The sequence below is a fragment of the Nosocomiicoccus sp. HMSC09A07 genome (genome assembly GCF_001808485.1).
Classification (GTDB): domain Bacteria; phylum Bacillota; class Bacilli; order Staphylococcales; family Salinicoccaceae; genus Nosocomiicoccus; species Nosocomiicoccus ampullae_A.
Genome location: NZ_KV793627.1, coordinates 1 through 206,939 on the forward strand (window position 1 = coordinate 1; position 206,939 = coordinate 206,939).

A 206,939-nucleotide genomic window follows, 5' to 3' on the forward strand; every position below is an offset into this window, starting at 1 on the left:
TTCGTGGAAGCTAAAGAATAACAGAGAGATTTTTTATTTTACACAATATTTAAGACTTGACCTAAATAAATGATTATATCTAACAAAAATTCGTTGAACAGACTCAAATATGTAAATAAGAAGAATAAAAACGTTCATAATGAAGCGCTCTAAAGTGTTAGAGCGCTTTTTTCTAATTTTATCTATAAAACTTACGATTATTCAAGTGCTGCAGGATTTTCCTGACAGTTTTTTAAATACTGTAATGATAAAAAGCTATTTTTCAAAAATTGCAATTTTACATTCTTGAACGTATGGAATATAGTTAGGGCAACATTTTGGAGGTGGTCGTATTCTTTTATTATTAATAACTGGAGGGATACTCGCTTCATTTATATTTGTTGTGTTAGAGGAAAAGAGTTTTAACTTTAAGTTTTTATTCAGAAGAAGTAAGTGTAATCATTGCAATCATACGATAGATGCTGTTGCACTCATACCGATCTTTGGATATATATTGTCGAGGGGCAGATGTAATAAGTGCCACGGATATATACCTTTTATTTATGTGTGTTCAGAAGTTGTACTTGCACTGCTCTTTATAGTTCCAAGTTTAGTTTACATACAGTTTAGAGATTTTTCACTTTATTACTTATTGATTGTATTTCTAGCACCTCTTGCGTTATACGATTTTAAGCATTATAAAATACCTAATTTTACGTTAGTTATACTTTTAACAACAGGTCTCTATGTAACGAGATTTAATTATGTAGATGTAATAGACGATCTGATTATTATAACTTTAGCTCATGTTATTTATATTCTGTTTGATAAAAAAATCGGCTATGGAGATATAAAGTTACTGTCTGTGATAACTTTAATCACTCCTACGTTGTTATTTAGTTTTATCTTGTTATTTTCATTTATAGTCGGTGGGTTTTACGTGATTATTATGGAGATTATAAAGAATTCAGATAATCGTAAAATACCGTATGTACCTTTTGTAGCCACGAGTACGATTCTCACTTTTATTATTTATGATGATTTATCAACTATATATTTTGGAGGTTTCTTATGAACGATTTAATGATTAAAGAAATGATGTCTTCTGATAAACCGAGAGAACGATTGAAAATATACGGTGCTGATAATTTAACGAATAGAGAACTTTTAGCAATTATTATAAACACAGGTAGTCGGAATGAAAGTAGCTTAACACTCGCAGATAATGTGTTAAAGAATTTAAAGAAAATCAGCGATTTAAGAGATGTTACGTATCAGGAGCTGACTAAGATTAATGGTATCGGTGAAGCTAAAGCGATAAAAATATTGGCAGTGATTGAACTTGCTGTAAGAATGCATAGTCATAGCTTAGAAGATGATGTATTCATTCATTCTCCAGATGACGTATCGAAACTTTTAATGGAGAAAATGAGATATTTCCAACAAGAACATTTTGTCGTCTTATATTTATCGACTAAATATAAAGTGATTCATCAAGAAACAGTATTTAAAGGATCGCTTAATACAACCGTTGTTCATCCAAGAGAAATTTTTAAAGAAGCGGTCAAAAGAAGTGCTGCAGCGTTTATTTGTGTTCATAATCATCCAAGTGGTGACCCAACACCTTCAAGTGAAGATATTGAAGTAAGTAAACGACTTAAAATGAGTAGTGAACTCATTGGTATCGACTTTTTAGATCACATTATCATTGGTAATGGTAAATACATTAGCCTGAAAGAGATGGATTGTTTTTAATCCAGCAATGATTACATAGGGGTTTCTGACTCACTATTCTTTAATATTTTATGTTAAAATTACAGAACATTAATTTTATACATAATAACTATTGAGGCAGGTGTTCCTATGTTTACACATAAAGTTGACGATGATATTTCTTTGAAGTTAGTGGATCATCGTGATGCGGATGCTATTTTTGAATTGACGGTTAAGTCACGTGATTATCTGAAAGAGTGGTTACCGTGGCCTATTTTTATTAAAAAAGTAGATGATACGAAAGATTTTATTAAGTCTTCGATGCAAAATTATGTAGATAATAAGAGTTTAGTTACAGCAATTATTTTTAAAGGTAAAGTCGCTGGTATAGCGAGTTTTAACTCGTTTGACTGGACAAGTCGTATTGGTCAAATCGGTTATTTTCTTGGCGAGGAGTTTCAAGGGCATGGTATTATGACAAAAGTTGTTCGAGCATTAATGGATATTGGTTTTACAGAGTTTCGTTTAAATAAAATAGAAATAAGAGTTGCAACTGAAAATTTTAAAAGTCGTAAAATTCCTGAAAGACTCGGATTTACTGAAGAGGGAATTTTAAGACAAGTCGAGTGGTTATATGATCACTACGTCGACCATGTGGTTTATGGGATATTAAAAGATGAGTGGGTGGACTTAAATTAACATTTATAATTAATAAAAAAGCACTTGTTTTTAATTTTTGAATAAGAGGGTATAAGAGTACAAAAACATAGAATGAGGTGGCTCTATGCTTGCTTATGTGTATGCTGAAGATAAAAATGGCCTAATTGGTAAAGGAGACAGACTACCGTGGAGTCTTCCTGCAGATGTAAAGTTTTTTAAAAAAGTAACGATGCAAGGGGACGTTGTCATGGGCCGCGCGACTTATGAGTCAATACCGAACCGTCCGTTAAAAGGTCGACGTAATATCGTGTTAACTCATAATCCAGATTATGAAGCACCTGGTGCGATTGTCGTTAATAGTAAAAAAGAAGTTTTAGAGTTATATGAAAAGTACGCTGAAGATTTTTATATTATCGGCGGTGTAAGCTTATTTAAAATCTTTGAAGATGATGTTGATTATTTATACCGTACGGTAATTCATGACGAATTCGATGGTAACGTATATTTTCCTGATGACTTTGATTACAATGAATTTGAACTTGAAAAGTCTTGGGACGGTAAAGTAGATGAAAAGAACAAGCATCCCCATACTTTTGAAATATGGAAAAGAAAATAGAGTGATTGGAATTAAAAACCCCTAGAGTTTCGATATTCAAACTCTAGGGTTTTTTTACATTAATAGTAGCACTAACGTTGACGCAATGAGGTGATTTATCATCGTCCATGTAAAGAATGGATACGTGCCATTATGAAGTTTTAACATTTTATTTGTGTTAAATACAAGTACAAGTGTTAATACGAATTCAGTAAAGCCATCCATATTTAATGTTAAGTTCATTTGGAAATATGCGATATACATCGCGATTGCGTTAAATAGTGCTGTCCCTGCAATCATATATTCTTTTAAAAGTACATTAATGATAATTGTTAATACTGATACGATCAGTCCAAATAATATTAAGTTTGGAATGACAAACGTTAAATTACTACCGTATCTCGCATAGTCTGGCATTGACGGTGCGATGACGATTGAACCGATGATGAAAAACGCAATGATAAACCAAATGTTGTTAAAGTGTCTGCGCATTTGTGGACCGTAGTTTAAGACGAACGAATATATTTTTGTATTCACTTCTTGACCGTTAATTTCTGCTTTATCATCTTTTACATTGACCATAGGCTGTTCTTTCTTTTTAAATAGGAAAGCATGGTATGCAAAATATATTTGTGTGATGATGAGCACAATGATGAAAGTTTTAAGTGTCATGCTTAGCCTCCGTTTTATATTACGATTACTAGTGTATAGGTTTATGTACATTATTACAAAATAAAACCCACTAAACTCTCGATTTAGTGGGTCTTTGACGTAGACGTTCTAAGTCTACATTTAACAGATAATAATATGATATCTAGCACTTAGGCGTGCTATCGGTGAGTGACATTTGCTAGGCACTGTCGTTCTCTATGTCTAATATATTCTCATTATATTTTAATGTATAGAGAAATGCAAGTTTATCTCGAATTTTATTTAATATAAACTTTTAAACACATATATTTTACAATTAGATATGGTAAAATAATGATAATTATGGGGGTGGAGTTTTGAAGTTTTTTAATAAGAATAAAATGATTACGATTGTCTTTTCAGTCATCCTCCTTATTTTATTAATAGGATTTTCTATATCTGATCGTACACATACGACAAAGGCGGAGATGTTCGTTGGAGATGCGACAGCTACGACACAAAAAGTAATGAAAACTCCGTTTAACTTATTAGGTTTTATATTCGGACCGTCAAAAAACGAAAAAGAACTTGAGGCTAAGTTAGATATGTTACCGCAACTTGAAGCGGATTTAAAACGCCTTGAAGAAGAAAATGAAAAATTAAAAGAAGCACTCGATGTATCTTCTAAAATCGACTATGAAACAATTAATGCACGTGTAATTTCACGTTCGCCAGATCAATGGTTAAATAGTTTTACTATCGATAAGGGAACGAAGCACGGTGTATCTGAAGGTATGGCCGTTATGACGCCAAAAGGTCTGATTGGGGTCGTAAAACGTGCGAATGGAAGTTCAAGTTTTATTGAAATGATTACGACAGACGCTGAAAAGAAAAACATTTCTGTTGAAATACATAACGGAGATAAGCGACATTATGGTACGATTCAAAGTTATGATGAAAATGGAAATACGTTACTCGTCGGTAATATCGTCAACGACGGTAAAATTAAAGAAGGATCAAAAGTATATACATCCGGTTTAACGGGTATTTTCCCAGAAGGGATTATCGTCGGTGAAGTTGTCGATTCGGTCAACGACCGATATGGCCTAAGCAAAAATGCAAGTGTTAAAATGGACAGCGATATTAATGAACTCGACATGATATTTGTCATTAAACGTGAGCCTGAAACTGTAGGTGAGGAATAACGATGCGTTCAATTTTTTTATTTATCGGATTCTTTACTGTATTGTTTTTAGATTTTAGTTTCGCTTCAGTGAGCCCATTCTCACTGTTAGGTTCTGACGTTTATTTTGTACCGAAGTTATTATTTATGATGTTATTACTCGTATCGATTTACTTCGGGCGATCATATAGCATATTTTTCAGCATCGTATTCGGAGTCATTTTAGATTTATACACAGGTTCAATTTACGGAATTCATTTATTTGGATTTGTCGTATTTGTATTATTTATGCATTCGGCATTTAGAGTATTCTATAGAGATATGATAGGGCTATTCTTTGTCGTTATCGTCAATACGTTTTTATTTGATTTTTATATATACGGAATATACAAAGTAATTGGATATGTAGATTTACCACTGTTTGATTATATCGCGTTACGTGCAGTGCCGAGTTTATTATTAAACGCATTACTATATATACCACTTCTCATCTTTGTACTCGTTTTAATAAAAATAAGAAAAAATGTATTCACAAAACATGCATAAAAAGATTGACTCGAGTAGTTAGTATGTGTATACTTTAGAAGTTGATGAATTTGTAAACATCAACCGCTCAGAACAGGTTTAAGTGATTATTTAATCCACCTATATGGCGTGTCTTATAATTAGGAGGTGTAAAGTATGTTTGCTATCATCGAAACAGGCGGTAAACAAGTTAAAGTAGAAGAAGGTCAAACAATCTTCGTTGAAAAGCTTGACGCTAATGAAGGTGACACAGTTACTTTTGATCGCGTACTTTTAGTTGGTGGAGACGACGTTAAAGTCGGTGCGCCAATCGTTGAAGGTGCTACAGTAACTGCGAAAGTTGAACAACAAGGCCGTGGTAAGAAAATCCATGTCGTTAAGTTCAAACGTAGAAAGAACTACTTACGTAAACAAGGTCATCGTCAGCCATTCACAAAAGTTACAATCGAAAAGATTGATGCGTAATGGTTCATGTTGAAGTCAAGTTGAAAGATGACGTTGTTAAAAGCATAGAAATGTCTGGCCATGCCGATTATGGAGAACATGGACAAGATATCGTTTGTGCTGGAGCGTCTAGTGTAGTATTCGGAAACACGAATGCGATATTTCAATTGACAGATGTCGAACCGGTGTTAGATATCAATAATGATGGTGGGTATTTCTTTTTAGAAGTAAAAGAATACGACCAATCTGTAGATCTAATACTTAAAACGATGATTATATCACTCGAAACTATAGAACAATCGTATAAAGACTATATTAAGGTAACTAAAAGTGAGGTGGACTGAATGTTTAAATTAACATTAGACTTACAATTTTTCGCATCGAAAAAAGGGGTAGGATCTACTAGAAACGGTCGTGACTCTCACGCGAAACGTCTTGGTGCGAAACGCCAAGATGGCCAATTTGTAACAGGTGGTTCAATTTTATTCCGTCAACGCGGAACTAAAATTCATCCAGGTGTAAACGTTGGTAGAGGTGGAGACGACACATTATTTGCTAAAGTAGATGGAGTCGTAAGATTTGAGCGCGTTGGACGTAACAAAAAACGCGTATCTGTTTACGAAGCGTAATAAAACAGGCATCAGCGATTCGCTGATGCTTTTTTTTATGTCAGTATATTATGTATAATAGATAAGAATGGAGGTGTCGGTATGTTTGCAGATTATGCGAAGATCTATGTAAAAGCAGGAAACGGTGGTAATGGAATCGTTGCGTACCGAAGAGAAAAATATGAACCTATGGGTGGCCCAGCAGGTGGAGACGGTGGTAACGGTGCAGACATCGTTATGGAAGTCGACGAAGGGCTTAATACGTTAATGGACTTTAAATATCAGCGTCACTTTAAAGCAGAGCACGGTGAATCTGGTATGAGTTCAAATAAACACGGTAAAAGTCGTGAACCGATGATTTTAAAAGTACCACCAGGTACAGTCGTAAAAAATGCTGAAACTGAAGAAGTCATTGCAGATTTAACGACACATACTCAGCGTGCAGTCATCGCAAAAGGTGGTCGTGGTGGACGAGGGAACTCTCGTTTTGTATCGAGTAGAAATACAGCACCAGATTTTGCTGAAGGTGGAGAACCAGGAGAAGAATTCGACCTTATATTAGAATTAAAGTTAATGGCGGACGTCGGTTTAGTAGGATTTCCAAGTGTTGGAAAGTCGACGTTATTAAGTCGTGTATCTCGCGCGACACCAAAAATTGCGTCATATCCATTTACAACGATTCAACCGAATTTAGGTGTTGTAATCGTTAGAGATAAGTCATTTGTTATGGCGGACTTACCAGGGTTAATTGAAGGTGCAGCTGAGGGAACTGGTCTTGGAATACAGTTTTTAAGACACGTCGAACGTACTAAAGTTCTCGTACACGTCATCGACATCGCAGAAACAGAGTATAGAGATGCGGTGGAAGACTATAAAATCATTCGCAATGAATTAAAAGAATACAACGAGAAATTATTAAAACGACCAGAAATTATCGCTTTAAATAAAATCGAAGTACTTCAAGATAGAGAAAATATTGAACGATTTAAACGTGAAGTCGAGACGGATTCTAAAATTGTTGAAATTTCAGCAGTGACCGGAGAAGGTATTCAAGCGTTAAACGATTTAATTATCGAAACGTTAGAAAATTATGTCCCTGAAGAGGAAGAAGAAACAATAGACCAAGACGTGCGCGTCGTGTATCGACATGAAAAACAAGAAGCACCGTTTGAAATTAAACGCGGTATGGACGGAACATTTGAAATTCACGGTAAAGAAATCGAAACGCTATTTATGCGTACAGACTTCTCGCGTGACGCAGCAGTCAGAAGATTTGCTCGCCAAATGCGTTCGATGGGTATCGATGATGCGTTAAGAGAAAAAGGCGTACAATCTGGAGATGTCGTTAGAATTAAAGACTTTGAATTTGAATTTATTGAATAGGTGAAAATATGTATCAGTATATTAAAGGCACGCTCACAGAAATTCATGCGAATTATGTGACACTGGAAACAGCTGGTATTGGGTATTTAATCGTTGCTGCAAATCCTTATCATTTTGAAAAGTATTTAAATCAAGAGACGCGTATTTACGTCGAACAAATCGTTCGTGAAGATAGTCTCACGCTATATGGGTTTAGCAGTATAAGTGAAAAGGAAATGTTTCAGTCGCTATTAAAAGTGACTGGAATTGGACCAAAAAGTGCGCTCGCAATTCTCGCGACGTCAACACCGTCTGAAGTCGTAAATGCGATTGAAAACGAAGATCAAAAGTATTTACAAAAATTCCCTGGTATAGGTAAGAAAACCTCTCAACAAATCATTTTAGATTTAAAAGGGAAGTTAAAAGCAGACTTTAAAGCTGAGGTAAAACTACAGCAATCAACGCGTTCAAACGACATCATTGTAGAGGAAGCACTTGAAACATTAAAAGCACTCGGATACAGCAAACGTGAGTTAAAATCGTTAGAAAAATATTTATCGAAGCAAGAACTCACAACTGTCGAAGATGCAGTGAAATTAAGTTTAAGACATATCGTTGAATAGAACAGGAGACGATAATCATGGACGATAGAATTTTAGATCAGTCGCTAATAGAAGGTGAAGCGAGAGAAGAGTTATCGCTTCGCCCGTTATATTTATCACAATATATCGGTCAAGATACGATTAAAAGGAATTTACAAATTTTTATAGATGCGGCAAAGATGCGTGAGGAACCACTCGATCACGTTATTTTACATGGTCCACCGGGGCTTGGTAAAACTACGTTATCAAATATTATCGCGCATGAAATGAACGTAAATATACGAACGACTGCAGGTCCTGCAATTGAACGTGCGGGAGATTTAGCGGCGATTTTATCGAGCTTAGAACCTGGAGATGTTTTATTTATCGATGAAATTCACAGGCTCCCGCGTATCGTCGAAGAAATTTTATATTCTGCGATGGAAGATTATTTTATTGACGTTGTCATCGGTCAAGGAGATGAAGCGAGAAGTATTCGTATTGACTTACCACCATTTACGTTAGTCGGTGCAACGACGCGTTTTGGGAGTTTATCCGCACCGCTTAGAGACCGTTTCGGAATACAATTACGATTAGAATACTACTCAAACGACGCGTTACAAACGATTGTTGAACGTACCGCGGATATTTTTGACGTGAAAATCGATGAAACGTCTGCATACGAACTCGCGAGAAGAAGTCGCGGAACTCCGCGTATTGCGAACCGCTTATTAAGACGCGTTCGTGATTTCTCAATGGTGAAAGGTGAAGCGTCGATTTCACTAGAAACGACGAATGATGCACTACGCGTTTTAGAAGTCGATGAAGAAGGACTCGATCCGATCGACCATAAAGTCATGACGACAATTATCGATACGTATGGCGGAGGTCCTGTCGGTTTAGAAACAGTCGCTGTATCAATTGGCGAAGAGGTCGTGACGTTAATCGATGTATACGAACCGTATTTAATCCAACGTGGATTTTTACAACGTACACCAAGAGGTCGTGAAGCGACAGCAAAAAGTTATGACTATTTTAAACGACACAAACATATAGAGGATAATGAATCATGAAATTAACCGATTTTGATTTTCACTTACCAGAATCACTCATCGCACAACATCCGCTTAAAAATCGTACGGATTCTAAGTTATTAGTGTTAGATAGAGAGACTGGTGAAATGGAAGATCGTCATTTTTATAATATAATCGATTATTTAAAAAAAGATGACGTTCTCGTATTAAATAATACACGCGTACTACCTGCGAGACTCCACGGACATAAAAAAGACAGTGGCGGTCACGTTGAAATGTTATTACTTAATCCTGAAACGAATGGATATAAAGTACTCATTAAACCTGCGAGACGTGTGCATGTTGGAACGGAAATAGTGTTTGGTGACGGTGAACTAACAGCAACTCCGTTAGAAAAGCATGACAACGGTATTTATATCGTAAAACTTCAATATGATGGTATTTTAGAAGAAGTGTTAGATGGACTTGGTGAAATGCCACTTCCACCATACATTAAAGCACAATTAGAAGATAACGAAAGATATCAAACTGTATTTTCAAAACATAGCGGAAGTGCAGCTGCACCGACTGCTGGGCTTCACTTTACGACTGAGTTACTTAGTCAAATAAAAGAAAAAGGTGTAGATATCGTCTACATTACGCTTCACGTTGGACTTGGTACATTTCGACCAGTCGCAGTAGAAAACGTTGAAGAGCATGATATGCATAGCGAATTTTATTCAATTGAAAAATCTACTGCTAAAAGACTGAACGAAGCAAAAGAAAAGGGCCATCGTATTATCAGTGTCGGCACAACGTCGACCCGCACGTTAGAAGCGAATTTTAGAACGTATAAAAAATTCGTAGCAACGAGTGATTGGACGGATATATTTATTTATCCAGGTCAAGAAATATTATCTGTAGACGGTCTTATTACAAATTTCCATTTACCGAAATCGACATTATTAATGCTCGTAAGTACGGTTTCTACACGAGAAAATATTTTAAAAGCATACAATCATGCGGTAGAAAAAGAGTATCGCTTCTTTAGTTTTGGCGATGCGATGTTAATCATTTAGAGGTGAAATTATGGCAATACGATATGAACACGTTCATACGTGTAAACAGTCTGGTGCACGTGCTGGGCGTTTACATACGCCGCACGGCATTATTGAAACACCAATATTTATGCCTGTCGGGACACTCGCAACAGTAAAAGGGATGTCACCAGAAGAATTATTAGAAATGGGTAGTCAGATTATTTTATCGAATACATATCACTTATGGTTAAGACCAGGCAGTGATCTCGTACGAGAAGCGGGTGGGCTTCATAATTTTATGAACTGGCAAAAACCGATTTTAACAGACTCTGGTGGATTCCAAGTATTTAGTTTATCGAACATTCGTACAATCGAAGAAGAAGGCGTACACTTTAGAAGTCATTTAGACGGTTCAAAGTTATTTTTAACGCCTGAAAAGGCAATGGATATTCAGCACGATTTAGGTGCAGATATTATTATGTCATTTGATGAATGTGCACCAATTCCAGCAACTCGTGAATACGTTAAAGATTCGTTAGAACGTACGACACGATGGGCAGAGCGTGGGTTAAATTACCATGTGAAATCTGGAAACGATAAAAAACAAGCGTTATTTGGAATCGTTCAAGGTGGAGAATATAGCGATTTAAGAAAGCAAAGTGCGAGAGAAATTACGTCGTTAGATTTTCCTGGATATTCTATCGGCGGATTATCTGTCGGAGAACCAAAACCATTAATGTATGAAATGTTAGAAGAAACGGTCCCGTTATTACCGTTTGATAAGCCGAGATATTTAATGGGTGTTGGTTCACCGGATGCGTTAATTGAAGGAGTCATTCGTGGTATCGATATGTTTGACTGTGTATTACCGACACGAATCGCACGAAATGGTACGACGATGACGAGTCAAGGACGTCTCGTCGTTAAAAATCAAAAATATAGCCGTGATTTTAGTCCGCTCGATCCAAATTGTGATTGTTATACGTGCCGTAATTATACGCGTGCTTATATCAGGCACTTATTTAAAGCAAATGAAATGTTCGGTGCTAGACTTACGACTTATCATAACTTACATTTTCTGTTAAACTTGATGAGTGACGTTCGTCAAGCAATATTAAATGACAGTCTTTTAGATTTTAAAGAATATTTCTTTGAAACATACGGACTTAATAAAGAAAATGCTAAAAACTTTTAAGAGGAGGGAATCACGTGGATTTACTAGTAACTTTACTACCATTTATCGCGATTTTTGCTGTGATGTATTTTTTAATGATTCGTCCAGCACAAAAGCGTCAAAAACAAATTAATGAAATGCAAGCAGGTTTACAAAAAGGTGATGAAGTTGTAACAATCGGAGGTCTTACAGGTGTCGTTGAATCTTTCGATGCGAACTACATGTATTTAAAAGTCGATGAAGGCACAACTTTAAAATTTGAACGCCGTGCGTTACACCAGGTATCTAAGTAATTGAAAGTCGACAAATGTCGGCTTTTTTTAATTTATATTTAGTTTTAACCAAATTATCGTTATAATGTATATATTAATTTACATAACATAAAAAGGGTGACACTGTGAAAAAGAAACCAAGTAGAATTATAAGTATGTTACTCATCGTCGTACTTTTAGGTACAGCGATTGGGCTTACTTATAAAGACATAGTTAAAGACGTTAACTTAGGTTTAGACCTTCAAGGTGGATTTGAGGTACTTTACCAAGTTGAGCCACTAGAAAAAGACGATACGATTGAACAAAAAGATGTCGAAGCGACAGCTTCAACACTAGATTCACGTGTAAACGTACTCGGTGTATCTGAACCGAACATTCAAATAGAAGAAGGAAATCGTATCCGAGTACAACTTGCCGGAGTTGAAAACCAACAAGAAGCACGTGAATTACTTTCAACGCAAGCAGAACTTACAATTCGTGACGTTGAAGATAATGTTTTACTATCCGGTAAAGATTTAGTACAAGGTGGGGCGAGTCAAGGGTATGACGATTTAAACCAACCGATCGTATCTTTAAAATTAAAAGATGCAAGTAAGTTCCATGAAATAACAAAAGAAATTTCTGAAAAACAGAAAGGAGCAAATCTTTTAGTTATTTGGATGGACTTTGAAGAAGGCGTCGACTCTTTCGTTGAAGAAGCCAAAAAAGAAGATTCTAAATATATTTCAGCAGCTTCAGTGGATAAGCCAATTAACTCAACAGAAGTAATGATTTCTGGAGGGTTTGGTGATAAAGAAGGGTTACAACGTGCTCAAAACATTGCGGCATTACTAAACTCTGGTGCGTTACCTGTTAAGTTAACTGAAATTTATTCGACAAGTGTCGGCGCACAGTTTGGTGAAGAGGCGCTCGATAAAACTGTAACAGCAGGTTTAATCGGTGTCGTAATCGTACTCATTTATATGCTTATTTTCTATAGAGTACCAGGACTCATTGCGTCAGTTACACTCGTCGTGTACATTTACTTAACGCTCGTAATGTTTAACTTAATTAGCGGTGTGTTAACACTCCCTGGTATTGCAGCGTTAATATTAGGGGTCGGTATGGCCGTTGACGCAAATATTATTTTATATGAACGTATAAAAGAAGAAATACGAATCGGACGAAGTATTAAAGAATCGTATAAAAAAGGTGCGAATCAGTCATTATGGACAATTATTGACGCGAACTTAACGACGTTAATCGCTGCGATTATTTTATTCATATTCGGTACGTCTAGCGTTAAAGGATTTGCGACGATGCTCTTACTATCTATTTTAATGAGTTTCGTTACAGCAGTATTCTTAACTCGCGTACTGATGCGTTTACTCGTTTCATCTGGCTGGATGGACAACAAACCGCAGTTATTCGGTTTAAAGAAAAAGCATATCCATAACATTCGTGAAGGTGTTAACGTTCAAGAACTAACGACTGTTTGGGATGGACTAAAATTTGCAGAACATGCGAAGAAATTCTTCCTATTAAGTGGTCTCATTATCGTAGCAGGAATCGCTATTTTATCAATATATAGACTGAACCTCGGAATCGACTTTACGAGTGGTACACGTGCAGATATTGTCGCTGAGTCTAATACGACAGAACAGTCTGTAAGAGATGATTTAGTTGAACTTGGACTAGAGCCAGAAAGTTTAACGAAGTCAGGGGATAAGACAGTTGTTGCGCGCTACTCAAAAGATTTAGATAAAAACCAAATTGCTGAGTTACAATCGTTCTTTGAAGAGAAGTACGGCGAAACTCCGATGACAAGTACAGTGAGTCCAGTCGTTGGACAAGAGCTCGTTAAAAACGCAATTAAAGCATTACTTATAGCGTCAGTTGCGATTATTATATATGTATCGATTCGTTTTGAATGGCGTATGGGATTACCGGCTGTTCTCGCTCTACTTCATGACGTATTTGTAATGATTGCGGTATTCAGTTTCTTTAGATTAGAAGTCGATATTACATTTATTGCCGCAGTACTGACAATCGTCGGTTACTCAATTAACGATACGATTGTTACGTTAGACCGTATTCGTGAAAACAATAAAAAGATGAAAGTATATCATAGTGAAGACGATATTAATCGCCTCATCAATACGTCATTAAGACAAACGATGACACGTTCATTAAACACAGTAATTACTGTAATCATCGTCGTTGTTTTCCTCGTATTTATGGGAAGCGAATCGATCTTTACGTTCTCAGTTGCGTTACTCGTTGGTTTAATTAGTGGTGTATACTCATCTCTATTTATCGCAATTCAATTATGGGGTGTTCTTAAAAAGAGACAACTTCGTAAAAATGGTGGTAAACTAGTTGTATACGAAGAAAAACGTAGTAATGACGATAAAGTATTAGTATAAAATAACGTCTAGGCAAATCGCCTAGACGTTTTTTAAAGGATGATTATATGTACGAGTCAACATATCATTGGATTTTAAATGAAAATGAATCGTCTATTACAGACGAACTTATCGAACGATATAAATTAAGTGAACTCAGTCAACATATTTTAGAAAATCGTGGGTTCACATCTGAAGATGATTTAAAGAAAATATTAGAACCAGAAACACATTCACCGTCACTCATATATGATATCGACAAAGCGACAGAGTTAATCCAGGAGCATGTTAACAATGAAAGTCGAATTTTAATATACGGGGACTATGATGCGGATGGAATTACGAGTACGACGATTCTTTATAAAGCGTTAAAAAAACGAAATATAAACGTGTATTTCTTTATCCCAAATCGTGTCGATCACGGTTATGGTTTAAATTATGATTTATTAAAAGAAGAAGTCATCGGGAATTTTGACTTAGTAATTACAGTTGATAATGGGGTCACACATATTAAAGAAATTGAATTACTAAGAGAGAATGATATAGACGTCATCGTCATCGATCACCATGAATTTAGTGAGGAAATGCCAAATGCAGTTATCATTCACCCGAATCATCCAAATGGAAATTATCCATGTAACAACTTAGCCGGGGTCGGTATTACTTATAAAGTGATTGAAGCGCTAGGATACGTTGAAGATGAATTTATTGGCCTTGTTGCGATCGGAACGATTGCAGATATGGTGCCGATGTTTGATGAGAATCGATATTTTGTCATTCATGGGTTAGATTATTTAAACAGTCATACGAATATTGGTGTAAAAGCACTGTTGAATGCGGCGAAATCTTCAGGTGAAATTACCGAAGAGACGGTCGGTTTTACGATTGCACCGCGTTTAAATGCAACGGGTCGTATAGACGAAGCGAGTATATCAGTATCTCTCTTACTTTCAGAAAGTTATAGTGAAGCGGAAATGATAGCTACAGAAATAGAGATGTTAAATGATACTAGAAAGCAAATGGTTGAGGATACGTACGCTGAAGCGGTAGAGTTTTTAAATGCTGACGATAACATTCACGTCATTTACGGTGATTTATGGCATCCTGGCGTCTTAGGGATCGTTGCTTCTAAAATAGTTGAAGCATACGGTGTACCGGCAATTTTACTGACAAAAGATGAAGATGTATACACTGGAAGTGCGCGTTCAATTAATACGATAGAGTTGCTTCAAGAATTGTCGCATATAACAGCGTCACATGTGGCACACGGACATAACCAAGCATTCGGGATTAAAGTACCAATAGAATCCATGGACGATTTTAAAGAGGAATTAACAGCGTACATGAACGACAAAGGATCTTCATCAAAACCGACTAGAGATGTTGATTTAAAGCTAACGAACAAGAACGTTACGACAGATGATATTAAGGCATTAAATGCATTACGACCGTTTGGACATGGATTTTTAGCACCAACAGTCATGATAAGTGGCGCACGAATTGATTCGATTCGCCAGCTCGGAGTTGATAACAAGCATTTAAAAATGACGCTTTACGATTATAGTTTTGAAGTAATCGGATTTAACTACGGGGAATTATACAACGAGACATCTCAAGGCGAGAAAATTTACATGATTGGAACGCTCGGTATCAACGAGTTTAACGGTGTAGAAAAAGTTCAACTCGTATTAAATGACGCTGAAATTAAAGATATGCAGCTATTTGATATGCGTTCAAAAAACAATCAAAACTTTAAACGTATTAATAAAAAGAGTGATATTTTCTTTATCGCTGAAGATAAAGAAAAGCTCGGTGATAACTATTTCCATTACGGTGAGACGATTATTTATAACGTTGACCAAGTGATTTTTAGAGATTTGCCAATTTCTATACAAAATTTTGAAGCGTCAGTTAAGAATTTAAAAACTTCAAAACTCGTCGCTATTTTTGATGATAAAGATAATTTATTCTTTAGTGGGATTCCTAAAGTTCAAACGATTGAACATGTGTATGAAACGATTATTAATGCTGAAAATGGTGCGATTGACTTAAAAAAATATGCACCACAATTTGCAAAAAAACATAATATTACTATGGATATGCTCGTCAAAGTATTAAATGTTTTAGATGATTTAAATCGTGTTAAATTAAATGAAGGCGTCATTTTTTACAATGAGGATTTAACGTCTGATCTCGTCGTCATCGAATCGAAATATTTTAAACAACTTAGTGAAAGGTTAAATGCGGAGACGATTTTAAAAATGTCCTCGAGACCAGAGTTAAAAACATATATTGAAACGCTAATAAACGAATAAAAACGATGTGTATACGTATGAATTATGTTAAAATAATAGTATTAAATGTAAAGGTGCGAGATTATTAAATGAATTTACGACAGTATGTTTCTGAAGTAGAAAACTGGCCAAAACCTGGCGTACAGTTTAAAGATATTACGACGATTATGGATAACGGTGAAGCATTTGGCTACGCGGTAGATCAAATTGCTAAATTCGCTAAAGATAAAGACGTCGATATTATCGTTGGACCGGAAGCACGAGGATTTATTATCGGATGTCCAGTTGCTTATAAGTTAGGTATTGGCTTTGCGCCAGTGCGTAAACCAAATAAGCTACCGAGAGAAACGATCTCTTATGAGTATGATTTAGAATACGGGACAAACACACTTGAAATTCATAAAGATGCAATTAAAAAAGGTCAACGTGTGTTAATCACAGACGATTTACTTGCTACTGGTGGAACGATTGAAGCGGCGATTCATCTTGTTGAAGCGCTCGGTGGTATCGTAGTCGGACTCGCGTTTTTAATCGAGTTAAACTATTTAAATGGTCGAGATAAAATTAAAGACTATGAAATTATCTCATTATTAGAATATAATGAATGATAATTATAGTGCCTGAGCAATCAGGCACTTTTACATAACAAGACTTTTAAAGGAAGTGAGATCATGAGTGATAAAGAATACCCATATATTGCTGAAGATGTATTTAATTTATGTAGTGCATATATGAATGATGATGAGTTAATTATGGTTAAAGATGCTTATGATCTTGCTGAAAAAGCTCATGATGGTCAATTTAGAAAAAATGGATTGCCGTATATTTTACATCCAGTCCAAGTTGCAGGAATTTTAGCAGAGTTAAAGCTAGATGTAGCGACGATTGTCGCAGGATTTTTACACGACGTTGTAGAAGATACGCCGTATACTCATGAAGATTTAGTAAATATGTTCAATGAAGAAGTTGCGGTAATTGTTGATGGTGTAACGAAGTTAGAAAAAGTAAAGTACCGTTCACTAGAAGAGCAACAAGCAGAAAACCATAGAAAACTGTTCGTTGCGATCGCAAAAGATGTTCGAGTAATTTTAGTAAAGCTCGCAGATAGACTGCACAATATGCGTACGTTAAAAGCGATGCCTGAAGAAAAACAAATTCGTATTTCTAAAGAAACACTTGAAATTTACGCACCGATTGCGAACCGACTCGGGATTTCGAGTATTAAATGGGAATTAGAAGATATCTCATTACGCTATATCGATCCAAGTGCATATTTTAGAATCGTTAGTTATATGAAAAAGAAACGTAGCGAACGTGAAGTTATCATTAACAAAGCGATTGAACAAATCGAAAGTGAATTATCAAAATCGCATATCAAACATAGTTTATCTGGTCGCGCAAAACATATTTATAGTATTTACCGTAAAATGGAAGACCAACATAAACAATTTGACCAAATTTTTGATTTGCTCGCTGTACGTGTTCTCGTAGATGATATTAGAGACTGTTATGCAGTACTTGGTATTATCCATACGATTTGGAAGCCGGTACCTGGTCGTTTTAAAGACTATATCGCAATGCCTAAACAAAATATGTACCAGTCGCTACACACGACAGTTGTAGGCCCAAACGGGGATCCTCTTGAAATACAAATTAGAACGTTTGAAATGCACGAAATTGCAGAGCACGGGGTCGCTGCACACTGGGCATATAAAGAAGGTCAAAAGTTAAGTGCACCGACGAATAACTGGGTAAAAGAAATTGTCGATAACGAGTCATCTTATACGGATGCTGAAGAATTTATGGATGCATTAAAGAGCGATATGTTATCTGATAAGATCTATGTATTTACACCGAATGGTGACGTCGTCGAGTTACCACAAGGTGCAGTGCCGATTGATTTTGCGTATTCTGTACACTCAGAAGTCGGAAATCAGATGGTCGGAGCAAAAGTAAACGGTAAAATTGTACCGATTGATTTTACGTTAAATACTGGTGATATCGTCGAAATTCGTACGAGCAAACAGTCATACGGACCAAGTTTAGACTGGTTAAATCTCGTTAAGTCATCGAGCTCTAAAAACAAAATACGAGCATTCTTTAAAAAGCAAGACCGTGAACAAAACGTTGAAAAAGGTCGCCTACAAGTTGAAGAAGAAATTAAGTTAAACGGTTTTAAACTAGAAGAAGCGTTAACTGAAAAAACAGTCGCTCAAGTGTTAGAGCGATATAATTTAAATCAAATCGATGATCTATATGCGATGGTTGGATATGGTGGTGTTACACCACAGCAAATCGTGAACCGTTTGACGAGTCATTTAAAACAAAAAGATACGTCACCTGTTCTTGAAGTAGAACGTAAAAAAGACTTTAAACAAACGACTTCAGAGTCTGGAGTAATTGTTGAAGGATTAGACGGTATGCTCGTGAGCCTTGCAAAATGTTGTAACCCGGTTCCAGGAGATGACATCGTCGGTTATATAACAAAAGGTCACGGTGTAAAAGTTCACGTCAAAAGTTGTGCGAACATTCAAAATGAAACAGAACGTTTAATCGACGTTTCATGGGTCGGAAGTATCGAAGACAAAGCACGTTATAAAGTGAATTTAGAAATCCACGGATTCGATCGTAATGGTTTAGTCAATGAAATATTAAACCTCGTGTCAAGTGAGAAAGTTCCGATTACTCAAGTGAGTGGCCAAACGAATGCGAGTAACCATGCGAAAGTGAATATTTCGATCATGGTTCAATCTAAACCAGATTTACATCGTATCGTCGATAAAATTAAAAATTTAAAAGATATTTATAGTGTTGAGCGCGTGTTTAAATGAGGTGTTATAAGTGAAAGTCGTATTACAAAAAGTAAGTCATGCTTCAGTCATTACAAACGAGTTATATAATGAAATCCAAACGGGATATATGTTACTCGTCGGTGTGAGTGAGACATCTACGAAAGAAGATGCAAAAAAACTTGCTGAAAAGATTGTAAAGGCAAGAGTGTTTGAAGATAACGACGGAAAAATTAACTTGTCGATCAAAGATGTCGGAGGAGAGATTTTAAGTATTTCTCAGTTTACGTTATATGCAGATGTCAGAAAAGGAAACCGTCCATCGTTTGTCGGTGCTGCGAGTAAAGAGCATGCAAACGAGCTATATGAATACTTTAATGAGCAACTAAGAGAAGAAGGGGTGCTCGTTAAAACAGGATTTTTCGGTGAGCATATGGATGTTCGTTTAACAAATAGTGGACCGATTACAATCATATATGAATCCAAAGAAGGTAAGATTATTTAATGAATGGACTAAAGGCATTCTTAAAAAAGGTCGGCCAATTTTTAATTTGGTTTCTTAAAACAAAAAAGCATGTATATGTAAAACCGTTATTTATATTTGTAACGTCTTTAATATTTATTTTTTCATTTATTTACATCGTAAAATCATATGAACCAAAAAATAATTATCAAAATATAACAATTGATTTTACAGAAAAGAAATATGACTTTAAAGGAAAAACAATCGTCATTGACCCTGGACACGGTGGTACAGATCCAGGGGCACCGTCATATTATGGTGAAAACGAGGCAACGATTGTGTTATCCGTTGCGCTAAAGTTAGAAAAAGTGTTAAAACAATCAAACGCAAAAGTCGTCATGGTTCGTAGTTCGAATAAAACAGTAGAACTGGATGATCGTGAAGTTGATGGAGATATTTTCATATCGCTTCATAGTGATGCGTTTGAATCTCCAGAACCTACTGGCTTTAAAACATTCTATACTCATGATAACCAAAAAGACTTAGCAACTGCTATGAATGAAGGTTTAGACCGTTACGCACTGTTACCGAATAATGGCGTTGAAGTTATGGGATATCAAGTAACAGAACAACTCGATTATCCTGCAACGTTAGTCGAACTCGGATTTTTAAGTAACGACGTTGATGATTATTTACTTAATACTGACGATTATCAAAATCGTTTAGTTAAAGGACTATTAGATGGCTTAGAAATATATCTTGAAGAGTAGATAAACATTTGACTATAAGTACGACATTAATTTATAATTTATATAATCTAATTATAGAAGAAGTACGTTTAAAAATGAGCGAGCAGAGACGTCATGTTTGGTGAGAGTGACGCATTTTAAAATGTTACAGACACTTCTATATATTAATAAAATAATTTTTAATGAAGAGTAAACCATTACTAAATTAGGGTGGCACCACGATATATTCGTCCCTTATACCATAAGCGGTATAAGGGATATTTTTATGGAGGGAAATCTATGATACAAATACCACGCGGTACGCAAGATATTTTACCGAAAGATTCTTATAAGTGGCAGTTTATTGAAGACACACTTAAAGACGTTTGTGAAAAGTACAATTATCAAGAAATTAGAACGCCAATTTTTGAAAGTACGGATTTATTCGTAAGAGCTGTTGGGGATACGACAGATATCGTCAATAAAGAAATGTACACGTTTAAAGATAAAGGCGATAGAAGTATGACACTTCGTCCTGAAGGTACAGCACCGGTCGTACGTAGTTATATTGAAAACAAAATGTACGGCGACCCCAATCAACCGATTAAAGTCTTCTACAATCAGCCGATGTTCAGATACGAACGTCAACAAAAAGGGCGTTACAGACAGTTCGTTCAGTTCGGTGTAGAAGCGATCGGTGTTGAAGATCCGTTAATCGATGTTGAAATTTTAAGCATGCTGATGGCGTTTTACGAGTCATTTGGTTTAAAAGATTTAGAGTTACACATTAACTCAATTGGTGACTTTGATAGTCGTAAAGAGTATCAAAAAGCACTTCAAGAACATTTTAGACCGAGTATTGATGAGTTTTGTTCTGACTGTCAGTCACGAATCGATTCAAATCCAATGAGAATATTAGACTGTAAAAAAGATAAAAATCACCCGTTAATGGCGACAGCACCAAAAATCACTGATTACTTAAATGAAGAATCACTGTCGTATTACGAAAAAGTAAAATCTCAACTCGACAAAATCGGTATTAAATACGTCGAAGATCCGAATTTAGTTCGTGGACTCGACTATTACACACATACTGCATTTGAATTAATGAGTACTTCAGATGGTTTTGGTTCGATTACTACGCTCGCAGGTGGTGGTCGATATAACGGTTTAGTAGAAATGTTAGACGGTCCGAAAGAAACAGGTATCGGATTTGCTTTATCTATTGAACGATTGCTACTTGCACTTGAAGCAGAAGGTATAGAGATTAAAAACCCTCACACGCTAGATTTATATGTTGTGACGATAGGGGAAGAAGCAAGAGACTATGCGAGCGTGTTATTATCACGGTTAAGAAAAAATAAATTGACTGTCGATATGGATTATAAAGCTCGTGGTGTCGGAGCTCAGTTTAGAGATGCAGACCGTAAAGGTGCGACTTATACAATTGTATTAGGTGATAATGAACTTGAAACTGGTCAAGTCAAATTAAAACATATGGCAACAGGAGAAGAAGTGGAAACTTCAATTGAAAACTTAGGGGAGGCTATTAAATAATGAGTAGAACACTCGTATTAGAAACGTTAGAACAATTAAACGAAACTGTAACATTAAAAGGCTGGGTACAACGCCGTCGTGACTTAGGTGGGTTAATCTTTATCGACTTAAGAGATGCTTCAGGCGTCGTACAAGTTGTTTTTAATCAAGACAATCAAGAAGCAACAGAAATTGCAGACACACTACGCTCAGAGTACGTCATCGAAGTAACTGGTGAAGTCGTTAAACGTGACCCGTCGACAGTGAACGAAAACATTAAAACAGGTGAGTTAGAAGTCGTTGCAAATACACTTAAAGTGTTATCTAAAGCGCAAACTCCACCATTCCAAATTGAAGATGAAGACGTAAGTGAAGACGTCAGACTAAAATATCGTTACGTCGATTTAAAACGTCAACGTTTACAAGAAACATTAAGAACACGCCATAAAACTACTGCAGCAATTCGTGAATTTTTAAATGACGAATTTTTCGTAGATGTTGAAACACCGTTTTTATCTAAATCAACACCAGAAGGTGCACGTGACTATTTAGTACCGTCACGTATTCACCACGGTGAATTTTATGCATTACCACAGTCACCACAAATTTATAAGCAACTACTTATGTTAAGTGGTTTTGAAAGATATTATCAAATCGTAAAATGTTTCCGTGATGAGGACTTACGTCGTGATCGTCAACCAGAGTTTACTCAAGTGGATATCGAAAAATCATTCACTGACGTCGAAGATATGATCGACCTAAACGAACGTTTATTAAAGCACGTATTTAAGACAGTCAAAGGTTTAGACATTGAAACACCATTTGCACGTATGACATATGATGATGCGATGTTACGTTACGGTGTAGATAAGCCAGATACACGTTTTGATATGGAACTCGTAGAACTTAGCGAATTCAGTAAAAACGTTGACTTTAAAGTGTTTAAATCTACAGTTGAAAACGGTGGAATCGTTAAAGCAATCGTAGTTAAAAACAATGCAGACAAATACTCTAGAAAAGATATTGAGGCACTTGAAGAGTATGTAAAATTATACGGTGCTAAAGGACTTGCTTGGTTAAAATATAACGACGAAGCATTCTCAGGTCCAATCGCTAAATTCTTTGACGATGAAAAACAAGCAGAATTAAAAGAACTATTAAGCGTTGAAGACAATGACCTCGTATTTTTCGGCGCAGATAAAGCATCTGTTGTAAATGCAAGTCTAGGTAACTTAAGAAATAAACTTGGTAAAGAGTTAGAGTTAATCGACGAAGATAAATACAACTTCGTATGGATTACAGATTGGCCATTATTTGAATACGATGAAGAGGAAGAGCGCTTTGTTGCAGCACACCATCCGTTTACGTCACCAAAAGAAGAAGATATCGAGCTTCTAGAAACAACACCAGAAAAAGTAAAAGCAAATGCTTATGACATCGTATTAAACGGTTATGAACTCGGTGGAGGGTCAATACGTATTTCTAATCCTGAACTTCAAGAGAAAATGTTCAAAGCACTTGGTTTCTCTGAAAAAGAAATGCATGATCAGTTTGGTTTCTTAATCGAAGCATTTAAATATGGAGCACCACCACATGGTGGTTTAGCATACGGATTAGACCGTCTCGTTATGTTATTAACAAAAACAGATAATATCCGTGACGTTATTGCATTCCCTAAAACAAGTAGTGCACAAGACTTAATGATGGATTCACCATCGTTTGTTTCAAACAGACAATTAAACGAATTACATCTTCAAATTAAACCAGAAGGTAAGTAATAAAAAATAAGCTTAGCAATTTGCTAAGCTTATTTTTGTATTTGATTACCAAGCTTTAAATCCTGGTGATCCTGGAATGTTTTCTGTAAAGATTTGTGAGATTGGAACTGTGTATGCAATTACGACTAAGAAAATCGTAATGATGATTAATAATCTCCAGTTTTCAACCCATTTAAGTGGTGCATCTCCATCGTCCATAAATCGAGCGATAGGGAATTCTTCGACAACATCTGTCTTCGGTGTTCTAAGTGATAAGAAGAATGCGAAGAATGCGATGATAATAGCGATGAGTAAGAATGAACCACCAATTGCTTGTAGTAACTGATAACTGATCCACTCTTGAGCTACTTCATGCCCACCGTATTCAGAGAATGTTGAACGACGAGGGGCACCTTTGATACCTGCCATGTGCATTGCAAATGACATAATACCCATACCTAATGCCCACGTGTATGCTAACCATAAACCAAGTGAGTTTGTAAGTTTAGTCATTCTACCACCGACTAAGTGCGGAAGTAAGAACATCATTGCTGCAAAGTAAGTTAATACAACTGGTGTACCAACTGTAATGTGGAAGTGTCCAACGACCCACATCGTGTTGTGAACGACCTGGTTCATTTGACCAGATGCGTTGATGATACCACCGATACCACCAGGTACGAAGAATAACATACCGACAAACTGTAATACGAATCTTGAGTCGTTCCAAGGTAATTTCTTAAACCAATCGAATAAACCTGTTGCACCTTGTTTACGTCCATAAGTTTCAAATGATGCAAATAAACTAAATGCTGTAATAAGTGATGGTACGATAACCATGAACGTTAATACAACTTGAAGTCCTTTCCAGAATGCATCGATTCCTGGTTCAACTAATTGGTGGTGAATACCAACTGGAATTGAGAAGAATAGGAATAATACGAAACTTAAACGTGCAAGTTTATCTGAGAATCCTTTAACTCCGATAATTTTAGGTAATACTGAGTACCAAACCATATATGCTGGTAATAACCAGAAGTATACGAGTGCGTGTCCGAAGTACCAGAATAACGTACGTGTAAGTTTAACGTTAACTGTATCGATTAATCCGAATGACCAAGGGATAAGTTGAGTTAACGCTGATGTTGCGATACCGATGTTACATACGTACCACATGACGTTGTTAATCACAGCGAAGTATGCAATCGCAGGTGTTTTTTGACCTGGGTTTTCTTTTTTCCATCTAAAGTAACGTTTTGTTTGAGCACCTGTTGCAAACCATGTACCTACGATAACGAGTGTTAAACCAACATAGAAGATACCATGTGCTTGAAGTGGTGCATAAAATGTATATAGAACTGATGCTTGGTTAGTCGCGATCATTGCTGCTGCCATTAACGTACCAATCGACATTAACCAAAATCCGATCCAACCTGACTTTCTTTCTCCGTCAGTTAAACTACCCATTGCTCTTGAAACAACAGCAGTTTGGAATCCTACAATAAAGAAGAATGTAAGAACTAATGCAAGAATAACACCGTGTAACGTTAAGATTTGGTAGTATCCAATATTAAACGGTAATTCAAAATATCCTGAACGGACAAATGTTTGTAATGCTCCTGCGAATCCACCAACTACGAGTGCAAAAATTACCCATAAGAAGTTCGCAAGAACTAATTTTGCGTCTTTTCTATTAATGACTGTGTCAGCTTTGTATAATTCATTTTGAGTTGTGTTTTTATAAGACTTCGCCATTATTCTTCACTCCCGACAACTTTAATGATTGATGTCATGTCCGTATGGCCAGTCCCACAATATTCGTTACATACAACTAAAAATTCGCCTTCTTTATTGAAAGTTGCATGATATTTAGAGATTAACCCCGGCTCTACCATCATGTTAATATTTGTCTTTGCTACTTCTAAACCGTGAATCACATCTGGAGTTGTTACCATTACACGAACTCTAGAACCTTTCGGGATTTCGACTTCAGCAGGTTCATATCTAAACATGCTTGCGACCATGTATAAGTCATAATCGAATCCTTCTTCTTGTGACTCATATAAACCTGGTTCTTTAAATCTTGCATCGTCTCTCACGTGATCAGGGTTAATTGTTTCAATACCTGATGCTGCAGGTGAGTGACCTTGGTGAACTGCTGAAATTCCTAAAATAACAAGGAATAAGATTAATGAACCAGTTCCAAAGCTTAACCATATCTTTTCGTACTTATGCATTTATTTCACCTTTCCTTTTTACATTCTTTCCATAAATAACCAGAATACACCTAGCCAAGAAACTAACATTAGTGCGCCGAGTGCCATCGTAAAGAAAAACGTGCCTCGTAAATCTAAATTATGTACATCTTCAGTGACATTTTCGTTTTTTACAATATCTTTGTCATCATTTTGATGTACGACTTTTTTATCAGCCATAGTTATTCACCTTCCAATTCCGAATTCTTATAACTTTATTGTAGTGTATTTACCTTTTTAAAAAAGTGATAAAAGTCACACTTTGACATATTTTCGTAACAATTTCATAGATATTTGTGATGTTTTTATTGAAAACGTTCACAATATATGCTGTAAAAAGTGATAAAAGTCACAAAATATGATAGAATTTTGTTTAAAGGGAAGTGATTACTATCTCGAATTCTCAATTATTTAAACCTGAACTTATCCTTAAATACATAAAGCAAAATGGTAATGAATTAAAATTAAAGAAAAACGAATTTATTTATCACTCTGGAGATCCAACAGAACATATATATGTAATTGAAACTGGGGAAGTATTTGTTTTAAGAATGCAAGATGATGGATCAGAAAATGCAATCCATTACTTAAAAGAAGATTGTTTGTTTGGAGCGCTCACTTTATTTTGCGGACCAAAGCGTCATTCTACGTTTGCTAAATCGAAAACTGAAGTATGTCTATATCGTATTGAACGCTCGATTTTTGAACAAAAAATACTTTCAGATAATTCATATACGATAGAATGGATGCGTTGGCTTGAAATTGAAAGACAAAGACACTCTTCTAAACTAAGAGATTTACTTTCATATGGAAAACTCGGTGCACTTGCTAGCGTCCTTGTTCGATTATCTAACTCGTTTGGTGTAGAGACGAAGAGTGGTATTGTGATTGACACGAAGCTAACAAACCAAGAACTCGCGATGCTCGCTAGTACATCCCGAGAAGTCGTGAATCGATATTTAAAAGAATTAACAAAAGAGGGTATCATTGACGTAAATCGTAAGATTATTACGATTAAAGATATTAAGCGATTAAGAAAAATTATTAACTGTGAAAACTGCGATATTAACTTATGTCAGATTCATTAAATACAATTTCTTTGCATGAATACACAGTATATGCTATTATAATAACAAGTAAAACATCTGATGCGTTCGTGATGTGCCGGTTTTATTTTGACCTAACACCTATAAAATCGGGAGCTTGGCGTCCGAATATAATTGGAACGCCCGGATTTAACGGGACTTCATGAGTATTTGGCAGGGCACCCACCTGCACAAAGCAGGCCAAATCATCTGGCAAAAACACACGACGCTATCGGATGTTTTAAAGACAGTTACTTTGTAACTGTCTTTTTTTTGAAAAAATTCAGATAAAATTCTTTAAAAATTTTTAAAGTATGTTACTATAGTAAAGTAAAAAAATAAACGTGAAAGGTTGCGTGATTTGATGGTATCTGTCAGTCAGATAATTACGAAAAGAAAGCAAAAATTAAATGCTAAAAACGCATCGAAATCATGTGATTTACTAAAAAAACGAAAACAACTAAAAATAAATTAACAATAATATCTTAATCTAAAAGGCGAGTATCTGGGTGGTACTCGTTTTTTGTTTAAATAACTGAGGATGATTTAACGTAAAAGTCGTCTACGTAAAATTGTTTTTAATCTTTTGATATAAATCGGATTTATGTAAAAGAGGTTGCGGTTTCGTTAACACAATTGCTCTAATCGTTAAATTAATGAGATAGTCGTTGACGTAAAAGCGATTTGCGTAAAATTAAGATGTTCGAGACGATAAAAATGCGAGTATCTGGGTGATAATCGCCTCGTTTTCATTTTATGAACGGTTTTAATTTTCGTTCTGTTTAAATAATAGGATATGATTTAACGTAAAAGTCGTCTACGTAAAATTATTTTTAATCTTTTGACATAAATCGGATTTATGTAAAAGAGGTTGCGGTTTCGTTAACACAATTGCTCTAATCGTTAAATTAATGAGATAGTCGTTGACGTAAAAGCGTTTTGCGTAAAATTAAAACATCGAGTACATATAAAAGGCGAGTATCCAATTGGATACTCGCCTTATTTTTATTTTACGAACGGTTTTAATTTCTCGTACGTTTCATTTAAATAACTTTCATATTTGGATGATCCCGTATCTTTAAAGTATTGTTTTGATTTTAAACTATCTGGTAAATATTGCTGTTTTACGACGTGGTTATCGTAGTTATGCGGATATTTATATCCGATTGCACGACCGAGTTCTTTTGCACCTTTATAATGACCGTCTTTTAAATGGTCTGGTATGACGCCGATATGTCCTTTTCGTATATCTGATAAAGCACTGTCGATACTTTTGATTGCTGTATTTGATTTTGGAGAGAGTGCTAAATCTATAACTGCTTGTGCGAGAGGTATTCTCGCTTCCGGGAATCCAAGTCGTTCTGCTGCGATGATCGCGTCTAGTGTGCGGCTTGGTAGTTGCGGGTTACTTAGCCCGATATCTTCATAACTAATGACGAGTAATCGTCTTGCAATTGTAACGAGGTCTCCTGCTTCTATTAATCGTCCTAAATAATGAAGTGCCGCATCGACATCACTACCGCGTATTGATTTTTGAAAAGCACTCATTACGTCGTAGTGTTGATCGCCGTCTTTATCGTGCAAGAATTGACTATGTTGCATCGTATCTCTCGCGTCTTCAAGTGTAACGTGAATCTCTTTATTTGTATCACTTAATACTGCAAGTTCTAGGCCGTTTAATGCACTTCTAATATCACCATTTGCTGCATGGATAAAGTGCTCTAAAGCATCATCATCTACGGTTACATTTAAATTACCAAGGCCACGCTCCTTATCATTTAAAGCGCGCGTGAGTCCAGTTTTAACATCCTCATCTGTTAATGGATGTAGTTCAAAAATTTGTGTTCTAGAGCGAATTGCAGGATTAATGACGTGGTACGGATTTGACGTCGTCGCACCGATTAAAACGATTTTTCCGCTTTCTAGATGAGGGAGTAAAAAGTCTTGTTTTCCTTTATCGAGTCGGTGGATCTCATCGAGCATTAAAATTACGCTACCACTCATGTCTGCTTCAAAAACAATTTGTTCCATATCCTTTTTAGAGCTAGACACCGCGTTTAACGTTCTAAATTTATATTTAGTACTGCCAGCTAATGCGTTCGCAATACTCGTTTTACCTATACCTGGGGGACCGTAAAAAATCATCGATTGTAGTCTTTTAGCATTTACCATTCGTCTGATAATTCCTTTTTCTCCGACGAGATGTTCTTGGCCAAGTACTTCATCGATCGTTTTTGGTCGCATGCGAAAACTTAATGGTTCATTTGACATTAGATTTTTCACCAACTTTTTCGTTATAATTATAATCATAACATAAGAGATATGACTAAGAGGTGATGACGTGAAGATATCAACTAAAGGGCGCTACGGATTATATTTTATGAACGTCCTCGCATCTGAATATGGAGTTAAAAAGCGTTCAGTGAAATCTGTCGCGACTGAAAGAGGAATAAGCGACTTATATTTAGAACAAATCGTCGCGTGTCTAAAAAAAGCAGATTTAGTAAAAAGTACGCGCGGAGCGTACGGTGGTTATGAGTTAAATTATCCGCCAGATGAAATTACAGTGCTCGACGTATTCCAAGCTGTCGGTGAAAATATAATCGCAATAGAGTTAGACGATAAAGACACAAAAAACGAGAGATTCTTATGGAAAAGAATACGAGATGCGTCACACGCCGTGCTGCGTCATACGACGTTACATGATCTTGAGAATCAATCAGACGAGTTTGATGATTATATGTTCTATATTTAAACACCTCCCAATTTGGGAGGTGTTTTCACATTCGTCCACTTTTAAATATCGTAAATATTAGCCAAGAGAACATCGCAATTGCGAGTATCGTACCGAGTTCTATCACCGGGAATTTGTAGAGTATCGACCCTTGACCAAGTAGTGAAGATCCGACAATGATTCCGGCCATTAATATAGAGAGTGACATTAAGACGATTGAAAAAGAAATTCTATTAATCGTTCGGTCTAAATGTCTTCCGATACTTTTTTCTTCCTTAAGTTCTAGACTGATCGGCAATCGTCTCGTACTTAAACCTTTCGTAAATTGATGGATGTTTGTTACAGAATCTTCAACGATATCTGTTAACAAAATCCAGTCTTCAAACTTATCTTCCGCAACGCGTTTAGGGTTTAATCTTTGAAGTAATAACTTTTTACCAAACGGTTCAGCGACAGATAATATGCTGTAGTCTTTATATAAAATTTCAATGTTACCTTCTAACGTAATTAACGTTTTAGCAAGTAATGTAAAGTCTTTTGGTAAATGGATATGGTATTTATTTGTAATTGTAAATAAGTCTCTAACTGCATCTCCAAATTCTAAATCTTTCAGCGGAATATCATAATACTTATCTTGCATAAGCTCTGCTTCTTCGTATAAGTCATCTATATTTACGTCATCTGGTACAACGCCCATTTGTATAATTGAACGTACAACTTTTTTAGAGTTTTTTTGCATTAAACCAATAAGTAGGCTTCCGAAGTTTTGCTTGACGTTATCTGTGAGTTTCCCGACCATACCAAAGTCGATAAACCCAAGCGTACCATCGTTTAAGACGATGATGTTCCCTGGGTGAATATCCGCATGGAAAAATCCGTGTTCAAATATTTGTGTAAAAATTGTTCGCGCAAATGTATCTGCGAGTTGATAACGATCAAAGCCTTTTTTCGAAAGTTCATCGACTTTACGAATTGAAATACCTTCAAAATATTCCATCGTCAAAATCGTTTTGTTTGATAACATTTGATAGACGTGTGGGAATTTGACGTCCTCTGAATTTTTAAACTGACGTTCAATACGATTAATGTTTCTCGCTTCTAACGTATAATCCATTTCTTGAATAATTGCAGTAGATAACTCATCGACAATATCTGTAACTTGATATTGTTTCGCCCACTTAAAGTTCTTTTCAGCAACTTGTGCGATTGTTTTAAGTATTTCTAAATCGATACGAATATTTCTTTCAATGTTTGGTCGTTGAACTTTAATCGCAACGACTTCACCAGTTTTTAACACTGCGCGGTGAACTTGTCCAATCGACGCTGAACCGAGTGGTTCATCTTCAAATATTAAAAATGTGTCTTCGATTTTAATATCTAATTCTTGTTCGATTAAATCTCTTGCAGTTTCGCTAGAAAATGGAGGTACATTACTTTGAAGTTTTTCTAATTCTTTAATGAATGCCTCCGGTAATATATCACCACGTGTGCTTGCAATTTGGCCGAGTTTAACGTATGCAGGTCCTGCTTCTTCTAGAAATAATCGAATACGCTCTGCGATTGTTTTATCTTCTTCTTGTTTTTGGCTTTTATTAAATAATCGACTCGGTAAAGAGAGTAACTTATCTAAGCCACTTTCTTCGATAATAAACCCAAGTCCACTTTTAGAAAATAAGACGGCAATTTCTCTAAAACGGTTAATATATTTAAATTGATTACGTATCATAAAGATCCTTCCAATCTAAAACGAGATGATGAAACGCTATAATAGTGCTAAAATAAGAGTTATCAATAATTACTATAAGAAAAGGTGAAAACTTTGCGTGAACTATTATTTTTAATTGCACCTATATTAATTATTCAAGTCATATTTTTTAGTGGTTTAATTTACTATATTTTATCAAAAAGAAAGCAATAAGATAGTCTTATTGCTTTTTATTATACTCTATAACGACGTCTTCAAATAATTGATAACTCTTTATAAAAGCGTCTGTATCATAAATCGCAGTGGATGCGATGATTTCGTCGACGTCGAATTTGTTTTGAAATGCTTCTAGGTCTTTAAGTGCTTGCTCTTTATCGCCAAGTATTTGAACTGGGAATTGATTGTGTATGATTTCTTTATGCTGCATTGACCAAATTTTGTCCATGTTTGTGACAGGTTGTTTCATCGGACCACGGTGATGTGTAATCATTCCATAAACATTTTGATAATGACTCGTTACGACGTATTCTGCTTCTTCTTGTGTGTCTTGAACGACGACGTTTAAGCACGCCATTTTATATGGTTCTTTTAGTTGCTCACTCGGAGTGAAGTTGCGTTCATATATTTCAAATGCTTCTTCCATCATTGCTGGTGCAAAGTGTGCAGCAAAAGCATATGGTAGTCCTAAACGTGCAGCGATGTACGCTGAATCAGTTGAACTTCCTAACACATATAACGGGATATTGGTGTTTAAACCTGGATTCGCGATGACTTGCGACTCTTTATCAGATAAAAAGAATTGTAACTCACGAATTTCTTCTTCAAAGTCAAAGATACCTTGATGGTTACCACGACGAATCGCGTTTAGAGTTACTTGATCTGTTCCAGGTGCTCTGCCGAGACCAATATCTAAACGGTCTCCAAATAATTCGTACATTGTACCGAATTCTTCAGCGACAATATACGGTGTATGATTTGGTAACATGACGCCGCCACTTCCGACGCGAATTCTTTTAGTATGTTGTAACGTGTACTGAATGAGTTGTCTTGTCGCACTAGATGCGATAGATTTCATATTATGATGTTCACTGATCCAGTAACGTTTATAACTAGAATCATCTAATGCTTCTGCTAAGAGACGCATACGTATAAATGCGTCTTTTGAATCGTATCCTTCACGCACATAGACTAAGTTTAATACTGATATATTTACTTGTTTACTCATTAAATCTCTCCTTTTTATATACTCTATAACTTACAAGACTTGTCGTAATTTATCTAAAGAAACGACTCAGAGCAGTCGACTATATTTATAACGTTAAAAATGGTAAAATCTCTACTGAACTAAGTTTTAAAGGAGAAGTGTTATGGCTGTTTATTTAGATTATGCTGCAACAACACCAGTCGATAAAAAAATCATCAAAGGAATGCTAGAGCATTCTAATATATATGGAAATCCGTCAAGTATTCACCGAATCGGTAAAGAAGCTAAGGCGTTTTTAGAAGAGAATCGACAAAAAATCGCTGAAGCAATCGGTGCAAAACCTGAGGAGATTATATTTACGAGTGGTGCAACAGAGTCTAACAACTTAGCCATTCGAGGGACACTCTCTCACTTTAATAGAGAAGTTAATGTAATTACGACAGAAGTAGAGCATATGTCGATATTAGAAACGGTTAAAGGGTTAAAAACACATGTAAATTATGTACCTATTCAAGAAAATGGTCTCATAGATTTAAACGAATTAAATAAGGAAATCGATGAAAATACAACGCTCGTTTCATTACATTACGTCAACAACGAAACAGGTGCGATTCAACCAGTAAAAGAGATTAAAGAAAGACTACCAGAAGGCGTGCTACTTCATGTTGATGCTGCACAAGCAGTCGGTCACGTAGACGTGAATGTCGACGATTTAGGTGTGGACTTAATGAGTATGAGTGGTCATAAATTATATGCACCAAAAGGTGTCGGAGTATTATATGTAAGAAGCGGCACGCACTTACACGCACAACTCGTCGGTGGTAAACAAGAAAGGGAACGCCGTGCAGGTACTGAGAACTTGCTTTACAGTTACGCGATGAGTGAAGCTGTAAAAGAAGCGGTTCAGTTAAAAGATGAAAGAAACAGCGTGATTTTATCTCGTAAAGAAATACTCATAGATGGCTTAAACGAAGCGGGCGTTGAGTTTAAAGTAAATGGTGATTTAAACAGTCAATCACCTCATATTTTAAACATTTACGTTCCGTTTTCTGAAACAGAACTTTTACTGACTGCGCTAGACATAGAGGGCATTTATATATCAGGTGGTAGTGCATGTAACGCTGGAACTGTAACACCGTCACACGTTATTACAAAAATGTATGATGAAAACCGTGCGGCACATTCACTTAGAATTAGTTTTAGTCATTTAACGACTGAAGATGATATTGATAAAACGATAGAAGCATTAAAGAAACTATATGAACGATTAAAATAAAGGATTGAATAGAAATGAAGAGAAAAGAAGATACGACAGTCGTCGTTGGAATGAGTGGAGGCGTAGACTCTTCAGTAACAGCGAAACTGTTAAAAGACGAAGGGTATAACGTCATCGGCATATTTATGAAAAACTGGGACGATACGGATGAGTTTGGTGTTTGCACAGCGACAGTAGACTATGAAGACGTCAGAAAAGTCGCAGAACAAATCGGCATACCGTATTATTCAGTCAACTTTGAAAAAGAATATTACAATAGAGTATTCGAATACTTTTTAGAAGAATATAAACGTGGACGTACACCAAATCCTGACGTTATGTGTAATAAAGAAATTAAGTTTAAAGCATTTTTAGATCACGCGATGAAACTCGGTGCAGATTTTGTAGCAACAGGGCACTATGCGAGAGTGAATCACGAAGGTGAAGTGACGATGCTTAAAGGTGTCGACGACAATAAAGACCAAACATACTTTTTAAATCAATTAACGAAAGAACAGTTAAGTAAAACACTATTCCCGTTAGGTGAAATTGATAAAAAAGAAGTTCGTGCACTTGCACATAAATTCGATCTCGCAACGAAAGATAAAAAAGATTCCACAGGAATTTGTTTTATCGGAGAAAGAGATTTTAAAACATTCCTTTCAAATTATTTACCAGCTAAACCAGGAAAAATAATCGACATGGAAACTGGCGAAGAAAAAGGCGAACACGACGGAATTATGTACTACACAATCGGTCAACGCCAAGGTTTAGGAATTGGTGGGCCAGGCGGACCATACTTTGTCGCAGGTAAAAACTTAGAAAAGAACGAATTATACGTCGTTACTGGATTCCATAATGAGAAATTATACTCAACGAGTCTTATCGCTGAAGACGTTAACTTCATTAATGATATGCCTGACGAATTTGATGCAAATGCGAAGTTTAGATATCGTCAAGCGGATAGTGCCGTATCTGTTAAAAAGATAGATGACAATAAAATTTTAGTAACGTTTAAAGCACCACAGCGCGCAGTCACACCTGGCCAAGCAGTCGTATTATATGACGGTGACAGAGTAATTGGTGGCGCGACGATTGACGAAGTGTTTAACGGAGAAGAGAAACTGGAGTATTTAGCATGAGTTTTAAATACGAAGATTCTATTCAAGCAGGCGATTATGAAACAGCGTTAAAGAAAATTTTTGATTCTATTGAAGAGGATCCGACAAATCCGGCGCACTATATTAACGGAGGTTCGGTTCTATATAACATCGGTAAACTTGAAGAGGCGAACAACTTCTTACTAAAAGCAATTGAACTTGACAAAAATAATTCTGCGGCATATTTTACGCTCGGCAATATGTATTTTAATGAAGGGAAATATAGAGATGCACGTACGCTACTCTTAAGTATTTATGATACGTTTAATGAAGACAAAGACATTAACTATTTACTCGCGATGACGCATGTCCATGAAGGAAATTTAAGTATGTCCATTCCGTTTTTTGAAGCGATGTATAGAGCAGATAAAGAAGACTATGAACTCGTATTTCAATATGCGTTAACACTTTGTCAACTCGGTTTACTTGATCAAGGTGAAATTTTACTCACGAATATTACGGACAAATACGATTTTGCCGACGCAGAATATAACTTAGGACTTATTAAATGGACAAAATATGACGATAAAGATGCAGCAAAAAGACATTTTGAAAAAGCAATTCAAATCAAACCAGACCATATACTTGCACATAACGGCATAAAAAATATAAACGAGGGATAATGATGACACAATTGACGATAGAAGATGATTTATTCGTTACTGGAACAGTCGACAAAATAATATTTCATAATGATGATAATCACTTCTACGTCATGCGTGTTTTGATCGATGAAACGAACACAGAATTAAAAGAAGAGACAATCATCACTGGGAATTTTCATCATGTCGATGAACATGAAACGTACACATTTACAGGCGAAATTGTCGAACATGCACGGTTTGGTAAACAGTTTAGTGCACGGCAAATTAAAAAGAATGTCCCACAGACAAAAGAAGGAATTATCCAATATTTGTCTGGTGAAAAATTTAAAGGTGTCGGTCAAAAAACAGCAGAAAACATCGTAAATACGCTCGGTGATAAGACGTTAGAACTCATATTAGAAAGCAAGTCGAATTTAGACCGGGTAAATGGTCTGACAAAAGAACGAAAAGAAACAATATACCGAACAGTCGTTGAAAACGAATCGACGACACGTGCGGATTTAATGATGATTGAGCTTGGTATTGCACCATCAAAACGCGCGAAAATTATCGATACATATAAAGAAGACATATTAAATATTCTACAAAATAATCCATACAAACTCGTCGAAGACATATTCGGTATCGGATTTAAAAAGGCAGACGAAATCGCAATTAAAGCAGGTATCGAACCAAATTCAACCGAAAGAATCGATGCAGGAATTAAATACGCATTAGAGACAGAGTTAAATGAAGTCGGTCATACTTACGTAGAGTTAAATGATTTAATCGATTTATCTTTAAATTTGTTAAATGACCGTTCGATTTATTTTTCAGCATCTGACATTCATAAACGTATTGACGAGCTCGCTGAAAAAGATGAATTAGTAATAAGAGACAATAAAGTGACGTTAAAATTGTTTTTTATTAGCGAACGTAAATCTGCTGAAAAAGTTTATGGACTTAGTCAACTAAAAGTAGAATCGTATAGTAATTCACGTATTGAAACAGTGATTTCACAAGTCGAGAAGTCACTAGAAATTACATTTAATGATGAACAACAAAAATCAATAAAGCATGCGATTCTTAATCCGATATCTGTCGTAACAGGTGGACCAGGGACAGGTAAAACAACAATTGTTTCAGGGATTATTGAGGTGTATAGAATCCTACATAATATAGATAAGTTTATCGACTTTGAAGGTGAAGAGTATCCAATAAAGCTTGCCGCACCAACAGGACGTGCAGCAAAACGAATGAAAGACGCAACAGGTATAGACGCGTCGACAATTCACCGGTTAATTGGATATGGTCGTGATACTGAAGAGACAGATATATTAGACAATATTATCGATGCAGATTTAATAATCGTCGATGAGATGTCGATGGTCGATACGTGGTTGTTTTATCAGTTTATTAAAAACGTATTGCCAGAAACGCAAATCGTCTTCGTTGGAGATGATGCTCAGTTACCGTCAGTCGGTCCTGGAACAGTGTTTAAAGATTTAATAGAATCACAATCTGTGCCCGTGACAATTTTAAAAAAGATATACAGGCAAATGGAATCGTCGTCGATTATCCAACTTGCGTATCAAATTAACAATAACTTGCCAGTAAATATTTTAGAGAGACATCCAGATCGTACTTTTTTCCAAACGGACGCGAGTGGCATTATAAATATTGTTGACATCGTCGTAAAGGGTGCGGTTAAAAAGGGGTATACGATGCAAGATGTTCAAGTGCTTGCACCGATTTATAGAGGACCTGCCGGTATAAATGTGTTAAATCAAACGATTCAAAAAGTATTAAATCCTCCAAGTGAAGACAAAAAAGAAGTCGAGTTCGGAGATAAGATATATAGAGAAAACGATAAAGTCATTCAACTTGAAAATCGTCGTGAAGATAATGTGTTTAACGGTGACAGTGGAATCATTACAGAAATTACATATCGAGACGATAAAACGGGCACAAAAGAATCGATTACGGTAGACTTTTTAGGTCAAGAAATCGTATATGAACGTAAAGATTACTCAGAGTTGTCTCACGCATATTGTACGAGTATCCATAAAGCACAAGGTAGTGAATACCGAATTGTCATTATGCCAATCGTCAGACAGTATTATCATATGTTACAAAAGAATATTATTTATACTGGTATTACGCGCGCAAAAGAATCCCTCGTCTTATGCGGTGAACCAGATTCCTTTATCCATGCAATTAACCAAGAAGGTATCGAACGTCAAACGATGTTAAAAACGTATTTAAAAGAAATGTTTAAACAAACAGATGTAAAAGAGACAATTGAAGAAATAGATAATCATATGTTAACGATGGAATTAATCATGCAAAAAAGAATCGACCCGATGATTAACATGTCAGGTGTTTCACCATATGATTTCAATTGACTTTAAGACGTATGATTTTTATAATTATACTGATATTAGAACTATTTTATTCGATGAAAATACAGAAACGTTGCGGTAGATGAGAGCAATGCATCGATCTTTGTGCACACAACTATATACTTAAAGTGATGAATAACATTCATAATTTGGGTGGTACCGCGGATAGAATTCGCCCCTTTTTAATAAGGGCGAATTCTATTTTTTATTTTAGGAGGAATTAAAATGAAACAAATCTCAACAAACGAACTACGTCAAATGTTTTTAGACTTTTTCGAAACAAAAGGACACAACATTGAACCGAGTAGAAGCTTAGTACCAGTTAACGACGACACGTTACTGTGGATCAACTCAGGTGTGGCAACGTTAAAGAAGTATTTTGATGGAACTGAAAAGCCAAACAACCCAAGAATTGTAAACGCGCAAAAGTCGATTCGTACGAATGATATTGAAAATGTCGGTTTTACAGCGAGACACCATACGTTCTTTGAAATGCTTGGTAACTTTTCAATCGGTGACTATTTTAAAGAGGAAGCAATTGAATTTGCTTGGGAATTTTTAACGAGTGATCAATGGTTAAACTTTGAAGTAGATAAATTATACGTGACGATTCACCCTGAAGATGATGAGTCATATCATATTTGGAAAGATAAAATTGGTATTGAAGAAAGCCGAATTATCCGTATTGAAGGAAACTTCTGGGATATCGGTGAAGGGCCATGTGGACCAAACTCTGAAATATTCTACGACCGTGGGGAATCATATGAAGGAGATACACCAAGAGAAGAAATGTATCCAGGTGGAGAAAACGAACGTTACTTAGAAATTTGGAACTTAGTATTCTCTGAATTTAACCATAATAGCGATCATTCATATACGCCACTTCCAAGTCAAAACATTGATACAGGACTCGGGCTTGAAAGATTATCGAGCGTAATCCAAAACGTACCAACAAACTTTGATACGGATGTATTTATTCCGATTATTAATGAAATCGAGAAAGCTTCTCGTAAAACTTATCGTGATAACGATAAGGATGACGTTGCGTTTAAAGTTATTAGTGACCATATCCGTACAGTTGCATTTGCGATTGGTGACGGTGCGTTACCTGGCAACGAGGGACGTGGATACGTGCTTAGAAGACTCATTCGTCGTGCAACGCGTTACGCAAAAGAACTCGGGATTAACGAAACGTTCTTATATAAATTAGTTGACGTCGTAGACGACGTTATGAACGCGTTCTATAAAGAAATTGGTGAAAATAAAGACTTTATTAAAAAAGTAATTCAACAAGAAGAATCGAGATTTTTACAAACGCTTGACGAAGGTATTGAAATTTACCGTACAGTTAAAGAAAAAGCATTAAAAGAAGATGAAGTAATTAGTGGTAAAGATGCATTTAAACTATATGATACGTTTGGATTTCCTGTTGAAATGACAGTAGAGTACGCAGAAGAAGACGGACTTGCTGTTGATCTTGATGGTTTTAAAGAAGAGATGGAACGACAAAGAGAACGTGCACGCGCTGCGCGAAAATCTTCTGAATCGATGAACGTACAATCAGAAACGTACCAGAAATTAGATAAGGAGAGTATCTTTACAGGGTATACTCACTTAAATGAAACTGCTGAACTGCTTTACATCGTTTCAAATGATGAAGTTGTCAATCATTATGACGGAAGTAATGACGTCGACGTAATTTTTGATAAAACACCGTTTTATGCAGTGAGTGGTGGACAAGTTGCAGACATCGGTGTCATTAAAAATGAACACGGTACAATGGAAGTTAAAAATGTATATAAAGGACCAAACGGACAAAACATCCATACAGTAACTGTTACTGAAGGAGTCATAACAACAGGTGAAACATATGAGTTAACAGTGGATCGTGAAAGCCGTAACTTTATCATTAAAAACCATACAGCAACACATTTACTACACCAAGCATTAAAAGACGTCGTTGGAGAGCATGCGAATCAAGCAGGTTCACTCGTTGAAAAAGAACGTCTACGCTTTGACTTTACACATCTTGAAGGTCTTAAAAAAGAAGAAGTAAAAGAGATTGAACGTATCGTAAACGAAAAAATCTTTGATTCACTTTACGTAGACATTAACGAGATGCCAATTGAAGACGCAAAACGTAAAGGGGCAATGGCATTATTCGGTGAAAAGTATGGAGATATTGTTAGAGTTGTTGATATCGATCAGTATTCCGTTGAATTATGTGGTGGTGTCCACGTTAGAAACACATCAGAAATTGGACTCTTTAAAATCATTTCAGAAAGTGGAATTGGTGCTGGTGTAAGACGTATCGAAGCGGTCACTTCAAAATATGCGGTTGAATATTATGAAGATAAAGACAACGTACTTGAAGACGTAAATACGCACTTAAAAGCAAAATCAGGAAATACAATTTCTAAACTCGAACAATTAATTGAAGATAAGAAGCAACTAGAGAAAGAAGTAAAGTCATTAAAATCAGAACTTCAAAAAGATGCATTATCTGATTTAACAGATGCAACGTTCGACATTAACGGATTTAATTTAATCGCGACAGAAGTTTCAGTAGATAGTGTGAAAGAACTACGTGAGACGATGGATGTCATTAAATCTAAAAACCAAGAAAGCATTATCGCACTCATTTCAAATGTTGACGGTAAAGTATCGATGATCGTTACGGTGCCTAAAGATAAAACATCAGTCGTAAAAGCTGGAGATATTATGAAACAAATGGCTGAAGCCGTTGACGGTAGAGGTGGCGGTCGCCCGGACATGGCACAAGGCGGCGGAACGAACACTGAAAATATGTCAGAAGCTTTACAAATCGTTAAAGATTATCTAAATGGTTTTTAATAATATAATAATTTGTTATAATAACACTATCTAACTTAAGTAGTCGAGGAGTGTTACTGCATGGATAATTTAAATAAGACAGTGAAGTTTAACATTGAAGAAGCACAAAATGAGAATATCAAGAACGTCCTTTCGAATGTATATAAAACACTTGAAGAACGCGGCTACAATCCTGTAAACCAAATTGTAGGATATCTACAAAGTGGTGACCCGGCATTTATTCCGCGCCATAACGAAGCGAGAAACCAAATTCGTCATATTGAACGTGACGAGATTATGGAAGTGCTCGTGAAAAGTTATATTACACGTGAACTCAATGAGTAAAACACTTGGGTTAGATGTAGGTACTAAAACGATTGGTGTTGCAGTGAGTGATAGTTTAGGCTGGACAGCACAAGGGTTAACAACTTTAAAGGTCGATACGGCACAAAATGATTTTGGTCTAAATGATCTAGCAAAAATTATTAAAGATGAAAATATTACGACGATTGTCGTCGGTTTACCGAAGCACATGAATAACTCAGTCGGTGAAAGTGGCGAACGTTCGATTCATTTTTCTGAACTTTTAAAAGAAAAGTTTCCGACAATTCAAGTTGAATTGTGGGATGAACGACTCAGTACGATGGCCGCAGAACGCACGCTTCTTGAAGCGGATTTATCGAGGAAAAAACGTAGTAAAGTGATCGATAAAATGGCTGCAGTATTTATACTACAAGGGTACTTAGACCGATTTAATTAAAGGAGAATATTAATGTCAAATGAATTTGAATTAAACACAGATGATGAGTTAATGACGCTTGTCGATGAAGAAGGTAATGAAACACTTTACAGAAAATTAATGGAGTTTCATCATCCAGGATTTGACAAAACATACGTAATTGTTGCAGAAGAAAGCAACTATAACTCTGAAGATGATGACGAGCAAATCGAATTAATTCCTATGATTGCTGAACCTTTAGACGATGGTGAAAATTACCGCTTTGCACCAGTTGAATCTGATGAAGAGTGGGACATGATTGAAGAAATCGTAAACACAAACTTTGACGATATTGAAGAATAATTATAATTGCTTCCGTGAATTCGGGAGCAATTTTTAAAAATAAGGAGAAATTATGACAAACAATGATGATTTAAGATTTTCAAAAAACGTATCATCTTATGTATCGGTAATCATCGTCCTTGCGATTATTGCAATGCTCGTTTTAGGAGCATTGTTTGGCGTGTTTTACATTAAGCAAGGTATGAAGCCGTTAGACAAAGATTCAACCGAGGTCGTACGAGTTGAAGTTCCAGCAGGTTCTTCATCGACTGATATTAGTAATATGTTAGAAGAGAAAGGGATTATTAAAAACAGTAAGTTTTTTAAACTTTACTTAAGACTTAATAGCATTTCAAACTATCAAGCGGGAGAATTTGAACTTTCGCCTTCTATGGATTATGAAACAATTGCAAAAACATTAGAAACTGGTGTGTTGTACGAAGAGGTGCATTATAAATTAACAGTGCCTGAAGGGTATACTGTCGATGAAATTGGAGATCTCGTACAAGAAGTACTTCCAGTTGAAAAAGATGAGTTTATAAACTTAGTTCAAGACAAAGAATATTTAAAAGAGTTGCAAAAAGATTATAAAGACATGTTAACGGATGAAATATTTGATGAAGATATTAAATATCCGCTCGAAGGGTACTTATATCCAGCGACTTACGATATCACTGAAGAGCAGCCGGATTTAGATAAGTTAGTGCGTCAAATGTTAAACGCCACGCGAAGTAATACGTTTAACTTATATAAATCTGTCACATACACTGTGAACTATGAAGGAGAAAATGAAGAGTTATCATTCCATGAATTCTTAACATTCTCTTCACTTGTAGAAAAAGAAGCGACGAGTTTAGCTGATCGCGCTAAAATTACGAGTGTGTTTTTAAACAGAATGGCTGAAAATCCATCGATGCCTCTTCAAACGGACCCGACTGTTTTATACGCAAAAGGCATTCATAAAGAAGTCGTCTTATACGAAGACTTAGAAGTCGATGATCCGTTTAACACATATATTCATAAAGGATTAACACCAGGGCCAATCGGTGCACCTGGAACTGAGTCCGTTCAAAGTGTATTAAATCCAGCGAATACGAATTACTACTACTTCTTAGCTGATAAGGATGGAGTTAACCATTTCGCTGAAACATATGAAGAACACCAAGAGAATCGTGAAAAGTATATAGAAGGTGACTGATTTCGCTTTCTCTTTTTAAAACTTTATGTTAATATCTAACTAATATCTACAACTGGCATTGATTTGCCGGTTGTATATTTTTGTGGTGAAAACATGACTATAGAAGAATATTTAAAACAATTGAACACAAAAACTGAGTCGTTTCAAGACGTTTATGAGTACGCTGTAAATAATCGTGTACCAATTATCGATAGCGATGCACTGACTGTATTAAAACAACTCATTCAATTAACACGTCGTAAAAAAATATTAGAGATCGGAACAGCAATCGGATATAGTGGACTTCATATGCTCAGTGTCAACAAAGATATTACATTAACGACGATTGAGAAAGATGAAGCTTCATATGACATTTCAAAAGAAAACTTTTTAAAACACGGTGTAAGTGAAAGAGTGAATGGTATACTCGGTGATGCAAAAGAAGTCGAATTAGAAGATACATTTGATTTGCTTTTTATCGATGCATCGAAAGGTAACAATAAGCTCTTCTTTGAAAAGTACAGTCCACTACTTACGGATGATGGTATTATCGTTGTCGATAATATATTATTACGTGGTCAAATTGTAGAAGAGAATCTACATAGTAAAAACAAAATTAAACTACGTGATAAAGTACGTCAATTTAACGAATACATTTATGAAAACTATCCGTCAGCGTCATTTTTAAATGTCGGCGATGGACTATTAATTATAAGTAAATAACGGAGTGAAAACATGGATTTAAATAATAAAGAATACCCAATGACACAAGAAGGATTTGACAAACTTCAAGAAGAACTCGATCATTTAAAAACAGTAAAACGACCTGAAGTCGTTGAAAAGATTAAAGTTGCACGTAGTTTTGGAGACCTTTCTGAGAACTCTGAGTACGATGCAGCAAAAGATGAACAAGGTTTCGTAGAGCAAGAAATCTCTAAAATTGAAGAGATGATTCGTTACGCTAAAATTATCGAAGAAAACGTCGATAATACAGAAGTTCAAATTGGTAAAACAGTAACATTTAAAGAGTTACCAAATGGACCTGAAGAATCTTATAAAATCGTCGGTTCTGCAGAGGCAGATCCATTTGAAGGTAAAATTTCAAATGAGTCTCCGATTGCGGGCGCATTAATCGGCTCAAAATTAAACGATGAAGTAAACGTACCACTTCCAAACGGTAACGAAATGAAAGTGAAAATCGTTAAAATTGACTAATACAATTGGTATTATTGGAGCAATGCAACCGGAAGTAGAGATATTAAAAAATGACATGGACATTACACGTACTGTTAATATTGCTCACGTTGAGTTTTATGAAGGTACGTTACAAGATAAAAATATCGTTCTCGTTGAAAGTGGGATCGGTAAAGTAAATGCATCGATTATTACAGCGTTATTAATACAAACTTTTAACGTAGATGTGATCATTAATACTGGTGTTGCTGGTAGTTTAGCTGAAGAACTCGATATTTTAGATATGGTCATAAGCAGTCATACTGCGCACCACGATGTTGAAGCGACAACATTTGGTTATGAAATAGGGCAAGTACCATCAATGCCACTCAACTTTGAAGCAGATACGCGCTTTATAGAAGCTACGAAACTTGCACTTAATGAATACAATGAAATTAACTATACAGTCGGTGAAGTCGTTAGTGGCGATCAATTTATCGACACAGATGATAAAAAACAAAAGATTTTAAATGCGTTCAGTAATGCAAAAGCAGTCGATATGGAATCTGCTGCGATTGCACAAACGTGTTATCAATTTAAAACACCGTATTTAATATTACGTTCGATGAGTGACAAAGCAGATGGTTCAGCGGATATGAACTATGATGAGTTTCTTAGAAAAGCTTGTATTCACTCATCTAACACGGTAAAATTAGTATTAGAGAAACTGTGATTCGGAGGGGTAAAGTAATGCTATTTCTTATGGTTTTTGCCTTAATTGTAACTACAATTGTTGGTTTCTTTATTTATAAAGAAACTGAAGTTGAACACACACAAGGAATTGAAGAGTAATTGAGACGGCGCCTTTTTTGGGCGCTTTTTATTTTTAAAAATTAAGAGGTTAATGATATGAAAACTGTGTTAAAAGATTATTTTTTGCCAAGTGATTACGTCAATCGTTTTACTGACATTACATCTGATTATTTAAAATCACATGACAAAACTGCAGTGATGATTGACTTAGACAATACACTCGTCGCTTTTGATGATCCAGATATTAACGATGAAGTCATCGAATGGATAGAAACGTTACAAGAAGATGGTATTCAAGTTCTTATTCTATCTAACGGAAGAGAAAATAGGGTCGAACGCTTTTGTAAAGACTCAGATTTGAAGTACATTCATACAGCGAGAAAACCAGCAATGCGAGGCTTCCATAAAGGAATTACAGAGCTCGGTGTGAAGAAGAAAGCAGTTGTAATGATTGGAGACCAAGTGATGACAGACGTACTCGGTGCCAATAGAACTGGAATCGATAGTATTTTAGTGTTACCTGTAAAAGAGAAAGACGCTTTTGTTACGAAGTTTAACCGCCGTATGGAACGACGTATTATGAAATGGATAGCTGATGAGGACTTACTAAATTGGAGGAACTATTAAATGACTGAATATAAATGTATCGGCTGCGGCGCAGTACTACAGTCTGAAGATGAAAATGAAAGCGGGTTTGTACCAAAAAGCCGTATTCACGAAGAAGACGTCATTTGTAGACGTTGCTTTCGTTTAAAAAATTATAATGAGACACCTGACGTCAACATTGAATCTGGTGAATTTATGACGATGTTAAACTCGATTTATGAAAAAGACGGAGTTATCGTTAAAGTGATCGACGTGTTTGACTTTGAAGGTAGTATTATTCCATCGTTTAACCGTATCGTTGGAAATAAGAAAATTATCGTTGCGGTAAATAAAATTGATCTTCTTCCTAAATCTACTAATGTGAGTCGTTTATTGAATCGCCTTAAAAAGATGCTTGCAGATGAAGGAATTATTGCCAATGAAACAGTCGTTGTTTCAGGTGCAAAAGGTTTTGGATTAGATGATTTGATCGAACAAATCAATCAATATAGCGTAGGTAAAGATGTATATGTAGTTGGTACGACAAACGTTGGTAAATCTACGTTAATTAATAAATTAATAGAAGCAACAACAGGTGAAAAAGAAGTGATTACGACGTCTAATATCCCTGGAACGACACTTGGTATGATCGATATACCTCTTGGAAATAATCAGTTTATGTATGATACTCCTGGAGTTATTGCAAAAAGTGCGATGAGTACGGTGTTATATCTAGACGACGTAAAACATATTATGCCTAAAAAAGAAATTAAGCCACTCACATATCAATTAGACGAAGGACAAACTTTATTTGTTTCAAACTTGGCACAAATTGATTTTGTAACAGGTAATCGCTCTAGTTTTACAATATATCGTAGTGATAAGCTTGTCGTTCATCGTACGAAACTAGATAATGCGAAAGAATTTTATCGTAAGCATTACAATGGATTACTTGCACCACCAGAATTAGAGTCTCCTATTTTACTTGATAATAGTGAGACATATACATTTAAAACAGACGTTCGTAGTGATATTTTAATTAGTGGATTATGTTTTATAACAGTGGATAAAGATATCACAGTAAACGTTACAGTACCTAAAGGTGTAAAAGTGATTGCACGCCATACGGTATTTAAGGATAAGTAAAATGAACTATGCAGTCATTGGTTATCCAATACATCATACGTATTCACCACTGATTCATAATACTAATTTTAAAAAGAACGATGATCCATTAAACTACGGTAAATTAGAAATTACACCTGAGCAACTAAAAAATATTGATGCAATTATGAAAAAAGAAAATCTTTTAGGCATAAACGTGACGGTACCTCATAAAGAAGAAATTATCCAATATCTAGATGAGATAGATGGTCATGCGAAGGAAATTTACGCAGTAAATACAGTTAAACGAATAGATCATAAATTATACGGGTATAATACAGATGTATCTGGATATAAACAAACGATTATTGACAACGATATGAAACACGATAACGTTTTAATACTAGGTGCGGGTGGTGCGTCAAAAGCAGTGTGTCTTGCACACCTTGAGCTCGGTTCTAAAGTGACAATTGTTACGCGCCGTAAAGAAAGTTTTCAAAGTTTTAGAACTCATGATTTTACAGCGTTAACAATTGATGAGTTTGAAGGTGGGGCGTTTGATATTGTTATAAATGCAACACCACTCGGTTTAAAGAGTGAAGATGCTTTTCAAACGTTTAAACTAAATCAACTGAACAATATAGAAAGTACAGTAGGTTATGATTTAATCTATAATCCTGCAGTCACTCCTTTTATGTCATATTTTAAAACGTCATTTAATGGGCTTGATATGCTCGTAAATCAAGCGATGATGTCATATGAAATATGGACAGGAAAAGTAGGAGATAGAGAAGAAGTAAAGTCAGTATTGCGAACGTATTTAAAGGAGAATAATGGATGACATTAACTGGTAAACAAAAAAGATATTTAAGAAAACTTGCACATGATTTAAAACCGGTCTTTCAAGTCGGTAAATTAGGTGTAACTGATGAATTCAACGATCAAATTTCCGATTACTTTAATAGTCATGAACTATTAAAAATTTCTATACTTCAAAACTGTCCGTACGACAAAAAAGAGATCGCTGAGAAATTAGCGTCTGGTACAGACAGTCATTTAGTTCAAATTATCGGAAGTATTATCGTTTTGTATAAAGAAAACAAAGAAGAGAAGACGATTCAATTACCATGAGAAAAATCGGAGTGTTTGGTGGGACACTAGACCCGATTCATATCGGGCATACTCATTTAATCGTTGAAGCAAAACGTCATTTTGATTTAGATGAAGTAATTATCGTCCCAGCATTTCAATCACCACATAAAGCGGACCGTCCGATTCATGAATCGGACCGCTTAAAAATGATTGAACGTGCGACTAAAGATTTAGACTTTATTTCTATTGACATGTTCGAACTTGAACATAAAGGTAAAAGCTATACGTATGATACGATGTGTTATTTAAAAGAAAAGTTCCCGAATGATACACTCTATTTTATTATGGGAGAAGATCAGTTTCACGCATTTGATAGATGGTATAAGCACGAGGAACTACTTGAAATTGCGCAGTTTATTGTATTAAAACGTACGATGGAAGAGACAAATATTACTGCACCATTTCTAACAGCAACAGTACCTATAATTGAAGTGAGTTCTAGCGAAATACGTAAACGTATCGGAAATGACGATTATTATAGTCATCTCGTTCATAAGGACGTATATGATTATATTAAGGAGCACGAGCTATATGAATGAGCTTGAAGCAAAACAACTCGTACAAGAAAAGTTGCCTGAAAAGCGATTCGCACATTCCTTGCGTGTTGCTGAAACGGCCGTTTTAATGGCACGATTGTTTAAAGCAGATGAAAAGAAATGTCATCTTGCTGGTCTTTTACATGATTACTGTAAGTATGACGACTTAAATGATATGCATGAAATCGTTAAAGAGAATAGTTTAGATGACGAACTACAACTATACACGAGTGCGATTTTACATGGACCTATCGCAGCATTTTTAATGGAAAAAGAGTTTAATATTCACGATGAAGAAATTCTTCTCGCTATTAAAAATCATACGTCTGGTCGTGCAGACATGAATTTAGTTGAAAAAATTATTTTTGTCGCAGATTATATTGAACCCGCTCGAACAACACCTGGTGTTGAAGACATTAGAGATATCGTATATAACGATCACGATTTAGAACGTGCGGTATTTGAAATTACGAGAAGAAATATCTGTTATTTAGCAGAACAAGGTGTAAAAATATATAGTGAAACGTTTAAGTGTTATAACTATTATAATTAAAAAGGATGGATACTTTGGAAAGTAAAACATTATTAGATTTAGCAATTGATGCAGTCGATGGTAAACGTGCGGAAGATATTCGAGTATTTGATGTTAGAGAATCGAGTACAATTGCGGATTACGTATTCATTTGTCACGGATCATCAGACCGTCAAGTAAAAGCAATTGCAGGTGCTTTAGAAGCACTTGCAGAAGATAACGACCTCCAAGTTTCGGTTGAAGGATCGCGAGAAGGTAAATGGATTCTAGTCGATTTAGGAGATGTTATCGCACATATCTTTACAAAAGTAGAGCGTGAGTACTATAACTTAGAGCGTCTATATTATGATGGTGAAGCGGTTGAGCTCTAAGTATGAGGCGTTTAGCTATTTATACGAAGCTATGAATTATGACATCCCATACAGTTTATGGATTGATATTATAGAACCATTTAACAAAAACACGTCAATTCTAGATGTTGGATGTGGTACAGGTGAAATTTTAAAACAGTTAACTGCACCTAAAAAGATAGGGATCGATAATTCTGAAACGATGATTGAAATCGCCACGAGAAATGATGACTCTAGTCAATATTTTGTTAATGATATGAAAAATTTTAAGCTAAATGAATCATTTGATTTGGTAATCGCGACAGTCGACGTCTTAAATTATGTCGAAGACTTAGATTCATTTAAACGCGTTCTTCTAAATGTATACGAACATTTAAATGACGACGGAGTCTTTATTTTTGATATTCATAGTGAGAGTAAAGTAAATGCGATGATTGAAGGCGAAATGTTTACGGATGAAAGTGATGATTTCGTCTATATTTGGAATACAGTAAAAGATGATGATTTGTCTCTTCATCATGAGCTAACGTTTTTTATTAAAAACGAAGATGATTTATATGAAAGATATTTTGAATCTCATTATCAACGAACATTTACTCATGATACTGTGTTAAATGTATTACAGGCACTGAATTTTAAATTAGTAAAAGCGTTTAGTGATTTCGATTCTGATGGAACTATTCGAGACTATTCAGAACGCACTTTTTACATCGTAAAAAAATAAAAAAAGATAATTCAGCTTTTGACAGCATATGTATATAAAGAGGTGTCTTATGACTGAATTATTTTTTAAATATAAAACGATTATTTCTACTGCTGCACTAGGTATTATAGCAGTCATCATGTTTATTTTATTTTTTAAAACGACAGATGATTTTGAATATACAACACCTGTAGAAGTAGATAATAGTGTACATGCACAAGTCGAAGAAGAAGTAGATACTATGAGTCTAAACTCAATATTTGTTGAAATAAAAGGTGCTGTTAAGCATCCAAATGTATATGAAATGCCAAAGGACGCGAGAGTTAAAGACATTATATTACTCGGTGAACCACTTGACTCTGCAGACTTAAACCAAATTAATCAATCAGAAAAGTTAAGAGATGAAATGAGCATTTATGTACCAGCAAAAGGTGAAATAATCGAAACAGAGCGTGAAACTTCAAGTAGCCATATCGTCAACATAAATAAAGCGAGTAAAGACGAACTGATGACGTTAAATGGAATCGGTGCAAAGAAAGCTGAAACGATTATTAATTATCGTGAAGAGAATGGTTTGTTTGAAAAGAAAGAAGATTTAATGAACATACCTGGTATTGGTCAAAAAACGTTTGAAAACTTAGAAAATGATATAGAAATTTAGGGGTGAAACTGTGGAGCGTATCAATTGGCACGAATATTTTATGGCTCAGGCGATGTTACTCGCACTACGTTCAACGTGTGAACGCTTAAGTGTAGGGGCTACAATTGTTAAAGATAACCGTATTATTGCTGGTGGGTATAACGGTTCAGTAAGTGGAGAAGATCACTGTATAGACGTCGGTTGTTATTTAGAAGATGGTCACTGCATTCGTACGATTCACGCAGAAGTTAACGCGTTACTTCAATGTTCTAAAAACGGAGTATCGACAGAGAATGCGTCGATATACGTAACACACTTCCCATGTATACATTGTACAAAAGCATTAATTCAAGCAGGTATTAAAAACATTTATTATAGAGAGTCGTATAAAAACCATCCGTATGCAATTGAATTACTCGATAAGACAGGTGTTAAATATACACAGATCGATTTAGATGTCGATAAAATATATGAATACTTAAAAGTGAAATTATGATTTTATTTTTAATTTTTTTAGCCTTAGTCAGTGGAGCGTTAATCGTGAAAATTCCACTGCTAGGGTTATTTTTTATGGTCATTATTACATATATCGTCTTTATACAGAGATTTAGTTATATCGTATATACGTTAATTTTAATTTCTGTAATTATTTCTAGTACATATTTCTATTCTAATAGAGATACCTTTAAAGAGGAGACTATTGATTACTTCACAATATCAGACTACAAATATAATAACGATACGATTTCTTATATTGGTGAATATGAAAATTATCGTTTTTATGTTTATATGGAGAATGAAGCACTCCTTCCAATCGGTACAATGTGTAATGGCGATTTTGAAGTCGTGAAACCAAATATTGAAAGAAATTTTATTAAACGTAATCAAGCGTTATCGATGAAAATTTCTAACGTAGTTGGAAGTATTTATGTGAAAGACGATCGTTCAAACTGTTCAGAAACGAAGAAAACAGTAAAGATGAAAATCAATAATTTAAAATATAAGTATACCGAAAAAGTTTTAAAGATTAGTAATTATCCGTACACCGGGGATATATTAATGCTGTCAATCGGTAATAAGATGATGCTAGATTCACAATTCTTTTCAGCACTTCAAAAGCTCGGTATTTACCATTTATACGTGATTTCAGGTACACACGTTGCGTATATTACGATGGTACTGATATTTTTATTTACACGATTTAGACTACCGATTGAATATGTTAAAGCACTCGTAGTCATATGTTTACTTATATTTTTAATGATTAATATATTTTCTCCAAGTGTACTTCGAGCTGTACTTATGGCAGTGTTACTCATTATTACGAGTTATTTTAATAAAAAACCGTATTTAGCGATCATCAGTTTAACTGCAATTATTCAATTTGTAATTCATCCTTATATAATTTTTCATGCAGGTTTTCAGTTGTCATATATTACGACGTTCACAATTATTCTTAGCCGTCATTTCTTTAATGATAGACAACCTTTCATACAAATGATAATTGTTACTGTAATATGTGAAGTGTGTACAATTGTTTTAATACTATTTCACTTTAACGAAGTGTCGATCAGTGGAATTGTAATGAACTTAATATTCGGTCCAATATTCAGTTTTGTCATTTTCCCTTCTGTTTTTATTTTTAACATGAGTCTATTTACGTATCTTCCGGAATGTTTTGATTATCTTCTACACTTAATCTTTTCAACGAATACATCACTCATACTTTATTTAGGGAATGTAATTGAACACCGTTTGCCGATAAAAAACATATCGTCGATATTTATCGTCATATTAGCGATTATTAGCTATTTTCATATAAGAACTGTACTGACAAAAAGTCTCAAAGAAATAATTCGAATGACGTTAATATTTATTGTATTTTTATTATTATCGTCGTTTAACTTTAAAGACAATATAAAATTTGTAATGGTCGATGTCGGACAAGGGGATGCGTTTTTAATCATCGATGAAAAGTACAATCAAACAATTCTCGTAGATACTGGTGGCAAATTTTATAGAAATGATTATGAAATTCGACTTGCAGAAAAAACGATTTTACCGTATTTAAAAGAAAATGGTATAAGAAAAATAGACTTACTCGTCATTAGTCATATGGACAACGACCATATGGGTGAAGCGACTTATATTAGTAGTAAACTGCCGATTAAGAACGTATATATAAACCCGCGAGATGAAAAGCTTACTGAAGGATATTTAAAACAATTTAGTGAATCAAATATCCTTTACTCTACAGAAGTAAGTGAGTTAAAGTTTAAGCGTATAACTTTAAAAAATGTCAATACAATCATTCATACAAATAATTCAAATGACCAGTCGATTGTGCTAGATGTAAATCTATTTGACTATCATATACTAATGCTCGGAGATTTAAGTGTAGAGTATGAAGAAGAAATATTAAAAAATGTGAACAAAATAGATATCGTAAAAATTGGCCACCACGGTTCGAATACGAGTACCGGCGTGGATCTTGTAGAAAGAGAATTTAATTTAGCACTTATATCGAGTGGGGTAAATAATTCATATGGGCATCCGCATAAAGAGGTAACGGATTTACTCACCAAGTACAATAAGGAAATTGTAAGTACTAAAGAATCCGGGATGGTCGAGATTACTTTTAAAAAGAATGGCTATTGTACAAAACATAAATTACGAAAGATAGAGAACCGTTGTTATAAATAAAAAAAGAGCTAATAAAATTAGCTCTAGTTAAAACTCGCGACGATTTGGAAAATTTGTGCAATCACATAGACTGCAGTGAATCCTAAAAGTCCGACTAAAAATGCAAGTCCTGAATCGATTACGTCGTTATTTTTAGATTGTACATTTTTTTCAAATTTATTCATGACATAACCCCCTATTACTTATTTATAGTATAGAATAGAGTTAGAGAAAAATCTATAGTGAATTCAATTAAGAATGGTGATTACATGGAAAAACTCTATTTAGTATACGGAAAGAATAGAGTGCGTATAGACGAAACAGTCAATAAGTTAACGAAAGACTATTTAGCAACAGTCGATGACTTTAATCGAATCGTCTTTGATTATATCGAAACAGAGATTGAACATATTATCGAAGAGTGTATTACGCTACCGTTTTTATCGGATCGAAAAGTCGTGATTGTAAAAGATGCATTTTTATTTACAGCCGAAAAGAAGAGAACGTCTATCGATCACAACATCGATAAAATGATCCAATATATCGAGGACAAAGAAGACGATACGTTACTCATTTTCGTGACATCTGCTGAAAAATTAGACAACCGAAAAAAGATTACGAAACTCATAAAAAAACAAGGGAAAATCATTGAGTGTGAAGAAATGAATGAACGTGAACTCGTTCAACATATTAACGACGCTGTTAAAAGTGAAGGTTTGACAATTCGAAACGATGCAGTAAATGAATTACTAAATCGTACAGGTGCGAATTATACGATTGTTAAAAATGAGTTAGAAAAGTTGATGTTGTTTGCCCACGATATAATTACAGTTGAAGACGTGAATATTATAGTTAGTAAAAGTTTAGAAGCAAACGTGTTTTCTTTAACAGACTTTATTCTTAAAAATCAAAAGCGTGAAGCGGTCGATGTATTTAGAGATTTAATATTACAAAAAGAAGAGCCTATTAAATTACTCGGGCTAATCTCGTCACAGTTTAGGTTATATTATCAAACGAAGATTTTAATGAACGAGGGAATGCGTCAAGATGAAATTAGTAGTCGTTTAAAAGTGCATCCGTATCGTGTGAAATTAGCGATGTCTCAAGTCAATCAGTATCCGTTAGAAGTATTACTTCAAAAAATGGTGTTAATTAGAGATATGGATTATGAGTTAAAATCAACGTATTTAGATAGCGAAGCTTTATTTGAAGTATTCATAAGCAAAATATAAAAAAAGAAAACTTCCTAAAATTAGGAAGTTTTCTTTACTTAGCAAGTTTAGATTTTAAACGACTTGCTTTATTTTTGTGTAATAAGTTTTTGTTAGAAGCTTTATCAACTAAGCTGATTGCTTTGTTTACTAATTCTTCAACATTTTCAGCGTTGTTCTCTTTCGCAGTTTCTGCAGCTTTGATTGCAGTACGCATTGCGTTCTTTTGAGCAATGTTACGTTCAGTAGCTGCTTGTGTAGTTTTAACACGTTTAATTGCTGATTTAATGTTAGCCATGTTTGCACCTCCAGAGTTAAAAGTTGTACAACTTTGATTGCAACAAAAATATTCTATCAGATTTACAAGTGTAATGCAATGTACACTTTCAAAATGAATTGATGAAACTATATGAAATTGATATAATTAATTCAATTGTTAGTAAAGGTGTTGGATATATTATGGACGACAAAAAGCGTTTAGAAAGACAAAAGAAAATTAGAAACTTTTCTATTATAGCTCATATCGATCACGGGAAATCTTCATTAGCCGATCGATTACTTGAGCATACAGAATCAGTAGCTGCACGTGATATGTCCGACAGACTACTCGATGCAATGGAGCTTGAACAAGAGCGTGGTATTACGATTAAGTTAAACGCTGTTCAGTTAAAATATACAAGACCAAATGGAGAAGAGTATATTTTCCACCTAATCGATACACCAGGGCACGTCGACTTCTCTTATGAAGTATCACGTTCTCTCGCGGCATGTGAAGGTGCAATTTTAGTCGTCGATGCTGCTCAAGGTATCGAAGCACAGACACTCGCGAACGTTTATCTTGCATTAGATAACGAGTTAGAATTAGTACCTGTAATTAATAAAATAGACTTACCTGCTGCAGATCCAGAACGTGTTGCACAGGAAGTTGAAGATGTCATTGGTCTAGATAAAGACGATGCGGTACGCGCATCTGCAAAAGCGGATATTGGTATCGATGATATATTAGAAAGTATCGTAGACACTGTACCACCACCTGAAGGTGATCCAAGTGCACCTTTAAAAGCGTTAATTTTTGACTCTGAATACGATCAATATCGTGGTGCGATTTCGTCGATTCGTGTGTTTGACGGTACGGTTAAAGTTGGAGATAAAATTCGTATGATGCAAACAGGTACCGAATTTGAAGTAACTGAAGTCGGCATACATACGCCAGCTCCAATGGCAGTTGACGAACTAACTGTTGGAGACGTTGGATTTTTAGCAGCACAAGTAAAATCAGTATCTGACGCACGTGTTGGTGATACGATTACACATGCAAACAACCCAACAGATACTCCGCTACCTGGATATAAACGTATGAACCCGATGGTGTACTGTGGACTATATCCAATTGATTCTGGAGACTATGTAGATTTACGTGAAGCTCTTGAAAGATTACAGTTAAATGACTCTGCATTAGAGTTTGAACCAGAGTCTTCTCAAGCATTAGGATTTGGTTATCGTACTGGTTTTTTAGGAATGCTTCATATGGAGATTATCCAAGAACGACTAGAGCGTGAATTTGGTATTGACTTAATTGCGACAGCACCTTCAGTGATTTATAAAGTGCATACAACAGACGGTGAAATACATAACGTAGATAACCCGTCACAAATGCCAAAACAAGATTTAATTGATTATATCGAAGAACCTTATGTAAAGGCAGAGATTATGGTACCAAACGATTATGTTGGTGCAGTGATGGAACTTTGTCAGAAGAATCGTGGTAACTTTATAACGATGGATTATTTAGATGATATTCGCGTGAATGTTAAATATGAAATACCATTAGCAGAAATCGTATTTGATTTCTTCGATACGTTAAAGTCTCATACGAAAGGATATGCAAGTTTAGACTACGAAATCATCGGATATAAAGAATCGAAATTAGTTAAAATGGATATTTTACTAAATAACGAAGTCGTCGATGCATTAAGTATTATCGTTCATAGAGACTTTGCATATCAAAGAGGACGTGCACTCGTAGAGAAACTAAAAGAGTTAATTCCACGTCAGCAATTTGAAGTGCCTGTTCAAGCGGCGCTTGGAAACAAAATTATTTCACGTACAAATATACGATCGATTGGTAAAAACGTACTTGCTAAATGTTACGGTGGGGACGTATCACGTAAACGTAAACTACTAGAAAAGCAAAAAGAAGGTAAAAAGAAGATGAAAGCTGTTGGTTCAGTTGAAATTCCACAAGAAGCTTTCTTAGCAGTATTACGTATGGATGAAGACTAATTGATTATTTTAAAAGAGAAATCATGTTTCATGATTTCTCATTTTTTTTAAGGAGGCAATTATGGATAGCCTATATATTCACATTCCGTTTTGTAATCGAATTTGTGCATATTGCGACTTTAATAAGTTTTTAATCGACAATCAGCCCGTCGACACGTATGTAGATATGTTAATTAAAGAATTAAAGTACTTAAAAGAACGTAGTTTAAAAACGATATACGTCGGTGGCGGAACACCAACCGCTTTAAATCTGAACCAGCTTGAACGATTACTTTTATTTATTAATGATAATTTTAATGTCAGTCATGAGTATACGTTCGAAGCAAATCCAGATGAGTTAACGACTGAAAAAATCAGTCTATTAAAAGAATACGGTGTAAATCGCGTGTCTCTCGGTGTACAAACATTTGATAACGAGCTATTAAAAATTCTTGGACGTACGCATAATTTTGATGATATTTATCGCTCTATTAATCATATGGAAAAAATTGGTTTAGATAATTACTCGATTGATCTTATGTATAACCTTCCTGGGGAAACGTCTCAACATATTGAAGACTCATTGAATAATATAAAAGTGTTACAACCAAAACATATTTCTTGGTATTCATTGATTGTTGAAAAACATACGATTTTTTATAACAAAATTAAACAAGGGAAATTACACATAGCAAATTCTGAAGTAGAAGGAAAAAGATATGAGCGTGTAATGGAAGGTTTAAAAGAAATAGGTTATCACCAATATGAGATATCAAATTTTTCATCATATCCAAAGTATGAATCGATGCATAATAAGACATACTGGAAAAACAATGAATATTACGGTGCAGGTGCTGGGAGCCATGGATATGTAAATGGAGAAAGATATTTTAATGTAAAACCAGTACCGCACTATATTAATCGTATGAAAGAAGATACGAATGCGATTAAGGAAATTCATAAATTAACTAATAAAGAGATGTACGAAGAAGAAATGTTTTTAAACTTAAGATTAAACAAAGGACTAAAAATCAAACAGTTTAAAGATAAATATGGAGTTTCTCTTTTTGATATATATGGAGATGTTATTGAAAAGCATATTAATCAAAATAATTTACAAATAAACGGAGAATATTTATCGTTGACAGAGCAAGGGAAAATGGTTGGAAACGACGTGTTTATTGATTTTTTAATCGATTGAGGGTTAAGTCTTGACATTCTTTGACCTATTGATTATTATAGAATTAGCACTAAGAGATGATGAGTGCTAATGAGGTGAAAGGATGCTTACAAAACGTCAAGAGATCATTCTTCATTTTATTGTAGATGATTTTTTAAATGTGAGCGTACCGATTAGTTCAAAGCGATTGTTAGAGAAATATCCATTAGATGTTTCTAGTGCGACAATTCGTAACGAAATGGCAGAGTTAGAAAATCTTGGATTTCTTTCTAAAGCACATACTTCATCGGGACGAATTCCATCGAGAAAAGGTCTTAGAAAGTACATCGAGGATATTCAACGAGATATCGAAAATATGCCAGCAAAAATCGACTTAAAATTTGATTTTAATGAGTCGAATTTAAATCGTTTAGGACAAGGTATTGCGCATACACTTAGCAACAAAACACAACATTTAACTTACGTTACATTAACAGATGAAAAAGAAGTAGTTAAAGGTGTTTACCTCACATCGATTTCAGACGCGCTTGTGCTTTTAGTCATCGTGTTAGATAGTGAAGCGGTAAAGCAAGTGACGATTAGAAAGTCACGAGATATAAAACAGCACGATTTAGATGTGTTAACGAGAGACTTAAATGTATTACTTATTGATGCTTCTATTAAAGAAGCAATTAATATTGTTAAAACGCATCTCGTTAAAAACAATCCGTTGTTACAGCAGTTTTTATTAAAATTATCCGAAAAAATCGAGAACCTAGGCGATGAGAAAACAGTATCGTTTTACTCAGGACTCGGATTTTTACTGAGAGACTTTGAAACTGATGTAGAAACGCTCACTCAACTTTACAATGACATTGAGCATGCAAAACTTCCACAATTACGATCACATAGTCGTGAAGTTGAAGTACGTTTTGGTGAAGAAATCGATGAAAACTATGAACTTTTATCAATCGTATCAACAAACGTCACTTATAACGATGTGACGGCTAACTTGATGGTGATTGGCCCAGAAATTATGGGGTATCAAAAAATAATCACATTATTACATGCATTTAATCAAAAGGAGAGTTAGTGCGTGGAAAAGAAGAATGAAAACATACAAGAAGAAGAACTAAAAGAAACTGAAGAACTTACAGAAGAAAAGAACGAAGATTTGGAAGAAATCGAAGAAGTTGAAGAAGTAGAAGAAAATCCAGTAGAACAGTTAGAGCAACAACTGGATGAATCTGAAAACAAATATTTAAAACTTTATGCAGAATTTGAAAATTTTAAAAGACGTTCTAGAGAAGAAACAGAAAGAAATAACAAATATAAAAATCAAAGTTTAGCGACTGATCTATTATCGGTGCTAGATAATTTAGAACGTGCGCTTCAAGAAACAGGAGATTCTGAATCGTTTGAATCACTGCATAAGGGTGTTGAAATGGTCTATAACGACTTTTTAAATAAACTTGAAGCAAATGGAATTACTCAAATCAAAGCATTAGACGAACCGTTTGATCCGAATTTCCATCAAGCAATTATGACGGAAGCAAAAGACGGTGTTGAATCTGGTGTAGTGATTGAAGAATTCCAAAAAGGGTATTTACTAAAAGACCGTGTCATTCGAGCGAGCATGGTCAAAGTAAGCGAATAATATTAACAGATATAATATAGATATTTTATGGAGGAATTTTAATTATGGCTAAAATTATTGGTATTGACTTAGGTACTACAAACTCAGTAGTTTCAGTATTAGAAGGTGGAGAAGCGAAAGTTATCGCTAACCGTGAAGGTAACAGAACGACACCATCAGTTGTATCGTTTAAAGATGGAGAAAGACAAGTTGGTGAGGTTGCAAAACGTCAAGCGATTACTAACCCTGATACAGTGATGAGTGTTAAACGTCACATGGGTTCAGACTATAAAGAAGAAGTTGCAGGTAAATCATATACACCAGAAGAAATCTCTGCGATGATTTTACAAGATTTAAAAGAAACAGCAGAAAGCTATTTAGGTGAAAAAGTGACACATGCAGTTATTACAGTTCCAGCATACTTCAATGACTCACAACGTCAAGCGACTAAAAACGCAGGTACAATCGCTGGTCTTGAAGTAGAGCGTATCATTAACGAACCAACAGCTGCAGCGTTAGCATATGGTTTAGACAAAGAAGAAGAGGAAGAAAAAGTACTCGTATTTGACCTAGGTGGAGGTACGTTCGACGTTTCTATTTTAGAACTTGGTGACGGTGTGTTCGACGTACTAGCTACGAGTGGGGATAACAAACTAGGTGGAGATGACTTTGACGAAAAAATCATCGACTACTTAGTAGACATCTTCAAAAAAGACAACGGCATTGATTTATCACAAGATAAAATGGCGATGCAACGCTTAAAAGATGCAGCTGAAAAAGCGAAAAAAGACTTATCAGGTGTTTCATCAGCACAAATTTCTCTACCATTCATTAGTGCAGGAGAAGCAGGTCCATTACACTTAGAAACGACATTAACGCGTTCTAAATTTGATGAGTTAACACACGATTTAGTTGAAAGAACAATGATTCCTGTACGTAACGCAATTAAAGATGCTGGCTTAAGTTTCTCAGATCTTGACGAAGTTATTTTAGTCGGTGGTTCAACGAGAATTCCGGCGGTACAAGAAGCAATCAAAAAAGAAACAGGTAAAGAAATCAACCGCTCTGTTAACCCAGACGAAGTTGTTGCAATGGGTGCAGCAATCCAAGGTGGAGTATTATCTGGAGATGTAAAAGACGTAGTATTACTCGACGTTACACCGTTATCACTTGGTATTGAAACAATGGGTGGCGTAAACACAATTTTAATTGAAAGAAATACGACAATCCCAACTAGTAAATCACAAGTGTTCTCTACAGCAGCAGATAACCAACCAGCAGTAGATATCCACGTTCTACAAGGTGAGCGTGAGATGGCTGCAGACAACAAAACGCTTGGACGTTTCCAATTAACAGACATTCCAGCAGCACCACGTGGAGTACCACAAATCGAAGTTACGTTTGATATCGACAAAAACGGTATCGTAAACGTGTCTGCAAAAGACTTAGGAACTGGTAAAGAGCAAAGCATTAAAATTGAAGCATCTTCAAATCTTTCAGACGAAGATATCGAACGCATGATCAAAGAAGCAGAAGAAAATGCAGAATCAGATAAAAAACGTCGTGAAGAAGCAGATCTTAAAAACGAAGCAGACCAACTCGTATTCCAAAGTGGTAAAACTTTAGAAGAGTTTGGCGACAAAGTTACTGAAGATGAAAAAACGAGCGTAAACGAAGCGAAAGATGCATTACAAAAAGCACTTGAAGAGAATAACTTAGATGAAATTAAATCTAAGAAAGAAGCACTTGAACAAGCACTTCAAGCAGTTTCTATGAGAGTTTACCAAGAAATGCAACAAGAACAAGGTGACGCTAGTCAACCAGCTCAAGATGATGACGTTGTAGATGCGGACTTTAAAGAAGTTAACGAAGACGACAACAAGTAATATAGATAGACTCTTAAAGTCAAAGCCAATGCATTTGGCTTTGACTTTTTTAAATGGTAATATTTGTATGTTGGAGGAGAAAAATTGGCTACTAAAAAAGATTATTATGACGTATTAGGCGTAAACAAAGACGCAACAAAAGAAGAAATTAAGCGCGCATATCGTAAACTGTCTAAGAAATATCACCCAGATATTAACAAAGAAGAAGGCGCAGACGAAAAATTTAAAGAAGTAACAGAAGCATACGACGTACTATATGACGATGAAAAACGTCGTCAGTATGATCAGTTTGGACATAGTGCATTTGATGGTACTGGAGGATTCGGCGGTGGATTTAATGACTTCGGTGGAAGTGGATTTGGAGGATTTGAAGATATATTCTCAAGTTTCTTCGGTGGAAGCCGTCGTCAAGACCCAAATGCACCACGCCAAGGTGACGATTTACAATATACGATGACAATCGACTTTAGAGAAGCGGTTTTCGGAGGTAAAAAGACTGTCACAATCACAAAAGAAGTTGAATGTGATCATTGTGATGGAAGCGGAGCAAAAGCCGGAACGTCTAAAAAGACATGTTCAACGTGTTCAGGAACAGGTAACGTCAATGTAGAACAAAATACACCATTCGGTAAAATTAGAACACAACGTACATGTCCAACATGTGGAGGAACAGGTCAAGAAATCGAACATCCATGTGATAAGTGTCACGGAAAAGGAACAATACAAAAAGATGTTGAAATCGAAGTGACTATTCCTGAAGGTATTGATAACGGACAACAAGTACGTCTTCAAGGATATGGTGAACCTGGATATAACGGTGGACCAGCGGGTGACCTTTATATCGCATTTAGAGTGAAACCAGACAAAGAGTTCGTACGTGATGGTGACGATATTCACTATGAATTATCTATTACGTTCTCACAAGCAGCGCTTGGTGACCAAGTAAAAGTACCGACATTACACGGACCAGTTGAAATCGACGTGAAAGCAGGCACTCAGTCTGGACGTAAATTACGTCTTAGAGAAAAAGGTGTTAAAAACGTCAATGGATTTGGTTTTGGTGACCAAATCGTTACAATTCGAGTAGAGACACCGACGAAACTTTCAGAAGAAGAAAAAGAATTATTTAGAAGACTGGCCGAACTAAACGGTAATCAAGTAAAAGGATCGCAAGAATCATTTACAGATAAAGCACGTCGATTCTTTAAAGGGGACTAATTATGAAGTGGTATAAAATTTCGTTACACTCACAGATTGAAAATGAAGCACCACTATCTCTATTTTTAACAGATATTTCTAATGGTATTTCTGTCGATTATTCAGTTGATTTAATGAAAAGTAATATCGATGATTTCGAACATAAATTCCGTTTAAACGAAAGTGATTATCCAGAGTCCGATATTCGTATTTCAGTATATTACGATGAGACAGAAAATCTCGATGAAAAGCTGAACCTCATTAATCAGTTCATTTCTGAAAATGAAGCAATCATTAATCGTGACGAGATTGAAGTTACAGTGGATACTGTAGAAGAAGCGGATTGGGAAAATGAATGGAAGAAGTATTTCCACAGTTTTAGAGTGTCAGAGTCATTTGTCATTGTTCCGTCATGGGAAATGGATGATTATGAATATGACGCTAATGACCGTTTAATTAAACTTGATCCAGGAATGGCATTTGGTACAGGAGACCATCCGACGACGTCGATGTGTTTAACGTTTATCGAAAAAATCATACGTCCGGAACATAAAGTGATCGATGTTGGTACAGGTTCTGGTATTCTAACAATCGGCGCGTATTTAATGGGTGCGAGAGACTTAACAGCAACAGATATAGACACGTTATCATTAAAAGTTGCTGAAGAAAACTTTAAATTAAACGATACTAAACCAGTCGATTTAAGAGCTGCGGATTTATTAAAAAATGAGACAAAAAATTACGATATAGTCGTTGCTAATATATTAGCTCATGTTATTGAGGATATGATTACAGATTCTTATCGAGTATTAAACGATGGCGGTTACTTTATCTCAAGTGGTATTATTGTAGAGAAAAAAGAAGATATTCTTTCACAATTAAAAGATGCTGGATTTAGTATAATCGAAGTTTTAGAAGACGATGGATGGGTGAGTATACTATCTAAAAAAGGATAAGTGCTATGCAAAGATATTTTGTAGATACTGTTTTACAAGAAAACGAAATTTATACAGACTTAAATATAGATACGCATCACATTTTTAATGTGATGCGTATGTCTATTGGTGACAAAATAGAAGTTGTGGACAAAAACAAAGATGTCTTTATCGTGAACATAATTGAAGACACTCCATTTAAAATAGAAGTGATTTCGACGCTTCAAAGTGTAGAGAGCAACATTAAAGTGAGTGTATATACTCCGTTTTTAAAAGGAGATAAACTTGATTTTATGCTGCAAAAAAGTACCGAACTCGGTGCGGAACATTTCTACTTTTATGACGCAGATCGTTCAGTTGTAAAGCTTGATGAAAAGAAAAAACAAAAACGTAAAACACGTTTTGAAAAAATCGTAACAGAAGCAAGCGAACAGTCAAAACGTAATACGATACCTACGATCGAATTTCTAGGTAAACTAAAGTCAATAGATTTTACACAGTATGATAACGTCTTTATAGGTTATGAAGATGTTCGTCTTCAAGAAAATAAAAAATTCGCAACTGCTTTAAATAGAACAGACACACATATCGCGATTATTTTCGGACCTGAAGGTGGATTTACAGAGAGTGAAGTCACGTCACATAATAACTTTACAATCGTTCAACTCGGGAAACGTATATTACGTGCAGAGACCGCACCTTTATATATGTTATCGGTGATCGACAGCTTCTATAATTAACGTTTATTGAAGCGCACTTTTCATTATGTTAAAATAGCTGATGATTATTTTATAAGAAAGATTTGATATAGATGGAAAAAACAGTTGCTTTTTCAACGCTCGGTTGTAAAGTAAACCATTACGAAACCGAAGCGATGTGGCAAATTTTTAAAGATGCAGGATATTCACGCGTTGAGTTTGAAGATAATGCTGATGTTTTTGTTGTGAACACTTGTACAGTAACGAATACAGGTGATAAAAAGTCACGTCAAGTGATTCGTCGAGCGATTCGTCAAAATCCAGATGCAGTCATTGCAGTATCTGGATGTTATGCTCAAACAGCACCAAAAGAGATAGAAGCAATACCTGGTGTCGATATAATTATCGGTACAGAAAATCGTGATAAGTTAATTGACTATGTCGAACAGTATCATGAAGAACGTCAACCGATTAACCGTGTTCAAAACATTATGAAAAAACGTACGTTTGAAGAAATGGACGTACCGTACTTTACAGACCGCACACGTGCGACGTTAAAAATTCAAGAAGGGTGTAATAACTTCTGTACATTTTGTATTATTCCGTGGGCACGTGGTTTAATGCGTTCTAGAGACCCTGAAAAGGTAATTGAACAAGCAGAAAAACTTGTTGAAGCAGGTTATAAAGAAATCATTTTAACAGGTATTCATACTGGTGGATATGGTGAAGACTTAAAAGATTATAACTTAGCAATGCTATTAAAAGATCTCGAAAAAGTCGAAGGTCTTAATCGCTTAAGAATCTCTAGTATCGAAGCGTCGCAATTAACAGATGAAGTACTCGAAGTTATTTATCATTCAAATAAAATTGTAAGACACTTCCATATACCTGTTCAATCTGCATCAGATACTGTTTTAAAACGTATGAGACGTAAGTACACGATGGACTTTTATGAATCTCGTATTTTAAGACTTAAAGAAATGATGCCAGGTGCTGCGATTACGTCAGATGTTATCGTTGGATTCCCTGGTGAAACAGAAGAAGAGTTTATGGAAACATATGATTTCATTAAAAAGCATCATTTCTCAGAATTACACGTATTCCCGTACTCAACACGTACAGGAACACCAGCTGCACGTATGAAAGATCAAATCGATAATGAAACGAAAGAAGCGCGTGTAAAAAAACTCATCGAGTTATCGGACGCACTTGCGTTAAGCTATGCTGAGAAGTTTAAAGATGACGTATTAGAAATTATTCCTGAAAAAATGGAAGACGGTATTCTCGTTGGACATGCGGATAATTACATGAAAGTAGCAGTAGATGGAGATGAAAGCCTAACTGGTGAACTCGTTAAAGTTAAAGTGACAGAGCCAGGTTATCCAGTATCAAAAGGTGAAATCGTTAAAGTGCTCGAAAAACCGATGGTAAAACAGTACGATTATTTAGAAAGACATGTGCACACAAGTGAAGCTGCACATATGGAAAGTAGGATTTAAATGAAAATAGAACGATATATCGATCACACATTATTAAAACCAGATACAACAACAGACGATATTAAAAAATTATGTGAAGAAGCAAAACAATATAATTTCTTTAGCGTCTGTGTGAATCCGTCACACGTTGAGCTATGTAAGTCTCTACTTGAAGGTAGCGACACGAAAGTTTGTACAGTTATTGGATTCCCACTCGGAGCGACGACGTCAGAAGTTAAACAGTTTGAAACGGTTCAAGCGATTCGTAATGGTGCTGATGAAATTGACATGGTCATTAATATCGGCGCATTAAAAACTGGAGATTTAGAAACGGTTCAAAAAGACATAGAAGCAGTCGTAAATGTTAAAGGTGAAGCGCTTGTTAAAGTAATTATTGAAACAGCGTTACTAACTCCTGATGAGATCGTAACAGCGAGTGAACTTTCTAAAAAAGCAGGTGCAGATTTCGTTAAAACTTCAACAGGATTTAACGGAAGAGGAGCATCAGTAGAAGACGTTACGCTAATGAAGTCAACAGTTGGAGATGCACTCGGTGTTAAAGCAAGTGGAGGCATCCGCTCTAAAGAAGACGCATTACAAATGATTGAAAAAGGTGCAACAAGACTTGGTGCATCAAGTGGTGTGAAAATTGTTCTAGGTGAAAAAAGTAATTCAGAATATTAAAACACCTTGACCATATTATTAAATTTATAATATAATATACACTAGATATTATTTTAATATCTTAAATATTTGCTCTTTGTGTTATTTCGGAGGGAGGGGAACACGATGACTAAAACAGTAGTAAGAAAAAACGAATCTATCGAAGATGCGTTACGTCGTTTCAAGCGTACAGTTTCTAAAAGCGGTACGATTAAAGAAGCACGTAAAAGAGAATATTACGAAAAACCTTCTGTAAGACGTAAGAAAAAATCAGAAGCGGCACGTAAACGTAAATTTAGATAATTCGTGTAACTCCCTCGAGTAACAGAATTATAAATAAAGGGATGATGAGAATCATCCCCTTTTTTATATAAAAAATTAATGGAGTTATGTATAATAAAATGGAGGAATTCAACGTGAACGGGTTATTGATAAATATTATTAACTTTATATCGAGTCCAGTCGTTTCAACAATTCTTTTGTTAACGTTCTTTCTAGGACTTACATATCAACTCTTTTCACACAAAATTAATTTCGTTGGTGTACTGAGTATATTTTCGATCTTCACATTTTATCTCGGACATATACTCGTAAACGAGTCGAGTGTGTTTGCGTTGTTATTACTATTAGTTGCGTCTGCACTAATCGTTTTAGAGTTTTTTATCTTCGGATTAGTACTCGGCGTCATCGGAACGATTTTACTCTTTATAAGTATTATATTTATAACGAATGACCTAATGCTTTATAGTGTTATCGTATTTCTCATTATCATTTTAGTTGCGATAGAGGTAGGTGTTTTAGTCAAAATGAAAAAGAAGAGAGTCCCATTATGGAAGCGTTTTGTCTTGACAGACGCGACAGACAGCGAAAGTGGTTATACTTCATTTGATGACCGTTCTTATCTACTTGGAAAAGTAGGAGTGACTGCAGTACCATTAAGACCTTCTGGAACAGTAATAATCGATGATAATAGAATTGATGCGGTAGCAGAGGGAACTTTTATAGAAAGAGACGTTAAAGTAAAAGTGATCTTCGTTGAAGGTACTCGAATTGTTGTTAGACCGATAAAAAATGAAGAGGTGGATAATTAATGACAGGTGGTTTAATCTCACTTATATTATTCGTTGTCGTTATTTTTATAGCGGTAATGTTTATTTTATCTTTTGTTCCAGTAGGATTATGGATTTCAGCATTAGCTGCTGGAGTTAAGATTGGTATATTTACGTTAATTGGTATGCGTTTAAGAAAAGTTAAACCAAAACGTGTTGTAGAACCGTTAATTAAAGCACGTAAAGCTGGTATTGATGTGACGACAAACCAATTAGAATCACACTACTTAGCTGGTGGTAACGTAGACAGAGTAATTGATGCATTAATTGCGGCACAACGTGCAGATATTAACTTAACGTTTGAACGCTGTGCAGCAATTGACTTAGCAGGCCGTGACGTTTTAGAAGCAGTTCAAATGTCAGTTAACCCGAAAGTTATCGAAACGCCATTTATTGCCGGTGTTGCAATGAATGGTATCGAAGTAAAAGCGAAAGCGCGTATTACAGTACGTGCCAACATCGACCGTCTCGTCGGTGGTGCCGGTGAAGAAACAATTGTAGCACGTGTTGGTGAAGGTATCGTATCGACAATCGGTTCTTCAAAGCATCACACAGTTGTATTAGAAAACCCAGATTTAATCTCAAAAACTGTACTTGAAAAAGGACTAGACTCAGGAACTGCGTTTGAAATTCTATCGATTGATATCGCTGACGTAGATATCGGTAAAAACATCGGTGCAGACCTTCAAACTGAACAAGCTGTGGCAGATAAAAATATCGCTCAAGCAAAAGCTGAAGAGCGCCGTGCAATGGCAGTAGCAGAAGAGCAAGAAATGAAAGCACGTGTTCAAGAGATGCACGCGAAAGTAGTAGAATCTGAATCTAGAGTACCACTTGCATTTGCAAAAGCTTTAGAGGAAGGCCGTATCACTGTAAGTGAATACTACGATTTAAAGAACATCGAAGCAGACACAAAAATGAGAGATTCTATTAACAAGATGACAGATCCAACGAAATATAATGAAGAAGAGTAAGTGATAATATGGAGTTACTCGTACCATTAATAATTTTTGCTATTGGTGGGATAATATCATATCTCAATGATGCTAAAGAAAAGGAAAAGCAATCTAAGAATCCAAGAAATATTGATTTTGATAAACTAAATGAAAAATATCAAAAATCAAAAACTGAAGCGGTGGACGAGTTTAAACGTTTAAAAAAAGAATTTACGGACTTAAAGCAAGAGACGACAACACAACAAGGAAAACCTAAGTTAGACAAAACTTCTAAAAAGGCCGTTGAGGACAAATATAAACGTGAAAAAGAACGACTTAGAGAAAGACAGCGTCAAGCGGATGAAGCGAAAAAGAGAGTCGCAGAGCTACAAAAAAATAAAGAAAAATCAGTTCTCACGAATGGAACTGATGAAGTAAAACAAGTTATCTTTGACGATAGTCCGTACAATAAAAAGTTATCATTCGATAAAGAAGCAGTCGTTAACGGTATCGTGATGAAAGAGATTCTCGGTCCGCCGAAAAGTAAGATGAGAAGAGTTAGGTAATTACCTAGCTCTTTTTTATTTACATTAGTATTCATTGTATAATGGAGGAGAGGTGTGAGTAATGGAGTTTAAATTTAAAAAGCAAAACCAGCACGGTGCATGGGCGATGGTTTTTATGCCTCCGATATTAGGAATAGTTGCAGGAGGATTCCATGTTTCTCAATTGTTTTTCATTGTCGGATGGTTGTTCATATTTTTTGCAGCTGATCATATACTTTATTTTTTTAAAAGAATTAAACGTAAAGAATATGAAGTTTTAAATAGTGCGCTTCTTTTTACGAGTCTATCGCTTCTAATTCTAATTTATCCGATTGTTACTGATTATAGAGTCATTTTCTTTTTCCTATGTATGATTCCATTCGGTATATTGAATGCTTATTTTTCCTACACACGCGATGAAAGAAATATGCTGAATAATATAGCAGCAATTATCATTTTCAGTTTAGCAGGTAGTGCAACAGCATTCTTAAATACTCATTCAATGACGTTTAATTTATATTTTGTGATGATTGTATCGACACTATATTTCATTGGATCAGCACTCGTTGTTAAAACAGTCATTCGTGAGAAGAATAATCCGACTTATAAATGGGCATCGTTTATTTATCATTTTATAGTAATGATTATTGGTTTTATTTACCATCCTGTAGTCGGTATCGCATTTACATTTGGTTTTATAAGAGCGGTTTATGTCTACGGGAGAGGATGGAAACCAAAGCAACTTGGGATATTAGAAATCATCCATGTAGTGTTCGTGACTATAGTTATATCACTATTTATGGTATATTTTAGGTAATCTAAAAAATAGTTATACTTCAAAACAGAGAGGGTTAGTACATGCCAAAAGTGATACATTTTGATAATTTGGACGACGCACAACAAATTTTAGGGGTAAACGATTCCCATATTCGAGTTTTAGAAGATGAATATGATGCTGAGATTCGTTCAAATGGACATGAAGTTAAAATTCAAAGTGATGACGAAGAAACAGAAGTTAAAATCTATAATATTTTAACGTCGTTACTTCGCGTAAAACAACAAGGTCATCAAGTGACTTTACGTGATTTACAATCTGCGATTCAAATGGCCGAAAAAGAAACGTTAGAGTATTTAGAAGATCTTTACAAAGAAGAAATCGCAAAAGATTATAGAGGTAAACCAGTTCGAGCAAAAACGACTGGACAACAAATATACGTCAATCATATTAAAAATAGCGACTTAACGTTTGGAATCGGCCCAGCAGGTACAGGTAAAACATTTTTAGCTGTTGTTATTGCGTGTCAAATGTTAAAAGATAATGATATAAAAAGAATCGTATTAACAAGACCAGCGGTAGAAGCGGGTGAAAACTTAGGGTTTTTACCTGGAGACTTAAAAGAAAAAGTCGACCCGTATTTACGTCCATTATATGACGGATTACATGCTATTTTAGGGCAAGAACATACGGATCGTCTTATCGAACGTGGCATTATTGAAGTTGCACCTCTAGCGTATATGAGAGGGCGTACGTTAAACGACGCATTTATAATATTAGATGAAGCACAAAATACGACTTCAATGCAGATGAAGATGTTTTTAACACGTCTTGGATTTGGTTCTAAAATGGTCGTCACAGGAGACGAAACACAAATTGACTTACCGAGTAAAACGAGAAGTGGCTTAATTGAAAGTGTAGAACGATTAAGAAACGTACGTGGCGTTCAAATTAATCACTTTACAGATCAAGACGTTGTGAGACACCCACTTGTATCAAGAATAATTCGTGCATATGAAGCAGGTGATTTAAATGTTAACGATTGATTTTTTAGACGATGAGAATTATTCGTCAGATTTAGAAAAAGAAGATATAGAATCACTACTTAATTATTCATATGAGTTTTTAAAACAAAGTGAAGATGCTGAAGTATCTATATCATTTGTTTCAGAAGATGAAATAAAAGAAATTAACAGAGATTATCGAAATAAAGACGAAGTGACAGACGTGATTTCGTTTGCCTTTTTAGACGATGAAAGTGATGATATAGAAATTCCAGGAATGCCAGTAACTCTTGGAGATATTATTATTAATACAAATCGTGCGAAAGAACAAGCAGAAGAATACGGTCACTCATATAAACGTGAATTAATGTTTTTATCTTTACACGGATTTTTACATTTACTTGGATATGATCACATGACTGAAGCAGATGAAAAAGAAATGTTCGGTCTTCAAAAAGAAATATTAGATGCATTTGGAATCTCGAGAGATTAACATGAAGCGATTTAAATATCCATTTTCTGGATTTCTACGACTCGTTACAAAAGACTCTCATTACGTCTTACATTTAGTAAGTGCAGTATGTGTTATCATCGTATCTTATTTTTTATCTATTAATATGACGGAATGGCTCTTTATATTAAGTGCAATATTTTTAGTGCTACTTACAGAGGCTTTAAATACAGCAATCGAAGAGGTCGTTGACCTCGTAACGAGTGATTTTGAACAACATGCAAAATATGCAAAAGATATCGCAAGTTTTGCAGTATTACTTTCGAGTATTTACGCAGCCTTAATTGGTGTAATCATATTACTACCAAAGTTATTAAAATTGATAGGAGTGTTATAAATGGCAATTATTGATGATGGGATTTTTAAAGATGAATGGTACGATGAAGTAATCAAAGCACAACAAAACGCTTATACACCGTATTCTGAATTTAATGTTGGTGCATTACTCATTACTGAAGACGATGAATACGTGTACGGTGCAAATATCGAAAACGCATCGTATCCAGCGACAATTTGTGCAGAACGTACAGCACTTGTTTCTGCGTATGCAAGAGGGATTACAAAGTTTAAAGCATGTGTTGTAATTACAGATGCTAAAGATCCAGCGAGTCCATGTGGTGTATGTCGTCAAGTATTAAAAGAACTAACTCATGATGATATGCCAGTCTATATGTTAAGTAAAGATAAGCGCTGCATTAAAAAGACGGTCGATGAATTGTTACCACTTGGATTTAGCGGAAAGGATATGGATTAATGTCAACATTTAAATCTGGTTTTATTACAATAGTCGGGCGACCAAACGTTGGTAAATCGACATTTATGAATCACGTGCTCGGTCAAAAAGTCGCGATTATGAGTGATAAACCACAAACGACGAGAAATAAAATTCAAGGTGTGTATACGACAGAAACAGCACAAATGATTTTTATCGACACACCGGGTATTCATAAACCAAAACATCAGCTCGGTGAACATATGATGCGCGTAGCTAAAAGAACGCTACGTGAAACCGAAGTGATTTTATTCGTCGTAAATGCAACTGAGAAAAAAGGTCCTGGGGACGAATTCGTCATAAATATGATTAGAGATACAGATACACCTGTTATTTTAGTCATCAATAAGATCGATTTAATTCACCCTGATGAGTTACCTGAAATTATTGAACGATATACAACTGATTTTGAATTTAGTGATGTCGTACCAATCAGTGCGTTACAAGGTACAAATACTGGCCAATTATTAGATGTTATTGAATCACACCTTGAAGAAGGCCCTATGTATTATCCAAAAGACAGAATTACGGATCATCCAGAGCATTTTATCGTATCGGAGTTAATTCGTGAAAAGATTTTACTTTTAACTGATCAAGAAATTCCACATTCAATTGGCGTTGAAGTAACGAAGATGAAGCGAGAAAATGACGGCGAAAAAGTAAAAGTCGAAGCGACGATTTACGTCGAACGTGATTCTCAAAAAGGTATGGTCATCGGTAAAGGTGGTAAGATGCTAAAGCGAGTTGGTACGCTTGCACGTATAGATATCGAGGCATTACTTGGAGACAAAGTGTATTTAGAATTATGGGTAAAAGTCCAAAAAGACTGGAGAAACAAACCTCAATTTATTAGAAGCTTAGGCTATAAAGACGAAGAATATTAGGTGATAGTTTGATCCACCAAAATAAAGGATTCATGATTCGACAAACGAATTATAGTGAGTCCAGTAAAATTATCACAGTACTCAGTGAACATGGTGCACTTGTACCGTTAATGGCACGTGGATTTAACAAGCCAAGAAGTCCGTTTAATAGTTTAAAACAAGGCTATAAACATACGTTATTTACGTATTCAAGACACCGAGGTATGGGCACATTAACAGAAATTGATATCATCGATGGGTACAATACCATTAACAATGATTTTGACACGTATACGATAGCGAGTTATATCGTTGAACTCATTAGTCGAGTGACAGACGAAGAAATCGCTGATCCGTCGTTATACCGACTAATACATCAAGCGTTTAAATTACTCGATGATAAAAATGAAAAATATTCGGTGTTAAGTTTTGTCATTATAAAACTATTTCCAATGTACGGTGCACTATTAAATGTTGACAAATGTGTATTATGTGGCAGTTATAGTTATGAAAACATGAACCGATATTCGTTTAAATACCACGGTGTCATATGTAATGATCATTATGATGAAGAACATTTAGAGCGCTCAGTATATGTGAGTAGCCGCTCAATCTATTTAGCAGCATTTTTAAAGCACGTTCAAGTCGAACATTTAAACTCTATTAATATCGGTGAAGAAGACGGAAAGAAACTTTTTAAGTTTGTCGATATGTTGTTTCAAGAATATACCGGAGAATTTTTTAAAACGAGAAAGTTACTTCAAATATAAAAACAGTGTCGTAAATTATTTACGACACTGCTTTATTATTATTTCATTTTTTCTTTTAAGTAGTCATTTAAGTCAGCGATAGCAATACGTTCTTGTTCCATCGTATCTCTGTCACGTACTGTTACTTTATTATCTTCAACAGAGTCGAAGTCAAACGTAATACAATACGGTGTACCTATTTCGTCTTGACGACGGTAACGTTTACCGATAGATTGACTTTCATCAAATTCGATGTTGAAGTCTGGAGCAAGTTGCTCGTATACTTTCATTGCATCTTCACTTAACTTTTTAGATAGTGGTAACACTGCTGCTTTAAATGGTGCAAGTTTATGGTGTAACTTTAAGACGTTACGCTCTTGTCCTTCGCCTAAGTCTTCAACTTCATATGCATCGACTAAAAATGCAAGTGTCATACGGTCTAAACCGAGTGACGGCTCGATAACAAATGGTACGTATTTTTCGTTCGTTTCTGGATCATGGTATTTAAAATCAACACCAGAGAACTCCATATGTTTAGATAAGTCGAAGTCTGTACGAGATGCGATACCCCATAACTCTCCCCAGCCGAATGGGAATAAGTACTCAAAGTCAACTGTAGAGTTAGAGTAGTGTGATAACTCATCTTCATCGTGTGCACGAATTCTAATTTTATCCATATCAATATCTAAGTCTTTTAACCAAGTCTCAGCAAAATCTCTCCAGTAATCAAACCACTTTAATTCAGTACCTGGTTTACAGAAGAACTGTAATTCCATTTGGTCGAATTCACGCGTACGGAACGTAAAGTTACCTGGAGTAATTTCGTTACGGAATGATTTACCAATTTGACCGATACCAAATGGTAATTTTTTACGCATCGAACGTTGTACATTTCTAAAGTTAACGAAAATTCCTTGAGCTGTTTCAGGACGTAAGAAAATATCTGTAGAAGAATCTTCTGTTACCCCTTGGCTCGTTTTAAACATTAAGTTAAATTGACGAATTTCAGTAAAGTCATGTGCACCACACACTGGACAGTTAATACCTTCATCGTCAATGAGTTTACTCATCTCATCGAATTCCATACCATCAGCAACAAAGCTATCGTCTGTTTTATGCATATGTTCTTCAATCAGCTTATCTGCACGAAGACGTGCTTTACATGCTTTACAGTCGATCATCGGGTCGTTAAAGTTTTCTAAGTGACCTGATGCTTCCCATACTTTAGGGTTCATTAAAATAGATGCATCGATTCCAACGTTATATGGAGATTCTTGAATGAATTTTTTCCACCATTGTTGTTTGACGTTGTTTTTTAATTCGATTCCAAGTGGACCGTAATCCCAAGTGTTCGCAAGACCACCATAGATTTCAGAACCAGGGAACACAAAACCTCTCGTTTTCGCGAAGTTTACAATTTCTTCCATTGAGTACTTTTTTTCTTCTGACATTTTCATTCTCCTTTTACATAAAAAAACTGGATAACAAAAAAATGTTACCCAGGGGCGAGTATATACCCGCGGTTCCACCCTTATTTATAATTTAAAATTACTTCATTTCGTTATTTACTTTTATATGCCAATTTATGCGTTAAGCTTTCACTACTCTTAACTCGCTGTCACATATATTATATAATTAAAGTATTCACAATGCAACAAAACGTATCAATCACACATATATCTATCGTTTTATAAAGGAATGATCATACGTGAAAAATTTAAAAATAGTCATTGCATCAGATTCTATTGGTGAAACTGGAGAAGTAGTTGCACGAGCAGCACTATCTCAATTTGATGTTGTAGTAGAAGAAAGAAATTTAAAGAGATATGCACATTTAACTGATGTAAAGGATATCGATAATTTCATTCAATCGATTAAATTAGATAATGTCGTTGTAATTTTCACATTCATTAAACCAGAGCTTTCAAAGTATATTGTAGAGAAACTAACACAACTCAATATTCCATTTGTAGACGTTATGACACCAGTTATGGATATGTTGAAAGAAAAACTAGAGGATGGACCGTTATATGAACCTGGTCGTGTCCATAAACTCGACGCGGACTATTTCAAAAAGATAGAAGCGATTGAATTCGCAGTACGTTATGACGATGGTAGAGACCCATCTGGTTTAAAATATGCAGATATCGTATTAATTGGTGTTTCGAGAACATCTAAAACACCACTTTCACAGTTTTTAGCATATAGGGGATATAAAGTTGTTAATATTGCACTTGTCCCAGAAGTCGAATTACCAGAACAACTATTTGAAATCGACCCTAATAAATGTATCGGTTTAGAAATTGATCCATCTTCACTGTTTGAAATCCGAAAAAGACGACTCGAGCAACTTGGTTTACTTGAAAATGCTAAATACGGGCAAAACGAAAGAATCGAAGCGGAACTCGAGTATTTCCATCAAACAGTTAAAAAAATTGGTTGCTGTACAATCAATGTTACAAATAAAGCGATAGAAGAAACCGCGAGTGAGATTATTAGAATTATGAATTTATAGAGGTGTATTGAATGGCAGAAAAATCTGTAGTGGATCAAGTAAAAGAATCTACTGACATTGTAAATCTCATTTCAGAATATGTTGATTTAGAAAAAAGAGGTAATAACTACGTTGGGCTTTGTCCATTTCATAACGAAAAAACACCTTCTTTTAACGTTTATAAAGATACGGGAAGTTATTATTGCTTCGGTTGTAGAGCAAATGGATCAGTAATTGATTTTTATATGGAGATGGAAAATCTTCCCTTCAATGAAGCATTACAATCTCTTGGCGAGCGTTCGGGTATTAAAGTTAAACATAAACAAACGAATGTGAATTCAAAAGAGCTTCAACTCATTAAAATGCATGAGATTATGGTAGATAACTATCATAATATTTTAGTGTCAACTGCTGAAGGGAAAGAAGCACTGAACTATTTATTAAAGAGAGGTTTTACACTCGAACAAATCAAAAAGGAAAAGATCGGTTTTGCTCCAAATATAAAAGATAGTGCTATTCAGCTATTAGAAAATCTAAAGTTCTCTAAAGAGATGATGTACCAAGCTGGTCTCGTTGCACGAAACGAAGAGACGTTCGAGTACTTTGACCGATTTAGAAACCGTATTATGATACCGATTAAAAATCATAAAGGTAAATATGTCGCTTTTACAGCACGAGCGTTAGGTGATGATACACCGAAATATTTAAACTCTCCTGAAACAGACATCTTCCATAAAAGCTCGATTATATTTAATTTATCTGATGCTTATAAAGTTATCCAAGATGAAAAAGAAGTGATTTTAATGGAAGGACATATGGATGTATTAAAAGTAAAAAATACATCTATAAAAAATGTCGTCGCGACGATGGGGACGAGTGTGTCTTTAAAGCAAATTGAAATTTTAAAGCGAGTCTCTAAAAATATAACATTAATGTTCGACGGAGACGAAGCGGGTAAAAATGCAACTCAATCGGTCGGAGAAAAGATACTCGAACAAAAAGGAAATCCATATGTCATTCCGTTACAAACAGGTATGGACCCGGATGAGTTTATTGAAAAGCATGGCGAAGAATCATTTGAGAAATATATTTATGAGAACCGAGATCATTTTATTGTTTATGATGCGAAAGAAAAACTTAAAAGTTCAAAACGAAACGACTTAAAGTTCTCTGAGTACTTAAATCATTCGATTCAACTCTTAAAATATATTGATAACGAAGTGGAACAAAGCCGACTTGTTAAACAAATATCTGAACTCTATGAAGTTGATGCAGAGCTTATCCATCGACAATTACCAAAAAAACAACGTCGACGAGGCAATAAAACAACGTTCAGTAGTCCGAGTGTGACACGTGTAACGTCACGTGAATTTAAAGAGAAACATATTATGCATACATTAATCAATAGTAAAGAGAGAATGCGGTATTTTACCTCAAATTTTGACTTAAATTTATTTCAAACAAATGGTTATCATGATATAATAAATAAATTAGTGGAATATTTTAGCGAATTCGATACATTTGATAAACAGATGTTTATATCTTATATTGACCCCGAATTAATCACTTGTTTAGAACATATTATCGCGACTGATTTACCTGTCTTAGAAGAACAAGAATTAAATGATTATATACAGGCGATTTGTGGTATAAGTTCAAGTAGTGGGGAGAAAAATAATCTGATCAAAGAAATTGAGCAAGCTGAACTCATTGGAGATGATGAGCGAGCGTTAGAACTCTTTAATCAATTAATAGAACTCCAAAAATTTCCAAAGTCAAAATAAATTAGGGGGATTTCAATGTCAGTTAAAAAGACGCTATCATTAGCTGAAAATGAAATAGATATGACAAATATTGAGTCTGTAAAACAGTTCCTATTAGAAAAAGGAAAACAAGAAGGTGAGTTATCTCACGAAGAAATTGCCGATAAGTTACAAAATTTTGACTTAGACTCTGATGCAATGGATGAATTTTTTGAGCAAATTCATACTGCAGAGATTGAACTTGTGAACGAAAAAGACGCAGATGATAAAGATGAGAAATTAGACGTACGTGATATGTCTGCACCGGTCGGTATTAAAATTAACGACCCAGTACGTATGTATTTAAAAGAAATCGGACGCGTAGATTTATTAACGGCTCAAGAAGAAGTCGAACTCGCTAAGCGTATTGAAGCGGGAGACTTAGAGGCGAAAAATAAATTAGCTGAAGCAAACTTACGTCTCGTAGTCAGTATTGCAAAACGTTATGTTGGTCGTGGGATGCTATTCTTAGATCTTATTCAGGAAGGGAATATGGGTCTTATTAAAGCTGTTGAAAAGTTCGACTTTACGAAAGGGTTTAAATTCTCAACGTATGCAACGTGGTGGATTCGTCAAGCAATTACACGTGCGATTGCTGACCAAGCGAGAACAATTCGTATCCCTGTTCATATGGTTGAAACGATTAACAAACTCATTCGTATTCAAAGACAATTACTTCAAGATTTAGGGCGTGAACCAACACCTGAAGAAATTGGAGAAGAAATGGATATTACAGCTGACCGCGTAAGAGAAATTTTAAAAATTTCACAAGAACCTGTTTCACTTGAAACTCCAATTGGTGAAGAAGATGATTCACACCTTGGAGATTTCATTGAAGACGTTGAAGCACAAAGCCCATCGGATCACGCAGCATATGAAATGCTAAAAGATCAACTAGAAGATGTTTTAGATACGTTAACGGACCGTGAAGAGAATGTGTTACGTCTTCGCTTTGGTTTAGATGATGGTCGTACTCGTACGTTAGAAGAGGTTGGTAAAGTGTTCGGAGTCACACGCGAACGTATTCGTCAAATCGAAGCGAAAGCGTTAAGAAAACTTCGTCACCCTTCTCGTTCTAAAAAACTTAAAGATTTTATGGATTAATTGTGAACAAAGTGTATAATTACAAAAAATACTCGTTGGAATTTATTTGCAAGTAGTATACAATTGAATAAGAATATGCTAATTATAAGAGGAGGGAAATTTAATGAACAAGAATCCAATTATCCCATTCTTACTGATCATCTTCCTAGGTGTCGGACTTGTATTCTTACTTTCTTCATACGGAGCTACTGATGATGGTGGAGATACTGCTGATAACGGAACTGAACAACAAGACGGAGATAACGCATCTTCTGGAGATGCTGATGGTGAAGGCGTAGCAAAAGATAACTGTTCGTCATGTCACGGTCAAGACTTCTCTGGTGGTATGGGTCCTGCTTTAGCTGGAACTGGCGTTGACAAAGAAACATTTGTTAAAGACGTTAGAAATGGTATTGAAGGAACTGCAATGCCAGCGTTCTCTGAAAGTCAAATTTCAGATGAAGAAATCGACGCTATGTATGAATTCTTTACTAAGTAATAAATAATTGAAAATGATAACTCCTACATCTGATGTAGGAGTTTTTTTAAATTAGGTGGATATAATGATTGACACGAGACTAAAAGCAGTAAGTAAATACGTTGTTGGAGAAAGATTGTTAGACGTCGGTAGTGACCATGCGTATTTACCTATTTATTTAATAGAACAAAACAAAATTGAATATGCCGTAGCAGGTGAAGTTGTTAAAGGACCATTTGAAAACTCAAAATCAAATGTTATAGGTTATAATTTTGATGACAAAATCGACGTGAGATTAGGTTCTGGATTATCTGTGATTCAAAAAGATGAACAGTTTGATACTATTACGATTTGTGGTATGGGCGGTCCGTTAATCGCTTCGATTATAAAAGAAGGCATAAGTTATTTAAATAATACACCGAGATTTGTAGTAAGTTCAAATATCTATGGTGAATCTATTAGACGTGAAATGGCCAATTTAAACTATAAAATTATCGCTGAAGAAATAAACTTCTATAATAATAAATTTTATGAACTCATCGTTTTTGAATATGGTAAAGACGATTTGAACGATATTGAGTTTAAATTTGGACCTATCAATTTAAAGAAAAGAGCAGATCTTTTCATTTTAAAATTAAAAAAAGATAAAGAACACTTACAGCATATTAAAAGTCAAATTGAACAGTCGAGTAAGAAGACAGATAAGTTAGAAGAGATTACGAACGACATAAATTTAATTAACCAGGTGATTAATCATGAATATTAAAGAGTTAATGGCAGTTCTTAATGCAGTTGCACCGTTTAAAGACGCTGAGGACTGGGATAACGTCGGTCTTCTCGTTGGTTCAAATGATAATACAGTCACTGGAGTTATGACGACACTCGACTGTAATTTAGACGTTATTGATGAGGCACTTAATGAAAATGTGAATACAATTATCGCGCATCATCCAATCATTTTTCCAAAAATTTCAAAACTCGATGATAGTTATCAATCAAAAATTATAAAAACCCTTATAAAAAATGATATGAATTTAATCGTAATGCACACAAACCTTGACCATCAAGATGACGGGGTAAGTGTTATGATTGCAGAAACTCTTGGTCTAAAAGTCATATCTCCTTTAATTCGACATGATGAGGTATCATACAAGTTACGCGTGAATATTCCTAAAGAAGATAAAGAAACGTTTAAAAAAGAGTTAAGCGACATTGGATTTGGTAATCAAGGAGACTATAGCGAATGTTTCTTTGAATATGACGTTCAAGGTCAATTTAGACCAAATGAACATGCTAATCCTACAATTGGAACGCATAATGAATTAGAGTACGTAGATGAAGTCATCATTGAAGCAATATTCGACGGAAGTACGGATAAAATATTAAAAATGATCGAAGCACATCCATATGAAGAGCCAGCATATGACGTATTTACGATTACAAAACCAACAAGTAACGGTCTCGGTGTAGTTGCTGAATTTAACGGCACAATGGATGCTTTAGTTAAACAAATAAAGACATCATCAAAGACACCAATCGTTAATGTCGTAAAAGGTAATGACGAAAAATTAGCGCGTGTTGCGATAGTTGGTGGCAGTGGTGCGAGCTTTATCTCTCAAGCGATGAGACAAGCAGATTGCCTCATAACTGGAGACATTAAATACCACGAAGCATTCGATGCAAAAGAAGAAGGATTTAATTTAATCGATGCTGGACATTATTTAGAATATATGATGATCGACGGATTAAAAAATAAATTAGCTGAAAAAATAGATTTAAAAGTAGTAGCAACAAACATCAATACGAATCCATTTATTTATTAAAAAGAAGCAGATGCCGACGCATCTGCTTTATTCATTGTAACTGTTTTACAGTCAGCCCTTTACATTGGACCGTAGTTGATGAAGTACGCGATGACGAGTAATACCGCACCGATTGTGTACCAAACAAGGATTAACGGCCAAATGAATTTGATCCAGTCTGTATATTTAATTTTTGCAATTGCTAATGCTGCCATGAAGTATCCTGATGTTGGGTAGAAAATATTTGAGAACCCATCACCAAATAGGAATGCAAGTACGGCAGTTTGTCTTGTCATTTCTGTTAAGTCGACAATTCCGATAATAATAGGCATCGTCGCAGCTGCTTGTCCACTACCTGAAGGGATTAAGAAGTTAATTAACCCTTGGACAACCATCATTGCAACTGGAATTATTGATTCAGGTAAAAGTACTACAACTTTACTTAATCCGTATACAATTGTGTCCATAATCATACCATCTGCTAAGACGACAGAAATTGCTCTCGCAACCCCAACGATAAATGCTCCGAGTAAGATCATACGCATACCGTCGTTCATATATTCAGCTATTTTAGATGGCTTTAATCCTGCAATTAGACCGATTAAAATACCACTAAAGATATAGTAACCACCTAATTCTAAGAAGTACCATTTATATTGGAAAATCATAAATGCCATTAAAACGAGTAAAACAATTAATACGAATGTTGCAATAACTGTTCTTGTCTCTGATTTTGGATATTCGACTTTTTCTTTTACAAATTCACTATTGTCAACGTTATCTGTAACAAGTGAAGCCTCTGGATTTTTTTGTACTTTTTTAATATAACGACTGACAAAGATAATACCAACAGTGAGCATAATTACTAATGCGATTGCACGGTACCATAGACCAGAGAATAATGGAAGCTCAGCAATCGTATGTGCTGTACCGACGTTTGCAGCAGTTGTTAAACCACAAGCAAATCCAATGACAGTTGATATTAATATAATTGCTGTTGATGCAATACGGTCATACCCAAATTTTAAAAATAGGGGTAGCAATGCTGGTAAGAAAATGAGTGATGCTTCAATCATTCCTGTCATCGCAACGAATAGTGCAAGTACAAATGAAATTACAGGAACGATAAGTAACCCTTTGTTGCCAAATGTTTTAATTAAGAAGTTTAAAATAACATCGATAATTCCTGCTTTTTCAATAACACCAAACATCGCACCAATTGCTAAAATACCGAATATGATAATAACAGTTTCTTGAATTCCTCTTGGAATCGCTGTCATAAATTCCATGAAAGTAACCGGTGCTTGGTCGATATAGTGGAACGTATCTGCAATAATTACGTTAATTCCATTTACCTCTTCACGGTCGAATGTACCTGCTGGAATAATGTAAGACGCTACTGATGCAAGCAAGATAATAATAAATAGAATAACGTAAATGTGTGGCATTTGAAACTTTTGTTTCTTATCTTGTTTCTCCATAAATTCACCTCGTTAGTTAATGATGGTTATAATTATACAGAAATAGTGTTGAATAATGCAATGTTTAATTCTAGTTCATCTGTTCATTAAAAATAAAATACGGCTGTAACAATACAGCCGTATAAGTTAGTCTAATATTTTTACTGGTTTTGGATTTTTAATATTTGGTAATATTTTCTCTCTAGGCACAGTAGAAGTTGGCTCTACTACATTTTCTTTATCGTAGTTTGATAAGTAGTCAATGACTTCTTTTACAATTTGTGTTGGAGTTGAAGCACCCGCAGTCACTGCTACAGTTTCAACTCCATCTAACCATTCGAGATTTAAATCAGAAAGAGATGAAATACGATACGCATTCGTATGTGCGATTTCTTTTGATACTTGTGCGAGTCGGTTTGAGTTATTACTTTTCGGATCTCCAACGACGATTAAAAGATCAGCGTCTTTTGCTTGTTCAGCAACTGCTTCTTGACGGACTTGTGTTGCCATACATATTTCTCTATGAACTTCGATATGTGGGAATTCTTCTTTTAATGCATTCATAATATGCTGAACATCCCACTGACTCATCGTCGTTTGGTTCGTGACGATTAGTTTTTTATCATGTAAACGATCTGGAAGTAATTGAATGTCTTCAATCGTTTCGATTAAGTGGACCTCTTCTGGTGCAACACCGACTGCACCTTCTGGTTCTGGATGTCCTTTTTTACCGATATATATCACTTCGTAACCTTCTTTTGTTTTGTTCGAAATTAAATCGTGGGTAAATTGAACATCTGGACACGTCGCATCAATACACGTTAATCCCTTTTCTTTTGCGCGTCTTTTTACTTCTGGTGACACACCATGTGCAGTAAAGATTACGGTACCTTCTTCGATTTGTTCTAATATTTCTAAGCGATTCTCACCATCTAATGTGATAATCCCTTCATCTTCAAATGCATCAGTCACGTGTTTATTGTGAACGATCATCCCTAATATATAAATCGGTCTAGGTAATGTCTTATCTAGAGATGCATTTTTGGCAATAACCATTGCATCGACGACACCGTAACAATATCCACGTGGTGAAATTTTAATTATATCCATTCAGATGCCTCCTCTTCATTGATTATATATCATTATTAATTGAATTCAAATGAATCGCTAGTGGTATCTTAAAAGTCGATGTTCATGTATAATATAGTGCGAGTTAAAATAGAAATAGGTGAGAATATGAACGCATTCAAAAGATTTAATTTTAAAGAAGGTATGCTTGAAGCAATTGATAACATTCACTTTACTCATCCGACTCTCGTTCAAGAAAGAGTTATTCCAAGAATTTTAAAAGGAAGTAATGTTATCGTTCAAAGCTCAACGGGTAGTGGTAAAAGCCATGCGTTTTTATTACCGATTATTAATAACATTCAAGTGGATGAAAAGAAAGTACAGTCAATTATAGTCGCACCAACAAGAGAGTTAGCACGTCAGCTTTATAATATGACAACGGATATATTAGAATCTTTCCCTAAAATTGAAGCGAAATTATTTATCGGTGGTAAAGATTTCGAAAGAGATAAAACACGTGCTGAAAATAGTCCGCATATTGCGATTGGTACTCCGAATAGATTAATAGAACTCATTCATTCATCGAGTTTAAAAGTGTCAGAAGCAAAGTCAATCGTCATTGATGAAGCAGATTTAAGTATTGATTTAGGATTTTTAGAAACGATTGACCAAATTTCTAATGCAATGGATCCGTCCGCACAATTTTTAGTGTTTTCAGCGACAATTCCAAATGAGTTGCGTCACTTTTTACAAAAGTATTTAACGCATACAGAAGTGTTAGAAATTGACAATACACGTCAAAAAACTAATATCCATTACAGTTTAATTCCAGTTCGTAGTAAAGATAAGAACAATAAAGTATTAGAACTGACACAATCGATTACACCGTATTTAGGATTTATTTTCGCAAATACACGCGAACGTGCAGATGAGTTATATGAATTTCTTTTAGAAAATGGGGTAAACGTTGGGTTATTCCACGGTGGTTTAAAGCCGAGAGAACGTAAGCAGATGATTCATCAAATCCATAATCTAGATTATTACTACGTCGTAGCAAGTGATTTAGCTGCACGTGGTTTAGATTTTGACGGAGCGTCACATGTTATTAATTATGATATCCCGAGAGAAATTGAATTCTTCACTCATAGAGTAGGTCGTGTTGGTCGAGGAGAGTATACAGGTGTTGCAATAACACTGTATGATCCAAACGAAGAAGACTTAATCGATCAAATTGAAGCAAAAGGATTCACTTTTGAACATGAAGACTTAATAAACGGTCAACTTAAACCGATTAAAAAGCGAAACAAACGTGATACGAGACGTCGTAAAGAAGTTCGCTTAGATGAGGATGTTTCATATAAAGTACGTAAACCAAAAAAAGTAAAACCAGGTTATAAAAAGAAAATGAAACAACAACTAGAACAACTGAAAAAAGACAAGCGTAAACAATATGCGCAAAATCAAAAAAGAAGAAATAAAAAGAGGTAAGATAATATGTTAATCGGATCACACGTACCGATGAATGGTAAAAAAATGTTAGAAGGCGCAGTTGAAACTGCACATTCTTACGGTGAAAATACATTTATGATTTATACAGGTGCACCACAAAACACGAGAAGAAAACCGATTGAAGAGTTAAATATCGAAAGAGGACAAGAACTCATTAAAGCGTACGGTATGAAAGACATCGTCGTACACGCACCATATATCATAAACATCGCAAACACTACACGTGAAGGCGTGTTTGACTTAGGTGTTGAGTTTTTAATTAATGAAGTCGCGCGTACAGAAGCAATTGGTTCAAAACAAATTGTACTTCATCCTGGAGCACACGTTGGTGCGGGTGTAGATGCTGGAATAGAATCAATTATTAAAGGTTTAAACATCGTCTTAGAAGAAAAACACGACGTACAAATCGCTTTAGAGACGATGGCTGGTAAAGGATCAGAAATCGGTCGTAACTTTGAAGAAATCGCGCGTATTATTGACGGGGTCACTCACAACGAACGTTTAAGTGTTACGTTTGATACGTGTCACGTTCACGACTCAGGATATGATATTAAAAATGACTTTGACGGTGTTCTAAACGAATTTGATAAAACAATCGGAGTCGATCGTATTAAAGTCGTTCACGTGAACGATTCTAAAAATGAAGTCAGCGCGAAAAAAGACCGTCATGAAAACTATGGTTTCGGTCATATCGGTTTTGACGCACTACAATATATCGTCAAACACGAAACGTTTAAAGATTTACCGAAAATTTTAGAAACACCATTTGTCGGTTTAGATAAAAAAGATAAACAACCCCCATATAAGCATGAAATTGAAATGATTAAAAGCGGTGTGTTTGATCCACAACTACTTGAAAAAATAAATCCAAATATAAAATCATAATATTAAAACGAGCACTGTAAAAGTGCTCGTTTTATTTACAATTCGTAACAGTTACGTTATAATTATACGACTAAAAGCATGTTGGAGGTGTTGTCATGTCAACGCCCGTTTTCGAAATAAGAAATGTATCATACAAATATTATGAAAAAATGGAAACGACAGTGGCATTAAAAGACATAAATCTCAAAATAGAGCGTGGAGAATTTATGGCAATTGTTGGACCGAATGGTTCCGGTAAATCTACATTAATAAAACTAATTCTCGGTATTAAGAAGTTACAAGAAGGCGAGATTTTAATTAATGGTAAGCGAATGAATCGTAGAAATCGAGAAACAAAAATTGGTTATGTATCTCAAAAAGCGGCATCATTTGCTAAAGGGTTTCCTGCGACTGTAAAAGAAGTCGTATTAAGTGGTCTAACAAAAAAGCGTGGACTATTTAAAAAGTTTAACAAAGAAGATTTTAAAGCACTCGATGAAGTGTTAGATTTACTCGACATAGAAGATTTAAAAAATAAAAACATTGCGAGTCTTTCAGGAGGACAAACACAGCGCGTATTTATCGCTCGTGCTCTAATTAACAAACCAGAGATCCTAGTATTAGATGAACCTACAGAAGGCATCGACGCAAAAAACGTCTATAGTTTTTATGAGGTGTTAACACGATTAAAAGAAAGTGGAACGACGATTTTACTCGTCACACATGATATTGGCGTCGTCGTCGATCAAGCGGACACCGTTGCATGCTTAAATGAGCATCTACATTTCCACGGTTCAAAACAAGACTTCTTAAAACTTGATGAAGCGGAGTTATCAAAAGTATACGGGTTTCCGTTACAACTCGTAAATCACGATCATACGAGAAGTTGCTGTGAGGTGCCATATGCTAATTGATGCGCTACAAAACTATGCATTTATGAGATACTCGTTTATTAGTGGTTTAATTGTAGGGTGTATCGCGCCACTTCTCGGAACATTTATCGTCGTTCGAAGACTGAGTTTAATTGCAGATGCACTCTCACATATTTCACTTGGTGGGATTACGCTCGGTGTGTATTTATCGAGCATACTCTCATTTACAATTAACCCACTCATTACTGCAACGCTATTTTCAATTATCGGTGCAGTAGGTATAGAAAAGATGAGAACTGTTTATAAACACTTTTCTGAAATATCGATACCAATAATTATGAGCCTTGGGATTGCATTATCTGTTATATTTTTATCACTAGCAAATGGTTTTAACCAAGACTTATTTGGCTACTTATTCGGAAGCATCAGTGCAGTAACTAAAAATGATTTATTTTTAATTAGCTGTATTGGAGTTATCGTCATTACGTTCGTTTACTTTTTATATAAAGAGATGTTTTTATTATCCTTTGATGAAGAGTATAGCGAAGTGATGAAAATTAGTGGATTTATACATTTTATTTTTATCGTACTCGTTGCGTTAGTTATTAGTGCATCTATGAGAATTGTCGGAACGCTACTCGTCAGTGCGATGATGACATTACCGGTCGCTGCCGCAATTCGAGTGACGTCAAGCTTTAAAGCACTTATTGCAGTGAGTATATTATTTGGTGAAATTTCGGTCATACTTGGACTCATATTAGGATTTTACTTAAATATCGCTCCTGGTGGTATGATCGTATTAGTTGCGATTTTTATATTATCTATGACATTTATCGTAAATCGATTAGGAGTGAAGATGAATGCCGAATAATGAAAAAGAAAGAATTAAAACAACCCTAAAAGATCATGGGTTTAAACTAACAAAACAAAGATTATCTTTAATAGAAATATTACTGGAAGAAGATAGATACGTCACAGCGACATATGTCTATAATAAAATGTCAGAAATATACGACGGTATTAGTTACGATACAATATATAGAAATCTATATACGCTACATGAAATTGGCGTAGTAGAGGAGACGACATTAGACGGTGAGATGCAGTATATGATCGCTTGTAGCGATCACCATCATCACCACTTTATATGCGACAATTGTGGCATGGTAAAAGTCATCCATTACTGTCCAGTAGATGAATGGCAAAAAGAAATACCAGGCGCTAAAATAAAAGGACATAAAATAGAGCTATACGGTTTATGTTCGAGTTGTCAAAATGATTAAAAAATCACCCCTAAAGTTAGAAATAAAATCTAACTTTAGGGGTGTTGTCATTTAATGCTTATTTATTTTCATTTGCAAGTTCTTTTTTACGTTGTCTTTCTTTTTCGTAATGTGCTTCAGCTAAAATGTCGATTTCTTTTTTAAGTTCCTCGACCATCGTTTCTTCAGGTACTTTTCGCACTGTTTTTCCGTGCATAAATAGTAATCCTTCTCCGCGCGCCCCTGCAATTCCAATGTCCGCTTCACGTGCTTCTCCTGGACCGTTTACTGCACATCCAAGAACGGCTACTTTTATCGGTGCTTTAATATTTGAAATGTATTCTTCGACTTCATTTGCGATCGCAATTAAGTCGATTTCAATACGTCCACATGTCGGACACGCGATAAGTGTTGCTGCGTTTGAAGCGAGTCCAAATGTTTTTAATAATTCTTTTTGAACTTTTACTTCTTCAACAGGATCTGCGGATAATGAGATTCTCATCGTATTACCAATTCCTTTATTGATGAGCACCCCAAGCCCTGCAGCACTTTTAACTGTCCCAGCAAATAACGTACCACTTTCAGTGATACCGATATGAAGCGGGTAGTCGAATGCTTTAGATGCTTTCTCGTACGCTTCGATTGCTAAATGAACGTCAGAAGCTTTCATAGATACGATAATATCGTGGAAATCTAAGTCTTCTAATATTTTAATATGGTGTAACGCACTTTCTAACATTCCGTCAGCTGTCGGATAACCATATTTTTCGATAATGTGACGCTCTAAGCTTCCTGCGTTTACACCGATACGAATCGGTATCCCTTTTTCTTTACACGCATTAACAACCGCTTCAACGCGTTCACGTTTACCGATGTTACCCGGATTGATACGAATTTTATCTGCACCGCCTTCAATAGCGAGTAGTGCAAGTCTATAGTCGAAGTGAATATCGACGACTAATGGTATGTTAATTTGTTTTTTAATTTCTTTAATTGCTAGCGCATCTTCTTCACGTGGACAAGCGACGCGCACGATTTGACAACCTGCTTCTTCTAAACGTTTAATTTCAGCGACTGTCGCCTCAACGTCATGGGTTTTCGTCGTTGTCATACTTTGAATGATAATCTCGTCTGAGCCACCAATCACTAGATCGCCAACTCGTACAGGACGAGTGTTTTTACGATGTGTAATTTCTGACATTTAATATATCTCCTTGAAACAATGTGATTTATTTTTTTGTATGTTCAATTATACAACAAATCTATTATATTGTAATGATGAACAAACTATTTTATCGTCTGCTTCTTTTTGAATACGGGTAGTTTCTTGTCGTAATATATTAAGAAGATTAATACGATAATATATATGAACCAAAGTTCTTTACCCGTTATCAGTTTTAAAATTGTAAAGAGTATCGTCGGAATGACGAAACTATAAGAAATGATTTTAAACCAGTTCATATAATCCGTACGTTTATTTCTCATTGATGCAATTTTATTTAATATAAATGATAGTAGTAATAATAATGTAAATGAAAATGCAGCCATCACTATAATTTGTATGATTGAATACACTGCAAAAAAGAATCCAGTACTCTTCGTATGTGTATCAATATATTGCTTTAACTCGTTTTCGTTATTAAGTTTATTAAAACTTGAGTAAGGTAAATAATCTTCAGTCATATTATGAATTTGAATGCCTTGATGTTGAAATATTATAAAGGCATCTTCTAATGGTAAAGACTCTTCTGTAAAGACAATTCGACCTTTAGAGGTAGTTAAGGTTTTTTCATCTCCAACGTAATAGCCATCTTTAATTTCAAAATGAGGAATTTCGTCTTTTACTTCGCTTAGAGCATTTGCAAATTGATTTGTATTAAAAAAAGATAACATATAAGGGACTGAAAGAAGTATACCTATAATTAATATGTTTAATAACAGATACTTAAAGGGTACAGTTCTAAATAGAGGATACTTTTCAAACTTCAGTAGTCGTTTGAAATATTTTAAATAATCCATGAATTCAACACATCCAAGTTCTATTTTAGTCAGACATTTGACTGATTTACTGATAGGTAGAAACTAATACCTTTTATTGTAGCACTTAATTTGGTATATTTGGGATGTAAACATCATTAGGAGGAGATTTTAGTTATGGCATTTGAACTACCTGAGTTAGACTATGCATATGATGCGTTAGAGCCTACAATCGACAAAGAAACTATGGAGATTCACTACTCTAGACATCATAACACTTACGTAACAAACTTAAACAACGCAGTTGAAGGTACAGAATTCGAAAACAAATCTTTAGAAGAATTAGTAAAAGATATCGATTCATTACCTGAAGATATTCGTACTGCTGTAAGAAACAACGGTGGTGGACACTACAACCACTCATTATTCTGGCAATTATTAACTCCAGAACAAAAAGACGTACCAGCTGAACTTAAAGAAGCTATCGAAGATAAATTCGGTTCTTTAGATTCATTCAAAGAGAAATTTGAAGCTGCAGCTGCAGGTCGTTTTGGATCTGGTTGGGCATGGTTAGTTGTTGGGAATGATGGTTTAGAAATTATTTCTACTCCTAACCAAGATAACCCATTAATGGAAGATAAAACACCTGTGTTTGGTGTGGATGTATGGGAGCATGCGTACTACCTTAAATACCAAAACAAACGTCCAGAGTACTTAGGTGCAATTTGGAACGTTGTAAACTGGGAAAAAGTCAACGAGTTATACCAAGAAGCTAAATAATAACTTCCTTTCAAGCCATGAGTTTAAAAACTCATGGCTTTTTTTAATGATTATCGTGATAATATGTTAAAATAGAATGTGAATTTTTACGAAAGAAAGTTAGGTTGAAGCGTGTGAGACGTGTTAGGAAAAAAAGCTCTGAAGCGATTAAATATCAGTTATTTAAGTCGAGAGCAAATACTTTAGTATTTATTGTTTTTATATCATTTATAATTTTAATTCTTCGCCTCGGACAGTTACAAGTCATTCAGGGTGAGTCTTACCACGAACGCGTTGAAAACGCACAATACGTTAAGATCAATCAAAACGTACCACGTGGTGAGATTTATGATCGAAACGGTAACGTACTCGTTAAAAATAAATCCGAACGTGCAATTTTCTTTACGAGACATCGTAACATGTCTAATAGTGAAATTATGGAACTAGCCAATAAGCTATCTAATTATTTGGAGATGGATGAAGAAAATTTAACGTTACGTGATAAGCAAGACTATGCATTAAACAATTATTTTGATGAGTTACTAAAAGAAATGCCTAATGAGGCCACATTACTTGATGACGGTAATATATCTAGAAATGATTTTAATGAAGCGGTATATGAGAACATTAGTAATGAATATTTAGACTCATTACTTACTGAAGAAGATAAAAACATCATATCTATATATACGAGAATGATCGTCGCAACAGAATTAGATCCCGTTACTATTAAAGGAAGTAACGTCACAGAAAAAGAGTTCGCTACAATTAATGAAGATCTCGATAAGTTAGAAGGAATTACAACTGGAATGGACTGGAAAAGAGAATATCCTTATGGTTCAACACTACGTACAATTCTTGGAGACGTGAGTTCACCGAAAGAAGGACTACCTAAAGAACTCTCTGATTATTATAAATCACTTGGATACTCTCAAAACGACCGTGTCGGTAAATCATATTTAGAGTTTCAATATGAGGATATTTTACGTGGTGAAAAAGAAGAGGTTAAATATTCAACAGATCGAGCAGGTCGTATTATCAATCAAGAAGTTGTAAAAGATGGTAAACCTGGTAACGATTTATATTTAACAATCGATATCAAATTACAGCAAGAACTAGAAAAAATTGCAGAGCATCATTTAAAAGAAATGCGTAATTTAGCAGAAGCTGCAAAACAACGTGCGGATTTAAATGGCGATATCGAATGGGACATTCGACCAGAGTTTTTAGATACTGTGACTCTTGTCGTACAAGATCCATATAATGGTGATATTTTAGCGATGGTTGGTAAACATATTAATAAAGACGGAGATATTGAAGATTTTGATTATGGTACATTTGCTGTGAGTTATGTACCAGGTTCATCCGTTAAAATTGGTACGGTTGTTACAGGTTATCAAAACGATGTTCTACAACCTGGAGAATCACAAGTCGATGAACCACTCGTATTTGCAGATGGTACGAACAAATCTTCATTCTTTAACCGTGACAATAGTTACAACGTAGACGATCAACACGCTTTAATGGTATCTTCGAACGTTTACATGATTAAAATCGCACTTCGTTTACTCGGCTTAGAATACGATCGTAATATGCCACTGCCAAGTGATATTTCTAACGATGCATATAAACTAAGAAATGGGTTAAATCAATTTGGACTTGGTGTGTCAACAGGTATTGACTTACCTAATGAAGAGACAGGTATTTCTCCACCACTAACTAATAACCCTGGGAACTATTTAGACTTAGCGATTGGACAATATGACACGTACTCTACACTACAGCTTTCACAATATATTTCTACAGTTGCGAACGGTGGTAATAGAATGCAATCACACCTTGCAAAAGAAATTAGAGAGCATAATCCAAATGAACCAGGAAAAGTAATACGCTCGTTCAATGGTAATGTTTTAAATACTGTCATGATGACTGACGCTGAAAAAGAACAAATTTCTAAAGGGTTATATGATGTATTTAATACCCATCATCAATCGACGGATAGATACGGAACAGGATGGGATGCGTATCATGAATTAGAACCAAAAGCTGCTGGTAAAACAGGAACTGCAGAAGCGTATCGTGAAGGAGTTTCAGTTTTAAACCAAACGTTTATCGGATATGCACCATATGACAATCCAGATATGGCATTCTCTATTATATGGCCAACGACACCGATGACGATTCCATTCTTCCCAGCCCAATATATGGGAAGAGATGTTATCCAAAAATATTATGAGCTTGAATATGGTGCGCCTAAAAAAGATTACTACAAATATAATTTAGATGAATTTTACAGACGAATTAAAGCAGGCACGTATGATAGTTAGACTACTGAAAATTTTCAGTAGTCTTTTTTTTGATTTTACATATTCTTTACAATACGTTTATTTAAAATTTAAAAACGACCTGTACTATGTAATCATAATCAAAACCATTTGGAGGAATTAAATTGAAAAAGCAAACTTTAAGCGTAGCAATGATGTTAGTTCTAGGAGGTACACTTGCAGCATGTAATAATGATGCTGAAAATGATGACAACAATGCATCAAATGAAACAAGCACAGAAACGAACGAAGAAAAATCTTCAGTCACTGAACAAGCGATTGTTGGTGACGGTTCAAGCACAGTGTTCCCTATCTTAGAAATCGTCAATGAAGACTACAATGCTGAATACGGAAGTGCAGCAGAAATTGGAGTATCTGGTACAGGTGCTGGGTTTGACAGATTTATCGCAGGTGAAACAGATTTCCAAAACGCTTCACGTCCAATTAAAGATGAAGAAAAACAAGCGTTAGAAGACGCAGGTATTGAATACACTGAATTAGAAGTCGCGATCGACGGTTTAACTGTAGCAGTTAACAAAGACAACGATTTTGTAAAAGACTTAACATTTGAAGAGTTATACAAAATCTACTCAGGTCAAGCTGAAACATGGGCGGATGTTCGTAGTGACTTCCCAGATGAAAAAATTGTTGTATATGGTCCAGACCAATCTCACGGAACACATGACTTCTTTAAAGAAGAAGTAATGGATGATGAAGACATTCAAGGTGAGTTAATCCAAGATACAAACCAAGTAGTAAACGCAGTTACATCTGATAAAAATGCAATTGGTTTCTTCGGATATAACTTCTACTTAAACAACAAAGATAAGTTACAAGCAGTAGCGATCCAAGGTGAAGATAGCACAGAAGCTGTTGAACCAACAGAAGAAAACGTTAAGAGTTATAAATATCCACTTTCAAGAGCATTATACGTGTATGTTGCGGATGAGAAAGTGAAAGAAAACGAATCGTTAAGTCAATTCATTGAGTTCTTATTAGATAATGCATCAGTAGCTGCTGAAGATTCTGGTTACGTAGCATTAGACGAAGAGAAGCTTAATGAGCAAAAGGATAAGTTCAAAGAGATTATTGGGAACTAATTAAGTAGGGATTTATATGAAGGATTTAAGTATACAACAACAAATAGAACGAAAAAAACGTTCAAAAACTCTTGAGAAAGCAGTACCTATCGTACTGTTTTCTATTACTATTGTTTCAGTATTAACAACAATAGGTATTTTATATACATTAATTTCTGAAACATTCCATTTTTTAAGAGAAGTATCAATTGTGGAATTTTTAACGAGTAAAACATGGAACGCTTTTAGTAGCACGCCAACATTCGGTATATTCCCATTAGTCTTAGGAACGTTAAAAATAGTTGTTATTGCGACATTGTTTGCTGTTCCAACAGGTGTATTTTCAGCAATTTATTTATCTGAATACGCACCAAAATCAGTGCGTAAAGTATTAAAGCCAACATTAGAAGTGTTAGCTGGTATTCCAACAGTTGTATATGGGGCATTTGCGATCACAGTGGTCACACCGATGTTACAATCTATTTTTTCATCGATGGGCCACTTTAATGCAATTAGTCCGGGACTTGTTGTTGGAATTATGATTTTACCAATGATTACAAGTTTAACTGATGACGCGATTACGAGTGTACCTGATGCAGTTAGAGAAGGGTCTTATGGACTCGGTGCAACGCAGTTAGAAACTGTTTTTAAAGTAGTCTTACCGGCTGCTTTATCAGGGATTTTAGCGTCAATCGTACTTGCAACAAGTCGAGCTATCGGTGAGACGATGATCGTTTCAATTGCAGCAGGGTCAACACCAAATAGCAGTTTCAACTTATTTGAGTCACTTCAAACGATGACAGGGTTTATCGTACAAGTGACGTCTGGTGATGCAGCATTCGGTTCTCAAGTGTATTACAGTTTATATGCTGTTGGTATCACGCTATTTATATTTACTTTAATTATGAACGTATTAGCGATGTGGATTGCAAAAAGATTTAGGGAGGAATACTAATGGCTATGGATGAAGCAGTATTAGTCAAAAGACAATCAAAGCGTCGAATGCTGAATTCTATTATGAGCAAAGTATTCTTCTTATCAACGATGATCGGTATTGTTGTGTTAATTATTCTTTTAGCATCGATTTTAAAACAAGGTGTCGGTGCGTTATCTATTGATTTCTTTACTAACTTTAGTTCAAGTCGACCAGAAAGAGCAGGAATTAAGGGTGCCTTAATTGGTACTTTATGGTTAATGGCTCTAACAACACCTATAGCAGTTATATTATCTGTCGGAACAGCTATTTATTTAGAAGAATATGCGCCGAAAAACAAACTCACTCACTTTATCGAAGTGAATATTTCGAACTTAGCCGGAGTACCATCTGTCGTATTTGGTTTACTTGGTTTAACAATATTTGTAAGACAATTTGGCTTAGGGAATTCAGTTCTCGCTGCGAGTTTAACGTTAGCGCTAATGATAATGCCGGTAATTATCGTATCGAGTAAAGAAGCATTACGTAGTGTGCCAAATTCTATTCGAGAAGGTTCAATCGGACTTGGTGCATCTAAATGGCAAACGATTTATAGAATCGTTTTACCTGCAGCAGTACCTGGTATTATAACGGGTATTATACTAGCGGTATCTCGTGCAATAGGTGAAACAGCGCCACTCGTTGTAATTGGAATTCCAGTTGCATTATTAGCGACTCCAAAAAGTGTTTTTGATTCATTCCAAGCACTTCCAATGCAAATATATAACTGGGTAAAAATGCCACAAGAAGCGTTTGTTAGTTTAACATCAGCTGGAATTATCGTATTACTCGCGATGTTATTACTCATGAACCTTGTCGCAGTACTCATAAGAAATAAATATTCAAAAAGATTTTAGGTGAAATAAGATGGAAGTAAAAGTAAAAGAAGACAATAAAGTAAAAGATATATTAACTCAAGATCAAACTTTAGATAAAACTTCTGGTAAAGAAGTATTTATGACAAATAATTTAAATCTTTGGTACGGAGACACGCATGCATTAAAAGATGTAAACTTAGCATTTAACGAAAAAGAAATTAGTGCGATTATCGGACCATCTGGTTGTGGTAAATCGACTTTCATTAAGACATTAAACCGAATGGTCGAGCTCGTTCCTAACGTTAGAATTGAAGGAGATATTTTATATAGAGAACAAGATATTTTAAATAAAAAAATGTCTCTTGAATCGTTAAGAACAAAAGTTGGAATGGTGTTCCAAAAGCCGAACCCATTCCCAAAATCTATCTATGAGAATATCGTGTACGGTCCAAGAGTACATGGTATTAAAGATAAAAAGACACTCGATGAAATCGTTGAGAGAAGTTTAAAACAAGCAGCACTTTGGGACGAAGTAAAAGATCGTCTTAAAGATAATGCATATGGTCTATCAGGCGGACAGCAACAACGTTTATGTATTGCTAGAACACTCGCGATTGAACCAGATGTTATATTAATGGACGAACCGACAAGTGCACTAGATCCAATCTCTACAATTAAAATCGAAGATTTAATGCAAGAGTTAAAGGAAAAATATTCGATTATTATCGTGACACACAACATGCAACAAGCAGCTCGTGTTTCAGATAAAACGGCATTTTTCTATAACGGATCGGTAATCGAATATGATGATACTAAAGTCATCTTTGAAAACCCTCGTGATCAACGTACAGAAGATTATGTAACAGGTAGGTTTGGATAATGAAGCCGAGACAAAATTTTATTAATAATTTAGATGAAGTCACATCATATGTTTTTAGATTATCAAACGAAGTAGAAAAAAGAATTGATAAACTCATTCACTGTATAGAACATAGAAACGTAGATGCGCTAAAAGATATTTCTAAAGAAGATATTGTTGTCAATGACTTAGAGCTTCTAATTAATGAAAAGATTATATCTTTAATTACATTAGAAGCACCAGTTGCGTCTGATTTAAGAATGTTAATCTCTTATATTAAAATCGCAGAGGATTTAGAGCGAGTGGCAGATAACGTTGTAAATATTGCAAACGTAAGTGCTGAATATAATATCGGTTCAGAAGAAATTATCAACAAATTTAAGTCGATGTTACAGCTGTCAAAACTCATGCTTTCAGATGCGACCGTTGCCATGGAAACAAAAGATTTAGCTTTAATTAAAGAACTATTATCTAGAGACGAAGATATCGATATGCTTTATATCGATACGACGTCAGAAGCAATCGAAAAAATTGAAGATAAAGTCATTATGAGTCAAGTTGTGTTAATCGCTAAATATATTGAACGTATCGGTGATCACTTAGAAAATATAAGTGAACATCTATACTATTACTTGACTGGTAGACAGTATCAATAAAACCACTTTATAAAAGTGGTTTTTTTATTTAAACTATTATAATAATATCTGTTAAAATGGAGAGAGAAAGGATGTCTCCATGAGTAAAAAAGAACTACGTCACGAGATGATTGTAAAGTTAAAGTCACTTAATCCAACGGATAAAAGACAAAAAGAACAGAATATATATCAATCTTTAAAGAAATTTATACACGAACACAGTATAAACTCTGTCGGGATTGTTTTATCGATGCCACATGAAATTGATACGCTTCCGATTATTGAATACTTAAACGATAATAATATTGCTGTATATGGTCCAAAATCGAACTATAAAACAAAAGAAATGGACTTTTATAGAGTGAATAGTGCTGATGAAATTTTCAAAGATGAAAAAGGGATTTTTATACCAACATCAAACGAATTAAATAACGACGTCGATTTACTAGTCGTCCCAGGAGTTATATTTAATGATAAAGGTTATCGTACGGGCTATGGTGGTGGCTTTTACGATAGATTTTTAAAGGGTTATCAAGGAAAAACTGTGTCAATTTTATTCGATGAACAGTTCGGTGAGGTGATCGTTGAATCACACGACATGCCTGTCGATTATTTAATCACGCCGACAAAAAATATTAACGCAAGAGAGAATAGACTATGATTAACAAATGGCAAGCAGCGTATGAAATTGTACGTTATACAAAATATGTATTTTCACGTTATGACGAAGTTGCAGACACGATTTGGTTAAAAAACAGAAAAAATCGTTCACTAATGATTTTAGTTGATGGTCAATTTGAGGATGAAGAAATTGAAACTACAACTAAAATATTATATGACAATAAAGCGAATATCGATGCAGCTGTCGATTTTAATGTAAGTAAAATATATGTCCACTATATCGATTGTGAACCATTTAAACGTCAATTTAAGTCTAAAGCTCTAAAAGTTATTCACACAGGTACGGATAGTATTGCAAATGTCATATTAAATCCATTCTATAAAATAGATACGAAATATAAAAAATCTAAACCGCTAGATTGGTATAAGAAGCGTGTTTTATCAAGTAACCCGCTTGAAACGTATCTAATTAAATTTACACCGATGACGTTGATACTTATAATGATCAACACACTCATCTTTTTAACGAATTTATTTTATATTCATATACGTGATTCAGTCCACATCACGAACAACTTAGGTTTAACACATCACGGAGTCAATCAAGATACGGAGTTTTATCGACTCATTTCGAGTGCGTTTTTACATGCAGATGTCGAACACTTTTTATTTAATATATTTGCGATATACGTCCTAGGTAAATTTGTTGAATCGATATACGGCTCTACGAAAATGCTTATAACTTATGTTTTAACAGCAATCGTAGCAAATATTGTTTCTCTTGTGTTTATTACAAATGCACTTTCTCTAGGTGCAAGCGGGGCAACTTACGGTATGATGGGGCTACTCGTTATACATCTACTTGTTTATAAAAAAGTTCAAAAGAAACTCATATTTCAAGTACTCGTTGCCTTTGTTGTCATTGGTATTTTAACGAGCTTCTTTAGTAACATTAATCACTATGCGCATGCAGGTGGGTTTATATATGGGCTTATATTAGGTGTTATTTATAACTTTAAAAAAGTAGATTTCAAAATTGCTATCGGAGCATTTATCTTAATGATTGTTTTACCGGTGTCTATGTGGATGATCCAACGAGATCATGTATCATATCAACCGTATGATGAGGAAGCACTCCGTTATTTTTATGAAAAGGATTACACTCATGCTCTCGAAAAAGTGAACGAAACATTTAAATATGGAAACGAGACGAGTATGAGTTATTATATACTCGGTAAACTTTATGAAGTTGCAGGGGATGATGCAGCCGCTGAGGAAAACTTTAATGTCGCTTTTGAGCTCGATCCAAAGAATGAGTATGTATTAAAACGTAAATTGTTAGAATTACGTAAAAACCAAGACTTTGAAGCGATGGCAAAACTTAGTGAGGATGTTAATGTAAATAAAGTAAAAGATGAAGAACTTTCAGTCATACTTGAAGAATTAAGTTTTAGAGGATATTAAAAAGCTCGCGAATATTCGCGAGCTTTTGTTTTAAAGGTCTGGATAACCAAATGTAAAGATTGTTGCGAGTGAGAAGAATCCGAATGTTGCGATTCCTGCGATACTAAAAATAATACCTAGAATGTTTTTAGATCTTACCGCGTTTATTAATGCGTATACACTTAAAACTGCAATAAGTAACATTAATAGTGACATCGTGTTTACACCAATGTGAATCGATGTACCACCAATTTTAAACAGTTCACCTGTATTAATAAAAGGCATTTTTAATCCCCCAATACTTTTAACATTACGTTAACTCTATTGTATAATTGATACATGTAAATGTCTAGACTATTTTGAGGTGACACTATGGAAATCATTACATTACCACTTGGAGCGTTAAATACAAATTGCTATATTGTTTATAATGAGAAGAAAGATTGTTTGATTTTTGACCCAGCAGATAATAGTGATGAAATTATTCGTACAGTTGAGGAACACGACCTAACCGTCAAAGGAATTTTACTTACTCATTCACATTATGATCATATCGGTGCGTTAGAGGAAGTATCAAAACACTTTAATTTGCCTGTATATATGAGTGAACAAGAGTCAGACTGGTTACTTGATCCGACTAAAAACGGTTCGATTCGTTTTATCGAAGTGATTACTGCTGACGTTGAGAGAGTTTATGTTGGTGAAGGGGAGCTTTCAATTGGAGAATTTGACTTAAAAATACTTCATACGCCAGGTCATTCTCCAGGGAGTTTAAGTTATATATTTGAAAACGATATGTTTATTATTTCTGGAGATGTGCTCTTTAACAAAGGTGTTGGCCGTACAGATTTATATGGTGGTAACACAGAAGCGGTTATGCATTCAATTAAAGAGAAGTTATTTAATTTAAATTTAGAGTATGACGTCTATCCTGGTCACGGTATGCCAACGACATTGCTCGAAGAAAAATACGAAAATCCTAACATAATATGGTAAATAAAAAAAGAGAGTTCAGACAAACGTCTGAACTCTCTTTTATTTTTTTACTGGTTACCAAATGCTGGTTCCATAAGGAAAGTTGAATAGTAAGTAAATCCAACAAAGAATAGCATGAGGTAAGCTGCGAATACATACATATACATTCTTTCAGTCAGCTTCATATATCCAAGTAATATAAAGAAACCAGTTTGACCGATGAAGAAAAACGCCATTTCTGTCATATCACCGACATAGAATAAAATCGCAAAGATTGCTGTCCAAAAACCGAGCGTTTTAAATACTTTATCCATCGTAATCCTCCCACCAAACCATAATCTATTAACTTAATTATAATCAACTCTAATCGATAAGTAAATACCAAATCAGGAATTGTAAATTCTTAAAACTTTTAAAAATAAAAAAAGATAAAACCGACTTTTTGAGCATATGTGTATAGGAGGGATGAAATGGAGAATCTTTTACACCATTTATTAAAACAAAGTATATCTGATTCTTATACAGATATACATATTACATTAGAACACTCACACGGTTTAATTAAAATAAGACAATTTGGCAAAATGAAAAATTTCGCTTGTTGTAATACGCATACGTACAAACAGTTCGTTAATTATTTAAAATTTATTGCTGAACTCGATACGAATGAACATAGAGTCCCCCAAAGTGGCCGAATTGAAAAAGATGTAGATGACGTAACTGTGAATATTAGAATTTCAACGTTGCCTACCTCTTTAATGAATGAGATCGTCGTGATTCGAATTTTAAATAGTGCAAAAGACATCCCTTCTGAAAAGTTATTTAGGAGGCCTGATGAATATAGTCATTTAAAGGAATTGTGTCTGAAAAAAGATGGATTAGTACTATTTACTGGACCAACTGGATCTGGTAAATCGACTGTGATGTTTCGATTGTTAAATGATATTAGAAACGTTGGTGACAAACAAATTATTACGATTGAGGATCCAATCGAATTTGATTTACCAAACATTATACAAGTTGAAATTAATGAAAAAGCAAAACTAGACTACGCACCGATTCTAAGGGGAGTAATGCGCTGCGACCCTGATGTTATTATGTTCGGTGAAATTAGAGATTCAACAATTGCGACAGAACTAGTTAAAGCGAGTCTTTCGGGTCATTTAGTTTATTCAACGTTTCATAGTAATAGTGCATATAGTGCGATACTTCGACTTAAAGAATACGGGATTTACAATGAAGAGCTTGCTGAATCGATACAAGCAATTATAAATCAGAGAATTATTCATAATAAAAAACAATCTTTTATTCTATATGAATATATTACAAAAAACGATATTAAAAAGATATTGAGTGGTGAATCGATACGTTATGACACGATACAAGATAAACTTAAACAACTATATGAAAACAACTTGATAGAGGCGAATACGTATGAAGCATATAAAGCGTTTGAAAAATAAATTAAAACAGTACGACGCAGAATTTCTTAAAAAGCTCGCGCATCTATTAAGTAATGGTTTTACTCAAAAACAAGCATTAATTTTTTTAGTAGAACAATATGAAGTTCTAAATATCAAAGATAAAACAAAGCTGTTAGAGTTCATACGAGATGGTAAAAATTTAGAAGAAATACTCACATATATTGGTTATAGCCCTGCAATACTTGCTCAAATTAGATTTTCTGCTGTACACGGTGATTTAATTAATATTTTAGAATCGTGTTACTCATATATCACCAAGCGTAGACAAACGATTAAAAGTTTAATGAAGTCACTTCAATATCCGATTATTTTAATCTCTATATTTATAGTGATTTTAATCGTATTAAATTACACGGTTATTCCACAGTTCAATACACTATACGAAGCGATGGGTACACATAAAAGTAATTTGATGACAATACTTACATTCATGCTGAACGTATTACCGAAAATCGTACTCGTTATCATATCAATTGCTATGATTTTTCTAATGTATATATCAATCATATTGAGGTCTAATAATATAGAGTTAAAACAATCTCACTTATTAAAACTACCAATTATTAGCACTTACTATAAATATAATGTGACGTACAAGTTCTCAAGAGAATTAGGGCTCATGCTAAGTAACGGCATTGAATCAAAAGAAATTGTAAATATATTAAAAAATCAAAACTTGGATAATGAATTAAAGTATTTAGGACAAACTATAGAGAAGTTATTATTGTCAGGTTTTTCGATGAGTGAAGCGGTTAAACAAATTCCACTCATCGATCAACGTATAATCCCATTCATTCAGCACGGAGAATATAATTCAAACGTCGGTAAAGAATTAAGTCTATATAGTGAATATGTCTTAGAAGGAATTATTTTTAAACTTGAAAAATTAACAAAGCGTATTCAACCGATCATATTCGTCATACTCGGTTTACTCGTTATTTGTCTATATCTCGTTATTGTATTACCTGTATTTCAAATGATGTCTGACTTAAATTAGGAGGAAAACAATGAAATTTAATATTAAAAAACTAATTCAAAAAAGTAAACAATCAGAAGGATTTACGTTAATAGAAATGTTACTCGTACTACTCGTCATCTCCGTGCTTATCATCTTAATTATCCCAAATATTGCAGCACAATCTAAAAACGTTCAAAACACTGGCTGTGACGCGCAAGTTAAGATGGTTCAAAGCCAGATTGAGGCATATACGTTAAATGAAGGTGAAACACCAACTAACATTAACCAATTAGTGCCAAATTACTTAACAGATAAGCAAACGTCATGTGCCAATGGAACAGGGATCACAATTGTTAATGGACAAGCTACAAAAGAATGATGGATTTACGATGATTGAAATGATACTTACATTATTTGTTGTAAGTATCATTTTATTATCTACAATTACCTACATCCCAAGATATAACGAAAACAATTATGAAGATGAACTAAAAAATATAGAATACATATTTCAAAACGCGCAAATTAGAGCTCGTACGTATGATACATATCAACACGTTATTATCTATCATTCGACGAATGAAATTGTTCTTAAAGACTATAAACAATATTATGAAAAAAGGTATCAGCTTACATCTTGTTTTATCGTTGAAGGTGGATTAGAAGACGTCATTTACTATCCAACAGGAAATACATCAAAATTTGGCACGATGATATTAAATTGCGATGGCGATGTTATTAAGATAATATTTCAAATTCAAAAGGGGAGGCATCGTATTGAAAGATGATGGTTTTTTATTAATCGATAGTGTCATCTCGTTGAAAATTATGCTTATAATTACGACGATTTTAGTGCCAACAATCATTCATTTAAACCATGTAGACAAACAAGCAGATAATAAACTTGAAATGTTAAGGAGTCTTTATATAGAGATACAAAATAGTGAGGGTCAAGATGATTTCTTAAAAAGTGAACGTTATTTTATAAGAGGTGATGAAATTTGTGAAGCGTCTGCAAATAGATGCATTAAAATTAAATGAAGGTTTTACATATATTGAAATGTTACTGAGTCTATTTGTTCTATCTATGATCTTATTTATAACTATTCCAACGATACGACTATTTGGTTCGATTGAATTAAATGAACAGAGTTTTGATATCGATGTTTTTATAGAAGACATTTTTGAAGTAGAAACAAATAAGAAAGATATTGTAATTACAAAAAACAGCCTTACTTTTGATAATGAACACGGAACGATTACGTATCGACTATCTAATAATCGTATTGTCAAATCGATAGACAAAAAAGGCTTTATTCCTTTGATGACGAACGTCCTTGAATTCAACGTTACAGAAGATAAACATCATGTGTATATTATGATTGAAGAAGGCGATGAAACATATGAAATGTATATTAAAAAATGATGGATTTATAAGTGTCACATCGTTAATCATATTAGGTTTTATAACAAATGTTTTCTACACATATTATATGCGCTTATATATGATCATTGAGATTAAAATGAATCTTATTTATTATTATGAAAGTAAGGTTAAATTGTTTTTAGGAGCATAGCTATGATATTAATAGGATTTATGGGTGTTGGTAAAACAACTGCTGGTCAAAAGTTAAGTGAGATAACACAAAAGGAATTTATAGACTTAGACGTATATATAGAAAACAAGCATCAAAAAATATCTGACATATTTAAAAATTACGGTGAAAGTGTATTTCGGAAATACGAATATGACGCACTAAAAGAATGTTTAGATGTAGACATACTATCTACTGGCGGTGGGATTGTAGAATATGAACCGTCTCTCAATCTTTTAAAAGAATCTACTCAACTAGTGATCTATATCGATGCACCGTTCGAGGAAATATATAAACGTATTAAAAATGATAGCAGTAGACCCAATGCATTAAGATCATATGAAGAATTACAAGATTTATATGAAAAACGTAGACCTCTATATAAGAGCATTGCTGATATTACGATAAGGAACGAAACGACGGTAGATGAATTAATTCACAAACTTTTAATCGTTGAATAATTGAGTTAACAGTATTTAAGTTGCAATTTGTGAATATAGTATATATAATGAATTCGGATACAAAATCATTGAAAATTGATGTTTTCGGTTGAACGATGTCGGAGAGAACGTATAATTACGTCGCCGAAGGAGCAAGCCTTTTTAGGTGAATCTCTCAGGCAAAAGGACGATATCGTGACGAATCCTGAAGATATTTCAACAGGGCACTTTTTAATTAAAGTGTCCTTTTTTTATAAAAAAGGGGGATATTATGAGTGAATTAAAGAAAACACCACTTAATGATTATTATCGTGAAGTTGGTGCAAAACTTGTAGATTTTGGCGGCTGGGAAATGCCTGTTCAATTTACGAGTATTATTGATGAACATAACGCTGTACGCGAAGACGTTGGTATTTTTGATGTCTCTCATATGGGAGAATTCAAAGTTACAGGTAGTGAAGCAGTTGACTTTTTAAACTACGCATTAACAAATGACGTATCTAAATTAAAAGTTAATCGTGCGCAGTATACGACAATTTGTAACGAAGACGGTGGAGTAATTGATGATTTATTAATTTATCGTCTAGATGACAATACGTTCTTCTTAGTTCCGAATGCTGGAAACAAAGACACAGATTATGAATGGTTAACTAAGATTGATGGCTATGACGTAGAAATATCAGATGAGTCAGATGATTACGCTGTAATCGCAATTCAAGGGCCAAATTCAAGAGCGATGGTACAAAAACACGTTGACGAAGATCTTTCAGAGATGAAAATGTTCGACGCAAAACAAAATGTATCACTTGCTGGACATGACGTACTATTATCTCAAAGTGGTTATACAGGAGAAGATGGTTTTGAAATTTATATGAAGCCAGATTCATTAGAAGAATTATGGAAACTATTCAAAGATGATGGTGCAACTGAATGTGGTCTTGGTGCGAGAGATACGTTAAGACTTGAAGCTGGTTTACCACTTCACGGTCAAGATTTATCTCCAGAAATTACTCCAATAGAAGCAAGAATCGGATTTGCTGTAAATGCAAACAAAGATAAATTTATTGGTAGTGATATCTTAAAAGATCAAAAAGCAAATGGTGCTCCACGTCGTTTATCCGCATTTGAAATGACTGGTAAAGGTATTCCAAGAACTGACTATGAAGTATTTGATACTGAAGGTAACAAAGTGGGATACGTTACAAGTGGTACAAAATCACCATCCTCTGGTAAAGCAATTGGATTTGCTTTAGTAGACACTGACTTCTATGAAGACGGTAAGGAATTTATCGTTAAAGTTCGTAAACGTGAAATTCCAGCTCAGTTTGTTAAAAATTTTAAATAAAACATTAAACTTTTAAGGAGTGTAAATATGAGTCATCGTTATTTACCAGTAACAGAAAAAGACAAGCAAGAGATGCTAGATGTCATTGGCATTAAAGATGTTAATGAACTATTTTCAGATATCCCTGAAGAAGTAAGATTTAAAGGCGATTTAAATATTGAACCAGCTAAAGATGAACATTCACTAGTGAGAGAAATGACGCAAATTGCTAACAAAAACATTACGTCAGTTACTCACACATCATTTTTAGGTGCAGGTGTATATGATCATTATATTCCTTCGGTTGTAGATTCTATTATCTCTAGATCCGAATTCTATACTGCATACACACCATATCAACCTGAAGTTTCTCAAGGTGAATTACAAGCAATCTTTGAATTCCAAACGATTATCTCAGAATTAACAGGTTTACCAATTGCAAACTCATCAATGTATGATGGAGCAACTGCATTTGCTGAAGGTGCAACGATGGCTGCTGGTGCAACGAGAAAGAAAAAAGTTGTTGTATCTGGTGCAGTTCATCCTCAAACGTTAGAAGTCGTCAAGACTTATGCAAACGCTCAAAATGTAGAAGTAGTTGTCGCTGATTTAGACGGAACTAAGACTGACTTAAAACATCTTGAAGAATTAGCAGATGAAGACACAGCAGCAGTAATGGTACAATATCCAAACTTCTTTGGTTCAATTGAAGATTTAGAAGCAATCGAAAAGATTGCACATAAGCATAAAGGGTTATTCATTGTAAACTCTAACCCACTTGCACTTTCATTACTTACACCTCCAGGTGAATTCGGTGCAGATATCGTTACTGGGGACACACAAGTATTCGGTATCCCGTCACAATTCGGTGGACCACACTGTGGATACTTTGCAGCGACTAAAAAATTAATGAGAAGAATGCCAGGACGCCTTGTCGGACAAACTAAAGATGACGAAGGTAACCGTGGTTTCGTATTAACTTTACAAGCACGTGAACAACATATTCGTCGTGAAAAAGCGACTTCAAACATCTGTTCAAACCAAGCGTTAAACGCTCTAGCATCATCAATTGCAATGAGTGCTTTAGGTAAGTATGGTGCGGTAGAGATGGCAGAAAACAACATCCAAAACGCACATTACGCAAAAGAAGCGTTTAAATCAGCTGGATTTGAAGTATTTGGTGATATGAACTTTAACGAGTTTGTCGTTAAGTTAAACAAAGATGTCACTGAAATTAATGATGAGTTATATGAAGACGGATTTATCGGTGGTTATGATTTAGGATTAGACTTTGAAGCGTTCAAAAATCATATGCTAATCGCTGTTACAGAACTACGTACAAAAGATGAAATTGACGCGTTTGTTGAAAGGTTAGGTGCTTATAATGGCTAAAAAAGGTTCAAGCCCATTAATTTTTGAAAGAAGTATTGAAGATCGTTATGCATATTCGTTACCTAAACTTGAAATCGAGAAAAAAGAACTTTCTAGTTTATTAGATGATAAATTTATCCGTAAAGAAAAAGCTGAGTTACCAGAAATTAGTGAACTTGATTTAATTCGTCACTACACTGAACTCTCAAACAAAAACTGGGGAATCGACTCAGGATTCTATCCATTAGGATCTTGTACGATGAAATACAACCCTAAAATTAACGAACAAGTTGCTCGTCTTGCTGGATTTGCTTATTCACATCCATTACAAAACGAAAAAGCAATCCAAGGATCATTAGAAGTAACTTATCGTTTACAAGAATCATTAAAAGAAATTACTGGGATGGATGAAATCTCATTACAATCAGCAGCAGGAGCTCAAGGTGAGTGGACAGCTTTAATTATGATTAAAGCATTCCACGAAGCAAACGGCGACTTCCAAAGAACAGAAGTAATTGTTCCAGACTCAGCACACGGAACAAACCCAGCTTCAGCAACAGTTGCTGGATTCGATTCAGTTACAGTTAAATCAAACGAAGACGGAACTGTAGATATCGAAGACTTAAAACGTGTTGTAAGTGATAAAACTGCAGCAATCATGTTAACTAACCCGAATACTCTTGGTCTATTCGAAAAAGATATTTTAGAAATTAGAGATATCGTACACGGTGCGGGTGGTAAGTTATACTATGACGGCGCGAACTTAAACGCGATTATGGCTAAAGTTCGTCCTGGAGACATGGGCTTTGACGCAGTACACTTAAACTTACACAAAACATTCACTGGTCCACACGGTGGTGGTGGTCCTGGTTCAGGTCCTATCGGAGTTAAAGCGGACTTAGCGAAATTCTTACCAAAACCTCACGTTAAAAAAGAGGGAGATACGTATAAACTCGATAACGATATTCCACAAAGTGTTGGGCGCGTAAAACCTTACTTTGGTAACTTTGCGATTTACTTACGTGCATACACGTACATCAGAACGATGGGGCCAGAGGGGCTTAAAAAGGTTTCTGAAGATGCAGTGCTAAATGCGAACTACATGATGAGACGTCTTGAAGGTACTTATCATTTACCATACACACAACACTGTAAACACGAATTTGTTTTAAGCGGTGTGAATCAGAAGAAAGAAGGAGCACGTACTCTAGATATAGCAAAACGTTTATTAGATTACGGTTATCACCCACCAACAATCTACTTCCCACTTAACGTTGAAGAAGGTTTAATGATCGAGCCTACTGAAACAGAGTCGAAAGAAACGTTAGATGGATTTATCGATGCATTACTAAATATCGATAAAGAAATCAAAGAAGATTTAGACTTAGTATTAGAAGCTCCACATACAACAGTAATCGGAAGACTTGATGAAACACTTGCAGCACGTCATCCAGTATTACGTTATGAAAAAGAAGATATTATCGAAGATAAAAAATAATTGAAAAAAGCGATTCGAATTTTTCGAATCGCTTTTTCTTTATTTAGAATTAATTTTACCAGTCCATTTAGCGATACCACTTTTTAATACGTAAATATCTTTATGACCCTGTTTCTTTAAAATTCTTGCAGCTCTTAGCGCTGTACGACCATTTTGGTCGTATAAGTGTACAGGTTGGTCTGTACGTAGTGATTTCGCTCTCGTATTAAATGTGCTTAGAGGGATGTTACGTGCACCTAATATATGTCCGTGCTTATAAGAATCTTTTTCTCGTAAGTCGACGAGTTGCACTTTACGTAAGTTTTGACTAAATTCTTCTTCACCTACAATATTAACGCCTCTAACACTTAATACAGCATTAATTATAAATAAAACTATTAAAATAGCTAAAACAATTAATAAAATTATTGTCGTAGTACTCACACAATCGCTCCTTTTTAGATACAATATATATTATAGTGTGTTTGTCACAATTTTAAAAGTGTAATCTGGGGGAGAGAAATTTGACAGCAAAATGGAGTTATATTAAAAGTGGTAAACAAGATGCGTTTTATAACATGGCGCTAGACGAATTACTCATGAAGAAAGTTGAGAAGGGTGAGATTAATCCAGTATTACGTTTGTATGAGTGGGAAATCCCAACTCTGTCAATCGGTTATTTTCAAAAGATACATAGAGAAATCGATGTTGAAAAAGTAAAAGAGTATGGCTACCAGCTCGTAAGGCGTAAAACGGGTGGTCGCGGTGTATTACACGATAAAGAACTAACGTACAGTCTCGTGTTACCTGAAAATTACGAAGGAATGCCACATACTGTAACAGAAAGTTATAAAGTATTATCGATGGGATTACTAGAAGGGTTTAAAAATTTAGGTTTAGACGCTTATTTTAGTATTCCGGAAAAAACTAAAACAGAAATACGTTCGAGCGTATGTTTTGATACACCGAGCTGGTATGAACTTGTCGTTGAAGGAAGAAAAATCGCAGGAAGTGCACAGACAAGAAATGATGGTGTTATTATGCAACACGGTTCAATACTTCTAGATGTTGATATTGATCATCTATTTGATATGTTTAAATTTACAAATGAACGTTTTAAACAAAAAATGAAAAGTGATTTTAAATCAAAGGCTGTTCCGATTAATGATCTAACAGACAAAAATATAACAGTCGATGAATTATACATAGCATTTAAAGACGGATTTGAAAAAGGACTATCAATGACAACGACGGAATATACGTTAACAGAAGACGATTTAAACCAACTTGACGAACTTATAGAGAAATACAAATCTGAAGAATGGAATTATAAACGATAATAAAAAACGTAAGTTTAGAATTAATCTCTAAACTTACGTTTTCTTTTCGTTTTACGGACCGCACGTCTATATTTTCTTTCGTCTTCAGATAAAATGAAGAAGTAATATATACCATAAAAAATTAAACCAATAATGACTAAAGAAACAGCCATATTAAATATTAAATTAAAAACAATATCTAAATTAGTGAGAAGACCAATAATTGCTATGATAATTACGATATAAAATAATATTTTTTTCAATTGAATCAACCTTTATAAATATTTATTGAGATCTTTGATTTTATTCAGCTGTTTTTCGATATTCTTTTTATCATCTTTACCAATCGCTTCGTTTAAAGTGTTAATCTCTTTAAGTAAGTTACTATTAAACACTTCTATTTTATTATGTTGCCGATTTAACATATCTTGAAGTTTTAATTCATCTACGTCGCTGTTATATGTGTTTATAATCTCTTTTAAATTAGATTCGATATTAGAAACGGTACGTCCGTCAATATCCTCTTCTTCCTTAAAGTTTTCCGCTTCTATTGAAAGAACATCTAACTCTTTTTTAACACCATTTGCATATACACGGACGACATTTTGATATTTAGAGATGTTAGTATCTTTCTTATCACGACTAATACGTGAAATTTCTTCTTCTATATTTTTAAAATCATCTTTCAGTTTTTGATTTTCAACTTCAACAGAGTGTAGCTCCTTTTCAAGCTGTTTAACTCTATTAGATTTTTCTTCATATTTATCATTTAAATTTTCTGGTGAGCAAGCTACTAAGCAAAGTGAGATTGCTCCAATATATAATGATTTTTTCATTAGAATCCCTCTCAATACTTTATTATTCTACCATTTCTTTAAAATTATTAAAAAGAAAATGAAAAGTCTTTTAAAATACGGTAAACTACGGTTAAGGAGTGATTATGAATGAGCATTATCGAAAAAACAAAAGAGTTACTAAAGAAATATGAAATAGATGCGCTAATCGTATCTAGTACTTACAACAGAAGATACGTCTCAGGGTTCACAGGATCAAGTGGCGTAGTAATAGTAACTGATGAAGGACAGTACTTAGTATCTGATTTTAGATATAATGTACAAGGACGTGAAGAAGCACCTGATTTTGAATTCGTGTTACAAAAGGGAAGTTTAACGTCGTTTGTCATCGAATTTTTAAAAGAAAAAGGCGTTAAAAAACTCGCGTTTGAAGCAGCCTATACGAATTATAATGAGTACAATACATTAAATGAGCATTTTGAACTCGTACCGATTAACAACGAGTTTGAAACTTTCCGTATGGTTAAATCAAATGAAGAAATTGAAAAAATTAAAGTCGCTTGTAAAATCGTCGACGAAGCATATGAACGTATTTTAAAATTTGTAAAAGTCGGTATGACAGAGTTAGAAGTTAAAGCTGAGCTAGAATATATTATGGCTCAACTCGGTTCAGAGGGTCCGAGCTTCGATACGATAGTAGCGAGTGGTCATAGAGGGGCATTACCTCACGCAACACCTTCAGAAAAAGTTATTGAAGATGGAGATCTTGTGACGTTAGACTTCGGTGCAACTTATAAAGGGTATGTTTCAGATATTACACGTACGTTTGGTGTCGGTAATGTTTCAGACGAACTCAAAAAAGTGTATAATATTGTATTAGAAAGTCAGTTAAAATCTTTAGAAACAATTAAAGCTGGATTTACTGGTAGCGAGGCAGATAAGGTAGCTAGAGATATTATTGATCAAAATGGATATGGTGAAAACTTTGGTCACTCACTCGGTCACGGAATTGGTCTAGAAGTACATGAAGGTCCAGGACTCGCAAAAACTGTCGATACAGTGTTAGAAGAAAATATGATTATTACTATCGAGCCAGGTATTTATGTTGAAGGACTTGGTGGCGTTAGAATTGAAGATGACGCGCTCGTAACTAAAGATGGACTTCAAAAACTGACACATAGTAGTAAAGAGTTATTCATAATCAAGTAGGAGGATAATTTAATGATTTCAGTAAACGATTTTAAAACAGGACTTACAATTGAATTTGATAACGGTATTTGGAGAGTTATTGATTTCCAACACGTTAAGCCAGGAAAAGGTGCGGCGTTTGTACGTTCTAAATTAAGAAACTTACGTACAGGTGCAATTCAAGAAAAGACGTTTAGAGCAGGTGAAAAAGTCGGGACAGCACATATCGATAACAATAAGATGCAATTCTTATATAACGATGGTGACGGATATGTGTTCATGGACAATAACACGTTTGAACAAGTAACGATTCCAAAAGAACAGTTAGAACATGAAATTAATTTCTTAAAAGAAAATATGAACGTGTCTATTATGACGTATGAAGGTGAAACTTTAGGTGTTGAACTACCAAAAACTGTAGAGCTTGAAGTAGTAGAAACAGAACCAAGCATTAAAGGGGATACTGTTTCTGGTGCGACAAAAGAAGCGAAACTCGAAACAGGTTTATCTATTCAAGTACCACTATTTGTCAATAATGGTGACGTACTTGTAGTAAATACTGAAGAAAGTTCATACGTTTCAAGAGCATAATCTTTTTAAAAGCAGATATTTTATCTGCTTTTTTTAATTACCATTTGAATTGGTCATACCACTAAAGTAAAATACTATTATAAACAGTTTAGGAGATTTGATTATGAAATTAGAATATATAGACCAACTCATTGAAAAAATGGAAACAGCTAATTTAGTTGAACTCACATATAAAGACAAAGAAGTGGATATTAAACTTAAGCGTGAATCAAAAGTGCGAGAGTATCAAGCGCAACCTGTACAACCAGTACAATCTGTCGAAGCACCTATTCCACCAGCGCCAGTAGCAAGTGTTCCAGAAACTAGCGTTCCTGCTGCTGATACTTCAAACATTCATACGATTAAAGCGCCGATGGTTGGAACATTTTATAAGAGTCCATCACCTGAAGCAGATCCTTATGTTCAAGTCGGCGATAAGATTGAAAACGATACGATCGTATGTATTTTAGAAGCGATGAAACTATTCAACGAAATTGAAGCAGAAGTTTCCGGTGAAATTGTAGAGATTTTAGTTGAAGATGGAGAAATGGTTGAATATAACCAACCATTATTCAAAGTTAAATGATAAAAAAAGTATTAATCGCAAACCGAGGAGAAATTGCAGTACGTATTATTCGTGCGTGTCATGAACTCGGTATTGAAACAGTGAGCGTATACTCAGAAGCGGATAAAGATAGCTTACACCGGAAACTCGCAACTGAGTCGTATTGTATCGGCCCTAAATTATCTAAAGACAGTTACTTAGATATGATTAGTATCATAACAATCGCTCAAAATACAAACTGTGATGCAATCCATCCAGGGTATGGCTTTTTAGCTGAAAACGTCGATTTCGCAGAGATGTGTGATGCGAGTAATTTAATCTTTATCGGTCCACATTATAAAACAATCGCTTTAATGGGTGTTAAGGACGTTGCAAAGGATACGATGCAAAAAGCAAATGTCCCGACAGTTCCAGGATCTGATGGTGTTGTAAAATCACTAGACGATGCAAAGAAAATTTCAGAAGAAATCGGATATCCTGTCATTATTAAAGCAAGCTACGGTGGGGGCGGTAAAGGTATTCGAGTTGCACGTAACGAGAAAGAGTTAATTCAAAACTACAAGTTAACTGAACAAGAAGCCGAAAGTGCGTTTGGGAACAAAGATTTATATATCGAAAAATATATTAGCAATTTTAGACATATTGAAATCCAAGTACTTGGTGATTATCACGGAAATGTCGTTCATCTTGGAGAAAGAGATTGTACTGTTCAACGCCGTATGCAAAAGTTAGTTGAAGAAGCTAAAAGTCCAATTATTTCTGAAGAAGTTCGAGAAGAAATGGGGCAAGCAGCAGTTCGTGCAGCGAAATTTATCGACTATGTCAACGCAGGGACGATTGAATTTATATATGATCTCGATGAAGAAACGTATTACTTTATGGAAATGAATACGAGAATTCAAGTCGAACATCCTGTTACAGAAATGATTACAGGGATCGATTTAGTTAAAATGCAAATAAAAATTGCAATGAGAGAAGAAATACCATTTACTCAAGAAGACATTGAGTTTAATGGACATGCGTTTGAATTCAGAATTAACGCAGAAAATCCTTATAAGAACTTTATGCCTTCTGCTGGTAAAATTACGAAGTTTAAAGAACCAGGTGGATTCGGTGTACGTTTAGAAACAGCTTGTTATCAAGGATATACAATTCCACCATATTACGATTCGATGATTGCAAAACTTATCGTATATGGAAAAGACAGAGACGACGCATTACAGATTGCACGTCGCGCGTTAGATGAATTCATCGTTGAAGGTATTAATACGACGATACCATTCCATCAAAAAATTATTAATAATGAAGCGTTTATTAATAACGATTATAATACGAATATGCTAGAAAACCATGATATAATGAGTGAATGAGGTGATTATAGTGGAAGTATTAGGACACGATGAATCCATTGGTAAAATTAAGATTTCAACAGAAGTACTTGAAGTTATTTCAAGTATCGCTGTTTTAGAAACAAAGGGTGTTTCATCTTTACAAAATAACTTAGCGAGTGGAACAATTGAAAAAATTGGTAAGAAATATCGCGGCAAAGGTATCCGTGTAGATGAGTCAAACGGATATTTAAAAATTTCTGCGTACGTCAATCTATCTGACGGTAAAAATGTGCATAAGATTGCAGAAAATATCCAAGAGAATATTAAACAATCTATCTCAACGATGCTCGATATTAATGTAATTGATGAAATTAATGTTCACATCGTAAATATTGCGAAGTATTAGGTGTTTTTATGAATAGACATGAACAAAGAATTAAAGCATTTCAAATACTGTTTCAAATCGATAATGACGCAGTGTCATTAAAAGATGTGAAATTTAAAGAAATGTATAGTAAATATGATTATATTAAGCAATTAGTCGACTATTATATTGAACATCAAAATGATATTGATGATAAAATTGGTAGTTTACTAAAAAACTATACGTTAGATCGTATTAGTAAAGTCGACAGAAATGTCTTACGTGTATCTGTAACAGAGATTATTTCTACAGATATACCGAAAAAAGTGATTATTAACGAAGCTGTAAAAATCACAAAAGTCTATAGTGACGTAAACAGTTTTAAATTCGTAAACGGTGTGTTAAAAAACTTTAAAAACGAGTGATATTATGACGAACGAGCAAGTGCTAACTGTGAGTGCTTTATCATCATATATTGAAGAAAAATTTGTTAGAGACCCGTACTTAGAACGGGTCTTTATTAAAGGTGAGATATCTAATAGTAAATTACATAGTTCAGGTATTTTATATTTCACTTTGAAAGATGAATCGACAACACTACGCGGTATTATGTTTAGTAATAGTGTGAAGCGACTAAAAAAAGTTCCGAGTGATGGGGACGGAGTCATCGTAGAAGGTAGGATATCTGTCTACAAACCCGGAGGATATTATCAAGTTATCGCAAACGATATTGTACTCGATGGTCAAGGACAGTTATATGAAAAGTTAGAACAAAATAAAAAGATGCTTCAAGCGCAGGGGTATTTTGATCCAGCACATAAAAAACAACTTCCTTATTTTCCAAAAACAATTATTTTAGTCACAAGTGCGACAAGTGCTGCATATGAAGACATGATACATGCTGCTGAAAAGCGTTTCCCACTTACAAAAATAAAAGTCATTAATACGTTAATGCAAGGTGAAAAGAGTATCGATTCTGTCATTAACAACTTAGATTATGTAGATCAGTTACATGCTGATGTTGTTATTTTAGCGCGTGGTGGTGGTTCAATTGAAGACTTATGGACATTTAATGAGTTAGAAGTTGCCAAAAAAGTATTTAATATGAAAACACCAATTATCACTGCAATTGGACACGAAACAGATACGACACTCGTGGACTTTGTATCTGATAAAAGAGCGACAACACCAACGCAAGCAATGGAGCATGCTTTGCCTGATCAACGATATTTAAAAGAGAGAGTTATCGAATCACAATTAGTATTGAAAAAGAAAATACAAGATACACTTCTCAACAAACAATCAAAACTTGAAAGCCATAAAAGCTATTATAAATTTAGAATGCCAACACGGTTGTATGACCAACATTTACAACAACTCGTCTATAAAAAAGATCAATTAGAGTCGTTGTATAATAAAAAGTATAATGAAAGACACCATCAATTTAGTCATTTGAATTATAAAATCAATACGCTCAGTCCACGACATATTATTGAAAACGGACAAACACAAAATAAGCAATATCGACAGTCATTAACTAAATTAATGCAATATAAGATAGAACATTCTAAATTGCAAGTAAAAAACAAACTTGAAATTTTAGATAGTTTAAATCCACTAGAAATTCTAAAACGTGGATACTCATTTGTTAGTTTAGATGGACACGTCTTAAAGAGTACAAATGATGTGGATGTCGGAGATGTAATCCAAGTGAAATTAAGTGATGGTCGCTTAGAAACAAAAATTACTGAGGTGTATAAAGATGAGTGAATCAGTAAAGGAAACACAAAGCTTTGAAGAAAAAATGAAAACACTAGAGTCAATCATTGAACAATTAGATCGTGAAGATGTTCAATTAGAAGAGTCTTTAGATTTATATAAAAAAGGTATCGAACTTTCTAAACAGTGTGATGAGATATTAAAAAATGCGCAACTTGAAGTCGAAGCTTTAGAAGGTAATACAGATGATTAATAGCTATCAAAAATATTTAGACGATGTCGATAAACATATTAAACATCATTTAAGTTTAAATGATGTGTCTGATCGTATTAAAGAATCTTCGTTATATTCAATTTCCGCAGGTGGTAAAAAAATACGTCCACTCCTTCTCTTTAAAACGTTGAGAGCACTTAATCACGAATTAAGTAACGGGGTACCTATGGCTGCTGCTATAGAAATGGTCCATACGTATTCATTAATACATGATGATTTACCTGCGATGGATAATGATGATTATAGACGTGGAAAACTGACAAACCACAAAGTGTATGGTGAAGCAACTGCAATTCTAGCTGGTGATAACTTATTAACAGAAAGCATTCATCTATTAACTCTCGCGGATTATAGTAACGATGTTAAAGTTAAACTTATTGAAACTCTTACTTCTGCAGCAGGTCAAAATGGAATGATCAGTGGCCAGATGAACGATATTTTAAGCACAAATGCATCGATTGATTATGAAACGTTAGAACAAATTCATCGTCATAAAACTGGAAAACTAATGGTTGCACCAGTAATATCAGCAGCAATTATTGCAAACCAAAATGAAGATGTTATTGCGACATTACAGCGATTTGCGGAAGAACTAGGATTATTATTCCAAATTAAAGACGATCTTTTAGATGTACAAGGTACTAAAGAAGAAATCGGTAAAGAAGTCGGCACAGACGAAAAAAACAATACGACGACATATGTCTCTTTATTCGGTATTGAAGGTGCGACAGATCTTCTAAAGAAAAAAGAGAAAGAGACGACTGAATTATTATATCGATTAAAAGATGAAATTGATATTATTCATTTAGAAGATATCATTACCATTGTTGTAAATCGTACGAAATGATATTCATACATATGGATATCATTTCTATTTTTATAATCTTTTTTAAATGATATAATTAGAAAAAGATAGGTGGGTGCTATATGAAACTTGAAGAAATAGAAAATCCATCATTTTTAAAAGATAAAAGTGATGAAGAGCTTGAACAATTAGCACAACAAATTCGAGACTTTTTAATAGAATCATGTGCAGTAACAGGTGGGCATATCGGTGCTAACTTAGGTGTCGTCGAGCTCACTTTATCATTACATCGTTTTTATAATTCACCAGAAGACAAACTTTTATTTGACGTTGGTCATCAAGCGTATATCCATAAAATATTAACTGGAAGAACGACAGATTTTAAAACGCTACGTCAATATAAAGGTCTGTCCGGATTTCCTAAAATGTCGGAATCAGAGCATGATGTATGGGAAGCAGGCCATTCATCTACTTCGCTTTCAGCTGCATTAGGTATGGCGAAAGCACGAGATATCAGAAATGAGAAATATGATGTCGTTCCGATTATCGGTGACGGTGCATTAACAGGTGGAATGGCCCTAGAGGCGTTAAACCATATCGGATCTGAAAAAACGAAAATGACGATTATTTTAAATGATAATGAAATGAGTATCGCACCAAACGTCGGTGCAATACACAATATGTTTGGACGTATTCGAACGAATTCAAGCTATAACAAATTTAAATATGATGCTGAAGAATTACTCGAAAGAATTCCGTCATTTGGACCGTCTTTAAGAGATTTAGCTGATAAAGTTAAAGACAGTTTAAAATATTTAGTCGTAGACGGTGTATTTTTCGAAGAACTCGGTATTAAATATATCGGTCCAGTAGATGGACACAATTTTAAAGACATTACTAAAGCTTTAGAATCAACAAAAAATTATGACGGACCAGCAATTATTCATGTCATCACAAAAAAAGGTAAAGGGTATTACCACGCTGAAAATGATGAGGTAGGTACTTGGCATGGACTCGGACCTTATAAAATTGAAACTGGTGAAACAATTGGTGGCAGTGGTACACAGTCGTGGAGTGAATTCGTATCGAATTCAGTTTTTGACCATGCATTAGAAGATGAACGTATCGTCGCGTTAACACCAGCAATGCCGGTAGGTTCGAAATTAACTAAGTTCCAAAACGAGCTACCAGAAAGATTTTTTGATGTTGGAATCGCGGAACAACATGCCGTCACGATGTCTGCTGGACTCGCAGCTTCAGGTATGAAACCATATCTTGCTATTTATTCGACATTTTTACAACGTGGATATGACCAAGTGTTACATGACGTAGATCGTCCAAACTTAAATGTATTTTTTGGAATTGATCGTAGTGGATTAGTCGGTGCTGATGGTGAAACACATCACGGTATTTTTGATGTGAGTTTCTTACTACCACTTCCTAACATGACAATTATGATGCCTCGAGACGAAGTTGAAGCGAAGTTAATGATTGACTACGCTGTCGAATACGATGGTCCAATTGCATTACGTTATCCTAGAGGAAATGTTAAAGGTATTGAAGTCACTGAACGTCAGCCAATTGAAAAAGGCAAATGGGAAGTCGTCCATAAAGAAGATAAGAAGGACGTTGTAATCATCAGTTACGGTCCAACGTTAGATATTGCTGAAGAGGCAAAAGACATGCTATCTGAAACGAATATTAATGTTGAAATCGTCAATGCGCGATTTATAAAGCCGGTAGATGAAGAAATGTTACATGAATATGGTAAAGAGAATGTACCGATGTTAATTGTCGAAGAAGTCATTGAAGCAGGTGGTCTTGGCCAATTTATTCAAGGGTTTATGTCGCAACATGACTTTACAAATGATGTTAAAACAATCGCTATACCTGACTTATATATTGAACAAGGTGACGTTGAACAGTTACTTATAGAAGCAGGAATTACTTCAGATAATATTGTAAATACAATTCAAAAAATGGTAAAACATAATGGCTAAGATCCGTGCAGATCAATATATATTTGAACATTTTAGTCTTGGCACAATAGAAGACGTCAGACGTCTAATTATGGCAGGAAAAGTGTTAAATAATAATGAACCAGTGTATAAACCATCTGATATTATTGATACGAAGAAGGTTGATATTCGCTTTAAAAAAGTGAAAACTTACGTTTCAAGAGGCGGTATCAAATTAAAAGCTGCGATTAATGAATTTAATTTAAACTTAGAAAATTGTATCGTTCTTGATATTGGAAGTTCAACAGGTGGTTTCACAGATTGTAGTTTACAGCATGGTGCAGAGTCTGTTTACGCAGTTGATGTCGGTACAAACCAACTCGACTATAAACTTAGAACAGATTCACGTGTCACAGTGATGGAGCAAACGAATTTTAAGCATACGGCAATTGATGATTTTAAAAATTTACCAAACGTCATGACGATTGATGTGAGTTTTACTTCTATCGTCCCGATTATTAGACACATCACTGAACTTTTCAATCACGAATACACAGTCATTGCATTAATTAAACCACAATTTGAAAGCTATTTAGAAGAAAAAGAGGATACACTGATTATTCAAAGCGACGTGACGAAGAGAAACGTAATAGAGCGCGTTGTTGAAGTATGTACTTCTCTTGGATTATCAACGTATGATATTATTCGTTCACCAATTACTGGTACAAAAGGTAACGAAGAATTTTTACTTCACATAAAAAATGATGGGGAAAATTCAGTGATCGAACAACAAAAAATCGACCAATTATTTTAAACTATCCGTTTTCGGATAGTTTTTCTTTTCTTTTAGTTTGTTATACTACACGAAAACATGATATTATTGAATAAATATTAATGATATACATTGAGGTGACTATTATGTCTAGTAAAGTAGTAAGGCAAATTAAAATTAGAGAAATTATTACGAGTAACGACATTGAAACGCAAGAAGAACTTGTCCAAAAATTACGCGAAAATAATTTCGATGTAACTCAAGCAACGGTGTCACGTGATATTAAAGAATTACAATTATTTAAAGTTCCAAAAGCTGATGGTACGTATATTTACAGCATGCCTGAAGATAGACGTTATCATACTCTTGAAAAACTCGGTCGCTATTTAATGGATAGCTTTGTAAAGCTAGATTATCAAGACAGTTTAATAGTATTAAAAACGTTACCTGGTAACGCACAGTCAATCGGAGCGATTATTGATCAACTCGAATGGGAAGAAATTATCGGTACAATTTGTGGAGATGATACGTGTCTTATAATCTGTAGAGGAGAAGAAGCAAGAGATAGCGTTAAAGAGAAAATTTTTAATCTGATTTAAGGAGCTGAGCACTATTTTACTCCGTCTAAATATCAATAACTTTGCGGTACTAGAAAATGTAGAGCTTGATTTTTACAACCATTTAACGATTATTTCTGGTGAATCCGGAGCCGGTAAGTCGATGTTAATTGATGCGTTGTCATACTTAGCGGGTAAGCGTGCTTCAATGGATGACATTCGTTATGATACGAGTGGGCTCGTATTAGAAGGTGTGTTTGATTTTCCAAATACCGCTACACTAAACGCCTTACTTGAACAATATAACATCCCAGTTGATGAAGTTTTTATCGTTAAAAGAGAGATAATGCATAACAAAAAAAGTATCGTTAAAATCAATAACCAAATGATTACTCTTGGCCAACTTCAAGAAATTATGCAAGAAGTATTTACTATTCATACGCAACACAAAAACGATGAATTATTAGAAACAAGCCGTCAAATCGATTATCTCGATCGATATATTGAACTCTATGATGAAGAAGATTTTAAACAGTATCAGCAGTTATTTTATCAATATGACTCTATACAAAAACGTATCGCAGAACTCGAATATAAAGATCGCAATCGATTAGAACAACTAGAACTAATAGAACACCAATATAATGAACTTCAATTAATGAATTTCACGACAGAAACTGAAGAAGATGATTTAGAAAAAGAACTCGAATACTTAATGAATTTTGAAAACGTCAATGAGAAGTTCGAACAAATTAAATCGATTTTAGACGGTGAAATTAGTGTTCAGTCTCTTTTATATGACGTCGTGCATCAACTTGAGGGGATTACACCATTTGATGAAAAGTATTCTATATATACTGAAAAACTCGAAGAGAGTTATCATTTATTAACTGAGCTAAATAGTCAAGTTACGAATGATTTGAGTACGCTTGAATACGATGAAGCGCGTTTAAACGAAATCCAAGACCGTTTAAATAGTATTAATCAGTTAAAACGTAAATTTAATGAGACATTTGAAGGTTTATTACGTTTAGAGCGTAAACTAGAGACGGATATTAATGATTTAAAAAACTTTAGTCAATCATATGAAGAATTAATCAATGAAAAAGAAAAAGTGTTTAAACAATTAAATGTATATGCTAAAAAGCTACATGACATTCGTCTTGACCGTAAAGACTTTTTAGAATCTGCGATTGTGAAAGAACTAGAAGACCTCGATATGAAAGATGTTCAGTTTAAAATCGATGTAAAGGAAACTCAATTTAACACACTCGGATTTTCTAACGTTGAATTTTTTATTACGACAAATAAAGGTGAACCGTTGAAACCATTAAACAAAGTGGCTTCAGGCGGAGAAGTTTCACGTATTAATTTAGGGCTCAGATCGATCTTTTCAATGTTTGAAAATCAAGCCCTCGTAATTTTAGATGAAATCGATTCAGGAGTCAGTGGTAAAGTAGCGACTAAAATGGCAGAAAAAATGAAACTACTCGCAAAGACGAGACAAGTATTTGCGATATCTCATTTACCTCAAGCAGCAGCGGTGGCAGACCATCATTTACACGTGTATAAAACAGTTGTTAATGATCGTACTGTTTCGAAAGCTGAATATTTAGATGAAAATGAACATATTGAAGAGATTGCACGTATGTTAAGTGGGTCTACGATTAATGATGCAGCAATTAAAAACGCGAAAGAATTAATAAAGACGAGTAAACAGTAATTTGTTTACTCGTCTTTTGCTTTAAATCGCTCTTGAACTCGTTTATTTTTTCGCTCTCTATGAAGGACGTATCCTGCAACGAACCAAACTCCGAACACTAAGAGTACTAACCCTACAATAAATTGAAGGACAAGAGAACTAAATGGATCAATTGTGATACCGAATATACTGTCGCGAATTAATTTTACGCCATATCCTGCAATAAAGACAGGAATCACTAATATTAATAGTGCAATTATTTTTTTCATGTAATCAAACACCTTACTCAACATAATTATATAGTCTGTTAATGAAATCATCGTTTGTTAATGTATAATAGGAGATAATACATTTGTTTCATCGTATTTATTCTAGTCTATATAGAAAATGCGAGCAAGTAGTATATTTTTTTACAACTTTCACTGGTCTGACCAGTAACTTATGGAGGGTTTTATGGAAAAATCATATGACATCGCGATAATCGGTGGAGGTACAGGCGGCTATGTAGCTGCGATACGTGCAAGACAACTCGGCTTTACTGTCGCACTCATTGAAAAAGATAAACTCGGTGGCACGTGCTTACATAACGGTTGTATACCAACGAAAAGTTTGCTGAACACTTCAAATTTAATAAAAACTGCCAATCAGTTATCTGAATTAGGAATTTCTGAAGTGTTGAATTTTAATTATGAAAAAATAATTGATAAAAAAAATAAAACTGTAGACACGTTATATAACGGTGTGTCATCACTCATGAAAAAACATCAAATTGACGTTTACTATGGTCATGGGAGGATATTAGGGCCGTCAATTTTCTCACCGATGGCAGGCACAATCGCTGTAGAAACTGAAAACGATTCTATTATTATTAAAAATGATTATGTCATTATAGCGACTGGGTCTAAACCGATCGAACTTGACTTTTTACCATTTGATGGGGAATTTGTATTGTCGAGTAAAGAATTTTTATCTCAAAAAAAATTACCTAAATCTGTAGGTATTATCGGCGGTGGAGTCATTGGATTAGAACTTGCATCTATATTATCTAATTTAAATGTCGACGTGACGATAATTGAAGGTAGTCAAAATATAATTCCTAATGAAGATAAAGACGTTATTCGTACGCTTAAAAAGCATTTAGAACAGAGTAATGTAAAAATTACAACTGATCTTAAAATTAGTAATCAGACCGTTACAGTTGATGACGGTGTTTCTATAAAGTATAACGACGAAACATTGAATTTCGAGCAAGTAATTGTTGCGATTGGGCGTAAAGCCAATATCGATGATATTGGCTTAAACAACACGAAAGCAAAATTCACTACTTATATTGAAACGAATGAATTTTACCAAACAGCAGACAGCCATATATATGCGATTGGAGATGTATTAAATACATATCAACTCGCACATGTTGCTTCAAAAGAAGGCATAATAGCGGTTGAGCATATTAAAGGTTTAAATCCAATCACACTAAATTATGACACTGTACCGAGATGTATATATACGAATTTAGAAGTTGGGGTAGTCGGTCCTACAGAAGAACAGTTAAAACAAAAAGGGATCGAATATAATGTGAGCGTATTACCACTTCAAGCAGTTGGTAAGGCGATTATTGAAAATGGCGGAGAAGGTTTTGTTAAGTTAATTACTGATAAAGATAATATGTTATTAGGCGCATCGATTGTTGGACCAAATGCGACTGAAATTATTAACGAATTATCGCTTGCATCGTTTTTAAATAGTTCGGTAGAAGAACTATATAATTCAGTACATGCGCATCCGTCAATAAGTGAAGGAATTATGGAATCTGCATTACTTATTGACGAAAGAGGGATTCATTTTTAAGGAGAGATTCGAATGATAGATTATAAAACATTAGATTTAACAGAAGACGACTTAAAAGAAATGTATCGTTTAATGTTAACGACACGAAAAATTGATGAACGTATGATGTTATTAAACCGTGCGGGAAAAATTCCATTTGTCGTATCGTGTCAAGGTAAAGAAGCGGCACAAGTCGGTGCAGCTTATGCTTTAAAGAAAAAAGTTGACTATTTAAACCCATATTATAGAGATTTAGGAATGGTAACAACACTTGGTACAACACCCTTAGAAAGTATGCTTGCAGCATTTGCGAAGCGAGATGATACGTCAAGTGGAGGGAGACAAATGCCCGGTCACTTTAGCGATTACGAGTTAAATATTGTGACTCAAGGATCAACTGTAACAACTCAAGTACTTCACGCAGCAGGTATTGCGTATGCATTAAAAATGGATGGTAAAGAAGCTGTATCATTTACTTCACTCGGTGAAGGTTCTACGTCTCAAGGCGATTTTCATGAAGCGCTAAACTTTGCGAGTGTTCATCAATTACCGTATATATGCTTTATTGAAAATAATGGTTACGCGATTAGTGTCCCAAAATCACTTCAATACAATATTGATGACTTATCAGAGCGAAAACATGCATATGGAATACACGGAGAACAAATTAACGGCAATGATCCACTTGAAGTATTTCAATCTGTAAAAGCTGCTCGAACACGTGCTATCAACGGGGAAGGTCCTACGATAATCGATGCGCTAGTTTCGAGAATTGGGGCACACTCTTCAGATGACGATGATTCTTATAGAGATAAAGCACATGTACAAACATTAAAAGACACGGACTGCTTAATCACGTTTAAAGATTATATATTAAAAAATACAACGATAGAAGAAGAGTGGTTCGAAGCAATCGATGAAGAAGTTAAAAATATTATTAACGACGCGACAAAAGAAGCAGAACATGCACCATATGCAGAATCTTCTTATGCGTTAAAACACGTGTATGAGGAGGAATTATAATGACAAAAACGATGACATTGTTAGAAGCAATCCATGACGGATTAGACTATGAGATGGGAAAAGATGAGAATGTATTCGTTCTAGGAGAAGATGTCGGTCAAAAAGGTGGCGTGTTTAAAGTAACGGCTGGACTCCAAGAGAGGTACGGAAAAATGCGAGTGCTCGACACGCCACTCGCAGAATCATTAATTGTCGGTACAGCAATTGGCGCGTCACTCGCTGGTAAAAGACCAGTTGCTGAAATACAGTTTGCAGAGTATATATTACCTGCGACAAACCAGATTATGAGTGAAGCAGCTAAAATTAGATATCGCTCTAATAATGGATGGCATTGTCCAATTGTAATTCGTGCACCATTTGGTGGAGGGATACACGGGGCACTTTATCATTCACAATCGATTGAAAGTGTATTTAGTTCAACACCTGGTTTAAAAGTTGTTATACCTTCTACACCAAGTGATGCAAAAGGATTACTTATTTCTGCAATACGCGATAACGATCCTGTTTTATTTTTCGAGCATAAAAAAGCATATCGTTTACTTAAAGAAGACGTACCGACAGGTGAACATGTTGTACCTATTGGTAAGGCAGATATTAAACGTGAAGGTAAAGATATCACGGTAATAACTTACGGGTTATGTGTTCATATGGCCATTGAAGCGGCTGAACGATTAGAGAATGATGGATACAGTGCTAAAGTTGTTGATTTAAGAACAATTTACCCGCTCGATCAAGAGACGATTATAGAATCTGTTAAAGACACAAGTAAAGTATTACTCGTCACTGAAGATAATTTAGAAGGTAGTGTAATGAGTGAGGTATCTGCGATTATATCTGAACATGCATTTTACGATTTAGACGCACCAGTTATGAGACTTGCCGCACCTAACGTACCAGCGATGCCATATGCACCACCAATGGAAGACTATTTTATGGTGAATCCAGATAAAATCTATGAAAAGATGAAAGAACTTGCAGAACATTAAAAGAGGTGAAACGATTGATAGAAGTCATTAAAATGCCAAAACTCGGAGAAAGTGTGCATGAAGGAACAGTAGAAGCGTGGCTTGTTGAGCCTGGTAGTAAAGTAAATGAATATGATCCGTTATGTGAAATTTTAACCGATAAAGTAACAGCTGAAGTCCCTTCTAGTTTTGAAGGAGTGATAGAAAAAATACTCGTAGATGTTGGTGAAACAATAGAAGTCGGAACACCAATTTGTGAAATTAAGGTATCTAACAAAGTTCATGAAAAAGAACCAGAACAAAAATCTCAACCACAAACTAATAAAAAAGATAATAATAGTACAGACACACAAAAAGAGATTAAAAGAATATCACCTGTCGTGATGAGATTAGCATCAGAACATAACGTTAATCTAGATGATGTTGAAGGTACAGGACAATTTGGACGTGTTACAAAAAAGGATATTTTATCGTATATCGATAATCCTGTGAAAAATGAAGCACCAAAAACAGATAAATCATCGATCGATATTAAAACTACTAGTGACACTTCTAGACTAGAATTAACCGGTGTTAAAAAAGCAATCGCAAATAATATGGTGAAATCTAAAACTGAAATTCCACATGCTTGGATGATGATAGAAGTAGATGCAACAGAGCTCGTTCATTTAAGAAATAAATATAAAGATGCATTTAAATCTGAAGGTATTAAATTAACTTATTTTGCATTCTTTATAGAAGCAGTAGCAAAAGCCCTAAATACAAATAAAATACTCAATAGCAGTTGGCAAGGGGATTCTATTAAAATCCACGATTCAATCAATTTAAATATCGCAGTATCCGCTGATGACGACTTATACGTTCCGGTCATTCATAATGCAGATATGTTGTCGATTCGAGGAATCGCAAAAAAACTTGCACAACTTGCTGAAAAAGGTAGAACACATGCGCTAACTTCGGAAGATATGCACGGTGGGACATTTACAATTAATAACACAGGCGCATTTGGTTCTATTCAGTCACAAGGCGTCATTAACCACCCACAAGCTGCTATATTACAAGTTGAATCTATCGTTAAAAAACCTGTTTTTATCGATGAAATGCTCGCAGCAAGATATATGGTAAACCTTTGTTTATCTATCGATCATAGAGTACTGAACGGTGTAGATGCAGGTAAATTTTTACAAGATGTTAAGAAAAATATTGAGTCTATTGATAGTGAAACAACGCTTTAATCTTTACAAATAAAATATTTAACATTACACTTTAATTATTACAGTAAAGAGGTGCTATCTATGGATTTAGATTTTAAAATATATATGGAAGATTTAGTGGAAAATGCGAGAAAAGAACTCACAGATGTTGGGTACGAACAACTTTTAACGCCAGAAGAAGTTAATGAAGCGTTAGACAAAGAAGGTACTGCACTTGTGATGATTAACTCAGTATGTGGATGTGCAGGTGGTATCGCACGTCCAGCAGCGATTCACTCACTAAACTTCGACAAAAAACCAACACATTTATATACAGTTTTTGCCGGACAAGAAAAAGATGCAACTGAAGCAGTTCGTGAACGTACACCAGACTTTTTACCGTCATCTCCAAGTTTTGCGTTTTTCAAAGACGGAAAAGTGGTAGATATGATAGAGAGACATGAAATTGAAGGTCACGATGTCATGAGTGTCATTACAGATCTGCAAGCATGGTTTATGGAACACGGCGATGACATTTAAAAAAGTGGTCCATTGATGGACCACTTTTTCTTATAGTGCTGTGAGATAGCTTAATCCCATTAATAAACCTGAAACAACGATTAAGATAATCATTGCCCAAATGATAATGTTTTGTGCTTTTTTCGGCATATTGTGAACCCTCATTTTCTCAAATTATATAATTTTATATTACTTGTTCAAGTAATAATTTTCAACTAGGAGTGTAATTAATGAACAAAGAAAGAGTAGTAGAACTATTAAAAGAACTCGTAATGATCGATTCAGAATCTGGTGATGAAAGAGAGATAGCTAATCGTTTATTTAAAGAGTTCGATCAACTTGAATTAAAAGGTTTTGAAGATGATACACAATCTGAAACAGGTTACGGTGCAGGGAACTTATTCTTTACACTAGAAGGAAATAAAGAAATAGAGCCGATTTGTTTTATGGTTCATATGGACACTGTTAAGCCAGGTAACGGAGTTAAACCCGAAGTTCGCGATGGATATATGTATTCTGATGGAACGACAATTCTCGGTTCGGATGATAAAGCAGGGGTCGCTGCAGTAATTGAAGCAATTCGATCAATTAAAGAAAATAATATCCCACATGGTGATATTGAAGTTATCGTAACAGTTGGTGAAGAAACAGGTCTTGTCGGTGCAAAAGCTTTTGACACTTCAGTTGTTAAAAGTAAAATAGGATACGCAGTAGACGGTACAGGTCAAGTGGGTACAATTGTAAACCGTGCACCTGCACAAAATAAAATTGAAGCACACATTCATGGTAAAAAAGCTCACGCGGGAATCGAACCAGAAGTCGGTGTATCTGCAATTAATATCGCAGCGCTAGCGATAAGTAATATGACACTTGGTCGCGTCGATGAAATGACGACATCAAACGTTGGTATTATTAAAGGTGGGGAAGCGACGAACATCGTATCAGACTATGCATATGTGTTACTTGAAGCAAGAAGTTTAGAAGAGGATCGTCTTGCAAAACAAACAGCACATATTGAATCTGAATTTAAAAAAGCAGCGCATAAACTCGGTGGAGAAGTCGATGTTGACATTGACTTAATGTATCCAGCACTGCATTCAGAGGAAGAATCAGAAGCTGTAAAACTCGCAAGCGATGCTTCCGTAAAAATTGGTCGTGAACCCAATATTATTTCTTTAGGTGGAGGCAGTGACGGTAACATCTTTGCAGGCCAAGGAATCGACACAGTCATTTTAGGCTTAGGATATGAAGAGATTCATACGACATCAGAAAGAATGCCACTCGAAGAATTATATAAAATCACAGAACTTATTATTAAAATGGTTGAGTTACAAGCAACTAAATAATAAAAGGCGACATATGTCGCCTTTTTTAATCAATTATGGACTGCCATACTTGTACAATGACTGAATCGTCAATCGAGTGTGTAAGTCCTTTTATTAATTCTATTGAAAATGTTAAGTCTAGCTCAACGTGCTCTTTTACGAGCCATCTTCTAAATATATACTCGTAAAGTTTTTTTGTTTCGACGTCTAATTGACCGTCCGACTCAAAAATTTGATATAAACCACTCGGTGTATACGTCGTTGTAAAAGGTGTATTCATATCTGATGCTGTGCCGACGAATACTTGAATTTCTCCGTAACTATATCGTTCCATTACGAATAACCCTTTAATTGGTCCGTTATTATGCTTTAATATTTCGCTAATAATACCGCTATTTAGTAAGTAGTTTAAGTATCGAGTTTTCTTTTTCTCATTATAACTATTCATATTGAAAAATTCTTCGACACCAATTAATCGATACCCATCAAGTGAACGTGTTTCAGAAAAAGGTTCACGCTTTGTCGTTGGATTTATTTCAAAAGAGATACGGTATTGTAAAGGCATTTCTTCGATATATTTATCAGTATCATACACGCTTATACCGAAAAATTTTTGATAATCATCTTTAAACTGCGCTAAATCTTTATGGTTATAGTATTTTATAATATCTGTTAAACGTCGATGACCATCATAAATTTCTAAAGCAATTTCAGTTAATTGACGGCGTTTTTGATAGTCTGCTGGAGACATCCCAACGAGAGCGGTAAATAGCGTTAAAAAACTTTTAGATTCAACATCCATTTCCATTAACACTTCATCGAAATCTATGTCTTCACGTAAATGATCTTCTATGAATACAATAAACTGTTCTATAAATTGAATAGAGTCCATAATGTCACCTTACTTTCCTTTATATATTATTCCACGAAGGGGTCTAAAAGACAAGATGACTGTGATATAATTAGATTACTTTTATCTGGAGGTTACTATGTATATTAATATATTAGGTTCTGCGGCAGGCTTACCTTCAAAAAAACGACATACTCAAGCGATAATTTTAGATATGGTTGATGAGCTCAACGAATATTTTTTAATCGATGTTGGAGAAGCATTTCAACATCGTTTACTAAATACGTCTATTAAACCATCAAAAATTAATCATATATTTATTACGCATTTACATGGTGATCATATTTACGGTTTACCAGGTTTTTTATCGAGCCGTGCGCATCAAGGTGGAGAAGGTAAACCACTAAAAATTTATGGACCAAAAGGACTTTCTGAATGGTTAACAACGACGTTTCAAGTGAGTGAGACAATACTGAATTATCCAGTTGAAATAGTGGAAATTGAAGATGGATCTTTAATCTCGATTAAAGATGTTACTATAGAGGTAAAAACACTTGATCATAATATAGAAAGTTTTTTATATGTATTTAAAGAAAATGATCAAAAAGGTGCGTTAAACGTTCTAAAGTTAAAAGAAATTGGTATACGTCCTGGCCCAATTTATAGTGAAATAAAAGATAGTGATACGTTTGTACATGATGGTGTTATTTATGATACGAACGACTTTTTAGGGCCTGTAATAAAAGGGAGAAAAGTATGTATTCATGGAGATACACGACCGCTTCAAAGTGAAGTATATTTCGATTTACTAAAAGACGCGGACTGCGTTGTTCATGAAGCGACATTTTTAGATCATGAATACGAAAAGGCGTATAGTTACTATCATTCTGAAATACATGACGTGTTAAGTATTCAAAAAGATTTACGTGTGAAACACTATATATTCACACATATTAGTAATCGATATGAGGAGGAATTTATTTCGAACTTTATTAAAACGTTACCTTCAAATGTGTCGATTGCACACGATTATTTTAAATATGAAATTGCTAGAAAAAAATAAGTCAGCCATTTTTTATGGCTGACTTATTTTTTTACGTAATTTCTTCAAAACATTCTTTTTTTCGTTCTCTTCTTGATGTGTTACTGTTTTTGGGTCTCTATGTTCTTTGTAATCTTTCTTCTCAACTTTAGAACAAATGTCTTCAATTACTTCGTCTCGTATAGTTTTTGCTGTTTCATAATGGCGTAAGTTTTTCTTGAGCTGAGAAACAGTACTTACACCTTGTACGATTACGACATTTTTATTCATTAAATATTTATAAGCGATAGCTTCAAGAGGGTAGCCATATTCTTTGATCATTAATATAATTTCTCTTAATTCATCCTGTGAATATCCCATATAACCATGTTTAAACTTTGTTTTAAGTGCTACATCATAATTTTCAGTGAGGAGTCCTTGCATTAACGGACCTCTGGCTAAAAATACATAGTCGTCAGATAGATATTCTTCACTTCGATTATCGATAATGTTTAGTGGTGCCATCAGTACTGATATATCACTATTTTCAGTGTAGTAGTCAATGACATTTTTACGCGTAGTTGAGATACCGTAACTTTTAATGTCGCCTTTTCTTTTTAATGACTCAAACTCACGGATTGTTTCATCCATATTATCGTGAACAGTTCCTCCGTGTAACATTAATAAGTCAATCACATCGCGTGATAAACGAAGTTTTGACTGACTAACAGCATGTTTAATATATTCTGCACTTGGATTCCATTTAATTTTTTCACGAAGTGCTGCATCAAATTCATTACCTACTTTTGTTCCGATATTATAATCAAAAAACTGTCCGTAATCGAATAAAATTGAACCAATAACAGCTTCATTTTTCCCATATTGATATAAGTCCGCAGTATCGAAGTAGTTAATACCGGACTCAAATGCTAATCTAATAATCTCACTTAACTCTTCACGGTCATCTAGTGGTAAATTCATCGTACCTAGTGCAAATTGTGAAATGGATTGCTTATCTTTAGTAACAAAATGTTTCAAAATGTCACTCCTAACGTTTACAATAATATATATAAATAAGTATAACTCAATTTAACTACTGAATATAGTGAGGTAATACAAGATGAATCAAAATGATGATCAATTAGTTGAAAAGAAACTATCGCATAAAGATATTTATAAAGGAAAAATTATTGATGTTACTGTGTACGATGTTGAATTACCAAACGGAGAAACGAGTAGTAGAGAAGTTGTGTATCATCAAGGTGCAGTAGGAATTATCGCTGTGCACGATGGATATATGTATTTTGTAAAACAGTATAGAATTGCGGCAGAAGAAGTTTTATTAGAGATTCCTGCTGGTAAGATAGAACCGAAAGATACACCTGAACAAACAGCTATAAAAGAGTTAAAAGAAGAAACGGGTCTAGTCGCTAAAGAGGTTCAATATTTACAAGAGTTTTATGTATCTCCAGGATTTTCTAATGAAATCATCTATTTATTTGAAGCAGATCAATTAGAGCTTGAAGAACAAAAATTAGATGAAGATGAATTTTTAGAAATTGAAAAAATTAAAATAACTGATCTAGAACACTTAATGAAAGAAAACGTGTTTAGAGATGCGAAAACGTTAATCGCAGTTCAACACGTTTTATATTCAAACAATTATAAATAAGAACATAAAACAGTCGTTTTTATTTAAACTATTTTAAATAAGCACCATTTCTAGTATAATTAACTATGAAAATCGGAGTGGTGCAAGTGGAAACTAAATTGAAAACAGTTAAAGAACAGTTACAACAATCAGGTTATAAACTGACACCTCAAAGGGAAGTCACGTTACGCGTATTACTTGAAAATAACAGTAAACATTTAAGTGCAGAAGATGTGTTTCAACGCGTTAAAGAAAAGTATCCTGAAATTGGTCTTGCAACTGTATATCGTACATTAGAATTACTATGTGATCTAAAAATTATTGTTAAAGCAAATTTCGGCGACGGTGTCTCAAGGTATGATTTTAAAGAGCCTGGTGAAAAGCACTTTAATCATCATTTAATTTGCGTAAAGTGTGGAAAGATTATTGAAGTTGAAGATGATCTTTTATATGACGTTGAACAAATCGTCGAACACGAGTTTAATTTTAAAGTACTGAATCATCGTTTGACATTTCACGGTGTATGTCACGAATGCCAAATGAAGGAAGACATTAATGAAAAATAACGAAAGAGATATAGAAGATTATCTGTCGTTTTTAAGAATAGAACGCGGTCTTTCTAACAGTACTTTAGACTCTTACGCACAAGACCTTAATTTATATCGCGATTTTTTAGATAAATTAGACCTTACTTTTAGTACAGTTTCTTCTACTGATATCATTAACTTTTTAAAAGAAGAAAAAGAAAAAGGCAAACGCTCGAAAACACTTGCACGACTCCAGTCAACGTTAAGAAATTTCCATCAATATTTAATTAATGACGGAAAAACAGATAAAAATCCTGCTGCACTTTTGAGTAGTATAAAAATCGAACAATCACTTCCTGACAGTTTAACGATTGAAGAGATGGAACAGCTACTAGATACACCGGAACCTACGACGTCAGGCATTAGAGATAAAGTTATGATGGAACTACTCTATGCAACAGGTATCCGTGTTTCAGAACTCATTTCAATGAATACGATCAATGTAAATAGTGAAATGGGTTTTATTACTGTTGTCGGTAAAGGCCAAAAGGAACGTATTATCCCAATTACGGATTACGTCGCAGAGTTTTTACAAGAATATATAGTCGATATACGAATCAATCTACTAAAAGATAAAGATACGGATGCATTATTTTTAACAAATCGTGGTAATAGTTTTACAAGGCAAGGCGTATGGAAGATGATTAAAAAGTATAATTTACTGAGTGGTATTTCAAAAAATGTCACACCACATACATTCAGACATACTTTTGCAACACATTTAATTGAAAATGGTGCAGACTTAAGAATTGTTCAAGAACTACTTGGTCATACAGACATTTCAACAACACAAGTATATACACATCTTTCTAAAAAATCAGTGAAAGAAATGTATGACAAATTTCATCCGCGAAAATAAAGGAAGAAGGTTAATTATGTTTAAAAGAATTCATTTAATCGTATTAGACTCTGTTGGAATAGGAGAAGCTAAAGATGCTGAAAACTTTGGTGATAAAGGAGCACACACTTTAAAACACACGTTAGAATCTAAAGCAGTAGATCTTTCAAACCTTGAATCACTTGGTCTAGGATGTATAGAAGAATTACCTGGATTAAATTGTCCTGAACAACCGAATGCATTTTTTGCGAAGATGAGTGAGGTATCACGTGGGAAAGATACGATGACTGGTCATTGGGAAATTGCAGGTTTAAACATTAAAACACCATTTAAAACATATCCAGACGGATTTCCTGACGCACTTATCAAAAAAATAGAAGAAAAAACGAATCGTAAAGTCGTATGTAATTTACCATATTCAGGAACTGAAGTGATCGATGATTACGGTGAAGACCATATGAAGACGGGTGATTTAATCGTCTATACTTCAGCAGACCCTGTACTTCAAATTGCTGCACATGAAGAGGTCATTCCTGTCGATGAATTATATGAGATTTGTGAAACGGTCCGTGAACTGACATTAGACGATGAGTTTTTAGTTGGTCGCGTAATTGCAAGACCATTCATTGGAGAAGGTAAAGGTAAATTTACAAGAACTGAAAATCGTCACGATTATGCACTCAGTCCGTTTGAACCGACTGTATTAGATGCGTTAAAAGATAACGATTATACAGTATATGCCGTCGGTAAAATAAATGATATTTTCAACGGTCAGGGTATTACTGATATGGTTCGTACGAAAAATAATATGGATGGTGTCGATAAATTACTCAATGTTATGGATAAAGATTTTGAGGGACTATCATTTACTAACTTAGTAGATTTTGATGCAGTTTATGGTCACCGAAGAGATAGTGAAGGATATGCGGATGCATTAAAAGAATTCGATGACCGTTTACCAGTGATTTTTAGTAAATTAAAAGAAGATGATTTACTGATTATCACTGCAGACCACGGTAATGATCCAACATTTACAGGTACAGACCACACTCGAGAGTATGTTCCATTAATTGTAACTTCAAAAAAGCAGTTTGATTACAAAAAAATAAATGACCGTAAAACTTTTAGTGATGTAGCTGCTACTATTGCAGACAATTTTAATGTACAATTTAGTACACATGGTAATAGCTTTTTAGGAGAAATAAAATAAATGGATAAGGCAAAAGTATTTGTATTTCTATTTATATTGATCGTCTCGTTAATTTGGGGTTTCATTTACTGGATATACGTCGTCTAAGACTAAACGTCACGTTTAGTCTTTTTTAATTAAAGATAGGTTGTGAACTTATGAAAAATTATGAAGTAGAGTTAGACGTCTTTCACGGACCACTCGATTTATTACTTCATCTTATTAAAGAGTTAGAAATTGATATTTATGATATACCGATGGCAGTTTTAACGGAACAATATATGAATTATATTAAGCAGATGACAGAGCTTGAAATTAACGTTGCGAGTGAATATTTAGTTATGGCGAGCGAGCTTTTAAGAATTAAAAGTAAGATGCTTTTACCTGAACCGCCACTTGAAGAATATACAGAAGATCCGCGTGAAGAGTTAATTTCACAATTGCTAGAGTATCAGAACTATAAAATGTATGCTGAGGAGTTAAAGCAACTAAAAGAAGCAGCTGAACAATTTTTAGTGAAAGCACCTCATGAATTTGAAGAAGTCGAAGTGAGTGATACATTTTCTATTTCCCTAGAAGAACTCATTACAGCTTATAACAAAGTAAGACAAAGAGTTGACGTTCAAAATACACACAGTTTTATTACGACAGAATCGTATACACATGAGGAAGCGACACTCTTTTTAAAAAAACGGTTTGAAAATCAGAATGAATTAACGTTAGAAGAAATGTTTTCGTCTGGCGTAAAACGATATCAAGTCGTTCAAATATTCCTAACGCTGTTAGAAGGTATTAGCCAAAGCACATTTAAGTTCGAAAAAAATAACGATGAATATACATTTATAAAATTAAAGGACGTAGCATAATGAGTGTAGAAAAAATTGATATCGTAGAAGCGATGCTTTATATCGCAGGAGACATTGGTGTGAAAGAGTCATCATTAATTAAAAATATCCCAATTACAAAAGATGAGTTAGAACAATCTGTAGAGTTATACAACAAACATAAAAAACACTTAAATATTCTCGTTCATGAAGACATTTATTATTTAAAAACGACTCCGATTGTTGAAGAATACATTCTAAAGTTATTAAAGGAACGTCCAAGTAATAAATTGTCAAACCAAGCTTTGGAAGTATTGTCTATCATTGCGTATAATCAACCAGTAGCAAGAGGTATGATTGAAGAGTTACGAGGTGTATCTCCAGACGGTCCAATTCAGACACTTTTAAATAAGAATTTGATTCAACGTGTATCCATTGAAAATGACCGCCGAACATTTTATAAGACGACACAGACATTTTTAGAGATTTTCGGTCTCGAGACAATTACAGATTTACCAAGTGCCGATGAAATTGAAGAAGATGAACATATCGAACTATTCTTTAATCAGTTAAAAGGAGAAAATGATGAGTAAAGTTAGATTAAACAAAAAAATTGCAGATGCAGGTATAACGTCCCGTCGTAAAGCAGAACAATTAATATTAGATGGTCAAGTAAAAGTAAACGATAAAGTATGTAAAGAACTTGCAACGTTCGTTACTGATAAAGACAAAGTAGAAGTTAATGGTATTCCAATTGAAAATGAAACGCCCATTTATATTCTTTACCATAAACCGACTGGAGAGGTGTCTACAGTAAGTGACGATAAAGATCGTCGTACGGTTGTAGACAAGTTCGACCACTTAAATACGCGCATATATCCAGTTGGTCGTCTAGATTACGATACTTCGGGAATTTTATTACTCACAAACGATGGAGAATTTACAAATTATATGACCCATCCACGTTATGAAGTAGAAAAAACGTACCGTGCAAAAATAAGTAGAAGTTTAACGGACAGAGAACTTAAAGAATTAGAAAACGGCATTATGTTAGAAGACGGTAAAACATCTAAAGCAATCGTTGAAGTAATTCGAGATAAAAAAGATATGGATATGATTGTACAATTAACAATTACTGAAGGTAGAAACCATCAAGTCCGTCGTATGTTTGAATACTTTGATGCAGAAGTAATTAAACTTAAGCGTATCGGATACGATTTCTTAACAATCGAAGGAGTTCCGACTGGTGAATATCGTTTCTTAACACCACATGAAGTTAAACAATTAGTCGGACATGCAAAAGCAGTTTTGAAGTAGTTTAATTGTCATAGTTCTGTCAAAAACAAGATACTATAAATGCTATAATATATATAAGATATTAAAGAGGGGGGAGCGTTCATTGAGTAGATCCGTACGTAATATCATACGTATAACGATTATTATCGGAATCGTTGTATTAACTGCTGTGACTCTGTGGTTCAATTTTTCATCGAAAAATCAATCGACAAAAGTCGGAGATACCGCTGTAGATTTTAAATTGAAAACAACAGAAGGTGAGGTCATACATCTATATGAACTCACTAAAGAAAAAGGAGTCATCATCAACTTCTGGGGTACATGGTGTAAACCATGTCGTGAAGAAATGCCACACTTAAGTGAAGCGAACGATTTAGGTGATGGTAGTGATTATGAGATTATTACAGTCAATGTTTCAGAAAACAAACAACAAATAAATCAATTCTTAAACAGCCTTGAAGAAGAAGTCAACTTAAGAATGGCTATGGATAGTGATCGTAGCGTAACTAAAGCTTATAACGTTGGACCTTTACCAACGACGATTGCTGTTGATAAAAATAATAAAATTGTTAAAAAACAAGAATATCAGTTAACTCAAGAAGACATACAAGATTTTATAAAAGCATTAAATGATAAAGGTGAATAATATGTCTAGCGAAAATGATTCAATCAAATGCCCGCACTGTGGACATGTCAATCCACCGGGTACTCAATTATGTCAGTCATGTGGATTACTGATTAATGAAGATTATGACAAAAAGAAAATTAAAGATGTCATGCGTTATGATGGAAGTGCAGTTCGTTCTAAAGTAAAATCGTCTTCTTTATTCGATAAAATATGGATATTTTTCACTTCCATTAGAAACGGTGTCATTATTATCGCGTTAATTGCTATCGCATCGGCAATCGGAACGATTCTACCACAAGAATACTTTATTCCTGTCGGTGTAAATGCAAGTGATTATTACTATGAAAACTATGGTTCGTTTGGAAAATTATATTATAGTTTAGGATTCCATAACTTATATTCTTCATGGTGGTTCTTACTATTAAATGCAATGCTCGCATTGTCTATTATTGCGGCAAGTATCGACCGTGGAGTACCATTATTTAAAACATTATATAATCAAGGGATTAAAAAACACCCTTCATACTACAAAAGACAAAGAATATACCTACATAATGAAGATGTAGCAAATGATGATGTTGATCAGTTAATTAGTGAATTTAAAAAGAAAAAATATAATATTCGCAAAGAAGATAACTCGTACCTCCTTGAAAAGGGGCGTTTGTCTCGTTATGGTCCGTACATTAATCATACTGGATTAATTATATTATTAATCGGAAGTATGCTTCGCTTCTTCCCTGGAATGTATTTAGATGAACTTGTCTATGCACCTGAAGGAGAGACGGTACAACTTCCAGGTACAGGTGGTCAATATTATATTCGTAACGACAAATTTATTATTGACACGTACGATAAGGATTCAGGATCAGTGTTCGATAAATCTTTAAGTACGCAAGGTGAACTTGCAAGTAACTATCAAACAAACATTACGTTTTATGAAAATGACTCTGCAGATATCGTAGGTTCAGAACCTGATTTAAAAGAAATCGATCAAGCTGAAATAAAAGTAAACCATCCGTTTATACATGACAGTTATCACTTATACCAGTCGAGCTTTGATATGTCTGCAATGAAGTCGATGACGTTTGAACTTCAAGATAAAGAAGGGAATGTATTATCCGAGCCGTTTGAGATTGTCTTTAAAGATTACTTGGATACGTACAAAGTTAAAGGTAAAGATGGAAATGACTTTGAAGTCCAACTTAGGTCGTTTGCACCAGACTATGCTGGAGTTGGTAATAACGGAACGTTAATTTCTAACACACCTGTTCCACGAAATCCTGCATTCTTATTTGAAGTTAATGACAGTGAAGGTAGCGAGGAGTATTCTCTCATTCAAATACAGAATACAACAGATATTTCCAAAGATAATAAATACAGTATTAAATTTGTATCGATGGAAAACGAAGTTGTTAGTGTATTAACACTTAAGAAAGATAAAACGATGTTCTTAATCGGTGCAGGTTTTGTTATTTTCTTAATCGGTGTGTTTATCGGTTCATATGTTAACCATAGACGTATATGGATTAATACTGATAATGGTCTTACACTTGCAGCACATACGAATCGTAACTACTACAGTATTACAAAAGAGATTAATGAAGCACTCGATAAGTATAATTTAGGCTATGTAGAAGATAGCGACTCAAAAGTTCATAACGAACGAATGAAAGGATAATGGTTATGACCGATCATCTACTATTAAAAATAAGTAACATCTCAATTTATATAGGATTTATTTTATTACTTATATCACTCGTACCACTTGGTATGAGTATTAGCTCTAAAAGATCAGCGCGTTACGCGAATATAGCAGTTTGGATTGTTACTCTTGCATTTGTACTAGAGCTTGCATATTTTGTGTTTAGATGGCTTGCAACTGGACATGCGCCAGTATCAAACCTTTTTGAATTTATTGCAATGTTCTCTATCATGCTAATTTTTGGATACTTAGTAACGTATCACTACTATAAGACGAAAGTTTTTGGATTATTTGCGATTCCTATTTCGTTATTATTACTTGGATATGGTGCGTTATTCTCAACAGATGTTGCACCACTTATTCCAGCGTTACAAAGTAACTGGCTTGCAATTCACGTAATAACAGTAACGATTTCATACGGGATATTATCGATGAGTGCTGTTGCGGGATTCATTTATTTACTAAAAATTATTCCGGAGAATGAAAAGTCTTGGAGATCATTTTCTCTAGAAGCAATTACGTATTTTATAATCGTCATTTTGACATATACGTTAATGATGGTTCTTATGCGCGGTGTCGTGAAATACGAAGCAGACTTCTTCTACGTTGATCAGCAAGGGAATGAATCCGTTGTAACGTATAATTTACCAAGCTTAATTAACTATAAAGACTCAATTCCAGTTGAGCATTTAGGAAATAATGAATATGACCGCACAGAACACTTTACAACAGGTATTGAAGTGCCACCGATCATTAAAGCTCATTCATTAAATACGGTGATTTGGTCTCTTGGTGTCGGTTTAATTGTTTATGGTTTATTACGACTCATTTTAAGAAGACGTATTTACACATTACTTAAACCAGTTGCAAATAAAGCCGACTTAAACTTAATGGACGACATTGGATATCGTTCAGTAATAATCGGTTTCCCATTATTTGCATTAGGTGGTATTTTCTTCGCAGCAATTTGGGCACAAGCAGCTTGGAGTAGATTCTGGGGCTGGGACCCGAAAGAAACATGGGCGTTTATTACGTTTATGTTCTATACAATTTTCTTACACTTACGTATTAATAGAGGGTACGAAGGTGAAAAATCAGCGTGGTTAGCCGTTGCAGGATTTTTCTTAATCTTATTCAACTTAGTCGCAATTAACTTAATTGTCGCTGGCTTACATTCATACGCTTAAAGAGGTGACGAAATGTCGAAACGTAAAGTATTGGTTGTAGATGATGAAGAAAGAATTCGTAAACTTGTCATCTTATATTTAGAAGCAGATGATTATGAAATTACAGAAGCAGATAATGGTGACGATGCTTTAGAACTTGCACTGAATGAAGACTTTGATTTAATTATTTTAGATGTAATGATGCCTGGAAAAGATGGGTTTGAAGTGACGAGACAGCTAAGAATGCATAAGTCAACACCGATTCTCTTATTAACTGCTAAAGGTGAAGAAAATGACGTATTAGAAGGTTTTGAAGCAGGTGCTGATGATTACGTTAAAAAGCCATTCTCTCCACGTGAAGTGTTACAGAGAACTAAAGCTATTTTAAAACGTTCATCACAAACTGCGTATATGAAATTCGATTCATCAAGTCGCGACATTATCGTCTATGAGCATCTAGAAATTGATAACGACGCACACAAAGTAACTGTAGATGGACAATATGTAAATTTAACGCCGAAAGAGTACGAGTTATTACTATTTTTAGCTGAAAATCCTGACAAAGTATTCGATCGTAAAGAACTGTTAAAAGAGGTTTGGAATTATGAGTTTTACGGTGATTTACGAACAGTCGATACACATATTAAACGTTTGAGAGAGAAGTTAAATGATGTATCTGTCGATGCAAGTTTAATGATTCAAACTGTTTGGGGCGTCGGATATAAATTCGTGGTTACAGAATGACGATTAAAAATAGTTTAGTTGTAAAACTGTGGTTTACTATCATCATGATAGTAACCGCAGTTTTAATTATATTGTCCATTAGTTTAGCTTTTTACTTTAGAAACTACGCTCTAAATAGTAGCGATCAAAAACTATTAAACGATTTAGAGCGTATAGAACAAGAAATACTCAGTCAACACGAACCTGTCATTGAATCTACAAAAGTAATTACTGAAGAGAACTTAATCATTTACCAAGACGGTCAATTTGTATCGAGTAATACAGAGACAGACCGATCTGTGTTTAACTACATTTTAAATAGTGAAGGCCTACAAGAGGATACTTTTTTCGTTAAAGATGAAGAAAACATCGATTACATGGTAAAAGTGCTTAATATGACGCAGTACTATGATACAGATACAATGCTTATAAAATACTCGGATATGTCACCGATTTATAAATCGATACGTGATATTACGATGATCATATCAGTGAGTGCTTTTGTATTATTTATCGTTACGACGTTATTTGCTTTTATTTTAATCCAAAGAATTACTGATCCATTAATTGATTTGAGAAATGCTTCGTTAAAAATGGCAAGTGGAAAATTCCAAAAATTAGAAGTTAAAAATTTTGATGAAATCGGAGAATTGACACTTGCATTTAATAAGATGAGTGAAGATATTAAAGGAAATATCGATAACCTCGAGTATGAGAAAAACTTGAGAGAATCAATATTCACATCAATTTCTGATGGTATAGTATTTTTTGATGAATCAAACAGTCAAATTTACCGAAATAAAGAAGGTAATACATGGTTCAAAGAGATTTCACAGCATGAAAGCTTAATAGAAAAAATTAACGAATGTATTATTCGCTGTCGGGAAAACTTTGAATCTTATTCGATTACTGAAGAGCTAGATACAGATACGTATATTGAAATTTTCTTTACACCTGTGAATTATGCAGAGTCAAAAACAGGTGTTACGATGACTATCCGTAACGTGTCGCATGAGAAGAAACTAGAGACGATGCGCGCACAGTTTATATCGAGTGTATCTCATGAGTTAAAAACTCCAATGGTTATGGTCACTGGTTATACTGAGGCATTACTAGATGAAATTGTCACTGATCCAAAAGAAGTAAAGAATATGTTAAGTATTATTAAAGAAGAATCTGACCGTATGAATCACTTAATCAACGAGTTAATTGAAATTAATAAGTTAGAAACTGAATCGGGATTATTTAATATTAAAGTAAATGATTTAAACGTGTTGATGGCTGATTTACAGAAGCGATTTGATTATGAAATGAAGAAAAATCAGTTGAACTTTAGAGTTAAAAATAGGCTAAATAATTCTCTCGTTCCTTTTGACTATGATAAAATGTACCAAGTGTTTACGAATTTAATCGATAATTCAATTAGATATACTTCAGACGGAGATACTATCTCAATAAACATTGACGAAACGAACACTCATGTAGTGATTACATTATCTGATACAGGTATTGGTATGAAAGCTTCAACGCTAAATCGTATATTTGAACGTTTCTATAAAGAAGATAAAGCAAGAACCAGAGGTAAACAAGGTACAGGTCTTGGACTTAGTATCGTAAAAAGTATTATTAATGGCCATAAAGGAACAATTACGGTTGATAGCGAGTACGAAAAAGGCACGACATTTATTATGACGTTAAGTAAAGGAGAACAACTATGAACCAGTCACAGATTTACAAAATAATTATGATTAGTATTTTATCAGCGATTTCTTTTATACTCATGCTGATAAGCGTACCACTACCATTCTTTCCACCATTTTTAAAGTTTGATATTGCAGATATTCCTGCCTATATAGGATTTATACTATTCGGTGGTGGAGTCGGAGTTTTAATTATAGTTATAAAAATTATCATATATGGTTTTCTCGTTTCCAGTGAACCAATCGGTCCGATAGCGAATTTACTCGCATCACTTAGTTACTTAATTCCGATATATATTATCTATGTTAAAAGTAAAACGAGCAAAAGTTTAATAACGGGAATTGTCGTCGGTACACTATTCATGACGTTCGTGTTATCGATACTTAATTACTTTATCTTATTACCATTATATGGAATGATTTTAGATCAGCGTGCAGTGTTTGAAAACGTAAAAACACTTGTAACAGTAGGTATCATTCCATTTAACATCGTAAAAGGTATTTTACTCGGTGTAGTCATCTATATCGTTCACACAAAATTAATTCCAATACTGAAAAAGCAAAAAGAAAAGAGTACTCTGTAAAACTGATGTGCTACCCTAAAGTTGGATTTTAGTGTCCAACTTTAGGGGTGCAGCTCATTAAAAACAGAGTACTCTTTTTTATTCAAACTTTAACGGATCTCCGTCGAACGGTTCATCGGCTACTTTTATGGAATCTGTCGGACACCCTAGATACGCCATCTCAAGGTCACCAAGGAGTTCTTCAGGAACAGGTGTTATACCTTCATTGTTATCGAGTATGGAGTACGAAATCCCGTCATCGTCATAATCGAAAATATCCGGCGCTGATGCTCCACATGCTCCACAAGCAATACAAGTGTCCTGGTCAGAAATAGTATATTTAATCGTCACATTGTCACCTCTTAATAACACTATATTAAGGTGTTTATTTCTTCTTTTCAACCAATTGCTTTTCAAAAATTCCTCGCTTTCGAATTCCCTTTAAAAGTATAGGAAAAAAGACTATAATAAAAGTACTAATGTATGTAGGGTAGGAATGTATTATGAAAGATGATTTTTATAAAGATATACAGCATAAACGTACTGATACAAATAAAGATGAACGAACAAGACGTCGATCTAGAAAAAATAAAGTAGACGAACAGTTCAGCCGTAGCGCGAAGTATAATCGTGAAGAAAATAAAACTGTAAAAAATGAAAATAAAAAAGAAAACAAACCTAAAAAAGATGACGATAAGTCTGTAATTGCTGCAATTTTAGCATCCTTCAAGAGTGCTTCATCGAAATATGGTGATCAGTTTTCTAAAGAGATGCAGCAATCAAAATCAAAGTTAAAAGATTTTAAAAACAAACATTTAAACACTCAATCAATTAAAAACAATAAAAATAAAAAGTCTCTACTCGTTTTACTCGCACTTTTAATTCCGTTAACTCTCGTTTTAGGTGTAATGATTGTCTCTAACTTTTGGCCTTCAGGTGACGGTATAGATGAACAATCTGTTGCAAGCGATAAAAAAGAAGAGAACACGAGACAAATTGACAAAGAATTTGAAAGTAAAAAAGCTGAATTAGAAAAGCAGTTTGCAAAAAACAAAGATAGTAACTCTAATAAAAAGAGTAAAGATAATAAAGACGGTGAAGAAGTCGCTTCAAACAAAGATGGTAATCTGCCAGCGAAATACTCTGAAGAACAAATCGCAAGTCTTGAAAAGCTTGGTCAATCAGTCATCTCGTCTAAGAAAGAATCTGACGTAAAGAAGGCCGAACAAAAAGCAGCTGAAGAAAGAGAACGTGAACGCCAAGCTGAAGAGGCTAAAAAGAAAGAAGAAGAAGAGAAAAAAGTCGGAGCGACACACGTTGTTACTGCGCAAGATAACTTATACCGAATTGCACTTAAATATTACGGAGCTGGTACAGAAGAAAACATCCAGAAAATAAGAAGCGCGAACGGTATTTCAGGAAACAACTTAACAGTTGGTCAAGAACTCATTATTCCATAAGAAAAGGTGTCATGAATGTCAAAAATTAATATAACAATTGATGGTCCTGCTGCCGCTGGTAAAAGTACCATCGCAAAAATTGTTGCGAACCATTTAAATTATAAATATTTAGATACCGGTGCAATGTACCGAGCGGTTACTTTATATTCTCTGAATCTAAGTGAATCACTTACGGAATCAAATATTACAGACGCTAAAATAAATTTTAATGAATCTGGAGATGTATTTTTAAACGATACGAACGTTACGAAAGATATTCGTAATAGTGAAGTAACAAATAAAGTAAGTTCTATTGCTTCGATCGATTTTGTACGTGATTATCTCGTTGATATGCAACGTGAAATAGCAGCAGATAAAGGTATTGTAATGGACGGTAGAGATATCGGTACTGTTGTAATTCCAGATGCTGAGTTAAAAATTTATTTAACAGCGAGTCCTGAAATTCGTGCAAAACGTCGACTTATTGAAGAAGAAGCTCGTGGAAATAATATTACATTAGATAATTTAATTAAAGAAATCATCGCACGTGATGAAAGTGATATGAACCGCGAACATTCACCTTTAAAAAAAGCAGACAGTGCAATAGAGATTAATACTGATAATATGACGATTGACGAAGTTGCATCGGCAATTTTAAATTATGCACGCGAAAGGATTAACGACAATGTTTTATAAAATTATGAAAGTATTTGTGACGTTATATTACCGAGTCCGTCATAAAATCACAGTCATCGGTGAAAACAACATTCCAAAAGAAGGTCCAGTTTTACTCGCTGCAAATCACAAATCATTACACGATCCACCAGCAATTGGTATTTCCGTAAAACGTGAGATGTCATTTTTTGCAAAATCTGAGCTGTTTAAAAACAAATTATTCGGAGCAGCAATCCGTAATTTAAATGCAATACCTGTCAATAGAGGTAAAGGAGATCGTGCGGCATTAAAAACGTCGATCGAGGCATTAAAAGAGGGGCGTATGCTTTTAATGTTTCCTGAAGGGACACGTAACAAAGATAAAAAGGATGAGTTAAGACCTCTTCAAGAAGGTGCAAGCTTTATCGCAATGAGTGCAAAAGCGCCGATTGTGCCAGTTGCTGTACGTGGAAATTATGATGATAAAAATGGCGTAACGATTATATTCGGTCAACCAATATATACAGATGAGTTAAGGAAAGATGGATTAAAGAGAAAAGATATTACGAAAATTTTAGAAAATAATCTAAATAATTTGTTAAATGGACCTTTACACCTTGACAAATAGCTAGATTTATAGGAACTTAATAGTATTAAGCGTTTTAAAATTGGAGGATAACGGTATGACAAACGAAGAAAAATTTGAAGAAAACTTAGAAGTTGAAAACATAGAAACTGTTGAGTCTAAATACAACGAAGGCGACGTTGTAACTGGTAAAGTTTCTAAAGTTGAAGAAAAATTTGTAGAAGTTGAACTTGAAGACGGTACGACTGGAGTCGTTCCAATTAGTCAATTAACTTCAAAACGAATTGATACAACAGATGAGATTGTAAGTCTTGATGATGAGCTTACAGCTAAAGTAATTAAAATCGAAGATGAGTCAACAGTAGTTGTTTCTGTACGTCAATATGAGACAGAAGAAGCATACAATGACTTAAAATCAAAAAAAGATAACGATGAAACAATTCAAGCAGAAGTAATTGAGGTTGTTCCTGCTGGATTAGTTGTTGACGTCGGTGCACGTGGTTTCATCCCGGCATCACTTATTTCAACACAATTCGTTGAAGACCTTACTCAATTTGATGGTCAAACTCTAGACGTTAAAGTTGAAGACGTTGATCCAGAAAATAACCGTATTATTTTAAACAGACGCGTTTTAGAAGAAGCAGCTGAAAAAGAAGAATTACTTAAAAACTTCGATTCACTTGAAGAAGGTGAAGTCGTTGAAGGTGAAGTTGTTCGTACAACAAACTTCGGTGCTTTCGTTAATGTTAATGGGGTAGATGGTCTCGTACACATCTCAGAAATTGACTACAACAGAGTAGATAGCGTTGAAGATGCTGTTTCAATCGGTGACACGGTCAACGTTAAAATTCTTTCAGTAGACAAAGATAACGAAAGAGTATCACTTTCAATTAAACAAGCTGGAGACAGTCCGTTCGATAAATTCTTCAACGATCATAAAGTCGGTGACGTCGTAAAAGGAACTGTTAAACGCCTAGTAGACTTCGGTGCTTTCGTAGAAGTGGCTGAAGGTGTAGAGGGGCTTGTACACGTATCAGAAATTTCATATGATCATGTTGAACACCCACAAGACGTATTAAAAGCAGAAGAAGAAGTCGATGTTAAAATTATCGGATTCAACGAAGAAGACGAAAAAACATCACTTTCAATTAAAGCAACAAAAGAAAAACCACAACGTTCAGTTCAACAAAAAGATAAAACAGTTTATAAAGACGAAGAAGACGATGCACCTACATTAAGAGATATTTTAGGTGATAAACTTAAAGATTTAGGTCTTTAATCTTACGTAAAAGAGCGAGGGAACTCGCTCTTTATTTTTTTATAGAATAAAATTAGAGTTATGATAAAATATAAGAGAAATGAGGGAAGTTGAATGATACCTACAGTAGCAGTCGTGGGACGACCGAACGTTGGAAAATCCACGTTATTTAACAGAATTATTGGAGAAAGAAAATCAATTGTAGAAGATACTCCAGGCGTTACAAGAGACCGAATATACGCTACAGGAGATTGGCTCGGTCATGAATTTAATATCATAGATACTGGTGGAATTGAACTCGATGACAACTTATTCCAAAATGAAATTTCAGTACAAGCAGAAATTGCAATTAATGAAGCTGATGTAATAGTAATGGTAGTAAATGGACGTGAAGGTGTTACAAATGATGATGTTCACGTTGCAAATATTTTACATCGTTCAAAAAAACCTGTCGTATTAATGGTCAATAAAATCGATTCTTACGAAATGCGTTCAGAAATATATCAGTTTTATGAATTAGGTCTAGGCGACCCTTATCCAGTATCTGGTTCTCATGGTTTAGGATTAGGTGATGTTCTAGATAAAGTCATTGAAAACTTTAGTACATTAAACTATGAAGTGGATGAAGATGACTCAATTAAAGTTTCTTTAATTGGACGACCGAACGTTGGTAAATCTAGTTTAGTCAACGCAATACTCGGTGAAGATCGTGTCATTGTTTCGAATATTGCTGGGACGACTCGAGATGCTATCGATACAAAACTTGAAAAAGACGGGTTTAACTATACATTTGTCGATACAGCGGGTATTCGTAAACGAGGAAAAGTGTACGAAAACACAGAAAAATATTCGGTATTACGAGCTAACGTTGCGATTGAACGAAGCGACGTAGTTTTACTCGTTTTAAACGGCGAAGAAGGTATTCGAGAACAAGATAAACGCATTGCAGGAATTGCACATGAAGCAGGAAGAGCAATTGTTATTGTCGTTAACAAATGGGACGCCGTTGAAAAAGATACACAAACGATGCGTAAATTCGAACTAAAGATTAGAGATCAATTTAGATTTTTAGATTATGCACCAATTGCATTCGTTTCAGCGAAAACTAAAAGTCGTGTGCATACGTTATTCCCACTTATTCATACAGTCGATAATGCACATAAGCAACGCGTTCAATCGAGTGCGTTAAACGAAGTGCTAGTAGATAGTGTTGCAATGAATCCTACACCGACAGATAAGACAGGAAAACGATTAAATATTTTCTACGGGACTCAAGTCAGCGTCGCACCACCGACGTTTGTAGTTTTTGTAAACGATCCAGAGCTCATGCATTTTAGTTATAAGCGATACTTAGAAAATCGTTTAAGAGAAGCTTTTGACTTTACAGGAACACCAATTCATATCATTACACGTCGTCGAAATTAATATAGGAGAGAGTTTTATGAATATAACAATTATAGGGACAGGTAGTTTTGGTACAAGTCTTTCAATGATACTCGATTCTAACAATCATCATGTACTAATGTACGGCAGAAATAAAAGTACTGTTCAAGAAATCAACAAAGATCATACGAACAAAAACTATTTAAAAGATATTACGCTAAGTGAGACAATTAAAGCGACAGATGATCTTAAAGATGCTATTAAGCATGGTGATATATTAATACTCGCAGTTCCAGTAAAAGCAGTCCGAACTGTAAGTAAACAAATTAACGATTATTTAAATGAATTAGATAAACAAGTGTTAATATGTCACGTTGCTAAAGGATTAGAACTAGGTACTCATAAACGTGTGTCTGAAATTATCATTGAAGAAATTGACGAAAAAAATTATATAGACGTCGCAATTTTAAGTGGACCATCACACGCAGAGGAAATCGCATTAAAACAACCGACAACAGTAAGTACAGCCTCAATAAATAAAACAGGTCAAAAGCAAATTCAAGATGTATTTATAAATAAATACTTTAGAGTGTATGAAAACAATGACTTAATTGGCGTGGAAGTAGGCGGTGCGCTTAAAAATATTATCGCCCTTGGAATTGGTATTTTAGATGGTCTAGGATTTGGAGATAATACAAAATCTGCTGTTATTACGCGAGGTCTTCATGAGATCGCAAGACTCGGTACTAAAATGGGTGCGAATCCTTTAACTTTTATGGGATTAACAGGTGTCGGTGACTTAATTGTAACAGCGATGAGTGAACATTCTAGAAACTTCAGATGTGGGAAGATGCTCGCTAGTGGACAGTCACTCGACGATATTGTTGAAAATATGGGAATGGTCGTCGAAGGTGTTAACACGACAAAAGCAGCATACGAGCTTGCAAAAATTCACGACGTCGATATGCCGATTACGAATGTATTGTACGAATATTTATTTGAATCAATCTCTGAGACAGATGCTTTAATCTCTTTAATGATGAGAGAAAGAAAGTCTGAAACGGAAGGTTTATTAGAAATTATGAGAAATCATTTAGAAGCGGAGAAATAAAATGTTTGATATATCTAGAATGGATTTAATGTGGGTGTCGTTTTATTCGATGGGTGCGATGGCACTTGCGGCACTCTTAATATATATCGCACGTTATAAAATGCCATATCGTTTCGTAAGTATTATCATGTCAATTATTGCATGGTTACTTCTAATATTTGCATTTATAACAATGATACTCGTATTAGGAGGCAGTAACCATGCGTAACGCATTAAAACTATTCGTTTTATTATCAGTTTCACTCTTACTAAGTGCTTGTATGTATCCACAGAGTGAGCGTGATAAAAATGCACAGCCAAAAGAATCACAAATTAAAATGGTCGAGAACGCAGTCAAACAATTCCAAGAAGATAACGATGGATTATTACCATTTAAAACAACTGAAAATCATCTAGAAAATAGAGAGTATTTACAATACCAAGTAGACTTTAACAAATTAGTTCCGGACTATATTAGTGATATTCCACCGACAGCGTTTGAAAATGGTGGACATTATCAATATGTCATTATCGATGAAGATACAGACCCTAAAGTAAAAATCGCAGATTTAAGAATTACGAACACAATTCGCTCGTTAACGACTCGTTTAAACGTACTTAGTGATCATGTTAAATTAGGTGATATGGTCGGTCCAAACGTTTATATGTTAGATTTAGACCATTATCATCTCGATCAAAATCCAACAGTTACGAGCCCATATACAGGTAATTCATTAAACGTATATTTTAATGGTGGAGAAGAATTTTTAGTTGATTATCGTGAAGATGTGCAACATATCATTGATGACCAAGAATTATCGTTTAAACCTGGCGAAGACGTACGCCACGTCTTATATGAACATACACCTGTCGTACCGATTTACAGTCCAGAATTAACCGTCGATGAAAACAATAATGTTATCTTTATGACGAGCAAAATAAAAAAAGAAGCAAATAAATAATAATATACTAAAGAATGCTGAAATATGTTGAAGTGACGGCATTCCTGTGGTAAAGTCAAAACATAATGATTAATCATTATATAGAATCTAGGAGGTCATTTAATTATGAACAAGACTGATTTAATTAACGCAGTAAGCGACAAAGCTGATCTTACTAAAAAAGATGCAGGTGCTGCTGTAGACGCAGTTTTCGAAGCAATCCAAGGATCACTAACTAAAGGTGAAAAAGTTCAATTAATCGGATTCGGTACTTTCGAAGTACGTGAGCGTGCTGCACGTAAAGGACGTAACCCACAAACTGGTGAAGAAATTGAAATTGCAGCATCTAAAGTACCAGCTTTCAAAGCAGGTAAAGCTCTTAAAGACGCAGTAAAATAAGAATTTTAATAGACCTAACTGATGTTAGGTCTATTCATTTATAAGGGTGATTTTTTTGTTGGCGTTAAGTGAAATTATGACTTATTTTGATGATGACATTCAAAACAAATATACAAATTTTGTAAATGAACTAACTGATGATACATATTATTTATTTAAAGATAAAGAAATGATTGAAGCTGTTATAAAATTTAATATCGCATTACTTCTACTCGATGAAGAGCCTAACAAAGATTCAGTCGAAACACATATTTTATACAATGATTTATTAATGACAGAGTTTTACAGTGCGATGGCAGATAAAGGTCATTACAAAATACTATCTGATATAGTAGTGCTAACAAAACAATCAATCTCAAAAAAATCAAAATGTTATGAAATGAATCAAATATTATCGTTTAAAAATAAAAAAGAGTTATTGTTTACGCCGATTGATTATTTAATTTCAAATGGATATATCAGTAACACTATAGATAAAACGATTGAAGCATTTTTAGATGATGGTGAAAATAATGAAAGATAATAAAATACAAAATATATTTAACACAATTTCAAAAGATTACGACCAAATGAATGACATTATAAGTTTTAAACAACATGATGTATGGCGTAAAAAGACGATGTCTGAAATTTTTCTTCACGATGATGATAATGTATTAGATCTATGTTGTGGAACTGGTGACTGGACAATTCAACTTGCTGAAAGTAATCCTAATGTAAATGTAATTGGATTAGACTTCAGTGAAAACATGCTAAAAGTTGCAGAGAGTAAAGTGAAACATCTTCAAAATGTAGAGTTACTTCAAGGTGATGCAATGGATTTACCGTTTGAAGATAATTCGTTTGATTTGATTACGATTGGTTTTGGTTTAAGAAATTTACCAGATTATAAACAAGCGCTTATTGAAGTGGCTAGAGTCCTAAAACCAGGCGGTCATTTCGTTATTCTAGAAACATCTAATCCGAATAACAAAGTCGTTGCGACATTATTTAACATATATTTCGGTAAAATCATGCCATTATTTGGAAAAATCTTTGCGAAAAGTGGCGAAGAGTACAAATGGCTCTATGAGTCAACGAGAGATTTTCTATCAAAAGAAGAGTTAAAAGATTTAATGGATTCAACTGGGTTTACAAATATAAAAATAGTCCCTCATAACATGGGTATGGCTGCAACCCATTTAGCATATAAACCGATTGATTATGACAAAACCGTTTAAATCTTTTATAAAGCCTGATTTAAAGAAAATAGAGGCGTATATTAAAAAGAATCTAGACCCAGGAACTTCTATAGTAAACGATGAAAGTTTTAATTTATACGTCACAGGCGGTAAAAAGCTTAGACCATCACTTGCACTTCTCGTTGGTAAATTAGGGGACAAAGATAAATATAATGATTTAATTAAAACTGCAGCGAGTTTAGAACTAATTCATATGGCAAGCTTAGTTCATGATGATATTATCGATGACTCAGAGACGAGAAGAAAACGTAAGACTACGTTTTATAAACATGGTTACTTTCAAGCAGTTAATACAGGTAACTTTTTAATTTCCAGTGCGATAGAAGCAGTGTCTCACATAGAACATCAAGAGTTTCACGACACATATGCTCTTGCGATGCGTCAAATTGTAGAGGGAGAGCTATTCCAATTCGATACTCAGTTTGACGATATGCAGACAATAGATAATTATTTAGATAAAATTTATAAAAAGACAGCGTTACTCATCGTATTAAGTATTAAACTTGGAGCATTTGCTACCAATGTTGATCGAAAAGTACTTAAATCTTTGATTGAATACGGATATAACGTTGGAATGAGTTTTCAAATTATAGATGACTATTTAGATTTTACAGCTAGTGAAAAAATCCTTGGTAAACCTAAATTTTCAGATTTAAAAAATGGTCATTATACATTACCTGTACTATTACTCAGAAATAAAGATAGCACATTTAGATCAATGTTAAAAAAGTATAGTAAGCATAGAGCAAACAGTGAAGAATTATCCAAATATATATTAGAATCTAATGCGATTCAAGAGTCAAAAGCAATAAGTAATAAATATTTAGATGACGCATTACAAAATGTGACGGATATTGAGTCACCAATTAAAGAATATTTAGTTGAAGTAGTAGAAAAACTGAGAGACAGATTAAATTAAAGTGACATTTATTACTCATAAATGATATGATATACAGAGACTAGTTAAAGGAGATTATGTCAAATGGAAAGAACATTTTTAATGATTAAACCAGACGGCGTTCAAAGAAACCTTATTGGACCAATCGTTGAGCGTTTAGAAAACAAAGGGTTTAAAATTGTAGGTGCAAAATTAATGCAAGTATCAGATGAGCTTGCTAAAACTCACTACGGTGAACACAGCGAAAAGCCATTCTTCGGTGAGTTAGTAGACTTCATTACTTCAGGACCAGTATTCGCAATGGTTTTAGAAGGTGAAAACATCATCAGTACTGCTCGCTTAGTTGTTGGTGCTACAAACCCTCAAGAAGCAGCTCCAGGAACAATCCGCGGAGACTTTGGTTTAACAGTTGGTAAAAATATTATTCACGGTTCAGACTCACCTGAAAGTGCTGAGCGTGAAATTAATCTTTTCTTTGATGAATCAGAGCTTATCGATTATAGCTTAATCAATAAAGATTGGATCTATTAATGATAACAAGGCTGAGTATAACTACTCAGCTTTTTATTTTATATAAATAAGAGGTGGATTCAATGAGATTTTTAACAGCAGGTGAATCTCATGGTAAAAAAGTGACGGCGATTGTTGAAGGATTTCCTTCAAATGTTCCGATCAATAAAGAACGTATGACTAAGGAATTATTCATGCGTCAAGGTGGATACGGTCGAGGTCGGCGTATGCAAATAGAGAAAGACACATTTGAATTTGGTAGTGGCGTAAGACATGGCTATACGTTAGGCAGTCCCGTTCAAATGGAAGTGAATAACGATGATTTCAAACAATGGGTAAACGTGATGCAGTCTGAACCGATTACAGATGAACAAATTAAAAAGATGAGAAGAGTGATTAAAGAACCAAGACCTGGTCATGCTGATTTAGTCGGTGGAATGAAATATAATCACAGAGACTTAAGAAACGTACTCGAACGTTCATCAGCAAGAGAAACGACAGCACGTGTACTCGTTGGAGCACTCTGTAAAGAGTTATTGCACGCTTTAAATATTGAAATGACAAGTCGTGTCGTTCAAATAGGTACAGTTATAGATGACGGCACATATACGTTTGATGAAATTAAAAATAATAAAGAATCATCTTCTGTTCGAATGGTTTCGGATGACAAAACTAAAGAAGCTGAATTGTTAATCGATCAAACAAAAGCAGCTGGAGATACGCTCGGTGGAGTTGTAGAAGTCATCGTTAAAAATCCGATTGTTGGACTTGGTTCACACGTACATTACGATACAAAGCTCGATGGCAAAATTGCACAGTCTATCGTTAGCATTAACGCATTTAAGGGTGTAGAATTTGGAATGGGATTCAAGATGGCTAACTATCCAGGCAGTCAAGTCCATGATGAAATTCTATATAATCCTAACGATGGATTTACGAGACGAACAAACAATTTAGGTGGTTTTGAAGGTGGAATGACAACAGGTATGCCTGTTGTCGTACGCGGAGTAATGAAGCCAATACCAACACTTTATAAACCATTAATGAGTGTCAATATCGACACGAAAGAACCATTTAAGGCGACGATTGAACGTAGTGATCCAACTGCTGTTCCGGCAGCGAGTATCGTCGCAGAACATATGGTTGCAATCGAGATTACAAAAGCGATATTGGATAAGTTTGGTAGCGATGATTTCTCAGATATTCAAGAAAATATAAAAAAATATAATCAGCGTTTAGAGGAATACTAATGGACATTAAAACGACTTATAATGATGACAATTATACGATTCATGTCGGTCATAATATTTATGACACACTTATTCATGATTACACAAAAGACTATAAAGATGTCTATTATATTATCGATGAATATGTATATGAATTATATGAAACTAAATTTTCACAGCTTAATCATGTAATAAAAGCACCGAGAGGTGAAGCTTTTAAGCATATTAATCCCGTTATGAATACAATTGATTCACTATTAGATTTAAATATAAAAAGAAATAGTTTAATCGTCGTTATCGGTGGTGGCGCGACAGGGGATGCGGGTGCGTTTTTATCAAGTATTATACTTCGTGGTGTCGATTATATACACGTTCCAACTACACTTCTTAGTCACGACTCATCTGTCGGTGGTAAAACCGCAATTAACCGTCCACATGGAAAAAATTTAGTCGGCACATTTTATCGTCCAAAAGCAGTTATTTTTGATTTAAACTTTTTAAAGACGTTAGATGACGAAGAAATACTCAGTGGATTCGGAGAAGTCATTAAACATGCAATGTTAAATGATCAAATTACTGTAGAAAATTTAATGCATCAAAATAGACCTTGTATACACATAGAACAACTAGAGCCATTTATTATTACTGGTATTAAAACAAAACTTAGATATGTCACAGAAGATGAAACGGAATCTAACGTCCGTAAAGCATTAAATTTAGGACATACATTAGGTCATGCATTAGAATATGAATATCAAGTAAAGCACGGACATGCGGTAGTCTTAGGTTTATTATTTATGCTTTATGTTTCAAATGAGCGACTAAATAAATCATTCAATTTACAAAAATATGTCGAATATTTTAAATCAGTTGGTTATGACGTGTCTTATTTAAACGAACTCAATATTCCGAGTTTAATTGAACGGATGTCACACGATAAAAAGAATAATGAAACTGACAAAATTCAATTCGTTTTACTTGAAGCATTCGGTACACCAAAGTTTGATAATATATGTATCGATGAATTAACACATTATTTAAAAGAATTTCAGGAGATTATATGATCGATAAATATAAAAAGAGATTTCGAGGCACGATAGAAGTACCTGGAGATAAATCAATTACGCACCGTGCAGTTATATTAGGGAGTTTAAGTAAAGGTACGACGACAATATATCGTCCGTTAATTAGTGATGATATTTTAATGACAATCGATTGTATGAAACAGCTCGGTGTATCAATTGAATTAATAGATGAGAAAATCGTTATAAAAAGTAATGGTGTGGAGTCACTAAGAGAACCTAGCACCATACTATATACCGGAAACAGCGGTACAACAACAAGACTTTTAACAGGGGTTATTGCGGGTTTAAACTTCAATGCAACTATTAATGGTGACGAAACGATACAAAAACGTCCGATGCAGCGTATAAAGACACCACTTGAGCTAATGGGCGCTTCTATAGAACTTACACGTGAAAATTTTCCTCCAATTAATATTAAAAGAAAATCTCTAAACGGTATTACGTATCATATGCCAATCGCAAGTGCTCAAGTAAAAAGTGCAATTATATTTGCAGCGTTAGGAGCAAAAGGTCCAACGAGGATCATTGAAAAAGATATTTCTAGAGATCATACTGAACGTATGTTAGAAGATTTTGGAGCGAATATTCATACTGATGGTAATACGATTACCGTACACCCTGGCTATAATTTATTAGGAAAAGAGGTTGACGTTCCTGGTGATATTTCAAGTGCTGCATTTTTAATGGTTCTTGCAGCAATTATTCCTGGAAGTGATATAACTATAGAAAACGTATCTCTAAATAAAACTAGAGATGGCATTATTACTGTTTTTAAAATGATTGGTGCAGATATTGAAGTTTTAGAAAGAAATAACGCCGGTGAACCGTATGGAGATATCCGCGTAAAATATAAGGAAAATCTAAAACCGTTTATTATAGACGGGCCATTAATTCCAAAGCTAATCGATGAAATTCCAATTCTTACAGTCCTCGGACTCTTTACGAATGGTAAAAGTATAATACGGGATGCACACGAATTACGAGTTAAAGAAACTGATCGCATATTAGCGGTCACACGTGAACTAGAAAAATTCGGTGCAGATTTTAATATTTATGATGATGGATTTGAAATATTAGAGAACCAAAACTTACAAAAAGCAAATGAAGAATTAAAAAGTTATAGCGATCACCGAATCATTATGATGCTAATCATTATGACAATAAAAATGAATCAACGACTCAATATCGATGATACGACTCATTTAAACGTGTCGTACCCAAATATATTAAAAGATATTGAATCACTGGAAATAGAGGTGGACTATGAATAATACAATTACGAAGGCAATTGATGAGTTAAAAACAGGAACGTATAATCAAGCGACGATTGAAGCGGTTGTTAATCATCTTAATGATTATACAGAAGAAGATGAAGAACTCCTTTTTGTCTTAGGAGATTTATTAGATTCAATTGGTGAAAAAAATTATGCACTAACAATTTTTAAATATCTATATGAGTCTAATGAACACGATGATAATATACTTTCCTATCTCATTGATATTTATATTACAAATGGCGACATAGATAATGCCTTACTTCTTTTAAATGAGGCAAAAGAAACACCGACTGTGTTATTTTTAAAAGCAGAAGTATTTCAACAAATGCATTTAAACGATGTCGCATTAAAGCATTTAATGAAAGCTCGTTCTTTAAGTAATGACGCAATTATAGATTTTGCAATTGCTGAATTATATTATTATGAAGGTAATTTAACAGAAGCAATTTATTACTATAAAAACACGTTAAAGACAGTTGACCGTATCAACAATATTAACATTAATTTAAGACTTGCTAACATTTATAGTAATTTAATGGAGTCAGAAATGGCATTAAGTTATTTCAATGAAGTAGAGGACCATGAACTAGAAAATGATGACTATTTCTTAAAAGGTCTCGTTCACTTCCAGCTAGAACAATATAATGAAGCTGAGAAAATGTTAGATAACGTTATAAAAAATGAACCGTACTATACGAACGCATATATTTTACTTATGAAGATTAAAGAAAAAGAGTACGATTTTGAAGGTGCGACTGAGCTATTAAAAGATTACGTCGTCATCGATGATCTAAATCCGCTAATGTTTTACCATCTCGGTCGTTTAAGCTTAAAGCTCGGTTCTTTAGAAGATGCTAAAGGTTATTTTAAGCGTGCAACTGAATTAGATATTGAGTATGAAGATGCACTATTAAAATTATTCCAAAGTATATTAGAGTCCGATACGACTGATGAAATTAACGATTATATAAAACATTTAGATATTAAAGAATTATCACCTGAAGCACTTCATTTACTTGGAACGATTGAAGCGCGAAATGAAAATGATGAAAATGCAATGCAATATTTTGAAGAAGCTGCTAAGTTTTTAAAAGATAAGCTTGAATTTTTATCAGATTATTATTCTTATCTAAGCGAAATTAGAGATGAACGACGAGTAGATATCTTACAACAGTTGATTGCACTGGAACCATCAAATCCAGAATGGCAGTTAGAGTTAGAACGTATACAAGATGATATCGATCATTTTTAGAATATAATTATTAAAGAGGGATTTTAATGCTATATAATTATCAAGACTTATCTCTTATACAAGATGAAATTGAATTTGTAGACACTGCGATTATACCTGTCATAGATATTGATATTACAAATAGAAGACAAGAGAACGCAAATAACATTGAACTCATGCAACACGTAATTTATTTGCTAGAGAAACAACTAAAAGGTCGATTACTTATCACACCCTTATTTTCTGTAATTAACAACGACGTGTCACACGTCTCAGATTATGGTGCTCAATTAAAGGAATTTGGCTTTAAACACGTCGTTGTATTAACTGTGAATCCACGTGATATCAACGACTTAGAACTCATTAAGCTAAATAGCATTCCTTTAGAAACAATGGAGCCTGATGTGATGCAATCTCTAGTAAAAGATGAGATGACAAATGTATTAAAACAAATTATTCAATTTTGGAATCAATAAAAGTTTGTCTAAAATATGAAAAGACTTATTGACCGTGCTTATTTAATAGGATAAACTTAATATGTCTTAGTTATTAATATAGAAAAGTTTGTAAGTTTGAGGGGGGAAATGGAATGTCAAATAAAGTTACTCGACGCCAATTTCTAAACTATTCATTAATGGGTGTCGGTTCTTTTATGGCAGCCGGAATGATTCTACCAATGGGTAGATTCGCTTTAGATCCATTATTCCAGACAGATGCTGAAGGTGACGAAATCGTTACGAGCGTTAAAGTAAGTGAAATAACAGAAGAACCTCAAAAGGTTGATTTCACATTTACTCAACAAGATGCTTGGTACGAAAGTGAAGTTACAAACTTCGCATGGGTCTACAAAGATGGTAATAAGCTCATCGGTTTATCACCAGTGTGTAAACACTTAGGTTGTACAGTAACGTGGGCTGGAGACGATGGTAACCCAGATATGTTCTTCTGTCCTTGTCATAACGGACTGTACACTAAAGATGGTAACAACGTACCAGGAACACCTCCACGTGGACCATTAGATGAGTTCGAGGTTGGAGAAAAAGATGGGTACATCACAATTGGTAAGAAAAAAGAGAACACGCTTGTTTGAGTAAAATAGGAGGGATTTTATGCTAAATCGTATCTACGATTGGATTGATGATAGAATTGATATCACTCCGATATGGAGAGACGTCGCTGATCACGAAGTGCCTGAGCACGTTAACCCTGCCTATCACTTCTCAGCATTCGTCTACTGTTTTGGTGGATTAACTTTCTTCATTACAGTAATTCAGGTTCTATCCGGTATGTTTTTAACAATGTATTACGTACCAGACATCGTTAACGCTTGGAATTCTGTATATTACTTACAGAACGATGTTGCGGCTGGTATGATCGTTCGCGGTATGCACCACTGGGGTGCAAGTTTAGTAGTTGTAATGATGTTCTTACATACGCTAAGAGTATTCTTTACAGGTGCTTATAAATCTCCACGTGAGTTAAACTGGGTTGTAGGTGTTCTACTCTTCATGGTTATGCTTGGATTAGCATTCACAGGATACTTACTACCATGGGATATGAAAGCATTATTCGCAACTAACGTTGGTTTAGATATTGCTGAATCAGTTCCATTTATCGGTGAATGGATTAAAACATTACTCGCAGGAGATGCTGAAATTGTAGGAGCACAAACATTAACAAGATTCTTTGCGATTCACGTATTCTTCCTACCTGCGGCATTATTTGTATTAATGGGGATACACTTTATCCTAATACGTAGACAAGGAATTTCAGGTCCACTATAGGACCTAATTTAAGGGGAGGTAGAAATCAATGAAGCGCGGTAAAGGTCTTAAATTTGTTGGAGACTCACGAGTTCAAAGCTACGAAAAGCCGAAATTAAATCGCGACTACTCAGAATTCCCTGGTAGAACAGAAGAATTCTATCCCGACTTCTTATTAAAAGAGTGGTTAACGGGCGCGGTATTCTTAGTCGGTTTCCTATGCTTAATCGTTGCTGACCCGGCACCTCTTGAAAGAATGGCTGATGCAACTGACACAGGTTACATTCCGTTACCTGACTGGTATTTCTTATTCTTATACCAGATTCTAAAGTACACATATGCTTCAGGTCCATTCAACGTAGTTGGTGCGATTATTATTCCTGGTCTAGCAATGGGTGCATTACTATTAATGCCTTGGTTAGATAACTCTAAACATAGAAACTGGAAAAAACGTCCAGTAGCAACAAGCTTAATGGTAGTTTCTGTAGCAATTATTTTCTATGCAACATGGGAATCAGTTGCATATCACGATTGGGAGCAACAATCTGAACAAGGTAAAATTGTGTTCTCTAACTTAGATGCAGAAGATCCAGTATTCAATGAATTAATTAGAACGAACTGTACAAGTTGTCACGGAGGAGAATTAACAGGTGCATCAGGTCCGGACTTAGTAACTCCTGAGCTTGACGAAGCAACTGTTAAAGCTTTCGTAGAAAACGGTACACAAACTATGCCAGCGTTCAAAGATACGCTGACTGAAGAAGAGATTGACGAAATCTCTAAATTCATAGCAAACCTTGAACTTACAGATAAAAAGAACGCTGAAAACACTGGTGAAAAATAATTAAATCATACCCTCGATGCAGTAAGCATTGGGGGTATTTTTATAGGTGAATGTATGATTCATTATCTTTATCAATTAATGTATAATAGAACATTTTTAATTTTGTTATTTATATCTAACTTTTTAGGTACCATTTATGGTTACTACTGGTACCGAGGGCAGTTATCCGTTACTGAATGGTATTTTTATCCATTTGTTCCTGATAGTCCAACTGCAACTTTATTCTTATGTATCGTCATACTAGCGATTTTATTTAATAAAAAATATGGTCTCATCGACGCATTAGCTTTTACGACATTAATCAAATACGGTGTTTGGGCTGTAATTATGAACTTTTTATATTTTATAGAGATAAATATGATAACACCTGTCGGTGTCATGCTTATTTTTTCTCATAGCATTATGGCACTTCAAGCATTTTTATTTTTACCACATTTAGAGATAAAACCGTGGCATTTTTATGTAACAGCCTTTTGGCTATTCCACAACGATGTGATTGATTATGTATATATGCAATACCCAAAATACGGGTCATTAGACCGCTTTAGTGATCATATTGGTTATTTATCGTTTTGGTTAACGGTTATCGTTTTAATACTACTTAAAACGTTAGTTCCAATAAATCGTATGCGTTGACTTTAAATTAATAATTAAAGTATGATGTAAAGTGAGAATAGGAGAGTTGTTTTATGTTAATGTATATTATCTATTTCGCAATTCTATTAATCGTACCTATGCTCGCTCAAATGAATGTTACGTCTACGTTTAGAAAGTATAGTAGAGTACGTTCGACGAGTGATTTAACTGGTAAGGAAGTTGCGGAGTTAATTTTAAGAGAAAATGGTATTTATGACGTAGAAGTACTAAGAGGCAAAGGCCATTTAACAGACCACTACGATCCAGGGAAAAAAGTTGTCGTATTATCACCAGATAACTATGACAAACCATCAGTTGCTGGTACAGCAGTTGCAGCACACGAAGTAGGGCACGCGATTCAACACGCAACTGGCTACAAATTTTTAAATTTAAGAGCCGCGATTTTCCCTCTTGCACAATTCGGAAGTAACTTTGCTTTCTTCTTGATTATGGCAGGTATCGTTTTAACAGCTGGTATGCAATCATCTGGTCCGACTCTTGGAACTTACCTATTATGGGGTGGTATTGGACTATTTGCATTCGCTGTATTATTCCAAATCGTCACATTACCTGTTGAGTTCGACGCATCAAATCGAGCGATGAAACAAATAGAACGTTTAAATATCGTTAACGAAAAAGAATACAGACATGCTAAAAAAGTATTAAGTGCAGCAGCAATGACATACGTAGCAGCAACAGCAACTGCTATCGCAGAGCTCGTTCGTTTAATACTCATAGCACGTAATAACTAAACTACTCAATATTTATTGAGTAGTTTTTTTAATTCACAATAGAACTATTCTTTATTATACTTATAAATAATACGTATGTTAGGAGGATTTAAATGAAAATAGGAGTAACATGTTATCCAAGTGTTGGTGGAAGTGGAATTGTTGCGACTGAACTCGCAATTGAGATGGCGAAACTCGGTCATGAAATCCATTTTATATCATCAAGTGTTCCATTTCGTCTCGCAGGAAACTACTCAAACATTTATGTCCATACAGTAGAAATTAATGATTATAACGTTTTTAAATATAGACCATATGATATTACACTCGCGTCGAAAATTGCTGAAGTCATCGATGTACATCAATTAGATTGTATACATATGCATTATGCAATTCCTCATGCGGTTGCAGGTATTTTAGCAAATCAAATGTCAAAACGTGACGTAGGCATTATAACAACACTTCACGGTACAGATATTACAGTACTAGGTCATGATAGAAGTTTAGAGCCTGCGATTCGCTTTGGTATCGAGAAATCTGATATTACAACGGCTGTGTCTTATAGTTTAAAAAAGCAAACAGAAGAAATGATTCAACCTAATAAAGAGATTAAAACAATTTATAACTTTGTCGATGAAAAACGATTTAATCGTGACAATATTGAAGTAGTTAGAAGTCGTATGAAACAGCATCTTGGTATTGATGAAGATTCTAAAGTCATTGTTCATTCATCCAACTTTAGAAAAATTAAAAACATAACGACAATTGTAGAAGCTTTTAAATTAGTTAGAGAATCAGTTAAAAGTGATCTTGTGTTAGTTGGGGATGGGCCAGAAATGAGTGTTGTATATGACTTGGCACATGAATTAGGTGTTGGTGATAACGTACATCTCGTCGGACGACAATCAGATATGACGTCATTTTATAAGATGAGTGACTTATTTATGTTACTGAGTTTAAAAGAAAGTTTTGGTCTTGCACTTCTTGAAGCTATGAACTGTGGCTGTGTTCCAATTGGTTCAAATGCGGGAGGAATTGTTGAAGTGATTCAACATGAAAAAACAGGATTTATCGTTGATCCGATGGATAAAGAAAATGCAGCTCAATATGCAGTAGAGCTTATGACAAACGAAGCGTTATATAACGAGATGAGAGAAGCGATGATTACAGACGTCAGAAGTCGTTTCTCAGAAAAAGAAATCGTCGCTCAATATGAAGACTTATACAGATCGATTATTAAGGACAATAACCATGACAAATAAGAACGCATTTAAAGAAGGACAATTTATTCTAGATACATTAGAATCTAACGGATTTGAAGCATATTATGTTGGAGGATCAGTTAGAGACTATTGTATGGGTAAATCAGTCGGTGATATCGATATCACGACAAATGCGCTACCGAAACAAATTGAAGCATTATTTAAACATACGATAGATGTTGGTATTGAGCATGGGACTATTGTAGTCGTTATTAACAAAACACCTTATGAAGTGACGACGTACCGTACTGAAACGACGTATTCAGACTTTAGACGTCCGGACAGTGTTGAATTTACAACATCGTTAAAAGAAGATCTCGCAAGACGTGATTTTACGATGAATGCAATCGCAATGGACAAACATTTTAAGCTGTATGACCCTTATGACGGACAATCCGCAATAGAGGATAAAGAAATTATCACCGTCGGTAATCCAGACGAACGATTTAATGAAGACGCACTTAGAATGTTACGTGCATTACGCTTTATGTCTCAACTACAATTTGATTTAAATGAAGATTCATATAATGCGATTAAAAAGTTAGTTTCTAACGTTCAACATATATCGGTAGAACGTATTGTGCAAGAATTGAAAAAGCTATATAAGGGTATAAATATAGAACCGTCTAAAAGATTACTAATAGAAAGCGATATGTATAAATACATTCCATTTTTTAATCGTGTGGGTAAAGATGATTTAAAAAAGTCTGTAGTACATACATTAAATAATGAAATTATTATACAGTTATTATTCAATGATAGTGTCTCATTTAAAAATGAATTAAAACTATCGAATGAAGACAAAAAGTATATAAACACTTCAATTCAATTATACGATGACTTAAAAAACAAATTAGAAACAGTCATTGTTGCCTATAAATACGACACAATGTTGTTAAAAAATATGTTAAAAATCTTAAGTGATAACTCTGCATTAAATATAAATATGGAAGATGACCTATTAGAAGCAATTCAAAAGAAAGAATCATTAACAATTCAAAGTAAAAAAGATCTTGCAGTGAACGGTAACGATTTAATGAATTCTTTAAATAAACGTGGTGGACCATGGCTAAAAGAGTTATTAGATGAAATTGAACGCCAAATATTGTTCGAAACATTACCAAACGATTTTGACGCAATTATAGAGTGGGTGCACAATGAATATCATTAAACAGTCAGTTTTACAATCAGCAGAGAATAGTAAATATTTTAAATATATCATTTTTGAAGATGTCGTGACATCGACACAAACAATAGCTAAAGAGAAACTATTTGAAATTGAAAATTCTTTTGTCGTGTCGTCTCTACATCAAACACAAGGTGTCGGTAGATTTAAAAGAGAATTTGAATCACCAGATAATTGTGGGTTTTATAGCACGTTTGTCGTTCGCCCAAATGTAAAACGAGACAAACTTATGCAGTTTAATTTATTTATTGCTCTCGCTATTACAAAAACAATTGAACGCTTTATAAATCGTCCGATTGGTATAAAATGGCCGAACGATATATACGTAGAAGGCAAAAAACTTTGTGGTTTTTTAACAGAGATGATCCCAGACGGTCAATTTGATACTATCGTTTGTGGTATTGGTGTAAATATTTTCAATTCACCATCTGAAGTAGGTAAGAAAGCTGCATTAGAAACTTTTGCTGATGAAGAGATAGATGTTGGAGCATTTGTAAAAACACTCTTTCAAAATATAGAAAAGTATTATGATTTATTTTTAAAAAATGATTTTAGTATGATTAGAGATACGTATGTCAGTTATTCAACCGTATTAGGTAAAGAAATTATCATCACAACACCTTCAGAACAGTACGAGGCTACAGCGATAGATATAGATGATTTTGGTATACTGAAAGTAATCGACCGAGACGGTCAAATTAAATCAGTTTTGAGTGCAGATATAGAAGAGTAGGGATTTAGTATGTTAGACAGTTGTTTTGCTGTTGTGGATTTAGAAACAACAGGTAATGATCCATTAAAAGATCATATCATCGAGTTAAGCATTGTATTTGTAAAAAATAACGAAGCAATCAGTTCATATAGTACTTTATTGTCGGATGCTTCTGATATACCAGCTTTTGTAACAGAATTAACTTCTATTACATTAGAGGATATTAAAGGAGCACCGAAGTTTAACGATATTTCAAATGAAGTATACGAATTACTAGAAAACTGTTGTTTCATCGCACATAATATTGAATTCGATCTTAATTTTTTAAAAGTCGCATTCCAAAATACAGGTATTCATTTTCAACCACACTTAACACTCGATACAGTCGATTTATCTAAAATATTTTTTCCTACATTGAGCTCTTATCAACTTGGTATGTTGTCTGAGACTCTTAATTTATCTTTAAAACATGCACATCGTGCCTATGATGATGCACTTGCAACAGCAAAACTATTTATTAAAATTTTAGAGCGAATTAATCAACTCGACAAAGAGACGATAATACGTCTATATAACATTTCAAAATATCTCGAAACAAATGTCAGTGATCTTTTATTTGCTTCTCTAAGTGAAAATAATCATAGAGACGCGGATTATACAGTGCAGTCACTATCTATACAACATCCAAAATTTAACTTTGAATCAAATCACAAAATCACAATAGAGGACTTGTATAAAAATTTTATAGATCAAAATAACTTTAAGCATCGCCAAGATCAACTCGATTTAATATATACGATTTATAGTGCACTAAAAGAAAATAAAAATATTGCTCTAGAAGCTTATACGGGACTAGGTAAAACAGAAGCAATATTAATCGCGAGTATCGTATATACAAATGAGACAAATCAGCATGTATTGATTTCTACAAGTAAGAAGATTTTACAAGATCAAATGTATTATCAAAGTTTAATTCGTCTTCTGGAGTCGTCTAAATTAAATGAATTACCAGTATCTATGTTAAAAGGAAAAACAAATTACGTCGACATAGATACCATTTTAAAGCTCTTAAGTTTTAAAGATGATAACTATGAAATTGTCATGTTAAAAATGAAATTGCTCGTTTGGTTAACAGAGACGATGACCGGTGATTTAGGTGAGATTTCATTAAAAGGACCAGAACGACTTTACTATGACACTGCACATTTTCAAATCAATTCTAATGACAATTATTTTTATAATAGAGCAGTGGAACATGCAAAAAATAGCCGTATTTGCATTACAAATCATTACTTTATTGAAGAATGCTTATCAGAACTCGATAATAAGTATTTAATTGTCGATGAAGCACACCAAGTGTTAAATACTGTAGAGCGTCAGTCTATCACAGAATATAAATATATGGACCTTAAATTTTTACTATCTCAAATCGGTATAAACAATAAAGATAAAATGTTAAAAGAATATCTTGAACATAATGATATTCGAGCAAAAGACTTTCTTGTACGTATGCTTACAGATTTAAATAAAACAATCGATGATGTATTTTCATCATTACGTATCGAGGAAATAAAACGAGCAATTCAACAATTAAATCACTCAAATTACTTAATCGATTTCGTTCTAAAATCGATTGTCGACACGAACAATTATGAATCTCTTTATAATTATTTAAAGCATTTTCAGTTTAAATTAAAAGATATGCAAAAGAGTTTAACGTTAGATAATTATACTATCCATCAAGACAATAATTATCAAAAAACAGCGTTACTCGTTAACAATAATTGTAAAGACCGTCTATTTCATCATTTAAAAGGGCTCCACGGACAAGTTTTAATTTCTGGTACATTAGAAGTTAATGGATCATTTAAACATCTAGAACCGTGGTTTTTAGATGAATTTGATACAAAAATTATTGCTAATGATAATTTGTTTAAAGACGTAGAACTATTTATACCGAACGATATTCACGACCTAAATGATAGAGATTCATATATTGAAGATTTAGTCGATTATTTATCGATTTATCATTCAATTAAAGAAGATAAAGTAATCGTTTTATTTACGAATTATAAATTGCTAAACGAAGTCTATCAATTTTTACTAGACGGTGAACTGTTTGATATTCCTATTATCAAACAAAATAAAAACGATACACCTAGTAAAATATTACTTCAGTATAATCAGCTTCAAAATTGTATATTACTCGCAACTGAAAGTTTTACTGAAGGAATTAATTTGGAAAATCTAAACGAACGTACAATCTTTTTAACTAAGTTACCTTTCCCAGTACCAACAGGTAAAGGTTTTAGACATTTTTATAAACACGACCTGCCTGATGCAGTATTTATGTTTAGACAAATTGTTGGGCGCATTAAAAGAGATGATTCTGACCGTGGCCGTGTTGTGCTATTTGATGAGCGATTGCTCGAAAAACCGTATCGTAATGCATTTTTAAAGTACTTTAATGAGAAAAGTCTTATACACGGTGATAGGACCGCTTTCATTGAGATGTTATCTAGATTATAATTATATTAATATGATTTTTAGGAGGAAACAAAGTGCAAATTTCAAATAGAATGGACCTCTTACAGCCAAGTCCGACAATAGCGATAACAAATTTAGGACGTCGCCTAAAAGAAGAAGGAAATGACGTCATCAGTTTATCTGCCGGGGAACCAGATTTTAACACTCCAAAAAAAGTAATAGAAGCAGCACATGAAGCAGCGTTAAATGGGCAAACAAAATACTCTGCAACACCTGGTATTTTGCCACTACGTGAAGCAATAAAAGACAAAATGAAACGTGATAATAACTTGGATTACTCAGTCGATGAAATTTTTGTCGGTGCAGGTGCAAAGCAAGTATTATTTAATATATTCTTTGCGATTTTAAACCCGGGAGATGAGGTAATTATTCCTTCTCCGTACTGGGTATCTTATGGTGATCAAGTAAAATTTGCAGAAGGTGTACCGGTAATTGCTGAAACGACAAGTGAAACAGACTATAAACTTACACCTGAAATATTAGATCAGTACGTGACAGATAAAACAAAAGCTCTCGTATTAAATTCACCGAACAATCCTACTGGTGCAGTTTACAGTAAAGAAGAGCTTCAAAGACTTGCAGATTACTTAGATGAAACAGATATTATTATCGTTTCAGATGAAATCTACGAAGTGCTCGTTTATGAAGGCGCGCATTACTCAATCGCTCAAATGAGTGAAAAGATGAAACAAAATACAATTGTCGTTAATGGTGTTAGTAAATCATATGCAATGACGGGATGGAGAATCGGCTTTGCTTGTGGTGACAAAGAATTAATCAAAGCGATGTCTAAACTTCAAAGTCAATCTGTCTCAAACGTTACAACACCTGCGCAGTACGCAGCATTAAAAGCTTATGAGTTAGATAATTCATACTTAAAAGAATATAATGAAACATTTAAGAAAAGAAGAGATCACGCATATAGTCAACTTCAAAAGCTTCCGTATATAAAATGTGCAAAACCAAATGGAGCGTTTTACTTATTCCCTGATGTGAGTGAACTCGTTGAAAAATGTAATTTTGAAAGTGTTGATCAGTTCACTGAACAGCTACTGAAAGAACAGTACGTAGCACTCGTACCAGGATCTGCATTTGGTATACCCTCAAACTTACGTTTCAGTTATGCATTAAGTGAAGAAAAGTTTTCTGAAGCGATAGAACGTATTCAAACTTTTGTTAACAAATATTTAAACAAATAATCGATCTAAAGAGATATTAGTTGCTAATATCTCTTTATTGTTAGCGACTAGGAGAGAGTAGGATGGATGAATATATTAAATATATAAATATTCCTGTCAATAAAATTTTAATCGATCACTATGCAACTATTGGGCTCGATGAAAAGATGACGATGCTTTTAATCCGTCTAATGAGTTATAGTAATGACGGTCTAACAGAAGTTACATTTAATGATATTATTGACGGTTCAACTTTTACTCGTGAAGAACTATCAAAGTTAATACAACATTTAATTGCTAATCAATTTATTGGAATTAATAATAAAGTGGTTAGTGGAAAACACGTAGAAAGTTACGATTTTAATCCGCTGTATAAAAAACTTGAAAATATCATAACAAATAAAGCTACCCATACTTATACAAAAAATGATGTGAGTGATCTATTTCAATATATTGAAAAGCTATACGGACGAACGCTCGGACCGAGTGAGTATGAACGTATGACGGCGTGGTTAAGAGATGATGGATATTCTGTAGATCAAATCAAGGAAGGCGTTGATATTGCCTATAAAAATGATATTACATCATTAAGTTATGTCGAAAAAATACTGAATAGTATAAAAAAAGAATCAAACAATGAACCGGTTATTCCGTTTAAAAATTGGTTAAAAGGAGATATTTAGTCGTGCTGAGTAAAGTAAAGACGATGGAAGCACTCGATATTATCCATGAGATGTTTCCAGATGCGGAAGCAGAGCTAAATTATACAAATGATTTTGAACTGACAATTGCAGTATTATTATCTGCTCAAGCAACAGACGTATCTGTAAATAAAGTGACAGATACGTTATTTCAAAAATATAAGACACCTGAAGACTATTTAAGCGTTCCACTAGAAGAACTAGAGAACGATATCAAATCAATTGGACTATACCGTACGAAAGCAAAAAACATACAAAAGTTATGTAGAGATTTAATCGATAAATTTAATGGAGAAGTACCGACGACTTACGAAGAACTCATAACACTTGCAGGAGTCGGTCGAAAGACAGCTAACGTCGTATTAAGTGTCGCGTTTGACACTCCAAGAATCGCTGTCGATACACACGTTGAACGCGTTTCAAAACGACTAGGAATCGCACGTTGGAAAGATAATGTAAACCAAGTCGAAGAAACATTGATGAGAAAAATCCCAGAAAATAGATGGAGTAAAGCGCACCATCAACTTATCTTCTTTGGACGTTATCATTGTTTAGCGAGAAATCCTAAATGTTTTGAATGTCCACTTTTATACATGTGCCGAGAAGGACAAAAAAGAGAGAGAAATTTATTAAAACAAAAAGCAAAGTAATTTAGAAATTACTTTGCTTTTTTATTTGTATTAAATTTTACTCACCGCTATCGGTGTCTGGGTTTGTAGTATCTGAATTATCCGTACTGCCATCATCACCATTTTCTGGTGTCTCTACAGGCTCTTCTGGCTCAGTTTCATCGATAACTTCTTCATCAGTATTATCCTCTTCAACCTCAGTTTCTTCCTCAGGTGCTTCGTAATAGTATCGTCTAATTCGATTTGGGTTAAATTGGAAAGAACTATTTACTACACCTAATTCTTGACCACCCACAAAAGTCACACTTTCTGGCATCGTGAAGTCTTGACCGTTATACGTGCTAATTTGTGTCATAATATTTTGGAAGAACCACTGTGGTGTGATATGTTCTTGTGTTCCGACAAATGACGTCGCACCGTCTTTTTTAGTACTTGTAAATCCTGTCCACACGCTCATCGTATATTCCGGAGTATATCCGACCATCCACGCATCTTTTGCAGCGTTTGAAGGTAAATTATATTCAGCTAACATACTTTCTGAATATGACGTCGTTCCTGTTTTACCTGCGATATTTAAACCATTCATATTAATATAATCCGCACTTCCGTATGGTTGGAACGTACCTTTTAACATATCTGTAATCATATATGCTGTAGAGTCTTTCATTGCTTCATGGCTTTCATATTCCATGTCGACTTGTTCGTTTTCAGAATTTATGATGTAACGAACGGCTCCCGCTTCATTGAATGTACCACCGTTACCAAATGCGGCATACGCTTGCGCCATTTGAAGTGGGCTAAATCTAGATTCGTTACCTCCGAGAACATCGTTAAATGATAACGTATAATTACCATCAGATTTTTTTGAATAATCTAACCCTAAATCTTTTGCGAACTGTTCAGGTACATTATCTCCTGATTCTTCACGCACTTCTTCAAAAAGCTTAACTGCTGGGATGTTGTAACTTTTACGTAATGCGTCACGCATTGTTACAGTTCCATGGCTTTGGTTATCATAGTTATAAATTTTACCTTCAAAATGTTTTGGGCTATATTCGTATTCATCTTGAATCGTATAGTTCGTCGGCACTTCCATATTTTCAATTGCTGGTGCATATGAAAGAATCGGTTTCATTGTAGAACCTGTATTATGCTGAGTGATTGCTAAGTTTTCTTTAACGACTTCCTGATAATCTCGACCACCACTAATCGCAATTAATGCACCTGACTGTGTATCTATAATTGAAGATGCGATATTAAAATCATCGCTTTTAAATTTATCACCATAGAAAAAGTCTTTATCGTTTACAGTGTTTTGTAACGTACGCTGAATATTTGCATCCATATTTGTGTAAATATCTATACCAGACGAGAGTAGCTCTGAAATATCTATATTTTTAAACTCATCTGATTGTTCAAGTTGTTGCTTGACTACGTTTATATATGATGCATATTGTGGGTCTTTCGGTTCAGTTGAAGAACGTTCTTCATCAGATCTTGCAACTAAATTTGTTGTTAAGTCAGTATTTACTCCTTCGTTATACTCATCTTCAGTAATACGTCCGTGGTGTAACATAAGCGCGAGTACTTGGTTCGCACGTTTATTACCCGCTTCAGCGTCTACATATAAGTTATAAACGTTTGGTAAGTTTGGTAATCCAGCTAAATAAGCCGCTTCTTTTAAGTTTAAGTCATCGAGTTCTTTATCGAAATAATATAAACTTGCTGTTCTTACACCGTAAATACCATCTGAATAATATATTTTATTTAAATACATTTCTAAAATATCGTCTTTCGCATATTCTTGCTCGAGTCGGTACGATAAATATGCTTCTTGAGCTTTACGTTTAATCGTTTTTTCTTCAGTTAAAAACGCACGTTTTACAACTTGTTGAGTAATCGTCGACGCACCTTGAGAACCAAATCCACCTGTTATGTTACTAATAACAGCACCGCCAAGACGTTTGAAGTCAATCGCTCCATGTTCATAGAATCTATTATCCTCAACCGCAAGGACTGCATCTGTAACAAGTTCTGGTGTATCGGTAATATCGATATATTCACGTTCAATACCTTGATAAATTGTTGTAACGAGTTCATCGTTACGGTCAAATACTCTTGAAGGGATAGGGTCTTTTAGCTTTTCAACACTAAATGCTGGCGCAGTCGATGCAAAATAAGCAAATACGACTATCCCTAAAACAAAGATAGAAACAGCTGCCATCATAAAGATTAGTGCAATTCGTTTCCACAATGTTTTCTTATTCATTTTATTCCTTTTATTTCTAGATAAAGGATCTTTCATTCTGCTACCTCATTCCAAAATATAATTCATCTACCACTTGAAGATAATCAAAACGCGGGTTAAATTTTTCTGTAATAATATGACTGTCACATTTTACGTCCTCATAACGAATGGATTTTCTACCGTTCTTAAGTTTGTAATTGTCCCAGTGGATTAAAAACTTCTCAATCGGATATAAAAACACTTCGTCGTGTGCATGAAATCTCATAATAATAAAAACAATGCCACCGTGCTCGTGACATTTTCTCATATGTTCAACTTGATGTTCATGGATATTAATAAAAGGGAAGCGAGTTTCGTTTCTTGTTTCTTTTACTTCAAAGTCGATATATTTCCCTCTATAAATACCGTTATAGTCACTTGTAGATGGAGTTTTGTAATATGCTTCTGTAATTTTAGCTTTTTGTCTCGATGGGTAATCGACATTTACAACAGTAATCGGCGTCGGTTTTTTATGAATAATCGCGCGATTCGTATTTAAATAATACTTATTTGTCGTGTCAATATCTTTTTCAAGAGTCATCCCACGATGTCCATATTGTACTTTTTTCTTTCTTGAATTACTAGTAACATTACTTTTTTGAATACCAGCAGGGTATTTCACATTAGATCATTCCTTGGCTATATTCATTCATGTTTAGTTATTATACAATAATATACATACATAAATCTAATGTTTTAAAGGGTGATAACGTTGAATAGACAGTACACTAAAGAGTGTCTTTTAAAATATATTGATGACGTAAAACGTAAATACAGATTCGCACAAGATGGGTATGAGTATCATTTTGATGATGAGATCCAACCATTTCTATTAGAAGCAGATGCCCTTGCATCATTTATAGAGTCATTGCCGACTGATCGATACTTTAACGATTCTACACAGTTAAAACTTTCAAAACAGATTACAGAGCTTGCAATGGCGTGTCATAAAAAAGAGTTAAAACCAAGACTTTATAATGAAAAGATTAAATTTATTAATATGTGGTTTAATTATTTTATAAATAAGGAGATTATATGAGAGTACTTATATTAGGGTATAGAAGTTATGAGCTCGGTATATTTAGTCATACTCAAAAAGAGGTAGAAGTATTAAAAGCTTTTTTAAAGATGAAAATAATCGAATACTTAGAACATGGGGCAGAGTGGTTTATCTTACAAAACTATCCTGGCATCGATATGTACGCAGGAGAAGTGCTACAAGATTTAAAAGACGACTATTCTTTTCAGTATGCGATTTTAAAACCTTTTTATGAATATGACGAGCGATTTAAAGAAGAAGACAAATTAATTTTACAAGATATAGAATCTCATGCAGAGTTTTCTTCGTATGTATATAAACGCATGTACGAAGGTCCACGTATGTTTAGAGAAATCAATCAGTTTTTAATAGACAATACGACAGATGCATTAATTTTTTATGATGAATCTACGGAATCTAATTTAAAGTACATATATGATGATTTACTTGAAAATAGCAGCAAATCTGATTATAATATTGAAAGAATTCAATTTGATGATTTAAATGATTTTATCACTTATCAATATGACAACTAAGAGGTGAAAAAAATGAGTGAATACTCTCTTAACTTGTCTGCAAAAGATATTTTCGAAAAAGAATTTGAAAAAACACTTCGCGGGTATCAACCAATTGAAGTTGATACATTTTTAGATGATGTCATTGCAGATTATCAGCGTATGGCAGATATGAACAAAAACTTACAAAAACTTGAAGAAGAAAACAAACGTTTAAAAAAAGAAATCGAAGAGTTAAGAATTAGAGTCGCGACGCGTTCACGTAGTGATGTGTCAGACAGTCAAAACCAACATATCGATATTTTAAAACGTCTTTCTAATTTAGAGAAAAAAGTATTTGGACAAAGTAAATAATTCCCGGTGGATCGGATAATCGCTAAGGAAACTTAGAGGAAAGTCCATGCTCACACAGTCTGAGATGATTGTAGTGTTCGTGCTTGACGAAACAATAAGTCAAGGTAGCAAATTTTGCTAACGGCAGTTTAACTTTCTAAGTCGTAAGATATGAAAGAAAACTTGAAAGTGCCACAGTGACGATGTTTTACGGAAACGTAAAAAGTGGAACGGGTAAACCCCTCGAGTGAGCAATCCAAATTTGGTAGGAGCACTTTTTCTCTGGAATTCAACAGAAGAAAGAGATATTACGAAAGTAATATAGACAGATGATTATCACTATTGTGTGAGTGTAATCTAGTGCACGTTAGAACACATTAGTACAGAACATGGCTTATAGAGAAGCCGGGCTAGGTGACTCTCCGTATATGTATATGGAGAGTCTTTTTTTAAATATGTATAAACACAATATAAAGGGATGCGTAATATGAAATTTAAATTTTTAGCGAATACGCCAATGGGACTTGAGCGTGTTGTTGCAAATGAAATCGAGTCACTCGGGCTTGAGACGACTTTAGAAAATGGACGCGTATATTTTTCAGGCGATGAAAAAACAATTGTCGAAACGAACTTAAAATTACGAACAGCAGAACGTATCCGTATTATCATTGGGGATTTTAAAGTCACGACGTTTGATGGTCTCTTTGAAGCTGTCAAAGATTTACCATGGTCAGATATTTTAGGCCCTGATGCGAATTTCCCTGTGACAGGTCGCTCACATAAATCAACGTTATATTCTGTACCTGACGTACAGCGTATTACTAAAAAAGCAATTGTTGAACATTTAAAAGAAGCATTTAAGCTCGATGGTAAATTACCTGAAACAGGTGCGCGTTATAAAGTAGACATTAATATATTAAAAGACAGAGCATTACTCACAATTGATACGTCAGGAGATGCGTTACATAAACGCGGGTATAGAGTTCTTCAAGGTGACGCACCGATTAAAGAAACTCTTGCTGCAGCGATGTTGCAACTCGCTAACTATACTGGTGAAAACCCATTAGTTGATCCATTTTGTGGATCTGGAACAATCGCGATTGAAGCGGCGATGATTGCTAAAAACATTGCACCTGGTTCAAATCGAACATTTGACGCAGAAAAATGGGACATTATCCCTGAAGAATTATGGTCAGAGTTAAGAAATCAATGTGAAAATGACGCTCTTTACGATAAAGATGTCGAAATATATGCGAGTGATATCGACGAACGAATGATTGCAGTATCTAAGCAAAATGCAGATGAAGTCGGACTGTTAGAAGAAATACAGTTTAGTGTTAAAAATGTCCATGATATCGATCATTTAAAAAATCATACACAAATCGTCACAAACCCTCCTTACGGTGAACGTATCGGAGAGGCTAAAGCAGTCGAAGATATGTACCGCAAAATCGGACAATTAATGGAGCAAAATGATACGTTAAACGTTTATTTAATGACGTCTAATAAAGAATTTGAAATCATTATTGGAAAACGTGCAACACATAGAAGGAAATTATTTAACGGCTATATTGAAACAACTTATTATCAGTACTGGGGTAAAAAGTAATGGTAAACGATGATACTTTAAATATTTTATATAAGATTCGAAAAGAAATTAGTAAATCTAACAACAAACAACTTTTGTCAGAAATCGATTATACGATTAAAAAAGTTTATGATGACTTATTTGTCGTGTCGTTTATCGGACATTTTTCTGCCAGGAAATCGAGTTTAATTAACTATTTATTAGAAGATGAAGTGTTGCCTTCTTCTCCGATTCCTACGACGAGTAAAACAGTGCAAATAGAAATCTGCGATGAGACACGTGCGCGTGTCTATATTGATAAAAATCACTACGTTAAACTTAATGACTTAAGCGAAGTAAAACAAATTAACAAAAAAGACGTTGAGATTGAATACGTTAAAATTATGCATGATAGTAAAAAATACAATGATACGTTCGTGTTTCAAGATACTCCAGGAGTGGATTCAAAAACATCAGCACACGAAGAAAGTACGCATAAATTTTTACTCAACTCAGACTATGTATTTTTTACAGTCGAATATAACCATGTCGAAAGTGAATCAAATTTATCATTTTTAGAAGAAATCGCATCTTATAATATTCCGTTTTCTTTAATCGTCAACCAAATCGATAAACACGACGATAGTGAATTATCATACGATACGTTCATTAATCGCTTAAAGTCGACGTTATCAAACCACAACATTCATCCAGAACATATATTTACGACGTCGATTTACGGCACACCATACCGTCAAAACGATCAATTAGAATCATTTTTAAAAGAATTAGACGATTCAAGAGCGTCGTTTAAAAAGCTGTATCATGAACGAATTATTCAAAATATCGAGCAAAAGCATATCGAATATTTAGATGATCAGTTAAATAGTTTAGACGTAGATTCAGAAATAGATTCAGATCTAAAAACACATATCCATTATTTACTAGAAGAAAAACAAGCACACGATGCGTCACATATTAAAAGTGATATTCATAAATTAACTGAATACGTCGATGCGCATGCGAAAGATATTGTAAGTAATAGTTACTTATTCCCCCATGACGTAAAGGATAGTATACGCGAGTACTTCAAAATCAGTACTGGGGACGTACAAGTAAAAGGCTTATTTGGGAAAAAGAAAAAGTTACAAGCGATGAAAGAAGATCAAGTAAAGATTGTGCATCAACTGATGCAAGACGTTATTGATCGTCAAATTAATACGCAAATCAATGACTTGTTTTTAGAGCTTAAAATCTCTTCAAACGAATACTTTAAATATGAGTATCACGACGCTTTACTTACAGATTATGAAATCGTTGAAAGTAATGAGAAGATTTTAGATGTCTATTTAGGAGAATTAAAACAAACGATTTCTAAAGAAGTAAGAAATCTCCTTAAAGTATTTATAAAGCAATTAGATATTAAAGTTTATGACGTTAATCCAGATGATACGGTAGACGAAGAATTAAATCGTTACAAAAAAGCACTTCAACTCGCTGAGTTAAAATCTGTATTTTTATCTGGTAGCTACAAACATTTATATACGCATGTCGAAGATGAATTAAAAGCATTAAATGAGAACATTGAATTGTCACTCGATACGATAAAAGATTTAACAGAGAAAAAAGAAGACGTTGTGAGTTATGACTTTAAATCAACAGCATTAGATACAGAAAAATTTTATAGCATTACCGATTTAATCAAAGAGTCAAATAACTATCGACATATTTATAAATTATTAACGAATAAACTTAACCGTTTAAAGCATAACGAAGCGAATATCAGTGTATTCGGTGGATTTAGCGCAGGTAAAAGTACGTTTATCAACGCTTTATTAAAAGAAAAACTTCTTACGACAAGTCCGAACCCAACGACCGCTTCAATTACTGAGATTAGTAACAGCGATAAAAGCTATATTCAATATAAATCTGAAGAATCAATCGTTGAATTGTTAGAGTCTGTCACTGGAAAGAGCAATTTGTCGTTAGATGACCAAGTCAAACAATTAAATAAAATGGATGTGCCTAAATTATTTGTACCACTTAAAAATGGTGTGAACAAAAATTTAGAGACGTATCGACCGCTATTCGGTCAAAAGATCGAAACGACTCGAGAAGACATCGATTTTAAAACGAGTGAAGACAGTCATGCAATATTTATCGATAAGGCATTTATCGGCCATCATGCACCGTTATTAGATCAATTTACGATTATCGACTCACCAGGTATTAACTCGATAAACGAACGTCATACACAAGAAACACACCAAATTATCGCAAATAGTGACTTAATCATTTACGTATCGTATTTTAACCATGTGTTCACTCAATCTGACGCACAATTTTTAAAGTATATTCAATCAATCAAAGGAAAAGAGTTTCCGTTATCAGTCGTTATTAACGCTGTTGACTTAGCAAAAAATGATAGAGAAATTGAAGACGTTGAAGCATATATGCATCAGTCACTAAACCAATTAAAAATCCAACATCAGATTTACGGTGTTTCAAGTAAATATGCTTTAGAACATGATGATGCATCATTTGAAGCGGTGAAGTTATCATTTTTAAAAGATGCAGAAAATAAATCAAAAGAATTACTCGCTCTTTCTATCGATGAAAATATTAAGCAGTTTATCGAATTACTAAACTCAAATATTAAACAATTCGATGAAGGTGAGTCATTTATATACACGCTTAAAGAAAACCGTCATAATACGTCACAGTTACTAAATGACTTTTCAGCACATACGGTCAAAAACGAAACAGTGAGTGAAATCGAAAATTTATTTGCATTCATACGAAAGCAACTAGAGCTTAAATTGTATGATTATCTATCATCTAATATTTCGATGAACGACGTTTCTAAAAAAATGTTAAGTGCAAATCGTCAGTTAATTAAAAACGATATTGAGCAGTATGTAACGATTGAAAGTAATACAATTATCAACAACGTGTATAGATTTATCGATGATTTAGTAAATAAACATATCAATGATTTTAATGTTAAACTGAGAGCAAGCAACGTTGTAGACACGCTACAATATCCAAAAGTAGAACAGCATCAAGTAAAAGTTTCAGTAGATGACAGACAGGTGAACGCGGAATTAAAACGCTTCGAAAAATCTGTTAAAACGCATAAACAACTGAGAGAGCAATTATTAGAAGTGAGTAAAACGATTGTAGATTCTATTCAATTAGACGCACTAAAAGATAACGTCATTCAAAATGCGACGTATTATTTTAATGATATCGATCATAAGTTGTTAGAAGATAAAACTAGAGTATTACAGATGTTAAATACACCAATCGAAGCACCAGATGAAGTAATGTACAAAGAAAGTATCGATTTATTAAACGAAATACATTCAATTGTAGGTGAAGAAAATGACAATCATTAATGAAAAAGAGCTACTAGAATTAGACCCTTCCACATTATTACTTGTCGACACGAGAAACGTTATGGGGAACGAAGAGAAGACAAAAGAATTAGTACTTAATGATCCGGTTGAGAATACGATTCACATTCAAGAGAATCCATTTATCGTTGAAGCGGATGGCCATAACAATGGGAGAAGCCCTATACCAACAGCAGGTGTCGTAAAAGGATTATATGATGCATTAAGTCAACCAGGTAAAGAAATTGTATTGTTTGCGAACGACAACAGTTTCTTTCATACACGTTTATATGTTGTTTTTAAACTATATGGCTATGAAACGACGCTATATATCGGTAGTTTAGGTGTGCTAAAAGAAGTTGCGAAAAAAGTTGAATATAATGACGTAACACTACCAACTGTATTTGAAGATGTTGATCAATTACCTGATGAATCTTTATATGCGACGTTTGAAAATGTTAAAAACAGCATAAAAGATCCGAAGCATTTATTAATAGATGTACGTGAACGTTCGCGTTATCTCGGAGAAGGGGATAACATGGATAGTAAAAGTGGTCATATTCCGACAGCCGTTAACATTCCAAATACGACACTATTTAAAAACGGTACGATGTCGTTAGACGTCTTACATGATGAATTAAAAGACATTAAAAAGTTTGATTCAGTGACTGTCTCTTGTGGGTCAGGAATGAGTGCAACACCGATGTTTACGTTTTTACATGAAAATGGCATTCCCGTAAAATTATATGGTGGTAGTTTTTCTGAGTGGATTCGTGAAGATGAACCGATTGTCACGAAAGAAACGACGCTAAAGGAACGTGTATTAAATATTGAGTAAATTATTAATTGTCGACGGAATGGCTCTGTTATTCCGTCACTTCTTTGCAACAAGTTTTAGTAAGCAATTTTTTTATAACAGCTGTGATCTACCAACAAATGGTGTACAAGGGACAATTCGTCATATTTATAAAGCAATTGAGATCATTCAACCTGAAAAAGTAATCATTACGTGGGATATGGGGAGTGAGACAGTTCGAACAGAGTGGTATGAAAATTATAAATCTAATCGACCAGCACCACCAGAAGAACTCGTTCCTCAATTTGATTTAGTGAAAGATGTACTTGCCGAGCTTGATTTTTATCAAGTTGGGTTAAAAGGGTATGAAGCAGACGACCTCATCGGAACGATTACAAAACACTATGATGATTCGGTGATTATTTCTGGAGATAAAGACCTTTTACAAGTCATTAATGACGATAACGAGTTATGGCTAACGAAAAAAGGATATACAGAATACGATATATATAATCTAAACCGTTTTACTGAAGAATTTTCAATTACACCACATCAATTTATCGATGTAAAAGCGTTAATGGGAGATAGCGGTGACGGATACTTTGGAGTCACCGGAATTGGTGAAAAGACCGCGTTAAAACTCATCCAAAAACACCAGTCCTTAGACCATTTACTAGAAAATTTAGACACCTTAACAAAACGTCAAAAAGAAAACATTTTAAAAGACTACGACCATTTAATACTCAGCCGACGACTCGCTGAAATTATTACGGATGTTCCGATAAATGTTAACGATGTGATTCAGTATAGTGATTATACATTTAATCTTGACCGTACGTTACAAGTGCTTGATAAATACGACTTAACAATCGCTAAACGTTACGTAGAAGGGTTAGATTTATAATGGCAACGGTACACATCGATGCAGCAACGCGTCAACATCCGCACATTTCTGTTGGTGCAGTGATCATCAAAGATGAAACTACACACGAATTTACATCAGTGTTTCATCATATAGATAACAATGAAGCAGAGTGGGCGACGTTAATGTTTGCTCTTGAAAAGTGTATTGAATTGAATATTAAACAAGCAATAATTTATACCGATTCACAAATTGTCGTCGATTCAATTGAAAAACGTTTCGCAAAAGATCCGCGCTTTAAACAATATTTAACAACATACGTTAATTACGAGACTAAATTTGATTTATTATTAGTTTCTTTTATCACACGTGAGCACAATAAACACGCAGATCATCTCGCTAAAACAGAGTTATATAAATATTTAAACAAATAAAATTAAAAAATATCTCTCAAAATAGTATAATGACTGTAATACGTAAAATAAGGAGAAAGTATATGAATATTATCAAAATCGAACCAACACCAAACCCAAATACGATGAAAGTTGTTTTAGATGAGCAAAAGCCAGATATGAAATCTTCAACACATAGAGAAGTAAGTCCAGAAAATCCGGACTTCATCAACCGTGTACTTGAAATCGATGAAGTGACTAGCGTATTTTACGCTCTAGATTTCATATCTGTAGATAAAGATCCTCGTGCAGAGTGGGACGTTGTTATTCCTAAAATTGAAGCTCAATTTGAAGGACAAGATACAAAAAAGTAATTGCGCACGTCGACGAACACTTTGGCGAAGTAAAAGTGGAATTACTAACATTTAAAGAAATTCCTTATCAAATTAAACTTAATGATGGCGAAGTGAGAGAAGCGTTAAACAATGACTTTTTAAACGCTGTAGAAGCTGCCACACTCCCTGAAGACAATATTATATTTAGTAGAAAATGGGAGTCTCTCGGATACTATTATGGTGAGCTTAATGACGTTCTAACTGAAGTAAAAGAAGAAATCGGTGCCCTTTATACAAAAGAGCGTTTAACTCATCTTGTAAAGGCTGCTAAAGAAAATAAACAACCAGAACCAAAACGCTATTTTAAAATTGATTTAGATACTTTCAAGCAAGAAGAGGATTGGAAGAAGAGACTCTATTATTTAAATCACTTTGATACACCGAATGAAGGCGATTATGAATTATTAACGTTTGCGTTAAACGATTCAAAAGTACAAATTCGTCGTATGGCAGTTTCACTTCTAGCAATGATTGAAAAAGAGGAAACTTTAAATTATTTAAAGCAGGCGCTTCAAGATAAATCCGTTACTGTTCGTAGAACAGCAGGAGATGCATACAGTGATCTTGGTCTTAAGTCTGGTTTAAAAGATATGTATCCGTTACTTGATGATAAAAGTCCAATCGTTCGTTGGCGTGCAGCGATGTTTGTATATGAAGTCGGTGACGATTCTAGTCTTCCATTTTTATATCAATATAGAGATGATTCGTCATACGAATGTAAATTGCAAAAAGAACTTGCGATTTCAAGAATTGAAGAAGGCGAAAGAGCACTTGGAAGTGTCTGGAAACAAATGGAAAAGAGGAATCAATAATGAATCCATATGAAGCATATATGAATGAACTTGTTGATGCTTATAGAAAAGACCTAACAAAATACAATTTTGAAGAATTCACAACTAAAGAAGCGGTCAAAGACTTTATGGACAATCTAAATGACGATGAAACGACTTTCGTTGTTATCAATAGTATGTGTGGATGTGCAGCAGGACTGGCACGACCAGCAGCACGTACAGTCGCATTACAAAACCCAAATACACCAGATCATTTAGTGACTGTTTTTGCGGGACAAGATAAAGAAGCAACTGAAGAAATGAGAACGTATATTGTTCAGGAACCTTCGAGCCCATCAATGGCATTATTTAAAGGTAAAGAGTTAAAATACTTCTTACCGAGAATGTTTATTGAGGGCAGAGAAATTGAAGATATTATGATGGATTTAAAAGACGTCTTTGACGAGTATTGTCAATAAAAAAAGGAAAGCACTGATTATGCTTTCCTTTTTAGTCTATTAATTAGTATTATTCAAAAATACACATCGAAATCATGTAAAGTGAAAGTAATACTAATCCAGTAAACATTACTGCTTCCATCCGGAACACTCCTTCGTTTGAAGTATATATGATTACTTATATTATATTAAAAATACCGAATAAAAGAAAGGAAGATTTTAATGAACACTTTCGATCAAGCGTATCACGACTTACTACAACATGTGTTAGATAAAGGAACAACTAAAGATGACCGCACAGGAACGGGTACAATTTCAACTTTCGGATATCAAATGCGTTTTGACTTAAGTAAAGGTTTCCCGTTACTAACGACAAAACGTACATCGTTTAAACTGATTGCGACAGAACTCATTTGGTTTATGCGCGGAGATACGAATATTAAATACTTGCTACAGTATAACAACAACATTTGGAACGAATGGGCATTTAAACGTTTTGTTGAATCTGAAGATTATCATGGCGAAGATATGACAGATTTTGGCCGACGTGCGTTGAAAGACAAAGCGTTTAACGAAGTATATCAGCAAGAAATGGAAAAATATAAAGAACGCATTTTAACAGATGATACATTCGCTAAAAAGTATGGTGAACTCGGAAATGTATATGGTAAACAGTGGAGAGATTGGATCGGACCAAATGGAGAGTCTGTCGACCAACTACAGAACTTAATCGATTCGATTAAAAATACTCCATACTCTAGACGTCATATCGTCTCAGCATGGAATCCTGCAGAAATTGAAACGATGGCATTACCGCCATGTCATACGCTGTTTCAGTTTTACGTAAACGATGGTAAGTTAAGTCTACAACTATACCAAAGAAGCGCGGACGTATTTTTAGGTGTTCCATTTAACATCGCATCATATAGTCTATTATTGCTACTTGTCGCAAGAGAAACAGGACTAGAAGTCGGTGAGTTCATTCATACTTTTGGTGATGCTCACATTTACAAGAATCACATTGAAGCAGTTGAGACTCAACTATCTAGAGACGGATTCGACGCACCAACTGTTAAAATAAATACAGATAAGTCAATGTTCGATCTAGAATACGAAGACTTTGAGCTCGTCGATTACAAAAGCCATAAAAGCATTAAAGCACCAATTGCGGTCTAAAGGAGATAAATAATGTTATCGTTAATAGTAGCATATGCAAATCAAAATGTTATCGGATTTAAAGGCGATATACCGTGGCGCTTGCCACATGATTTAAAACGTTTAAAAGAAATTACAACAGGACATACAATCGTAATGGGAAGAACGACTTATGAGTCACTTGGGAGACCACTACCAAATAGAAAAAACGTCGTCTTAACGAGTCAAGATATAGATGATGACGGTATTGAGATTATTCGTAGTCTCGATGAAATCAAATCTTTAGACGGTAAAGTATTTGTATTCGGTGGAAGCAAATTATACGATGCAATGATTGATGAAGTAGAAGAGATGTACGTCACTGAAATTTATGAATCGTTCGTTGGAGATACGTTCTTCCCAGAATATGACAAAAATGATTTTGAATTAGTATCAAGAGAAGATTATGACGTTTCAGAAGAAGTAAATTATCCGTACGCATATTTACATTACGTAAAGAAGGATTCTTATGAATAATATTTGGAAAGTTTTATTTATAATATTATTTTCCATTAACGCTATAGTTATTGGGACAATTGGTTATAAGGTCATAACGTTACCAGATTATGACCAATTAAGTGAGCCTAGCAAACAGTCAAAAGATTCGAACTTACAAGTCGTTGCGAACAACGAAACAATTGAAAAAATTATCAATGACAACATAGACGATAATATGTACGTCAATGTTTCAACAAGTGGCATCGAAATTGAAACGTTATATTCTGTTTTAAACATCGATGTTCCAGTAAATGTTTCAATTGAACCACTTGTAAAAGACGATCAGATTATTTTACAATTAAAAGATATTGATATCGCAAGATTTTCAGTCAGCTTAGATTTAATATATGATACACTTAAAAACCATGTAACATTAGATAATGGCATGGAATTTAGTGATGATGCACCAGAGATTATTATCGATTCAAAAGTTTTTAAACAACAACTTGAATACGACGTTACTATCGATGAAATTGATTATAAAAATGATAAGTGGTATTTTTCAGTTGATGGATTATTTTAGAGGAGTGATATGATGGCAAAAGCGACATTAGCAGGTGGTTGTTTTTGGTGTTTAGTTAAACCATTCGACCAATACGATGGTGTAAATTCAGTAACAAGTGGCTACTCAAACGGCCACAAAGAAAATCCGACATATGAAGAGGTTGGATCTGGTACAACAGGTCATACAGAAGCGGTACAAATTGATTTTAACCCAGATGTTATTTCATACCGTGAAATTTTAAAAGTATTCTTTAAAACATTTGACCCAACAGATAATGATGGACAATTCGGTGACCGTGGATCGATGTATATGCCTGCTGTCTTTTATCATGATGACACTCAAAAAGAAGAAGCAGAGAAATATATCGATGAATTAAACGATTCAAAAGTATTTAACGATCCTGTGATTACACCTGTGTTACCGTATAAGAACTTTTATGCAGCAGAAGATTATCATCAAGATTTTTATAAGAAAAACAGTGCACATTATAACGCGTTTTATAAAGGTTCTGGTCGTAAAGGGTTTATTGAGAAACATTGGAGTGAAAACTAATGAAAAAAGACATTTCTGAACTCACTGAAATGGAATATCACGTCATGAAAGAAAATGGTACTGAACCACCGTTTCAAAATGAGTATGATCAGCACACTGAAGCGGGTATATACGTCGATAAATTATCCGGTCAAGCATTGTTTAGTTCGACGGATAAATATGATGCTGGATGTGGTTGGCCATCATTTACACGTACAATCGATGAATCTGTCTCTGAACATTTTGATGATTCATTTGGAATGCGTCGTATTGAAGTACGTAGCGATACGTCTGATTCACATTTAGGTCATGTATTTAATGATGGCCCTGTCGAATCAGGGGGAATGAGATATTGTATTAACTCTGCTGCATTAACTTTTATTCCAAAAGAAGAGTTAAAAGATACAGATTACGAAAAGTATTTAACATTGTTTGAGTGATACTATGAAAAGTTATTCTTTTTATCAGTTTATGAAAACAAAAGTCGGTGAAAAGAGTGAAAGCGGAGTGTTCGCTACACATGTAGTGAATGATTTAGATTTCCCCAAATTTTCTACTGACTATAATAATATTTCAGACTATCTAGAAAAAACACCATACGACGGTGCGTCATTACACACGTTTGATACTTTATTTGAAGAATATGAAAATTGGTTAAAATATTAGGAGGATGAACATGAGCATTCATATTGGTGCAAAACAAGGCGACATTGCAGAAACTATTTTACTACCAGGAGATCCGTTACGTGCAAAATACATTGCAGAAACATTTTTAGAAGATGTTACACAATTTAATGAAGTAAGAAACATGTTCGGTTTTACTGGAACATATAAAGGAAAAAGAATTTCTGTTATGGGTACAGGAATGGGAATTCCTTCTATCTCTATTTATGTCCATGAGTTAATGCGTGATTACGGAGTTAAAAACTTAATTCGTGTTGGTACTTGTGGTGCGATTAAAGAAGATATTAATGTACGTGATTTAATTATCGCTCAAAGTGCATCGACTGATTCTAGTCAAAACACGAAATTATTTAATAATATCAGTTATGCACCGACTTCAGACTTTGAATTACTCGCGTCCGCTTACAATGAAGCAACGAAACGCGGAACGAACGCGATTGTCGGTAACGTATTTACAGCTGATTCATTTTACGATGAAAAAGGAAACATCGAACAACTTGCAGAATACGGTGTACTTGCGTTAGAGATGGAGTCAAGCGCATTATTTACAATTGCTAAAAAATATAACGCAAGAGCGCTGAGTATTTTAACAGTATCTGACCACGTAATAACAGGTGAGGAAACTTCAGCAATGGAAAGACAGACGACATTTAATGAGATGATTGAAATTGCATTAGATGCAGCTCTTCCATTTGCAGAATCATTGTAATATTAGAAATTAGGTGAAACTGTGAACAACGAAATACCAAAAAGTAGTCATCGTTTAAAAGTCAGTTTAAATATATTCTGGTTTATCGTCATCATACTAACGACGATTTTTCTCTCTGTATTAATTACCGCACTAAGTTTAGATGGAAAAACGGAACGCGCAGTAAACGTCGGAACTGATACGAGACAAGAGTTCGTTAAATTATATAACGTGTACGACACTCTATCTTCAGAATATTATACAGACGTTGACAAAGAACATTTAATTGAATCTTCGATTAAAGGTATGGTGAATGGTTTAAACGATCCATATAGTGAATACATGCAAGTAGACGAAACAGCTGATTTTGAAGAATCAATTACCGGCGAATTTTACGGTATTGGTTCTGAAATTATGCAATATGATCAAAACGTTATCGTCTCAAGTCCAATGAAAGGCTCGCCAGCGGAAAAAGCAGGCGTTCAGCCTGGAGATAAAATACTCGCAATTGACGGAGAGTCAATTAAAGGTTGGTCTTCACACGAAGCTGTTCAACTTATTCGTGGTGAAGAGGGTACGGATGTCACGTTAACGATTCAAAGAGGTTCTGACAAACCATTTGACCTCGTTATTACTCGTGAAAAAATTCATATCGATAGTGTCACTTCAGAAATTAAAGATGATGTTTCTCATATTAGTATCAATCGTTTCCAACAAGATACTGCGAAAGAATTAAAACTTGCGCTTGAGGATGCTAAAGAGAAAAAAGTTAAAGACGTCGTACTAGATTTTCGTTCAAACCCAGGTGGTCTATTAAACGAAGCTGTTGAGATGATTAATTTCTTCGTAGATAAAGGCGAACTCGTCTTATATCTCGAGCATAAAAATGGTGACCGTGAAGAGATATATGCTGAAAATGATCGATTAGTAAAAGAAGATGACTTTGACAACATCTATATTTTACTCAACGAAGGTTCAGCAAGTGCGAGTGAAGTATTTGCTGGAGCGATGCGAGATTTAACGAAAGCTGAAATCGTCGGTACGAAATCATTTGGTAAAGGTATCGTACAAAGAACTAGTGAATTCAAAGATCAATCATTAGTTAAATATACGAACACGAAATGGTTAACACCAAATGGCGACTGGATTCACGAAAAGGGTATCGAACCTGACTTTGTAATTAACAATCCAGATTTCTATCGAGTGAAGTTCTTAGATAGAGAAGATGCCTATATTGAAACACAAGAGAACGATGATATTATTACGATTAAAGTGATGTTAGAAGCGTTAGGTTATAACATAGAAACAATGGATAACGTCTTTGACGCTAATTTAACAGACGCTGTTAAAAATTATCAAAAAGACAATAACCTAGATGAAAATGGTATCGTTACAGGGGATACGACAGCTCAATTAATGAAAGATATTCGTCAACATATCCAAGATAATGATGTTCAATATGATTATCTAATGGATTATATTAAAGGCGAAAAATCCAAAGAAGATATTACAAAAGAAATGAAAGAAGAGTCTAAGTACATTCCTGTCGATGATTCTCGTAAACGTTCAAATCAAGAGGATGAATAATTCATATAAACACCGTGCATATGCATGGTGTTTATCATTATTTAAAGAAAGAGGATACATATGAAATTAAATGATGATGTAGTCGTATTAACAGGTGGAGGAACAATCGGTCACGTCATGTTAAATACGTTAATCGCTCCAGAGCTGTTAAATGAAAACGTGAAGCCATATTACATCGGTTCTAAAAGAGGTATAGAAAAAGAAATTATCGAAAAATCTGGTATCGAATACTACAGTATTTCAAGTGGTAAGTTACGACGCTATTTATCATTTGAAAATATTAAAGATGTATTTAAGGTGACAAAAGGCATCTTTGATGCGAGACGTATATTAAAAAAGTTAAAGCCGAAATTCGTCTTTTCAAAAGGTGGTTTCGTGTCAGTACCAGTTGTACTCGCAGCTAAAAGTTTGAATATACCTGTCTATATTCACGAGTCAGATATTTCTCCAGGACTAGCGAATAAAATTGCTGGTAAATTTGCTAAAAAGATATTTGTCACTTTTGAAAAAACGTTAAACTTTGTCGATTCAAGTAAATCTGACTATGTAGGACCTGTTATTCGTGAAGAATTGCTACATGGTAGTAAAGAGATTGCAGAGAACATTACTGGACTAGATCCGAATAAACCGACAATTATGTTTATCGGAGGGAGTTTAGGGGCAAAATCTATAAACGATTTAGTGCATAACCATATAGATACTTTTGTAGACCAATACCAAGTCATTCATATAACAGGGCCAGATAATATACGTGAAGATATTAAGCATCCTAACTATCGTCAATATGAATTCGTTCAACATGAGCTCGCGCATTTTTATAAAATGTCCGACGTCGTTATTTCACGAAGTGGTGCAAACGTTATTTACGAATTACTACTCCTTAAGCAACCGATGCTTTTAATCCCATTACCGTTATCTCAAAGCCGCGGAGATCAAATCGAAAACGCTGAGTACTTTAAAAGTAAGGGATATGCTGAAACGATCGAAGATGAATCTATAACTCCAAAACGAATCATTGACAATATTATGAAAATCGAAAATAATAAACTAGAATACATTAAAAATATGGAGACATTTAATGCTGGTATGACGCCAAAACGTTTAACAGAACATCTACTTAAGGAGGAGTAAATATGAGTCGTGCTAAAAAAATATCACTGTTTATCGTATTTACTCTAATATTTGGCGTGATTGCAGTGTTTCACGAGTCACGTGTCGGTCGTTTTATCGACCGCGAAGTGTATGAGTTTATCTATGCGTCAGAAAGTTTTTTAACAACTGCATTATTTTTAGGGGTCACTCAACTCGGTGAAGTTATCTCAATGATTATTCTCTCAATCATTGTCATTGCGATTTTACTGTTATACAGAATGAACATTCACGCATTGTTTTTGGTCGTCTCAATGTTAATGTCTAGCATTTTAATTCCTGTTCTGAAACATTCATTCGACAGAGAGCGTCCGGCGTTTTTACGCTTAATTGAAATTGGTGGATTTAGTTTTCCAAGTGGACACAGTCTCGGTTCGACCATATTTTTCGGAAGTTTGATGGTGTTAATAAAACATACGAATTTAAATCATAAAGCTGTACTGTATGCACTTTGTGCTGTCGCAATTTTACTTATTTGCTCGTCACGCGTATATCTCGGCGTCCATTTTCCAACAGACGTTCTCGCAGGCATGGCAATCGGAACAGCGACAGTTTCTTTAGTATCATGGATATTCCATGGAAAATTTAAAGATATAAAATAATTCATGAAGTAGGTGGATCTATTGATTACTCATTTATATGAATCAATCACTCTTGAGAATGACAGAATTAAATTAATTCCGATGCAGTTGTCCCACGCAAAAGATTTACAAAAGGTAAACCATGAAAGTATATGGACGTATATGTTATATCAAGCTATCACTGAAGAGCAGATGACTGAATGGGTCTCAAGTGCAATAGATTCACGCAATAACATGCAGGCAATTCCGTTTGTCGTCATTTTAAAATCAACAGATGAAGTGCTCGGTAGTACAAGAATTCAGCATATCGACTATGAACGACAAAGTTGTGAAATTGGCGCGAGTTGGTTTGGAACGAGTGCACAACGTACTTTTGTCAACTCTGACTCAAAGTTTTTACTGCTCGAATTTTGTTTTGAAGTAATGGGTATGATGCGTGTTCAAATTCGTGCTGATGAAAGAAATGTGCGTTCAAATAAAGCAATCGAGAGACTCGGATTTACAAAAGAAGGAGTTTTAAGAAAAGAACGTGCACTCCATGGCATACCTAGAAACTTAGTCGTATATTCAATAATTGATGATGAATGGCCAGAAGTGAAAAAGAACTTAATCATACGACAACAAAGCTATAGTAATGATACTCCAGGTAAAGTTTCTGGTGTGTAATAGAACTCCGGTTAAAGTTTTTGCTTTAATCGGAGTATTTTTTATGATAATTTTAGAGATAATATTCAAAATGATATAGTTAACTTGAGGTGAGACGATGCCAAACATTTTAGTTGTCGAAGATGAACAAAATTTAGCACGTTTTCTAGAGCTTGAACTCACTTATGAAGGCTATGACGTAGAAGTAACGTTCGACGGATTAAGTGGGCTAGAACATGCTTTAGACAAAGATTACGACTGTATATTACTCGATTTAATGTTGCCAGAGTTAAATGGATTAGAAGTATGTCGTAAAATTAGAAAAGAAAAAGACACACCAATTATTATGATTACAGCAAAAGATACAACATATGAAAAGGTAATTGGCTTAGATTATGGCGCAGACGATTATATCGTTAAACCATTTGAAATTGAAGAGCTACTCGCACGCATTCGCGTCATTATGAGACGCAGAAAAGTACACGAGTCGAATATATTAGAATCAAACGGTATAACAATTGATTTATCAGCATATAAAGTACTCGTCAATGAAACAGAACTAGACTTAACAAAAACAGAATTCGAATTATTACGATTACTCATTGAAAACGAGAATATTGTATTAAAACGTGAGACGATTCTAGATCAAATTTGGGGATACGATAACGAAGTTGAAACTAACGTCGTTGACGTTTACATTCGTTATTTACGAAATAAGCTCAAACAATATGACCTCGATAAAATTATCGAAACTGTTCGGGGTGTTGGGTATGTGATTCGAGAATGAAAACCTCTCTAAGATCAAGGTGGATGCGGTTAGCAATTTTGATAATCACGGGTTCTTTTATTATGTTCAGTACGTTCTTAATTTATGCAACGAGTATATATTTAAAAGATTTACAGTACCGTGCAGCTGATAGAAGTGCTGTTGAATTACATTCTTTGTATTCAACGACACCGATCAACGCGATTACTGAACGCGATATTTATACGAGTCTTTATGATAATCAAAAATTTGTACTCTTTACGATGAGCGGTGAAGAAGTGTACCGTTGGCCGAGTAAGGATCAGTCTTATAATGTACCACGTGAACAAATTATTAACCCGGATTTTTATCCGATGGAAATCAATGACAAAAAATATATCGTAAAAACTGTCATGATAGAATCAGAATATTGGAATGGATATATTGCAATCATTCACCCGATGCAAGAGTATTATACAATTTTACAAATGATAATTATTATCGCAACGATTATCGCATTTATGTCGATATCCGTGACATCTGTCATTAGTTACTTTATTTCTGGACAAATGGTACGTCCAATATACCGATTTACAAAGCAACTTCAGTACGTTGAAAATAATGGGTTTTCTGAACGTCTCGATTTACGAACGAATTTATCAGAAATTGATTACATGGTTGTTTCATTTAACAAAATGATGGATACACTTGAAGAGTCATTTAATCAGCAAAAGCAATTTGTAGAAGATGCATCACATGAACTACGTACGCCTCTACAGATCGTTCAAGGGCATTTAAATTTAATAAACCGATGGGGTAAAAATGATAAAGCGGTACTTGAAGAGTCACTTCAAATTTCTATCGATGAGATGGGGCGTATTACTAAATTAATTGAAGAATTGTTAGAGTTAACAAAAAATGAAAACAAACAAAAACTCGTCCTTGAGCCAATTGATTTAAACAATGAAATTATAAGTCGCGTCAATGCGATGAGGCAACTTCATCCGTCTTATACATTTACTACTGATTTAAAAGATGATTTATATTACGCTATAAGTCAGCATCAGTTTGAACAAATACTCGTTATCTTCCTAGATAATGCCGTAAAATACGATAATAAAAATAAATCAATTCATATCGTATCTAAACAAATGAGTAATAAAATTAAAATTGAAATATCTGACAAAGGAGTCGGGATTCCTAAAGAAGAGGTCAATAAAGTCTTCGACCGTTTTTATAGAGTCGATAAATCAAGAAGTCGTGAACTCGGTGGTAATGGACTTGGATTATCGATTGCTAAAAAAATTATTGAAGCAAACGGTGGAAACGTGTATATCACAAGTAAAATTAATGAAGGAACGACAATTCATATTGAATTTCCTTTAAAGTAAAATTATATCGCTTAAGACAGGTCATTTACTTTAAAGAATAGCTTTAAAATGGTAAACTTATAGCGAGTAACAAATACACAGAAGAGGTGTCTTATATGAAAGAGAAGGCGTATGATCACGCGCCTGTTAGTTTCGGAACAAACCTTGGGTTAATCTTAGAATACTACGATATGTATTTAGAGGACCCGAATAGTGTTTCTGAGGAGATGCAAATTTTATTTGAGTCAATTTTAAACAATGATACTCAATTTAGCGCTCCGAGAACAGGTAGCTCAAGTAGCAAATTAGAGAACATTATTAAGTGGGTAACTGATATTCGTACTTACGGTCATTTAGTGGCTGACGTTTATCCGGTGTATCCTCCTGAAATTAAAAACAAACCTGATTTCAGTTTTGAAAGTTATGGATTTACTGAAGAGGATCTTAAAAACGTTTCTGTTGAAACGATTAGTCCATATTTAGTAGATACTTTTGATAATGCACTCGATGCGATTCATCATTTAAAAGATACGTATACTTCACCATTATCTTTTGAATTCTCACACATTAACAACGAAGAAGAAAGAGAATGGTTCAAAAAGTATACAGAAACAAAAGGGCAACCGAATTATGATAACGATCAAAAAATAGCACTATTTAAAGAATTATCAAAAGTTGAAGGTTTCGAAAAATATTTACAAAAAAACTTCGTAGGAGCAAAACGTTTCTCTATTGAAGGTGTAGACTCTTTAGTACCGATGTTAAATCATCTACTTAAGAAAATGGCCGAAGATAAATTACAACACCTTCAAATTGGGATGGCACACCGTGGACGCCTAAACGTCTTAACTCACGTATTACAAAAACCATACGAAATGATGTTAAGTGAATTCATGTCAACGGACGCTATGAAATTCTTACCAACTGATGAATCTCTAGCAATTACTAACGGTTGGATGGGAGACGTTAAATATCACCTCGGTGGGGTTAAAACATTAAATGATAACGATCTTGAGCAAACAGTTACACTTGCTAATAACCCGTCTCACTTAGAAATCGTTGGACCTGTCGTACAAGGTAAAACACGTGCAGCACAAGAACAAAACGATGTAGCCGGCGAAAGTGTACAAGACAAAAATGCATCATTTGCAGTAGTTGTTCATGGAGACGCTGCGTTTCCAGCTCAAGGTGTAAACCCTGAAGCAATGAACATGAGTGACCTAAATGGTTACACTGTCGGTGGTTCTATTCACATCATTACGAATAACCGTATCGGATTCACAACAGAAGAATGGGACGGTCGTTCAACGCTTTACTCAAGTGATATCGCAAAAGGATTTGATATCCCTGTATTACACGTTAACAACGACAAACCAGAATATGTATTAAAAGCAATTGAACTAGCATTTGAATACCGTCAAACATTCAACCGTGATATCGTTATCGACCTCATCGGATACCGTCGTATGGGGCATAACGAAATGGATGAACCAATGACAACGAACCCAATGCTTTACAATGAAATTAAAAACTATCCAACAATTGAACACTTATATGGTGATCAATTAGTTGAGGAATCAGTAATTTCTAAAGACCAAAAATCAGAAATTATTGATAATGTTGAAAAAGAAATTCGTTCAGCACACGATAAAATCGATAAAAACGATACGATTGTAAGTGGTGAAATCGAACATCCTGAATTCGTGTTCGGTAAACAGAAAAACGAAGCTGACGAAACGATTACGAAAGAACGTTTAGAAAAAATTACTGAAGAATTATTAACTTATAACGGTGATTTTGAAGTATTCAAACGACTTTCTAAAGTTTTAGAAAGAAGAAAGTTAGCATTTGAAGATGACTCAGCTGGTATCGACTGGGGTCACGCTGAAGCACTTGCGTTTGCTACATTACTTCAAGACGGTACACCAATTCGCTTTACAGGTGAAGATGCAGAACGTGGTACGTTCGCACACCGTAACGCTGTGTTACATGATCCTGAAAGCGGAGAAAAATATACACCGTTAAAAAATATTAGTGACGCGAAAGCATCATTTGATATTTATAACTCACCGTTATCAGAACTTGCAGCATTAGCATATGAATATGGTTATAACGTTCAAAATAAAGACGTCTTAACAATTTGGGAAGCACAATACGGTGACTTCGTAAACATGGCACAGCCAATCATTGATACGTTTATTTCTGCAGCGCATTCTAAATGGGGAGAAACGACAGGCTTAACGATGTTACTTCCTCATGCACAAGAAGGACAAGGTCCTGAACACTCAAGTGCAAGAATTGAAAGATTCTTACAGTTATGTGCAGAAAACAACATGATCGTGGCGAACTTATCATCAAGTGCGAACTACTTCCATCTATTAAGACGACAAGCACAAAACTTAAACACTGATTTAATGCGTCCATTAGTACTTACTTCACCGAAAAGTTTACTAAGAAACCAAACAGCATCTAGACCAGTTTCAGAGTTTGTAAATGGTACATTTAAAGAAATCATTTATAATAACGAACAGCCTAAATCAGTTAAAACGGTTTTAATCGCTAGTGGTAAAGTAGCAGTTGAACTAGAAGAAAATCTTAAAAAAGAAGAAGACACTTCTAAGTTATTAATTAAATTAGAGCAACTATATCCATTCCCAGAGGAAGAAATTAAAGAAGTTCTAAGTACTCTACCAAAATTAGAAGAAGTTAGATTTGTACAAGAGGAGCCTAAAAACCAAGGTTCATATCGTTTCGTAGAACCGTACTTACGCGATCTACTCGATGACAAAATCGCTTTAAGCTATGTTGGAAGAAACGAAAGTGCATCTCCTGCAGAAGGAAACGCAGGTATTTATAAATTAATTCAAGATAGAATCATTAAAGAAGCATTGAAATAAGAGGAGAAGATAGAGAATGAGTGAAATTATCGTTCCAGAGCTCGCAGAATCGATTACAGAAGGTACGATTGCGACTTGGTTTAAAAAAGTTGGAGACAGTGTTGAAAAAGGGGAAGCTGTTTTAGAACTTGAAACTGACAAAGTCAACGTTGAAATTGTCAGTGAAGAAGATGGTGTAATTTCTGAAGTGAAAGCTGAAGAAGGAGACACTGTTGAAGTCGGACAAGTTGTTGCTGTAGTTGGTGAAGGCAGTGGTGCACCTAAAGCAGAAGACAGTAAAGCAGAAGAAGCTAAAGAAGAGAAAAAAGAAGAAGTTAAAGAAGAAACAATAGTTGAATCTAAAGAAGATTCACAAATCGTTGCAACGCCTTCAGCGCGTAAATTAGCACGTGAAAAAGGCATCGACTTAGCTGACATTAACGCTGCAGATCCAAGAGGTCTAGTACGTTCACATGACGTTAATAATCATATCAACGCACCTAAAGAAGCACCTAAGGCAGAACAAGCAAAACCAGAAGCTAAAGAACAAGCTACTTTTGAAAAACCTGTAGTGCGTGAACAGATGTCACGTCGTCGTCAAACGATTGCAAATCGTCTATTAGAAGTTTCTCAATCTACAGCAATGTTAACGACGTTTAACGAAATCGACATGTCAGCTGTTATGGATTTACGTAAACGTAAAAAAGATCAGTTTATGGAAAGAAATGACGGAACGAAACTTGGCTTCATGTCATTCTTTACAAAAGCTGTAGTCGCTGCACTTAAAAAATATCCAGCAGTTAACGCTGAAATCGACGGTAAAGATTTAGTTTACAAACAGTTCTATGATATTGCGATTGCAGTATCAACTGATGAGGGACTACTTGTACCAGTAATTAGAGATTGTGACCGTAAAAACTTTGCTGAAATTGAAAATGATATTATCGATGTTGCGACACGTGCACGCGATAAGAAATTAACGCTTGATGAAATGACAGGTGGATCATTCACAATTACAAATGGTGGAGTATTCGGTTCATTAATGTCTACGCCGATTATTAACGGTACTCAAGCTGCAATCTTAGGTATGCACACGATTCAACAACGTCCAGTAGCAGTAGATGGTAAAGTAGAAATTCGTCCAATGATGTATGTCGCATTAAGTTACGACCACCGTATCATTGATGGTGCTGAGTCTGTTGGATTCTTAAAAACAATTAAAGAATTAATTGAAAACCCTGAAGACTTACTATTAGAAGGTTAATAGAAGAGGTGCAATATGCACCTCTTTCTTTTTAAGGAGAGAATATATGTTACACGAAACTTGGAAAGATAATCATATTAAAGATGTCAAAGTCGTTCATACAGATGCAAAAAAGTTTAAAGTATCTGATATGTTAACAGTTGGTAAAACGTATAAAGTCGTTAATGAAACTGAAGAATATTTGTTTGTCATCGATAATTCTAATAAAGTCGGCGGCTATTATAAAGAATATTTTGAAGAAGTTTAAGATGTGCGTTAAGCACATCTTAATTTTTTTAAAAAAGTTTTCTGATAATTCGAAAAACATATAGACATAATGAATTAAGTCATGTAATATGTTGTTTATGCAAAAAGATAAATTAATTTTTTGGAGGTTTAGAAATGAATACTAAATATGTATTTGTCGTAGGATTCATGCTGTTCGCGATGTTCTTCGGGGCCGGAAACTTAATTTTCCCACCGTCAATCGGACATGAAAGCGGCGATCACTTTTGGATTGGAATATTAGGATTTGTAATTACTGGAGTAGGGTTACCACTCATTGCAGTAATTGCAGGTGCCATTTCAAAAGGTGGGTACGATGAGTCACTTAATCATATAAGTAAGTGGTTCTCAGTCGTATTTATGGTCGCTATCTTTTTAACAATTGGACCATTCTTTGCGATTCCGAGAACGGCAACAACTGCGTATGAAATGTCAGTATTACCATACTTAAGTGGTACAAGCTCATTAAGTTTACTCATCTTCTCGGTGTTATATTTTGTTATTGTTTTCTTAATTGTTTTAAAGCCAGGATATCTGGTAGATACTATTGGTAAGGCATTAACACCTATTTTATTAATTACTATTATTTTATTAGTCGTTATGGGTATTGTGAGCTACTTAGGTTTAACGCCAAATCCAACGGCTGGTGCATTTTTAGAAAAGAACGCCTTTTCAGTAGGATTTACAGAAGGTTATTTAACGATGGATGCAATTGCAGCACTTGTATTTAGTTTAATCGTTATAAATGCAATACGTGGACTCGGATTCACAGATAAAAAAGATTTACTTAATGGAACAATTAAATCTGCACTCATTGCCGCATCATTACTTGGAGTGATTTATGTATCACTCGCATGGATTGGTAACAGAGTTGCTTTACCTGGAGCATTACCTGAAGGTCAAAACTTAGGAACTTATATTTTAACGTTTGTAGCTGAAGATGTTCTTGGAGGATTTGGAGTATTTATACTAGCAACGATTGTATTCCTTGCTTGTTTAACAACTTGTGTCGGATTAATCGTAGCAGTTGCAGAGTATTTCAATAAATTAATCCCTAAATTAAGTTATAAAGCATGGGCAGCAATTTGGACACTCGTATCATTAGTACTTGCTAACCAAGGTTTAAGTACAATTATCCAAGGGTCAGTTCCAGTACTTATGATCTTATATCCAATCGCAATGACTGTCGTAGCGTTAGTAATTATCACGTATTTTGTACCATCACCAAAGCTTTCAATGCAAGTTCCAGTATACCTAATTTCGGTTGTTTCAATTCTTGCAGTCGTGTATCGATCAGAATATTTTGGAGTAGCAGCATTAGAAAAGCTACCGCTTCAAGTATTAGAAAGTTTACCATTATTCTCTACACAGTTTGAATGGATTCCATTATTAGTTATCGGTTATATCATCGGATATATACTCGGTTCAAAACAAGAAAAAATTGTATACGAATAGAAAAAAGGAAAGGAGGGGACTCCTTTCCTTTTATTTGTATCTATCTTTTATATCTAATAGGCGAGTTTTAAGTTCTTCTTCCATTTGAAGTAATTCTTTTTCAGCAGCTTGACGTTTTGCTTTACCTTCTGTTTGAATGCGTAACGTTTCTTCAATCGTCTCAAGTAGGTTTTCTTGCGTGTATTTAAGCGTTTCGATATCTACGATACCACGTTCGTTTTCTTCTGCTGTCATGAGTGCGTTTTGTTTTAACATCTCACTATTTTTACTTAACAATTCATTCGTCGTGTCCGTTACAGCTTTTTGTGCTTTTGACGCCGATTCTTGGTTTAATAGTGTTAACGCAATCGCCATTTGGTTTTTCCACAGTGGGATAGATGTTAAAATCGAACTTTGAATTTTTTCAGCGAGTGACTGGTTAATATTTTGAATCATACGAATTTGTGGCGCAGATTGTAACGTAATTTGTCGAGATAATTTAAGATCGTGAATACGTTTATCTAATCGATTCATGTACTGAATCATATCGTTTACATCTTGCGTTGCCATTTGATTGTTAGACGCTGTTGCGCGCTGTCTTAACTCAGGTAGTGTTTCTGTCTCAATTTCATTCTTTTTAAGCTCTGCAGCACGTATATAAATGTTTAGCGCTTCAAAATACGCTTTATTTTCTTCATAGAGATTGTCTAATAATTGAACATCTCTAACGAGTAAATCTTTTGAGTTTTCCAGTTGTACACTAATTCTATCTACTTGACTCGCAACACCTTTATGTTTAGCGAGTAATTCATTTACTGATCGATTGACTTTACCAAACATACGCTGAAATACATTCTTATTTTGCTTCGTTAATTGTTCTGGATCAATTTCTTTTAATTTACTCATCAACTGTTTTAAAGAGTCTCCAACAGGTCCTATCTCTTTAGATTGTACTTGATTTAACATATCGTGAGAAAACTGTGACAGTTGGGATTGAGCGTTCGCACCATATGAAATGAGTGCATCGTTGTCGAGTGGTTGTATTTGATTTTTGATCGTTTCTATCTGTTTTAATTCTTCTGCTGTAAATTCATCATCTTTAAATGTTGTTGTCACATTTTGTGAGTGTTCTTCTTTTTGTAACTCCGTAACGGGTTGAAAAGGGTTGTTTAATAATTCATCTTTTTTATTACTTTCTGTCAATATATTCACCTGCTTTTTCTTTCTCTTGAATCACTTTTGAAAAGTCAGGAAGGCGTTCATCTTCCTTCATTTCTAACTGTCTTTTTCTATTATTTCCTTCGGTGCGTTTTAATACATCACGCTCTATTTTAAGCCGCTCATAATCTCGTTTGTTTATTTCTGATAAATCGAGTTCTAAATTTCGTTTTAAATCGAGTAGGCGTAACCTTGCCGTATTGAGTTCAATTTTTTCTTCTTTCGTTTTACCTGGTAAACGATATAAGTCTAAATATATTTCGACCATGTTTACCGCTGAATCTAAATTAGAGTGAAAGAATTGTAAACCATTATAAAATAGTTTAGGTTCGTTTTCTACACGTTTCATAATCGCGCGTACGACTCTATTTATATCAAAGATAAGTTTAATATCATTTAAATTTCTAATCTTTTTAAAGCTATTTAAAAGCCGCTTCTGTTTTCCCTTAGCGACCTTTAACTCTTGTTTTATATATTTATATTCACTGCGTGCAAGCTCGTGTTCGTTTAAATACTTTTGTAACGTAAATTGCTGTGTTGTAACATACGTTAAGAGTGCAGCAACACTCGTTGCGATCGCTGACGTTAAAGTCGCTAAATCGAACACCATTAACGACATTAGCCACGTAATAAGCGCAACAGGACTCGCAATCAACACGCCGTACAAATGTGTGAGGTAATCCTTCATAAAACTTCTCCATTCATTTATCTCTTACTATAATTATAAGTCTTTGTCCTTGAATTTGCGAATAATAGGACTATAATAAACTCACTAGAACATTGACTTAAAATGGGGTGTTCATATGTATGAAATAGTCATAATTACAGCCGATTATGAAGGTTGGTGGTTATTTGAAGAGTGGAGGGATGATGTTACAGAGTCGTTCATATTTAATGATTATCCAACGATGAAAATAAAATATGATGAAATCTATCAATTATTACAGGACAAATATACATCCGTAAAAATCGGAAAGTATCATATCCCAGCATTTTTTAATTGTTGTGAGATTCAATACTGCGAAGATTGTGATGATGATGTACAAATATATCACTCTTTAATCGCGTTAGAAAATGATACGATATTAGAAATGAAATAAATGTTACACTTTTTAAGTAGGTCTTTACACAAACGCTTTCATTGATATATAATATGACTGTCGATATTTATTTGAATATTGAACATATTTTTGGAGGATTTTTTAAATGAAACAAGGTAACGTAAAATGGTTCAACGCTGAAAAAGGTTTTGGCTTTATCGAAATCGAAGGAGAAGATGACGTATTCGTACACTTCTCAGCAATTCAAGAGGAAGGTTACAAATCTCTTGAAGAAGGCCAAACAGTTGAATTCGAAATCGTTGAAGGCGACCGTGGTCCACAAGCGACAAACGTAGTTAAATTATAATACTAATAGCTTTCAATATAAATTGAACCTCTACCAACTGGTAGAGGTTCTTTTGTTTAATATTTGTTTAAAATACCTTTGTCAATTAAGTATTCTTCGTAAGATGTTTCTTTAGTCATTGCTCCGACTTCGTTTAGTTCAATGACTCGGTTTGCGATCGTGTTGATGAATTCAAAGTCATGTGATGTAAATAAAACCGATCCTTTAAACTTAATGAGACCATCGTTCACCGCTTGAATACTTTCTAAGTCTAAGTGGTTTGTCGGTTCATCGAGTAGTAAAACGTTCGCTTTAGATAACATCATTTTAGACAGCATTGCTCGTACTTTTTCTCCACCTGAAAGAACGTGTGCGTGTTTTTTTGCTTCTTCACCGCTAAATAACATACGTCCTAAGAAACCACGTAAAAACGTTTCTGTTTGTTCGTCTTCAGGTGCGTATTGTCTTAGCCAGTCAACGAGTGATAATTCTACGCCTTCAAAGTACTCACTATTATCTTTAGGCATATACGTCTGTGTCGTCGTTACACCCCAAATGACTTCACCTTCGTCAGGTTCAATGACGCCTGCTAAAATGTCGAGTAGAACTGTCTTTTGAATTTCACTATCTCCAACGATAACCGCTTTGTCGTTCGGGTTAATTGTAAAGTTTACATCTTTTAAAATTTCAGTTCCATCAATAGAGTGTGATAAATTTTTAACTTGTAAAAGATCGTTCCCAATTTCTCTTTCTGGCGTGAATCCAACGTATGGATAACGTCTGCTTGACGGTTTAATATCATCGAGTTCAATTTTTTCGAGCATCTTTTTACGACTCGTCGCTTGTTTCGATTTTGCAGCGTTTGCACTAAATCTCGCAATAAACTCTTTTAACTCAGCGATACGTTCTTCTTTTTTCTTGTTTTGTTCTTGCATTAACTCTTTAGCCAGTTTACTTGACTGATACCAGAAGTCATAGTTCCCAACGTAAATTTGAATTTTACCGTAATCTAAGTCTGCGATATGTGTACAGACGTTATTTAAGAAGTTACGGTCGTGTGATACGACGATTACAGTGTTTTCAAAGTTGATTAAAAACTCTTCTAACCACTGGATCGCTTTAATATCTAAACCGTTCGTCGGCTCGTCGAGCAGTAACACGTCTGGGTTACCAAATAAACTTTGTGCGAGTAATACTTTTACTTTTTGGCTGTTTTCTAGTTCAGACATCTTTTTATTAACGAGATCCTGATCAATACCTAAACCGTGCAATAAGTTTTCAGCATCACTATCTGCAGTATACCCACCTTTTTCACCATATAACGCTTCGAGCTCAGCTGCCCGCATACCATCTTCATCATTAAAGTCTGATTTCATGTAAATCGCATTTTTCTCTTCTGCAATTTGCCATAACTCTTCGTGTCCCATTAATACAACGTCTAAAACTGTCTCATCCTCGTACTGATAATGGTCTTGTTTTAAAAACGCCATACGTTCATTTGGTCCCATCGTTACGTGACCCGTTTGAGAATCGATTTCTCCAGATAAGATCTTTAAAAACGTCGATTTACCTGCACCGTTTGCACCAATAAGTCCATAACAGTTACCCGGTGTAAATTTTATGTTTACATCTTCAAATAATTTTCTATCTCCAAATTGTAAACTCACATCACTAACTTGTAACATGTGCATTCTCCTTAATTATTATTACACGTAATTATACTATACATATGCTATGATTAATATATTATAACGACGATTAGGAGATTTTATGAAGAGATTATCAGGAACGACTCAATTTTTAACGTTAGATAGAGTAGAGGGGTCAACGTTATACTTTAAAACTGAAGACGATGAAGTAATTCGTATGAACAAATCATTACAACAAGAGGAGTATGAAGTCGGACAGGACGTTGCGGTATTCATATATCCAAATACGCGTGGAGAGTTATTCGCTTCTCCAGTCATTCCAAAAATTACTCGAGACAAATTTGATTTCGTACCAGTGAGTGAAGTGACGTATGACGGTGTGTACATCGATATCGACGCACCGAAAGATTTTTTAATCCCTTATGAAGATTTACCAAAACTTAAAAAAGTTTGGCCAAAACCTGGCGATAAAGTGATGGCAACTTTACGTGTAGAAAGTGACAACCAAATATACGGTCGATTAATTACAGAGACAGAAGCAAGAGAGATGTCACAACCGTTTGATGAAGAAGCGTTTAAAACGCACCGTAACACATGGTTAAACGCAAGACCTTACCGCTTATTAAAGGTTGGTACATTCTTATTAGCTGACGATGGATACAAAGTATTCGTCCATGAATCAGAACGAAAAGAAGAGCCAAGACTCGGTGAAGCTGTAAAAGTAAGAGTCATTGGATTTAATGAGCATAACGAAATGAACGGTTCATTTATCGAAAAAGCTTACAAAAAGATAGATACCGATGCTGATGAAATTTACGAGTATTTACTTCTTAATGGCGGATCGATGGTCTATAACGATAAATCATCGCCAGAAGATATTAAATCAATATTTAACATGTCTAAAGCGAGCTTTAAGCGCGCATTAGGTAGCTTAATGAAAGATGGTAAAATTACGCAAGATAAAAAAGGCGCATACATTAAAAAAGAGCGCGAATGATGTGCTACCCAAAAGTTGGACTTTTGGAATTAAGCAGATTGTAAGGTATGTTTCCTGAATTCTTCAGGAGACATGCCTTTTAATTTTAGCTTAATTCTATCTTTATTATAGTATCTAATATATTCATGTACTGCGATTTCTAATGCTTCATATGTCTTGAACACTTCTCCATAAAACATTTCTTGCTTTAATAAACCGAAAAAATTCTCCATCGGTGAGTTATCTAAACAATTTCCTTTACGTGACATACTCATTGTTGCACCATGTTCTGTTATGGTATTTCCCCAACTACTATGCTGA

225 protein-coding genes, 2 other RNA genes, 1 riboswitch and 1 other annotated feature are annotated in these 206,939 nt (G+C 34.6%); of the genes, 198 read left to right on the forward strand and 29 right to left on the reverse strand.

Annotated features, from left to right (window positions below):
• The first annotated feature begins 358 nt into the window (after positions 1-358).
• The 4 genes from HMPREF3177_RS08700 (at position 359) to HMPREF3177_RS00725 (ending at position 2,968) form a co-directional block, all read left to right on the forward strand.
• Entirely contained in the window at positions 359-1,054 is a 696-nt protein-coding gene (locus tag HMPREF3177_RS08700) for a prepilin peptidase (RefSeq protein WP_371440528.1), read from the forward strand.
• Positions 1,051-1,734, forward strand: coding sequence for a RadC family protein (radC, locus tag HMPREF3177_RS00715; protein WP_145998154.1), 684 nt, complete (start codon positions 1,051-1,053; stop codon positions 1,732-1,734). The genes HMPREF3177_RS08700 and radC overlap by 4 nt, the downstream gene beginning before the upstream one ends.
• A gap of 108 nt (positions 1,735-1,842) precedes the next feature.
• Positions 1,843-2,391: a GNAT family N-acetyltransferase gene (locus HMPREF3177_RS00720; protein WP_070456332.1), complete on the forward strand. Its 549-nt coding sequence runs from the start codon at positions 1,843-1,845 to the stop codon at positions 2,389-2,391.
• An 85-nt stretch (positions 2,392-2,476) separates the two neighbouring features.
• Complete coding sequence (locus tag HMPREF3177_RS00725) at positions 2,477-2,968, forward strand: dihydrofolate reductase (protein ID WP_070456334.1); 492 nt, start codon at positions 2,477-2,479, stop codon at positions 2,966-2,968.
• A 54-nt stretch (positions 2,969-3,022) separates the two neighbouring features.
• On the opposite strand, the gene HMPREF3177_RS00730 is transcribed toward HMPREF3177_RS00725, so the two are convergent.
• On the reverse strand, positions 3,023-3,619 hold the full coding sequence (locus HMPREF3177_RS00730; protein ID WP_068128141.1) for a hypothetical protein: 597 nt from the start codon (positions 3,617-3,619) through the stop codon (positions 3,023-3,025).
• Between the two features lie 335 nt (positions 3,620-3,954).
• Between HMPREF3177_RS00730 and mreC the strand changes: the two genes are divergently transcribed.
• The 19 genes from mreC to aspS all read left to right on the forward strand — a co-directional run bounded on the left by mreC (position 3,955) and on the right by aspS (position 23,751).
• Complete coding sequence (mreC, locus tag HMPREF3177_RS00735; protein WP_246827330.1) at positions 3,955-4,782, forward strand: rod shape-determining protein MreC; 828 nt, start codon at positions 3,955-3,957, stop codon at positions 4,780-4,782.
• A gap of 2 nt (positions 4,783-4,784) precedes the next feature.
• Positions 4,785-5,306 (forward strand): rod shape-determining protein MreD, encoded by a 522-nt coding sequence (gene mreD / locus HMPREF3177_RS00740; RefSeq protein ID WP_070456336.1) that lies wholly within the window; start codon positions 4,785-4,787, stop codon positions 5,304-5,306.
• Positions 5,307-5,357: 51 nt separating this feature from the next.
• Positions 5,358-5,430, forward strand: a sequence feature (ribosomal protein L21 leader region).
• Positions 5,431-5,441: 11 nt separating this feature from the next.
• The gene (rplU, locus tag HMPREF3177_RS00745) at positions 5,442-5,750 is read left to right on the forward strand and encodes a 50S ribosomal protein L21 (protein ID WP_068128146.1); all 309 of its coding nucleotides are present in this window, start codon (positions 5,442-5,444) and stop codon (positions 5,748-5,750) included.
• Positions 5,750-6,073 carry a ribosomal-processing cysteine protease Prp gene (locus HMPREF3177_RS00750; protein ID WP_068128149.1) on the forward strand — a complete coding sequence of 108 codons (324 nt, stop codon included), beginning with the start codon at positions 5,750-5,752 and terminating at the stop codon, positions 6,071-6,073. Before rplU ends, HMPREF3177_RS00750 begins: the two co-directional genes overlap by 1 nt.
• Positions 6,074-6,358, forward strand: coding sequence for a 50S ribosomal protein L27 (gene rpmA, locus HMPREF3177_RS00755; RefSeq protein ID WP_040928799.1), 285 nt, complete (start codon positions 6,074-6,076; stop codon positions 6,356-6,358).
• Between the two features lie 81 nt (positions 6,359-6,439).
• Positions 6,440-7,720 (forward strand): GTPase ObgE, encoded by a 1,281-nt coding sequence (obgE, locus tag HMPREF3177_RS00760; protein WP_070456338.1) that lies wholly within the window; start codon positions 6,440-6,442, stop codon positions 7,718-7,720.
• A gap of 8 nt (positions 7,721-7,728) precedes the next feature.
• Positions 7,729-8,322 (forward strand): Holliday junction branch migration protein RuvA, encoded by a 594-nt coding sequence (gene ruvA / locus HMPREF3177_RS00765; protein WP_070456340.1) that lies wholly within the window; start codon positions 7,729-7,731, stop codon positions 8,320-8,322.
• A gap of 17 nt (positions 8,323-8,339) precedes the next feature.
• Positions 8,340-9,353 carry a Holliday junction branch migration DNA helicase RuvB gene (ruvB, locus tag HMPREF3177_RS00770; RefSeq protein ID WP_040928796.1) on the forward strand — a complete coding sequence of 338 codons (1,014 nt, stop codon included), beginning with the start codon at positions 8,340-8,342 and terminating at the stop codon, positions 9,351-9,353.
• Positions 9,350-10,372, forward strand: a complete 1,023-nt coding sequence (gene queA / locus HMPREF3177_RS00775; protein ID WP_068128157.1) for a tRNA preQ1(34) S-adenosylmethionine ribosyltransferase-isomerase QueA — start codon at positions 9,350-9,352, stop codon at positions 10,370-10,372. Before ruvB ends, queA begins: the two co-directional genes overlap by 4 nt.
• 7 nt (positions 10,373-10,379) lie before the next feature.
• A complete protein-coding gene (tgt, locus tag HMPREF3177_RS00780; RefSeq protein ID WP_070456342.1) occupies positions 10,380-11,528 on the forward strand; it encodes a tRNA guanosine(34) transglycosylase Tgt in 1,149 nt (382 codons plus the stop codon).
• Between the two features lie 14 nt (positions 11,529-11,542).
• Positions 11,543-11,800: a preprotein translocase subunit YajC gene (yajC, locus tag HMPREF3177_RS00785; protein WP_040928791.1), complete on the forward strand. Its 258-nt coding sequence runs from the start codon at positions 11,543-11,545 to the stop codon at positions 11,798-11,800.
• 104 nt (positions 11,801-11,904) lie between these two features.
• Positions 11,905-14,184: a protein translocase subunit SecDF gene (secDF, locus tag HMPREF3177_RS00790; RefSeq protein WP_083286808.1), complete on the forward strand. Its 2,280-nt coding sequence runs from the start codon at positions 11,905-11,907 to the stop codon at positions 14,182-14,184.
• A gap of 47 nt (positions 14,185-14,231) precedes the next feature.
• Entirely contained in the window at positions 14,232-16,478 is a 2,247-nt protein-coding gene (gene recJ, locus HMPREF3177_RS00795; protein WP_070456344.1) for a single-stranded-DNA-specific exonuclease RecJ, read from the forward strand.
• Positions 16,479-16,546: 68 nt separating this feature from the next.
• Positions 16,547-17,065, forward strand: coding sequence for an adenine phosphoribosyltransferase (locus HMPREF3177_RS00800; protein WP_070456346.1), 519 nt, complete (start codon positions 16,547-16,549; stop codon positions 17,063-17,065).
• 63 nt (positions 17,066-17,128) lie between these two features.
• Positions 17,129-19,288, forward strand: a complete 2,160-nt coding sequence (locus HMPREF3177_RS00805) for a RelA/SpoT family protein (protein WP_070456348.1) — start codon at positions 17,129-17,131, stop codon at positions 19,286-19,288.
• A 10-nt stretch (positions 19,289-19,298) separates the two neighbouring features.
• Positions 19,299-19,751 (forward strand): D-aminoacyl-tRNA deacylase, encoded by a 453-nt coding sequence (gene dtd, locus HMPREF3177_RS00810; protein ID WP_070456351.1) that lies wholly within the window; start codon positions 19,299-19,301, stop codon positions 19,749-19,751.
• Positions 19,751-20,479, forward strand: a complete 729-nt coding sequence (locus tag HMPREF3177_RS00815) for an N-acetylmuramoyl-L-alanine amidase family protein (RefSeq protein ID WP_070456353.1) — start codon at positions 19,751-19,753, stop codon at positions 20,477-20,479. Before dtd ends, HMPREF3177_RS00815 begins: the two co-directional genes overlap by 1 nt.
• A gap of 258 nt (positions 20,480-20,737) precedes the next feature.
• A complete protein-coding gene (gene hisS / locus HMPREF3177_RS00820; protein WP_070456355.1) occupies positions 20,738-21,994 on the forward strand; it encodes a histidine--tRNA ligase in 1,257 nt (418 codons plus the stop codon).
• Positions 21,994-23,751, forward strand: coding sequence for an aspartate--tRNA ligase (aspS, locus tag HMPREF3177_RS00825; protein ID WP_070456357.1), 1,758 nt, complete (start codon positions 21,994-21,996; stop codon positions 23,749-23,751). The genes hisS and aspS overlap by 1 nt, the downstream gene beginning before the upstream one ends.
• Before the next feature lie 45 nt (positions 23,752-23,796).
• Here aspS and HMPREF3177_RS00830 read toward each other — a convergent pair whose 3' ends face one another.
• The 3 genes from HMPREF3177_RS00830 to HMPREF3177_RS00840 are packed head-to-tail and all read right to left on the reverse strand — an operon-like array spanning position 23,797 to position 26,165.
• A complete protein-coding gene (locus tag HMPREF3177_RS00830) occupies positions 23,797-25,485 on the reverse strand; it encodes a b(o/a)3-type cytochrome-c oxidase subunit 1 (protein ID WP_070456359.1) in 1,689 nt (562 codons plus the stop codon).
• Positions 25,485-25,967: a cupredoxin domain-containing protein gene (locus HMPREF3177_RS00835; protein WP_068128190.1), complete on the reverse strand. Its 483-nt coding sequence runs from the start codon at positions 25,965-25,967 to the stop codon at positions 25,485-25,487. The genes HMPREF3177_RS00830 and HMPREF3177_RS00835 overlap by 1 nt, the downstream gene beginning before the upstream one ends.
• Before the next feature lie 18 nt (positions 25,968-25,985).
• Positions 25,986-26,165: a cytochrome c oxidase subunit 2A gene (locus HMPREF3177_RS00840; RefSeq protein ID WP_068128192.1), complete on the reverse strand. Its 180-nt coding sequence runs from the start codon at positions 26,163-26,165 to the stop codon at positions 25,986-25,988.
• Between the two features lie 203 nt (positions 26,166-26,368).
• Here HMPREF3177_RS00840 and HMPREF3177_RS00845 point away from each other — a divergent pair, with 203 nt between their 5' ends.
• On the forward strand, positions 26,369-27,073 hold the full coding sequence (locus tag HMPREF3177_RS00845) for a Crp/Fnr family transcriptional regulator (protein ID WP_083286809.1): 705 nt from the start codon (positions 26,369-26,371) through the stop codon (positions 27,071-27,073).
• A gap of 51 nt (positions 27,074-27,124) precedes the next feature.
• A non-coding RNA gene (ssrS, locus tag HMPREF3177_RS00850) (6S RNA) lies at positions 27,125-27,313 on the forward strand.
• Between the two features lie 762 nt (positions 27,314-28,075).
• Here ssrS and HMPREF3177_RS00855 read toward each other — a convergent pair.
• Positions 28,076-29,341: a replication-associated recombination protein A gene (locus HMPREF3177_RS00855; protein ID WP_068128193.1), complete on the reverse strand. Its 1,266-nt coding sequence runs from the start codon at positions 29,339-29,341 to the stop codon at positions 28,076-28,078.
• A 70-nt stretch (positions 29,342-29,411) separates the two neighbouring features.
• Here HMPREF3177_RS00855 and HMPREF3177_RS00860 point away from each other — a divergent pair, with 70 nt between their 5' ends.
• Positions 29,412-29,825: an RrF2 family transcriptional regulator gene (locus HMPREF3177_RS00860; protein WP_068128195.1), complete on the forward strand. Its 414-nt coding sequence runs from the start codon at positions 29,412-29,414 to the stop codon at positions 29,823-29,825.
• Positions 29,826-29,850: 25 nt separating this feature from the next.
• On the opposite strand, the gene HMPREF3177_RS00865 is transcribed toward HMPREF3177_RS00860, so the two are convergent.
• Both HMPREF3177_RS00865 and HMPREF3177_RS00870 read right to left on the reverse strand, forming a co-directional pair.
• Positions 29,851-31,530, reverse strand: a complete 1,680-nt coding sequence (locus tag HMPREF3177_RS00865; RefSeq protein ID WP_070456361.1) for an ABC1 kinase family protein — start codon at positions 31,528-31,530, stop codon at positions 29,851-29,853.
• A 199-nt stretch (positions 31,531-31,729) separates the two neighbouring features.
• Complete coding sequence (locus HMPREF3177_RS00870) at positions 31,730-32,734, reverse strand: LLM class flavin-dependent oxidoreductase (RefSeq protein ID WP_070456363.1); 1,005 nt, start codon at positions 32,732-32,734, stop codon at positions 31,730-31,732.
• Positions 32,735-32,876: 142 nt separating this feature from the next.
• On the opposite strand from HMPREF3177_RS00870, the gene HMPREF3177_RS00875 reads away from it, so the two are divergent.
• The 23 genes from HMPREF3177_RS00875 to HMPREF3177_RS00985 all read left to right on the forward strand — a co-directional run bounded on the left by HMPREF3177_RS00875 (position 32,877) and on the right by HMPREF3177_RS00985 (position 53,474).
• Positions 32,877-33,989 (forward strand): cysteine desulfurase family protein, encoded by a 1,113-nt coding sequence (locus HMPREF3177_RS00875; protein ID WP_070456365.1) that lies wholly within the window; start codon positions 32,877-32,879, stop codon positions 33,987-33,989.
• Between the two features lie 14 nt (positions 33,990-34,003).
• Positions 34,004-35,110, forward strand: a complete 1,107-nt coding sequence (mnmA, locus tag HMPREF3177_RS00880; protein ID WP_070456368.1) for a tRNA 2-thiouridine(34) synthase MnmA — start codon at positions 34,004-34,006, stop codon at positions 35,108-35,110.
• Positions 35,107-35,751 carry a tetratricopeptide repeat protein gene (locus HMPREF3177_RS00885; RefSeq protein ID WP_070456370.1) on the forward strand — a complete coding sequence of 215 codons (645 nt, stop codon included), beginning with the start codon at positions 35,107-35,109 and terminating at the stop codon, positions 35,749-35,751. Before mnmA ends, HMPREF3177_RS00885 begins: the two co-directional genes overlap by 4 nt.
• Positions 35,751-38,117 (forward strand): SF1B family DNA helicase RecD2, encoded by a 2,367-nt coding sequence (locus HMPREF3177_RS00890; RefSeq protein ID WP_246827332.1) that lies wholly within the window; start codon positions 35,751-35,753, stop codon positions 38,115-38,117. The genes HMPREF3177_RS00885 and HMPREF3177_RS00890 overlap by 1 nt, the downstream gene beginning before the upstream one ends.
• A gap of 222 nt (positions 38,118-38,339) precedes the next feature.
• On the forward strand, positions 38,340-40,967 hold the full coding sequence (alaS, locus tag HMPREF3177_RS00895; protein WP_070456374.1) for an alanine--tRNA ligase: 2,628 nt from the start codon (positions 38,340-38,342) through the stop codon (positions 40,965-40,967).
• A gap of 60 nt (positions 40,968-41,027) precedes the next feature.
• Positions 41,028-41,291 carry an IreB family regulatory phosphoprotein gene (locus HMPREF3177_RS00900; protein WP_070456376.1) on the forward strand — a complete coding sequence of 88 codons (264 nt, stop codon included), beginning with the start codon at positions 41,028-41,030 and terminating at the stop codon, positions 41,289-41,291.
• Positions 41,284-41,706, forward strand: coding sequence for a Holliday junction resolvase RuvX (gene ruvX / locus HMPREF3177_RS00905; RefSeq protein WP_068128211.1), 423 nt, complete (start codon positions 41,284-41,286; stop codon positions 41,704-41,706). The genes HMPREF3177_RS00900 and ruvX overlap by 8 nt, the downstream gene beginning before the upstream one ends.
• A gap of 12 nt (positions 41,707-41,718) precedes the next feature.
• On the forward strand, positions 41,719-42,027 hold the full coding sequence (locus HMPREF3177_RS00910; RefSeq protein WP_068128213.1) for a DUF1292 domain-containing protein: 309 nt from the start codon (positions 41,719-41,721) through the stop codon (positions 42,025-42,027).
• A gap of 52 nt (positions 42,028-42,079) precedes the next feature.
• Positions 42,080-43,204: an endolytic transglycosylase MltG gene (mltG, locus tag HMPREF3177_RS00915; RefSeq protein WP_068128215.1), complete on the forward strand. Its 1,125-nt coding sequence runs from the start codon at positions 42,080-42,082 to the stop codon at positions 43,202-43,204.
• A gap of 93 nt (positions 43,205-43,297) precedes the next feature.
• A complete protein-coding gene (locus HMPREF3177_RS00920) occupies positions 43,298-43,906 on the forward strand; it encodes an O-methyltransferase (RefSeq protein WP_068128217.1) in 609 nt (202 codons plus the stop codon).
• A 12-nt stretch (positions 43,907-43,918) separates the two neighbouring features.
• The gene (gene greA / locus HMPREF3177_RS00925) at positions 43,919-44,398 is read left to right on the forward strand and encodes a transcription elongation factor GreA (protein ID WP_040928411.1); all 480 of its coding nucleotides are present in this window, start codon (positions 43,919-43,921) and stop codon (positions 44,396-44,398) included.
• Positions 44,391-45,089 carry a 5'-methylthioadenosine/adenosylhomocysteine nucleosidase gene (locus tag HMPREF3177_RS00930; protein WP_083286810.1) on the forward strand — a complete coding sequence of 233 codons (699 nt, stop codon included), beginning with the start codon at positions 44,391-44,393 and terminating at the stop codon, positions 45,087-45,089. Before greA ends, HMPREF3177_RS00930 begins: the two co-directional genes overlap by 8 nt.
• A 176-nt stretch (positions 45,090-45,265) precedes the next feature.
• Positions 45,266-45,796, forward strand: a complete 531-nt coding sequence (locus HMPREF3177_RS00935) for a YqeG family HAD IIIA-type phosphatase (protein ID WP_070456379.1) — start codon at positions 45,266-45,268, stop codon at positions 45,794-45,796.
• Positions 45,797-46,900 (forward strand): ribosome biogenesis GTPase YqeH, encoded by a 1,104-nt coding sequence (gene yqeH, locus HMPREF3177_RS00940; protein WP_070456381.1) that lies wholly within the window; start codon positions 45,797-45,799, stop codon positions 46,898-46,900.
• A 1-nt stretch (position 46,901) separates the two neighbouring features.
• Positions 46,902-47,699 carry a shikimate dehydrogenase gene (gene aroE / locus HMPREF3177_RS00945; RefSeq protein ID WP_070456383.1) on the forward strand — a complete coding sequence of 266 codons (798 nt, stop codon included), beginning with the start codon at positions 46,902-46,904 and terminating at the stop codon, positions 47,697-47,699.
• Complete coding sequence (gene yhbY / locus HMPREF3177_RS00950; protein WP_068128226.1) at positions 47,696-47,989, forward strand: ribosome assembly RNA-binding protein YhbY; 294 nt, start codon at positions 47,696-47,698, stop codon at positions 47,987-47,989. Before aroE ends, yhbY begins: the two co-directional genes overlap by 4 nt.
• A complete protein-coding gene (gene nadD, locus HMPREF3177_RS00955; protein ID WP_070456385.1) occupies positions 47,986-48,549 on the forward strand; it encodes a nicotinate (nicotinamide) nucleotide adenylyltransferase in 564 nt (187 codons plus the stop codon). Before yhbY ends, nadD begins: the two co-directional genes overlap by 4 nt.
• Positions 48,542-49,099 carry a bis(5'-nucleosyl)-tetraphosphatase (symmetrical) YqeK gene (gene yqeK / locus HMPREF3177_RS00960; protein WP_070456388.1) on the forward strand — a complete coding sequence of 186 codons (558 nt, stop codon included), beginning with the start codon at positions 48,542-48,544 and terminating at the stop codon, positions 49,097-49,099. The genes nadD and yqeK overlap by 8 nt, the downstream gene beginning before the upstream one ends.
• A 14-nt stretch (positions 49,100-49,113) precedes the next feature.
• A complete protein-coding gene (gene rsfS, locus HMPREF3177_RS00965; RefSeq protein ID WP_102167356.1) occupies positions 49,114-49,449 on the forward strand; it encodes a ribosome silencing factor in 336 nt (111 codons plus the stop codon).
• A gap of 31 nt (positions 49,450-49,480) precedes the next feature.
• Positions 49,481-50,152: a class I SAM-dependent DNA methyltransferase gene (locus tag HMPREF3177_RS00970; RefSeq protein ID WP_168161293.1), complete on the forward strand. Its 672-nt coding sequence runs from the start codon at positions 49,481-49,483 to the stop codon at positions 50,150-50,152.
• Between the two features lie 49 nt (positions 50,153-50,201).
• Entirely contained in the window at positions 50,202-50,792 is a 591-nt protein-coding gene (locus HMPREF3177_RS00975) for a helix-hairpin-helix domain-containing protein (protein ID WP_148128587.1), read from the forward strand.
• A 10-nt stretch (positions 50,793-50,802) separates the two neighbouring features.
• Positions 50,803-51,267, forward strand: a complete 465-nt coding sequence (locus HMPREF3177_RS00980; RefSeq protein ID WP_068128236.1) for a ComE operon protein 2 — start codon at positions 50,803-50,805, stop codon at positions 51,265-51,267.
• Positions 51,264-53,474, forward strand: coding sequence for a DNA internalization-related competence protein ComEC/Rec2 (locus HMPREF3177_RS00985; protein ID WP_070456392.1), 2,211 nt, complete (start codon positions 51,264-51,266; stop codon positions 53,472-53,474). The genes HMPREF3177_RS00980 and HMPREF3177_RS00985 overlap by 4 nt, the downstream gene beginning before the upstream one ends.
• A gap of 23 nt (positions 53,475-53,497) precedes the next feature.
• On the opposite strand, the gene HMPREF3177_RS08340 is transcribed toward HMPREF3177_RS00985, so the two are convergent.
• Positions 53,498-53,638 carry a YqzM family protein gene (locus tag HMPREF3177_RS08340; protein WP_083286812.1) on the reverse strand — a complete coding sequence of 47 codons (141 nt, stop codon included), beginning with the start codon at positions 53,636-53,638 and terminating at the stop codon, positions 53,498-53,500.
• A gap of 84 nt (positions 53,639-53,722) precedes the next feature.
• Here HMPREF3177_RS08340 and holA point away from each other — a divergent pair, with 84 nt between their 5' ends.
• Entirely contained in the window at positions 53,723-54,685 is a 963-nt protein-coding gene (holA, locus tag HMPREF3177_RS00990) for a DNA polymerase III subunit delta (RefSeq protein ID WP_070456394.1), read from the forward strand.
• Between the two features lie 34 nt (positions 54,686-54,719).
• Here the strand turns inward: holA and rpsT are convergent, their stop codons facing one another.
• A complete protein-coding gene (rpsT, locus tag HMPREF3177_RS00995; RefSeq protein ID WP_068128241.1) occupies positions 54,720-54,962 on the reverse strand; it encodes a 30S ribosomal protein S20 in 243 nt (80 codons plus the stop codon).
• 161 nt (positions 54,963-55,123) lie between these two features.
• On the opposite strand from rpsT, the gene lepA reads away from it, so the two are divergent.
• The 21 genes from lepA to recO all read left to right on the forward strand — a co-directional run bounded on the left by lepA (position 55,124) and on the right by recO (position 73,862).
• Entirely contained in the window at positions 55,124-56,947 is a 1,824-nt protein-coding gene (lepA, locus tag HMPREF3177_RS01000) for a translation elongation factor 4 (RefSeq protein WP_070456973.1), read from the forward strand.
• A 61-nt stretch (positions 56,948-57,008) separates the two neighbouring features.
• Positions 57,009-58,127 (forward strand): radical SAM family heme chaperone HemW, encoded by a 1,119-nt coding sequence (gene hemW / locus HMPREF3177_RS01005; protein WP_070456397.1) that lies wholly within the window; start codon positions 57,009-57,011, stop codon positions 58,125-58,127.
• 82 nt (positions 58,128-58,209) lie between these two features.
• Positions 58,210-59,178 carry a heat-inducible transcriptional repressor HrcA gene (hrcA, locus tag HMPREF3177_RS01010; RefSeq protein ID WP_070456398.1) on the forward strand — a complete coding sequence of 323 codons (969 nt, stop codon included), beginning with the start codon at positions 58,210-58,212 and terminating at the stop codon, positions 59,176-59,178.
• A gap of 3 nt (positions 59,179-59,181) precedes the next feature.
• The gene (gene grpE / locus HMPREF3177_RS01015) at positions 59,182-59,742 is read left to right on the forward strand and encodes a nucleotide exchange factor GrpE (protein ID WP_068128246.1); all 561 of its coding nucleotides are present in this window, start codon (positions 59,182-59,184) and stop codon (positions 59,740-59,742) included.
• 44 nt (positions 59,743-59,786) lie between these two features.
• Entirely contained in the window at positions 59,787-61,607 is a 1,821-nt protein-coding gene (gene dnaK / locus HMPREF3177_RS01020) for a molecular chaperone DnaK (protein WP_070456399.1), read from the forward strand.
• Between the two features lie 84 nt (positions 61,608-61,691).
• Positions 61,692-62,825 carry a molecular chaperone DnaJ gene (dnaJ, locus tag HMPREF3177_RS01025; RefSeq protein ID WP_070456401.1) on the forward strand — a complete coding sequence of 378 codons (1,134 nt, stop codon included), beginning with the start codon at positions 61,692-61,694 and terminating at the stop codon, positions 62,823-62,825.
• Between the two features lie 2 nt (positions 62,826-62,827).
• Positions 62,828-63,760 (forward strand): 50S ribosomal protein L11 methyltransferase, encoded by a 933-nt coding sequence (gene prmA / locus HMPREF3177_RS01030; protein ID WP_070456403.1) that lies wholly within the window; start codon positions 62,828-62,830, stop codon positions 63,758-63,760.
• A gap of 5 nt (positions 63,761-63,765) precedes the next feature.
• Positions 63,766-64,479 (forward strand): RsmE family RNA methyltransferase, encoded by a 714-nt coding sequence (locus tag HMPREF3177_RS01035; RefSeq protein ID WP_070456405.1) that lies wholly within the window; start codon positions 63,766-63,768, stop codon positions 64,477-64,479.
• A gap of 71 nt (positions 64,480-64,550) precedes the next feature.
• Positions 64,551-65,936 (forward strand): tRNA (N(6)-L-threonylcarbamoyladenosine(37)-C(2))-methylthiotransferase MtaB, encoded by a 1,386-nt coding sequence (gene mtaB / locus HMPREF3177_RS01040; protein WP_070456407.1) that lies wholly within the window; start codon positions 64,551-64,553, stop codon positions 65,934-65,936.
• Positions 65,937-66,599, forward strand: a complete 663-nt coding sequence (gene deoC, locus HMPREF3177_RS01045; protein WP_070456410.1) for a deoxyribose-phosphate aldolase — start codon at positions 65,937-65,939, stop codon at positions 66,597-66,599.
• A 105-nt stretch (positions 66,600-66,704) separates the two neighbouring features.
• Positions 66,705-66,881: a 30S ribosomal protein S21 gene (gene rpsU, locus HMPREF3177_RS01050; RefSeq protein ID WP_040928386.1), complete on the forward strand. Its 177-nt coding sequence runs from the start codon at positions 66,705-66,707 to the stop codon at positions 66,879-66,881.
• A gap of 113 nt (positions 66,882-66,994) precedes the next feature.
• Entirely contained in the window at positions 66,995-67,669 is a 675-nt protein-coding gene (locus HMPREF3177_RS01055; protein WP_168161294.1) for an NfeD family protein, read from the forward strand.
• Positions 67,669-68,661, forward strand: a complete 993-nt coding sequence (floA, locus tag HMPREF3177_RS01060) for a flotillin-like protein FloA (protein WP_070456415.1) — start codon at positions 67,669-67,671, stop codon at positions 68,659-68,661. The genes HMPREF3177_RS01055 and floA overlap by 1 nt, the downstream gene beginning before the upstream one ends.
• An 8-nt stretch (positions 68,662-68,669) precedes the next feature.
• Positions 68,670-69,188: a hypothetical protein gene (locus HMPREF3177_RS01065; protein ID WP_070456417.1), complete on the forward strand. Its 519-nt coding sequence runs from the start codon at positions 68,670-68,672 to the stop codon at positions 69,186-69,188.
• A 61-nt stretch (positions 69,189-69,249) separates the two neighbouring features.
• The gene (locus HMPREF3177_RS01070) at positions 69,250-69,984 is read left to right on the forward strand and encodes a YwiC-like family protein (protein ID WP_070456419.1); all 735 of its coding nucleotides are present in this window, start codon (positions 69,250-69,252) and stop codon (positions 69,982-69,984) included.
• A 41-nt stretch (positions 69,985-70,025) separates the two neighbouring features.
• Positions 70,026-70,988: a PhoH family protein gene (locus HMPREF3177_RS01075; RefSeq protein ID WP_070456421.1), complete on the forward strand. Its 963-nt coding sequence runs from the start codon at positions 70,026-70,028 to the stop codon at positions 70,986-70,988.
• On the forward strand, positions 70,975-71,439 hold the full coding sequence (gene ybeY, locus HMPREF3177_RS01080) for an rRNA maturation RNase YbeY (RefSeq protein ID WP_070456423.1): 465 nt from the start codon (positions 70,975-70,977) through the stop codon (positions 71,437-71,439). The genes HMPREF3177_RS01075 and ybeY overlap by 14 nt, the downstream gene beginning before the upstream one ends.
• Position 71,440: 1 nt before the next feature.
• Entirely contained in the window at positions 71,441-71,794 is a 354-nt protein-coding gene (locus HMPREF3177_RS01085) for a diacylglycerol kinase family protein (protein WP_070456425.1), read from the forward strand.
• Positions 71,795-72,211 carry a cytidine deaminase gene (gene cdd, locus HMPREF3177_RS01090; protein ID WP_070456427.1) on the forward strand — a complete coding sequence of 139 codons (417 nt, stop codon included), beginning with the start codon at positions 71,795-71,797 and terminating at the stop codon, positions 72,209-72,211.
• The gene (gene era / locus HMPREF3177_RS01095; protein ID WP_070456428.1) at positions 72,211-73,113 is read left to right on the forward strand and encodes a GTPase Era; all 903 of its coding nucleotides are present in this window, start codon (positions 72,211-72,213) and stop codon (positions 73,111-73,113) included. The genes cdd and era overlap by 1 nt, the downstream gene beginning before the upstream one ends.
• An 8-nt stretch (positions 73,114-73,121) precedes the next feature.
• Positions 73,122-73,862 (forward strand): DNA repair protein RecO, encoded by a 741-nt coding sequence (gene recO / locus HMPREF3177_RS01100; RefSeq protein WP_070456430.1) that lies wholly within the window; start codon positions 73,122-73,124, stop codon positions 73,860-73,862.
• 38 nt (positions 73,863-73,900) lie between these two features.
• Here recO and HMPREF3177_RS01105 read toward each other — a convergent pair whose 3' ends face one another.
• Complete coding sequence (locus tag HMPREF3177_RS01105) at positions 73,901-75,292, reverse strand: glycine--tRNA ligase (protein WP_068128275.1); 1,392 nt, start codon at positions 75,290-75,292, stop codon at positions 73,901-73,903.
• A 257-nt stretch (positions 75,293-75,549) separates the two neighbouring features.
• On the opposite strand from HMPREF3177_RS01105, the gene HMPREF3177_RS01110 reads away from it, so the two are divergent.
• The 6 genes from HMPREF3177_RS01110 (at position 75,550) to HMPREF3177_RS01135 (ending at position 81,521) form a co-directional block, all read left to right on the forward strand.
• Complete coding sequence (locus tag HMPREF3177_RS01110; protein WP_068128277.1) at positions 75,550-76,356, forward strand: pyruvate, water dikinase regulatory protein; 807 nt, start codon at positions 75,550-75,552, stop codon at positions 76,354-76,356.
• 11 nt (positions 76,357-76,367) lie between these two features.
• Entirely contained in the window at positions 76,368-78,119 is a 1,752-nt protein-coding gene (gene dnaG, locus HMPREF3177_RS01115) for a DNA primase (RefSeq protein ID WP_070456432.1), read from the forward strand.
• A gap of 15 nt (positions 78,120-78,134) precedes the next feature.
• A complete protein-coding gene (gene rpoD / locus HMPREF3177_RS01120; protein WP_070456434.1) occupies positions 78,135-79,241 on the forward strand; it encodes an RNA polymerase sigma factor RpoD in 1,107 nt (368 codons plus the stop codon).
• Between the two features lie 103 nt (positions 79,242-79,344).
• Positions 79,345-79,719 (forward strand): c-type cytochrome, encoded by a 375-nt coding sequence (locus HMPREF3177_RS01125; protein WP_040928370.1) that lies wholly within the window; start codon positions 79,345-79,347, stop codon positions 79,717-79,719.
• Between the two features lie 64 nt (positions 79,720-79,783).
• Positions 79,784-80,464, forward strand: coding sequence for a tRNA (adenine(22)-N(1))-methyltransferase (locus HMPREF3177_RS01130; protein WP_070456436.1), 681 nt, complete (start codon positions 79,784-79,786; stop codon positions 80,462-80,464).
• Complete coding sequence (locus tag HMPREF3177_RS01135; protein WP_070456438.1) at positions 80,454-81,521, forward strand: Nif3-like dinuclear metal center hexameric protein; 1,068 nt, start codon at positions 80,454-80,456, stop codon at positions 81,519-81,521. The genes HMPREF3177_RS01130 and HMPREF3177_RS01135 overlap by 11 nt, the downstream gene beginning before the upstream one ends.
• Positions 81,522-81,580: 59 nt before the next feature.
• Here the strand turns inward: HMPREF3177_RS01135 and HMPREF3177_RS01140 are convergent, their stop codons facing one another.
• Together HMPREF3177_RS01140 and HMPREF3177_RS01145 are read right to left on the reverse strand one after the other, a co-directional pair.
• Positions 81,581-82,981 carry a YfcC family protein gene (locus tag HMPREF3177_RS01140; RefSeq protein WP_070456440.1) on the reverse strand — a complete coding sequence of 467 codons (1,401 nt, stop codon included), beginning with the start codon at positions 82,979-82,981 and terminating at the stop codon, positions 81,581-81,583.
• Positions 82,982-83,107: 126 nt separating this feature from the next.
• On the reverse strand, positions 83,108-84,070 hold the full coding sequence (locus HMPREF3177_RS01145) for a 4-hydroxy-3-methylbut-2-enyl diphosphate reductase (protein WP_070456441.1): 963 nt from the start codon (positions 84,068-84,070) through the stop codon (positions 83,108-83,110).
• A 126-nt stretch (positions 84,071-84,196) separates the two neighbouring features.
• On the opposite strand from HMPREF3177_RS01145, the gene HMPREF3177_RS01150 reads away from it, so the two are divergent.
• The 5 genes from HMPREF3177_RS01150 to HMPREF3177_RS01170 all read left to right on the forward strand — a co-directional run bounded on the left by HMPREF3177_RS01150 (position 84,197) and on the right by HMPREF3177_RS01170 (position 88,556).
• Positions 84,197-85,516 (forward strand): DEAD/DEAH box helicase, encoded by a 1,320-nt coding sequence (locus tag HMPREF3177_RS01150; protein ID WP_070456443.1) that lies wholly within the window; start codon positions 84,197-84,199, stop codon positions 85,514-85,516.
• A 6-nt stretch (positions 85,517-85,522) separates the two neighbouring features.
• Positions 85,523-86,422 (forward strand): deoxyribonuclease IV, encoded by a 900-nt coding sequence (locus tag HMPREF3177_RS01155; protein ID WP_070456446.1) that lies wholly within the window; start codon positions 85,523-85,525, stop codon positions 86,420-86,422.
• A 95-nt stretch (positions 86,423-86,517) separates the two neighbouring features.
• Entirely contained in the window at positions 86,518-87,315 is a 798-nt protein-coding gene (locus HMPREF3177_RS01160; RefSeq protein ID WP_070456448.1) for a metal ABC transporter ATP-binding protein, read from the forward strand.
• Complete coding sequence (locus HMPREF3177_RS01165; RefSeq protein ID WP_040928362.1) at positions 87,305-88,144, forward strand: metal ABC transporter permease; 840 nt, start codon at positions 87,305-87,307, stop codon at positions 88,142-88,144. The genes HMPREF3177_RS01160 and HMPREF3177_RS01165 overlap by 11 nt, the downstream gene beginning before the upstream one ends.
• The gene (locus HMPREF3177_RS01170) at positions 88,134-88,556 is read left to right on the forward strand and encodes a Fur family transcriptional regulator (RefSeq protein WP_068128297.1); all 423 of its coding nucleotides are present in this window, start codon (positions 88,134-88,136) and stop codon (positions 88,554-88,556) included. The genes HMPREF3177_RS01165 and HMPREF3177_RS01170 overlap by 11 nt, the downstream gene beginning before the upstream one ends.
• A 58-nt stretch (positions 88,557-88,614) precedes the next feature.
• Here the strand turns inward: HMPREF3177_RS01170 and ispG are convergent, their stop codons facing one another.
• Complete coding sequence (ispG, locus tag HMPREF3177_RS01175; protein ID WP_068128299.1) at positions 88,615-89,736, reverse strand: flavodoxin-dependent (E)-4-hydroxy-3-methylbut-2-enyl-diphosphate synthase; 1,122 nt, start codon at positions 89,734-89,736, stop codon at positions 88,615-88,617.
• A gap of 86 nt (positions 89,737-89,822) precedes the next feature.
• Positions 89,823-90,554: a DUF1189 family protein gene (locus HMPREF3177_RS01180; RefSeq protein WP_083286813.1), complete on the reverse strand. Its 732-nt coding sequence runs from the start codon at positions 90,552-90,554 to the stop codon at positions 89,823-89,825.
• A 135-nt stretch (positions 90,555-90,689) separates the two neighbouring features.
• Here HMPREF3177_RS01180 and HMPREF3177_RS01185 point away from each other — a divergent pair, with 135 nt between their 5' ends.
• The 9 genes from HMPREF3177_RS01185 (at position 90,690) to HMPREF3177_RS01225 (ending at position 100,044) form a co-directional block, all read left to right on the forward strand.
• Positions 90,690-91,292, forward strand: a complete 603-nt coding sequence (locus HMPREF3177_RS01185) for a superoxide dismutase (RefSeq protein WP_068128303.1) — start codon at positions 90,690-90,692, stop codon at positions 91,290-91,292.
• Positions 91,293-91,405: 113 nt separating this feature from the next.
• Positions 91,406-93,598: a peptidoglycan D,D-transpeptidase FtsI family protein gene (locus HMPREF3177_RS01190; protein ID WP_070456452.1), complete on the forward strand. Its 2,193-nt coding sequence runs from the start codon at positions 91,406-91,408 to the stop codon at positions 93,596-93,598.
• 122 nt (positions 93,599-93,720) lie between these two features.
• Positions 93,721-94,695: a PstS family phosphate ABC transporter substrate-binding protein gene (locus HMPREF3177_RS01195; RefSeq protein ID WP_246827334.1), complete on the forward strand. Its 975-nt coding sequence runs from the start codon at positions 93,721-93,723 to the stop codon at positions 94,693-94,695.
• 16 nt (positions 94,696-94,711) lie between these two features.
• Positions 94,712-95,629: a phosphate ABC transporter permease subunit PstC gene (gene pstC / locus HMPREF3177_RS01200; protein ID WP_068128307.1), complete on the forward strand. Its 918-nt coding sequence runs from the start codon at positions 94,712-94,714 to the stop codon at positions 95,627-95,629.
• Positions 95,629-96,504, forward strand: a complete 876-nt coding sequence (pstA, locus tag HMPREF3177_RS01205) for a phosphate ABC transporter permease PstA (protein WP_040928354.1) — start codon at positions 95,629-95,631, stop codon at positions 96,502-96,504. The genes pstC and pstA overlap by 1 nt, the downstream gene beginning before the upstream one ends.
• A gap of 100 nt (positions 96,505-96,604) precedes the next feature.
• Complete coding sequence (pstB, locus tag HMPREF3177_RS01210) at positions 96,605-97,345, forward strand: phosphate ABC transporter ATP-binding protein PstB (RefSeq protein WP_246827362.1); 741 nt, start codon at positions 96,605-96,607, stop codon at positions 97,343-97,345.
• Positions 97,345-97,980, forward strand: a complete 636-nt coding sequence (gene phoU, locus HMPREF3177_RS01215) for a phosphate signaling complex protein PhoU (RefSeq protein WP_068128308.1) — start codon at positions 97,345-97,347, stop codon at positions 97,978-97,980. Before pstB ends, phoU begins: the two co-directional genes overlap by 1 nt.
• A gap of 79 nt (positions 97,981-98,059) precedes the next feature.
• Entirely contained in the window at positions 98,060-98,620 is a 561-nt protein-coding gene (locus tag HMPREF3177_RS01220) for a 5-formyltetrahydrofolate cyclo-ligase (RefSeq protein WP_068128310.1), read from the forward strand.
• Positions 98,617-100,044 carry a rhomboid family protein gene (locus HMPREF3177_RS01225; RefSeq protein WP_070456454.1) on the forward strand — a complete coding sequence of 476 codons (1,428 nt, stop codon included), beginning with the start codon at positions 98,617-98,619 and terminating at the stop codon, positions 100,042-100,044. The genes HMPREF3177_RS01220 and HMPREF3177_RS01225 overlap by 4 nt, the downstream gene beginning before the upstream one ends.
• 30 nt (positions 100,045-100,074) lie before the next feature.
• Here HMPREF3177_RS01225 and HMPREF3177_RS01230 read toward each other — a convergent pair whose 3' ends face one another.
• A complete protein-coding gene (locus HMPREF3177_RS01230) occupies positions 100,075-100,308 on the reverse strand; it encodes a DUF2759 domain-containing protein (protein WP_040928349.1) in 234 nt (77 codons plus the stop codon).
• A gap of 87 nt (positions 100,309-100,395) precedes the next feature.
• Between HMPREF3177_RS01230 and HMPREF3177_RS01235 the strand changes: the two genes are divergently transcribed.
• On the forward strand, positions 100,396-101,019 hold the full coding sequence (locus HMPREF3177_RS01235; protein WP_070456455.1) for an MBL fold metallo-hydrolase: 624 nt from the start codon (positions 100,396-100,398) through the stop codon (positions 101,017-101,019).
• A 47-nt stretch (positions 101,020-101,066) separates the two neighbouring features.
• Here the strand turns inward: HMPREF3177_RS01235 and HMPREF3177_RS01240 are convergent, their stop codons facing one another.
• On the reverse strand, positions 101,067-101,312 hold the full coding sequence (locus tag HMPREF3177_RS01240) for a DUF2626 family protein (protein ID WP_040928347.1): 246 nt from the start codon (positions 101,310-101,312) through the stop codon (positions 101,067-101,069).
• Between the two features lie 156 nt (positions 101,313-101,468).
• On the opposite strand from HMPREF3177_RS01240, the gene HMPREF3177_RS01245 reads away from it, so the two are divergent.
• From HMPREF3177_RS01245 to gcvPB, 10 genes are all read left to right on the forward strand, one after another.
• Entirely contained in the window at positions 101,469-102,461 is a 993-nt protein-coding gene (locus HMPREF3177_RS01245; RefSeq protein ID WP_068128316.1) for an ATPase, T2SS/T4P/T4SS family, read from the forward strand.
• Complete coding sequence (comGB, locus tag HMPREF3177_RS01250) at positions 102,433-103,479, forward strand: competence type IV pilus assembly protein ComGB (protein ID WP_083286814.1); 1,047 nt, start codon at positions 102,433-102,435, stop codon at positions 103,477-103,479. The genes HMPREF3177_RS01245 and comGB overlap by 29 nt, the downstream gene beginning before the upstream one ends.
• 10 nt (positions 103,480-103,489) lie before the next feature.
• On the forward strand, positions 103,490-103,819 hold the full coding sequence (gene comGC, locus HMPREF3177_RS01255) for a competence type IV pilus major pilin ComGC (RefSeq protein ID WP_068128320.1): 330 nt from the start codon (positions 103,490-103,492) through the stop codon (positions 103,817-103,819).
• Complete coding sequence (locus tag HMPREF3177_RS01260; protein WP_168161295.1) at positions 103,797-104,228, forward strand: type II secretion system protein; 432 nt, start codon at positions 103,797-103,799, stop codon at positions 104,226-104,228. The genes comGC and HMPREF3177_RS01260 overlap by 23 nt, the downstream gene beginning before the upstream one ends.
• Positions 104,218-104,481, forward strand: coding sequence for a hypothetical protein (locus tag HMPREF3177_RS01265; RefSeq protein ID WP_068128322.1), 264 nt, complete (start codon positions 104,218-104,220; stop codon positions 104,479-104,481). Before HMPREF3177_RS01260 ends, HMPREF3177_RS01265 begins: the two co-directional genes overlap by 11 nt.
• Positions 104,444-104,866 carry a competence type IV pilus minor pilin ComGF gene (locus HMPREF3177_RS01270; RefSeq protein ID WP_068128324.1) on the forward strand — a complete coding sequence of 141 codons (423 nt, stop codon included), beginning with the start codon at positions 104,444-104,446 and terminating at the stop codon, positions 104,864-104,866. Before HMPREF3177_RS01265 ends, HMPREF3177_RS01270 begins: the two co-directional genes overlap by 38 nt.
• A gap of 153 nt (positions 104,867-105,019) precedes the next feature.
• Entirely contained in the window at positions 105,020-105,496 is a 477-nt protein-coding gene (locus HMPREF3177_RS01275; RefSeq protein WP_070456460.1) for a shikimate kinase, read from the forward strand.
• An 88-nt stretch (positions 105,497-105,584) separates the two neighbouring features.
• A riboswitch (glycine riboswitch) is annotated at positions 105,585-105,676 on the forward strand.
• 67 nt (positions 105,677-105,743) lie between these two features.
• Positions 105,744-106,820 (forward strand): glycine cleavage system aminomethyltransferase GcvT, encoded by a 1,077-nt coding sequence (gcvT, locus tag HMPREF3177_RS01280; protein WP_068128494.1) that lies wholly within the window; start codon positions 105,744-105,746, stop codon positions 106,818-106,820.
• A 27-nt stretch (positions 106,821-106,847) separates the two neighbouring features.
• The gene (gene gcvPA, locus HMPREF3177_RS01285; protein ID WP_068128328.1) at positions 106,848-108,191 is read left to right on the forward strand and encodes an aminomethyl-transferring glycine dehydrogenase subunit GcvPA; all 1,344 of its coding nucleotides are present in this window, start codon (positions 106,848-106,850) and stop codon (positions 108,189-108,191) included.
• On the forward strand, positions 108,184-109,668 hold the full coding sequence (gcvPB, locus tag HMPREF3177_RS01290; protein ID WP_068128329.1) for an aminomethyl-transferring glycine dehydrogenase subunit GcvPB: 1,485 nt from the start codon (positions 108,184-108,186) through the stop codon (positions 109,666-109,668). The genes gcvPA and gcvPB overlap by 8 nt, the downstream gene beginning before the upstream one ends.
• Before the next feature lie 39 nt (positions 109,669-109,707).
• Here gcvPB and HMPREF3177_RS01295 read toward each other — a convergent pair whose 3' ends face one another.
• Positions 109,708-110,091: a rhodanese-like domain-containing protein gene (locus tag HMPREF3177_RS01295; protein ID WP_068128333.1), complete on the reverse strand. Its 384-nt coding sequence runs from the start codon at positions 110,089-110,091 to the stop codon at positions 109,708-109,710.
• 80 nt (positions 110,092-110,171) lie between these two features.
• Between HMPREF3177_RS01295 and HMPREF3177_RS01300 the strand changes: the two genes are divergently transcribed.
• Positions 110,172-110,987: a lipoate--protein ligase family protein gene (locus tag HMPREF3177_RS01300; RefSeq protein WP_070456462.1), complete on the forward strand. Its 816-nt coding sequence runs from the start codon at positions 110,172-110,174 to the stop codon at positions 110,985-110,987.
• A gap of 20 nt (positions 110,988-111,007) precedes the next feature.
• Here the strand turns inward: HMPREF3177_RS01300 and HMPREF3177_RS01305 are convergent, their stop codons facing one another.
• Together HMPREF3177_RS01305 and HMPREF3177_RS01310 are read right to left on the reverse strand one after the other, a co-directional pair.
• Positions 111,008-111,229, reverse strand: coding sequence for an SA1362 family protein (locus HMPREF3177_RS01305; RefSeq protein WP_070456463.1), 222 nt, complete (start codon positions 111,227-111,229; stop codon positions 111,008-111,010).
• A 12-nt stretch (positions 111,230-111,241) separates the two neighbouring features.
• The gene (locus HMPREF3177_RS01310) at positions 111,242-111,802 is read right to left on the reverse strand and encodes a coiled-coil domain-containing protein (RefSeq protein WP_070456464.1); all 561 of its coding nucleotides are present in this window, start codon (positions 111,800-111,802) and stop codon (positions 111,242-111,244) included.
• 108 nt (positions 111,803-111,910) lie between these two features.
• Here HMPREF3177_RS01310 and HMPREF3177_RS01315 point away from each other — a divergent pair, with 108 nt between their 5' ends.
• The 13 genes from HMPREF3177_RS01315 (at position 111,911) to recN (ending at position 123,586) form a co-directional block, all read left to right on the forward strand.
• Entirely contained in the window at positions 111,911-112,969 is a 1,059-nt protein-coding gene (locus HMPREF3177_RS01315) for a M24 family metallopeptidase (RefSeq protein ID WP_068128341.1), read from the forward strand.
• Between the two features lie 12 nt (positions 112,970-112,981).
• Positions 112,982-113,539 carry an elongation factor P gene (gene efp / locus HMPREF3177_RS01320; protein ID WP_040928337.1) on the forward strand — a complete coding sequence of 186 codons (558 nt, stop codon included), beginning with the start codon at positions 112,982-112,984 and terminating at the stop codon, positions 113,537-113,539.
• Positions 113,540-113,642: 103 nt separating this feature from the next.
• A complete protein-coding gene (gene accB, locus HMPREF3177_RS01325; protein ID WP_070456467.1) occupies positions 113,643-114,104 on the forward strand; it encodes an acetyl-CoA carboxylase biotin carboxyl carrier protein in 462 nt (153 codons plus the stop codon).
• Entirely contained in the window at positions 114,104-115,453 is a 1,350-nt protein-coding gene (gene accC, locus HMPREF3177_RS01330) for an acetyl-CoA carboxylase biotin carboxylase subunit (RefSeq protein ID WP_068128496.1), read from the forward strand. Before accB ends, accC begins: the two co-directional genes overlap by 1 nt.
• A 10-nt stretch (positions 115,454-115,463) precedes the next feature.
• Complete coding sequence (locus tag HMPREF3177_RS01335) at positions 115,464-115,820, forward strand: Asp23/Gls24 family envelope stress response protein (RefSeq protein ID WP_083286817.1); 357 nt, start codon at positions 115,464-115,466, stop codon at positions 115,818-115,820.
• 8 nt (positions 115,821-115,828) lie between these two features.
• On the forward strand, positions 115,829-116,203 hold the full coding sequence (gene nusB / locus HMPREF3177_RS01340; protein ID WP_068128349.1) for a transcription antitermination factor NusB: 375 nt from the start codon (positions 115,829-115,831) through the stop codon (positions 116,201-116,203).
• A 4-nt stretch (positions 116,204-116,207) separates the two neighbouring features.
• Positions 116,208-117,548, forward strand: coding sequence for an exodeoxyribonuclease VII large subunit (gene xseA / locus HMPREF3177_RS01345; protein ID WP_070456469.1), 1,341 nt, complete (start codon positions 116,208-116,210; stop codon positions 117,546-117,548).
• A complete protein-coding gene (gene xseB, locus HMPREF3177_RS01350) occupies positions 117,541-117,750 on the forward strand; it encodes an exodeoxyribonuclease VII small subunit (RefSeq protein ID WP_068128354.1) in 210 nt (69 codons plus the stop codon). Before xseA ends, xseB begins: the two co-directional genes overlap by 8 nt.
• Positions 117,743-118,618, forward strand: coding sequence for a polyprenyl synthetase family protein (locus HMPREF3177_RS01355; RefSeq protein ID WP_068128357.1), 876 nt, complete (start codon positions 117,743-117,745; stop codon positions 118,616-118,618). The genes xseB and HMPREF3177_RS01355 overlap by 8 nt, the downstream gene beginning before the upstream one ends.
• Before the next feature lie 80 nt (positions 118,619-118,698).
• Positions 118,699-120,576, forward strand: a complete 1,878-nt coding sequence (gene dxs / locus HMPREF3177_RS01360) for a 1-deoxy-D-xylulose-5-phosphate synthase (RefSeq protein ID WP_070456471.1) — start codon at positions 118,699-118,701, stop codon at positions 120,574-120,576.
• Entirely contained in the window at positions 120,569-121,348 is a 780-nt protein-coding gene (locus HMPREF3177_RS01365) for a TlyA family RNA methyltransferase (protein ID WP_068128361.1), read from the forward strand. Before dxs ends, HMPREF3177_RS01365 begins: the two co-directional genes overlap by 8 nt.
• Positions 121,349-121,452: 104 nt before the next feature.
• Positions 121,453-121,905 (forward strand): transcriptional regulator AhrC/ArgR, encoded by a 453-nt coding sequence (gene ahrC, locus HMPREF3177_RS01370; protein WP_068128364.1) that lies wholly within the window; start codon positions 121,453-121,455, stop codon positions 121,903-121,905.
• 13 nt (positions 121,906-121,918) lie between these two features.
• Complete coding sequence (gene recN / locus HMPREF3177_RS01375) at positions 121,919-123,586, forward strand: DNA repair protein RecN (protein WP_070456473.1); 1,668 nt, start codon at positions 121,919-121,921, stop codon at positions 123,584-123,586.
• 5 nt (positions 123,587-123,591) lie between these two features.
• Here the strand turns inward: recN and HMPREF3177_RS01380 are convergent, their stop codons facing one another.
• The gene (locus tag HMPREF3177_RS01380; RefSeq protein WP_040928330.1) at positions 123,592-123,834 is read right to left on the reverse strand and encodes a DUF2627 domain-containing protein; all 243 of its coding nucleotides are present in this window, start codon (positions 123,832-123,834) and stop codon (positions 123,592-123,594) included.
• Between the two features lie 184 nt (positions 123,835-124,018).
• Between HMPREF3177_RS01380 and lpdA the strand changes: the two genes are divergently transcribed.
• From lpdA to HMPREF3177_RS01410, 6 genes are all read left to right on the forward strand, one after another.
• Positions 124,019-125,413 carry a dihydrolipoyl dehydrogenase gene (lpdA, locus tag HMPREF3177_RS01385; RefSeq protein ID WP_070456475.1) on the forward strand — a complete coding sequence of 465 codons (1,395 nt, stop codon included), beginning with the start codon at positions 124,019-124,021 and terminating at the stop codon, positions 125,411-125,413.
• Positions 125,414-125,425: 12 nt separating this feature from the next.
• Complete coding sequence (locus HMPREF3177_RS01390; RefSeq protein WP_070456477.1) at positions 125,426-126,415, forward strand: thiamine pyrophosphate-dependent dehydrogenase E1 component subunit alpha; 990 nt, start codon at positions 125,426-125,428, stop codon at positions 126,413-126,415.
• The gene (locus tag HMPREF3177_RS01395; protein WP_070456479.1) at positions 126,415-127,401 is read left to right on the forward strand and encodes an alpha-ketoacid dehydrogenase subunit beta; all 987 of its coding nucleotides are present in this window, start codon (positions 126,415-126,417) and stop codon (positions 127,399-127,401) included. Before HMPREF3177_RS01390 ends, HMPREF3177_RS01395 begins: the two co-directional genes overlap by 1 nt.
• Before the next feature lie 32 nt (positions 127,402-127,433).
• Complete coding sequence (locus HMPREF3177_RS01400; RefSeq protein WP_070456978.1) at positions 127,434-128,615, forward strand: dihydrolipoamide acetyltransferase family protein; 1,182 nt, start codon at positions 127,434-127,436, stop codon at positions 128,613-128,615.
• Positions 128,616-128,675: 60 nt separating this feature from the next.
• Entirely contained in the window at positions 128,676-129,113 is a 438-nt protein-coding gene (locus HMPREF3177_RS01405) for a BrxA/BrxB family bacilliredoxin (RefSeq protein ID WP_040928324.1), read from the forward strand.
• A gap of 209 nt (positions 129,114-129,322) precedes the next feature.
• Positions 129,323-130,438 (forward strand): M20/M25/M40 family metallo-hydrolase, encoded by a 1,116-nt coding sequence (locus tag HMPREF3177_RS01410; protein WP_070456481.1) that lies wholly within the window; start codon positions 129,323-129,325, stop codon positions 130,436-130,438.
• A 25-nt stretch (positions 130,439-130,463) separates the two neighbouring features.
• Here the strand turns inward: HMPREF3177_RS01410 and HMPREF3177_RS01415 are convergent, their stop codons facing one another.
• Positions 130,464-131,309, reverse strand: coding sequence for a helix-turn-helix transcriptional regulator (locus tag HMPREF3177_RS01415; protein ID WP_070456483.1), 846 nt, complete (start codon positions 131,307-131,309; stop codon positions 130,464-130,466).
• Positions 131,310-131,406: 97 nt separating this feature from the next.
• Between HMPREF3177_RS01415 and rnz the strand changes: the two genes are divergently transcribed.
• Positions 131,407-132,330: a ribonuclease Z gene (rnz, locus tag HMPREF3177_RS01420; protein ID WP_070456485.1), complete on the forward strand. Its 924-nt coding sequence runs from the start codon at positions 131,407-131,409 to the stop codon at positions 132,328-132,330.
• Positions 132,331-132,342: 12 nt separating this feature from the next.
• On the opposite strand, the gene HMPREF3177_RS01425 is transcribed toward rnz, so the two are convergent.
• Complete coding sequence (locus HMPREF3177_RS01425; protein WP_070456487.1) at positions 132,343-133,326, reverse strand: aldo/keto reductase; 984 nt, start codon at positions 133,324-133,326, stop codon at positions 132,343-132,345.
• An 82-nt stretch (positions 133,327-133,408) separates the two neighbouring features.
• Here HMPREF3177_RS01425 and HMPREF3177_RS01430 point away from each other — a divergent pair, with 82 nt between their 5' ends.
• From HMPREF3177_RS01430 to HMPREF3177_RS01490, 13 genes are all read left to right on the forward strand, one after another.
• Positions 133,409-133,960, forward strand: a complete 552-nt coding sequence (locus tag HMPREF3177_RS01430; protein ID WP_070456489.1) for an NUDIX hydrolase — start codon at positions 133,409-133,411, stop codon at positions 133,958-133,960.
• Positions 133,961-134,046: 86 nt separating this feature from the next.
• Positions 134,047-134,505 carry a ferric iron uptake transcriptional regulator gene (locus HMPREF3177_RS01435; protein WP_070456491.1) on the forward strand — a complete coding sequence of 153 codons (459 nt, stop codon included), beginning with the start codon at positions 134,047-134,049 and terminating at the stop codon, positions 134,503-134,505.
• The gene (gene xerD / locus HMPREF3177_RS01440; protein WP_070456493.1) at positions 134,495-135,385 is read left to right on the forward strand and encodes a site-specific tyrosine recombinase XerD; all 891 of its coding nucleotides are present in this window, start codon (positions 134,495-134,497) and stop codon (positions 135,383-135,385) included. The genes HMPREF3177_RS01435 and xerD overlap by 11 nt, the downstream gene beginning before the upstream one ends.
• A 16-nt stretch (positions 135,386-135,401) precedes the next feature.
• Entirely contained in the window at positions 135,402-136,574 is a 1,173-nt protein-coding gene (gene deoB, locus HMPREF3177_RS01445; RefSeq protein WP_070456495.1) for a phosphopentomutase, read from the forward strand.
• A 137-nt stretch (positions 136,575-136,711) separates the two neighbouring features.
• On the forward strand, positions 136,712-137,419 hold the full coding sequence (locus HMPREF3177_RS01450; protein WP_068128390.1) for a segregation and condensation protein A: 708 nt from the start codon (positions 136,712-136,714) through the stop codon (positions 137,417-137,419).
• Positions 137,419-137,970 (forward strand): SMC-Scp complex subunit ScpB, encoded by a 552-nt coding sequence (gene scpB, locus HMPREF3177_RS01455; RefSeq protein ID WP_070456497.1) that lies wholly within the window; start codon positions 137,419-137,421, stop codon positions 137,968-137,970. Before HMPREF3177_RS01450 ends, scpB begins: the two co-directional genes overlap by 1 nt.
• Positions 137,963-138,694 carry a pseudouridine synthase gene (locus tag HMPREF3177_RS01460; RefSeq protein ID WP_070456499.1) on the forward strand — a complete coding sequence of 244 codons (732 nt, stop codon included), beginning with the start codon at positions 137,963-137,965 and terminating at the stop codon, positions 138,692-138,694. Before scpB ends, HMPREF3177_RS01460 begins: the two co-directional genes overlap by 8 nt.
• An 82-nt stretch (positions 138,695-138,776) precedes the next feature.
• On the forward strand, positions 138,777-139,319 hold the full coding sequence (locus HMPREF3177_RS01465) for a redoxin domain-containing protein (protein ID WP_070456501.1): 543 nt from the start codon (positions 138,777-138,779) through the stop codon (positions 139,317-139,319).
• A gap of 1 nt (position 139,320) precedes the next feature.
• Complete coding sequence (locus HMPREF3177_RS01470; RefSeq protein WP_070456503.1) at positions 139,321-140,979, forward strand: cytochrome c biogenesis protein ResB; 1,659 nt, start codon at positions 139,321-139,323, stop codon at positions 140,977-140,979.
• A 5-nt stretch (positions 140,980-140,984) separates the two neighbouring features.
• Positions 140,985-142,190: a c-type cytochrome biogenesis protein CcsB gene (gene ccsB, locus HMPREF3177_RS01475; protein ID WP_070456505.1), complete on the forward strand. Its 1,206-nt coding sequence runs from the start codon at positions 140,985-140,987 to the stop codon at positions 142,188-142,190.
• 12 nt (positions 142,191-142,202) lie between these two features.
• Positions 142,203-142,913, forward strand: coding sequence for a response regulator transcription factor (locus HMPREF3177_RS01480; RefSeq protein WP_068128401.1), 711 nt, complete (start codon positions 142,203-142,205; stop codon positions 142,911-142,913).
• 44 nt (positions 142,914-142,957) lie between these two features.
• Complete coding sequence (locus tag HMPREF3177_RS01485) at positions 142,958-144,610, forward strand: ATP-binding protein (protein ID WP_168161296.1); 1,653 nt, start codon at positions 142,958-142,960, stop codon at positions 144,608-144,610.
• Positions 144,607-145,176: an ECF transporter S component gene (locus HMPREF3177_RS01490; RefSeq protein WP_068128407.1), complete on the forward strand. Its 570-nt coding sequence runs from the start codon at positions 144,607-144,609 to the stop codon at positions 145,174-145,176. Before HMPREF3177_RS01485 ends, HMPREF3177_RS01490 begins: the two co-directional genes overlap by 4 nt.
• A 78-nt stretch (positions 145,177-145,254) precedes the next feature.
• On the opposite strand, the gene HMPREF3177_RS01495 is transcribed toward HMPREF3177_RS01490, so the two are convergent.
• Positions 145,255-145,506, reverse strand: coding sequence for a ferredoxin (locus HMPREF3177_RS01495; protein ID WP_102167314.1), 252 nt, complete (start codon positions 145,504-145,506; stop codon positions 145,255-145,257).
• Positions 145,507-145,658: 152 nt separating this feature from the next.
• Between HMPREF3177_RS01495 and HMPREF3177_RS01500 the strand changes: the two genes are divergently transcribed.
• The 30 genes from HMPREF3177_RS01500 (at position 145,659) to nth (ending at position 172,586) form a co-directional block, all read left to right on the forward strand.
• Positions 145,659-146,615, forward strand: a complete 957-nt coding sequence (locus HMPREF3177_RS01500) for a LysM peptidoglycan-binding domain-containing protein (protein ID WP_070456509.1) — start codon at positions 145,659-145,661, stop codon at positions 146,613-146,615.
• 15 nt (positions 146,616-146,630) lie between these two features.
• Positions 146,631-147,290, forward strand: a complete 660-nt coding sequence (gene cmk / locus HMPREF3177_RS01505; RefSeq protein ID WP_070456511.1) for a (d)CMP kinase — start codon at positions 146,631-146,633, stop codon at positions 147,288-147,290.
• Positions 147,280-147,876 carry a lysophospholipid acyltransferase family protein gene (locus tag HMPREF3177_RS01510; protein ID WP_068128413.1) on the forward strand — a complete coding sequence of 199 codons (597 nt, stop codon included), beginning with the start codon at positions 147,280-147,282 and terminating at the stop codon, positions 147,874-147,876. The genes cmk and HMPREF3177_RS01510 overlap by 11 nt, the downstream gene beginning before the upstream one ends.
• A 55-nt stretch (positions 147,877-147,931) precedes the next feature.
• The gene (gene rpsA / locus HMPREF3177_RS01515) at positions 147,932-149,113 is read left to right on the forward strand and encodes a 30S ribosomal protein S1 (protein ID WP_068128415.1); all 1,182 of its coding nucleotides are present in this window, start codon (positions 147,932-147,934) and stop codon (positions 149,111-149,113) included.
• Positions 149,114-149,206: 93 nt separating this feature from the next.
• Positions 149,207-150,517, forward strand: coding sequence for a ribosome biogenesis GTPase Der (gene der / locus HMPREF3177_RS01520; RefSeq protein ID WP_070456513.1), 1,311 nt, complete (start codon positions 149,207-149,209; stop codon positions 150,515-150,517).
• A gap of 16 nt (positions 150,518-150,533) precedes the next feature.
• Entirely contained in the window at positions 150,534-151,586 is a 1,053-nt protein-coding gene (locus tag HMPREF3177_RS01525; RefSeq protein WP_070456515.1) for an NAD(P)H-dependent glycerol-3-phosphate dehydrogenase, read from the forward strand.
• 1 nt (position 151,587) lies between these two features.
• Positions 151,588-151,794, forward strand: a complete 207-nt coding sequence (locus tag HMPREF3177_RS01530) for a DUF2768 domain-containing protein (RefSeq protein ID WP_083286818.1) — start codon at positions 151,588-151,590, stop codon at positions 151,792-151,794.
• Positions 151,787-152,527 carry a hypothetical protein gene (locus tag HMPREF3177_RS01535; protein WP_070456517.1) on the forward strand — a complete coding sequence of 247 codons (741 nt, stop codon included), beginning with the start codon at positions 151,787-151,789 and terminating at the stop codon, positions 152,525-152,527. The genes HMPREF3177_RS01530 and HMPREF3177_RS01535 overlap by 8 nt, the downstream gene beginning before the upstream one ends.
• A 105-nt stretch (positions 152,528-152,632) precedes the next feature.
• A complete protein-coding gene (locus tag HMPREF3177_RS01540) occupies positions 152,633-152,905 on the forward strand; it encodes an HU family DNA-binding protein (RefSeq protein WP_040928142.1) in 273 nt (90 codons plus the stop codon).
• A gap of 58 nt (positions 152,906-152,963) precedes the next feature.
• Complete coding sequence (locus HMPREF3177_RS01545) at positions 152,964-153,428, forward strand: hypothetical protein (RefSeq protein ID WP_070456519.1); 465 nt, start codon at positions 152,964-152,966, stop codon at positions 153,426-153,428.
• Positions 153,418-154,125, forward strand: a complete 708-nt coding sequence (locus HMPREF3177_RS01550) for a demethylmenaquinone methyltransferase (protein WP_068128425.1) — start codon at positions 153,418-153,420, stop codon at positions 154,123-154,125. Before HMPREF3177_RS01545 ends, HMPREF3177_RS01550 begins: the two co-directional genes overlap by 11 nt.
• Positions 154,109-155,065: a polyprenyl synthetase family protein gene (locus HMPREF3177_RS01555; protein WP_068128503.1), complete on the forward strand. Its 957-nt coding sequence runs from the start codon at positions 154,109-154,111 to the stop codon at positions 155,063-155,065. The genes HMPREF3177_RS01550 and HMPREF3177_RS01555 overlap by 17 nt, the downstream gene beginning before the upstream one ends.
• A 63-nt stretch (positions 155,066-155,128) precedes the next feature.
• Positions 155,129-155,575: a nucleoside-diphosphate kinase gene (gene ndk, locus HMPREF3177_RS01560; RefSeq protein WP_068128426.1), complete on the forward strand. Its 447-nt coding sequence runs from the start codon at positions 155,129-155,131 to the stop codon at positions 155,573-155,575.
• A gap of 62 nt (positions 155,576-155,637) precedes the next feature.
• On the forward strand, positions 155,638-156,804 hold the full coding sequence (gene aroC, locus HMPREF3177_RS01565; RefSeq protein ID WP_070456521.1) for a chorismate synthase: 1,167 nt from the start codon (positions 155,638-155,640) through the stop codon (positions 156,802-156,804).
• The gene (gene aroB / locus HMPREF3177_RS01570) at positions 156,804-157,847 is read left to right on the forward strand and encodes a 3-dehydroquinate synthase (protein ID WP_070456523.1); all 1,044 of its coding nucleotides are present in this window, start codon (positions 156,804-156,806) and stop codon (positions 157,845-157,847) included. The genes aroC and aroB overlap by 1 nt, the downstream gene beginning before the upstream one ends.
• On the forward strand, positions 157,844-159,139 hold the full coding sequence (aroA, locus tag HMPREF3177_RS01575) for a 3-phosphoshikimate 1-carboxyvinyltransferase (RefSeq protein ID WP_083286819.1): 1,296 nt from the start codon (positions 157,844-157,846) through the stop codon (positions 159,137-159,139). Before aroB ends, aroA begins: the two co-directional genes overlap by 4 nt.
• A complete protein-coding gene (locus HMPREF3177_RS01580) occupies positions 159,132-160,397 on the forward strand; it encodes a tetratricopeptide repeat protein (RefSeq protein WP_070456526.1) in 1,266 nt (421 codons plus the stop codon). The genes aroA and HMPREF3177_RS01580 overlap by 8 nt, the downstream gene beginning before the upstream one ends.
• A 26-nt stretch (positions 160,398-160,423) precedes the next feature.
• Complete coding sequence (locus tag HMPREF3177_RS01585; protein WP_068128434.1) at positions 160,424-160,852, forward strand: DUF2487 family protein; 429 nt, start codon at positions 160,424-160,426, stop codon at positions 160,850-160,852.
• 113 nt (positions 160,853-160,965) lie between these two features.
• Positions 160,966-161,466, forward strand: coding sequence for a Rieske (2Fe-2S) protein (locus tag HMPREF3177_RS01590; protein ID WP_068128436.1), 501 nt, complete (start codon positions 160,966-160,968; stop codon positions 161,464-161,466).
• Between the two features lie 19 nt (positions 161,467-161,485).
• Positions 161,486-162,160, forward strand: a complete 675-nt coding sequence (gene qcrB / locus HMPREF3177_RS01595) for a menaquinol-cytochrome c reductase cytochrome b subunit (protein ID WP_040928134.1) — start codon at positions 161,486-161,488, stop codon at positions 162,158-162,160.
• 28 nt (positions 162,161-162,188) lie between these two features.
• On the forward strand, positions 162,189-162,983 hold the full coding sequence (locus HMPREF3177_RS01600) for a menaquinol-cytochrome c reductase cytochrome b/c subunit (RefSeq protein ID WP_070456528.1): 795 nt from the start codon (positions 162,189-162,191) through the stop codon (positions 162,981-162,983).
• A gap of 78 nt (positions 162,984-163,061) precedes the next feature.
• Complete coding sequence (locus tag HMPREF3177_RS01605; protein ID WP_246827337.1) at positions 163,062-163,619, forward strand: DUF1405 domain-containing protein; 558 nt, start codon at positions 163,062-163,064, stop codon at positions 163,617-163,619.
• A 53-nt stretch (positions 163,620-163,672) separates the two neighbouring features.
• Positions 163,673-164,371, forward strand: a complete 699-nt coding sequence (locus HMPREF3177_RS01610; RefSeq protein WP_070456531.1) for a zinc metallopeptidase — start codon at positions 163,673-163,675, stop codon at positions 164,369-164,371.
• Between the two features lie 92 nt (positions 164,372-164,463).
• Positions 164,464-165,612: an N-acetyl-alpha-D-glucosaminyl L-malate synthase BshA gene (gene bshA / locus HMPREF3177_RS01615; RefSeq protein WP_070456533.1), complete on the forward strand. Its 1,149-nt coding sequence runs from the start codon at positions 164,464-164,466 to the stop codon at positions 165,610-165,612.
• A complete protein-coding gene (locus HMPREF3177_RS01620) occupies positions 165,602-166,783 on the forward strand; it encodes a CCA tRNA nucleotidyltransferase (protein WP_070456536.1) in 1,182 nt (393 codons plus the stop codon). Before bshA ends, HMPREF3177_RS01620 begins: the two co-directional genes overlap by 11 nt.
• Positions 166,770-167,531, forward strand: coding sequence for a biotin--[acetyl-CoA-carboxylase] ligase (locus HMPREF3177_RS01625; protein WP_070456538.1), 762 nt, complete (start codon positions 166,770-166,772; stop codon positions 167,529-167,531). Before HMPREF3177_RS01620 ends, HMPREF3177_RS01625 begins: the two co-directional genes overlap by 14 nt.
• A gap of 9 nt (positions 167,532-167,540) precedes the next feature.
• A complete protein-coding gene (locus HMPREF3177_RS01630; RefSeq protein WP_070456540.1) occupies positions 167,541-170,039 on the forward strand; it encodes an exonuclease domain-containing protein in 2,499 nt (832 codons plus the stop codon).
• A gap of 32 nt (positions 170,040-170,071) precedes the next feature.
• Positions 170,072-171,256 carry a pyridoxal phosphate-dependent aminotransferase gene (locus HMPREF3177_RS01635; RefSeq protein ID WP_144265401.1) on the forward strand — a complete coding sequence of 395 codons (1,185 nt, stop codon included), beginning with the start codon at positions 170,072-170,074 and terminating at the stop codon, positions 171,254-171,256.
• A 62-nt stretch (positions 171,257-171,318) separates the two neighbouring features.
• Positions 171,319-171,918, forward strand: coding sequence for a DnaD domain-containing protein (locus HMPREF3177_RS01640; protein ID WP_070456542.1), 600 nt, complete (start codon positions 171,319-171,321; stop codon positions 171,916-171,918).
• A 2-nt stretch (positions 171,919-171,920) separates the two neighbouring features.
• Positions 171,921-172,586 carry an endonuclease III gene (gene nth / locus HMPREF3177_RS01645; RefSeq protein ID WP_068128456.1) on the forward strand — a complete coding sequence of 222 codons (666 nt, stop codon included), beginning with the start codon at positions 171,921-171,923 and terminating at the stop codon, positions 172,584-172,586.
• A 37-nt stretch (positions 172,587-172,623) separates the two neighbouring features.
• Here nth and HMPREF3177_RS01650 read toward each other — a convergent pair whose 3' ends face one another.
• Both HMPREF3177_RS01650 and recU read right to left on the reverse strand, forming a co-directional pair.
• On the reverse strand, positions 172,624-174,870 hold the full coding sequence (locus HMPREF3177_RS01650; protein ID WP_070456544.1) for a transglycosylase domain-containing protein: 2,247 nt from the start codon (positions 174,868-174,870) through the stop codon (positions 172,624-172,626).
• Between the two features lie 4 nt (positions 174,871-174,874).
• Positions 174,875-175,474, reverse strand: a complete 600-nt coding sequence (gene recU, locus HMPREF3177_RS01655; protein ID WP_070456546.1) for a Holliday junction resolvase RecU — start codon at positions 175,472-175,474, stop codon at positions 174,875-174,877.
• Positions 175,475-175,564: 90 nt separating this feature from the next.
• Here recU and HMPREF3177_RS01660 point away from each other — a divergent pair, with 90 nt between their 5' ends.
• The 29 genes from HMPREF3177_RS01660 to brnQ all read left to right on the forward strand — a co-directional run bounded on the left by HMPREF3177_RS01660 (position 175,565) and on the right by brnQ (position 201,410).
• Positions 175,565-175,891 carry a hypothetical protein gene (locus HMPREF3177_RS01660; RefSeq protein WP_070456547.1) on the forward strand — a complete coding sequence of 109 codons (327 nt, stop codon included), beginning with the start codon at positions 175,565-175,567 and terminating at the stop codon, positions 175,889-175,891.
• Positions 175,888-176,427, forward strand: coding sequence for an SLOG family protein (locus tag HMPREF3177_RS01665; RefSeq protein WP_070456549.1), 540 nt, complete (start codon positions 175,888-175,890; stop codon positions 176,425-176,427). Before HMPREF3177_RS01660 ends, HMPREF3177_RS01665 begins: the two co-directional genes overlap by 4 nt.
• 12 nt (positions 176,428-176,439) lie before the next feature.
• On the forward strand, positions 176,440-176,760 hold the full coding sequence (gene gpsB / locus HMPREF3177_RS01670) for a cell division regulator GpsB (protein ID WP_040928122.1): 321 nt from the start codon (positions 176,440-176,442) through the stop codon (positions 176,758-176,760).
• Positions 176,761-176,767: 7 nt separating this feature from the next.
• An RNA gene (rnpB, locus tag HMPREF3177_RS01675) (RNase P RNA component class B) lies at positions 176,768-177,141 on the forward strand.
• Between the two features lie 85 nt (positions 177,142-177,226).
• The gene (locus HMPREF3177_RS01680; RefSeq protein ID WP_070456551.1) at positions 177,227-178,348 is read left to right on the forward strand and encodes a THUMP domain-containing class I SAM-dependent RNA methyltransferase; all 1,122 of its coding nucleotides are present in this window, start codon (positions 177,227-177,229) and stop codon (positions 178,346-178,348) included.
• Positions 178,348-181,704: a dynamin family protein gene (locus tag HMPREF3177_RS01685; RefSeq protein WP_070456553.1), complete on the forward strand. Its 3,357-nt coding sequence runs from the start codon at positions 178,348-178,350 to the stop codon at positions 181,702-181,704. Before HMPREF3177_RS01680 ends, HMPREF3177_RS01685 begins: the two co-directional genes overlap by 1 nt.
• Complete coding sequence (locus HMPREF3177_RS01690) at positions 181,691-182,539, forward strand: sulfurtransferase (RefSeq protein WP_068130105.1); 849 nt, start codon at positions 181,691-181,693, stop codon at positions 182,537-182,539. The genes HMPREF3177_RS01685 and HMPREF3177_RS01690 overlap by 14 nt, the downstream gene beginning before the upstream one ends.
• On the forward strand, positions 182,529-183,401 hold the full coding sequence (locus HMPREF3177_RS01695; RefSeq protein WP_070456555.1) for a 5'-3' exonuclease: 873 nt from the start codon (positions 182,529-182,531) through the stop codon (positions 183,399-183,401). Before HMPREF3177_RS01690 ends, HMPREF3177_RS01695 begins: the two co-directional genes overlap by 11 nt.
• Positions 183,401-183,793 (forward strand): ribonuclease HI family protein, encoded by a 393-nt coding sequence (locus tag HMPREF3177_RS01700; protein ID WP_070456557.1) that lies wholly within the window; start codon positions 183,401-183,403, stop codon positions 183,791-183,793. The genes HMPREF3177_RS01695 and HMPREF3177_RS01700 overlap by 1 nt, the downstream gene beginning before the upstream one ends.
• 62 nt (positions 183,794-183,855) lie before the next feature.
• The gene (locus HMPREF3177_RS08605; protein WP_246827345.1) at positions 183,856-184,125 is read left to right on the forward strand and encodes a NifU N-terminal domain-containing protein; all 270 of its coding nucleotides are present in this window, start codon (positions 183,856-183,858) and stop codon (positions 184,123-184,125) included.
• A 35-nt stretch (positions 184,126-184,160) separates the two neighbouring features.
• Positions 184,161-184,958, forward strand: coding sequence for a virulence factor (locus HMPREF3177_RS01705; protein WP_246827347.1), 798 nt, complete (start codon positions 184,161-184,163; stop codon positions 184,956-184,958).
• A complete protein-coding gene (locus tag HMPREF3177_RS01710) occupies positions 184,958-185,395 on the forward strand; it encodes a BrxA/BrxB family bacilliredoxin (RefSeq protein WP_070456559.1) in 438 nt (145 codons plus the stop codon). The genes HMPREF3177_RS01705 and HMPREF3177_RS01710 overlap by 1 nt, the downstream gene beginning before the upstream one ends.
• Positions 185,396-185,596: 201 nt before the next feature.
• Positions 185,597-186,550: a thymidylate synthase gene (locus HMPREF3177_RS01715; protein ID WP_070456561.1), complete on the forward strand. Its 954-nt coding sequence runs from the start codon at positions 185,597-185,599 to the stop codon at positions 186,548-186,550.
• A gap of 12 nt (positions 186,551-186,562) precedes the next feature.
• A complete protein-coding gene (locus HMPREF3177_RS01720) occupies positions 186,563-187,045 on the forward strand; it encodes a dihydrofolate reductase (protein ID WP_070456563.1) in 483 nt (160 codons plus the stop codon).
• Positions 187,038-187,589, forward strand: a complete 552-nt coding sequence (locus HMPREF3177_RS01725) for a DUF2140 family protein (protein WP_070456565.1) — start codon at positions 187,038-187,040, stop codon at positions 187,587-187,589. Before HMPREF3177_RS01720 ends, HMPREF3177_RS01725 begins: the two co-directional genes overlap by 8 nt.
• 12 nt (positions 187,590-187,601) lie before the next feature.
• Complete coding sequence (gene msrA / locus HMPREF3177_RS01730) at positions 187,602-188,123, forward strand: peptide-methionine (S)-S-oxide reductase MsrA (protein ID WP_070456567.1); 522 nt, start codon at positions 187,602-187,604, stop codon at positions 188,121-188,123.
• Positions 188,123-188,542: a peptide-methionine (R)-S-oxide reductase MsrB gene (gene msrB, locus HMPREF3177_RS01735; RefSeq protein WP_068130080.1), complete on the forward strand. Its 420-nt coding sequence runs from the start codon at positions 188,123-188,125 to the stop codon at positions 188,540-188,542. The genes msrA and msrB overlap by 1 nt, the downstream gene beginning before the upstream one ends.
• A 4-nt stretch (positions 188,543-188,546) precedes the next feature.
• Complete coding sequence (locus HMPREF3177_RS01740) at positions 188,547-188,768, forward strand: YozE family protein (RefSeq protein ID WP_068130076.1); 222 nt, start codon at positions 188,547-188,549, stop codon at positions 188,766-188,768.
• A 10-nt stretch (positions 188,769-188,778) separates the two neighbouring features.
• Positions 188,779-189,495 (forward strand): purine-nucleoside phosphorylase, encoded by a 717-nt coding sequence (gene deoD / locus HMPREF3177_RS01745; protein WP_068130073.1) that lies wholly within the window; start codon positions 188,779-188,781, stop codon positions 189,493-189,495.
• A gap of 21 nt (positions 189,496-189,516) precedes the next feature.
• Positions 189,517-191,061 carry a S41 family peptidase gene (locus HMPREF3177_RS01750; RefSeq protein WP_070456569.1) on the forward strand — a complete coding sequence of 515 codons (1,545 nt, stop codon included), beginning with the start codon at positions 189,517-189,519 and terminating at the stop codon, positions 191,059-191,061.
• Positions 191,062-191,121: 60 nt separating this feature from the next.
• A complete protein-coding gene (locus HMPREF3177_RS01755) occupies positions 191,122-192,192 on the forward strand; it encodes an undecaprenyldiphospho-muramoylpentapeptide beta-N-acetylglucosaminyltransferase (RefSeq protein ID WP_070456572.1) in 1,071 nt (356 codons plus the stop codon).
• A 2-nt stretch (positions 192,193-192,194) separates the two neighbouring features.
• Positions 192,195-192,812 (forward strand): phosphatase PAP2 family protein, encoded by a 618-nt coding sequence (locus tag HMPREF3177_RS01760; RefSeq protein ID WP_070456575.1) that lies wholly within the window; start codon positions 192,195-192,197, stop codon positions 192,810-192,812.
• A 21-nt stretch (positions 192,813-192,833) separates the two neighbouring features.
• Positions 192,834-193,457, forward strand: coding sequence for a GNAT family N-acetyltransferase (locus HMPREF3177_RS01765; RefSeq protein WP_083286822.1), 624 nt, complete (start codon positions 192,834-192,836; stop codon positions 193,455-193,457).
• Between the two features lie 97 nt (positions 193,458-193,554).
• On the forward strand, positions 193,555-194,223 hold the full coding sequence (locus tag HMPREF3177_RS01770; protein WP_068130063.1) for a response regulator transcription factor: 669 nt from the start codon (positions 193,555-193,557) through the stop codon (positions 194,221-194,223).
• Between the two features lie 23 nt (positions 194,224-194,246).
• Complete coding sequence (locus HMPREF3177_RS01775; RefSeq protein WP_246827349.1) at positions 194,247-195,572, forward strand: sensor histidine kinase; 1,326 nt, start codon at positions 194,247-194,249, stop codon at positions 195,570-195,572.
• Between the two features lie 95 nt (positions 195,573-195,667).
• The gene (locus HMPREF3177_RS01780; RefSeq protein WP_070456580.1) at positions 195,668-198,448 is read left to right on the forward strand and encodes a 2-oxoglutarate dehydrogenase E1 component; all 2,781 of its coding nucleotides are present in this window, start codon (positions 195,668-195,670) and stop codon (positions 198,446-198,448) included.
• 16 nt (positions 198,449-198,464) lie between these two features.
• Positions 198,465-199,691, forward strand: coding sequence for a 2-oxoglutarate dehydrogenase complex dihydrolipoyllysine-residue succinyltransferase (gene odhB, locus HMPREF3177_RS01785; RefSeq protein WP_070456583.1), 1,227 nt, complete (start codon positions 198,465-198,467; stop codon positions 199,689-199,691).
• 46 nt (positions 199,692-199,737) lie between these two features.
• Positions 199,738-199,938, forward strand: coding sequence for a DUF6501 family protein (locus HMPREF3177_RS01790; RefSeq protein ID WP_040928100.1), 201 nt, complete (start codon positions 199,738-199,740; stop codon positions 199,936-199,938).
• 134 nt (positions 199,939-200,072) lie between these two features.
• Positions 200,073-201,410 carry a branched-chain amino acid transport system II carrier protein gene (gene brnQ, locus HMPREF3177_RS01795; RefSeq protein ID WP_070456585.1) on the forward strand — a complete coding sequence of 446 codons (1,338 nt, stop codon included), beginning with the start codon at positions 200,073-200,075 and terminating at the stop codon, positions 201,408-201,410.
• A 30-nt stretch (positions 201,411-201,440) separates the two neighbouring features.
• Here the strand turns inward: brnQ and HMPREF3177_RS01800 are convergent, their stop codons facing one another.
• Positions 201,441-202,592, reverse strand: a complete 1,152-nt coding sequence (locus HMPREF3177_RS01800; protein ID WP_070456588.1) for a toxic anion resistance protein — start codon at positions 202,590-202,592, stop codon at positions 201,441-201,443.
• A complete protein-coding gene (locus HMPREF3177_RS01805; RefSeq protein WP_070456591.1) occupies positions 202,579-203,295 on the reverse strand; it encodes a 5-bromo-4-chloroindolyl phosphate hydrolysis family protein in 717 nt (238 codons plus the stop codon). Before HMPREF3177_RS01805 ends, HMPREF3177_RS01800 begins: the two co-directional genes overlap by 14 nt.
• A gap of 115 nt (positions 203,296-203,410) precedes the next feature.
• On the opposite strand from HMPREF3177_RS01805, the gene HMPREF3177_RS01810 reads away from it, so the two are divergent.
• A complete protein-coding gene (locus HMPREF3177_RS01810) occupies positions 203,411-203,707 on the forward strand; it encodes a DUF1033 family protein (protein ID WP_068130041.1) in 297 nt (98 codons plus the stop codon).
• A 106-nt stretch (positions 203,708-203,813) separates the two neighbouring features.
• Positions 203,814-204,014 (forward strand): cold-shock protein, encoded by a 201-nt coding sequence (locus HMPREF3177_RS01815; RefSeq protein ID WP_070456594.1) that lies wholly within the window; start codon positions 203,814-203,816, stop codon positions 204,012-204,014.
• Positions 204,015-204,070: 56 nt separating this feature from the next.
• Here the strand turns inward: HMPREF3177_RS01815 and HMPREF3177_RS01820 are convergent, their stop codons facing one another.
• Positions 204,071-205,678 (reverse strand): ABC-F family ATP-binding cassette domain-containing protein, encoded by a 1,608-nt coding sequence (locus HMPREF3177_RS01820; protein WP_070456597.1) that lies wholly within the window; start codon positions 205,676-205,678, stop codon positions 204,071-204,073.
• A gap of 85 nt (positions 205,679-205,763) precedes the next feature.
• Here HMPREF3177_RS01820 and HMPREF3177_RS01825 point away from each other — a divergent pair, with 85 nt between their 5' ends.
• A complete protein-coding gene (locus tag HMPREF3177_RS01825; protein WP_070456600.1) occupies positions 205,764-206,639 on the forward strand; it encodes a CvfB family protein in 876 nt (291 codons plus the stop codon).
• A gap of 29 nt (positions 206,640-206,668) precedes the next feature.
• Here HMPREF3177_RS01825 and HMPREF3177_RS08345 read toward each other — a convergent pair.
• The coding region (locus HMPREF3177_RS08345) for an IS3 family transposase (protein WP_168161297.1) at positions 206,669-206,939 on the reverse strand (271 nt) is incomplete at its 5' end.

Excerpts from the sequence above, each read along its gene's own strand:
- yqeH (WP_070456381.1), top strand. The coding sequence starts at position 45,797 with ATGACTGAATATAAATGTATCGGCTGCGGCGCAGTACTACAGTCTGAA.
- hemW (WP_070456397.1), top strand. The coding sequence starts at position 57,009 with ATGGATAGCCTATATATTCACATTCCGTTTTGTAATCGAATTTGTGCA.
- HMPREF3177_RS00985 (WP_070456392.1), top strand. The coding sequence starts at position 51,264 with ATGATTTTATTTTTAATTTTTTTAGCCTTAGTCAGTGGAGCGTTAATC.
- HMPREF3177_RS01490 (WP_068128407.1), top strand. The coding sequence starts at position 144,607 with ATGAACCAGTCACAGATTTACAAAATAATTATGATTAGTATTTTATCA.
- HMPREF3177_RS00855 (WP_068128193.1), bottom strand. The coding sequence starts at position 29,341 with ATGTCAAATGAACCATTAAGTTTTCGCATGCGACCAAAAACGATCGAT.
- aroE (WP_070456383.1), top strand. The coding sequence starts at position 46,902 with ATGAACTATGCAGTCATTGGTTATCCAATACATCATACGTATTCACCA.
- ispG (WP_068128299.1), bottom strand. The coding sequence starts at position 89,736 with ATGTCAGAAATTACACATCGTAAAAACACTCGTCCTGTACGAGTTGGC.
- HMPREF3177_RS01260 (WP_168161295.1), top strand. The coding sequence starts at position 103,797 with ATGGACAAGCTACAAAAGAATGATGGATTTACGATGATTGAAATGATA.
- HMPREF3177_RS01580 (WP_070456526.1), top strand. The coding sequence starts at position 159,132 with ATGAATAATACAATTACGAAGGCAATTGATGAGTTAAAAACAGGAACG.
- ruvA (WP_070456340.1), top strand. The coding sequence starts at position 7,729 with ATGTATCAGTATATTAAAGGCACGCTCACAGAAATTCATGCGAATTAT.
- rpsT (WP_068128241.1), bottom strand. The coding sequence starts at position 54,962 with ATGGCTAACATTAAATCAGCAATTAAACGTGTTAAAACTACACAAGCA.
- HMPREF3177_RS00830 (WP_070456359.1), bottom strand. The coding sequence starts at position 25,485 with ATGGCGAAGTCTTATAAAAACACAACTCAAAATGAATTATACAAAGCT.
- deoC (WP_070456410.1), top strand. The coding sequence starts at position 65,937 with ATGAAAATAGAACGATATATCGATCACACATTATTAAAACCAGATACA.
- HMPREF3177_RS01540 (WP_040928142.1), top strand. The coding sequence starts at position 152,633 with ATGAACAAGACTGATTTAATTAACGCAGTAAGCGACAAAGCTGATCTT.
- HMPREF3177_RS01145 (WP_070456441.1), bottom strand. The coding sequence starts at position 84,070 with ATGGATATAATTAAAATTTCACCACGTGGATATTGTTACGGTGTCGTC.
- HMPREF3177_RS01685 (WP_070456553.1), top strand. The coding sequence starts at position 178,348 with ATGGTAAACGATGATACTTTAAATATTTTATATAAGATTCGAAAAGAA.
- HMPREF3177_RS00800 (WP_070456346.1), top strand. The coding sequence starts at position 16,547 with ATGAATTTACGACAGTATGTTTCTGAAGTAGAAAACTGGCCAAAACCT.
- cdd (WP_070456427.1), top strand. The coding sequence starts at position 71,795 with ATGGCAATTATTGATGATGGGATTTTTAAAGATGAATGGTACGATGAA.
- msrA (WP_070456567.1), top strand. The coding sequence starts at position 187,602 with ATGGCAAAAGCGACATTAGCAGGTGGTTGTTTTTGGTGTTTAGTTAAA.
- HMPREF3177_RS01605 (WP_246827337.1), top strand. The coding sequence starts at position 163,062 with ATGTATAATAGAACATTTTTAATTTTGTTATTTATATCTAACTTTTTA.
- mnmA (WP_070456368.1), top strand. The coding sequence starts at position 34,004 with ATGAAGAGAAAAGAAGATACGACAGTCGTCGTTGGAATGAGTGGAGGC.
- recJ (WP_070456344.1), top strand. The coding sequence starts at position 14,232 with ATGTACGAGTCAACATATCATTGGATTTTAAATGAAAATGAATCGTCT.
- mtaB (WP_070456407.1), top strand. The coding sequence starts at position 64,551 with ATGGAAAAAACAGTTGCTTTTTCAACGCTCGGTTGTAAAGTAAACCAT.
- ccsB (WP_070456505.1), top strand. The coding sequence starts at position 140,985 with ATGACCGATCATCTACTATTAAAAATAAGTAACATCTCAATTTATATA.
- HMPREF3177_RS01630 (WP_070456540.1), top strand. The coding sequence starts at position 167,541 with ATGTTAGACAGTTGTTTTGCTGTTGTGGATTTAGAAACAACAGGTAAT.
- HMPREF3177_RS01180 (WP_083286813.1), bottom strand. The coding sequence starts at position 90,554 with ATGGATTATTTAAAATATTTCAAACGACTACTGAAGTTTGAAAAGTAT.
- HMPREF3177_RS01135 (WP_070456438.1), top strand. The coding sequence starts at position 80,454 with ATGAATATTAAAGAGTTAATGGCAGTTCTTAATGCAGTTGCACCGTTT.
- HMPREF3177_RS01790 (WP_040928100.1), top strand. The coding sequence starts at position 199,738 with ATGTTACACGAAACTTGGAAAGATAATCATATTAAAGATGTCAAAGTC.
- rplU (WP_068128146.1), top strand. The coding sequence starts at position 5,442 with ATGTTTGCTATCATCGAAACAGGCGGTAAACAAGTTAAAGTAGAAGAA.
- HMPREF3177_RS01355 (WP_068128357.1), top strand. The coding sequence starts at position 117,743 with ATGATTAATAGCTATCAAAAATATTTAGACGATGTCGATAAACATATT.
- HMPREF3177_RS01780 (WP_070456580.1), top strand. The coding sequence starts at position 195,668 with ATGAAAGAGAAGGCGTATGATCACGCGCCTGTTAGTTTCGGAACAAAC.
- odhB (WP_070456583.1), top strand. The coding sequence starts at position 198,465 with ATGAGTGAAATTATCGTTCCAGAGCTCGCAGAATCGATTACAGAAGGT.
- greA (WP_040928411.1), top strand. The coding sequence starts at position 43,919 with ATGGATTTAAATAATAAAGAATACCCAATGACACAAGAAGGATTTGAC.
- HMPREF3177_RS01165 (WP_040928362.1), top strand. The coding sequence starts at position 87,305 with ATGCTAATTGATGCGCTACAAAACTATGCATTTATGAGATACTCGTTT.
- HMPREF3177_RS01590 (WP_068128436.1), top strand. The coding sequence starts at position 160,966 with ATGTCAAATAAAGTTACTCGACGCCAATTTCTAAACTATTCATTAATG.
- HMPREF3177_RS01105 (WP_068128275.1), bottom strand. The coding sequence starts at position 75,292 with ATGTCAGAAGAAAAAAAGTACTCAATGGAAGAAATTGTAAACTTCGCG.
- accB (WP_070456467.1), top strand. The coding sequence starts at position 113,643 with ATGAAATTAGAATATATAGACCAACTCATTGAAAAAATGGAAACAGCT.
- era (WP_070456428.1), top strand. The coding sequence starts at position 72,211 with ATGTCAACATTTAAATCTGGTTTTATTACAATAGTCGGGCGACCAAAC.
- HMPREF3177_RS01070 (WP_070456419.1), top strand. The coding sequence starts at position 69,250 with ATGGAGTTTAAATTTAAAAAGCAAAACCAGCACGGTGCATGGGCGATG.
- yqeK (WP_070456388.1), top strand. The coding sequence starts at position 48,542 with ATGAATGAGCTTGAAGCAAAACAACTCGTACAAGAAAAGTTGCCTGAA.
- HMPREF3177_RS00840 (WP_068128192.1), bottom strand. The coding sequence starts at position 26,165 with ATGGCTGATAAAAAAGTCGTACATCAAAATGATGACAAAGATATTGTA.
- pstC (WP_068128307.1), top strand. The coding sequence starts at position 94,712 with ATGAAGGATTTAAGTATACAACAACAAATAGAACGAAAAAAACGTTCA.
- HMPREF3177_RS01275 (WP_070456460.1), top strand. The coding sequence starts at position 105,020 with ATGATATTAATAGGATTTATGGGTGTTGGTAAAACAACTGCTGGTCAA.
- ndk (WP_068128426.1), top strand. The coding sequence starts at position 155,129 with ATGGAAAGAACATTTTTAATGATTAAACCAGACGGCGTTCAAAGAAAC.
- HMPREF3177_RS01405 (WP_040928324.1), top strand. The coding sequence starts at position 128,676 with ATGGATTTAGATTTTAAAATATATATGGAAGATTTAGTGGAAAATGCG.
- nadD (WP_070456385.1), top strand. The coding sequence starts at position 47,986 with ATGAGAAAAATCGGAGTGTTTGGTGGGACACTAGACCCGATTCATATC.
- HMPREF3177_RS01665 (WP_070456549.1), top strand. The coding sequence starts at position 175,888 with ATGAGAGTACTTATATTAGGGTATAGAAGTTATGAGCTCGGTATATTT.
- HMPREF3177_RS01365 (WP_068128361.1), top strand. The coding sequence starts at position 120,569 with ATGGCTAAGATCCGTGCAGATCAATATATATTTGAACATTTTAGTCTT.
- prmA (WP_070456403.1), top strand. The coding sequence starts at position 62,828 with ATGAAGTGGTATAAAATTTCGTTACACTCACAGATTGAAAATGAAGCA.
- HMPREF3177_RS01310 (WP_070456464.1), bottom strand. The coding sequence starts at position 111,802 with ATGAAAAAATCATTATATATTGGAGCAATCTCACTTTGCTTAGTAGCT.
- HMPREF3177_RS01395 (WP_070456479.1), top strand. The coding sequence starts at position 126,415 with ATGACAAAAACGATGACATTGTTAGAAGCAATCCATGACGGATTAGAC.
- rpsA (WP_068128415.1), top strand. The coding sequence starts at position 147,932 with ATGACAAACGAAGAAAAATTTGAAGAAAACTTAGAAGTTGAAAACATA.
- HMPREF3177_RS01725 (WP_070456565.1), top strand. The coding sequence starts at position 187,038 with ATGAATAATATTTGGAAAGTTTTATTTATAATATTATTTTCCATTAAC.
- HMPREF3177_RS00975 (WP_148128587.1), top strand. The coding sequence starts at position 50,202 with ATGACTGAATTATTTTTTAAATATAAAACGATTATTTCTACTGCTGCA.
- mreD (WP_070456336.1), top strand. The coding sequence starts at position 4,785 with ATGCGTTCAATTTTTTTATTTATCGGATTCTTTACTGTATTGTTTTTA.
- dnaG (WP_070456432.1), top strand. The coding sequence starts at position 76,368 with ATGGCAGAAAAATCTGTAGTGGATCAAGTAAAAGAATCTACTGACATT.
- brnQ (WP_070456585.1), top strand. The coding sequence starts at position 200,073 with ATGAATACTAAATATGTATTTGTCGTAGGATTCATGCTGTTCGCGATG.
- floA (WP_070456415.1), top strand. The coding sequence starts at position 67,669 with ATGACAGGTGGTTTAATCTCACTTATATTATTCGTTGTCGTTATTTTT.
- gcvPB (WP_068128329.1), top strand. The coding sequence starts at position 108,184 with ATGGCTAAAAAAGGTTCAAGCCCATTAATTTTTGAAAGAAGTATTGAA.
- rpmA (WP_040928799.1), top strand. The coding sequence starts at position 6,074 with ATGTTTAAATTAACATTAGACTTACAATTTTTCGCATCGAAAAAAGGG.
- HMPREF3177_RS00920 (WP_068128217.1), top strand. The coding sequence starts at position 43,298 with ATGACTATAGAAGAATATTTAAAACAATTGAACACAAAAACTGAGTCG.
- HMPREF3177_RS01680 (WP_070456551.1), top strand. The coding sequence starts at position 177,227 with ATGAAATTTAAATTTTTAGCGAATACGCCAATGGGACTTGAGCGTGTT.
- HMPREF3177_RS08340 (WP_083286812.1), bottom strand. The coding sequence starts at position 53,638 with ATGAATAAATTTGAAAAAAATGTACAATCTAAAAATAACGACGTAATC.
- HMPREF3177_RS01150 (WP_070456443.1), top strand. The coding sequence starts at position 84,197 with ATGAACGCATTCAAAAGATTTAATTTTAAAGAAGGTATGCTTGAAGCA.
- HMPREF3177_RS01220 (WP_068128310.1), top strand. The coding sequence starts at position 98,060 with ATGAGTAAAAAAGAACTACGTCACGAGATGATTGTAAAGTTAAAGTCA.
- mltG (WP_068128215.1), top strand. The coding sequence starts at position 42,080 with ATGACAAACAATGATGATTTAAGATTTTCAAAAAACGTATCATCTTAT.
- msrB (WP_068130080.1), top strand. The coding sequence starts at position 188,123 with ATGAAAAAAGACATTTCTGAACTCACTGAAATGGAATATCACGTCATG.
- HMPREF3177_RS01620 (WP_070456536.1), top strand. The coding sequence starts at position 165,602 with ATGACAAATAAGAACGCATTTAAAGAAGGACAATTTATTCTAGATACA.
- hrcA (WP_070456398.1), top strand. The coding sequence starts at position 58,210 with ATGCTTACAAAACGTCAAGAGATCATTCTTCATTTTATTGTAGATGAT.
- HMPREF3177_RS01380 (WP_040928330.1), bottom strand. The coding sequence starts at position 123,834 with ATGAAAAAAATAATTGCACTATTAATATTAGTGATTCCTGTCTTTATT.
- HMPREF3177_RS00890 (WP_246827332.1), top strand. The coding sequence starts at position 35,751 with ATGATGACACAATTGACGATAGAAGATGATTTATTCGTTACTGGAACA.
- der (WP_070456513.1), top strand. The coding sequence starts at position 149,207 with ATGATACCTACAGTAGCAGTCGTGGGACGACCGAACGTTGGAAAATCC.
- HMPREF3177_RS01450 (WP_068128390.1), top strand. The coding sequence starts at position 136,712 with ATGAAAAATTATGAAGTAGAGTTAGACGTCTTTCACGGACCACTCGAT.
- HMPREF3177_RS01715 (WP_070456561.1), top strand. The coding sequence starts at position 185,597 with ATGAACACTTTCGATCAAGCGTATCACGACTTACTACAACATGTGTTA.
- ruvB (WP_040928796.1), top strand. The coding sequence starts at position 8,340 with ATGGACGATAGAATTTTAGATCAGTCGCTAATAGAAGGTGAAGCGAGA.
- HMPREF3177_RS00815 (WP_070456353.1), top strand. The coding sequence starts at position 19,751 with ATGAATGGACTAAAGGCATTCTTAAAAAAGGTCGGCCAATTTTTAATT.
- comGB (WP_083286814.1), top strand. The coding sequence starts at position 102,433 with ATGAAGCATATAAAGCGTTTGAAAAATAAATTAAAACAGTACGACGCA.
- HMPREF3177_RS01710 (WP_070456559.1), top strand. The coding sequence starts at position 184,958 with ATGAATCCATATGAAGCATATATGAATGAACTTGTTGATGCTTATAGA.
- queA (WP_068128157.1), top strand. The coding sequence starts at position 9,350 with ATGAAATTAACCGATTTTGATTTTCACTTACCAGAATCACTCATCGCA.
- HMPREF3177_RS01430 (WP_070456489.1), top strand. The coding sequence starts at position 133,409 with ATGAATCAAAATGATGATCAATTAGTTGAAAAGAAACTATCGCATAAA.
- HMPREF3177_RS01225 (WP_070456454.1), top strand. The coding sequence starts at position 98,617 with ATGATTAACAAATGGCAAGCAGCGTATGAAATTGTACGTTATACAAAA.
- aspS (WP_070456357.1), top strand. The coding sequence starts at position 21,994 with ATGAGTAGAACACTCGTATTAGAAACGTTAGAACAATTAAACGAAACT.
- HMPREF3177_RS01065 (WP_070456417.1), top strand. The coding sequence starts at position 68,670 with ATGGAGTTACTCGTACCATTAATAATTTTTGCTATTGGTGGGATAATA.
- gcvPA (WP_068128328.1), top strand. The coding sequence starts at position 106,848 with ATGAGTCATCGTTATTTACCAGTAACAGAAAAAGACAAGCAAGAGATG.
- HMPREF3177_RS08605 (WP_246827345.1), top strand. The coding sequence starts at position 183,856 with ATGAATATTATCAAAATCGAACCAACACCAAACCCAAATACGATGAAA.
- HMPREF3177_RS01740 (WP_068130076.1), top strand. The coding sequence starts at position 188,547 with ATGAAAAGTTATTCTTTTTATCAGTTTATGAAAACAAAAGTCGGTGAA.
- aroB (WP_070456523.1), top strand. The coding sequence starts at position 156,804 with ATGGACATTAAAACGACTTATAATGATGACAATTATACGATTCATGTC.
- HMPREF3177_RS01585 (WP_068128434.1), top strand. The coding sequence starts at position 160,424 with ATGCTATATAATTATCAAGACTTATCTCTTATACAAGATGAAATTGAA.
- HMPREF3177_RS00720 (WP_070456332.1), top strand. The coding sequence starts at position 1,843 with ATGTTTACACATAAAGTTGACGATGATATTTCTTTGAAGTTAGTGGAT.
- rpsU (WP_040928386.1), top strand. The coding sequence starts at position 66,705 with ATGACTAAAACAGTAGTAAGAAAAAACGAATCTATCGAAGATGCGTTA.
- HMPREF3177_RS01085 (WP_070456425.1), top strand. The coding sequence starts at position 71,441 with ATGAAGCGATTTAAATATCCATTTTCTGGATTTCTACGACTCGTTACA.
- HMPREF3177_RS00900 (WP_070456376.1), top strand. The coding sequence starts at position 41,028 with ATGGATAATTTAAATAAGACAGTGAAGTTTAACATTGAAGAAGCACAA.
- HMPREF3177_RS01485 (WP_168161296.1), top strand. The coding sequence starts at position 142,958 with ATGATAGTAACCGCAGTTTTAATTATATTGTCCATTAGTTTAGCTTTT.
- xerD (WP_070456493.1), top strand. The coding sequence starts at position 134,495 with ATGAAAAATAACGAAAGAGATATAGAAGATTATCTGTCGTTTTTAAGA.
- deoB (WP_070456495.1), top strand. The coding sequence starts at position 135,402 with ATGTTTAAAAGAATTCATTTAATCGTATTAGACTCTGTTGGAATAGGA.
- HMPREF3177_RS01640 (WP_070456542.1), top strand. The coding sequence starts at position 171,319 with ATGGATGAATATATTAAATATATAAATATTCCTGTCAATAAAATTTTA.
- rpoD (WP_070456434.1), top strand. The coding sequence starts at position 78,135 with ATGTCAGTTAAAAAGACGCTATCATTAGCTGAAAATGAAATAGATATG.
- HMPREF3177_RS01760 (WP_070456575.1), top strand. The coding sequence starts at position 192,195 with ATGAGTCGTGCTAAAAAAATATCACTGTTTATCGTATTTACTCTAATA.
- HMPREF3177_RS01550 (WP_068128425.1), top strand. The coding sequence starts at position 153,418 with ATGAAAGATAATAAAATACAAAATATATTTAACACAATTTCAAAAGAT.
- HMPREF3177_RS00865 (WP_070456361.1), bottom strand. The coding sequence starts at position 31,530 with ATGATACGTAATCAATTTAAATATATTAACCGTTTTAGAGAAATTGCC.
- HMPREF3177_RS01690 (WP_068130105.1), top strand. The coding sequence starts at position 181,691 with ATGACAATCATTAATGAAAAAGAGCTACTAGAATTAGACCCTTCCACA.
- dxs (WP_070456471.1), top strand. The coding sequence starts at position 118,699 with ATGAAACTTGAAGAAATAGAAAATCCATCATTTTTAAAAGATAAAAGT.
- radC (WP_145998154.1), top strand. The coding sequence starts at position 1,051 with ATGAACGATTTAATGATTAAAGAAATGATGTCTTCTGATAAACCGAGA.
- HMPREF3177_RS01315 (WP_068128341.1), top strand. The coding sequence starts at position 111,911 with ATGAGCATTATCGAAAAAACAAAAGAGTTACTAAAGAAATATGAAATA.
- HMPREF3177_RS01185 (WP_068128303.1), top strand. The coding sequence starts at position 90,690 with ATGGCATTTGAACTACCTGAGTTAGACTATGCATATGATGCGTTAGAG.
- dnaK (WP_070456399.1), top strand. The coding sequence starts at position 59,787 with ATGGCTAAAATTATTGGTATTGACTTAGGTACTACAAACTCAGTAGTT.
- gpsB (WP_040928122.1), top strand. The coding sequence starts at position 176,440 with ATGAGTGAATACTCTCTTAACTTGTCTGCAAAAGATATTTTCGAAAAA.
- HMPREF3177_RS01415 (WP_070456483.1), bottom strand. The coding sequence starts at position 131,309 with ATGGACTCTATTCAATTTATAGAACAGTTTATTGTATTCATAGAAGAT.
- HMPREF3177_RS01600 (WP_070456528.1), top strand. The coding sequence starts at position 162,189 with ATGAAGCGCGGTAAAGGTCTTAAATTTGTTGGAGACTCACGAGTTCAA.
- hisS (WP_070456355.1), top strand. The coding sequence starts at position 20,738 with ATGATACAAATACCACGCGGTACGCAAGATATTTTACCGAAAGATTCT.
- HMPREF3177_RS01160 (WP_070456448.1), top strand. The coding sequence starts at position 86,518 with ATGTCAACGCCCGTTTTCGAAATAAGAAATGTATCATACAAATATTAT.
- HMPREF3177_RS00725 (WP_070456334.1), top strand. The coding sequence starts at position 2,477 with ATGCTTGCTTATGTGTATGCTGAAGATAAAAATGGCCTAATTGGTAAA.
- lpdA (WP_070456475.1), top strand. The coding sequence starts at position 124,019 with ATGGAAAAATCATATGACATCGCGATAATCGGTGGAGGTACAGGCGGC.
- HMPREF3177_RS01815 (WP_070456594.1), top strand. The coding sequence starts at position 203,814 with ATGAAACAAGGTAACGTAAAATGGTTCAACGCTGAAAAAGGTTTTGGC.
- HMPREF3177_RS00970 (WP_168161293.1), top strand. The coding sequence starts at position 49,481 with ATGAATTATGACATCCCATACAGTTTATGGATTGATATTATAGAACCA.
- aroA (WP_083286819.1), top strand. The coding sequence starts at position 157,844 with ATGATCGATAAATATAAAAAGAGATTTCGAGGCACGATAGAAGTACCT.
- HMPREF3177_RS01125 (WP_040928370.1), top strand. The coding sequence starts at position 79,345 with ATGAACAAGAATCCAATTATCCCATTCTTACTGATCATCTTCCTAGGT.
- HMPREF3177_RS01480 (WP_068128401.1), top strand. The coding sequence starts at position 142,203 with ATGTCGAAACGTAAAGTATTGGTTGTAGATGATGAAGAAAGAATTCGT.
- HMPREF3177_RS00875 (WP_070456365.1), top strand. The coding sequence starts at position 32,877 with ATGGCTGTTTATTTAGATTATGCTGCAACAACACCAGTCGATAAAAAA.
- HMPREF3177_RS00750 (WP_068128149.1), top strand. The coding sequence starts at position 5,750 with ATGGTTCATGTTGAAGTCAAGTTGAAAGATGACGTTGTTAAAAGCATA.
- HMPREF3177_RS00805 (WP_070456348.1), top strand. The coding sequence starts at position 17,129 with ATGAGTGATAAAGAATACCCATATATTGCTGAAGATGTATTTAATTTA.
- HMPREF3177_RS01650 (WP_070456544.1), bottom strand. The coding sequence starts at position 174,870 with ATGAAAGATCCTTTATCTAGAAATAAAAGGAATAAAATGAATAAGAAA.
- HMPREF3177_RS00870 (WP_070456363.1), bottom strand. The coding sequence starts at position 32,734 with ATGAGTAAACAAGTAAATATATCAGTATTAAACTTAGTCTATGTGCGT.
- HMPREF3177_RS01700 (WP_070456557.1), top strand. The coding sequence starts at position 183,401 with ATGGCAACGGTACACATCGATGCAGCAACGCGTCAACATCCGCACATT.
- HMPREF3177_RS01170 (WP_068128297.1), top strand. The coding sequence starts at position 88,134 with ATGCCGAATAATGAAAAAGAAAGAATTAAAACAACCCTAAAAGATCAT.
- xseB (WP_068128354.1), top strand. The coding sequence starts at position 117,541 with ATGAGTGAATCAGTAAAGGAAACACAAAGCTTTGAAGAAAAAATGAAA.
- HMPREF3177_RS01530 (WP_083286818.1), top strand. The coding sequence starts at position 151,588 with ATGTTTGATATATCTAGAATGGATTTAATGTGGGTGTCGTTTTATTCG.
- HMPREF3177_RS01245 (WP_068128316.1), top strand. The coding sequence starts at position 101,469 with ATGGAGAATCTTTTACACCATTTATTAAAACAAAGTATATCTGATTCT.
- HMPREF3177_RS00730 (WP_068128141.1), bottom strand. The coding sequence starts at position 3,619 with ATGACACTTAAAACTTTCATCATTGTGCTCATCATCACACAAATATAT.
- HMPREF3177_RS01535 (WP_070456517.1), top strand. The coding sequence starts at position 151,787 with ATGCGTAACGCATTAAAACTATTCGTTTTATTATCAGTTTCACTCTTA.
- efp (WP_040928337.1), top strand. The coding sequence starts at position 112,982 with ATGATTTCAGTAAACGATTTTAAAACAGGACTTACAATTGAATTTGAT.
- HMPREF3177_RS01235 (WP_070456455.1), top strand. The coding sequence starts at position 100,396 with ATGGAAATCATTACATTACCACTTGGAGCGTTAAATACAAATTGCTAT.
- HMPREF3177_RS01720 (WP_070456563.1), top strand. The coding sequence starts at position 186,563 with ATGTTATCGTTAATAGTAGCATATGCAAATCAAAATGTTATCGGATTT.
- HMPREF3177_RS01770 (WP_068130063.1), top strand. The coding sequence starts at position 193,555 with ATGCCAAACATTTTAGTTGTCGAAGATGAACAAAATTTAGCACGTTTT.
- HMPREF3177_RS01525 (WP_070456515.1), top strand. The coding sequence starts at position 150,534 with ATGAATATAACAATTATAGGGACAGGTAGTTTTGGTACAAGTCTTTCA.
- yhbY (WP_068128226.1), top strand. The coding sequence starts at position 47,696 with ATGACATTAACTGGTAAACAAAAAAGATATTTAAGAAAACTTGCACAT.
- pstA (WP_040928354.1), top strand. The coding sequence starts at position 95,629 with ATGGCTATGGATGAAGCAGTATTAGTCAAAAGACAATCAAAGCGTCGA.
- HMPREF3177_RS00885 (WP_070456370.1), top strand. The coding sequence starts at position 35,107 with ATGAGTTTTAAATACGAAGATTCTATTCAAGCAGGCGATTATGAAACA.
- qcrB (WP_040928134.1), top strand. The coding sequence starts at position 161,486 with ATGCTAAATCGTATCTACGATTGGATTGATGATAGAATTGATATCACT.
- alaS (WP_070456374.1), top strand. The coding sequence starts at position 38,340 with ATGAAACAAATCTCAACAAACGAACTACGTCAAATGTTTTTAGACTTT.
- HMPREF3177_RS01460 (WP_070456499.1), top strand. The coding sequence starts at position 137,963 with ATGAGTAAAGTTAGATTAAACAAAAAAATTGCAGATGCAGGTATAACG.
- phoU (WP_068128308.1), top strand. The coding sequence starts at position 97,345 with ATGAAGCCGAGACAAAATTTTATTAATAATTTAGATGAAGTCACATCA.
- HMPREF3177_RS01035 (WP_070456405.1), top strand. The coding sequence starts at position 63,766 with ATGCAAAGATATTTTGTAGATACTGTTTTACAAGAAAACGAAATTTAT.
- HMPREF3177_RS01130 (WP_070456436.1), top strand. The coding sequence starts at position 79,784 with ATGATTGACACGAGACTAAAAGCAGTAAGTAAATACGTTGTTGGAGAA.
- HMPREF3177_RS01755 (WP_070456572.1), top strand. The coding sequence starts at position 191,122 with ATGAAATTAAATGATGATGTAGTCGTATTAACAGGTGGAGGAACAATC.
- xseA (WP_070456469.1), top strand. The coding sequence starts at position 116,208 with ATGACGAACGAGCAAGTGCTAACTGTGAGTGCTTTATCATCATATATT.
- HMPREF3177_RS00935 (WP_070456379.1), top strand. The coding sequence starts at position 45,266 with ATGAAAACTGTGTTAAAAGATTATTTTTTGCCAAGTGATTACGTCAAT.
- HMPREF3177_RS01805 (WP_070456591.1), bottom strand. The coding sequence starts at position 203,295 with ATGAAGGATTACCTCACACATTTGTACGGCGTGTTGATTGCGAGTCCT.
- rnz (WP_070456485.1), top strand. The coding sequence starts at position 131,407 with ATGTATATTAATATATTAGGTTCTGCGGCAGGCTTACCTTCAAAAAAA.
- cmk (WP_070456511.1), top strand. The coding sequence starts at position 146,631 with ATGTCAAAAATTAATATAACAATTGATGGTCCTGCTGCCGCTGGTAAA.
- HMPREF3177_RS00910 (WP_068128213.1), top strand. The coding sequence starts at position 41,719 with ATGTCAAATGAATTTGAATTAAACACAGATGATGAGTTAATGACGCTT.
- HMPREF3177_RS01810 (WP_068130041.1), top strand. The coding sequence starts at position 203,411 with ATGTATGAAATAGTCATAATTACAGCCGATTATGAAGGTTGGTGGTTA.
- HMPREF3177_RS01610 (WP_070456531.1), top strand. The coding sequence starts at position 163,673 with ATGTTAATGTATATTATCTATTTCGCAATTCTATTAATCGTACCTATG.
- HMPREF3177_RS01075 (WP_070456421.1), top strand. The coding sequence starts at position 70,026 with ATGCCAAAAGTGATACATTTTGATAATTTGGACGACGCACAACAAATT.
- HMPREF3177_RS01500 (WP_070456509.1), top strand. The coding sequence starts at position 145,659 with ATGAAAGATGATTTTTATAAAGATATACAGCATAAACGTACTGATACA.
- HMPREF3177_RS01410 (WP_070456481.1), top strand. The coding sequence starts at position 129,323 with ATGAACAAAGAAAGAGTAGTAGAACTATTAAAAGAACTCGTAATGATC.
- comGC (WP_068128320.1), top strand. The coding sequence starts at position 103,490 with ATGAAATTTAATATTAAAAAACTAATTCAAAAAAGTAAACAATCAGAA.
- deoD (WP_068130073.1), top strand. The coding sequence starts at position 188,779 with ATGAGCATTCATATTGGTGCAAAACAAGGCGACATTGCAGAAACTATT.
- HMPREF3177_RS01625 (WP_070456538.1), top strand. The coding sequence starts at position 166,770 with ATGAATATCATTAAACAGTCAGTTTTACAATCAGCAGAGAATAGTAAA.
- ybeY (WP_070456423.1), top strand. The coding sequence starts at position 70,975 with ATGTTAACGATTGATTTTTTAGACGATGAGAATTATTCGTCAGATTTA.
- HMPREF3177_RS01470 (WP_070456503.1), top strand. The coding sequence starts at position 139,321 with ATGTCTAGCGAAAATGATTCAATCAAATGCCCGCACTGTGGACATGTC.
- holA (WP_070456394.1), top strand. The coding sequence starts at position 53,723 with ATGGAAAAACTCTATTTAGTATACGGAAAGAATAGAGTGCGTATAGAC.
- lepA (WP_070456973.1), top strand. The coding sequence starts at position 55,124 with ATGGACGACAAAAAGCGTTTAGAAAGACAAAAGAAAATTAGAAACTTT.
- obgE (WP_070456338.1), top strand. The coding sequence starts at position 6,440 with ATGTTTGCAGATTATGCGAAGATCTATGTAAAAGCAGGAAACGGTGGT.
- HMPREF3177_RS01400 (WP_070456978.1), top strand. The coding sequence starts at position 127,434 with ATGCCAAAACTCGGAGAAAGTGTGCATGAAGGAACAGTAGAAGCGTGG.
- aroC (WP_070456521.1), top strand. The coding sequence starts at position 155,638 with ATGAGATTTTTAACAGCAGGTGAATCTCATGGTAAAAAAGTGACGGCG.
- HMPREF3177_RS01140 (WP_070456440.1), bottom strand. The coding sequence starts at position 82,981 with ATGGAGAAACAAGATAAGAAACAAAAGTTTCAAATGCCACACATTTAC.
- HMPREF3177_RS01825 (WP_070456600.1), top strand. The coding sequence starts at position 205,764 with ATGAAGAGATTATCAGGAACGACTCAATTTTTAACGTTAGATAGAGTA.
- HMPREF3177_RS01390 (WP_070456477.1), top strand. The coding sequence starts at position 125,426 with ATGATAGATTATAAAACATTAGATTTAACAGAAGACGACTTAAAAGAA.
- scpB (WP_070456497.1), top strand. The coding sequence starts at position 137,419 with ATGAGTGTAGAAAAAATTGATATCGTAGAAGCGATGCTTTATATCGCA.
- HMPREF3177_RS01230 (WP_040928349.1), bottom strand. The coding sequence starts at position 100,308 with ATGCCTTTTATTAATACAGGTGAACTGTTTAAAATTGGTGGTACATCG.
- HMPREF3177_RS01820 (WP_070456597.1), bottom strand. The coding sequence starts at position 205,678 with ATGTTACAAGTTAGTGATGTGAGTTTACAATTTGGAGATAGAAAATTA.
- pstB (WP_246827362.1), top strand. The coding sequence starts at position 96,605 with ATGACAAATAATTTAAATCTTTGGTACGGAGACACGCATGCATTAAAA.
- HMPREF3177_RS01510 (WP_068128413.1), top strand. The coding sequence starts at position 147,280 with ATGTTTTATAAAATTATGAAAGTATTTGTGACGTTATATTACCGAGTC.
- ruvX (WP_068128211.1), top strand. The coding sequence starts at position 41,284 with ATGAGTAAAACACTTGGGTTAGATGTAGGTACTAAAACGATTGGTGTT.
- HMPREF3177_RS00835 (WP_068128190.1), bottom strand. The coding sequence starts at position 25,967 with ATGCATAAGTACGAAAAGATATGGTTAAGCTTTGGAACTGGTTCATTA.
- nusB (WP_068128349.1), top strand. The coding sequence starts at position 115,829 with ATGAATAGACATGAACAAAGAATTAAAGCATTTCAAATACTGTTTCAA.
- ahrC (WP_068128364.1), top strand. The coding sequence starts at position 121,453 with ATGTCTAGTAAAGTAGTAAGGCAAATTAAAATTAGAGAAATTATTACG.
- HMPREF3177_RS01240 (WP_040928347.1), bottom strand. The coding sequence starts at position 101,312 with ATGGATAAAGTATTTAAAACGCTCGGTTTTTGGACAGCAATCTTTGCG.
- HMPREF3177_RS01155 (WP_070456446.1), top strand. The coding sequence starts at position 85,523 with ATGTTAATCGGATCACACGTACCGATGAATGGTAAAAAAATGTTAGAA.
- bshA (WP_070456533.1), top strand. The coding sequence starts at position 164,464 with ATGAAAATAGGAGTAACATGTTATCCAAGTGTTGGTGGAAGTGGAATT.
- HMPREF3177_RS01555 (WP_068128503.1), top strand. The coding sequence starts at position 154,109 with ATGACAAAACCGTTTAAATCTTTTATAAAGCCTGATTTAAAGAAAATA.
- HMPREF3177_RS01775 (WP_246827349.1), top strand. The coding sequence starts at position 194,247 with ATGCGGTTAGCAATTTTGATAATCACGGGTTCTTTTATTATGTTCAGT.